Raw genomic sequence first — 228,338 nt, forward strand, 5'->3', positions numbered from 1 at the left:
CGGTGATGTCGGCAACTCTCGCGGCAGTGGCCCTCGTTGGCACTGGGCTGTTGCTCCACCGGCGCACCAGGAGGCGCACGGACGGCGCGTCCTGACCCCGTAGCGGCTCCCCCACCTCTCGGGACGGGCCGGCCGATCCGCGAACCTCCTGGCCCGGCACGCCGCCGACCAGGGGGTTCGCGCGTTTCCGCCGGAGCGCACCGGAGCCGGGGCTCCGCGAGTCGTTCCCGGGCACCGCCCGGCACAAGCGCTTGCCGGTCTGCCCCTCCCCTAACATCCGTACCCACAAGGCGACATCGGATGGTTCCGGCCGATCAACGGCGTCTGGAACGAGCCGTCTGAACTTCACGGGAACTCCAGCGAAATGGCACGTGTGTGGATATCGTGCACCGAGCGAGGGCGCATCCGTCAGTCCATGGGATCGGCGGATGCGTCCCGTTTGTGGGGGTGCGACTGTGACTGGGGGGTTCATGGGGCATGTCGAAATACCTGATACCGACCTGACCGGGCCGGTGGGGCTCCGGGGCGCGCCACGCCCTCGCACCGCCGCGTCCCGGAACCGCACGGCGGCCCTGGAACAGCTGTGGAGGGCCCCGACAGCACAGCGCGACCCGGCCGGCCGGGCGCCGGCCCGGCGGAAACCGGCCGCCGGCCCGGCCCTCGCCGCGCTGACCGACCTGCTGGGCCTGGCCGGTCCTGCCTGGCTGCTGCTGCGCGCCGGCGACCAGCCGCGCCCGGTGGCGGCCGCCGTGGTGGCGGGGCTGGTCTGGGCCGGGCTGCGCGGCGCCCGGGGGCGGTACACGGACCAGCCGGGGACCGGGCCCGGCGACGCGCTCGGCCCGGTCGGGGACTGGCTCGTGCTCATCGGCCTGCTGGCCGTCCTGCACACGGCGGCGGGGAGCCCGGTCGACCCGGCCACGGCCGTCGTGGCCGTGGCGCCGGGGCTGCTCATCGCCACGGCGGGGGCGGGGCTGCGCCGGTGGCAGCGCTCCGGACGACGGGGCCACCGGGCCCGCAGGGTGCTGCTGGTCGGCGAGGCCCCGGCCGTGGGCCGGGCGGCCGAGCGGCTCAACTCCGGTACGGACCACGGCTATCGCCTGGTCGCCGCGATACCCGTTGGCACCGCCCGGCTGGAGCTGGACGGTGTGCAGGTGCCGGGGCGCCTCGCGTCCTGCCCGGCCGACGACGACGTGACGACGGTGCTCGGCGGGGTCTACGCCCACGCGGCGGACCTGGTGCTGGTGGCCCCCGGGCCCCAGCTGACCGGGGACCGGCTGCGCCGGCTCGGCTGGGGGCTGCACGAGGGGGGCGTCGCCCTGTCCGTGGTCTCGGAGCTGACCGGGGTGGCGGCCGAGCGGGTACGCCCCGCCACCGCGGCCGGGCTCACCCTGCTGCACGTCGCACCACCGCTGCGCGGGGGGCCGCAGGCGGTGCTGAAGAACGTGCTGGACCGCACGGGGGCCCTGTTCGGGCTGCTGATCCTGGCGCCCCTGTTGCTGGCGGTGGCACTGAGCGTCCGGCTGTCCTCGCGGGGGCCGGTCTTCCATCGGCAGGTCCGACAGGGGCAGCACAACCGGCCGTTCACCATGTGGAAGTTCCGCACGATGGTGGCGGACGCGGAGAGCCTCAAGGCGCAGCTCGCCGCGAGCAATGAGGTTGACGGACCGCTGTTCAAGATGCGCGGCGACCCTCGGGTGACGCCGGTCGGGCGGCTGCTGCGGCGGACCTCGCTCGATGAACTCCCGCAGCTGGTCAACGTGTTGCTGGGGCACATGTCGCTGGTGGGCCCGAGGCCGCCGCTGCCGGAGGAGGCCTCGCGCTACGACGAGCGGGAGCACCGCCGGCTCGCCGTGAAGCCGGGACTGACGGGCCTGTGGCAGGTGAGCGGCCGCTCCGATCTGACCTGGCAGGAGACCGTCTCGCTCGATCTCTGGTATGTCGACAACTGGTCGGTCGCCGCCGACCTGGGACTCCTCGCCCGTACCGTGCGCGCCGTCGCCGACGGCCGCGGGGCGTACTGAGGGTGGCGGGCGCGAGGATGCGAGGAGCACAGCGGGTTCGCCGCCGCGAGACACCTCCCGGCGGCGGCGAACGGTCACTGACCGGGCTGGAGTTGGCCGAGCCACCAGGCGTACGTGCGGGCGATGCCGTCGCGCAGCGGGATCCGCGGCGTGAAGCCGAGGGAGGAGAGGCGGGTGACGTCGAGCAGCTTGCGGGGCGTCCCGTCGGGCTTCGAGGTGTCCCAGTCGATGCCGCCCCGGTATCCCGTCACCTCCCGTACCGTCTCCGCGAGTTCGCGGATGGTGAGGTCCTCGCCGCAGCCGATGTTGACGGGCTCGTCGCCGTCGTAGCCCTCCAGCAGGGTGACGCAGGCGGCGGCGAGGTCGTCCACATGGAGGAACTCGCGGCGCGGGGAGCCGGATCCCCACAGGGTCACCTCGGGGGCCCCGTCCCGCCGCGCCTCGTGGAAGCGGCGGATCAGCGCGGGCAGCACGTGCGAGGTCTCCAGGTCGAAGTTGTCGCCGGGCCCGTAGAGATTGGTGGGCATGGCGCTGATGTAGGCGGCGCCGTACTGCCGCCGGTAGGACTGGATCTGGACGATTCCGGCGATCTTGGCAAGGGCGTAGGCCTCGTTGGTGGGCTCCAGTTCGCCGGTGAGCAGCGCGTCCTCACGGATCGGCTGGGGCGCGAGCCGGGGGTAGATGCACGACGAGCCGAGGAAGAGCAGCCGCTCGACCCCGGCCGTGTGCGCACCGGCGATCACGCTGAGCTGGATACGCAGGTTGTCCTCCAGGAACTGCACGGGGTACGTGCTGTTGGCCATGATCCCGCCGACCTTGGCGGCGGCCAGCACCACGGCGTCCGGGCGTACCTCCTTCAGATACGCCCCGGTCCCCGCGGCGTCACGCAGGTCGAGGAGGTCGCGGCCACGGGTGAGCACCTCATGGCCGTCGTCGGCGAGGCGGCGGGCCACCGCCGAGCCGACCAGGCCGCGGTGTCCCGCGACGAATATGCGGGAGCCGGGACGCAGTAGGGGGCGATCGGATTCCTGGGAAGAGGCGGGAAGTTCGGTCGTCATGGCTCGGATTGTGCCAGCAGAAGGGAACTGTGGTGACACTTCACCACAGAACGCCCCAATTCAGATATGTCGGTGAACGTCGCCGCCGAGGCGATCAGCAGAGAAGGGGGAATCGTGGCGAAGACCGCGCTCATCACCGGAGTGACCGGCCAGGACGGTTCGTATCTGGCCGAGTTGTTGCTCGACAAGGGATACACGGTGCACGGCCTCATACGCCGCTCCTCCAGCTTCAACACCGAGCGGATCGACCACATCTACCAGGGGCCCGAGGAGCCGGAGCGCTCCTTCGTGCTGCACCACGCGGACCTGTCCGACGGGGTGGCCCTGGTGAACCTGCTGCGCGACATCCAGCCCGACGAGGTCTACAACCTGGGCGCGCAGTCGCATGTGCGGGTCTCCTTCGACGCCCCGCTGTACACCGGTGACGTCACGGGCCTCGGCACCGTCCGGCTTCTGGAAGCGGTCCGGGCCAGCGGCATCGAGACCCGGATCTACCAGGCCTCGTCCTCCGAGATGTTCGGCGCCAGCCCGCCCCCGCAGAACGAGAACACCTCGTTCCACCCGCGCAGCCCGTACAGCGTGGCGAAGGTCTACGCCTACTGGGCCACGGTCAACTACCGCGAGGCATACGGCATGTTCGCGGTGAACGGGATCCTCTTCAACCATGAGTCGCCGCGCCGGGGCGAGACCTTCGTGACCCGGAAGATCACCCGGGGCGTCGCCCGGATCAAGGCCGGGCTCCAGGACCGCCTGCACCTGGGCAATCTGGACGCGGTCCGGGACTGGGGGTATGCGCCGGAGTACGTCGACGCCATGTGGCGGATGCTCCAGTGCGACACCCCCGACGACTATGTGGTCGCCACCGGTGAGGGCGTCAGCGTCCGGCAGTTCGTGGAGTTCGCCTTCGAGCACGCGGGCCTTGACTGGCGCGAGCACGTGCGTTACGACCCGAAGTACGAACGCCCCAGCGAGGTCGACGCGTTGATCGGGGACGCGTCCAAGGCCGGGGAACTGCTGGGCTGGAAGCCCGAGGTGCGCTCGCGCGAGCTGGCCCGCATCATGGTCGACGCCGACATCCGCCGCCTGGACGACCAGCTGAGCGGCGCCGCCGTCCGGGTGGACAGGTGAACGGGCCGGGCGGCGCGTTCCCGCGCGTACGCCCGGCGGACCCGTCCGGCCCGATGGCCGCCTCCACCGACGACCGCCGCGCGATGCCGTTCACCGGCGCCCGGACCAGGTCGTCGGTCACCCCCAACTCCCGGCCGGCGCCAGCCGCGCCCGTGCCCGGGACGATCACCGGCGCGACCGCCGTCTCCACCGGCCCCTCGGTGGAGCTCACCGCGCCGGCACCGGGCGGAGCTCTCCGCTCCGCCTACTCACTCGCCCGACCGGCGGCGGGAGCGACAGTCCGCCCGTCCGGTCCGGCGAGGCAGGATCCGCGGCCTCCAGGCCGCAGCTCGAATCTCACCTTCGGAGCTGAATGATGAACGGAAGTACGGGGCGGAGAACCGGAGGACGCGGCCGTGTGCGGGCCGCTTCCGCCGCTCTCGGCCTGCTGGCCGGAGCCCTGACCGCGACCGCGGCCGGGACCTCTCCGGCGGCGGCGCTGACACCACCGGTCGCCATCACCGCGGACGACCTCACCACCTGGCAGACCAACGGCATCGTCTGGTCGATGGCCGCCGGAGACGGCGTCGTCTACGCGGGCGGCACCTTCTCGACCCTGCGGCCCCCCACCGCCGCCCCCGGAACGGACGAACAGCCCGCGGTGAACTTCGCCGCGTTCGACGCGGCGACCGGGGCGCCCACCGACTGCTCGCTCTCCTTCACCATCTCATCGGGGACCGCGACCGTCCGGTCCCTGGCACTGTCCCCGGACGGCGAAACGCTGTACGCGGGCGGTCAGTTCGGGGCGGTGAACGGGGTCGGGGTGAGCAACATCGCGGCGATCGACACCGAGACCTGCACGGTCAGCAACACCTTCAAGATCGGGGTCTCGGCGACCGTGCGGGGGCTCGCCGTCACCGACGACACCGTCTACCTGGCGGGCGACTTCACCACGGTCGGCGGGCAGACCAGGAACCACTTCGCCGCCGTCACGACCGGAGCCTCACTGCTGCCCTTCACGGCCGACGCCGACGAGGTCGCACGGGCGGTCGAGGTGACTCCGGACGGGCGACACGTGCTGCTCGGCGGGGACTTCTTCCGGATCAACGGAACGAACACCCACGCCCTGGCCGTGGTCGACGCCACCACCGGACAACTCACCAAGTCCTACCCGGGGTTCATTCACAACAACTCCACCGTCCAGGACATCGCCACCGACGCCACCGGCTTCTACACGGCCAACGAGGGCACCGGCGGCGGGGTGTTCGACGGGCGCATCGCACTGGACCTCGACGACTTCGACCAGCGCTGGCGGGACACCTGCCTCGGCGCGACCCAGGCGGTGCTGGTGCACTCCGGCGTGCTGTACAGCGGCAGCCACGCCCACGACTGCTCCAGCATGGGGGCCTTCCCCGACCAGCCGCGCAAGCATCTGCTGGCCCAGTCGGTCGACGACCCCAAGCTGCTCCCGTGGTTCCCGGACACCAACGACGGCATCGGTGAGCCCGTCGGACCACGGGTGATGAGCCAGACGAGCAGCGGCGGCCGCCACTACCTCTGGGTGGGCGGCGAGTTCACCACGGTCAACGGCGACCGGCAGCAAGGGCTGACCCGGTTCGCGGACGGCCCCGACACGGGCGCGCCCTGGGTGCCCAACGTCAGCCTGTCCACGCTGACCCCGGGGCGGATCGACGTGAACTGGCAGACCAGCTTCGACACCGACGACGGTGAGCTGACCTACCGGATCTACAAGGACGGCTCCAACACCCCGGTCCACACGACGACCGGCTACTCGGTCTTCTGGGACCGGCCCCAGCTGACCTGGACGGACACCGACGTCGCGCCGGGCGAGACCCACTCGTACCGGATCACCGCGAGCGACGGCATCAACACCAGCGCCAAGTCCCCGGCCCGGTCCGCGACCGTGGAGAACGCGACGGAGGCCTATCCGGCCCGGGTCAGGTCCGACGGGGCGAACCTCTACTGGCGCTACGACGAGGGCACGTCCACGTTCGCCCACGACAGCAGCGGGAATCTCGACAACGGTTTCCTGCGCAACGGCCCCGCCTACCGGCAGACCCCCGCCGCGGTCGCCGGGCCCTCGACGGCGATCGGCTTCAACGGCACCGACGAATACGCGTACAGCAACCGGCTGCACGCCGCGCCCGCCCGGTTCTCGGTGGAGACCTGGATCAGGACCACCACGACCCGGGGCGGGAAGATCATCGGCTTCGGGAACAGGACGCAGCAGAACAGCACCCGCCACGACAAGCACGTCTACATGCGCAACGACGGACGGCTCGTGTTCGGCGTGCAGAGCAGCGGGGCGCGGACCGTCACCACCCCGGGCGCCTACAACGACGGCCAGTGGCACCACGTCGTCGCCACCCAGGGCCCCCTGGGGCAAGGCATGGCGCTGTACGTCGACGGGCAACTGCGCGCGTCGAACATCCTGGTCTCCGGCAACGACGGCAACCCCGGCTACTGGCGGGTCGGCGGGGACAACCTGTCCGGCTGGTCGAGCCGCCCGACGAGCAACTTCTTCGCCGGGCAGATCGACGAGACCGCCGTCTACCCGACCACGCTGACCGCTTCGCAGGTCAGCGCGCACTACGCCCTGAGGAATGACTGATCCGATGAGGAACCCGTTCCTGGCCGGCGCCGTCGTCGTCATGACGACGGCGGCGCTGGCCGCCTGCGGTTCGTCCGCCGGCGGGAACGGTCCGGAGGCCGCGGGCGCCCAGCGCCCCGCGGCCTCCGGGCCCGCCGCCCCCGGCCCGTCCGCCGGCACGCCCACCCCATCCGCGACGCCCCGGACCGGGAAGCCCGAGGCGCCGGCCGCCGCCGGCCCCTCCGCTACCGCCACGGGCCCGAAGACACCGTCCGACGGGATCACCCCGGCCACCGGGACGTTCACGAAAAAGCAGAAGGAGTACCTGGCGGACCGGGTGCCCGAGGGCATGGACCCGGCCGCCGTGCTCCAGACCGGCCAGGAGGCGTGCGACAGGCTCCGCTATCTGGTCAAGGCCGACCGGGACACCGCCGTCGGCGCCATCGCGACGGACGAGATCCCGGACGCGGCGGACGCGGTCACGGGGCTCTGCCCCCAGCACCAGGACCTGGTGGACGAGGCCGCGTACACCTACCCGGACGGCACACACACCGGGAAGAAGCTCCGGCCGGGCGTCTACCGGTCCGCCTCCCCCACCACGGGCTGCTCCTGGCAGATCACCGGGGCCGGCGGCAAGGAACTGTCCTCGGGCACGTCCGACACCGGCACGTCCCGCACGATCACGATCCCGAAGTCCGCCCGCACGTTCACCTCCACAGGCTGCTACGCCTGGCTGCCCGAAGGAGCCCAGGGATGACCGCAGGAAAGCCGAAGCTGCCGATAGCCGTGGCGATCCCCACGAAGAACGAGGGCCTGAACATCGCGGAGGCGGTGAGATCGGTGCTCGGTCACTTCGAGGCGGTCGTGGTGGTGGACTCCCACAGCACCGACGACACCGTCAAGATCGCCGAGGAGTGCGGGGCCGAGGTGATCACGTACACCTGGGACGGAGGCCACCCGCGGAAGAAGCAGTGGTGCCTGGAGAACGTCCGCACCGACCTGGACTGGATCCTGCTCCTGGACGGCGACGAGCGGCTCAGCCCCGGGCTGCTGGCCGAGTTGCGGCAGACCTTCCGGGACCCGGCGGCCCCGAAGCCGGCCGCGTACGACATACCGCTCGGCTACTGGTTCTCGGGGAAGCGGCTGCGGCACGGATACACCATCCGCAAACGGTCGTTGACCGACCGGACCCGCTCCCACTACCCGGAGGTCGGGGACCTCGACGCCCCCGGCATCGGTGAGGTGGAGGGCCACTACCAGCCGGTCGCGGCGACGGTGGGGACGCTCACCCACCCGATCGAGCACCAGGACCTCGATCCGGTGACCGCCTGGTTCGAGCGGCACAACCGCTACTCGGACTGGGAGGCATGGCTGGAGCAGCACCCCGAGGTGAAGGAGCAGGTGCGCCAGGTCAAGTCGCGCCAGGGGCAGTTGTTCCACAAGGCTCCGTTCAAGCCCGTGGTGTCCTTCGCCTACATGTATCTCTACAAGCGGGGCTTCCTGGACGGCCGGGCGGGTTTCGACTTCGCGCTGGCGATGAGCTTCTACCGCTGGCAGATCGCGCTCAAGTCGAGGGAGAAGCCGCCGCGTTGACGATCGGCGCGGTCACCACCCCCGCCGCCGGCGGACCACGTCCTCGTAGGTCCGCCGGAGGGTGGCGGTGACGGCCTCGATGGTGAACCGCTCGTTCACCAGCTCCCAGGCGGCCTTGCCCGCCTGCTCGGCGGCCTCCGGCTCCAGCAGCTCCAGGATCGCGTCGGCGACCTTGCGGGCGTTGGCCGCGTCCTCGCCGACCCGGCTGTCGATGACCCGGCCCGACCCCGCCCCGGCCACATCGGGGGCCTGCCCGCAGGTGCGGGTGATGACGACCGGAGTGCCGACCGACATCGCCTCCAGCACCGAGACCGGGAACGGCTCCTCGATCGCCGGCAGCACATACACATCGGCCTCGCGGTCGGCGGCGAGCACCTGATCGTGCTCCAGCGGACCCACATGGTCGAGGGAGCCGGCCACACCCAGCTTCCGGGCGAGGGCGAGGGTGGAGGCCAGCGCGCCGGTGTCCGGCCCGGCCAGCACGAACCGGGCGTCCGGGTGGCGGGCGAGGACGTGCGGCATCGCGGCGACGAAGTCCTCGGGCCGCTTGCGCTCCTGGATCCGGGCGAGGAAGAGCACGGTGGGCGGGCGGCCGGGGTCGCGGGCGGGCTTGCGCTCCTGCGGGCGCACCCCGTTGACCAGCCGTACGGTGCGGGTGAGCGGGACGGGGGCGGCGACGGCGTTCACATCGACCCGCTCCATCTCGGTGAGGTGCAGGACGGCGTCGGCGTCGCGCAGCACCTTGCGGACCCCGAGCAGGTCGGTGAGCTGGGCGACCTTCTTCTCGGTGGGGTCGATCATGCCGTGCGTCTGGACGACCAGGGGCGTCCGGGTCGCGAGCGCGAGGAGCGCCGCGGGCAGGGTCACCAGGTCCCGCATCAGATGGACGTGCACGAGGTCGGCGCCGCGCATCATGCGGCGCGCGGTGTTCAGCAGCGCCCCGGAGGTGATGCCGCTGACCTCGAACATCGGGAGCAGGTGCCGCGCCTGGAAGAGGTGGACCGGAACTCCCTCCACCTGGCGGGGCAGTTCGCCGTCGGGGAAGCCGTCGCCGAGGGCCATGACGCGGGCGTCGTCCCCGGCTGCCCGCTGGACCCTGGACAGGTTGAACGCCACCCGGGTCGGACCGCCGAAGGCGTGGTCCGGAGTGTGGAGCGTGACAACATGCAGGATTTTCACCGGAGTTCCCCTCGATCACGGCCACTTGTTCACAGAGTAGCCATCGACCTTCCTCACGTGGGCGGATTCGTTAGAGTGTTCAGCGGTTCACTGATCCCTGGGGGGCGCATGACGTCGGTGCACACGTCGGCGCGGGGGGAGGCCGACCGCGTGGCCGCTCGTCCGGCGTGGCCGGGAGGCCCGGGCGGCCCCCCGGAGCCGCCCGAGCGGCCGATCGCCTGGTCGATGCTGTCGCGGGCGCTGTCCGTGCCGCTCGTCCTGGGGCTCGTCTGCTTTCTGCCCGCGGTGATCGCCGCCCAGCCCGGCCCCGGGGTCCGGGACACGGCGTACTGGCTCCAGTTGGTGCTGACCTGCTATGCGGGGGCCCGGCTCGCGACGATGATCCTCTCGACCCGGCGGCGGCTGCTCCAGGGCGTCTTCTGGATGTTCGTGTACATCGCGATGGGCGTGGCGCCGTTCGCCCAGGTGGTGATCGGGCAGACGCCGACGCCGATGGTGGGGCCGCGCCAGGACCTGGTGACCGCGATCGCGATGATCCTGGTGGGGTGTGCGGCCTACGACCTGGGGGCGCTGCTGGCGTCGCGGCGTCCGCTGCGCCGCCGTACCCCCTCCGCACGGGGCCCGGGCGGCGGGCCGGCCCGGGCGCATCCGGTGCGGCTGCGGCTCCTGGTGCTGCTGGCCTTCGCGGCGAGCGCGTTCTACGTGCTGAAGCTGGGCGGGCCCGCGGTCTTCTTCTCCAGCCGGCAGGAGATCAACGAGACCGTCGCGGCGAGCGGGGTGGTGACGGAGGGGTCGAATGTGGGCTCGGCGTTCATCAAGGGCTTCGGCCAGGTCCCGGCGCTGCTGGCGCTGCTGTTCTACACCCGCCGGCTGGCGACCTCCCGGCGGGCCCGGCGCACCCCGTCGACGGTGCTGGTGTGGGTGGCGCTGGCGGCGTTGAACCTCGTGGTGAACAACCCTGTCTCCAACGCCCGTTACTGGTTCCTGACGGTGCTGATGGCGTTCGTGTTCACCGCGTTCCCGAGCAGTGCGGCGTTCTACCGGACGGTGCTGACGACGGGGGTGGTGGGGGCGCTGGTGGTGTTCCCGTACGCGGACAAGTTCCGGTACGAGGAGGGGGGCGAGCGGCCCGTGCAGTCGGCCTCGGTCTTCGATCCGCTGGTGACCAAGGACTACGACCAGATGGTGATGTTCGCCAACACCATCTCCTGGGTCGATACCCGGGGGCACACCTACGGCCGCCAGCTGACGGGCTCGGCGCTGTTCTTCGTGCCGCGTGCGGTGTGGAGCGGGAAGCCGGAGGACACCGGGGTCCGGGTCGGGCAGTGGATGGGGCTGCGGATGACCAATCTCTCGGCCCCGCTGTGGACCGAGTTCTGGGTCGATCTCGGTCCTGCCGGGATGGTCGGCGGGTTCGCGCTGATCGGCTACGCGGCGGCCCGCACCGACCGCAGGTACGCCCTCGCGGTCACCCGGGCGGGGCCGGGGCCCGGCAGTGTGCTGGCGATCGCGGCCCCGCTCATCGCCGGGTACACCTTCATCCTGCTGCGCGGTCCGCTCCTCCAGGCGGTGGGGAAGCTGGCCATCGCGGCCCTGTGCCTGGTGCTGATCACCACGTTCAGGGAGCAGCGGGCAGCGCGTCGGCGCTGACGGGCTCCTCGGGCGTGGGCCCCCGGCGGCGGAGCCGGGCCACCCTGATCCAGGTCGCGACGGCCTTGCAGAGCGAGCCCAGGGCCAGTCCCCAGGCGGCGCCCGGGACGCCCCCGACGACGTAACCGCCCGCGAGAAGCGCCACGGCGGTGAGCGAGAAGACGACCTGGATGGTGAGCGTGGTGCGCGGGTCGAGCATGCGCAGGGCGAGCAGTCCGCAGGTGCCGGCGGCCATCGCCGCGTACTGGCTGCCGGTGGCGGGGAGCAGGGCGGCGGCCGTGGGCCAGGTGTCGCCGAGCAGTGCGCGTCCGGCGCGCGCGGGCAGCAGGGCGAGCACGGTGGCCCAGAGGGCGGCGGTCGCCGCGAGGACGGCGGCGAGGGCGGCGGTGGCCCGGACGCGGCGGCGTTCGTCGCCGATGCGGCCGAGCAGCGGGGGGCCGAAGGAGGTGGCCGAGGTGTAGAGCACGTTGAGCGGTCCGAACAGGGTGGTCGCCCCGCGCAGCGCGCCGACGAGCAGCGGGTTGCCGACCGCGCCGAGGCCGAGCACGGACAGCTGGCCGGTCGCGTTGCCGACGCCGAACTCGACGGTGAAGCGCCGTCCGAGATGGCCGCGCCGCAGCATCGGGCGCAGTCGGACCGGGGCGCCCGCAGTGGCCCGGTGGAGGAGGGCGGCGGACAGGAGCAGGGCGGGCAGCGCGGAGAGGCCCCAGACGGCGATCAGCCGCGCCGGGGACGCCCCGTACTCCTGCGCGGCGAGCGCCCCCAGCACGCAGGCGAGCCGCAACAGGTCTCCGGTCAGGGCGAGATGGGGGCGTTGGAGGGTGGCGAAGGCGTACCGTCCCGCGTCCTGTCCCAGCACCACGGGGAGCACGAGGCCGAGTGTCGTCAGCGCGCGGGCGGTGTCGCCGGGGACAAGGGCGCAGACCGCCGCGAGCAGCGCGCCGAGGGCGGCCGAGGCGAGGACGGTGAAGGCGAGCGCGGACCGGCAGGCGGACCGGGTCTCCTCCCCGGCGCCGCGCTTGAGGACCAGCGGCTGCCCGGTGTACGCGCCCGCGACGCCGAGGAGCACCGTGAAGACCAGGTAGACCGCGGAGAAGCGGGCGAAGTCGGTGACGGTGGAGAGCCGGGCGGCTGCGAGGAGCACCAGGATGTTGGTGAGCGCCGCCACACCTTGGTCCGCGACCGAGCAGAGGACGGCGGTGCGGGCTCTCACCCGCGTGCGGCCGGCTGGGTGAAGGCGCGCAGGCCGAGGGTCTCGGTGGGATCGCCGGTGGTCTCGGGAGCGTCCGGCCCGGCGGTGGGGGCGGGGCCGCCGCCACCGCCCCGGCGCCGGGCCGGCTTCGCCCGTCGCTCCGCGCGCCGCAGCCGCCTGCGGCCGGGGTGGAGCAGCGCGCCGAGAACGGAGCCTCCGGAGGCGCCGATGATCTCGCGGATGCGTTCGAGGTCGCTGCGGTGCACCTCGCGCGGGTCGCAGACGATCATGACGCCCTCCACCCGGTCGACCAGGGCGACGGCGTCCGCGTAGGACAGGACGGGCGGGGCGAGGACGATGACGACGTTGCCGGGACGGTCGGCCTCGGCGACGATGCGGCCGACGGGCGGGGAGGTCAGGGCGCGCGGGACGTTGTCGACGGTGGTCCCGGGGATCAGGGCGAAGGCCCCGGAGCCGGGCACGTCCACGTTGGTGCGACCGCCGACGGGCCAGCCACCGCCTTCCTCGCCGGCCCAGCGTGGCGGGCGCACCCCGTGGGAGCCGGAGCCGAGGTCGCGGGCGAGCGAGGGGGTGCGCAGGTCGGCCTCGACGAGCAGGACGTCGCGGCCCATCTCGGCGAATGCGGCGGCCAGGTTGGCCGCCGCGGCGGCGGCGGCCGTGTTGTCGCCGCGGGGGGCGGTGACCAGCAGACGGCGGCTCTCGGCGAACGACGGGTCGTAGGCGAGCCGGAAGGCGACGGCGCGGTACTCCTCGGCCAGCCGGGAGGCGCCGCGCCCGATGGCGAGCAGGCTGCCCGCGGCGGTGCGTTCCCGGGGCAGGGTGCCGAGCAGGGGCGCGCCGAGCGAGCGGACCAGTTCGCGGGGGGAGCGTACGGCGGGGTCGAAGACGAGGCGCACCCAGGAGAGCAGCAGTCCCAGGGCGAGGCCGACGACGCCGCCGAGCCCGAGGAGCAGGGGCAGTCCCGGGCCGGTGGGCGACGTGGGGGCGACGGGCTTCTTGTTGAGGTAGCCGGGGGTGGTGTCCAGGGCCTTCAGTTCGGAGATCTTCCGGCTCAGCTCGGAGATGGAGACGATGATGTTGGCGCGGGCGCTGCTGACGTCGTCCTCCGCGCCCGTTCCTGTCTGGTCCTCCAGCAGGTCGCGCTTCTCCTCCAGCGGGCGGAGCTGGGCCCGGTAGCCGTCGGACATGTTCTGGATGCTCTCCAGGGTGCGCGCCTTGCGGTGGGCCAGGTAGGCCCCGGCGAGGGCTTCGGCGCGGGCGCGGGCCTGCTCGGGGGTGGCGGCCGTGTAGGAGAAGCGGAGGGTGAGGGTGTTGGGCGGGTTGGTGACCTGGAGCCCAGTGAGCAGCTCGCGGGCGGTGACGTCGTCGCCCGCCTTGAGGAGGGTCCCGGCGGCCAGGGTGCCCACCGTGTCGCTGACGGCGGTCTGGCGCTCGGAGCCGATGTTGATGCCCTTGTCCGCGGTGGATCCGGCGGCGAAGGGGTCGGAGATCGCGGAGCGGACGAGCACCTCGCCGGTGGCGGTGTAGGTGTCCTCGCCGCCGAGGGCGAGATAGCCGCCGCCGAGCAGGCCGACGACGACTCCGCAGGCCAGCAGGGAGCGGTAGCGCAGGAGTTGGCGGAACTGGTCGCGCAGGAGCGCCGGCTCGTCGTGGTCGTCCGGGGTGCGGTGGTGCGACGTCATCGGCGGGGGCTCCCTTGTGCGTCCGGCAGGACCTCGGCGAGCAGGTCGTCGAAGCGGGCGAGGCCCGCCTCCCGGCTCAGGTGGCGGGCGACGTAGCGCGGTCCCTCGGCCCCGAGGGCGTCGGCGGCGGCCGGGTCGGCGACCAGCTTCCGCACCGCTTCGAGCAGGGCGGCCGGGTTTTCGGGGGCGACGAGGACCCCGGTGCCCGAGCGGCGGACCTCGTCGGCGGTGCCGCCCTCGTCGGCGACGGAGGCGATCACGGGGCGTCCGGAGGTGAAGTAGGAGGTGAGTTTGGAGGGGACGCTCATGTCGAGGACCGAGGCGCGCTGGGTGACCGCGAGGACGTCGGCGGCGGCGAGGACGTCGGTGAACTCCTCGGCCGCCGCGGGCTCCAGGAAGTCCACGTTGGCCAGTTGCCCGGCGCGGGCGCGCAGGGCGTCGCGCTGGTTGCCGTCGCCCATCAGGACGACGCGGACGTCGGGGGCGAGGCGGGCGGTGTCCACCAGGACGTCCAGACCCTGCTTGAGCCCCATGTTGCCGGAGTGCAGGACGACCGGGGTGTTCTCGGGCCAGCCGAGCCGGGCGCGGGTCGCGGCCCGGTCGGCGGTGGGGCCCTGCACATGGGTCCAGTTGGGGACGAGGCGGATACGGCCGGGGTCGACGCCGAGGGCGGTGACGCCGGGGACGAAGCTCTCGTGGATGACGCCGACGAGGGCGGCCCCGCGCAGTGCGTGCCGCTCGGCGGTCGCGGCGACGGTGGCGGCCCTGCCTCCGCCCCGGATGCCGCTCTGCGCGGCGGCGGCGCCCATCAGGTCCTGGACGACGGGCAGGTGGGGGACGCGGTGGCGACGGGCGATGCGGGCTCCGATGACGCCGCCCGCGAGGCTGGGCAGCTGGGAGATGACGGCGTCGGGGCGTCCGGGCGGTGGGGCGAACAGTCCGGTGGCGAGGACGCTCGCCTCGAACGCGGCGCGTCTCAGCGCGGACTGACGGGACGGCACGTAGTGCCTGCGCCGGTGCACGCCGACGCCGCCGCGTATCTCCACCGTCCTCCAGACGCCCCGGTACGCCTCCTCCAGCCGCCATGAGGGGTAGTGCGGCATACCGGTGAGCGCCCGGACCCGGGCCCCGGACGCGGCCCAGTGCTCGGCCAGCTGGGTGGCGTACGGGCCTATGCCCGTGAGCTCCGGTGCGTAGTTGGTCGAGACCACCAGAAGTCGGCGGCCTCGGATCGGACTGGGCCTTGACGCTTCGGACATCGGATGATCGCCTTCCCCCACGACAGCCGCTGCCCCCACCGGGGAACAGCCCCTGCCGAGCTTATCCGTTCACGGCTTGCACAAGTGTTCTTCACAGTAAGGTCGTTGCAACATCACCGGATCACGTTCACCGTGGGGGGAGAGATACGGATGGTGCAGCACAGGGTGGGTTACGCACCCGGGGTGTACGACCTGTTCCACGTCGGGCACCTCAACATCCTGCGGCACGCCCGCAGTCAGTGCGACTACCTGGTCGCTGGGGTCGTGTCGGACGAGATGGCCGCCCTCGCCAAGGGCCACACGCCGATGATCCCGCTCCGCGAACGACTGGAGATCGTCCGCAGCGTGCGCTTCGTGGACGCCGCGTTCGTGGAGACCGTGCCGGACAAGGTCGAGACCTGGCAGCAGGTCCGGTTCGACGTGATCTTCAAGGGAGACGACTGGCGGGGCACGGACAAGGGGGAGAAGCTGGAACGCGACTTCGCCGAAGTGGGCGTGGAGGTCGTCTACTTCCCGTACACCGTGCACACGTCCAGCACCCAGCTGCGCCGGGCGCTGGACGTGCTCGTCAACCGGCCCGGAGCGCTTTCAGCTCCCTGAACCACTTGGCGAGGAAGGCCGCCAGGAACACCGCTTGCACCACCGCGAGCACGGCGTACCCGGCGCGGAAGGCCCCGGGTGCGCCGAGCAGCAGGAACACCAGGCAGAACACCCCGTAGTCGGCGGGCAGCAGCGCCACGGCCCGCACCCGTGAGACGGGCGCCGCCGCGTCCGGCGCCGCCCAGGACGGACCCCGGGCACTCACCGCCGCCTTGCCGAGCTGTTCGCGCAGCAGCCCCGCGCAGAAGGTCACCACCGCCGCCAGCTGAAAACCCAGCGGGAGCAACAGCCATGCCTCGGAGGGAAGTTCGCCGAAGCGGTAGAAGGAGATCAGGACGGCGGCGTGGACGAGCAGCAGCTTCCCGCAGTCCACTACATGGTCCAGCCACTCCCCGTCGGGCCCTCCCCTGCCGGTGAGCCGGGCGAGCTGCCCGTCGGCGGAGTCGAAGGCGAAGCCGACCGCCAGGGCCGCCCAGACCAGGACGCCGAGCGCCCAGGACGGCTCGACGAGCGCGACCGACGCCACCGCTCCGTACGTGAAGAGCGCGCTCGTCAGGGTGACTTGATTGGGCGTCATACCCATGCGATACGCCCCGGCCGCGAGCACCCGTCCGGCGGGCCGGTTCACGTACCGCGAATAGAGCGAGACACCTTTGGCGCTCTTCTGTGCGCCGCGCAGTTCGCGCAGCACTGTGCCCGTGCTTCCCATACGCCCCCCAGCGTCCGGCATTGCCCGCATCATGGCATGCGCACACGGGTCCGTGGGCGCTTTGGCGGGGACAGGGCGGTAGGGGATCAGACGCGTTCCAGCGGGCGGTGCGGACCGGCGGGGAGTTCGGCGGCGACCGTGTCGCCGGGGCGGACCACACCGCCCCGGCGGACCACGCTCATGACACCCGCCTTGCGCACGACCGCGCCCGTCGTGTCCCGGCCGACGACCTGCTTCAGCAGCCCTTCCTGGAAGGCGTCGATCTGGAGGCAGGGGTTGCGCAGGCCGGTGACCTCGACGACCGCGTCGTCGCCGATCCTCAAGCGCGTGCCGGTGGGCAGGGCGAGCAGGTCGATGCCCCGGGTGGTGAGGTTCTCGCCCAGCTCCCCGGGAGCCACGGTGAATCCGGCGTCGGCCAGCTCCGTGAACAGTTCCTCGTGGATCAGGTGGACCTGCCGCAGATTGGGCTGGGTGGGGTCCTGCGCGACCCTGGACCGGTGCTTGACCGTCTCGCCCGCGTGGGCGTCGCCCTCGACGCCGAGTCCGGCGAGCAGCGTCACGCTGTCCCGGCTCTCCTTGCTGAACGTGTGGCCGTCGCTGCTGCTGACCGCCGTGACCGTTCCGTACGTCATGGTTCCCCGCCCCCGCTCGTCCTGCGCGCGATGCGCGATTCTCTTCGACCCTACGCCCGGCGGCGGAGCGGCACACGGAGCCCCCTTACCTCCGGGGTAATCGACGGTGCCCCACCCCCCGGGCCAAGGTGGTGCCATCACCCCGGACCCACGGGGCGCGGAAGGAAAGGCACACCATGACCGCGTACGACGAGGCCGTCCAGCGCTACTTCGCCGCCTGGAACACCACCGGCGCCGAGGAACGGGCGAAGGCCGTGGCCGCCGCGTTCACCACCGACGCCCGCTACACCGACCCGCTGGCCGACGTCCAGGGACACGAGGGACTGGCGGCCGTGATCGGCGGCGCGCACGAGCAGTTCCCCGGCTTCCGGTTCCGGCCCGCCGGGACGGCCGACGGGCACCACGACCTGGTCCGGTTCTCCTGGGAGCTGGTCTCCCCCGCGGACGGCTCCGCGCCGGTGGCCGGGTTCGATGTGGTCCGGCTCGCCGACGACGGCCGGATCAGTTCGGTGAGCGGATTCCTGGACCGGGTACCGGGGGCGTGAAGCCCGACGGGCGCTCACTTGCCGTCGGTGAGCTGCTCGTCGAGTTCGTCGAAGAGCAGGTCGCCGTGTTCGATCTGCCCGGTGCGGTACGCGGAACGGGCCACCAGGTGCGAGGCCACCGGTCCGGTGAGCATCTGGAAGAAGGCGATGAGGCCGAGGGTGGCGAGTTCCATGCCGCCGCGCAGCCGCAGCGCGACCCCGGCCAGGACCAGGATCATGCCGAGGGTCTGCGGCTTGGTCGCCGCGTGGCTGCGGGAGAGGACGTCGGGGAGCCGGATCATGCCGATCACCCCGAGCAGACAGATCGCGGCGCCGACGAGGAGCAGTGCGGCGCCGGCCGTGTCGGCGATCTGGTGCCAGAGATTCATCCCGGGCCCTCCTCGGTGTCGTCGGGGCGCGGGGAGCGGGGCGTGTGGCGGGGCCGGTCGCGTACGGCGATGAAGCGGGCGATGCCCACCGAGCCGGTGAACCCGAGGAACGCCAGCACCAGCATGATCGGGAAGTAGAACGGGTCCCGGGCGAACGCCGACTTGGCGGCGAGTCCGGCGATGATCAGGGCGGCGCAGACGTCCAGCGAGATGGCCCGGTCCAGCATGGAGGGGCCCCGCCAGATCCGGGCCAGCAGCAGGGCCCCGGCGAGCAGGATCAGGACGACGGCGGTGGTCAGCAGGATGTGGTCGACCTGTTCGGGCGCGGTCATGGCGCGGGCCTTCCTGCGGCGAGCTGGGGCGGTGGCGGGGGTTCGGCGACCCGGGCGATCTCGTCGGGGGTGCCGAAGGCCCGTACGGTCAGTTCCTCGATCCGCCACACCTGGCGCCGGGCGGCTTCGAGCTCCTCGGGCCGGTCGGCGTCCAGGACGTGCAGGAAGACCGTGGCGGTGGCCCGGCGCACCTCGATGATGGAGCCGCCGGGGACGTTGGAGACGGCGACGGCGGTGGCCGCGAGCATCAGGTCGCTGCGGCAGCGCAGGGGTACCCCGATCACGGCGGCCCGGTGCGGCAGGCCGAAGAAGGTCTGCCGGGTGACCTTCACCCCCGATGTGTACATGTCGCAGAAGAGGTAGCCGACCAGGCGCAGGATGCCCCACAGGTGGAGCCGTAGTCCGAGGTCGACCCGGGGCAGCGGGAAGGCGAGGCAGACGGCGACCGAGACGACCAGGCCGGTGATGACGTTGGCCCAGGTGAGGGTGGACCAGAGCAGCACCCAGATGACGGTGAGCCAGGCGATGAGCGGCAGGTCCAGCACGCGTCGGCGGGTGCCGAGTTCGCAGCTCAGCGGCGGCAGATCGGCGCTGCGGAACGAGAGGCGCAGGATGCGTTTCACCGGCCCAGCACCTCCTGGACGTAAGGGGTCCGCCGGAGGATCTCGGCGGCGGTGCGGTCGGTGAAGGCGGTGAGCGGGCCGGCGAACACCGTGAAGGCGAGGCCGATCGCGACGGTCGCCGCGGTGGCCGCGATCATCGGGCGGGGCAGCCGGACGGTGGTGATGACAGCCCGTTCGTGCAGGGTCGCGGCGACGGCCTCGCCTGCCGGGCGGGGGGTCGCCACGCCTTCGTCACCGGTGCCGTGGATCCGGTCGGGGCCCGCGTCCGTGTCGTCGTCACTGTCGTCGCCGGACTCCAGGACCGTGCCGGCGACGGCCTGGCCGGGCGGGGCGGCGCGCCAGAAGGCCAGGTTCCAGACCTTGGCGACCACGTACAGCGTCAGCAGGCTGGTGGCCGCCGAGCCCGCGACCAGCAGCCAGGCCCAGCCGCCGCCGTCGGCGACGCCGGCGCGCATCAGCCCGAGCTTGCCGATGAAGCCGGACAGCGGGGGGATCCCGGCGAGGTTCATCGCGGGGACGAAGAACAGCACGGCGAGCATCGGCGCGGCCCTGGTTAGACCGCCGAGCCGGGTCAGCTCCGTGGTGCCGCCCCGGCGTTCGATGAGCCCGGCGACGAGGAACAGGGTCGTCTGGACGGTGATGTGGTGGGCGACGTACACGATGGCCCCGCCGTACGCCTCGCGGGTGGCGAGGCCGATCCCGAAGACCATGTAGCCGATGTGGCTGATCAGGGTGAAGGAGAGCAGCCGCTTCAGGTCGGTCTGGGCGACCGCGCCGAGGATGCCGATGACCATCGAGGCCAGTGCGATGGCCATCAGGAGGTCGCCGATGCGGTTTCCGGGGAAGAGGAGGGTCTCGGTGCGGAGCATGCAGTAGACGCCGACCTTGGTGAGCAGTCCGGCGAAGACGGCGGTCACGGGGGCCGGGGCCGTGGGGTAGGAGTCGGGGAGCCAGGCGGCGAGCGGGAAGACGGCCGCCTTGATCGCGAAGACCGTCAGCAGCAGCGCCTGGATCAGGGTCTGTACGCCGATGGGGAGATCGGCCAGCCGGCCCGCGAGCTGGGCGAAGTTGGCGGTGCCGGTGGCCGCGTACGTCATGGCGATGGCGGTGAGGAAGAGCATCGAGGAGAACAGCGAGATGATCACGTAGGTGGAGCCCGCCCGCATCCGGGGTCCGGTGCCGCCGAGGGTGAGCAGGACGAAGCTGGCGACCAGCATGATCTCGAAGCCGACGAAGAGATTGACGAGGTCGCCCGAGAGGAACGTGCAGGAGACCCCGGCGACGAGGATCAGATAGGCGGGGTGGAAGACGGCGAGCGGGGTCTCCTTGTCCCGGTCGGTCATGCCCTGGCCGAGGGAGTAGACGAGCACGCAGAGCGTGATGGCCGAGGAGACCGTGAGCATCAGCCCGGACAGCCGGTCGGCGACCAGGGTGATGCCGAGCGGCGGGGCGAAGTCGCCGAGGTGGACGGAGAGCGGGCCCTGCCGGTCGGCGGCGATCATGAGGATCACCGAGAGCGCGAGTACGGCGGACAGCACGGCGACGCTGATGAAGCGCTGGAAGCGCCCCAGACGGGTGCCGAAGGCGAGGCTGAGACCCGTGGCGCACAGGGGCAGCAGCACGGGCAGCGGGACGAGCGCGTTCATCCGTCGGCTCCTCGGTCACGGGGGTAGCGGTCGTCCGCCTTGGCGTCGCCGTCGCGTGCGTAGTCCTCCGGGTCCGCGCCCAGCACGTCGTTCCACAGGTTGCCGGAGGCGTCGCGGCCCCGGGCCTGGCGGGCGCGGTCGGCGCGGAGCCGGTCGCGGAGCCGGCGGCGCTCCTCGCGGTAGCGTTCGCGCTCCTCGGCGGTGGGTTCGGCCCCCGACCGGAACTGTTCACGCAACTGGGCGCGTTCGCCGAGCACTTCGGCGCGCAGCACGATGCGGCGGTCCTCCAGGTCGTCGTGGACCTCGTCGGTGCCGGTGATCTGGTGGCTGCGGTAGGCCATGGCCAGCAGGAAGGCGGTGGTGGCCAGGGTGATGACGATGGCGGTCAGCGCGATGGCCTGGGGCAGCGGGTCGGTGACCCGGCTCAGGGACACCCCGTAGAGCAGGGGCGCCGCTCCGGCCCGGCCGGTGGAGGAGAGGACCAGCAGGTTGATGCCGTTGCCGAGGATGACGGCGCCGAGCAGGATGCGGGTCAGCGGGCGGGTGAGCATGAGGGTGCCGCCGACGGCGCAGAGCACGACGGCGGTGGTGAGGAGCGAGGCGCTGACGATCACCGGGGGGCCCCTCCCGCCTCGGGGCCGCCTTCGGGGGTGAGGACGCCCGCCGCCCGTTCGATCTGCCGGTCGATCTTGGCACCGAGGGCCCGCACGATGTCGAGGACGACGCCGAGGACCAGCAGGTAGACGCCGAAGTCGAAGAGGACCGAGGTGCTCAGGTGGTAGGTGCCGAAGACCGGCAGGTGTCCGTAGTACGTGAAGGCGTGCAGGACGGTGCCGTCGGCGAGTCCGAGGAGGCCCACGCCGGTGGAGATGAAGAGACCGAGGCCGGTGAAGAGGCCTGGTTGCAGGGGGGCGGCCTGGGCCAGTTCGAAGCGGCCGCCCGCCAGGTAGCGGGTGATCAGGGCGAGTCCGGCGACGAGTCCGGCGACGAACCCGCCGCCGGGCAGGGACTCGGCGCAGAACAGCAGGTAGAGCGAGAGCACGAGGATCGGGTGGAACAGCAGCCGGGCCACCACTTCGAAGACGATCGAGCGGTGCTCGGGGGCGAGGGTGGCTCCGGCGGCCAGCCAGCCGCGTTCGGGGGCCGCGTCGTCGCCCTGCGGCAGTCGGGAGGCGTGGTGCGCCGAGAGGGACCAGGCGGTGCGGCCCCGCAACTCCTCCTGGACCATGGTGCCGTCGCTGCGGCGGTGCAGGTAGATGAGGCTGGTGACGCCGACCGCGGCGGCGGCGAGCACGGCGGACTCCCCCATCGTGTCCCAGGCTCGCAGGTCGACGAGGATGGTGGCCACGACGTCCTTGAGGCCGTGGTCGGCGACCTCCTGGACCATGGCGGCGCCGGCCGGTTCGGCGGTGCGCGCGGCGGCGGCGACCCACATGCCGACGCCGACGGTGGCGGCGGCCGCGAGCGCCGTCGGGATGCGGACGGCCCGCCGCCAGGTGCTCACGGTCTCGTGGAAGTGGACGGGCATCCGGCGCAGTACGAGCACGAAGACGATCATCGAGACGGTCTCGACGCAGAACTGGGTGAGCGCCAGATCGGGCGCTCCCTGGACGACGAAGAGCAACGCGGTCCCGTATCCGGTGAGGCCGGCCAGGACGACGGCCTTCATGCGCCGTCGCACCGTCAGACAGAGCAGGGCGGCGGCGCAGGTGAGGGCGGCGACCGCGCCCTGGAGCGGGTTGTCCCAGAGCCGGGGGCGCACGGCCCCGTTCCAGGGGGTGTCCACCATGAGGACGGTGAGCTGCCCGGCGAGCATGACGAGGAGGGTGGTGGCGAGGTACACGGAGAGTGAGCCGCGCTGGATGAAGCCGGTGACCTGGAGGGCGAGACGTTCCTGCCCGAGCAGCAGATGACCGAAGACGCTGTCGGCGGTGGGCCAGGCGATCCGGCGGGAGAGCCGGGTGACGTGGGCGCGGCCGAGGAAGAGGACGGCGCCCGCGGCCCAGGCGAGGGCCGACAGGAGCAGCGCGGTACCGAAGCCGTGCCAGAGGGCGAGGTGGTACGGCTTCCCCCCGGCCGGGAACGTGTCGGCGTACGCGCCCAGCAGCCGGTCGGTCCAGCCGACGCCGGGGCCGAGGACCAGGCCGAGGGCGGCGAGCAGGGCGGGCGGGGCGAGGAAGGCCCACCCGACGCGGTGGACGGGGGTGTCGGGGACGCCGGGCTTGCGGGCGAACGCGCCCCAGACGAACCGCAGGCTGTACGCGGTGGTCAGCGCGGAGCCCGTGACGACGACGGCCAGCGCCCACCGGTCGGCGGCGGAGCCGTGCAGCAGCGCCTCGAACGCGGCCTCCTTCGCTGCGAAGCCGAGCAGCGGCGGGAGGGCGGCCATGGAGGCGGCGGCGAGGGCGCCGACACCGGCGACGTACGGCAGGGAGCGGCCGACTCCGGACAGTTGGCGCAGGTCGCGGGTGCCGGCCGCGTGGTCGACGATGCCGGTGACGAGGAACAGCGGGGCCTTGAAGAGGGCGTGCCCGAGGATCAGCGCGGCGGCAGCGAGCGCGGCGTCGCGGTTGCCGGTCCCGGCGAGCAGGGTGAGGAAGCCGAGCTGGCTGACGGTCCCGTAGGCGAGGACGAGCTTGAGGTCGTTCAGGCGCAGCGCCCGCCAGGCGCCGAGCAGCATGGTCGCGCCGCCGAGGACGAGCACCACGGGTTTCCAGACAGGGACGTCGGCGAAGGCGGGGGCGAGCCGGGCGACCAGGTAGACACCGGCCTTGACCATCGCGGCGGCGTGCAGATAGGCGCTGACGGGGGTCGGCGCGGCCATGGCGTTCGGCAGCCACATGGAGAACGGCCAGATCGCGGACTTCGACAGGGCCCCGCACAGCACGAGGACGACGGCGACGGACACGGCGAGGGTCGTCTCGGGCGGGTCGGCGACGATCGCGGAGATCCGGTAGGTGCCGGCGGCCTGACCGAGGATCAGGAAGCCGACGAGCATGGCGAGGCCGCCGAACGTGGTGACGACGAGGGCCTGGAGGGCGGAGCGGCGGCTGTGCCGGTGTTCGCTGCCGTGGCCGATGAGCAGGTAGGAGAAGACCGTGGTCAGTTCCCAGAACACATAGAGCGTGATCAGGTCGTCGGCGAGGACGAGGGCGAGCATCGCGCCCGCGAAGGCGAGCAGGTTCCCGGCGAAGCGGCCCAGTTGCGGGGTGTCGTCGGTGAAGTAGGAGGCGCAGTAGAGCAGGACGAGCGCGCCGACCCCGGCGGCGAGCAGCACCATCAGTTCGGCCAGCGCGTCCAGGCGGAGGTCGAGGGCGACGCCGTAGTCCGGGATCCACTGCCAGGACCAGGTGTCCGCGCCTCCGGACGCGGCGGTGCTCCAGCGGGTGAGGGCCCAGACGGTGGCCGCCGCCGGGGGCAGGGCCAGCACGACGAAGGCCCGTCGGCCGAGCCGGTGCACCAGCGGGCCCGCGCAGGCCGCGAGCGCGAAGTGGGCGACGATGAGCGCGATCACCGAGGGGTGTCCGGTTCGGGCGGCGGGGCATCCGGAATAAAAGGCACTAAATACAGATATATCGCTCAGGCTGATTCACTCGACCGGCGCGCCGCACGCCTCCCGGCCGCTGTCCCCGGGGGGTGCCTCAGCCGTGTCCGGCGCAGGGTCCGCGGTGGTCGCGGTACGGGGTGTCAGCCTCGCCCCGCCGCCCGCCCGCCGCTACTCGGACGCCCGGCTCACGGCAGGACCGCGACCCCGTCGATCTCGACCATCGCCTGCTCGTCCCAGAGCCGGACCACCCCGATGACGGCCATCGCCGGGTAGTCGCGCCCCGCGAGCCTGCGCCAGATCCGGCCCAGCTCGGGGGCGTGGGAGCGGTAGTCGGCGATGTCGGTGGCATAGACGGTGACCCGGGCGAGGTCGGCGGGGGCGCCGCCGGCCGCGTGGAGAGCGGTGAGCAGATTGCCCAGGGCGACGGCGAACTGGTCGGGCAGGGTGGCCCCGACGACCTTTCCCTCCGGGTCGAGTGCGGTCTGCCCGGCGAGGAAGACCAGGTGGCCGCCGGTGGCGACGACGGCGTGGCTGAATCCGGTGGGCGGGGAGAGTTCGGCGGGGTTGATCCGGTGGGACGGACTCATGCGGGCGGCTCCTGGGTGAGGCCCGCGGGCTCCACGGGCTGCTGGGCTACGGGCTGCTCGGTGCCGGGCTGCTCGGTGCCGGGCTGCTGAGCGGCAGGCTGCTGAGCGGCGGGCCGCTCGGCGGCGGGCTCGGACCGCTGGGCGGCGCTCGCGTACAGCTCCTTGGCGATGATGGTGCGCTGCACCTCGCTCGCGCCCTCGTAGATCCGCGGCGCGCGGACCTCGCGGTAGAGGTGTTCGAGCGGATGACCCCGGCGCAGGGCGCGGGCGCCGTGCAGCTGGACGGCGGCGTCGACGACGTACTGCGCGGTCTCGGTGGCGTACAGCTTGGCCATCGCCGCCCGGCGCGGCACGCCGCTCTCCCCCGCGTCGTACGCGGCGGCCGCCGCGTACACCAGGAGGCGGGCGGCCTCGGTGCGGGTGGCCATCTCCGCGACCTGGTGCGAGACGGCCTGGAGGTCACTCAGCGGGCCGCCGAACGCCGTGCGGTGGGCGGTGTGGTCCAGGGTCGCGTCGAGGGCGGCACGGGCCATCCCCACGGCGAACGCCCCGACGCTGGGCCGGAAGAGGTTGAGGGTGTTCATCGCGACGCGGAAGCCCCGGTCGGGCTCGCCGAGCACGTCGTCGGCGGTGACCGGTACGCCGTCGAACTCCAGGGTGCCGATGGGGTGCGGGGAGAGCATGTCGAGGGCGGAGCCGGTGAGTCCGGGGCGGTCGGACGGGACCAGGAACGCGGTGACGCCGCGGGATCCCGCCCCGGGGGTCGTCCGGGCGAAGACCACGGCGAAGTCGGCCTCGGGGGCGTTGGAGATCCAGCACTTCTCGCCGGTGAGCGCCCAGCCGGCCGGGGTGGGTTCGGCGGCCAGGCTCAGGGCCGCCGCGTCGGAACCCGCGCCCGGCTCGCTCAGCGCGAAGGCGGCGACGGCCCGCCCGGCCCGCACCTCGGGGAGCCAGCGCTCGCGATGGGCGGCGGTGCCGGCCTGGACGATCGGGGTGGTGCCGAGGCCCTGGAGGGCGAGGGCGGTCTCGGCCTCGGTGCAGCCCCGGGCCAGGGACTCGCGCAGCAGGCACAGGTCCAGCGCCCCGGAGCCCAGCATCCGGTCGAGGAGGCCCAGCTCGCCGAGAGCGGTCAGCAGCGGGCGGTTGACGCGCCCGGGCTCCCCCTTCTCCGCCAGCGGGCGCAGTTCCTGCGCGGCGAGGGTGCGGAGCTCCTCGCACCAGGCGGTTTGTTCCGGTTCGAGGGAGAATGCCGTCATGGCGGCGCCTCTCTTGTCGCGTCGTGTCGGTCGTACCACGTGCCCTGTCGCATCGCATCGTCGCGTCGCGTCGCAACGCATCGCACGTCATGTCTTATCGCGGACCGTTGACTACCGTCACCCAAACGATACGCTCCAGAGGCGACAAGGGGGCGATCCTTCATGGAGCCGAATTCCTCGCCGAACACGCCCACAGCCGCCGCCGACGCGTCCGTACGCGTCCCCGGCGCGCATCCCGAGCCGTCCGGTCACGCCGCGGGCGCCCACGCCGACACCTTCACGCGCGACCATCTCCCGCCTCCGGAGCAGTGGCCGGAGCTCCTTCTCGACGATCCCGCGCCGCGCTACCCCGACCGGCTGAACTGCGGCCACGAACTGCTGGACCGCACCGTCGAGGAACGGGGCGCGGACCGCCCCGCGCTGCTCTCCGGCGACGGGAGCGTCTGGAGCTACGGAGAGCTGCGGGAGACGGTGGACCGCATCGCCCATGTGCTGACGGACGACCTGGGCGTCGTGCCGGGCAACCGGGTGCTGCTGCGCGGGCCGACGACGCCCTGGCTGGCCGCCTGCTGGCTCGCCGTCATGAAGGCGGGCGGGGTCGCCGTCACCGTACTGGCGCAGGCGCGCGCGAGTGAGCTGGCCACCATCTGCTCGCTGGCGCGGATCGGCCACGCCCTGTGCGACGCCCGGTCGGTGCGGGACCTGGCGGAGGCGGACGTGGAGGGTCTGCGGATCACCCTGTTCGGCGGGGACGCGGCCGGGGACCTGACCCGGCTGGCCGACGCCAGGACCGGGCCGTACCGGGCGGTGGACACGGCCGCCGACGAGGTCGCGCTCATCGCGTTCACCTCGGGGACCACCGGACGCCCCAAGGGCTGCATGCACCTGCACCGGGACCTCCTGGCCATCGCCGACACCTTCTCCGAGCACGTGCTGCGCCCCTCGGCCGACGACGTGTTCGCGGGCAGTCCACCGCTGGGCTTCACGTTCGGCCTGGGCGGGCTGCTGGTCTTCCCACTGCGGGCCGGGGCCTCGACGCTGCTGCTGGAGCAGGCGGGCCCGCGGCAGCTGCTGCCCGCCCTGGTCCGGCACCGGGTCTCGGTGCTGTTCACCGCGCCGACGGCCTACCGCACGATGCTCGGGCAGCTGGACGGCCACGACCTCCCGGCGCTGCGGCGCTGCGTGTCGGCCGGGGAGAACCTCCCCGAGGCGACCTGGCGGGCCTGGTACGAGGCGACGGGGCTGCGCATCATCAACGGCATCGGGGCCACCGAACTGCTCCACATCTTCATCTCCGCCGCCGACGACGCGATCCGGCCGGGCACCACCGGGGTGCCCGTGCCGGGGTGGCAGGCCCGGGTGGTGGACGAGCGCGGGGACGAACTGCCCGACGGCGAGGCGGGGCTGCTGGCCGTGCGCGGTCCGGTCGGCTGCCGCTATCTCTCCGACCCCCGGCAGACGGAGTACGTCCGGCACGGCTGGAACATGACCGGCGACACCTTCGTCCGCGAACCGGACGGCTACTTCCGCTACGTGGCCCGCGCCGACGACATGATCATCTCCTCCGGCTACAACATCGCGGGCCCCGAGGTGGAGGACGCCCTGCTGCGCCATCCGGAGGTCGCGGAGGCCGCCGTGGTGGGCCGGGCGGACGAACTGCGGGGCGAGATCGTGGTGGCGCACGTGGTGCTGACGGAGGGCTCGGGCCAGACCGCGGACTCGCTGCGCGCTCATATGAAGGCCAGCCTGGCCCCGCACAAGTGCCCGCGGGTCTTCGTCTTCCCGGCGTCCCTGCCCCGTACGGCCACCGGAAAACTCCAGCGGTTCCTGCTGCGGGACCAACGCCCCTAAAGTGATCACGTGGCCGAGTTGCGCACCCCCCGTTCCCTGATCGTCACGCTCTACGGCGCCTACGGCCGCCCGCCGGACGGGGCGCCGTTCGCGGTGTCGGAGCTGATCCGTCTGCTGCACGCCGTCGGCGTCGACGCCCCTTCCGTACGCTCGTGCGTCTCGCGGCTGAAGCGGCGCGGACTGCTGGTGGCCGCCCGTGCGGCGGACGGTTCGGCGGGGTACGCGCTGTCGCCGGACGCCCGGCAACTGCTGGACGACGGGGACCGGAGGATCTACGGGCGGCCCGGGCCGCGGCTCTCCGACGGCTGGGTTCTCGCGGTGTTCTCCGTGCCCGAGGCGGAACGCAACAAGCGCCATCTGCTGCGCTCCCGGCTGGCCCGGCTCGGCTTCGGCACGGCCGCGCCCGGGGTGTGGATCGCGCCGGCCGGGCTGTACGAGGAGACCCGGCACACCCTGGAGCGGCTCGGACTCGCCCCGTACGTGGAGCTGTTCCGCGGCGAGCACCTCGGTTTCGCCGCCACCCGCGAGGCGGTGGCCCGCTGGTGGGACCTGACGGCGGTGGCGCGGCTGCACCACGAGTTCCTGGAGCTGCACGAGCCGGTGCTGCGGGACTGGGAGGCGGCCGGGGACACCGGCGACCCGCCCCGCCCGCAGACCGCCTACCGGGACTATCTGCTGGCCCTGGACTCGTGGCGGCAACTCCCGTACGCCGACCCGGGTCTGCCGTCGGAGCTGCTGCCCGGGGACTGGCCGGGCGGGCGGTCGGCGGAGGTGTTCGGCCGGCTGCACGAGCGGCTGCGGGACGCCGGGGAGCGGTACGTGCGGCCGTGACCCCGCCGGGGTGAAATCCAGGTGCCCCGGGCCCCGGCCGACGGGCAGGATGAGGCATGACCTGGACCTTCACGAGCGACGTCGCCACGTTCCTCGGCGCGGCCGGCGCGTCGCTCGCCGCGCGGCCCGTCGAGCACACGGTGGCGCTGACCGTCACCGAGCGGCTGAGACGTGCGGGCCCGCACCACTACGGCGGGGGCGATCGGTGCTCGGCTGGTGGTGCGGGGCGGACGGGACGGTGGCGGGGACCGTGCTGCGCACTCCGCCGCATCCCGCGCTGCTGAACGCCGTGCCGGCGGAGGCGGTGGGTCCGCTGGCCGAAGCCCTGGGAGCGGGGCCGGATCTGGACGCCGTCAACGCGGACCGGGACACCGCGGCGCGGCTGGCCGCCCGGCTCCCCGGCTACCGGACCGAGCAGGAGCAGCGGCTGTACCGGCTGGGCCTGGCGCGACCGCCCTCCCCCGCGCCGGCGGGCCGGGCCAGGGCGGCGACGCCGGCGGACCGGCTGCTGTTGAGGAGGAACCCGTGACGGAGCAGCACGTGGACGGGGGGCCCGCCAGGGCGATGCCCATGGCCGAGGCGCCCGTCACGGCGATGCCCATGGCCGAGGCGCCTGTGACGGCGGAGCCCGTGGCGGCGGAGCCGTTGTGGCTCGTCGCCGCGAACGTGGTGCGGTGGCGGCGGTACGGGGACGGGGGGCGGGAACTGCGGCCCGGGACCAAGTCGTACCGGGGCGGGTCGAAGGTGCACGTCGTCAGCACCTATGGGGGCATGGGGCACGAGGAGCTGACCACCATCGGGCGCGGCCGGCACACCGGCGCGTACATCACCATCGACATGGCGACCCGCAATCTCCACACGTTCCGGCCCGTCGCGGTGTACAGCCCGGCGGTGCTGCGCCGCGCGGCGGCGGTGGGCGTCGACGGGTCATGGGCCACGCGGGAGGACGCCGAGGAGCTGGCCGCCCTGCTGGCCCGCCTGGCCCCGCGCTACCGCGAGGAGCACTGGCACGGAGCACCGCACCCCGTCCCGTGCCGCTGCCACGACTGCCTCAGCCCAGCGTGAGCCGGGGCTTCGGTCCGTCGGTGCGGCCGGTGGGCGGGGGGCGGCTGCCCGCGCCGTACGGAAGGGGCCAGGGAGCGCCGGGGCCGCTGTAGCCCTGCTCGGCCGCCGCGTGGAGGGTCCAGTGCGGGTCGTACAGATGGGGGCGGGCCAGGGCGCAGAGGTCGGCGCGGCCCGCCAGGAGCAGGGAGTTGACGTCGTCCCAGGAGGAGATCGCGCCGACGGCGATGACGGGGACGCCGACGGTGTTGCGGATCCGGTCGGCGTACGGAGTCTGGTAGGAGCGGCCGTACTCGGGGCGTTCCCCGGCCACGACCTGGCCGGTGGAGACGTCGATGGCGTCGGCCCCGTGGTCGGCGAAGGCGCGGGCGATGGTGACGGCGTCCTCGGCGTCGGTGCCGCCCTCGGCCCAGTCGGTGGCCGAGATCCGTACGGTCATCGGCCTTTCCCGCGGCCAGACTTCACGGACGGCGTCGAAGACCTCCAGCGGGAAGCGGAGCCGCCCGGCCAGGGACCCGCCGTGGGCGTCGGTGCGGCGGTTGGTGAGCGGGGAGAGGAAGCCGGAGAGCAAGTAACCATGGGCGCAGTGGAGTTCGAGGAGGTCGAAGCCGGAGTCGGCGGCGCGCCGGGCGGCCGCCACGAACTGCTCACGCACGGCGTCCAGTCCGGCCCGGTCCAGCTCCGCGGGGACCTGGCTGACGCCCGGTTCGTACGGGAGCGGCGAGGCGGCCGTCAGCGGCCAGTTGCCGGACTTCAGGGGCTGGTCGATGCCCTCCCACATCAGCTTCGTGGAGCCCTTGCGGCCGGAGTGGCCGAGTTGCACGCCGATGGCGGCGCCGGGCGCGGAGGTGTGGACGAAGTCGGTGATCCGCCGCCAGGCGACGGCCTGTTCGTCGTTCCACAGACCCGTGCAGCCGGGGGTGATGCGGCCTTCGGGGCTGACGCAGACCATCTCGGTCATGGTGAGCCCCGCTCCGCCGAGCGCCCGGGCCCCGAGGTGGACGAGGTGGAAGTCGGCGGGCAGCCCGTCGGTGGCGGAGTACATGTCCATGGGCGAGACGACGACGCGGTTGCGCAGTTCGAGGCCGCGCAGGCGCAGGGGGGTGAACATCGGCGGGGCGCCCGGTGGGCAGCCGAACTCCTCCTCGACGGCGGCGGTGAACGAGGCGTCGCGCAGCCGGAGGTTGTCGTGGGTGACCCGACGGCTGCGGGTGAGGAGGTTGAACGCGAAGCGGCGGGGCGGCTGGTCCACGTAGGTGGCCAGCTCCTCGAACCAGTGCAGGCTGGCCGCCGCGGCGCGCTGGGTGGAGGCGACGACCGGGCGGCGTTCGGCCTCGTACGCGGCGAGGGCCGTCGGCAGATCCGGCTGCTCCTCGACGCAGGCGGCCAGCGCGAGGGCGTCCTCGACGGCGAGCTTGGTGCCGGAGCCGATGGAGAAGTGGGCGGTGTGGGCCGCGTCGCCGATGAGCACGGTGTTGCCGTGGGACCAGCGGGAGTTGGCGACGGTGCGGAAGGCGAGCCAGGAGGACCTGTTGCCGCGCAGCGGGCGGCCGTCCAGCGCTTCGGTGAAGAACTTGGCGCAGCGGGCGGTGGATTCGGCCGCGTCGCAGGTGTCGAGCCCGGCGGCGCGCCAGACCTCCTCGCGCATCTCGACGATGACGGTGGAGGCGTCCGCCTTGTACGGGTAGCCGTGCAACTGCATGACGCCGTAAGGGGTTTCGGCGATCTCGAAGCGGAAGGCGTCCAGCGCGAAGTCGGCGGCGAGCCAGATGTAGCGGTTGCGGTGCTCGGTGACGCTCGGGCCGAAGGAGTCGGCGTGGGCCGCGCGGGTGGCGCTGTGCACCCCGTCGGCGGCGATGACCAGGTCGTGGTGGGCGGCGAGCTCGGCGGCGGGCGGGGCCGGGGCGCGGAAGCGGAGGTCGACGCCGAGGCCGGCGCACCGTTCGTGCAGGATCTCCAGGAGCCGGCGGCGGCCGAGGGCGGCGAAGCCGTGGCCGCCGGAGGTGTGGGTCCGGCCCCGGTGGACGACGTCGATGGTGTCCCAGCGGACGAACTCGCGGCTCAGCGCCCGGTACACCTCGGGGTCGGCGTGTTCGATGCCACCGAGGGTCTCGTCGGAGAGGACGACGCCGAAGCCGAAGGTGTCGTCGGGGGCGTTTCGCTCGAAGACGGTGACGGCGCGGTCCGGGTCGAGCCGTTTGAGGAGGGCCGCGGCGTAGAGCCCGCCGGGGCCGCCGCCGATGACCGCGATCCGCCGCACGCGGTCCGGCTCAGCGGCGCCCGGGCGACGGGTCGCTTCGGGGGCAGGCACGGCGGTGCCCGGGCTCCGGGGCTCCTCGATGGCCGGCACGGCTACCTCCCCTGCCACTTCGGCGGCCTCTTCTCGGTGAAGGCGGCGTGGAACTCGGCGTAGTCCTCGCCGTGCATCAGGAGGGCCTGGGTGTTGGCGTCCAGCTCGACGGAGGCGGCGAGCGGCATGTCCAGCTCGGCGGTGAGCAGGGCCTTGGTCTGGGCGAGCGCGAGGGCCGGGCCGTCGGCGAGGCGGCGGGCCAGCTCGGCGGCGCGCTCGTCGGCCTGCCCTTCCTCTGCCAGCTCGCTGATCAGCCCGATGCGCTCCGCCTCCGGGGCGCGGACGGCGTCCCCGAGCATCAGGAGACGGGTGGCGTGGCCGAGGCCGACGATCCGGGGCAGCAGATAGGCCGCGCCCATGTCGCCGCCGGAGAGGCCGACCCGGGTGAAGAGGAAGGAGAAGCGGGCCGACGGGTCGGCGATCCGGAAGTCCGCCGCCAGGGCCAGCACGGCTCCGGCCCCGGCGGCGACGCCGTGGACGGCGGCGAGGACGGGGAAGGGGCACTCGCGCAGGGCCCGGACGACCTGGCCGGTCATCCGGTTGAAGTCGAGGAGCTGTGCGGTGTCCATGGCCAGGGTGGCGCCGATGATCTCGTCGACGTCGCCGCCGGAGCAGAAGCCTCGCCCCTCACCGGCGAGGACGAGAGCGCGGACGGAACGCTCCCGGGAGAGCTCGGCGAGGAGGTCGCGCAGATCCGCGTAGGCGCCGAAGGTGAGCGCGTTGAGTTTTTCGGGGCGGGCGAGTGTGACGGTGGCCACACCGTCGTCCCGGGTCAGCCGGAGATGACGCCATTCCTCGGTGCTCGGGGCCGAGCTGGGAAACGGGCTCATGGAGGGGTCCCCTTCAGCGATCGGGCTGGTGCCGGCCGTGCGCGGGTCGCGTTCCGGTCCGAAGTTATCACTCCTATGTGACCGCCGTCACGAGGTCGCAATACGGCATCCATGAGACCGTTGTGGCGAAAGTCCCTTTTGCTCCGACCGACCGCCTCTATGGCCGGCCCGGAGCGGTTCGTAAGGTTGAAACCAGGAAGTCCCGACACGAGTACCGCGTGAACCCCAGAAGTCGAGACCTCCCGCTTCGAGGAAGACCCGCTCCCGAACGGAAACCCGCCGTGTCGCCCGATGTCCCCGTCCCCGCCTCCTGGCGCATCGCCCTGCCCCACTCCACCGCGGCCGTGCCGATCGCCCGCGCGCTCATCCGCACGGCGCTGTCGGACATCGACGCCCCGGCCGACAGCGACACCGCCGAGCTGCTGACCGCCGAGCTGGTGGCCAACGCGGTCGAGCACACCCTGGGCGGTGAGCCCATCGAGCTGGTCGTGGAGCTGCTGCCCACCGGCTGCCAGGTCGAGGTGCACGACCGCGACCCCGCCCCGCCGGGCGATCTGTCCCGGCCGCAGCCGGGGTGCGAGGTCGACCCCTGGCAGGAGCACGGCCGCGGCCTGCTGCTGATCCGGACCCTCAGCTCCGCGTGCGGTCACCGCACCACGGAGCACGGCAAGGCCGTCTGGTTCACGCTTCCGGCGATACCGGCGCAGCCGGGTCCGTCCCCGGGGAGCTGACCAGCCGGGAGCGCTTGCGCCCGTAACCGGCGTACAGCAGCGAGCCGACGGCGAGGAAGACCGCGAACTGGACCCAGGTCGTCCAGCCGGTCCCGTACATCAGATACAGGCAGAACGCGACGCCCAGCACCGGGCTCACCGGGTAGAGCGGCACCCGGAAGGTCCGCTTCAGCTCGGGGGCGCTCCGCCGGAGCACCAGCACCGCGACGTTGACGGCGACCATCGTGGCGAGCGTGCCGATGGTCGTCAGGTTCACGACGACGTCGAGCGGGACGAGGGCGGCCGGGACCGCGAAGACGCAGGCCACGATCCAGGTGTTGGCGACCGGCGTGTGGGTCTTGGGCGAGACCCGCTCGAAGACGCGCGGGATGAGACCGTCGCGGGACATCGACATGAGGATGCGGGTCTGCCCGTACATCACGGCGAGCACCACCGAGGCGATGGCGACGACCGCGCCGAAGGCGATGACGCCGCCGCCGACCGTGGAGTCGGTCACCTGGTTGACGGCGATCGAGAGGGCCGCACTCTTGTTGGCGACGGCGTCCGAGCCGATCGCGCCGATGGCCGAGAGCGCCACCGCGCAGTAGAGCAGGGTGACGACGCCGATGCAGATCAGGATGGCGATGGGAACGTTCCGCCGGGGGTTCTTGACCTCTTCGCCGGCGGTGGTGATGGCGTCGAAGCCGATGTAGGAGAAGAACGCCAGCGAGGCGCCGGCGGTGATGCCGCCGAGCCCGTGGGTCGCGAACGGCATGAGGTTGCCGTCCTCGAACGCGCTGAACGCGACGGCGCAGAACGCCACCAGGATGCCGATCTTGAGGATCGCCATGGCGGCGGTCGCGGTGGCACTCTCCCGGACGCCGCGCACCAGCAGTGCGGCGGCCATGGCGATCACCACGATCGCGGGCAGATTCACCACACCGCCTTCGGCGGGACCGGCGGACAGTGCCTCGGGGAGGCGCAGGCCGACCACGCTGTTCAGCAGCTCGTTGACGTACTGGCTCCAGCCCACCGCGACGGCGGAGACCGACACGCCGTACTCCAGCAGCAGGCACCAGCCGACGAGGAACGCGGTGCGCTCGCCGAGCGCCGCGTACGCGAAGGAGTACGAGCTTCCGGAGACCGGGATGGCGCTGCCCAGCTCCGCGAAGGACAGCGCGGTGAAGATGCAGGTGATCGCCGCGAGGAGATACGAGATCCCCACGGCCGGGCCGGCCTTGGCCACGCTGTCGGACAGCCCGACGAAGATGCCGGTGCCGACGATCGCGCCGACCCCGAAGCAGACGAGCTGGAAGAGGCCCATCGTGCGCTTGAGGCCGTGGCCCTCCAGGTCGCCGCCGGACTCGGCGATGAGCTGATCGGGGCTCTTGCGGCGCAGCCCCGGCTTCGAGGGGCCGGGGGGCTGCGGGGTGCCGGAATGCGGCAGACCGGTGCTCATGCGGGACGTTCTCATCTCTGGTGGTGCAGTGGGGGGACGTCTCCCGGTGCGCACGGCGGCCGTGGGGACCGCGAGCGGCGCATGGGAAGGGGGTCCGGGCATCGCGAGCCCGAACCCCCCAAGAGGCGACATCGTAGCCACCACCGCGCATGTTCACCCAATCAGGTGCATGAGCATGCGAACCCCTGCTCCGTGCCCCTACCACCCGTACCGGGGCCCGTACCCGTACCCGTACCCGTACCGGGGCCCGTACCCGCGCCCGTACCGGCGGGGCTACTTCCCCGCGAGCGTCGCCACCAGCACGGCCTTGATCGTGTGCATCCGGTTCTCCGCCTGGTCGAAGACGACCGAGTGCGCGGACTCGAAGACCTCGTCGCTGACCTCCAGCTCGGTCAGCCCGTACCGGTCGTGGATGTCCCGGCCGACCTGAGTGCCGAGGTCGTGGAAGGCGGGCAGGCAGTGCAGGAACTTCACGTCCGGGTTGCCGGTGGCCCGCAAAACGTCCATCGTCACGGCGTAGGGACCGAGGGCGGCGATGCGCTCGGCCCACACCTCCTTGGGCTCCCCCATGGAGACCCAGACGTCGGTGGCGACGAAGTCGGCGCCCCGGACCCCCTCGGCGACATCGCCGGTGAGGGTGATCGTCGCGCCGCTGACCTCGGCGAGCTCCCGGGCCCGCGCCACGACGGCCTCGTCCGGCCAGTACGCCTCGGGGGCGACGATCCTGACGTCCAGGCCGAGCAGGGCTCCGGTGATCAGGTAGGAGTTGCCCATGTTGAAGCGGGCGTCGCCGAGGTAGGCGAGGGCCGTCTCCGCGACGGGCCCCTCGCTCCACTCGGTGATGGTGAGCACGTCGGCGAGCATCTGGGTGGGGTGCCAGTCGTCCGTGAGCCCGTTGAAGACCGGCACGCCGCCGTAAGCGGCCAGCTCCTCGACGGCCTGCTGGCTGTCGCCCCGGTACTCGATCCCGTCGAACATCCGGCCGAGCACCCGGGCGGTGTCCCTGACGGACTCCTTGTGGCCCATCTGGGAGCCCGACGGGTCGAGGTAGGTGGTGGAGGCGCCCTGGTCGGCTGCGGCGACCTCGAACGCGCAGCGCGTACGGGTCGAGGTCTTCTCGAAGATCAGCGCGATGTTCTTCCCGCGCAGCCGCTGGACCTCGGCCCCGGCCTTCTTGGCCGCCTTGAGCTCGGCGGCCAGGGAGACCAGGCCGAGAAACTCCTCGGAGGTGAAGTCCAGCTCCTTGAGGAAGTGGCGGCCGGTGAGGTCTATGGCCATGATGACTGCTCCTGGGTCGGACGGGGTCGGCGCACTGCGCGCGGGCAGAACTGGAAGTCTATACGATTACCCGCATCTCTATACAGGGCCGGGCCTCGCGGTCCGCGCGCTTCTCAGGCCACGGGGTCCCGCTCGACCGGACAGCTCATGCAGCGCGGCCCGCCACGTCCCCGGCCCAGCTCGCTGCCCCGGATCTCGATCACCTCGATGCCCTGCTTGCGCAGATAGGTGTTGGTCGTGGCGTTGCGCTCGTACGCGACGACGACCCCGGGCTCGACCGCGAGCACGTTGCAGCCGTCGTCCCACTGCTCGCGCTCGGCCGCGTGCACGTCCTGGGTGGCCGTGAGCACCCGGATGGAATCGAGGCCGAGGGCGGCGGCGATGGCGCGGTGCATGTGCTCGGGCGGATGGTCGGTGACCTTCAGCTCGCGGGGGCCGCTGCCGGGCTCGATGGTGTACGAGCGGAGCATGCCGAGACCGGCGTACTGGGTGAACGTGTCGCCGTCGATCATCGTCATCACCGTGTCCAGGTGCATGAACGCCCGGGCCTTGGGCATGTCGAGCGCCACGATCGTGCGCGCCGAGCCGGCGTCGAAGAGGCCCCGGGCCAGCATCTCCACGGCCTGCGGCGTGGTGCGCTCACTCATCCCGATGAGGACGGCGCCCTGCCCGATGACCAGGACGTCACCGCCCTCGATGGTGGAGGGGTAGTCGTCCTGACCCTCCGACCAGTGGTGGAAGACGCCCGCCTCCGCGCCGGTGAAGAGAGGATGGTGCCGGTAGATCGCCTCGAAGTGGACGGTCTCGCGCTGCCTGGCGGGCCAGCGCATCGCGTTGATGGAGACCCCGTCGTAGATCCACGCCGAGGTGTCCCGGGTGAAGAGGTGGTTCGGCAGCGGGCCGAGCAGGAAGTCGTCCAGGTCCATCACGTGGAAGCGGACGGAGGTCGGCTCGCTGTGCCGCTCCAGGAACTCCCGCTTGGTCATGCCGCCGACCAGCGCCTCCGCCAGCTCGTCCGAGGACAGTTCCTCGAAGACGGCCCGCAGATGCTCGGTGGCGAGCGGACCGTACTCCTTCTCGTCGAAGACCCGGTCGAGCACGAGCCGCCGGGCGACCGGGATGTCGAGGGCCTCCCGCAGGAGGTCGCCGAAGAGATGCACGGCGACCCCCCGGTCGCGCAGGACGTCGGCGAACCCGTCGTGCTCCTCCCGGGCACGGCGCACCCACAGGACGTCGTCGAACAGGAGCGCGTCCTTGTTCCTGGGGGTGAGCCGCTTGAGCTCCAGATCGGGGCGGTGCAGTATGACGCGGCGCAGCCGCCCGGCTTCGGAGTCGACGTGGAATCCCATGCCTTCATCCTCACCGCGCGGAGCGCCGTTCACCCCGCGAATCGCCCACGGGTTGGACGGCTCTCAGAGGCGGGGGTCCACCGGCTCCGACTCCAGGGCCAGGACGGCGAACACCGCCTCGTGGACCCGCCACAGCGGCTCCCCCTCCGCCAGCCGGTCCAGGGCCTCCAGACCGAGCGCGTACTCCCGCAGCGCCAACGAGCGCTTGTGGCCCAGAAACCGGGAGCGCAGGCGCTCCAGATTCTCCGGACGGGTGTACTCGGGACCGTAGATGATGCGGAGATACTCCCGGCCGCGCACCTTGACGCCGGGCTGGACGAGCCGGCCCCTGGCGTCCCGGACGAGGGCGCCGAGCGGCTTGACGACCATGCCCTCGCCGCCCCGCCCGGTCATCTCCAGCCACCAGTCCACGCCCGCGCGCACGGAGGCCTCGTCCCCGGTGTCGACGACGAGCCGGCGGGTGACCTGGAGCAGCCCGGTCGGGTCGTGCTCCACGAGCCGGTCCAGCCAGGCGAGCTGCTCGTCGTGCGGCACGGAGGCCAGGGAGCGGCCCTGGACGGCGAGGACCTGGAACGGCGCGAGCCGCACCCCGTCCAGCCCCTCGGTGGGCCAGCAGTAGCGCCGGTACGCCTCGGTGAACGCGGCGGCGTCCTGCGCGCGGGCACGCTGGTGCCCGGCGAGGCCCGCCACCTCGACGCCCCGGGCGACCGCCTGCTCCAGAGCGGCGACGGCCGGCGGGAAGACCGCGCCGGACGCGGCGCCGACGGCGGCGTACTGCGAGCGCAGCAGCCCGCCGGCCTTGAGCGACCACGGCATCAGCTCGGCGTCCAGGAGCACCCAGTCGGTGTCCCACTCCTCCCAGAGCCCGGCGGCGGTGACGGCGGTGCGGAGCCGGCCCAGGACCGCCTCGGTCATGGCCGGGTCGTCCAGGAACGGGCGTCCGGTGCGGGTGTACAGCGCCCCGGTGCGGCCCGCCGTGCCGAAACGCGCGGTGGCGGCCCCGGTGTCCTTGCAGACCAGGGCGACGGCCCGGGAGCCCATGTGCTTCTCCTCGCACACGACCCGCTCGACGCCGTCGCCGGCGTACTGCGCGAAGGCCTCGGCCGGGTGCTCCAGGAAGCCGTCCTCGCGGGAGGTGGCGGTGGGCGCCATGGTGGGCGGGAGGTAGGCCAGGAGCTGCGGGTCGACGGCGAACCGGCTCATGACCTCGAGCGCGGCGGCGGCGTTCTCCTCGCGCACGGCGACGCGGCCCAGGTGCCGGGTCTCCACGACCCTGCGGCCCTGGACGTCGGCGATGTCCAGCGGCCGGCCTTCCCTGCCCCCGGGCGCCTCGGTGGTCAGCGGTTTGACGGGCTCGTACCAGACCTTCTCGGCGGGTACGTCGACCAGTTCGCGCTCCGGCCAGCGCAGCGCGGTCATCCTCCCGCCGAAGACGGCCCCGGTGTCCAGGCAGATGGTGTTGTTGATCCAGGAGGTGGTGGGCACCGGGGTGTGGCCGTAGACCACGGTGGCGCGGCCCCGGTACTCCTCGGCCCACGGGTAGCGCACGGGCAGGCCGAACTCGTCGGTCTCCCCCGTCGTGTCCCCGTACAGCGCGTGCGAGCGGACCCGGCCGGAGGTGCGGCCGTGGTACTTCTCGGGCAGCCCGGCGTGACAGACCACCAGCTTGCCGCCGTCCAGGACATAGTGGCTGACCAGCCCGTCGATGAACTTCCGCACCTGCCCCCGGAAATCGGGGTGTTCGGCGTCCTCGCGCTCCAGCTGCTCGACGGTCTCGGCGAGCCCGTGGGTGAGCTGGACCTTGCGGCCCGCGAGGTAGCGGCCGAGCTTGTTCTCGTGGTTGCCGGGGACGCACAGGGCGGTACCCGCCGACACCATGGACATGACGCGGCGCAGCACGCCCGGGCTGTCGGGGCCCCGGTCGACGAGGTCGCCGACGAACACGGCCGTACGTCCTTCGGGGTGGGCGCCGTCCACGTAACCGAGCTTGCCGAGCAGGGTGTCCAGCTCGGAGCGGCAGCCGTGGACGTCCCCGATGATGTCGAACGGGCCGGTGAGGTGACGCAGGTCGTTGTAGCGGCGCTCCAGGACCACGCGTGCGCTCTCGGCCTCCTCCTCGGTGCGCAGGACGTGCACCTTGCGGAAGCCCTCGCGCTCCAGGCCGCGCAGGGAACGCCGCAGCTCGCGGCGGTGTCGCTGGATGACATGGCGCGGCATGGAGGCGCGGTCCGGGCGGGCCGCGTTGCGGGCGGCGCAGACCTCTTCGGGGAGGTCGAGGACGATGGCGATGGGCAGGACGTCGTACTTCCGGGCCAGCTGGACCAGCTGCTTGCGGCTCTCGGACTGGACGCTGGTGGCGTCGATCACGGTGAGCCGCCCGGCCTCCAGGCGCTTGCCGGCGATGTAGTGCAGCACGTCGAAGGCGTCGCGGCTGGCGCTCTGGTCGTTCTCGTCGTCGGCGACCAGTCCCCGGCAGAAGTCCGAGGAGATGATCTCGGTCGGCTTGAAGTGCTTGTGGGCGAAGGTGGACTTGCCCGATCCGCTGGCGCCGATGAGGACGACGAGGGAGAGGTCGGTCACCGGCAGGGCGCGCGCGGCGGCGGTGGTCGTGGCTGTAGTGGTCGTGGCGGTAGTGGTAGTGGCGGTTTCCGCGCCGGTGGTGCTGTGGTCGCTGTTCATGCGGCTGCCGCCTCCTTCTTGCCGGTGTTCCTGTCGGTGTTCTCGTCAGTCTTCTTGTCGGTGTTCCTGCCGGTGTTCCTGTCGCGGCTGCCGGTGGTTTCCGTGGTCCGGGTGAACACGGCCATCTGGGTCGGCGGCCCCACCTCGGGGTCGTCCGGCCCGACCGGTACGTACCGGACGGTGTATCCGTGCCGCTCGGCGACCTTCCCGGCCCAGTCCCGGAATTCGGCCCGGGTCCACTCGAAACGGTGGTCCCCGTGCCGGACGTGCCCGGCCGGAAGGGTCTCCCAGCGGACGTTGTACTCGACGTTCGGCGTGGTCACGAGCGCCGTCGCCGGTCGCGCCGCCCCGAACACCGCGTACTCCAGGGCGGGCAGCCGGTCCAGGTCCAGGTGCTCGATCACTTCACTGAGCACGGCGGCGTCGTATCCCACGAGCCGCTTGTCGGTGTAGGTGAGCGAACCCTGCCGCAGGGTGACCCGGTCCGCCCGGCGCTCTCCCATCCGGTCCAGCTTCAGCCGCCGCGAGGCGATGGTGAGGGCGCGCATCGAGACGTCGACGCCCACGATCTCGGTGAAACGCACGTCCTTGAGGAGCGCCTGCACCAACTGGCCCTGGCCGCAGCCGAGGTCGAGTACCCGGCTCGCCCCGGCGGCGCGCAGCGCGTCGAGGATCGCGGTGCGCCGCTGTTCGGCGAGCGGGACCGGCTTCTCCTCGGTGTCGGTGCTCTCGTCCACCGCGTTGTCGACGCTGTCGACGTCGAGGTCGTCCGACTCGGCGAGCCGGACCAGCTCCAGGGCCTGGTCGGCCTGGCGCGTGAGCCCCCAGCGGTGGGAGAGATAGCGCCGGGTGATCAGCGGCCGCTGGGGGTGGTCGGCCAGCCAGCCCTCCCCCGCGCGCAGCAGCTTGTCCACCTCGTCGGGCGCGACCCAGTAGTGCTTGGCGTCGTCGAGCACCGGGAGCAGGACGTAGAGCTGGCGCAGCGCGTCCGCGAGCCGCAACTCGCCCTCCAGCACCAGGCGTACGTAGCGGGAGTCGCCCCACGCGGGGAACTCCTCGTCCAGCGGTACGGCCGTGGCATCGACCCGCGACCAGCCGAGCGGCGCGAACAGCTTGTGCACCAGCTCGGCGCCGCCCCTGGCGGGCAGGGCGGGCACCTCGATCCGCAGCGGCAACGGGCTGTCGGCCCGCTCGGGCATGGCCCGGCAGACGCCGCCGAGCGCGGACTTGAACACGGCGGCGAGAGCGACCGACAGTAGCGAGGAAGCCGCGTAGGGGCGGTCGTTGACGTACTGCGCGAGCGCCGCGTCGGGCGCGCCGCCCCGGCCCTTGCCCTTGCCGCGCCGCACCAGCGCCACCGGATCCACCTCCAGCAGGAGCGCGGCCGTGCAGCGCTCGGCGGAGGCCTCGGGGTAGAAGACGTGCGCGGAGCCGTGCGAAGTGGAGAACGCCTGTGCCTTGTCGGGATGCTTGTGCAGCAGAAAGCCCAGGTCCGTGGCGGGACGCTCTTGGGTGCCGGTCGTACCGATTGTCAGGAACACCTGTCCGAGTATGGTCGTCACCCTCTGCCCCCACCAGGCATTTTCGCTCCTCCCGCAAGGCAGCGATCTCCGGGACGGTCCCACAAACGCCCCCTACGGCGGACCTTGACTCTCCAGCCGCCCTTCCAGCTCCGTGATGAGGTCCGGCCCCACCCGGCAGCACCCTCCGACGAGTCTGGCCCCGGCCCTCGTCCAGGCCCGCACCCGCCCCGGGTCGAAGGTGCCGCGCCCGGTCCACCCCCGCGCTCCGGCGTCCCATCCCTCCCCGCTGTTCGGGTAGACCACGGCAGGCCCGCCCGTGACCGCCACCGCCTGCTCCACCGCCCCCTGCGCCTCCTGCGGATCGCAGCAGTTGACCCCGACCGCGAGGACGGAGTCCCGCCCCGCCGCCACCGCGAACGCCCCCTCCAGCGGCTGGCCGGCCCTGGTCCGGCCGCCCGCCACGCTGTACGAGAGCCAGTACGGCAGTCCGGTCTCCTCGGCCACGTGGACCAGGGCCTCGGCCTCGTCCAGGTCCGGCACCGTCTCCAGGGCCAGGGCGTCGGGCCCGGCAGCGGCCAGCGCCGCCACCCGGGGGCGGTGGAAGCGCTCCAGGTCCCGGACGCTCAGCCCGTAGCGGCCCCGGTACTCGCTGCCGTCCGCGAGCATCGCCCCGTAGGGTCCGACCGATGCGGCGACCCAGGTCTCCCGCCCGGGGTCGGCCCGGCGCGCCGCGTCGGCGGCGCCCCGGGCCAGCTCCACGCTGCGGGCGAGCAGGGCGCCGGTTCCGGCCCGGTCGATCCCGTACCGCCCGAACCCTTCGAAGGTGGCCTGATAGCTGGCCGTGATCAGCACGCGCGCGCCCGCCCGAAGGTAGGCGAGGTGAGCGGCCTCGATCTGTTCCGGCGCGTCGGCCAGCAACCGGGCCGACCACAGCGCGTCGGACAGATCGCAGCCCTGCGCCTCCAGCTGGTTGGAGAGCCCGCCGTCCAGCAGGACGGGTCCGGCGTCCAGCGCGTCGGCGAGCGTGCGCTCGGTACGCACGACCACCTCCTCCTCGTCAGGTCAGGTCAGGTCAGGTCAGGTCAGGTCAGGTCAGGTCAGGTCAGGTCAGGTCAGGTCAGGTCAGGTCAGGTCAGCTGGGACTGGATCTGCGAGGAGATCAGTTCCAGATGGTCCAGGTCATCCAGATCGAGGACCTGGAGGTAGATCCTCGACGAGCCGATCGCCTCGAAGCTGCCGATCTTGTCGACCACCTCGGCGGGCGATCCCGCCAGCCCGTTCGCCTTGAGCTCCTCCACGTCCCGGCCGATGGCCGCCGCGCGTCGGGCGACCTCGGCGTCGTCCTTGCCCGTGCAGACGATCAGCGCGTTGGAGTACACGAGGTCGTCCGGAGAGCGCCCGTGCGCCTGCGCGGCGGCCCGGACCCGGCCGAACTGCTTCTCGCTGTCCTCCAGCGAGGCGAACGGGATGTTGAACTCGTCGGCGTACTGCGCGGCGAGCCGCGGGGTGCGCGTCGCGCCGTGGCCGCCGATCAGGACGGGCACCTTGGCCTGGGCCGGCTTGGGCAGCGCGGGCGAATCGGTGAGTTGGTAGTAGGTGCCGTCGTAGCTGAAGGTCCCGCCGACCTCCGTCGCCCACAGGCCCGTGATGATCGCGAGCTGCTCCTCCAGACGGCCGAACTTCTCCTTCGGGAACGGAATGCCGTAGGCCTTGTGCTCCTCCTCGAACCAACCCGCGCCCAGGCCCAGTTCGACCCGTCCGCCGGACATCTGGTCGACCTGGGCCACCTGGATGGCCAGCACTCCCGGCAGCCGGAACGTGCCGGCGGTCATCAGCGTGCCGAGCCGGATCCGCCGGGTCTCGCGCGCCAGTCCGGCCAGGGTGATCCAGGCGTCCGTCGGCCCGGGCAGACCGTCGCCGGAGCCCATGCGGAGATAGTGGTCGGAGCGGTAGAAGGCGTCGAAGCCCAGGTCCTCGGCGGCCTTGGCGACGGTGAGCAAGGTGTCGTAGTCGGCCCCTTGCTGGGGCTCGGTGAAGATGCGAAGATCCATGCCCTCCATCCTGCCTCTCCGGCACCCGGTCCCGCCCGCCGGCCAGGCCGGACCTCCCCCACATCTCCCCCTGCCCCCCTGCCCCTGCCTCCCCTCGGACCGTCGCCTCCCCTCGGGCATCGGCACCGGCGTCGCCTCCCGGCGCTCCGCCGCCTCCCCCTCAGGGACCTGCCGCCGATGCCGCAGGGCCGCGTATACCGCCGTAGGGGCCGTCGCGCTCCCTCTCCGCCAGCCGCCTCAGCATCCCGTGCACGCGCTCCAGTGATTCGTCCGCCGCGTCCATGGCCTCGATGCACTGCCAGTACAGACCGTCCTCCCCCGTGTCGCAGGCCACTCCGACCAGGGCGATCCCGGCCTCGCTGAGCAACAGTGCGAGCCCGGCCAGGGATCGCCGCACATCGGCGATCCCGGACAACTGGGCCGCCCTGGCACCGCCGGAGAGCACCGTCGGGTGATCCAGCGCCGAGCATCCCGCGCCGATCTCCCCCAGCGCCCGCGCCTCGCTCCGTAACTCAACAGGGCCGTACAGCGCCAGCCGACTGCCGACCGCCCGGGCGAGGGCCTGTGCCTGCCAGGCCTCCGCCATGACGTCCAGCGCTCCCCGGCTGCCCGCGAGAGCCCGCCGCCCCGCCTCGATGACTCGCTCCGCTTCCATGTCTCTCCCCCGTCCGTACGAAAACCCGCTCACCTCATTCATTACCCACAGTGAGGTAGACAGCACCGTAAGGCCAGAGGAAATCGGAAATCTGTGGACAGGAAGTCGACTGTGGATATCTCCCTCACTCCGAAGAGTGACGATCGAGGGGTTCTGGAGCGCTCGGCAGGGGGAAGCGCTTCTCGTTCCGCTCCAACTTGTCCGCCAGGGCCGCCGTCGGATCGATGCCCAATACCTCGCAGAACTGCAGGAGATAGGCGAGCACATCCGCGACCTCGTCGGCGACCCGGTGGGCCGATTCGGGGTTCTCCATGACCCCCGCCGACTGTTCGGGCGTCAGCCACTGGAAGATCTCCAGCAGTTCGGAGGCCTCGACGCTGAGCGCGGCCGCCAGGTTCTTCGGGGTGTGGTACTTCCCCCAGTCGCGCGCCGCCGCGAACGCGGCCAGCCGCCGCTGGAGTTCTGCCACATCGATGTCTGTCACGGCCTCAGGTCTATCACCGGCCACCGACAGTGCCTCCCCGCGCGTCCACCCCGCACGAGAGGCCGGGCGGGCCGGGCCGGAGAACGTGGGCGGCGCGGCCGGGGGCGACGGTCCGGTCCGGCTGCCGCCCCCCGACTGCCGCCTCCTACGACTGGGCGAGACCCGCGGGCGTGACCCCCTCGACCTCCATGCCGACCGGCGCGAGCAGGAAGACATTGCGGTCGACGCGGTGCATGCCGCTGCCGAGGCCGAAGACCACACCGCTGCTGAAGTCGAGAATCCGCTTCGCCACGTCCGTTTCCGCCGCCGTCAGGTCGAGCAGCACCGGAACCTGGGCCACCAGGTACTCGGCGACCTCGCGAGCGTCCGCGAAGACCTGCACCCGCAGCACCACGAGGCGCCGCTGTTCGGCCGCCCGCTCGTCCGGGACGGTGCGGTGGTCGATGCGGGACGGCCACTCGTCGCGGCCACGCAGCGGTACGACCTGCGCGAGCCCCTCCCACTGTTCGTCGGTGGCGTCATATCTGTCATACCTGTCGTACCTGCTCACAGGGCCACCCCGTCGTCGAGCCGGTCGGGTTCCCGCCGGCTGCACTCACTGTTCATCGGGCAATCCTCTCGCCCCTCACCCGTTCGGCGTACCAGCGACACGGCGAAGTCTCCGTCCGTGTCGCTTCCGGTACCCGAAGGGCACCCGTTCATGACGTCGCGCGCCCTCGGGCGCGATGAGCCGCACCGCACCGCACCGCACCGCACCGCGTCGAGCCGCGCACCGCACCGCACCGCGCCGAGCCGCGCCGATCAGACCGTGACGACCTGGACCCCCGCCTCGCCGAACCGGTCCTTCGCCTCCGCGCCGATACGGGAGTCGGTGACCAGGACGTCGACCAGTCCGAGGTCGCAGACCCGGGCGAACGCCCGCTTGCCGATCTTCGACGAGTCGGCCGCCACCACCACCCGCTGGGCCCGCTCCGCGAGCAGCCGGTTGACGCTGGCCTCGCCCTCGTGGTGGACGTACGCACCGCGTTCGATGTCGATGGCGTTGACCCCGAGGACGGCGACGTCCAGGGTGATCTCGTTCATCACCCCGACGGCGAGCGGGCCCGTCAGCTCGTACGACTGGGGCCTCGCGACCCCGCCCGTCACGACCATCTTGATCTGCGGCCGGATCGCCAGCTCGCTCGCGATGTTGAGGGCATTGGTCACCACGGTCAGCGTCGGCTGACCGCCCGCCGCCGCCGTCTCGCCCACGATGTCCGGACGCACCGCCAGCGCCCTGGCCACTTCGGTCACGGTCGTCCCACCGGTCAGGCCGACGACCTCCCCGACGGCGACCAGGCCGGACACGGCGCGGCCGATGGCCTGCTTCTCCGGCGCGTGACGGCCCGTCTTGTAGCGGAGCGCCAGTTCGTAGGAGACCCCGTGCGCGACCGCGCCGCCCCTGGTGCGGGTGAGCAGGTGCTGTTCGGCCAGCTGGTCCAGGTCGCGGCGGATGGTGGCGGCCGAGACGTCGAGCGTCGACGCCGCCTCCTCGACGTCCACCCTGCCGTGCTTGCCGACCAGTTCCAGCAGCGCGTCCCACCGGGCGTCCCTGGACAAGAGCGTCTCCTCACCGTCCGGCGCGGGCACCGCGTTTCGCGGGAACGCGGTCGCCGGGGGCCGGACCGCCGCAAGCGTCGCACAGGGCCTTCCGGGAGCCCTTCACCCGCCTGTGAGTTGCTTGTTTTTGCTCGATAAGTGCATGTAACGTGCAGAATTCTACATCCGGGCTGGTCGGCCCCGCTCAGCCCCGTTCCCGTGGTCCACCCCGTTCCCGTGGAGTGCAGACGTGTCGTATGCCGAGACCGAGACAGCCAGTCAGCCCGCCTGCTGGCGGCGCGCCGCCGCCCTGGCGGGCGGCCCCGAGACCGCCGCACTGCCCGTCGCGGGCGAGCGGATCGCGGTCGTCGGCTGCGGTACCTCCTTCTACATGGCGCAGGCCTACGCCGGGCTCCGCGAGGGCTCCGGCCAGGGCGAGTCGGACGCCTTCGCCGCCTCCGAGTTCCCCTTCGGCCGCGGCTACGACCGCGTCGTCGCGCTGACCCGCTCGGGGACCACGACCGAGGTGCTGGAACTGCTGAACCGGCTGCGCGGGACCACCCGCACGGTGGCCGTCACGGCGGATCCCCGGACCCCGGTCAGGGCGGCGGCCGACGATCTCGTCGTCCTGGACTTCGCCGACGAACGGTCCGTCGTCCAGACGCGCTTCGCCACGACCGCCCTCACCCTGCTGCGGGCCCACCTCGGCCTGCACTCCGAGTCCGTGGTCGCGGACGCGGAGACCGCGCTCGTCGAGCCGCTGCCCGACGGACTGCTGGAGAGCACCCAGTTCTCCTTCCTCGGCCGGGGGTGGACGGTCGGGCTGGCCCACGAGGCGGCGCTGAAGATGAAGGAGGCCTCGCTGTCCTGGACGGAGTCCTATCCCGCGATGGAGTACCGCCACGGCCCCATCAGCGTCTCCACCACGTCCACCGCGACCTGGATGTTCGGCGAGGCCCCCGAGGGCCTGCCCGAGCAGGTGCGCGCGACGGGCGCCCAGTGGGTGGACGGCGCCCTCGACCCGCTGGCCGATCTCGTACGCGTACAGCGCCTCGCGCTCGCCCGTGCGGCCGCGCGGGGGCTCGACCCGGACCTGCCGCGCCACCTGAGCCGTTCGGTGGTGCTCGACGGGGCCTGAGGGACCATGGACACATGCACCTGACGCTGTCAGCCGCCCGGGAACTGCTCGCCGCCCCGGAGCCGCAGGGGGGCATCGTCGGCTGGGCCACCGGGCTGGTCGAGACGTTCGGTGGCCCCGGCGCGGGTGCGGCCATCGCGCTGGAGAACCTGTTCCCGCCGCTGCCCAGCGAGGTGATCCTGCCGCTGACCGGGTTCGCCGCCTCGCAGGGGGTGCTCTCCATCGCCTCGGCCCTGTTCTGGACGACGCTCGGCTCGGTCGTCGGCGCGGTGGTCCTGTACGGGATCGGAGCCGTGTTCGGCCGGGAGCGGATGCACGCCTGGTGGGCGAAGCTTCCCCTGGTCAAGGCCTCCGACCTGGTGCGGACGGAGGAGTGGTTCGCCCGGCACGGCACCAAGGCGGTGCTGCTGGGCCGCGTGGTGCCGGTGTTCCGGAGTCTGATCTCGGTGCCCGCGGGCGTGGAGCGTATGCCGCTGCCGGTGTTCGTCGGGCTGACGACGGCGGGCAGCCTGGTGTGGAACACCGTGCTCGTGATGGCCGGGTACTGGCTCGGCGACCAGTGGGACGTGGTCGGGGCGTACGTCGGCGTCGTGACCAGGATCGTGCTGGTGCTGGCCGCGGTCGCCCTGGTCGGTTACGTCGCGATGCGCGTCAGGGGCCGCAACCGTGAGCGGCCCTGATGGCAGGCGGGGCCGGGCAGGGCAGGGCGCGAAGCGTCACGAAGCGCCCCGGCGCAGCCGGAACCGCCGTCCGGCCCCGCCCCGTCGGCGGGACCACCCGTGAGACACCCCGGCGGGGTGTCTCACGGCAGACGGCTCAGGACTCCTCGAAGTAGGCGTCCAGGACGGTGTCCAGCTCGGCCGGCCAGCCCTTGAGCTCGGCGCGGCTCGCCGCCTCGACCTCGGCGTTGAACCAGCGGCGGCTCGACAGATGGACGGTCACCGTGAACCGGCGGCCGAAACGCGCCGGGGTGGTCTCCACCGCGCCGATCTCGTCCCAGTGGAAGTCGGCCTCCTGGTCGTCGAGCGTGAAGCGGACACCTTCCCGGGCCACCCGGATCGAACCGCGTCGGTCGCTGACCTCGAAGACGGGGCCGTCCTCGCCGGCGTCGCCCTCGTTCTCGGCCTTGTCCTCCGTTGTGGCATCGCCCGCCGCCGCTTCCGGTTCCTGGTCGGCGTCGTCGGCGTCCGCCACGGCCTCGTCGTCGCGTTCCGTCTCCTTCTCCGTTTCCGACTCCGGAGCAACGTCCTCCGGACCGGCCTCCGATTCCGGTTCGGGCTTCCGGGTCGCGACGGGCGCCGCCAGTCCGGGCAGGGGGATGAACGCCGGGTCGGTGCCTGCGGCGAACTCGGGCTTCTTGTTCGAATCTATGCTCTGCTCCACGGCGGGCAGTATGGTCGACGAACCTGTACGTGACCAGTCGTCACCGCCCCGACGCCGCTCAGAGCACGCCCTTGCGCCATTCCCGTACCAGCAGATAGCCGAGGTACGCGCCGCCGATCGCCATCGTGTAGATCCCGACCGGCAGGTCGTCGAAGAGCGCCAGCTGCTGGGAGCAGAGGTCCGCGAGCACCAGCAGGAGGCCGCCGGTGAGGGCGGAGAGCAGCAGGTGCGGGCCGGAGCCGCGGGTGAGGCGTCTGGCGATCTGGGGCGCGGTCAGGGCGATGAAGGCGATGGGGCCCGAGACGCTGACCGCGGCGGCCGAGAGGGCGATGGCCAGGACCACGGCGAGGGTCTTGGCCTTCTTCGGCTCGGAGCCCAGCCCCTCGGCGATGTCGTCGCCCATCTCGCCGATGTCGAGCCGCCGGGAGATCAGCGCGGTCAGCGGGGCCGCGGCGAGGAGGACCAGCCAGATGGTGGTGGCGTCGGTCCAGGAGCGAGCGGTCAGGCTGCCGTTGACGTAGGCGGTGAGGACGGAGGCCTTGTCGCGTTCCAGGGCGTAGACGACGTACTGGGTGACGGCCGCGCCCATCGCGGCGACGCCGATCCCGGCGATGACGAGGCGTGCGGGGTTACGGAAGCCGGTGCCGGTGGAGATGTACACGAGGGCCATCGCGAGGACCGCGCCGAGGAGCGCCCCGATGGCGACCGGGACCGTGTCGGGGAACATCAGGGCGCAGATCGCGGCACCCGCGCCGGCCCCGGCTGAGAGCCCGATGACGTCCGGGCTGCCGAGCGGGTTGCGGGTGACGGACTGGAACAGGGCGCCGGAGAGGCCGAGCGCCGCGCCGACCCCGATGGCGACGGTGAGACGGGGGCCGCGCAGCCGGTTGAAGACGAACCGGTCCTTGCCCTCGGCGTCCCCGACGAGCGCCGCGGGCAGGTCGGCGAGGTCGATGCCGAGGCGTCCCCAGGCCAGCGTCGTGACGGCGGCCGCGAGGAGGAGGACGAAGAGCCCGGCGCCCGCGAACACGGAGGCCCGGCGCATGGGTATCGCCACGGTGCTGCCCACGGTCAGATAGCCCTGGGGCGCCTTGCGGACGGGTGCGGTGCGGTCGGTGACGGTCATGAGGTGCCCCGCATCCTGCGTACGGCGATGAGCAGCGCGGGTGCGCCGATGAAGGCGGTGACGACACCGACCATGAGTTCGGTGGGGCGCATGACGACCCGGCCCACCACGTCCGCGAGGAGCAGGAGGGTGGGGCCGAGCAGGGCGGAGAAGAGGATCTGGGCGCGGAAGTCCACGCCGACCAGGGCCCGTACGACGTGCGGGACGGCGAGGCCGACGAAGGCGATCGGGCCGACGGCGGCGGTCGCGGCGGCGCTGAGCAGCGTGGCGGCGAGCAGTCCGCCGCCCCGGGTCCGCCCGGGGTGCGAGCCGAGCGCGACGGCGGTGGCGTCGCCCAGGGCCAGGGCGTTGAGGCCGGGGCCGAGGGCGAGGGCGAGCAGGAAACCGACGGCGGCGAAGGGCAGAACGGACCAGAAGACGTCGAAGTCCCTGCCGCCGAGCGCTCCCACGACCCAGTAGCGGTAGCTGTCGAAGACCTGCGGTTTGCTGAGGGTCACCGCCTGGATGAACGCCATGAGCACGGCGGTGAGCACGGCTCCGGCGAGCACCAGGCGCACCACGCTCGTCCCCGTGCCGGCGGAGCCGATGACATGGACGAGGACGCCGGCGACCAGCGCTCCGGGCAGCGCCCACCACATGGTGTCGGTGGCGCCGGAGGCCCCGAGCCAGGCGGTCGCGGCCACGATGCTCGCGGAGGCGCCGGCGTTGATGCCGAGGAGGCCCGGCTCGGCCAGCGGATTGCGTGAGACGCCCTGCATGAGGGTGCCCGCGACCGCGAGGCAGAGTCCGGCGAGCACGCCGAGGACGGTGCGCGGATAGCGGCTCTCGATAATGACGGTGATGTTGGGGTCGGCGGTGCCTCCGAGGACGCCGACGACATCACCGAGCGAGGTGCTGCGACTGCCGAACATGACGCTCGCGCAGAGCGCCAGGGCCAGCGCGGCCAGGCCGAGGAGCAGGAGGAACGCCAGCCGAGCGGCGCCGGTACGGGAGGTACCGGCGCCGCTCGGCGGTGCGACCGTGGTGGTTGCCATGGGAGTGGAGTGTGCCTTGTGGGCTCGGCGGTTCGGATACCGGTCCGCCTTGTGGGTTCGGCGGTCCGGATGCCGGTCCGGAAATTACTTGCCGGCGGTCTTGACGGCCTTGTCGATGATCGGCAGGTAGCGCTCGATCGTCCAGGGCACGGTCAGCGGGTTGATGATCGAGGAGGCGGTGACGAAGGAGTTGTCGTTGCTCGCGACGACGGCGCCCTTCTTGATCGCGGGAATCGCGCCGTACAGCTTCTGGCCCTCGATCTCCTTGCGGTTCTTCTCGTCCGTGTAGAACGTGAAGACGAGGTCGCTGTCCTTGAGCTTCTCGGCGTTCTCCAGGCCGATGAGGGCCGAGTCGGTGCCGGGGGTCTCCTTGAAGCCGTTGACGACCGGGTCGACCTTCAGGCCGAGCGAGGAGACCATCTTGACGCGCTGCTCCTCGGGCTTGAAGACGCCGAGGGTGCCGGGGCCGGAGTTGTAGATGTAGGAGAAGGTGACGTCCTTGTAGTTCGGCCGGGTGGCCGCGGCGTCGGCGAGCTGCTTCTCGATCTTCGTCTTGAGACCGTTCGTGTCCTCGGTCCGGCCGAGGGCCTTGCCGATGATGTCGATCTGCTGGTCCCAGTCGGTGCTCCACGCCTGGTCGGGGTAGGCGACCGTGGGGGCGATGTCCTTGAGCACGTCGTACTGCTTCTGCGTGATGCCCGACCAGGGGGCGAGAATGACGTCCGGCTCCAGCTCGGTGATCGCCTCGAAGTCGATCTCCTCGCCGCCCGTGAACTGCTTGGGCAGCTTGTCGCCGGACTTCTTGACGGCCTCGTTGATCCAGGGGAGATAACCGGACTTGTCGCTGCCCCAGGGGTAGCTCTCGATGCCGACCGGGGTCTGGCCGAGGGCAATCGCGGTCTCGGCGGAGCCCTGGCCGAGGGTGACGATGCGCTCGGGCTTCTCCTCGATCTTCGCGGTGCCGAGCGAGCTCAGAATCGAGACGGGGAAGGCGCCGCCGCCCTTCGCCGAGTCCTTCGCCCCGTCCTTGTCGCCGTCGCCGTCCGAGGAGCAGCCGACGAGGGCGACGGCGAGGGCGACGGTGGTGGCCGTCGCGGCGAGGGTGTGGCGGCGCACGCGGGTGAAGCCGAGCATGGAGGGTCCTCAGGTTGGCCGAGCAAAGGAAGGTTAGGCAAGCCTAAGCCAGAGAGGTCGACGCCTCAACAAGACCCCTCCCGTACCGCCGGGCACAGGGGCCCCACAGCGGGGCCGGCGGACCTCCCGCCCCGTCTCGGCGCGTCGCCCCGAGGTGGAGCGGATCCGTGGACTGGCCCCGCGGGCAGGGCTGTTGGTCATCGGGACGGTGGGTGGGCCCCCTCCGCCCGCCCGGCGGGACGCGCTCCGCCCGTGTGCTGATCGTTATGGACCCACCCGGGGCGCACCGGCAAGCTCAGTGTCCGTGCTCGGCGGATTCCTCGTTCTCCGGCACGGGCTCCCCGGCCGCGGCTCCCCCGGCGTGCACGGTGAAGGCGGCCGTACGGACCTTCCCCTCGTGCCGGAAGTCGAGGAAGAGGCGGTAGGCCCCCTCGCTCGGGGCGGTCGCGGTGAAGGAGACCTCCGGCCCCGGCTTCGTCCGCCCGTCGCCCGGTTCGCCGTTCGGGTGCACGTGGAGATAGGCCAGGTCTCCGGCGCGCAGCGCGACGAGGTGGCCGTACGCGCCGAGGTGGGGCTGGAGGTCGGTGACCGGCTTGCCGTCCTTCTCGACCTCCAGCTTCAGCTCGCTGCCCGCGCCGGGGCGCAGCGCCCCGTCGAGCGTCACCTCGTACCCGTCGACGGTCACCGTCCGTTCGGCCTCCGGCAGCGCCTCGGGGCGCGCGTCGCCCGATACGGCGAGGTCCGCGCCCAGGGTGACGCCCTCGGCGTTCTTCACGTCCGGGGTGAAGTCGGCGAAGATCCGGTAGCCGCCGGCCTCGGGGAGCTCGACGGGGGTGGACCAGGTGCCGTCGGCGGCCCGCTCGGGGTGCAGGTGCCGATAGGTCGTGAGGTCGCTCGACGCCACGACCAGGTGCAGTTCCTTGTCGTGCTCGCGGCGGAAGGCCGTCACCTTGCGGGAGGAGTCCTCGTCCACGACGGCGAAGCGCAGCTCGGCGGGCTCGCCCGCCTCCACGCGCGGGGTGTTGAGATCGAGGGTGTAGCCCCCCTGGGAGATCTGCAGGCCGCCCGGAAGCTCCGGGGTTTCGCCCGCGCTCTTCTCCGCCGCGCTCTTCTCCGCCGCCCCCTCCTCCGCGGCCGGGCGGCCCTTCGCGCCGTGACCGTCCCGTCCGTGGGACGGCGCGTTCTCGGCGACAGCGGGATGCATGGCTCCGCCCACCGCGTACGCCGATCCGAAGGTCGCCGCGAGCCCTGCGGCGAAGGCCGTGATCTTGAGACCGGTTTGCATGGCTCACTCCTCGTCAAGGTCGCCGGGGCGCGACCACTCACCGCCCAAGATACCCCCCAGGGGTATGAAGTCAACCGGAGGGCGACCTTGCGGTGGGGGCTCGGGGCAACAAGAATCCCGCTCACCGGCTCGGCCGAAGCGGATGGGAGCAGATTTCCATGGGGGCATTCGTCGCACTGATGACGGGACTGGGCGGGGCGGCCGTGTGGTGTGCGGTGGTGCTGGTCCGACGCGGGCGCCGCGGGTCGACCGAGAACGCGGACGGGTTGCTGATCGAGCAGGCGGCGCGGCTGCGGGCGCAGCAGATGAAGACCGACGGACGGGCCTTCCGTGCCCACCCCCACGGGGACGGAGGCTCAGGACAGCGCCGTCACTGACCCCCGGGGCCCATCGCCGCCAGGGAGCGCAGTAGCGCGTCCGTCTGCTCGTCCATCGGGAAGAACGACTCCACCGCGAGTTCCGAGAGGGTCACGTCGGCGGGGGCGCCGAAGGTGGCGATCGTGCTGAAGAACGCCATGTCGCCTAGCGGCGTGCGGATGCGCAGCGGGACGACGATGCCCGTCGGGTCCACCGGCCCGGGGTCGGTGTCGAGGTCCGGCGGGGCCGGGTAGGCGGACACCTCCTCGTACAGCTCCCGCAGATCGCGGTGGCCGGTGGTGTCGGCCTGGTGCCGCAGTCGGCCGAGGGCGTGGGCGCGGACCTGGGCGAAGTTCAGGCACTGGGAGGCGAGGCCCTCCGGGTGGAGGATCAGCCGCATCACATTGCCGCCCGACTCCGTCAGGTGCGGCGGCACGGTGCCGAGCAGGAGGGACATCGCGTCGTTGCGGTCGACGATGTTCCAGAGCCGGTCGATCGCCGCGGCCGGATACGGCTCGTGGCCGGCCAGCATCGCCCTGACCGCGGAGCGGACCATGGCCATCCGCTCGCTGCCGAGCGGCGACTCCCGGTAGGCGGGGGCGTAACCGGCCGCCAGCAGCAGGCCGTTGCGGTCCCGCAGCGGAACGTCGAGGTGGTCGGCGAGGCGGAGGACCATCTCCCGGCTCGGCCTGGCACGGCCGGTCTCCACGCAGGAGAGGTGCCGGGTCGAGGAGTCCGCCCGCAGCGCCAGGTCGAGCTGGCTGAGCTTGCGGCGGCGGCGCCACTCCCGGAGCAACAGGCCCACCCGGGGCGGTTCTTCGGTCTCCATGACCTCACCGTATCCGTGGCCCGCCGTCCACGCAGCCATGACCTGGGAGGTCATGGAGTGCGGGCCCCTGCGCGTGGCACGGTGTCACCGACCCCACCGGCCGAAGGAGATCCGAGATGACGTACACCCTCGCCCCGTCCGCGACGGTGGCTCCCGCACGGGACGCCGCCCGGTTCCTCCGTCTGGTGCTGCGCGTCGACAGTGTGAGCACCGCCGTGATGGGCGTCGTGCTCGTCGCGGCCGCCGTGCCGCTCGGCTCCGCGACCGGGATGCCGGTGGCCTTCGCCGTGGCGTTCGGGATCTTCCAGATCGGCGGGGCGGCCTCCCTCGCACTGATCGCCGGCTATCCGGTGATCCCGCCCGCCCTGGCCAGGACCGTCGTCGCCGTGAACGCCCTGTGCGCGGTCGGCTGCGTGGTGACGGCTTTCGCCGACTTCGTGCCGCTCAGCGGGTTCGGAGTGGTGTTCATGCTGATCGGCGCCCTGATCGTGGCGGTCTACTCCGCGCTCCAGTACACGGGGCTGCGGAGGATGACCGGGGCGCCCTCGCCGCGGTAGGGCCTCTCGGGGAACGGCCGTAGTCGCCCGCCCGGCAGACGGCTGCTCCCAGGGCCCGGCGTGGGCCTCGCCGGGGCCTCCCCGGCCGCCTCCGGCCCCCCTCGTCCTCGCCGCGATGCGGCGCCGGGCGGCCGGCCCAACCGGGCGACCGCGTCCGCCCCGTGCGGCCGAGACGTGCGCGGACGGCCGCCGGACTGTGCGACCGGATGGCGACCGGATGGCGACCGGATGGCGACCGGATGGCGACCAAGCCTCACTCCCCCGCGAAGTCCTCCGGAGCCGACCGGGCGAGGTCGGCGAGGGTCGCGAGGGAGCGGGAGAGGGTTTCCCGGGTGGGTGACGCCAGGCCGAGGCGGATCGCCTGCGGGCCCCGGTGTCGGCCCGCGGCGAACGCCGCGGCCGGGGTCACCGCGATGCCGTGCCGCGCGGCGGCGGCGACGAAGGTGTCGGCGCGCCAGGGGCTGGGCAGCTCCCACCAGCGGTAGTACGAGGAGGGGGCGCCGCGGGTGCGGAAGTCGCCGAGGTGCCGGTGGGCGATCTCCTGACGGGCCCCCGCCTCGCGCCGCTTGGCCCGTACGAGGACGTCGACGGCGCCGTCCGCCTGCCACTGCGCCATCGCCTCCAGCGGGAACCGCATGGGCGTCCACCCTCCGGAGCGCAGGGCCCCCGCGACCCGGCCCGCCGTCGCGGCCGGGGCCACGGCGAATCCCAGGGACAGCCCCGGGGAGAGGCGTTTGGAGAGGCTGTCGACGAGGACGGTCCGCTCGGGGGCCCGCGAGGCGAGGGGCGCCACGTCGTCCCGGAGGAAGGCCCAGACTGTGTCCTCGATCGCGTGGATCCCCGAGGTCAGCAGCACGTCCGCCAGGTGGTCGAGCCGCCGCGCGGGCATGGTGAGCGACAGGGGGTTGTGGAGAACCGGTTGTACGTAGACGGCGTGCAGCGGGTCCGCGCGGTGCGCCTCCTCCACCGCCTCCGGGATCAGCCCGTCCCCGTCCATGGCCAGGGGCACGAGGGTGACGCCGAGCCGGGCGGCGATGGCCTTCAGCACCGGATAGGTGAACTCCTCGACGCCCAGCCGGGCGCCCGGCCGGGTCAGCGCGGCGACGGCGGCGGAGATGGCCTGCCGGCCGTTGCCCGCGAACAGGAGCCGCTCCGGGTCGGGCCGCCACCGCCCGCGCGCGAGGAGATCGGCGGCGGCCTCGCGGGCTGCGGGGGTACCGGCGGGCCCGACCGGGCGGAGGACCGACTCCAGGCGGTCGGCGCGCACCAGCTTCTCCAGGCCGGCGGCGAGCAGCCCGGCCTGCTCGGGGACGACGGGGTGGTTGAGCTCCAGGTCGACCCGGCTGTCCGCGGGCTCGGAGAGGGCCGGGGCGGGAGCGGGAGCGCCGGGCGCCTCCGTGACGAACGTGCCGCGTCCGACCTGGCCGACGGTGAGGCCCCGGCGGGCCAGCTCCTGGTAGACGCGGGCGGCGGTGGAGTCGGCGATGGCGTGCCGCCGGGCGAACTCCCGCTGCGGAGGCAGTCGTTCCCCTCTCTTCAGCCGCCCCGTCGCGATCTCCTCCGCCACCGCGTCGGCGACGGACCGGAAGTCCTTCACGGGCTTCGTCTCCCTGGTAATCGGTTTCACCTCCCTGATGAACAGCGTCGAATCCCTGGCGAGCGGCATCCAAGCACGTCATTGCACCGAGAGCAATGACACCTATTGAACCGAGCAGAACGGCGACCCTAGACTCCGATTGCACCGAGTCACGGGCGGTCGGAGCGCCGGGCGCCGGAACCGACCGGCACCACCTGAACAGAGCGGCGGACGAAGATGGTTGAGCTCAGCGGGGTGCTGGGGGTCGCGATGGTCGCCCTGGGCATGGTGCTCACCCCGGGCCCCAACATGATCTATCTCGTCTCCCGGAGCATCACCCAGGGGCGACGCGCGGGCGTGGTCTCCCTGGGCGGCGTGGCGGTGGGCTTCCTGGTCTATCTGTTGGCCACCAATCTCGGTCTTTCGGTGGTCTTCCTCGCGGTGCCCGAGCTGTACGTGGCCGTGAAGCTGGCCGGCGCCGCCTACCTGGCCTATCTAGCCTGGAACGCCCTGAGGCCCGGGGGCGTGTCCGTCTTCGCCCCCGAGGAGCTGCCGCACGACTCCCCGCGCAAGCTGTTCACGATGGGCCTGATGACGAATCTGCTCAACCCGAAGATCGCCATCATGTACCTCTCGCTCATCCCGCAGTTCATCAGCCTGGAGGCGGGAAACGTCCTGCTCCAGGGCTTTCTGCTGGGCTCCGTCCAGATCGCGGTGGCCCTCACCGTCAATCTGGGCATCGTCCTGGCGGCGGGAGCCATCGCCGTCTTCCTCGCCCGCCGCCCCTCCTGGCTGCGTGCCCAGCGCTACCTGATGGGCACGGCGTTGGGCCTGCTCGCCGTGTCGGTGGCGGCGGACACCTCGGCACCGGCCAGAGCGTGATCAGACCATGATGAGCAGGCGCGTATCGGCCTTGAGCTTCCTGTTCACCGAACGGCTCTGCACATAGACCTCCAGCTTGGGGTTGTTGCCCGCCTTCACGGAGACGGTCCCCCGGACTCCCGCTCCGAACAGGAGGTTGCGCGCCGCCTCGCCCGTGTAGGCGCGGTCGGTGTCCTTCTCGACGACGATGACCTCCTTGTCGGGCTGCACCTGCACTCGGGTGCCCAACTGGTAGTAGCAGGAGCCGCGTTCGTAAGTGACTCCCGGATGCGAGTCGACGAAGGCGCGGATCTCCATCTCCTTGTCGACCTTCAGCAGCCGGTACTTGTCGGCCGCGACCGGTTCGAGGTTGGCCCGCACGTCGTCGACCGATATGTCCTGGCCGACGGCGAACAGGTTCTTCGTGCCGCGCACGCCCTGCTCGCGACCGCGCAGGAAGCTGGTGGCGGCGGCGCGCACGGTGCCGATCGCGTCCTCGACGCCCTTCTGGGAGTCCGCGTCCCAGATGGCGATGTTGCCGGCCGGGAAGCCGTAGTTCTGGGCGGTGCGCTTCGCCAGGGAGTTCGGGACGAGGATCGCGGAGGTCCAGTGCCCGGGAAGTCCGTTCATCTTCGCGGTGATCCGGTCGAGCCAGGGGCCGAGGATGGTCATGTCGCCGTCGTGCCGGCGGTCGCCGCCGGAGGCGTTCTCCTCGCCGTCCGTCACCACGATCTGGAGGAAGCTGTGCTCGCCGTACTCCTCCCAGATGTGCCCCAGGTCGTCCAGGGACTTCAGCGAGGCCTCGATGAGGGCGGTGGCGCCGTTGTTGACCTTGTACAGCCCCCGCATGGACGGGAGATGCTTGACGTCCATGTCCCAGACCAGGTTCTCCACCCGGTGGTCGAAGGAGTAGAGGCTGATCCGCGTCTCATGGCCGAGGCTGTCCGACTCGGCCTTCAGCCCCGCCACGAACTCGTCCACGACGCGGATGAGCTGACTCTGGTGCTGGTACATGGAACCCGAGGCGTCCACGACCAGAGCGACGTGATTCACCTTGTGCTGGATCCTGTTGGCGGACATGGTTCTGCTCCTTCGTCCGGTGCTCCCCGGTGCTCCCCCGAGTGATGCTTCGACTCTATGGGGAGGCACTGACAACGCCCTTCGGCCGACGGTCACCCGCCCCCGGGGCACGGCCGAGCCGGGGCCGGCGCCGATGGCGCCGACCCCGGCCGGGGGGGGTGAAGCAGCGGATCAGTACGCGGTGGTGACGGTGGCGCCGCTGAAGGCGGCCGCCGCGTGGAGGCTGATGTAGTTGGCGCCGGACGGCGGGTTGCTGATCGTCAGGGTGTGGGAGTTGCCGGCGCCGGTGGCCCGGTTGGTGTGCGAGCCCGTGGTGGCCCAGGTGCGGTTGCTGTAGTAGAGGTCGGCGTTGCCGGTGCCACCGCTGACGGTGATCTTCAGCGTCCTGGTGCCGGCCGGGATGTTCAGGTAGTGGTAGGCGTAGTTGCCGGTGGTGGCGGAGAGGTTGCTGCGGCGGCAGTTCTTGCCCAGCACGCGGATGTCGGAGGCGGTGCACTCGCCGACGGTGGAGCCGCCCGTCACGGTGACCGTCCGGATGGTGGTGGCCGTGGCGCGCTTGTCGTCGGTCACGGTCAGCCGGACGGTGTAGCTGCCCGCGGCTCCGTAGGTCTTGGCGGGGTTGGTCTGGGTGGAGGTGGTGCCGTCGCCGAAGTCCCAGGCCCGGGAGGCGATGGTGCCGTCGGCGTCGGTGGAGCGGTCGGTGAGGGTGACCGTCAGGTCCTTGACCGCCGCGGTGAAGTCGGCGGTGGGGGCCTGGTTGCCGGGCTGGCCGCCGCCACCGCAGTCACCTGCGGCGCACGCCGCCAGCCAGGTCTTCCAGTCGCTGTCGTAGCGGGTGCCGATGGTGCTGGTGAGGTAGGTGCGGGCCGCGCTCCACTCGCCGGCGCGGTAGTGGGCGAGCACCTGGTCCAGGTCGGCGGGGTGCTTCTCCAGCATGTACCGCACGGCGAGGTAGCCCCAGCGGTACACCCGGTTGGGGTCGTGGCTGTAGTCGGTGCTGAAGAGGGTGGACAGGGCGTAGGTGCCCTTGCCCGCCTCGGTCATCGCCGCCGTGTAGGGCTCCTGGCGGTAGTGGTAGGAGATGTACTCCGCGAAGCCCTCGACCCACCAGATGGTGGGGGTGGTCATGTTGTCGGCGAAGTCGCCGTACATGGTGAAGCGGCCGTCGAGGTAGTGGGTGTACTCGTGGTTGAGGTTCCAGATGTGGAAGTCCGGTCGCAGCCACTCGGCCTCGTAGGCGATGAAGCGGGGCTGGTTGCCCACGACGGAGGGGTCGCCCTCCAGGTACATGCCGCCGTTGTTGGTGTCGATCCCGTACATCGCGCCGGCGTAGGTCTGGTAGTCGGCGCTGGAGTCGTAGGCGATCACCTCGATGGCGGTGTTGTTGTCGTCGGCGACCGGGCCGTTGTCCTTGGCGACCCGGTGGAAGTAGGCGTCCTGCTCGATGAGGCTGGTGCAGCTGGCGCTCAGTTCGGCGGACGTCATCTGCTGGGCCAGGATGCGGATGCTGGGGCTACAGGTGTGGCGGACCGACAGGACCTCGCGCTTCAGGCGCTCCTGGAGGTCGCAGACGCCGTACGTGGCGCAGTTCGCCTTGTCGTAGTAGTCGGCCATCTCCGCTATGCCCACCCAGAGCGGGGCCGTGGGGCCGGTGATGGAGGTGTCCCGGAGCAGGGCGGTGGCCAGCGGCCGGGCCTTGCCCCGCAGGCTCGTGTGCTGGAGGAAGCGGCCGAGCTCCCGTCCGGCGTTGGAGGTCAGATACGCGTGGTCGCCCTCCAGCAGCGTGAGGTGGTCGGCGGCGAAGCGGTGCAGCGAGTCGATGAGGCTCGGGTCCGACTCGACGGCGCTGACGAACGCGGGCACCTGGTGGCCCCGGAAGGTCACCGTGTACACGTTGTTGAGCGCGGCGAGCATCCGTGAGGACGCGTTCCAGGAGGAGTCGTAGGCGGCCAGCATCCGCTTGACGACGGGGATGTACCGGGCGTTCTCCTGAGCGCTGTCGATCAGGATGACCGCCTCGGAGAGCGTGTCGCCGTTGTCGTCGGTGACGTCGCGCGACCGGGGGCTGGCGAAGAACGCGTCGAGGCCCGAGCGGATGGCGGTCCGGAGGGTGGGCCCGTACGGTCCGACGACGTCCGGGTTGTACCACTGCACGTAGTACCCGGCGCGGAGGTACAGCACGAGCTGCGGGATGCCGGTGCTCCCGTCACCCGGGTAGTAGGCGGCGTTGTCGCGCAGCGCGTAGGCCACGGAGGTCATCTGGGCTTCGCGGAAGGCCAGTTGAGCGTTGCTGCCGGTCAGGCTGAACAGGGTGTTCACGCACTCCGTGGTGGACGCCCTGATGAAGCGCACCAGCTCGCTTCCGGTGCGTCCGGTGAAGTCGGCCGGGTCGCACGCGGCGGCCGCCTTCGCCGAGGACGTCTTGCCCGTACTCTGCTTCGACGGGGCGTCGTGCTCCCCGTAGGCCTCCTTCAGGGGGGACTTGTCGGCGCTCAGCGGGGGGAGCTGGGACGCCTTCAACCGGTCCTTGGCCTGGTGGCCGGTGTCCGAGGTGGGGGACTGCTGCGCCTGCGGCGCGGGGTCGGCCGACCCGGCGGGGCGGGACGGCTGGGACGCGTTCGATGCCGTGGCGGCCGAAGGGGAGTTCGGCTGCGCCTGGGCCGGCTGCGCGAGCAGCGCGACGCTCATCGCCCCGGCGAGAGCCAGGGGCAGGACGGCACCCACACCTCGGCGGACGAGTGTGGTTCTCACGTTTTTTCCTCCCATGAGGGATCGGAGGCACGCGCATGCGTGACCGATGGGATGTACAGGGCGTGGGACAGGGGGTGTTGTCGTGCCGTGCCGTGTCGTGCCGTGCTGTCGGCCGGACGGAATGGGGTCGATGCCCGGAGTTGACATGCCCACGCCCTGTGACATGTACAATGGCACAGGTCACACATCACTGGGAAGGCATGTGACGGAATCCGATACGACTTTCCGGTGAACGCGACCCGGCGGGGAGGGGCGGCCCGGCGGGCGGAGGCGGCCCGGCGGGGAGGGGCGGCCCGGCGGGCGGAGGCGGCCCGGCGGGGAGGGGTGGCCCGCCGGGGTTGGGACGGCCCGCCAGGGTTGGGACGGGCCGCCGGAGCCTCTCAGCCCGTTTCGGGGAAGTGGCAGGCCGCCGTACGCGCGCCGGAGCCCACGACCTGGAGCAGCGGCCGCTCGGTACGGCACACGGCCTGCGCCTTGGGGCAGCGCGGATGGAAGCCGCAGCCGCTGGGCGGCGAGGCCGGGCTCGGCGGGTCGCCGAGCAGGAGGATTCGCTCCCGGCGGCGCTCCGCCGCCGGGTCGGGCAGCGGGACAGCCGAGAGCAGCGCCCGGGTATAGGGGTGCGCCGGCCTGTCGTACAGCTCGCGCTTGTCGCCGATCTCGACGATGCGGCCCAGGTACATCACCGCCACCCGGTCGCACACCCGCTTCACGACGGACAGGTCGTGGGCGATGAAGAGGAACGACAGGCCCAGTTCCTCGCCCAGACGCTCCATCAGGTTGACGACCTGGGCCTGCACGGACACGTCGAGCGCGGAGACCGGCTCGTCGGCGACGATCAGGCGGGGGCCGGTCGCCAGGGCGCGGGCGATGCCGATGCGCTGGGCCTGGCCGCCGGAGAACTGGTACGGGTGCCGGTCCAGGTGTTCGGAGCCCAGCCCCACCAGGTCGAGCAGTTCGGCGGCCCGGTCCCGGGCCGCCCCGACCGTGGCCCCCTGCACGAGCAGGGGTTCGGAGATGATCCTGGCCACGGTCTGCCGGGGGTTCAGGGAGGCGTGGGGGTCCTGGAAGATGATCTGGAGGTGCTGCCGGACCGGCCGCAGCTCGCGCTGGGACAGATGCGTGATGTCGCGGCCCTCGAACTCGACGGTTCCCGCGGTGGGTTCCAGGAGCCGGACCAGCATCCGGCCCGTGGTGGTCTTGCCGCAGCCGGACTCTCCGACCAGCCCCAGGGTCTCCCCCGCGGCCAGCTCCAGATCGACGCCGTCCACCGCGCGGACCGGAGCGGCGGCGCGGCCCAGGACGCGGCGCCCGGGGAACGTCTTCACCAGGCCGCGTACGGACAGCAGGGGCGCGGCTCCAGCCTCCGTAGAACGCGCCGTCGGGAGAGGGGATGTGGAGAGCGTGGGTTTCATCGGGCCTCCTCGGCCGGTACGGGGGCCCCGCCGGGCGGACCGGGGTGCGGGGCGGTCGGGGCGGCCGGCAGGGGCAGGTGGCAGGCGACCAGCCGGCCGCCGCCGGGCACCACCCCGGGACGGGGGCTCTCCCCGGCACAGCGGGCCCGCTCCCGGGCGGTGGCGGCGGCCGCCCGGGGGCAGCGCGGCTCGAAGGGGCAGCCGGGTCTCGGCTCGCCGGGTGACGGCGGGGAGCCGGGGATCGCGCGCAGCGGTGCGTCGTCCCGGTCGTCCAGCCGGGGCAGGGAGTCCAGGAGGCCACGGGTGTAGGGGTGCGCGGGGCTGTGGAACAGCTCCTCCACCGGGGCCTGTTCGGCGCCGCGCCCGCCGTACATGACGAGCACCTCGTGGGCGACGCGGGCCACCACGCCCAGGTCGTGGGTGATCATCAGCACTCCGAGTCCGCGTTCCTGCTGGAGCCGGGCGATCAGTTCGAGGATCTGCGCCTGGACGGTGACGTCCAGCGCGGTGGTCGGCTCGTCGGCGACGAGGAGTTCGGGTTCGCAGGACAGGGCCATTGCGATCATGGCGCGCTGGCGCATGCCGCCGGAGAACTGGTGCGCGTACTCCCCCGCCCGGCGGGCCGGTTCGGGGATGCCGACCTCGCCGAGCATCTCCACGGCTCGTCTGCGCGCGACGCGCCGGCCGCTGCCGAAGTGGTGGCGGTGGGCCTCCGCGATCTGTTCGCCGACGGTGTACGCGGGGTGCAGCGCGGACAGCGGATCCTGGAAGACCATGGCCATCCGGCGACCGCGCAGCCGGCCGAAGCGGCGGTCGGTCAGGCCGATGAGCTCCTGTCCGGCGAGGGTGATCGATCCGCTCACGTGGGCCCGGCGGTGCAGACCCATCACGGCGAGGGAGGTGACCGACTTGCCGGAGCCGGATTCGCCGACGAGACCCAGGGTGCGGCCGGCCTCCACGGTGAAGGAGACCCCGTCGACCGCCTGGACGGTTCCGGTGGGGGTGTCGAAGGCGACCCGCAGGTCGTGGACGCGCAGCAGGGGGTGGTCCGGTTCGGTGGTGGGCGGCACGTCAGTTCCTCACCCTCGGGTCGACGACGGCGTACAGGAGGTCGATGACGACGTTGGCCGCCACGATGAAGAAGGCGGCGAGCAGGGTGACGCCGAGCACGACGGGCTGGTCGGAGCGTTGCAGGGCGTCGTAGAAGAGCCTGCCGACGCCGGGGATACCGAAGATGGACTCGGTGATGACCGCTCCGGCCAGCAGGGCGCCGAGGTCCATGCCGAAGAGCGTGAGGACCGGCATCATCGCGGACCGCAGTCCGTGTTTGACCACGACGGTCCGGGCGGGCAGGCCCTTGGCGCGGGCGGTCCTGATGTACGGCTGCGCCATCGTCTCGATCATCGAACTGCGGCTCTGGCGGGCGTACATGGCGGCGTAGAGCAGGGCCAGGGCGATCCACGGCAGCAGCAGGTTGGCGGCCCAGGCGAGGGGGTCGTCGGTGAGCGGGACGTAGGCGGGATAGGGCAGCAGACCGGTCAGCCGGACCAGGCCGTACAGGAGCATCACCGCGGTGAAGTAGACGGGCAGGGACGCGGTGGCGACCGCGCCGACCATCAGGGTGCGGTCGAGCAGCCCGCCCTTGCGCAGGGCGGCCGTCACCCCGGCGCTCAGCCCGAGCACCAGCCACAGGCCGGCGGCGCCGAAGGCCAGGGAGACGGAGACGGGCAGGCGGTCCATCAGCAGGTCCCACACCGGCAGGGCGTTCTCGTAGGAGTAGCCGAGGCAGGGGAAGCCGCATTGCAGCGCGTGGGGGCCGCTGCCCAGCTCGCGGCCGGCGAAGATCCCGATGAGGTAGTCGCCGAACTGTCGGTGGACCGGCTGGTCGAGCCCCATGAAGTGGCGTACTTCCGCGAGGCGCTCGGGGCTGCACGTCTTGCCGCAGGCCGCCGAGGCGGGGTCGGCGGGCAGCAGGTAGAAGATCACGAAGGTGACGGCGCAGATGGCGAGCAGGACGCCGGCCACGCCGAGGAGTCTGCGGACCAGGTAGGCGATCACGGGCGTCCTCCCTGGGGGTCGAGGATGTCGCGCAGCGCGTCACCGAGGACCGTGAAGGCGAGGACGGCGACGAAGAGGAAGACGCTGGGGACGATGAAGTACATGGGGTCCGTCTCGTAGTAGGCGACGGCCTCGGCGATCATCTGGCCCCAGGAGGGGGTGGGCGGGCGCACGCCCACCCCGAGGAAGCTGAGCGCCGCCTCCGTGCTGATCATTCCGGGGATCAGCAGCGTGGTGTACGCGATGACGGGCCCGGAGATGTTGGGCAGCACCTGCCGGGTGAGAATGCGCCAGGGCCCGCTGCCGCAGGCGCGGGCGGCCTCGACGAACTCGCGGTTGCGCAGGGAGAGCGCCTCGGCGCGCACCACGCGGGCGATGCCGGGCCAGCCGAAGACGCCGATGACGACGGTCATCAGCACGACCCGGTTGACGTCCTGGGCCACGGACATCATCGCGATCATGAAGATGAGCGAGGGGAAGGACATGGTGAGGTCCATCAGCCGGCTCAGTACGGTGTCGACGCGCCCGCCGAAGTACCCGGCGGTGATGCCCGCGGCGGTGCCGGTGACGACGACGATCGCGGTGGCGGCGAAGGCGATCAGCAGGGACACCTGCGCGCCGTGGACGACGCGGGCGAACAGGTCGCGGCCGGTGACCGGTTCGACGCCGAGCCAGTGTTCAGCGCTGATGCCGCCGAGGGCGCCGTGGGGCAGGCCGCCGAGGTAGGGGTCGATGGCGTCGGCGTCGAAGGCGGTGGGCGACCAGCCGCCCATGCGGCTGAGCAGGGGCGCGGTGAGGGCGACCAGGATCAGCAGGGCGGCGGCGACCAGGGCGGTGCGGCTGCCCCGATCGCCCAACAGGCGGCGCCAGGTGGTCCGCCAGAGGGCGTCGGGCAGGGCGGGTGAGCCGGGTCCGCCGGCTGTCGGGGCGTCGCCCGGTCCGGTGGCCGGGGCGGTGACGATGCTCATGGGAATGCGTCCTCGTCCTCTCAGCCCTTGCTTCGGGACGGGTCCTTGAGACCGATCACGGCGAAGTCGAACTGGCCGGTCCAGGAGGGGTGTCCGAAGGCCCCGGCGATGTTGTCGCCGACGAGCAGCGGCTTGCGCTCCCAGAGCAGGGGGACGGCCGGGGAGGTGCGCTGGATCTCCCGGTCGAGCGCGGTCCACGCCTTGTTGGCGGCGGTCGCGTCGGCCATCTCGGCGATCTCGTCCATGCGGCGCTCGACGGTCTTGTCGCGGAACTGGGAGACGTTGCCCTGGTTCCCCTTGGGCTTGATGGTGCGGCCGTCGAAGACGAACGGCAGGAAGGTGGCGGCGGACGGGTAGTCCGGGCACCAGCCGCTGATGGCCATGTCGGGGGCGTTGGCGGTGTCGCCGATGGTGTCGTAGTAGACCGAGGGGTCGACGGTCTCGATCCGCAGCCGTATGCCGACCCGGGCCAGGCTCTGCTGGAGGGCCTCGGCGCGGGTCTTGTCCCCGGTGGACACGGTGATCGTCGTGTCAAAGCCGTCGGCCTTGCCCGCATCGGCCAGCAGCTTCTGGGCCTTCTTCACATCACCGGTGGCGGGCCCGCCGTGGACCGGGGCGGCGGCACGGCCGCCCGTGAGGGACGGCGGCAGATAGGCGGTGGCGACGTCGTTGAGGGCCGGGCCGCCGTTGGCGGTCACCTGGGCCTCCTTGTCGACGGCGTACTGCATCGCGAGGCGGAGCTTCGGGTCGTCGAACGGCGCCCGGGAGGTGTTCAGCGCGAGCATGTCCGTACAGCCGGTGCGCTCGGCGGAGAGCCGCTGCCGGATCTCCGGCTTCGGCAGGACCTTGGCGACGCTGGAAGGCTGGAGGTCGGACCACTCGACGGCGGAGGCGTCGGCGCCCGCGCTCTCGATGATCCGGTCGTCGATCTGGCCGCCCTTGAGTCCCTGGATCACGACGATGCGGTCGGGGTAGGCCTTGCGCACCGGGTCGGTCGCCGCGTCCCAGTGGGTGTTGCGGACCAGCACCAGCTTCTTGCCGCGTGCGTAGCTCTCGATGCGGTACGGGCCGGAGGAGAAGGGCCGCAGGTCGTACTGGACGCCCTTCTCGCGGGAGGCGGGCACGGGCGAGAAGGTGGGCAGCGTGACCGTGTAGGAGAACTCGGCGACGGTTCTGCGCAGCGAGAAGACGATGGTCCGGTCGTCGGGGGTACGGATCGAGTCGAGGTGCTTGCCGTCCAGCGGGCCGGCGTACCCCTCGGTGCCGGCCAGATAGCGCTGGGCGTAGTCGGGTCCGCCGGCGAGGTCGGGGGCGAAGGACCGCTCGACGTTGTACTTGATGTCGCGAGCCCGGATCGGGGTGCCGTCCTCGTAGACGAGGCCGGGTTTGAGGGTGAAGGTCCAGGTGCGGCCGCCGTCGGAGGATCTGCCGAGGTCGGTGGCGAGGTCGGGGACGATCTCGCTGCCCTTCTTCCCGGGTTCGGCGCGGAAGGTGGTCAGGGTGCGGTAGATCAGCCGGGTGCCGAAGTCCATCGTCGGCATGACCCAGTTGCGGGCCGGGTCCAGGTGGGCGAAGTCCTGGTTGGACAGCACGGTCAGGGTGCCGCCCCGCTTGGGCGTGCCGCCGATGACAGTGCCGGTCGCCACACCGGGCTGTCGCTTGTCCGGGTCGCGGTCGTCACCTCCCTGGGTGGTGCAGGCGCCCAGCAGGGCCAGGGCGAGCGAGGTGCTCAGGGATGCGGACAGCATCCGGGTGCGACGGGACATGGGTGCACTCCTCGTACGGGGAAGGGTCGCGGCAGAAGCGGTATCGGGCCGGAGGACAGAAGCGGGAACGAGCCGGAGGACAGAAGTCGGAACGGGCCGGGAGGACGAACGCGGGAACAGGCCGGGAGGAAAGGAGCGGCCCGGGAGGGCCCGGTGATCCGGGCGGCCGAGCGGCCCGGCGGGCGACTGCTTGCGGAACGCGAAGCGGAGTGGAGTGGAGTGGGGCGGAGTGGAGCGGAGTGGAGCGGAGTGGGCCGGGAAGATTGCGCCCGCATCCATGCTGTGTGACCCGTAACATAGTAATGTGAAATTGCACAGCCAAGCGGTGCGTCATCCCGTTACCGAAACGTGTCCACGACGTGAACCGCCCAGCGGCCCGAAAGGGTCAGCGACACGAGGGCGCTGACGGATGCTCACCCGCCCGCCGCCACGGCACCCTCCACTCACCCTCGAAGACCCTCGACGGAGACGCATGACCGCGCAGTCCCCGGCCCAGCCGCACACCGGCAGCCACGACCTGCCCGTCCCGGCCGCCCTGGACGCCTTCATGGCGACCGGCTGGGCGCCGCCCCCCTGCCCGCCGGCGCACAGGTCCCGGCCGCGCCCTGCTGCCGGGCCGCCTGGAGCGGCTGTCGGCCCGCTTCCCGGGTGAGCGGCTCGTCACATCCGCCGGGACGCTCAAGGTCCGCTCGAACGACACCGACCACCGCTTCCGCGCGCACAGCGCCTGCGTCCTGCACTGGATCCGCAACGACGGACCGCTCGACCCGTCCCAACTGCTGCTGCTCGACGCGGGGGTGGAGACCGACACCCTCTACACCGCCGACGTCACCCGCACCCTCCCGCTCGGGCGGCAGCGTCTCGTCGTCCGGCTGGAGGTGGAGCCCGGGCTCGACGGTGAGGACATGGCCCTCCTCCAGTACGCCGTCGAGACAGGTCTCCGCGCGGGCCCGCGCGCAGTCGTGCACGTCGATGCCGAGCGTGTGCCCGCTGCTGCACAGGGTGTAGCGGCGGCACAGACCGCTGTCGTCGGCGTCGAGGCGTGGATGGCCCGCCTGCTGGACAGCTGCCAGCTGACAGCGCTGACCTTGGATGACCGATGAGGCGTCGCGCAACGTGACATTGTATAGTGCGGTGCCACATCATTGAAGGGGAACGCATGAGTGAGCTGAAGTCCCGCAAACTCATCTCGGTGCAGGAGCATCTGCGCGACCAGGTCGCCAACGCTCTGCGTGCCGCGCTGATCGCGGGGGAACTCCAGCCCGGCGTGATCTACTCGGCGCCCACGCTCGCCGCTGAATACGGCGTCTCCGCGACGCCCGTGCGCGAGGCCATGCTGGATCTGGCCCGCGAGGGCCTGGTCGAGGCGGTGCGCAACAAGGGGTTCCGCGTCACCGAACTCTCCGAGCGCGACCTGGACGAGTACACCGAGATCCGTGCCCTCATCGAGATCCCCACCATCGGCCGCGTGACGCGCACCGCCTCCCGCGAGCAGTTGGAGGCGGTGCGTCCGGTGGCCGAGGAGATCGTGACCGCCGCGCAGGGCGGCGACCTGATCGCCTACCTGGAGTCGGACCGCCGTTTCCATCTCGACCTGCTCGCCCTCGCCGGGAACGCGCGCCTGGTGGAGACCGTGGCCGACCTGCGCAAGCGCTCCCGGCTCTACGGGCTCACCGACCTGTCCCAGGAGGGGTCGCTGGTGGGTTCGGCGCGGGAGCACACCGCGCTCCTGGACATCATGATCGCGGGGGACGCGGAGGGGGCCGAGGAGCACATGCGCCGCCATCTCGCGCATGTGCGGACCCTGTGGGCGGACCGGAAGCGGGAAGCCGAACGCGCCGCCCCGCCGCGCAAACTCGGCGCACGCTGACGCGAAGAGCGTACGGAGCCGGGCATGTTGACCCCGGGCCGCGCATAGTGACACCGAAGTCGGCGCGGAGTGACGTGCGTTGCGGCAGCAGCCCACGCGGGGCGGCATGTCCTGGCGTCGCCGAAGGCCGTGCGGAACACCTCGCGTGATGACGCCGAAGTCCGCGCGAGGCGGCGTGCGTTGACGTAACGATCCCGCGAGGGGCAGGGATTCGGGCCGGCGTCGGCGGGACTCTCAGCTCCGCTCCCTCGGCATCGCCTCCCTCGCCTCCTTCGCCTCCCTCGGCATCCCCTCCTTCCGCCGGTGGGCCGCGACGGCGACCACCAGGTCCTGCCAGCCCATCCCGCACGTCTTCACGACCAGCGGGCGATCTGCCGGGACGTCGCCCGCCGAGCCGTTCAGGTCCGCCAGGGTGACGAGGTCGCCCGGGGCGAGCGTGCCCTCGTGGACCGCCATGACGACGTCGCCCGCCTCGCGGAGGGCGGTCGCGCGGCTCTCCACCAGGACGGTGGCACGCCCCATCAGCACGCTGTCGAGCTCCCGCGCGTCCGGTTCGTGCGAGCCGACCGCCAGCACCACCGCACCGTCACGCACCAGCCGCCCGTCGACCACCGGTTCGCGCGCGGACGTCGCGGTGACGACGACGTCCGCGCGCCGCACCGCGGCCGCCGCTCCCCCGCCGCCCGCCATCAGACTCCGGTCCGCCCAGCCGGGCACGGGCCCCCCGCGCCGGGTGACGACCGTGACGTCGGCCACCGGTACATGGGCCCGTACGGCGGCGACGTGCCCCTCCCCCTGGGGGCCCGCGCCGAAGACCACCAGGCGCAGCCCCCCGCTCCCGCCGGCGAGCGCGCGCAGCCGGTCCAGACCGGCCGCGACCGAGACGGCGGGGGTGCGCAGGACCGTCAGCGCCGCCCCGTCCAGCTGGGCCACCGGCGTCAGGGTGGCGCTGTCGTGCAGGAGATACGTGGCGTTGATCCGCCGCAGTCCGCGCGCGGGGTTGCCGGGCGCGACGGTGGCGATCTTCACGCCGAACCAGCCGCCGGACTCCGAGGGCATGAGCAGCCCCTGCCCGTGGGCCAGCGGCACGACCGTCCGGGTCACGTCGCCGTCCGGTTCGAGCCCCCCGGCCAGCGCCGCCCGGATCGCGGCGACGGCCCCGGCCGGGCCGAGCGCGAACACGTCCGCGGCGTCGAGCGTCACTGTCATCGCAGCACGAACCCGGGTACGAGGGTGTCGTCGGGATCGACGGTGAAGCGGCTCGCTCCGGTGGCGTAGGCGGTTCCCGTCACGGCCGGGACGACCGCGGGGCGGCCCTGGACCGTGGTGGACCGTTCGATCCGGGCGCGGAAGACGGAGCCCACCACCGACTCGTGCCTCAGCTCGTCGCCGAGGCGCAGTTCCCCGGCGTCGGCGAGGAGCGCCACCCGGGCCGCGGTGCCCGAGCCGCACGGGGAGCGGTCGACCTGGCCGTCCGCGAACACCGTGACGTTGCGGTGGTGCAGCAGCCAGGTGCCGTCGGGCCGTTCGACCGGGGCGCCTGCCTCCTCGGTGAACACCGTCCCGTAGACGCCGGACAGCCGGGCGTCCTCGGGGTGTTCGGCGGCGTGGGCGGCGTTCAGCGCGTCGCGGATCTCGCGGCCGGCCGCGACGAGCGCGGTGACGTCCCGCGGCCGGACCCGCAGGCCGAGCCGGTGGGCCGGGAGCACGGCGTACATGGCGCCGCCGTAGGCGATGTCGACGGTGACGGCGCCCTGCGAGGTGGTCACCTCGACGCCGCGCGCGTGGACATGGCCGGGGACGTTGACGAACGTCACGTCCGCGACCCGGCCGCCGGCCGTGCGCACGCTCGCCGTGACGCGGCCGGAGGGGACGTCGATGACGACGTCCGTCGTGCCGTCGGCCGGCGCCGGGACCAGGCCGGTGGCGACCGCCCAGGCGCCGAGGGCGATCGTGCCGTGCCCGCAGGCCGTGGAGAAGCCGTCCTTGTGCCAGAAGAGGGCTCCGAGGTGGGCCCCGTCGTCGTCGGGCGGCACCAGGAAGGCCCCGTACATGTCGGCGTGACCGCGCGGTTCGCCGCACAGCAGGGCCCGGGTCCACTGCACCCCGGCGTCGGCGATGGCGGCCGTACGACGCTCCGCGACGGTGGTCCCGGGCCCGGTCACGGCCGACGGGGGCCTGGGCACGATCCGGAACGGTTCGCCCCCGGTGTGCCAGTCGACCGTGTCGATCGGCCCGGTGTACGCCGTATCGAACGGCCCGGTGCACGCCGTATCGATCGGCCCGGTGTACGCGTTCCCGATCGGCATGGTGTGCGGGTCGGCCGTCATACGGTGAATCCCGTCGGATAGGGGTCCGTGGGGTCGAGCAGGTACTGCGCGGTCCCGGTGATCCAGGCGCGGCCGGTGACGGAGGGCAGTACGGCGGGCCTGCCGCCGACCGTGGTCTCCGCCAGGATCCGGCCCGTGAAGCGGGAGCCGATGAAGGACTCGTTGACGAAGTCCTGTCCGGCCTTCAGCTTTCCCCGCGCGTGCAGTTGGGCCATCCGGGCACTGGTCCCGGTCCCGCAGGGCGAGCGGTCGAACCAGCCGGGGTGGATGGCCATGGCGTGCCGCGAGTGCTCGGCGGTCGAGCCGGGCGCCTCCAGGTAGACGTGGTGGCAGACGTCGATCGCGGGGTTCTCCGGATGGACCACCGGGTTCCGCTCGTTGATCGCCCCCATGACGGCCAGGCCCGCCTCCAGCAGCCGCCCCTTCTCCGCCCGGTCGAACGGGATGCCGAGGTCCTCGGTGCGCACGATGGCGTAGAAGTTGCCGCCGTACGCCATGTCGTAGCGGACCGGGCCGAACCCCTCGACCTCGACGACCTGGTCCAGCGCGTGGCTGTAGGAGGCGACGTTCTCCAGGGTGACGGACTCGGCGCGGCCGTCGCGCACGGCGACCCGTGCCGTGACGAGGCCGGCGGGGGTGTCGAGGCGGATGAAGGTCTCCGGTTCGACCGCCTCGACCATGCCCGTCTCCACCAGGACCGTCGCCACGCCGATGGTGCCGTGGCCGCACATGGGCAGGCAGCCGGAGACCTCGATGAACAGCACGCCGAAGTCGGCGTCCGGCCGGGTCGGGGGCTGGAGGATCGCTCCGGACATGGCCCCGTGCCCGCGCGGCTCGCACATGAGCAGGGTGCGTAGTCCGTCGCGTTCGGCCATGAACCGCTGCCGTCGTTCGGCCATCGTCGCGCCCGGCAGGACGCCCACCCCGCCGGTGATGACCCGGGTCGGCATGCCCTCGGTGTGCGAGTCGACCGCGTGGTAACAGACCTTGGAGCGCACGTCAGTTCACCCCCGCGTCGATGAGGGCCTGGGTGGCGGCGCGGACGACGGCCTCGGTCTCCGGGGCCAGGGTCTGCCGGGGCGGACGGCAGCCGCCGCCGGTCCGGCCGATCATGTCCTGGCCGAGCTTGATCGCCTGGACGAACTCGGTTTTGCTGTCCCAGCGCAGTACGGAGTGGAGCTGTCGGTAGAGCGGGAGCGCGGTGTCGAGATCGCCGGCGAGGGAGGCGTTGTAGAGGTCGAGGCAGGCGCGCGGGAAGACCTGGGGGTAGCCGGCGACCCAGCCCTTGGCGCCGGCGACGCCGACTTCCAGGAGGGTGTCGTCGGTGCCGATGATCAGGTCCAGTCCGGGGGCGAGTTCGTTGATGGCGTAGCACCGGCGGACGTCGCCGGAGAACTCCTTCACGCCCACGATGAACCCTTCGGCGTGCAGCTTGGCCAGCAGCTCCGGGCGCAGGTCGACCTTGGTGTCGATGGGGTTGTTGTAGGCGGTGACGGGGAGGCCGGCGGAGGCGACCATCGCGTAGTGCTCCAGGACGGCGCGGTCGTCGGCCCGGTAGGCGTTGGGCGGCAGGCACATGACGGCCTGGCAGCCGGCGTCCTTGGCGAACCGCGCGTGCCGCCTCGCCTCGATCGCGCCGTACGCTCCGACGCCCGGCATCACGGTGAAGCCCTCGGGGGCGTTGGCGACGGCGGTCTCCACGACCCGGTCGCGCTCCTCGTACGTCAGGGTCTGGTATTCGCCCAGCGAGCCGTTCGGGGCGACGCCGTGCAGGCCCTGTTCGGCGAGCCAGGCGACGTTGTCCCCGTACGCGCCGTGGTCGACGGCGAGGTCCTGGTCGAACGGGAGGCTCGTCGCGACGATGACGCCGTGCCAGGGCATGCGGGCGGGGAGGGAGGTGCGGTCCGGGTTCATGGGAACTCCTCAGCTGGGGTCGGGAGTGGGCTCGACGGAATCGGCGAGCGCACCGAGGGTGACGGGGGTCGCGATCAGCCGCTCGGCGGGGGCGTACGGCTGGTGGCGGGCGGAGACGAGGCAGTGGACGGCGGGCCCGCACATGCGGCCCTGGCACCAGCCCATGCCGGCTCTGGTCAGCTGTTTGACCTGCCGGTGGTCGGCTGCCGCACCGTCGGCGCGGGCGGACCGTACGACCCCCGCGGTGACCTCTTCGCACCGGCAGACCGGGGTGTCGTCGGTCAGCCACGCGGGCCAGGCCGGGGGCAGGGGGTGTGCCTGTGCCATCGCCCGTGCGAAGGCTCGGTGCCTGGCCACCGCCCTGCGCTCCGCGGCCGGGCGGCGGGTGCCGGGGCGGCCGGGGGCGGCGAGGTCGGTGAGCACCGAGACGGCAGCGAGATGGCCCTCGCTCACCGCGAGCGCGGCCCCGCCCACCCCACAGGTCTCGCCCGCCGTGTACAGCCCGGGCACCGTGGTGCGCTGTCCGTCGTCGACGGCGGCGGCCATGGTGCCGTCGCCCGCGTCGGCGAGGTCGCAGCCGAGCGGGAGGAGCAGGTCGAGCTGGGGGACGAAGCCCCAGCCGATGCCCACGGCGTCGGCCTCGATCCGGCGCTCGGTGCCCGGGAGCGGGCGCCCGTCGGCGTCCAGGGAGGCGGTGCGCACGACGGCGACCCGCCCCTGCGCTCCTTCGGCGCCGACAATCGCGGTGCGGGTGCGGACCGGGACGCGGTGCCGGGCGAGGGTGCCCGCGTACCGGGCGCCCTCGGCCCACTTGGCAGGGTTGCGCAGCAGCGCTGCGGGGTGGCGCAGCCAGACCGAGGGCGCCGCCGCCTCGCACACGGCGACGACCTTCGCCCCGCGGGCGGCGAGGGATGCGGCGACCGGCAGCAGAAAGGGGCCCGTGCCGCCGAGGACCACCCGGCGGCCGGCGACGACTCCGCCGCCCTTGAGCAGCGACTGGAGCCCGCCGACGGTGAGCACCCCGGGCAGGTCCCAGCCGGGGAAGGGGAGTTGGCGGTCGTAGGCGCCGGTCGCCACCAGCAGGGCCGGTGCGCGCAGCACGACAGTCCGCTCTTCGGGTGCCCGGCCGCGGTCCACGGCGTGGACGGTGAAGCCGTCCCCGTCCCGGGCCGTGGTCCACACGTGGTGGTTCAGCAGCAGTGTGAGCCGTCCGGTGCGCTCGTGGGCGGAGAGGGTGGCGCACAGCGCGCGGTAGGTGCTCAGCCCGTGGTGCAGATCGGCGGTCGGAACGGTTTCCCGCGCGAAGAGCGGGGGATGGCGCCAGAACTGACCGCCCGGGGCGGCGCCCGAGTCGACGAGAGCGACCCGCAGCCCGCCGTCCAGGGCGGTGGCGGCGGCGGCCATGCCGGCCGGGCCCGCGCCCACCACCACGAGGTCACGGGGCTCGCTCGACGCCACGGGATCACAAGGCTCGCTCGTCATCCCGAGGTCGCGGGGCTCGCTCGACGCCACAGGATCACGGGGCTCGCTCGTCATCCCGAGGTCGCGGGGCTCGCTCGACGCCACGGGGTCACGGGGCTCGCTCGTCATCCCGAGGTCGCGGGGCTCACTCATCGTCGGTCTCCCCGGTCGTGACGGCCATGCCCCCGCGGGCCTGCACCAGGCAGGCGCGCTGCCCGCCCGTTCCGTCGACGGTCACCAGGCAGTCGTAACAGACGCCGATCCCGCAGAAGATCCCCCGGGGACGTTGCCCGCCCCGGGTGGTCCGCCAGGCGACCCGGCCCGAGGCGACGAGCGCGGCGGCCAGGGTCTGTCCCGGTACGAACGGCAACGGTTCGCCGTCCACGGTGAACGCGGTCACTTCGCTCACTTCGGTCACTTCGGCACACCTCCGGGGTTGAGGAATCGGTCGGGCAGGAGGCCGGTGTGGGCGGCCGGATCGGCGCCGCGCCACGGGCGGCCGAGGAGCTGGGCGGTGACCAGGGCGCCGGTCCCGGGGGCGAGACCGATCCCGGCGCCCTCGTGGCCGCACGCGTGGACGACGCCGGGGACCCGTGGGTCGGGGCCGATGACCGGCAGGTGGTCCGGGCAGTACGGCCGGAAACCCCGGTAGGCGCGGATCAGGTGGACGCCGCGCAGGAACGGGAAGAGGCGGCATGCCTGGGCGGCGAGCGTGGCCACCACGGCCGGGTTCATCGCGGTGTCGAAGCCGACACGTTCGCGGCTGGCGCCGATCAGGATCGTGCCCGCGCGGGTGCCCTCGACGACGCACGAGGTCTCAAGGCCCTCGTCGCTGGAGGCGACGTTGGCCACGTAGTCGGCGGAGTAGACCTTGTGCCGGATCATCGGTGGCAGCGGCTCGGTGACGAGGACGAAGCCCCGGCGGGGCAGGATCTCGACGGGTGCGCCGAGGCGGCGGCCGACCTCGCCGCCCCAGGTGCCGGCGGCGTTGACCACGGCGTCGGCGGGCAGCACCGTTCCGTCGGCGGTGCGCACTCCGGTGATCCTGCCGTCGGCCCCGGTGACCGCGGCCGCGGCCTCGCCGGTGTGCGTCCGGGCTCCGCGCCGGACCGCGGCGCGCAGCAGTGCGGCCGCCGCGAGAACGGGCTGCACCTGGGCGTCCTGCGGGTAGTGGACACCGCCGGGGAGACCGGGCGCGCAGTGGGGTTCGAGTTCGCCGACGTGTTCGACGGCTTCGGTGCGGACGCCCGCTGCCGCCTGGCGCGCGGCGAACGCGTGCAGGGCGGTGAGGGCTTCGGGTGTGCTCGCGACGACGAGGCCGCCCTTGGTCTCGAACTCGACCTTCTCCGGGCCGAGTTCCTCGCCGGCCTCGTCCCAGAGGTTACGGCTGAGCCGGGCCAGCTCCAGTTCGGGGCCGGGCTCCTTGTCGGAGAGAAGGATGTTGCCCTCCCCCCGGCTGGTCGTGCCCGCGCCGACGGGACCACGGTCGAGGACCGTGACGTCGAGCCCCGCCGCGGCGGCGTGGAACGCGCACGCGGCGCCCACGATGCCCGCTCCGACGACGACGACTTTCATGGCCGCTCCTTAGTGCAATGTCACATGCCATTGCTTAGGCTATACATCCGGACGACCCGAGGACAACGCCACCGCCCCGGTGACTTTCGCCCGGGCACCCGACGACGGCGCGCCGCCCACCGGCGCGCACAGGGAGACGCATCGCTGTGAGCCCGACCGGAAACCCACCCCTGTCCGACAACGCAACCCTGACTGCGCACTCGCTCCTGACCGGGCACTCGCTCCTGGCCGGTCGCGAGGCCCCCGGCACCGGGGACGCCTGGTACGCGGTCACCGCCGCGACCGGCGTACCGTTCGGCCCCCCGCACCGGGACGCCTCGACGGAGCAGGTGGCCGAGGCGGCCCGGCTCGCCGCGGCGGACGCCCGCGCCTTCCGTGCCCTGCCGCCCGAGCAGCGGGCGGCCTTCCTCGACGCCTGTGCGGAGGAGATCGAGGCCCTCGGCGACGCCCTGCCGGCACTCGCCGCCCGGGAGACCGGGCTCCCGTCGGCCCGACTGGTCGGTGAACGAGGGCGCACCTGCAGGCAGTTGCGCCTCTTCGCCGATCTCGTCAGGAGCGGGAGCGCCCTCGGCGCCCGGATCGATTCCGGCCCCTCGGGCACGGACGTACGGCTCCGGCACGTCCCCCTCGGCCCGGTCGCCGTGTTCGGTGCGAGCAACTTCCCGCTGGCCTTCTCGGTCGCGGGCGGCGACACCGCGTCCGCGCTGGCCGCCGGCTGCCCCGTGGTGGTCAAGGCGCACCCGGCACACCCGGGCACCGGGGAGGCGGTGGCCCGCGCCGTCACGGCCGCCGCCGCGCGCACCGGCATGCCGGCCGGTGTGTTCTCCCTGCTGGTGGGCCGGGGTCACGACGTCGGGCTCGCCCTGGTCGGCGATCCGCGGATCACCGCGGTGGGGTTCACCGGCTCCCGGGCCGGCGGGCTGGCGCTGATCGCCGCCGGGCGGTCGCGTCCGGCGCCCATCCCGGTCCACGCCGAGATGTCCGCGGTCAATCCCGTGATCATGCTCGACGGGGCCCTCGCCGAGCCCGAAGGCGCGGCCGACACGTACGTGGCGTCGCTGACGGCCGGCGCCGGGCAGTTCTGCACCAACCCCGGCCTCCTGCTGCTGCCCGTCGGACCGGCGGGCGACGCCTTCCTCTCCGCCGCCGCCCGGGCCGTGAAGGCCACGGAGGGGCAGACCATGCTCACCCCGGACATCGCCCGGGCGTACACCGAGGGCGTACGGCGGTGGGAGGACGTACCGGGCGTACGAGAGGTGGCGCGGGGCGCGGCCGGGGCCGGCCCGTACGCACCGGCCCCCGTCGTCCTGGCGTGCGACGCGGCCACGTACACCGCGCACGGGGACCTCTCCGGCGAGGTCTTCGGCGCGGCCGGGCTCGTCGTGCGCTGGTCGGGCACGGACGAACTCCTGCACCTACTGGCCGAGTTGGAGGGCCAGCTGACGGCCACCCTGCACGCGGCGGACACCGACCGGACGACGGCCCTCGGGCTGCTGCCGGTGCTGGAGGAACGGGCGGGCCGCGTTCTGTGGGGCGGCTGGCCCACCGGCGTCGAGGTGTGCCACGCGATGGTGCACGGGGGGCCGTGGCCGGCGACGAGTTCGCCCTCGACGACGAGCGTCGGCACCCTCGCCGTCGAACGCTGGCTGCGCCCGGTCTGCTACCAGTCCTTCCCCGATGCCCTCCTGCCCCCCGAACTCCGCGACGGCAACCCCTTGCGGGTCCCCCGGCAGGCCGGGGCGGTGCTCACCCCGGGCGCCTGAACTCCGGCAGCACCAACGCCTCGTGGGCCGGCCGCCCCGCCACCGGGGGCGGCATGGAGCCCAGCGAGCGCAGCATGGCGTTGCGCTGCTCCAGCGCCCGGGCCGTGGTCGGGAAGAGGGCGGCCTCGCCCTTGCCGACCTGGTCCTGGTTCAGGGTCACGAACGCACGGGTGTCACGCTCGTAGGCGGCGAAGCCGGCGGCGTGGTCCCGCTCGGCCGCCAGGGATCCGGCGAGCATGTACGCGCCGACCAGGGCGAGGCTGGAGCCCTGGCCGGTGAGGAAGGAGGGCGCGTACGCGGCGTCGCCCACCAGCGCGACCCTGCCGCTGGACCAGCGGTCCATGCGGATCTGGCTGACCACGTCGAAGAACAGGTCGTCCGCGTCGCGCAGTGCGGCGAGCAGGCCCGGGACCTCCCACCCCGCGCCGTCGAAGACCTCGGCCACCAGGCCCCGTTGGGCCTCCGGGTCGCGGAACGCGTCGAACGGCGGTTCTGTGCAGGCGAAGTTGAGGAAGCCGTGCACATCGTCGTCGTCGTCGCCCGCGGCGTACAGCACGGCCGCCCGGCCCGGGGCGTTCCACATCGTGGTCTCACGGACGAGTCCGAAGGTGTTGCGCAGGGTGAACCCGGCGAAGCAGTAACCGAGATAGCGGTGGAACCGTTCCTCGGGTCCGAACAGGAGGGCGCGGGTGTGCGAGTGCAGCCCGTCCGCCCCCAGCACCAGGTCGAACGTACGGCCGCCTCCCCCGCGGAAGGTGACGTCGACCCCGTGGCGGTGCTGGTCGAGGGTGTCGATGGAGTCGTCGAACAGGAACTCCACGTCGTCACGGACGGCCTCGTGGAGCGCCCCGGCCAGTGCCCCGCGCCGCACCTCCAGGTCTCTTCCCGCGACCCCGCCGGTGACGGCGTGCGGGTCGACCGAGGCCACCTCGGAGCCGTCCTCGCCGAGGAAGGTCAGCCGGCGCAGATCGATGTGGGCGTCCCGCAGCCGGGGCAGGATCCCCATCCGCCGGACGACGTCGAGCGCGGTGCCGCGCACATCGACGGGATAGCCGCCGTCGCGGACCGCGCCCGCCCTCTCGACCACCGTGACCGCGAATCCGTAGCGGTTCAGCCAGTACGCGAGGGCGGGCCCCGCGATGCTGGCCCCGGATATCAGGACCGTACGCCCCCGTGCGGCGGGACCGTTCACCAACGTATCGACCGTATCGACGCGGGTCATTCCTTGACTCCTTCGCTCAGGGTGCGGACGACGAGCAGGGACAGCGCCGTAACGGCTCCGGCCAGGACGAAGCCGACGACATAGGCCGATTCGGCCGGGAGGTCCGACCCGGCGGGGGTCCTGGCCGTGAGGATCGCGCCACTGATCTGGACCCCCACGGCGAAGCCGATCACGCGCGTCACCAGGACCAGGCCGGTGGCGATGCCGGTGTCACCGCGGTCGACGGAGGTGGCGGTGCTGGTCACCATCGCCGTGACGCAGAGCCCGTTGGCGAGCGCGATCAGCATCTTGCCGACGACGAGGTGCCAGACCTCGGTGTGCACCGCCGCCAGGCCGAGCAGGCCGACGGCCATGACGAGAACCCCGGCGGTGACCACGGCACGCGGACCGAACCGCCGCGCCCCGAACCCGCCGGCCGGCCCGGCCAGCGACGCGGCCACGGCCCCGGGCAGCAGGAGGAGGCCGATCTGCGTCGCGCTCGCCCCGAACCCGTACGCGTCGGCGGGAACCGCGAACAGCGCCGGAACGAGGTAGGCCGCCACCGACGTACCGACGCAGACCATGAACGTCAGCACGCACGCTTTCCACACCTCGGGCCGCCCCACCATGCGCAGATCGACCATCGGCGAGGCCACGCGCCGCTCGACGGCCACCCACCCGGTCGCGAAGGCGGCCAGCAGCACGAGGAGGGCGACGAGCACGAGGGGGCGCGTGACGATCTCGGGCGCCAGCGCCAGGACGAGCATGAGTGTGACGAGCGTTCCGCTCAGGAGGACCAGGCCGGGCCAGTCGATCCCGGCGCCGTCCGGCCGGCGCGGCGGATCCTGCGGCATCAGCCGGTGCACCAGCACGGTGGCCCCGATGACCGCGAACGTCGGCAGCGCGAACATCCAGTGCCGGGACAGCCCTTCGGCCACGGGTCCGGCCGCCAGCGTCCCCGCCATCGTGCCCCCCACGAACAGCCCGCTGACCACCCCGATGGCCACCTTGGACTCGCCCTCGGGGAGGTGTTCGCGCACCAGGATGAACGACAGGGGCAGCGCGCCCACCATCGCGCCCTGGAGTATCTGACCGAGCAGCAGCACCGGCAGGCTCGGGGCCAGGGCGGACACCAGACCCCCGGCGCAGACCACCACCATCAGCCGGACGAGGACCCGTTTCCCGCCGTAGCGGTCGCCTAACTTCCCCGCCACCGGCGTGATCAGCGCGCCGGTGACGAGGAGCACGATGCTGAGCAACGCCCCTTCGGCGTGACTCATGTCCAGTTCACGCCGCAGGAGCGGGAGTGTCGGCGTCACCACCGATTCCAGGGCGCCGGTTGCCAGTGCCAGCACGCCGAGGGACCGGACGGCGGGTTTCCCGATGCGGAGCGGAGGAGCCGAAGTCATGGTCATGGAGGTCCTTTCCGTCACGGCCCGGCGGGACGGAGCCGACCGCGCACGGAGGAACGCGCACGGTACTCACCGGACCAGAGCTACACTACACCGTGCAGTGTAGAACAGTTAGGATGAGCCCATGCCGACCACCAAGACCCTGCGCGAGGGGTCCACGCGGAAGCGGGCCGCCATCCTCTCGGCGGCCCGGGAACTGTTCCTCGCCGACGGCTTCGACCGCTCCAGCGTCGACGCGGTCGCCGCGCGGGCGGAGGTGTCCAAGCGGACGGTCTACGACTACTTCGGCGACAAGCGAACCCTGCTGCGGGCGGTCGTCGACTCGGTCGGCCAGTCGCTGGTCACCACGGTCCGGCGCACCCTCGACGACACCCTCACGGACCTGACCGAGCCCGCCGAACTGGAGGACGGCCTGGTCGCGTTCGCGATGCGCATCGCGACCGACATGCTCGGCTCGGCGGAGTACACGACACTGCAACGCCTGGTCCGGACGGAGTCCGGTCAACTGCCGCGGCAGGACTACAACCCCATGGCAGACACCCCCGACGAGGCGATCGCCGAGCGGTTCGCGGCCTTCGCCGAGGCCGGACTGCTCGACGCCCCCGACGCCCGGCTGGCGGCCGACCAGTTCCTCGCGCTGACCTTCGGCGTCGCCCTGGACCGCCTCGGCTCCGCGAACGCCGCGCAGGACCCCCGCGTACGCCCACTCGTCGTCGAGGGAGTACGGACGTTCCTCCGCGCGTACCGGCCCGATCGGGGCGCGGGCAGCACGGCCTGAGACGGCCGGGGCGCGGGCGTCACGTTCGGCGGCCTGATCGGGTCTCGGGCGTTGAACCGGTAGAGGTGGCCCCGTGGGGAGCCGGTGGAGGTGGGCCCGTGGGGAACCGGTAGAGGTGGGCCCATGCGGAACCGCGAGGGCCGTGCGGACACTCATGGGTGTGACATCTTCACTGAACGAGCGGATTCGATCCGGCGAGCGCGAGGCGTTCGCCGAGATCTTCGATCAGCATGCGCGCGTGGTGTACGCGCATGCGATCCGGAGTACGGGTGACTGGGCCGCCGCTGAGGACGTGATGTCCTTGACCTTCCTCGAAGCCTGGCGGCTGCGTCACAAGCTCCACGGCGAGGTCGGGAATGTTCGGGCCTGGTTACTGGGCATCGCCACCAACGTGCTCCGGAACTCGGCGAGGGCGGCCCGGCGGCACATCCAGGCCATGGCCCGCCTGCCGGCAGCCAGGAACGCACAGGATTTCGCCGACGAAGTCGTCGGGCAGCTCGCCGACGCGCAACGCCTGGCGGCAGCGGCGAAGGCGCTGAGCCGCCTCAAGCGCAGCGAACGCGAGGTCTTCACGTTGGTCGTCTGGTCCGGGCTGAGCTATACGGCAGCCGCCGAAGCACTCGGACTGCCCATAGGAACGGTGCGATCCCGGCTTTCGCGTGCCCGGACGAAACTGCGCCGGCTGGTGGAGGCCGAGTTGCGGACGGACACCACCGCCGGCTGCAGGACTGAGCCGGACAGCCGGCGCAGGGCAGTGGGACCGGCACCCAAGGTCGCGGACGCATACCGGAGGAAAGCATGACCAACCCAGGTGAAGGTGTGGATCAGACGGAGGCCCGGAGGGAGTTCCCGCCGCCGCCCCACCCGGACCCGCACACCGAGGTTGTCGAGCTGCACAAGCAGAATCTCCTTGCGGAGATCGACCGTATGGGGCCGAACGGGCACCGAAGGGCTCGTGCGAAGCGACGGGCCACGGTTGCCCTCACTTCCGCCGCACTCGTCGGTGCCGCGGTCATCGCGGTCACGCTTCCCACCTTCGGCACTCCCCCGGCGCCGACGGCCCAGCCCGCTTCGCGCGCGTCGGTACGGCTCCTCGAACAGGCGGCACGTACGGCTGCCGCAGGGCCGGTCGGCTCTCCGCGAGACACACAGTTCACGTACGTCAGCGTGACCGGGCACACCACCTCGCTGTCGGAAACCGCTGACGGGGGAATGAAACGGTCGCGGGAGGACGAGAGTTACGAGCAGTGGACGTCCGTGGACGGCAGCAGCCGCACGGTCCAACGGACGAGGGGCGGCGCCGCGACTTCGCTGCAAGCCCCGGGAAAGGGCAGTCTCGGCTCACCGACCTACCGCTTCCTCGCCGAGCTTCCCACTGACCCCGAGAAACTGCTCGCAGTCATCTACCGGGACGCGAGGCTGAACCACGGAGAAGGTTCCGACTCCACCACCGGTCCGGATCAGCAGGCTTTCGTCATGATCGGCGACCTGCTGAGGACGTCGGTGGCGCCGGCCGACGTGAGTGCGGCCCTCTACCGTGCGGCAGCACGGATTCCCGGCGTGGTCGTGGTCCCGAGCGCGGTGGACGCCGCCGGCCGTCGGGGTATCGCCGTAGCCCGCACCCACGATGGAGAGCGCAACGAGTGGATCTTCGACAAGGGGACCTCGCGGCTGCTCGGCGAACGGACCGTCCTGCTCAAGGACTCCGCCTGGGGCAAGGCCGGAACAGCGGTCCATTCAACGGCCATCATCAACAGCGGCTTCACGGACGAGCCCGGCCAGGAACCGACTCCGACACCGGATGACCACGACGCCGGCCCGGACGCCTGACGATGTCCCGGCAAAATGGATAGCGCATGAGCCTCCACGGCCCAGTGGCCAGACCGCCCGATGAGCGAAGTGGTCAGTTGTCGGGTTTCTTCCTCGAGCGCCGAGGGGCGGCGGCCTGGGTGGGGCGAGCGCCGGCCTCGGCCTGCTGGGCGTACACGGCGTTCGTCACGAGCTCGCGCGCGTATGCGGCGTCCAGTCGGCCAGGGCGGAAGAGGATGCGGTACATGATCGGCGCCACGACACGGTCGATCAGCAGTTCCGTCTCGGGCACCGGCTCCCCCCGCCGCACCGCACGGGCCAGCACGACGTCGATCTGCTCCGCGGCATACGCCGAACACTGACCGGCATTGGTTCCGTCGGGGTCGCCGAGCAGGGCGTCCCGGATGTAGGCGCGCCCGGGCGGCGAGGCCATCTCGTCGACGAACTGTTCCGCCCACGCCTCTAGGTCGACACGAAGGCTTCCGAGATCGGCCGGATCCGTTTCCGGGCGCAGCCGTTCGACGGCCACGTCTGACAGGAGTTCCTGCAGGTCGCCCCAACGACGGTAGATCGTGGAGGGGGTCACGCCCGCCCGAGTGGCCACCATCGGGACCGTGAGCGCGTCGCGGCCCACCTCCCCTACGAGTTCACGTACCGCCGCGTGGACGGACTCCTGTACGCGTGCGCTGCGCCCGCCGGGGCGGACCATGGGCTTGGGACTCATGCGATCCACCTTAATGCGATTCTGTTGCTTCTAGGCGGTGGCCGGCCGGCGACCCGCGGGGCTACGTGTCCGGGGGGCGGCCGCGCACGGCGGACGCCCCCGCGGCGGCGCGACCGCATGCCGGCCGGCACGTCCGCCTTCCCTCAGACAGCGAGGGGAGCAAGCCGCCCCGCGCCGACCACCGACTCTTCGTAGACCCGGCCCACACGGAGCACCGTCGCGTCGTGGAAGGGGCGCGCCATCAGCTGCATACCGATCGGCAGTCCGGCGCGGTCGTGACCGACCGGCAGGGTGAGGGCCGGGACGCCGGTGATGTTGGCCGGGGCACAGAGGCGGACGTAGCTGTCCGACACGGCCTCGGTCGTACCATCGGCCCACTCGACGGCTTCCTGCCCCGCCTGGGTGGCGGTCATCGGCACCGTCGGCGCGGCGAGGACGTCGACTCCGTCGAACATGCGAGCCCAGGCGTCTCGCATCATCGTGCGGGCCCGCTGGGCGCGGAGGTAGTCGCCCGCAGAGGTGAGTTCGCCGGCCTCCAGCAGAATGCGAACGTCCGCCGCGTACAGGTCGGGGGTGCCCCTCAGCGACCGCTCGTGATAGGCGGTGGCCTCGGGAACCATCAGCCCCCACTGAACGGCCTGAAGGTAACGCGCCATCGGGATCTCGACGTCGACAAGCTCCGCCCCCAGCTCCGCCAGCCGCTCGATCGCGCCGCGCACGGACTCCTCGACCTCGGGCGCGACCCGGTCGAAGTAGTGGTTCCGCGGTACGCCGACCTTCAGTCCTCGCAGGTCGCCTCCCGGGAAGCGGTCCAGCATCGGGCCGGACACGCTCGCCGGGTCGCGCGGGTCGTGGCCGGCGGTCGCCGACAGCACCAGCGCGACGTCCTGGACGGTGCGGGCGAGAGGGCCCACGTGGTCCAGGGACCAGGACAGCGAGGTCACGCCTGTGCGTGGGACCAGACCGTAGGTCGGCTTGAGGCCCACCACGCCGTTCAGGGCAGCGGGGACCCGGATGGAACCGCCCGTGTCCGTGCCCATGGCGAACGTCGCCCCGCCGGCGGCGACAGCTACCGCCGAGCCGCCGCTCGACCCGCCCGCGACCCTGCTGTGGTCCCAGGCGTTGTTCGTCTGCGGAGTGGTCAGGCCGTAGGCGAACTCGTGCGTGTGCGTCTTGCCCAGGAGGACGGCCCCGGCGGCGCCGAGCCGTTCGGCCACCCGGCTGTCACGTTCCGCCACGTGCCCTGCCCGGACGTGCGAGCTCGCCGTGGTGGGCATCCCCTCTGCGTCGATCAGATCCTTGAGCGCCATGGGGATCCCGTGCAGTGGCCCGCGCGGTCCGCTTCCGGAGATCTCCCGTTCGGCGCGGACCGCTGCGGCCAGGGCCGCGTCGGCGGCGACGGTGACGTAGGCGCCCAGCTGTCCTTCGACGGCGGCAATACGGGCGAGCACCGATTCCGTGAGTTCGACGGGGGACAGCTCCCGTGCGCGCACCGCACGGGAGGCTTCGGTCAGCGACAGCTCAAACGGTTGCATCGGCGTTCCCCTGTCCGGCTCGGTAGGAGGACGCGGGAGGGGTCTCGCCGAAATCGAGCTCGCGCAACGTGCTGATCACGGAGTGGATGTAGTTGGCCGTCATGGCCACTCCTTCGTGTCGGCCGTCCCCGAGGGGGAGCCCCGCCCGCAGCGCCCCTCGGGCTGCCTCTTGGGGGGTGAGTTCGCTGGTCATGGCTTCCTTCCGGATCTGTACGGCGCGACGGGCCGGGGCTGGTACAGGACCTCCGACCACCACAAACGCGAATCGTTTGCTTTAGTCGATCGTAGGACCTACGGTGGCTTAAAGCAAACCAATCGCTTTTAGCACGGGAAGGACCCTCATGCAGAGCGTCCCCGCGGGCCTCGCGCCTCCCCGCACCTCCCCATCCGGACGCCTGCCGTTCGCATTGCACGCCTCGATCCTGATCGCGCTGCTCGCCGCATCCAGCGCGCCGACCCCGCTGTACCCCCGTTACCAGGCTCAGTGGCAGTTGTCGTCCCTCGACATCACCGTGGTCTTCAGCGCCTACGCCCTGGCGCTCCTGATCGCACTGCTGACGACCGGAACCCTTTCCGACCATGTCGGACGCCGCCCCGTGCTTCTGGGCGCGCTCGCGGTCCAGGTCGCCTCCATGGCACTGTTCGCGACGGCCGGCGGCCTGACCACCCTGATCGGCGCCCGCGTGCTGCAGGGCATCGCGACGGGCGCGGCGACCAGCGCAGCAGGTGCGGCTCTCCTCGACCTGGAAGACCCCGCCCGGCCGGGTCGCCCCGCCCTGGCCAACAGCATCGCGCCCATGACGGGCATGGCGGCGGGCGTCCTGGCAGCCACCCTCATGGTGCGCTTCGCCCCCGTTCCGACGATCACGGTGTACGCGGCCCTGATCGCCGTGTTCGCCGCGCAGGCCATCGCCCTTGTCTCGACGCCCGAGACCGTCCGCCGCCGTCCCGGAGCACTGCGCTCGACGCGGCCCCACCTGGCGCTGCCGTCGGCGGCCGCCCACGCTCTCCTGCTCAACGGCGCCGGCGTCGTCGCCGTCTGGGCACTCGGCGGCTTCTACTCGTCCCTGGGACCGGGCTTCACACGGCTCGTCTCCCCCGGCGGACCCGAATACGCCGGCGGCATGGTCTTCTTCACGCTGACGGCCGTCGCCGCCCCGACGGTGTACTTCATGCGGAGGACGCGTGCCGACGTCTCCGTTCTTCTCGGGAGCTGCGCGGTGATTCCGGCGGCCGTCCTGACCCTGGGCGCCCTCCATCTCGCGGGCCCCGTACTTCTCTTCGCCGGGGCGGCGCTGGCCGGGTTCGGCTTCGGAGCCGTCTCCCAGGGCGCGCTGCGCGCGGTCGTCGACTCGGTCCCGGCCCGGGAGAAGGGCGGCACGCTCGCCTCCTATTACGTACTCAGCTACCTGGCGATGAGTCTGCCCGCCATCGGCGCCGGCGCCCTCACCGCCGGCTTCGGGCTGCGTGCGGCAGCACTGGCCTATGCCGGCTGCGTGGCCGTACTGGCGACCGTCGCAGTCGCGACGCTGACCGCGTCGCTGCGCAGTCGGCGCCGGGCACCGTCCTTGGACACCCGCTCCCGTCCGGCAACGAGCAACTACACATCCGCCTCACCCGACACACCCGCTTCACGCATCTCCGTCCCCGCGACCCATAGCAGGTAAGGAAAGTCGCCGTGTTCACCTCATCGCAGACGACCAAGTCCATCACTCCCCCCGCCTCTTCCTGGACGGTGGGCAACCACACCGTACGACGCATCGACGAAGTCGTCCTGCCCGCCCAGACCGGTCCGTGGCTGCTGCCCGGGGCGACCACCGACCTCGTGAGCCGGACTCCCTGGCTGAGCCCCGAATTCGCCGACGAACAAGGCGTCCTGCGCCTGGCGAGTCACAGCTTCGCCGTCGAGGTGGACGGCATGCGGGTGCTGGTGGACACCGGCATCGGAAACGGGAAGCGGCGCGCCAACGCCGCCTGGCACAACCTGAACAGCGACTACGAAGCGCGGCTACGGGCAGCGGGGTTCGCGCCGGAGAGCGTTGACCTCGTGGTCCTGACCCACCTCCACGCCGACCACGTGGGGTGGAACACGCGTGCCGAGGGCGACGCCTGGGTGCCCACCTTCCCGAACGCGCGCTATCTCACCTCACGCACCGAGTGGGACTACTGGGCGGGTGTCGACATGGAGGAGGCGCGTCGGCAGATGTTCCGGGACTCGGTCCATCCCGTCCGGGAAGCAGGTCTGTTCGACCTCATCGATGTCGCGGACGAGGGCACGGACATCGCGCCGGGCATCCGCCTGCTGCCGACCCCCGGCCACACACCGGGGCAGGTAGCGGTGGAACTGAGCAGCCATGGCGAGACCGCGTTGGTCACCGGCGACAGCATCCACCACCCGGTCCAGATGGCGCACCCGGAGCTCTGCAGCTGTGTGGACGTCGCTCCCGAACTCGCGGCCAGGACCCGGAACCAGGTGCTCGGCTCACTGGCCGGTACGTCCACTCTCCTGCTCGGGAGCCACTTCCCGCCGCCGACCGCCGGACACGTGCTACGCGAGGACGGCGGGTACCGACTGGTCCCGGCTCCCTCGGGGGCAACGCCCATCGGCGGTTGAAGCGGATCGGAGCACCCGGGATGTACCGCGCACCGAGTCGCACCGAGTCCGTGCGGGCGACGTCCTGGGCGTCCGCGACCGGACGGCCCGGGAGCGGCTATGAGACTCCTCCGGCATGCGCTCCGTCGTCACCGACAGGGCCGGACGACGTCATGACCGATCACCGGCTTGCGCCCTTCGCGCAAGCCGGCTGTCGGCTGTCCCTCGCGGGAGACAGTCACACCGACGCGTCGCGAACGAGGGCAACCTGCCGACCCCACTCGCCCATCGCCGGCCGAGCAACGCGGCCCTGCCGAAACCGCGGGTCAGGCGCCCTTTGCCGCAGGCTCCAGGATCGCCACGCGCTCCACATGGTGCGTCATCGGAAGCATGTCGGGATTCCTCAGCCGGAGAAGGCCGCAGGTGAGAGCGCCTTTCCCCGGCCCCGGAACGGCTCGCCCCGGGGCCGGAGCGCCATATCAGCGTCACCGCGGCCCCTCTGACGCCGCCGTTCGCCCCCGCCCCGGCCACTTCAGCTGCCCTCGCCCGGCCGCGTGATGCCGCGCCACCCGCGGGCGCGGCCAAAGTGCACCCGCGCCGCCTGGCCATGACCGGCCTCAGCTTCAGGACCCGGCGTAACACCAAGCACCACGGAGTGACGTACTCGTTCCTGTTCATGGAGGCCGACGGCGACCAACTGCACACCCCCCTCATCGACACCGGGAAGATCCGCCCCGTCGCCGACCGGGTCCTCCCGTTCGACGAGACCCTCCAGGCCATGGAATACGTTGAGGAGGAGCGGGCAAAGACTGCAAAGCAGTGGTCACAATGACATAGGGTGAAACTTACTCGGAACTCGTCATTTCCTCCCCCTCGTTACCCCTTTTGGTGGCCCCGCGATGGGCTCCCGGCCCCGGGTGCGCAGCGCCGCCGCTGCTGCCACGTGCGCCGTCCCCCTCTCGGTTCATGCCGGACCAACCGGCTCCCACCCGGCCGTGGCGTGCCGGCGTCGTGTGGTGATCCACGTGGCGCTGGGCCCCGTACCGGAGACGGACATGTGTCGCATCGTCAGCGCTGCAGCGTCAGCAGACCAGGACGGTAGGGCAGGAGGCCGTAGTCGCCGCCGGAGTTGGGGCTGCGTCCCTGGTAGAGCAACTGCAGATTGCAGGGATCGACGGTCATGGTCTGGTCGGGGCTTGAGCGGATCAGTTCGCCGTGGCTGATGTCGTGGGTCCAGGCGGCGCCACTGTTGGCCTTGCCGGCGAAGGGGTTGCTCTCGGTCGCCGCCTGGGGTGTCCACGCGCCGTTCAGACTGGTTGCCGTGAACGAGCGGAAGTAGCGACCCTGCGAGCCGATCGCCTCGACGATCATGAGGTAGCGGTTCTGGCCCTGCAACTTGTAGACCTGAGGGGCTTCGAACAGATTGTTCGTCGTATCGCTCAAGATCACTGTCGAGGTCGCGCCGAAGCTTCCCGGGAAGTTCCCGATCGGCATACTGGCCCGGTAGATCCTGCCGTTGTCGCCGGCGAAGAACAGGTACATGTTCGTCCCGTCACCGATGAGCGCCTGGTCGATTGGGCCTGTTCCGGAGTCGGGGATGCTTCCGGAGAAGAGCACCTGCGGGGACGACCAGCCATCCGGGTTGATGGGATCGCTCGATGTGCGGTAGGAGAAGGCGGAACCGCCCCACTGATAGGCGAGCACCCAGATATCCTTCGGCGCGAAGTAGAAGAGCGTAGGCGCGACGGTGGAAGCTGACATCGCCTTCTGGTCGGCCGAGGCCATCTCCGGCCAATCGGAGAACAGGCCGAAGTTCATCGAACCCCAGCGCGTCCCCGTGTCGTGCGTCGTCGCATAGACGAGCTGTCTGCCCTGGTAGGGGACGACGGTGAAGTCCTTCAACGAGACCCACCCCGGCTTGGGCTGCGCCAACGGGCCCGACGATGCCCAGCGGTAGGTCCCCGGAAGATCGCACGGGCCGGTGTTGCCGCCGTCGACCTTGACGAGCTGCCACTGCTGGTTGGCGCCGCCCCAGTCGTCGTACTGGACGGTGTTCGCGTTGTCGGCGGTGGAGGCACCTTGTACCTCGAGGGCCTTGCCGCTGTGGCGCGAGATGAACCGCACGAAGCCGTCCGAGCTGTCGGCCAGCCGCCATTGCTGGTTGGCGGCGTTCAGGTCAGCCCACTGGACGATCGATCCGCCGTTCGCGGTGGACCAGTTGTGGACGTCCAGCACCTTGCCCGAGTGGCGGGACTTGATCCGGTAGTAGCCGCCCCCGGAATCGACGAACTGCCACTGCTGCTGCCTCTGATCGTTCCTGGTCCACTGAGTGATGCGGGCGCCGTCGGCGGTCGCCATGTTGTAGACGTCCAGGGCCTTGCCGCTGTTGCGATTGACCAGCACGTACGAGGCGTTGGGGTCCACGGCCGCCGCCTCGGCGGGCTGGGCGCCGAGGAAGGTGGCCACGAGCAACAACGGTGCAAGGACCGCGAGCAGGCGTCTCGGGTGGGCCGGGGACGAGTGGCGGTACCACATGAGATGCGCCTCCTAGGGGCTGGTTGAGGTGCCCTGACGAACGGCGGAGCGAAAGTGTCGTGGGTCCGGAAACGGCTTCGAAACGTTTCGAGGATTCCCGGATACTTTGACGCCACAAGCTAGGGATGCGGGGTTCTCCGGTCAAGGCTTGCCACCTACCTGTCCATAAACAGCGTCCCCCTTCGGGCCTCACCAGCGATCACGCCGAGCGGGCCCCTCCTGAGTGCGTGGAGCCAATTCACCAGCCCACGACGCATGTACGGGGGAGGAAGGCCGAGCAGCAGCGTCCGCGCACTCGCCCCGACCACGGCCCCGCGAGGTTCGCCGGCGGCAGCGCCGGGGCTGTATGCCTACCCACCAGGCTGTCCAAAAGTTTCGGAGCGCCAATCGAAACTTCTTCTGCGGGAAGTATTGACGGCCCATCACCGATGCCTCAATCATCCCTGTCTGAGAACTGACCGTGGTCCGAGATACCGAACGTTGGCCTCGGCCTTCTGTCCTGCACGGCAGATCCGCGCACCGCATCAGTCCTTCCGTGATTTCCACCTTGGAGGCACAGTCATGGGCTCCTACGCCCTTTCCGGACCCGTTGTCCGCCGGAGAACTCGCAACCTGCTGTTGGCCCTGGTCGTCGGCGTCCTCGGTGCTTCGGCCGCGCTGGTCGCGCCACCGGACGCACACGCCGCCGAGAGCACGCTGGGCGCCGCGGCGGCGCAGAGCGGCCGCTATTTCGGCACCGCCATCGCCTCGGGCAAGCTGGGCGACTCGGCGTACACGTCGATCGCGAACCGTGAGTTCAACATGGTGACGGCCGAGAACGAGATGAAGATCGACGCCACCGAACCGCAGCGGGGCCAGTTCAACTTCAGCTCCGCCGATCGCGTCTACAACTGGGCGGTGCAGAACGGCAAGGAGGTGCGTGGCCACACTCTGGCCTGGCACTCCCAGCAGCCCGGCTGGATGCAGAGCCTCAGCGGCAACGATCTGCGCCAGGCGATGATCGGCCACATCAACGGCGTGATGGCCCACTACAGGGGCAAGATCGTCCAGTGGGACGTCGTGAACGAGGCCTTCGCCGACGGAAGTTCGGGAGCCCGACGCGACTCCAACCTGCAGCGCAGCGGCAACGACTGGATCGAGCTCGCCTTCCGCACCGCGCGCGCCGCCGACCCGTCCGCCAAGCTCTGCTACAACGACTACAACGTCGAGAACTGGACCTGGGCCAAAACCCAGGCCATGTACTCCATGGTCCGAGACTTCAAGCAGCGCGGCGTGCCGATTGACTGCGTCGGCTTCCAGGCGCACTTCAACAGCGGCAGCCCCTACAACAGCAACTTCCGTACCACGCTGCAGAACTTCGCCGCCCTCGGAGTCGACGTGGCCGTCACCGAGCTGGACATCCAGGGTGCATCGCCCACGACCTACGCCAACGTGACCAACGACTGCCTGGCCGTCGAGCGCTGCCTCGGCGTCACCGTCTGGGGTGTGCGCGACAGTGACTCCTGGCGAGCGGAGCACACACCGCTGCTGTTCAACAACGACGGAAGCAAGAAAGCCGCCTACTCGGCCGTCCTCAACGCACTCAATGCCGGCGACACAACTGAGCCCCCGGCGGGTTCCGGACAGATCAAGGGCGTCGGTTCGAGCCGCTGTCTGGATGTGCCCAACGCCAGCACCAACGACGGCACCCAGCTCCAGCTGTGGGACTGCGGCAGCAGCACCAACCAGCAGTGGGTGGCCACCGACTCGGGTGAGTTCCGGGTCTACGGCGACAAATGCCTGGACGCCGCCGGCACGAGCAACGGCAGCAAGGTCCAGATCTACAGCTGCTGGGGCGGCGACAACCAGAAGTGGCGCGTCAACTCCGACGGATCCATCGTCGGCGTCCAGTCCGGCCTCTGCCTCGACGCCGTCGGGACCGGCACCGCCAACGGCACCCAGATCCAGCTCTACTCCTGCTCGAACGGCAGTAACCAGCGCTGGACCCTCACCTGACGCGACCTGCCACGGACGAAGGGACGAACCGATGACGGCCTGCGGTGCGGTTCCCCCCTTCCAGAAAGACATCGTTGACGGGCCCGGGTCGCCGCAGTGAGTCCGGGGTCCGCCGAGGCGGCGGGTGGTAGGTAGGGCGCTCGGCCTACCTACCACCCGAGAGGCATCCCCGTCGGTGGTGCGGCTGACCAGCACCTCCCACCCGCGTGGTCCTGGCCGGGCCGAGGGGATGGCACGGGCAGTGAAGTTTCCCCGTGATGCTGGACACTCAATGCTTACGCTGCGAGGGCGTGTTCTTGCTCGTGTCGCTGCCGGGTCTCCAGCGGGGTGAGGTAGCCCCGGACTGGATGCCTCCGCAGCCGCTTGCGGTTGTAGAAGGTCTCGATGAAGGTGAAGATCGACGATCTCGCGGGTCGCCAGGTCCAGCCAGGTCGCCGGATACAGCCAGCCCTCGTCGGTGGGGATGCAGGTGATGTCACCGACCAGTTTCTGCCCCCGGGGCGGCGGCCGTGAAGTCGCGGCCGATCAGGTCGTGAGCGGGCACCGCCTTCCTTGCCGGACGGGTCAGCGACCGGCGCTTGCGCCGGGTGACCCGGTGATGTCGCGCTCACGCATGATCCGCTCCACTCGCTTGCGGTTGACCCGCCGGTCCAGCCTGCGGAGTGCGGCATGGATACGCGGCACTCCGCAGGTGCACCGGGAGGCGATGTGCAAGACGGTGATCTCGTGGGCCAGGGCGTCGTCGGCGGCCCGGCGGGCGGCGCGGGCCTGCTCGCCGGCCATCCAGGCGTAGTTCCTCCCGCTCCGCGCTGGTGAGCCCGCCCGGCACCTCCTGCCCACGGTCGATCGTGTCCTGCTCGACCCAGTTCCGCAGGCCCTCGGCGCTGACCCCGATCTGACGGGCCACCTCGGTGACGGTCTTGCCGGAGGAGCGGACCAGCGCGACCGCGTCGCGCTTGAACTCCTCCGAGTACCGCCTGCTGCGGTTGCTCTCGCTTCCCACCTGGCACTACTTCCTCTGGAACCTCACGTCCCAGTCTCCAGGTGTCCAACATCAAGGGGAAGCTTCACACTCGGCGAAACCGCAGGTCAGACGCCCTTTGCGGCAGGCTCAAGGATCGCCACGCACTCCACATGATGCGTCATCGGAAACAGGTCGAACGCCCGCAGCGTCCGCACCTTGTACCCCCCGTCCCGGAAGTACGCCAGGTCCCGTGCCAGCGCCGCCGGGTCGCAGGCCACGTAGGCGATCTTGCGTGCGCCCAGCCCCGACAGGTGCTTGACCACCTGCTTGCCCGCGCCCGCGCGCGGCGGGTCCAGGACGATCAGGTCGCACTCCGTGATGCCGGTGCGCGGCAGGACCTGGTCGACCTTGCCGTGTTCGATGCGGACCCGGGCCAGGTCCTTCAGGTTGTGGCGGGCGTCCTCGACCGCGCGCTTGCCGGACTCGATGCCGAGGACCGCGCCCTTCTCGCCGAGGCGCTGGCCGATGGCGCCGGCGAACAGGCCGACGCCGCAGTAGAGGTCGAGGGCGGTGTCGTTCTTGCGGGGCAGCAGGCCCTGCATGACCGCGCGGACCAGGGTGTTGGCCGCCTGCGGGTGAACCTGCCAGAAGCCGCCGGAGCCGACGCGGTAGGTGCGGTCGTCGGCGCGCTCGCGGACGAAGGCGCGGCCGTGGACGCGGTGGACGCCGCCGTCCTTCTCGTCGACGCGGAGCACGGAGACCGGCTTGTCGAGTTCGACCAGGGGGAGCCGGCCGCCGGGCTTCGGGGTGAGGATGACCTGGCGGTCGTTGGAGCCGGTGGCGGTGATGGCCTCCACCCCGGCGATCTGGGGCCATTCGCGCTTCTCGACGCCGAGCTCCGAGACGCCCGGCGCGGCGATCAGGCAGCGGTCGATCGGCTGGACGTCGTGCGAGCGGTGCTTGCGCAGGCCCGCGCGGCCGTCGGCGTCGACGGCGTACTGGACACGGGTGCGCCAGGCCGGCACCTCGCCCGCGGGAAGCTTGTCGCCCTCGGCCGGCATGACCGTGCCGTCCCAGCCGGCCTCCTCGGGGGTGAGGCCCGCCAGCCGCAGGAGCTGCTCGGCGATGACCTCGCCCTTGAGGCGGCGCTGCGCGCCCGGCTTGGCGTGCTGCCAGTCGCAGCCGCCGCACATGCCGGGGCCGGCGTACGGGCAGGGCGCCTCGACGCGGTCCTTGGACGGCTCGATGATCCGTACGGCGTCGGCCCGCAGGAAGCGGGAGTCCGTGTCGCCGTCGGTGACCCTGGCGATGATCTTCTCGCCGGGGAGCGTGTGGCGTACGAAGAGCACCTGGTTCCCGTCGGTGCGGGCGATGCAGTGACCGCCGTGCGCGACGGGCCCGACCTCGACCTCGTACTCCTCCCCGACCAGCGACGACGTGGGTTCGTTCTGCATGAGGGGAGGCTCCAGGGAGAAAGGGGGCAAACGGTCGGGCCTGCGGCCGGACGACAGCCCACCAGTCTACGCGGACGCGGTCAGGGTGCTGACCACAAACGGCCCCCGGCGCCGGCCGGTCACCACGAGCCGACTCACCCCGAGCCGACCCACCACGAGCCGACCCACCACGAGCGGACCCACCCCCGCGTGGGTCTCACCCCGCGTCGGTCTCAGCCCTTCCGGTTCGGCTCCTTGCTCCCCCGCCCCACCAGGCCCCGGCGGACCGAGCCCGGGGCGTTCCAGTCGGCGCGCCTGCGGGCCCGCTTCTTCGCTGCCTCGGAGGACTGGAGCTGGTACGGGACGGAGGTCACCATCACGCCCGGGGTGAAGAGCAGGCGGCCCTTCAGGCGCAGGGCGCTCTGGTTGTGCAGCAGGTGCTCGTACCAGTGGCCGACCACGTACTCGGGGATGTAGACGCTGATCACGTCGCGTGGACTCTCACGGCGCAGACCCTTCACGTAATCGATGACCGGGCGGGTCACCTCGCGGTAGGGCGAGTCGAGGATCTTGAGGGGGACGTTGATGGCGCGTCGTTCCCAGTCCTCGCGCAGCGCCCTCGTCTCGTCCGGGTCGACGCTGATGGAGAGCGCCTCCAAATGGTCGGCGCGGATGAGTTGGGCGTACGCGAGCGCGCGCAGCGTGGGGCGGTGGAGTTTGGACACGAGGACGATGGCGTGGACGCGGGAGGGGCGCACGCTCTCGTCCGCGGGCGTCTCGTCGGCGGCGATCTCGGCGGCGACCCGGTCGTAGTGCTTCCGGATCGCGGTCATCGTGCCGTAGAAGATGACCATGCCGAGCAGGGCCACCCAGGCGCCGTGGGTGAACTTGGTGGCGAGGACGATCACCAGGACCATGCCGCAGAAGAAGGCGCCGAAGGCGTTGATGGCGCGGGAGCGGATCATGTGGCGGCGTTTGGCCTGATCCCGTTCGTCGGTCAGCAGGCGGTTCCAGTGCCGCACCATGCCGGTCTGGCTGAGGGTGAAGGAGACGAACACCCCGACGATGTAGAGCTGGATCAGCTTCGTGGAGTCGGCTCCGTAGACCCAGACCAGCAGGATCGCCGCGCCGGCCAGCAGCACGATGCCGTTGGAGAAGGCTAGGCGGTCGCCGCGCGTGTGCAGCTGGCGCGGCAGGTAGCGGTCCTGGGCGAGGATCGAGCCGAGCAGCGGGAAGCCGTTGTACGCGGTGTTGGCGGCGAGGAAGAGGACCAGGGCAGTGGCGGCCGCGAGGACCATGAAGAGGAGGGACCCGTGGCCGAAGACCGCCTCGGCGACCTGGGCGATGACCGGGTCCTGGGTGAAGCCCGCGCCGACCGGGACGCCGTCGCGGATCAGGTCGGCCGCCGGGTTCTCGGCCATCTTGACGTCGGTGGCCAGGGCCAGGCCGATGATGCCGCAGAACATGGTGACGGCGAGCAGCCCCATCATGGCGAGCGTGGTCGCGGCGTTCTTGCTCTTCGGCTTCCGGAAGGCGGGCACGCCGTTGCTGATCGCCTCGACCCCGGTGAGGGCGGCGCAGCCGGAGGAGAAGGCCCGCAGGAGGAGGAAGACGAGCGCGAAGCCGGCCAGCCCCTCGTGTTCGGGCTTGATCTCCAGTTCGGAGGTGGGGGCGTGCATCGCGTCGCCGAGGACCACTCCCCGGAACGCGCCCCACAGGATCATGAGGAAGACGCCGGCCACGAAGAGGTAGGTGGGAATGGCGAAGAGCTTCCCGGACTCCTTGACGCCGCGCAGGTTCATCAGGGTGAGCAGGACGATGGCGCCGATGGCGCAGAGCGTCTTGTGCTCGATGACGAACGGGATCGCGGAGCCGAGGTTCTCGACGCCGGAGGAGATCGAGACGGCGACGGTGAGGACGTAGTCGACGAGCAGGGCGCTGGCGACGGTCAGTCCGGACTTGGGGCCGAGGTTGGTGGTCGCGACCTCGTAGTCGCCGCCGCCGCTCGGGTAGGCGCGGACGTTCTGCCGGTAGGAGGCGACGACCGTGAACATGAGGACGACGACCGCGACGGCGATCCAGGGGCTGAAGTGGTACGCCGACACCCCCGCGATGGACAGCACGAGGAGGACTTCTCCGGGTGCGTACGCCACCGAGGACAACGGGTCGGACGCGAAGACGGGGAGTGCGATGCGCTTGGGGAGGAGAGTCTCCCCGAGCTTGTCGCTGCGCAACGCCCGGCCGATCAGGATCCGTTTGGGCAGGTCGGTCAGTTTGGACACGCTGAGGATCGTAAGCGGAGCCCGTGGCCAAAACGCACGCCCTTTCGACGTGGCCCCGCAATCTCCTGCGGTCGGCGGAGAACGCCTCGTCATTCTTTAACGCAATCCTTGCGCCCGTTCGGCCTATTTTGCTTTCCCTTTGCCGGAGTGCGCGAGGATGCGGACACTCGGATGAGGGATCGGCTTCCCCGGCGCTTAAGCTCGACTCCGGGCCGCGCCGCGGGTGTGTGTCCCGTTGGTTGCCCAGCAAGCTGAGAGAGAAGTGTGAGCAGCGTGTTTTCGCAGGTCAGCCGGATGACCAGGACGGCGGGGTAGGCGCACAGTGCACATCGTCATCATGGGCTGCGGGCGCGTCGGAGCCGCTCTCGCACAGACCCTGGAACAGCAGGGGCATACCGTCGCGGTAATCGACCAGGACCCCACGGCGTTCCGTCGCCTCGGGTCCGGATTCGGCGGTCGCCGGGTCACCGGGGTCGGCTTCGACCAGGACACCCTCCGCGAGGCGGGCATCGAGGACGCCGGGGCGTTCGCCGCGGTCAGCAGCGGCGACAACTCGAACATCATCGCGGCCCGGGTGGCCCGCGAGATGTTCTCCATCGAGAACGTCGCCGCGCGGATCTACGACCCCCGCCGCGCCGAGGTCTACCAGCGTCTCGGCATCCCGACCGTGGCGACGGTCCGCTGGACGGCGGACCAGATGCTGCGGCGGCTGCTGCCTTCGGGCGCCGAGCCCCTGTGGCGCGATCCGAGCGGGGGCGTGCAGCTCGCCGAGGTGCACACGACGCCGTCCTGGATCGGCCACAAGATCAGCACGCTCCAGGAGGAGACGGGGGTCCGCGTCGCCTTCCTCACCCGGTTGGGCGAGGCCATACTGCCGACCTCGCAGACCGTCCTCCAGGAGGGCGACCTGGTCCACGTGATGATGCGTACGGACGAGATCGCCAAGGTCGAAGAGGCCTTCGCCCAGGGTCCCGAGGAGGACGGTCACTGATGCGTGTGTCGATTGCCGGGGCGGGCGCGGTGGGCCGTTCCATCGCCGCCGAGCTGCTGGAGAACGGGCACGAGGTGCTGCTGATCGACAAGGCGCCGACCGCCATCTCGGTGGAGCGGGTCCCGATGGCCGAGTGGCTGCTCGCGGACGCCTGTGAGATCACGTCGCTGGACGAGGCGGCGCTGCAGCGGTGCAACGTGGTGATCGCCGCGACCGGGGACGACAAGGTCAACCTGGTCGTCTCGCTGCTCGCCAAGACCGAGTACGGCGTACCGCGCGTGGTGGCCCGGGTGAACAACCCGAAGAACGAGTGGCTGTTCAACGAGTCCTGGGGCGTGGACGTCGCCGTCTCGACGCCGCGTCTGATGTCGGCCCTGGTCGAGGAGGCGGTGAGCGTCGGCGATCTGGTCCGGCTGCTGCGCTTCAGCCACGGCGACGCCAACCTGGTGGAGCTGACCCTGCCGCCGGAGTCGGCGCTCGCCGGCACCCGGGTCGGGGACGTCGCCTGGCCCGAGGACACCTCGCTGGTGACGATCATCCGGGGTACGCGGGTGCTGACGCCGAACCCCGAGGAGTCCCTGGAGGCCGGTGACGAGCTGCTGTTCGTGGCCGCCCAGGCGCGCGAGGAGCAGTTGGAGGACCTGTTGTCGGTCCGCCGCGATCCTTCGCAGGACTGACCGGCAGAGCGACGGGAAGGGGCCCGGGACCGCTGAGCGGTTCCGGGCCCCTTCCCCTGGGATGCCAGGCGTACGGGTACGGATCAGGCGTCCGGGTCGCGGAGCGCCGCGGCGGCCTGCGCCCTGCGCTCCTTCTCGGCCTGTTCCTCGGCCTCCATCTCGGCGAAGACGTCGATGGGCGCCGGAGCCTTCGCGAGGAAGATCCAGGTCAGATAGACCGCGAGCAGGAACGGCGGAATCTTCAGGGCGATGAGCACCCAGCCGAACTCGGTGGTGTCGGCCCACCAGTAGAGCGGGAAGAGGATCGCGCACTTGGCCAGCAGGATGAAGCCCCAGGCGTAACTGGCCTTGGTGTACGCCTTCTTCCGGCCCGGGTTACGGGTCCGCCAGGAGAGGTTCTCCTTGAAGACCGGGCCGAGGATCAGGCCGATCAGCGGCACCCCGGCCACCGCGGTGCCGATGTAGGCGACCGCGAGACCCAGGGTGTAGAGCATGCCCGGCAGGTAGAAGTCCTTGGCGTCGCCCGTCATCTTCGCGAAGAGGACGCCGAAGGCGACCCCGAAGACGCCGCTGAAGGCGTGCTTGACGGTGTCCCGGCGGATCAGCCGGACGGCGACCAGGGCCAGGGACACCGCCAGGGCGGCGATGGCCGAGGCGTTCAGGTTCTTGTTGATGGTGAAGATCGTGACGAAGAGCAGCCCGGGGAGGACTGTCTCCACCATGCCGCGCACGCCGCCGAAGGCCTCGAAGAGGGCGGCCTCGGTGACGGCCTTCGCGTCGTTCTGCTGAGCGGCGTGCCTCCCGCCGGCGTGCTGCGGGTCCGTGCGGTGGGGCTGGTCCGTTTCGGACGTCGGCTTGTCGAGAGACGTCACCGGCTACTCCTTGCCGAGCGGTCGGAGTTCGTATGTGGGGTTGAACAGCACCCGGCGGCCATGGCTCATGGCGACCCGCCCGGAGGCGATGATCCTGCGGCCGGGCTCGATGCCGACGATGGAACGACGGCCGAGCCAGACCACGTCCAGCGGCTCGGTGCCGTCGAAGAGCTCCGCCTCCAGGGCGGGCACTCCGGCCCGGGGACGGAGGGTGACGGTCCGCAACGTACCAGCCACCTTCACGATCTGCCGATCGGAGCACTCGGAGATCCGGGTGCATCCGGTGACCTGCGCGTCCTCCCGCAGCTCCTGGGACTCCAGGTCCTCCTGGGAGCTGGAGAGCCGGTCGAGCATACGGCGGAAGCGCCCGGAAGGTCTCGCCGCCTTCCCGGCCTTCCCGGCTTTCTCGGATCGGGGAACAGCACTCATACCCGAAGGGTACCGGTCCCGCGAGCGCTACACGGAGGCGCTGGACGACCACTCGAAAGGGTGACCCGGCGCCCGTCAGCCGCGCTCGAAGCGATAGCCCATGCCCGGCTCGGTGACGAAGTGCCGGGGGTGCGAGGGGTCCGCCTCCAGCTTGCGGCGCAGCTGGGCCATGTAGACCCGCAGATAGTTGGTCTCGGTGCCGTAGGAGGGGCCCCAGACCTCCTGGAGGAGCTGCTTCTGGCTGACCAGGCGGCCGCCGTTGCGGACGAGGACCTCCAGCAGATGCCATTCGGTGGGGGTGAGGCGTACGTCGCGCCCGGACCGGTGCACCTTCTTCGCCGCCAGGTCGACGGTGAAGCCCGAGGTCTCGACCAGGGCGATGTCATCGGCGCCGCCCTCCTGACCGACCGGTTCCGCCCGGCGTACCGAGGCGCGCAGCCGGGCCAGCAGCTCGTCCATGCCGAACGGCTTGGTGACGTAGTCGTCCGCACCGGCGTCCAGGGCCTCCACCTTCTCGTCGGAGGTGTGGCGCGCGGAGAGTACGAGGATGGGCACCCGGGTCCAGCCGCGCAGGCCCCTGATCACCTCGACCCCGTCCATGTCGGGCAGCCCCAGGTCGAGGAGGACGACGTCGGGGTGGCGGGCGGCGGCGAGCTGGAGGGCGGTCGCGCCGTCGGGGGCGGCGTCGACCTCGTACTGGCGCGCCTTCAGGTTGATCACGAGGGCGCGGACGATCTGCGGCTCGTCGTCGACCACAAGCACCCTGGTCATCGCGGACCTGCCTTTCTGCTGCACGGGGAGGAGGGAAGAGTCCCGCTGTACGGGGAGACGGAGGGACATGCGGGGAGGCGGGGCCGCGTACGCCCCGGGGCGTCCCGGTCCGCGGGGACCTGTCATGAGGTGGCCCGGGCCGGCAGCTCGGCCTCCGTCCGGACGCCGCCCGGCGCCGCGGTGAGGGTCAGGACCATGGTCAGCCCGCCGCCGGGGGTGTCCTCGGCGTCGAGGGTGCCGCCCATGGCCTCGGCGAAGCCGCGGGAGACGGCGAGGCCGAGGCCCACTCCGGCGCCGCGCGGGGCGTCCCCGTACCGCTGGAAGGGCTCGAAGATCCGTTCCTTGGCCTCGTCGGGGACGCCCCGGCCGCGGTCCACGACCCGTAGCTCGACCCGGTCGCCGAGGGCGCTGGCGGCCACGGCGACGGGCTCCTGGCCGGGGTTGTACTTGACGGCGTTCTCCACGATGTTGGCGACGACCCGCTCCAGGAGTCCCGGGTCGACGGCGACCATCGGCAGCGTCTCGGGGATGTCGAGGTCGACGCTGCCCTCGGGGACTCCGCCGAGCGCCATGGGGACGACCTCGTCGAGGTCGATCTCGCGGATCAGCGGGGTCACGGTGCCGGTCTGGAGGCGGGACATGTCCAGCAGGTTGCCGACCAGGTGGTCCAGCCGGTCGGCGCCGTCCTCGATGCCTTCCAGGAGTTCCGCCTCGTCCTCGTCGGACCAGGCCACGTCGTCGGAGCGCAGCGAGCTGACGGCCGCCTTGATGGAGGCCAGCGGGGTGCGCAGGTCGTGGCTGACGGCGGCGAGCAGGGCGGTCCTGATCCGGTTGCCCTCGGCGAGCCTGCGGGCCTGTTCGGCCTCCCCGACCAGGCGCTGGCGGTCCAGGACGACGGCGGCCTGGGCGGCGAACGCGCCGAGCACCCGGCGGTCCTCGGCGGGCAGCACCCGGCCGGACAGCGCGAGGGCCATGTTGTCGCCGACCGGCATGTCCACGTCGGCGTCGTCGGGGCGGGTGACCGGGGCCGGCCCGACGGATCCGGCGCAGGTCCACGGTTCGACGTCGCTGCTGCGCTCCAGCAGGGCGACGGACTCCATGGCGAAGGTCTCGCGGACCCGTTCCAGCAGGGCGTCCAGAGCGGTCTCGCCGCGCAGCACACTGCCCGCGAGGAAGGAGAGGATCTCCGACTCGGCGCGTAGCCGGGCGGCCTGGTGGGTGCGCCGGGCCGCCAGGTCGACCACGGAGGAGACCGCCACCGCCACCGCGAAGAAGATCACGATGGCGACGAGGTTCTCCGGGTCCTGGACGGTCAGGGTGTGGGTGGGCGGGGTGAACCAGTAGTTCAGCAGCAGGCTTCCGACGGCCGCCGAGGCGAGTGCGGGCCGCACTCCGCCGAGCAGGGCGGCGGCCACCGTCAGGAAGAGGAAGAGCAGGACGTCGTTGGCGAGGCCGGGGGCGTCCTCCATGGAGCGCAGCACCACCGCGAGCAGGACGGGGCCGAGGACGCCGACGAGCCAGCCCCAGATGATGCGGGCGCGGCCGAGCCGGGCGCCGCGGGCCATGGGCAGGCCGCGGCCCTTGGCGACCTCCTCGTGGGTCACGATGTGGACGTCGAGGTCGGGTCCCGACTCGCGGGCGACGGTCGCGCCGACCCCGGGGCCGTAGACGTACTGCCAGGTCTTGCGGCGGCTGGAGCCCAGCACGATCTGGGTGGAGTTGACGCCGCGGGCGAACTCCAGCAGGGCGGCCGGTATGTCGTCGCCGATGACGTGGTGGAAGGTGCCGCCGAGGTCCTCGACCAGGGTGCGCTGGACGGCCAGCTCCTTCGGGGACGCCGAGGTCAGGCCGTCGCTGCGGGCGATGTAGACGGCGAGGATCTCGCTGCCGGAGCCCTTGGCCGCCATCCGGGAGGCACGGCGGATGAGGGTGCGGCCCTCGGGCCCCCCGGTCAGTCCGACGACGATGCGTTCGCGGGCCCGCCAGGTGGTGCGGATGTCGTGCTCGCCCCGGTACTGCTGGAGGTACTCGTCGACCCGGTCGGCGACCCAGAGCAGGGCCAGCTCGCGCAGGGCGGTGAGGTTGCCGGGGCGGAAGTAGTTCGAGAGGGCCGCGTCCATCTTGTCGGGCCGGTAGATGTTGCCGTGCGCCATCCGGCGGCGCAGCGCCTGGGGCGACATGTCGACCAGCTCGATCTGGTCGGCCCGGCGCACCACCTCGTCGGGGACGGTCTCCCGCTGCCGGACCCCCGTGATCGACTCCACGACGTCGCCCAGCGACTCCAGGTGCTGGATGTTGACCGTGGATATGACGTCGATCCCGGCCTTGAGGAGCTCCTCGACGTCCTGCCAGCGCTTGGCGTTGCGCGAGCCGGGCACGTTGGTGTGGGCCAGCTCGTCCACCAGCGCCACCGCGGGGGCCCGCTCCAGGACCGCGTCCACGTTCATCTCGGTGAAGACGGTGCCCCGGTACTCCAGCTCCTGGCGCGGCAGCAGCTCCAGCCCGTGCAGCATGACCTCGGTCCGCGGCCGGTCGTGATGCTCCACGAACGCCACCACACAGTCGGTCCCGCGCTCGACCCTGCGATGGGCCTCGGAGAGCATCGCGTACGTCTTGCCGACGCCCGGTGCCGCGCCGAGGTAGATCCGGAGTGTGCCGCGTCCCATGGCCCCATTGTCTTCTTCCGTCCGGCCCTGTCGTGTGAGGGGCCGGTGGCGCCCGGTGCGGCTGCCGTCCTCGACGCTACTCCGCCGGGGGGCCCGGTCCGGTCCCGGGAGGTGCAGGTGGGGGGCGTATTGACGGAACTCTGATGCGCGCCGGGGCGGGGGCGGGGCGCCGCGGAAACGTCAGCCGTGTTCGACGATGTGGCCGTCGCTCAGCTCCAGGACCCGGTCGGCGAGGCCCAGCAGCTGGGGGTCGTGGGTGGCGACGAGGGCGGTGACGTTCTCGCTGCGGACGACCGCGCGGAGCAGTTCCATCACGGCGAGCCCGGTCTCGGCGTCGAGCTGCCCGGTGGGCTCGTCGGCGATCAGGAGGGCGGGGCGGTTGGCGAGGGCGCGGGCGATGGCGACGCGCTGCTGCTGGCCGCCGGAGAGCTCGCCGGGGCGCTGTTCGGCGTGGTCGGCGAGGCCGACGAGGGAGAGCAGCAGGGCGACCCGCTCGTCGCGCTCGGCCGGGTCGGCCTTGCGCAGCCGCAGGGGTACGCCGACGTTCTCGGCGGCGGTCAGGATGGGGATGAGGCCGAAGGACTGGAAGATGAAGCCGACCCGGTCCCTGCGCAGCTCCAGGAGCCCCTTCTCGCCGAGCCCCGACAGCTCGGTGCCGTCGACGGTGATCCGGCCGCCGTCCGGGGTGTCCAGGCCGCCGACCAGGTTGAGCAGGGTGGTCTTGCCGGAGCCGGAGCGGCCCTTGAGCGCGACCAGCTCGCCGCGGGGGATCTCGAACGAGACCCCGCGCAGGGCGTGCACGGCCGCCGCGCCGCTCCCGTACGAGCGGTGCAGGTCCTCGACCGCGACCATGACCGTGCGGGCCGGGTCCTCGGCCAGGGCCGTGCCGGACTGCCCGCTGGTGCTCTCGGTCATCATGCTCCCCCGTACTCACGTGCTCACGTGCTGCGTCGTCGCCCGCCAGTATGTGCGTGCGACGCATGGCCGGGCAATGGCCGGTGGGCCGCACCCGCGGAGAGGGTGCGGCCCACCGGCCTGTGTCGCGATGACGCGAGGTCCTGCCCCTAGCGGACCTCGGTGATCTCGGGGCCGCGCTGGAGCTGGCCCATGCCGCCGGAGAACTTCGAGCTCTCCTGGTCCTCCTGCTGCACGCCCTCGGGCACCATCTGGGCGTCGTTGGGGAGCTTGAGGACGATCGGGTCGCGGGGGGCCATCGGCCCGTCGCCGCGGACGACCACGGTGTCCCGGAAGATCGTCTCCAGGAGGCCGGCGGCCTCCGGCTGGACGGCGCCCTGGCCGGAGATCACCCCACGCAGGAACCAGCGCGGGCCGTCGACGCCGACGAAGCGCACGAGCTGGACACCGCCCGTGCCGTCCGGAAGCTGTACGGGGACCTGCGCGCGCAGCTCCCAGCCCAGCGGGCCCTCGACCTCGTCGATGACGCCGCCCTGCTGGGTGATGCCCGAGGCGATCTCGTCGCGGACCTCGCCCCAGATGCCCTCTTTCTTGGGGGCGGCGAAGGCTTGCAGCTGGACCGCGCTGTCACGCAGCACCACGGTGGCGGCGACGATCGCGTCCCCGGCCACCTCGACGCGCAGCTCCATGCCCTCGACCCCGGGGACGAAGATGCCGCCCAGGTCGACCCGGCCCTCGCCGGGCTGGGTGACCTCGGTGCTGTCCCAGGGTCCGTCCGGCCTGGGGGCCGGCGGGAGGTTCATCCGACGGGCGCCCTTGGCGGCGCCGTCACTGCCCTCGGGCTCGTCGGCGACCTGCTCGGCCTCGCGCACCTCGTCCGCCGCGTCCTCGGCGGAACCACTCTTCTTGCGACGTCCGAACACGTCACTGTCCTTCCCGGTCGGATACGACCGAAGCGTAGCTGTTCCCACCGTGGGTGATCCCGCCCCCGGCGCCGTCCACCGACGCGTGGCCGCCGGTGGACCCGAAGCCCCCTTCGGCCCGCGCCGAGCCGGGAAGCTCCGCCACCTCGTGGAAGCGCACCTTCTCGACCTGCTGGACAACCAATTGGGCAATCCGGTCGAACCGTTCGAATCGCACGCTCTCGCGTGGATCGAGGTTGACCACGATCACCTTGATCTCCCCACGGTACCCGGCATCAACCGTCCCTGGGGCATTCACGAGGGCCACTCCGCAGCGGGCCGCGAGGCCGGAGCGCGGGTGAACGAAGGCGGCGTACCCGTCGGGCAGGGCGATCGACACCCCGGTGGGGAGCACCGCGCGCTCGCCGGGGGCGAGTTCCGCGGCCTCGGTGGTCACCAGGTCGGCCCCGGCGTCGCCCGGGTGTCCGTAGGCCGGCATCGGCACGTCCGGGTCGAGCAGGCGGATCAGTACGTCGACGGGGTTGCGGGTCACGGGTTCACCTCGAAGGCGCGGGCGCGCCTGACCTGGTCGGGGTCGGACATGGCGGCCTGGATCTCGGCGGGCCTGCCGTTGTCGATGAAGTGGTCCACCTTGACCTCGATGAAGAGGGCGTCGGCCCGGACCGCGACGGGCCCGTCGGGGCCGCCGATCCGGCCGGTGGCGGTGGAGTAGATCTTCCGGCCGTGCACGGCGGTGATCCGGGCGTCGAGGTGCAGCACGGTGTCCACGGGGACGGGGCGGACGAAGTCGGTCTCCAGCCGTCCGGTCACCGCGATCGTGCGCAGCAGCCAGTTCAGCGAGCCGAGAGTCTCGTCCAGCGCCGTGGCGAGCACGCCGCCGTGGGCGAGGCCGGGGGCGCCCTGGTGGGCGGGCTGCACGGTGAACTCGGCGGTCACGCTCACGCCCTCACCGGCCCGCGCCATCAGGTGCAGTCCGTGCGGCTGTCCCCCGCCGCAGCCGAAACAGTGTTCGTAGTGCGCTCCGAGGAGTTCGCCGGGGGCGGGCGCGTCGGGGTGCCGGGCCGGCACGACGGCGTCCGCCGGGGGTGTCAGAGCTGCTGATGTTCCACTCACAGGCGCAGACCTTACCCGCGCGGCAGTCCGCCGGCCGCGCCGTGCCAAGCTTGGTTCCATGCAGCCTTCCGCACCGCCCTTCGACGAACGTCTCACCGCGCCCCGCTCCTGGTGGTTCATCGCCTTCGGGGTCGGTATCGCCTGTGCTCTGATGCTTCTGCCGCTGGGCACCCTGCCGCTGCTCGCCGGGCTGGCCGGCGGCACGGTCGCCGCCGCGGTCCTGGTGAGCAGCTACGGCTCCGCCCGGATCCGGGTGGTGGCGGGGGCGCTCGTCGCCGGCGACGCCCGGATTCCGCTGTCGGCGCTCGGCAAGCCCGAGGTGCTGGACGCCGAGGAGGCGCGGGCCTGGCGCACGCACAAGGCCGACGCCCGTGCGTTCATGCTGCTGCGCGGCTATGTGGAGACGGCGGTGCGGGTGGAGGTCACGGATCCGGACGACCCGACTCCGTACGTCTATCTCTCGACCCGGGACCCGCAGGGCCTGGCGGCGGCGCTGAGCACCGTCCCGACCGCCTGAGCGGACGTCGCGGGCGGGGGCTCCGGAGCCGGTGCGGGTTCAGGGGTCCCTCGGCGCTCAGGGTCCCTCGATCTCCTTGGGCAGCTCGGCCGGGTTCGAGGGCTGCTCCAGCGGGGGCAGCTCGGGCAGCCGGTCCCAGGGGACCGGGTCCTTGCGCAGGTCGTTCCTGATCCGGTCGGCGAGCTTGCGGGTGTCGCGCCGGTTCATCGTGGCGCCGACGGCGGCGCCGATCATGAACGGGATCAGATTGGGCAGATTGCGCGCCATGCGCTTCATGATCTGCTGCCGCAGTTCACGCTTCATCTGACCGCCCAGCGCGGCGTTGAGCGTGGTGGGGCGGGTGATGTCGATGCCGCGCTCCTCCGTCCACGACGTCAGATACGCGGTGCTGCGCTGGCCGAGGCTGCCGGGGGGTCGGCGGCCGTAGACCTCGTGGAGCTCGGCGACGAGCTTCATCTCGATCGCGGCGACGCCGGTCACCTCCGCCGCCAGCTCGGCGATCATGGCGGGCGGTACCGGCATCATGGCGGCGGCCCCGATGCCTGCGCCGACGGTCGCGGTGGCCCGGCAGGCTCCCGTGACCAGCTTGTCGGCCAGTTCCTCGGGCCCCAGCCCGGGGAACTGCTTCCGCAGGGTCGCGAGGTCGCGCACCGGCACGCGCGGGGCCGTATCGATGATGCGGTCGGCCAGCTGTGCGGCCAGTGCCTTCGCGCTGTCCCGGCTCTTGCTCACACCCCGTTTCACTGCGTGCAGGCGGCCCCCGGTCGTGGGCTCCGCCTGACCCTGCTCTCCGGGCCGGTCCGGCGACGCTGCCGACCCGGCCACTTCGAGCGAGGCCGAACGGCCTCGCTCGTCGTCGAAACCGCCGGAGTGCTCCGGCAGAGCGGCGGACCGCTCGGCAGACGCGTTACCGCCTTCTGCCGGGCCTGTGCCGCCTGTACCGCCTGTGCCGTCCTGGTTCGCCTCCGGGCCGTGCCGACGCCAGGGGCGCCGCTTCCGGAACGGTGTCTCGCCTGCCACGGCCGACCCGACCTCAGTCGCAGTCGCGGCAGATGGGCTGACCGTTCTTCTCGCGGGCCAGCTGGCTGCGGTGGTGCACCAGGAAGCAGCTCATGCAGGTGAACTCATCGGCCTGCTTGGGCAGCACCCGGACGGCCAACTCCTCGTTGGAGAGGTCCGCGCCGGGCAGCTCGAGTCCCTCGGCCGCGTCGAATTCGTCGACGTCGACGGCGGATGCCGTCTTGTCGCTCCGACGCGCCTTGAGCTCTTCGAGGCTGTCCTGGTCCACGTCGTCGTCGGTCTTGCGTGGGGTGTCGTAATCCGTTGCCATGTCGCTCTCCCCCTCTTGGGTGTCTACGGGTGTCTCAGCGCACGTAACGCGTGAGAGGCCGGACTTGTGCCCGACCTGAGGCGGAGATTTTGCCTCACATCAAGGTCTGTTACTCAATCGACACCCAACCGGGCGCCTCGACGAGGCTCGGCTTGGGTGGCGATGGGGACCGTACACGGTCCCGACTGCGCAGTTCACGGGCGCCACCCCGTGTACTTCCCGTGATAACGATCCCCGAAAACCTGGACGATTACCGGCTTTCCGACGGAGTTGCGATCACGGAGAGTAGATGACCTGAAAATCGACTCTGTGATTGATCACACACGACTCACCCGGGAACGGGTCCTGAAAATTCCGCCCAAAGCGAACATGGAGATTCGGTGCAGAGTCACATCGTGCAGCCTCTCAGACCGGCAGGGTGACGCGCATCACGAGACCACCGCCCTCGCGGGGCTCCGCGATGATACGGCCTCCGTGGGCTCGCGCGACGGACCGGGCGATCGACAGGCCGAGCCCGACCCCCTTGTCGCTGCCCGTGCGCTCCGTACGCAGCCGCCTGAAGGGCTCGAAGAGGTTGTCGATCTCGTAGGCCGGGACCACCGGTCCCGTGTTCGAGACGACGAGCAGGGCCTGCCCGTCCCGGGCCTCGGTGGCGACCTCCACCCAGCCGTCCTCGGGCACGTTGTAGCGCACGGCGTTCTGCACGAGGTTCAGCGCGATCCGCTCCAGCAGGACGCCGTTGCCCTGCACCACCGCCGTGACCCGCTCGCCTCGGACCTCGACCTTCTTCGCCACCGCCTCCGACCGGGCCTGGTCGATGGCGCGCTCGGCGACCTCCGCGAGGTCGACCGGCTTGCGCTCGACGATCTGGTTGTCGCTGCGGGCCAGCAGCAGGAGCCCCTCGACCAGCTGCTCGCTGCGCTCGTTGGTGGCCAGGAGGGTCTTGCCCAGCTGCTGGAGCTCCGGAGGGGCCTCCGGGTCGGAGAGATGGACCTCCAGCAGGGTGCGGTTGATCGCCAGCGGGGTGCGCAGTTCGTGCGAGGCGTTGCCGACGAACCGCTGCTGCGCGGTGAAGGCCCGCTCCAGCCGGTCCAGCATGTCGTCGAAGGTGTCCGCCAGCTCCTTCAGCTCGTCGTCCGGGCCGTCCAGCTCGATCCGCCGGGTGAGGTCCGTCCCGGCCACCCGGCGCGCGGTCCGGGTGATCCGGCCGAGCGGGGACAGCACGCGTCCGGCCATCGCGTAGCCGAAGGCGAAGGCGATCACGCTGAGGCCGACCAGGGCGAGCAGCGAACGGTTGAGCAGGGTTTCCAGCGCCGCCTTGCGCTGGTGGTTGACACAGGCGTTCATCGCCGCGTTGAAGGCGTCCGGGCTGGCGTTCGGAGGCAGGTCGCAGATCTCGCTGGTGACCTTGCCGCTGACGATCTCGAACGGCAGATCCGTGCCGACGCTCAGCGCCTGCGCCGCCAGCATGTAGATGATCGACAGCAGCACGATGCCCGCGATCAGGAACATCCCGCCGTACAGCAGCGTGAGCCGTATCCGGATGGTCGGGCGCAGCCAGGGGTACGGGGGCTCCTGTTGCTTGGGCTCCCAGGTGGGCTTCGGAGGCGCCGCGGGGGGCCCGGGGGTGGTGGCCATGGTCCTCAGATCCGATAGCCGGAGCCCGGCACGGTGACGATGACGGGCGGTTCGCCGAGCTTGCGGCGGAGCGTCATGACCGTGACCCGCACCACGTTGGTGAAGGGGTCGGTGTTCTCGTCCCAGGCCTTCTCCAGCAGCTGTTCCGCCGAGACCACCGCGCCCTCGCTGCGCATGAGGACCTCCAGCACCGCGAACTCCTTCGGGGCGAGCTGGATCTCCACCTCGTCACGGAAGACCTCGCGGCGGTTCGGGTCGAGCTTGATGCCGGCGCGCTCCAGGACGGGCGGCAGCGCCACCGTCGTACGGCGGCCCAGCGCGCGCACCCGGGCGGTCAGCTCGCTGAAGGCGAAGGGCTTGGGCAGATAGTCGTCGGCGCCCAGCTCCAGGCCCTCGACCCGGTCGCTGACGTCACCGGACGCGGTGAGCATGAGCACCCGGGTGGGCATGCCGAGCTCGACGACTCTGCGGCAGACGTCGTCCCCGTGCACGACCGGGAGGTCCCGGTCCAGCACGACGACGTCGTAGTCGTTGACCCCGATGCGCTCCAGGGCCGCGGCACCGTCGTAGACGACGTCGACGGCCATGGCCTCCCGGCGCAGTCCGGTGGCCACCGCATCGGCGAGCAGCTGCTCGTCCTCGACGACGAGTACGCGCACGGCGCAGTCCTTCCTTCGGTCCTTCGATGGGTTCACAGAGCCGGGCGGCCCCCGCGGGGCCCGCCCGGACACGGGCAGCAACGGCCGACTGTGCGCCTCCATCCTGCCCGCAACACGCATAAACCGGCGGTAAGGCGGCGGTGGGCCGGGCCTCCCGGTGGCTGCCCGCCGGGAAACCGGCGGATTTCCGGGCCAGTTGAGGTTTCTCCGAACCGTGGCGCGGGGAAGAGGGGTTCACACCCGCGATCACGCCTGTCACGTGGCATGCCACTGCTCGCTCCGTTTCCCCCGGAGCGGCGGCGCGATCACCCGCTCCTCCGGCCCCCCGGCCGGGGGGGATCACGGGCACACCCCCGTGCCACCGACCCACGATGAGGGGGCGCATCATGGACGCTTTCACCGCAGGTCTGCTGCAGCGCATCAAGACGACCGAGACCGACCTGACCCGGGCGCGCGAGGACGGCGACGACTTCCTCGCGGACGTCGAGCAGGGCGAGCTGGACGATCTGCGCCGTCTCGCCGCCGAGCACGGCGTGGAGATCGGCGCCACCAGCGTCTGAGCCGTACGCCACGGGGCCCCGGACACCGTCATGGTGTTCCGGGGCCCCGCGGCGTGTGCGGCGGTCTCAGGCCCCTCGCCAGGGCTTTTCCCGGCGGAATCCCGTCAGTCGTGCCAGGCGCCCAGCTCGTCGAGTGCGGCCTGCAGCGGCTCGAAGACGCCGGGGGTGGCGGCCACCGTCAGGTCCCCGTCGGCGGGCAGCCCCGGGCGGCCGCCGGTCAGCGCGCCCGCCTCCCGGGCGATGAGGTCGCCCGCCGCCAGGTCCCAGGGGTGCAGCCCGCGCTCGTAGTAGCCGTCCAGCCGGCCCGCCGCCACGTCGCAGAGGTCGACGGCCGCCGAGCCGCTGCGCCGGATGTCCCGGAGCCGGGGGATCAGCTGCTGGACGATGTCCGCCTGGTGGGCGCGGACGTGCCCGACGTAGTTGAATCCGGTCGAGACGAGCGCCTGGTCCAGCGGCGGGGCGGGCCGGCAGCGCAGGGCCTCGCCGTTCGCGAACGCGCCGCCGCCGAGGACCGCCCGGTAGGTCTCCCGTCGCATCGGGGCTTCGACGACGCCCACGACCCGCTCTCCGTCGCGCTCGGCGGCGATGGAGACCGCCCAGGTGGGCAGGCCGTACAGGTAGTTCACCGTGCCGTCGAGCGGGTCGATGACCCAGCGGATGCCGGTGGTGCCCGGGGAGCTGGCCCCCTCCTCGCCGAGGAAGCCGTCGTCGGGGCGGAAGTCGGAGAGGTAGCCGGTGATCAGCTTCTCGGCGGCGATGTCCATCTCGGTGACCACGTCGATGGGGCTGGACTTGGTCGCGGCCACCCCCAGGTCGGCCGGGCGGCCGTCGCGCAGCAGGGCTCCTGCGCGGCGGGCGGCCTCCAGGGCGAGGTCGAGCAGTTCGGACAGTGCGGGGTCGGTCACGGTGCTCCCAAGGGGTCGGTGCGGAGGGGCAGGCGGTGTTACGGGCTACGCGTACGGGCTGTCGGCCCCGGCGGCGGCGGGTTTCGGGGCCCTGGCGGGGCAGCAGCCGACCGGGCAGAGGTCGTGGGAAGGCCCCAGGGCGCCCAGCGCGCAGCGCTCCACCGCCCGGCCGCGCTCGGTCGCGGCGCGCTCCAGGAGCAGGTCCCGTACGGCCGCGGCGAAGCGCGGGTCGTCGCCCACCGTGGCGGACCGCCGGACCGGCAGCCCGATCTCGGCCGCCTTCGCGGTGGCCTCGGTGTCGAGGTCGTACAGCACCTCCATGTGGTCCGAGACGAAGCCGATGGGCGCCATCACGACCGCGGGGACGCCCTCGGCGCCCAGGCTCTCCAGGTGGTCGCAGATGTCGGGCTCCAGCCACGGGATGTGCGGGGCGCCGCTGCGGGACTGGTAGACGAGCTGCCACGGGTACTCGACACCGGTCTCCTCGCGCACCGCCTCGATGATCAGCCGGGCCACGTCGAGGTGCTCGGCGACGTACGCCCCGCCCTCGCCGTGCGCGTCGGCAGGGCCCGAGGCGTCGGCGGCCGAGGTCGGGATGGAGTGGGTGGTGAACGCGATGTGCGCGCCCGCGCGGATGTCCTCGGGGAGGTCGGCGAGGGAGGCGAGGACGCCGTCCACCATGGGCTCGACGAAGCCGGGGTGGTTGAAGTAGTGCCGCAGCTTGTCGACCCGGGGCACGGGCAGCCCCTCGGCCTCCAGGACGGCCAGCGACTCGGCGAGGTTCTCGCGGTACTGGCGGCAGCCGGAGTAGGAGGCGTAGGCGCTGGTGGCGAGGACGGCGATGCGGCGGTGCCCGTCGGCGGTCATCTCCCGCAGGACGTCGGTCAGATACGGGGCCCAGTTGCGGTTGCCCCAGTAGACCGGGAGATCCAGGCCGTGCTCGGCGAAGTCCTCGCGCAGCGCGTCGAGCAGGGCGCGGTTCTGCGCGTTGATCGGGCTGACCCCGCCGAACAGGAAGTAGTGCTTGCCGACCTCCTTGAGGCGTTCCTCGGGGATGCCGCGGCCGCGGGTCACGTTCGCCAGGAACGGGACCACGTCGTCCGGGCCCTCGGGGCCTCCGAAGGAGAGCAGCAACAGGGCGTCGTAGGGAGCGGGATCGCGCAGATCGGACATGGCATCGATCCTGCCACCCGCCTCCGACAGGGTGGCCACCGACATCCGACGCCCCGTCGGAAAGACCGGGGAGGCCGGGGGTCCAGGGGGCCGGGCAGCGCGTCACTCCCCCGCGCCGTCGCCCGGAATCCGGTGTCCGGGACGTCCCGCCCGGCCGTAAGCTGTATCGGCCAGCCTTACGCCTGACAGGCACGACCGGAGTACCCCTTGCCCAGCCCCTACCGCGCCATCTTCTCCGCCCCCGGTTCGAGGGAATTCTCCGCGGCGGGCTTCTTCGGCCGAATGCCCCTGTCCATGATGGGCATCGGCGTCGTGACGATGATCTCCCAGCTCACCGGCCGTTACGGGCTGGCCGGGGCGCTCTCCGCGACCCTGGCGATGTCGGCGGCGGTCTGCGGCCCCCAGGTCTCCCGGCTGGTCGACCGCTACGGGCAGCGCCGGGTGCTCCGCCCGGTCACGCTGGTCGCGGTGGCGGCGGTGGCGGGCCTGCTGATCTGCGCCCAGCAGGGGGCGCCGGAGTGGACGCTGTTCGTCTTCTCGATGGGCGCGGGCTGTGTGCCGAGCGTGGGGTCGATGGTCCGCTCCCGCTGGGCGGAGATCTACCGGGGCTCCAGCCGGGATCTGCACACCGCGTACGCGTGGGAGTCGATCGTCGACGAGGTGTGCTTCATCTTCGGCCCGATCATCTCCATCGGTCTCTCCACCGCCTGGTTCCCGGAGGCGGGTCCGCTGATCGCCGCCGGCTTCCTGCTGGCCGGCGTCTTCTGGCTGACCGCGCAGCGGGCGACCGAGCCGGTACCGCACCCGAAGTCGCAGCACACCGGGGGCTCGGCGCTGCGCTCGCGGGGACTCCAGGTCCTGGTGGCCACCTTCGTGGCGACGGGCGCGATCTTCGGGGGCGTGGACGTGGTGACCGTGGCCTTCGCCGAGGAGCGTGGCCACAAGGCCGCGGCCTCGCTGGTGCTGGCCGTCTACGCGCTCGGCTCGTGTCTCGCGGGGGCCGTGTTCGGACTGCTGCACGTGAAGGGGAACCCCGGGACCAGGTGGCTGGTGGGTGTCTGTGCGATGGCCGTGAGTATGATCCCCCTCCTACTGGCCGGGAACCTTCCGTTGCTGGCCGTGGCGCTCTTTGTCGCGGGCCTCGCCATCGCGCCGACGATGGTCACCACCATGGCTCTCGTCGAAGCGCACGTACCGCGCACCAAGCTGACCGAGGGCATGACCTGGACCAGTACCGGGCTCGCGGTCGGAGTGGCGCTCGGCTCCTCGGCCGCCGGCTGGGTGGTCGACGCCGCCGGGGCGAAGGCGGGGTACGCGGTGCCCGTCGTGGCGGGAGCGCTCGCGGCGGCGGTGGCGGTCCTGGGATACCGCCGGCTGGCCGGGCCGGCTGCGACAGGAGGGCGCGGGGAAGATGACCGACACCTACGCACGGACGACGACGAGCGCGTGGCGTAACTGGGCGGGCACCGTCACCGCCCGGCCCGCCCGCACCGAGTCCCCCGCGTCCGTGGACGAGCTCGCGGACGTGCTGCGCCGGGCGGGCGCGGAGGGCCTGCGGGTGAAGCCGGTCGGCGCGGGCCACTCCTTCACGGCGGCGGCCGCCACGGACGGGGTGCTGATACGCCCGGACCTGCTGACCGGGATCCGGGACATCGACCGCACCACGATGACCGTGACGGTGGAGGCGGGCACTCCGCTCAAGCGGCTCAACACCGCCCTCGCCCGCGAGGGCCTGTCGCTCACGAACATGGGCGACATCATGGAGCAGACGGTCGCCGGGGCCACCTCCACCGGTACGCACGGCACGGGCCGGGACTCCGCGTCGATAGCGGCGCAGATCCGCGCGCTGGAGCTGGTCACCGCCGACGGCACGGTCCTGGTCTGCTCGGAGCGGGAGAACCCGGAGATCTTCGCAGTGGCTCGGATCGGGCTCGGCGCCCTCGGGGTGATCACCGCCGTCACCCTCGCCGTGGAGCCGATCTTCCTGCTGACGGCCCGTGAGGAGCCGATGACCTTCGACCGGGTCACCGCGGACTTCGACTCCCTGGTCGCCGAGAACGAGCACTTCGAGTTCTACTGGTTCCCGCACACCGGGAACTGCAACACCAAGCGCAACAACCGCAGCGCCGGACCGGCCGCCCCGCCCGGGAGGGTGAGCAGCTGGATCGACGACGAGCTGCTGTCCAACGGGGTCTTCCAGGTCGCCTGTTCGCTCGGCCGCGCGGTCCCGGCGACGATCCCCTCGATCGCCAGGCTCTCCAGCCGGGCGCTGTCGGCGCGTACGTACACCGACATCCCGTACAAGGTGTTCACCAGCCCGCGTCGCGTGCGGTTCGTGGAGATGGAGTACGCCGTTCCGCGCGAGCGAACGGTGGCGGTGCTGCGGGAGCTGAAGGCCATGGTCGAGCGGTCACCGCTGAAGATCAGCTTCCCGGTCGAGGTGCGCACCGCTCCGGCCGACGACATGGCCCTGTCGACCGCCTCGGGCCGGGACAGCGCGTACATCGCCGTACACCTCTACAGGGGCACGCCCCACCGGTCGTACTTCACCGCGGTCGAGCGGATCATGACCGCGCACGCCGGCCGGCCGCACTGGGGCAAGATCCACACCCGCGACGCGTCCTATCTGGCGGAGGTCTACCCGCGCTTCGGCGAGTTCACCGCGCTGCGCGACCGGCTGGACCCGGACCGGCTGTTCGGCAACGACTACCTGCGGCGCGTGCTCGGCGACTGAGTTCCGGAGGCTTCCGGTACGCCGTCGGCCCCGGTCCTCTCCCTCGCGGAGGGGGCCGGGGCCGATGTGCTGTGCGCGGTACGCCGGGGGGTCACTCGGCGTCGGCGCCGGGCGGGGCCTGCTCGCCCTGCCCCGGGGCGACGCCCGTGCCGGTCGAGGGCGCGCCCGTTCCGGCGTCGCCCGATGGCGTCGGGGTGGGCGGCGCCGGGTCGGGCGCGGTCCCGCCGGCGGTCTCGGAGGGGGTCGGCGTGGGGGTGGACCCGGTGGCCGGGTTCTCGCCGCCCGTGCCCGTGCCGGGGTCGGGGCTCTCGCTGGTGCCGTCGCCGGGGTCCGTGGCGGGCGCGGAGCCGGTGCCACCGTCGGGGACCGGCCGCTGCCCGTCCCCCTCCCCGTCCCGGCCGGTGTCCCCGGAGGGCGTGGGGTCGGCGGGTCCGGGGTCCCGGTCGTCGCCGCCGCGCACGACGGAGCTGAGGGTGGTGCCCTGGCCGCCGCTGAGGTCGTTGCCCGAGATCATCTCGAACGCGGTGATCCCGGCCATGGAGACGGCGAAGACCGCGGCGGCCGCGAGCGCGGGGCGCTTCCAGCCGCGCAGCCGGGTTCCGTGGGTGACGCCCTCGCCGAACGCGTCGTCGGGGACGACCTGGTGCGCTCCGGCCCGCGGAAGCATCTGCGTACGGTCGCCGGCGCGCGGAAGCAGCCGCGTACCGTCGGCTCCGGCCTCCGCTCCTGCGCCCGGCCCCCGGCCCGGCGGAACCCGGAGCATCCGGGTCCGCGCGTCGCCGAGGTCCAGCAACTGGGTCCGGTCCGTGTCGACGGGCTTGAGCAGCCGCGTGCTCTCCGCGTCCGGGATCACCTCCGGGACCGTGCCCGGGTCGACCGTGGGCAGCACCGTGGTGGCGTCCTCGGCCGGCTCCGGCTCGGAGCGCCGGGCGGCGCCTCGGCGCCCGGCGGGCGTCGTCTCCTTGGTGTGCACCGTCACCTGGCGGCCCTCGGGGTGGGTCACCTGGACCGTCACCTCGCGGATCTGCTCGCCGGTGCGGCGGAAGAAGTGCTGGAAGACCGAGCCGCCGCAGGTGGCGACGACACTCATCACGCCCGCTCCCGCGATCGTGCCGTACACGCCCAACTGCGAGGCGAGCACGGCCGCCGTGACGGCTGCCACGGCACTCCCCGCGACCTGCGGGAGACTCAGATCTATGCGCCTTTCCTTGGGTTCTGCGTCACTTTCCGGCTTCTGAACCATTACCAGCCCCTGCTTGACATCTCTCCCACCCTGCAACAAGAAGGGACAAATGAGCGAAGTGGATAGTTCCATTTCGGGAGATTGTGTGAAGCACAACACGCATCAGGGGCATTTCACGGAGAACTGGGTAACCCAACTCCCGCGCCCCGCGAGAACTTCGGCGGCGCGCCGGTCCACCCCGGTGGCCCGAATGGAGTACTGTGACGAGCCCTGGGGCGGACTCCGACGTGGGAATCCGCAGCCACCGGAGGATCCGACGGCGGCACTCGAACCAGCGTCAAGGCATCACACGGATGCCTGCTGCACAGAGCGGCCAAATCGGTCACTTTGGGTCGCAATGGGTAACCGTGTCATGGTGGTGCACCAGGACCAGCGCCCGACACGCCGGGCAACTTGGCAAGGTTGTGGCAGGCTGCACCCGGGCAGGTCACACTCGACTAGCGGAAGCAGCGACGCACGTGACGTCGGCAGGCACCACCCGGGAGGTCCCCATGCCCGAACTGCGTGTCGTGGCCGTCTCCAACGACGGCACACGACTGGTGCTCAAGGCTGCGGACAGCACGGAGTACACGCTTCCGATCGATGAGCGGCTGCGCGCCGCCGTGCGCAACGACCGCGCCCGGCTCGGCCAGATCGAGATCGAGGTGGAGAGCCACCTCCGGCCCCGCGACATCCAGGCCCGTATAAGGGCCGGTGCCTCCGCGGAGGAGGTCGCCCAGTTCGCCGGCATCCCCGTCGACCGTGTACGCCGCTTCGAGGGCCCCGTGCTCGCGGAGCGCGCCTTCATGGCCGAGCGGGCCCGGAAGACTCCTGTGCGCCGTCCAGGCGAGAACACCGGCCCTCAACTCGGCGAGGCGGTGCAGGAGCGTCTCCTGCTGCGCGGCGCCGACAAGGAAACCGTCCAGTGGGACTCGTGGCGCCGGGACGACGGCACCTGGGAAGTCCTGCTCGTCTACCGCGTCGCGGGTGAGCCGCATTCGGCGAGCTGGACGTACGACCCGCCCCGGCGGCTGGTCCAGGCCGTGGACGACGAAGCGCGCTCGCTGATCGGCGAGACCGACGACGTCGCCGCGCCCGAGCCCAGCTTCCCGTTCGTGCCCAGGATCGCCCGGCTGCCGCGCGACCGGCCGCTGGACCGGAGCCTGGACCGGCAGGTCGACCGCGACCGGCCGCTGGACCGGGCCCTCGACCGGCAGATCGAGCGGTCCGCCCCGGCCGCCGCCGAGCCCGAGGAGTACGTGAGCAGTGCCTCGGCCGGTGAGCGCGACTCGCTGACCAGCCTGCTGGAGGCGGTGCCGAGCTTCCGGGGCGACATGGTCGTCCCGGAGCGGCCCACCCAGACCGAGCCGCCCGCGCTCGAACCGGCCGAGGAGACCGAGGCGGACGAGCCGCCGGCCGCCGCCTCGGCGGGCGCCGGGTCCGCGTACGCGGATGTGCTGATGCCCAGGGCGGTGGCCGGACACCGCGACCGGCTGACCGGGACGACGGACCGTCAGGCGGAGGCGGACGGAGTCCGGCCGGGCCGCCGGGCCGCCGTGCCGAGCTGGGACGAGATCGTCTTCGGCACCCGGCGCAAGAAGCAGGACTGACCGGTCATGAACACCGGGAGCGGGGTCCGTACGCGGTCGCGTACGGACCCCGCTGCCTTTCGGTGTCCACGGCCCCGGCCGCACCGTGCGGCCGGGGCCGTGGGGCTACTGGGGCTCGGGCCCCGTGGCGACCGGCCGGGAGGGGTCCGAGGACCACTCGGACCAGGAGCCGGGGTACAGGACGCCCGTGAGGCCCGCGATCTCCAGGGCCAGCACCTCGTGCGCGCCGGAGACCCCGGATCCGCAGTAGACGCCCACGCCTTCGGGACTTCCCTCCGCCCCCAGGCCGGCGAACCGCGCGGCGAGCCGCTCGGCCGACAGGTAGCGCCCGTCCTCGTCGACGTTCTGTGTGGTCGGCGCGGAGACGGCCCCGGGGATGTGCCCGCCGACGCGGTCGATCGGCTCCACATCGCCCCGGTAGCGCTCCGCCGCGCGCGCGTCCAGCAGCAGACCCGAGCGGGCGAAGGCCGCCGCGCTTTCCGCGTCCAGTGTGGGCAGGGCCCCCGGCTTCGGCCGGAAATCGCCCTCGGCGGGGCGCGGGATCCGGGTGGAGAGGTCGCCCGTCCAGGCGGCGAGGCCGCCGTCCAGGACCCGTACGTCCTCGTGACCCGTCCAGCGCAGCAGCCACCAGGCTCGCGCCGCGGCCCAGCCCAGGCCACCGTCGTACACCACGACCGGGGTGTCCTGGCCGACTCCGGCCCGGCGCATCACGGCCCCGAAGGCCTCCGGGTCCGGGAGGGGGTGACGGCCGCCGTCACCCGGCGGCCCCGCCAGCTCCGTATCGAGGTCGACGAAGACCGCGCCGGGCAGGTGGCCGGCCTCGTAGTCGGGACGGCCGTGGGGACCGCCGAGCTGCCAGCGGACGTCCAGGAGCACCGGCGGTCGCGACCCGGCCGACTCGCTCGCGTATGCGGATGCGGTGATGATGGGCTTCATGGGTGCCATCCTCGCGCAGCACCACCGGTGCCCGTAACAGCCTCGGAAGGGACGGCCGGCGGGAATCCGGCCGTCCTTCGTCGAGAACCCCGACGACGCGGCGCGGCCGGTGCGTCTCCCGCGCCGGGGGGTGCGAGCATCTGCACGGGGCACGCGGACCGCTTCCCGACCCGGGACGGCGTATCTGTCCCGTCCCCCGCACGGCCACCCATACGGTCCGAGGAGAGAAGACGATGACCGAGGCCCACGCCCGGCGCACGCCCGGAACACCTTGCTGGGTAAGTCTGATCGTGCACGGCCTGACCACGACCCAGGAGTTCTACGGGGCCCTGTTCGACTGGGAGTGGCGGCCGGGTCCCGAACAGCTGGGTCCCTACGTCCGGGGGCTGCTGCACGAAAAGGAGGTCGCGGGCATCGGCCAGCTGCCGCCCGACCGCCACCTCCCGATCGCCTGGACCACCTACCTCGCCACGGACGACGCCGACGCCACCGCGGAGGCCATCCGCTCCTGCGGCGGGACGGTCGCGGTCGGGCCGCTGGACGCGGGCGAGGCGGGACGGCTCGCCATCGCCTCGGACCCGGTCGGGGCGGTCTTCGGTATCTGGCAGGGCTCGGAGCACATCGGCACCATGACGGCCGGCGTGCCCGGCACCCCGGTCTGGAACGAGTTGGTGACCCACGAGACCTCGATGGTCGCGAAGTTCTACCAGACCGTCTTCGGCTATGAGACGGAGCCGGTCGTCTCGGCCGACTTCGACTACCAGACGCTGCACCTGGACGACGTTCCGGTGGCGGCGCTGCACGGGGTCGGCCATGCGCTGCCGCGCGACCGGGGGCCGCACTGGATGACGTACTTCGAGGTCGCCGACACCGACCGGGCCGCGGCCCGGGTGGTGGAGCTGGGCGGGCGCGTCCTGCAGCCGCCGCGCGAGGGGGCGAGCGGCAGGGTGGCCACGGTCGCGGACCCGGAGGGCGCCGTGTTCACGGTCATCCGGTCCGCCGCCGGGGGCGGATCAGCGGAAGGCCGGGCGTAGCAGGCGCTCGGGCGTCGGCGCTCAGGAGTCGGCGCTCAGGCGTCGGAGGCGACCGGCAGGACGTCCGGGGAGAGAATGCCCGCGCGGGCCGCGGTCGCGGTCGTGCGGCGGCGGTGGTGACGGCGGCACAGCACCTCGTAACCGACCTCGCCCGCCTGCCGGTTGACATCGCCGACGACGACCTGGGCGCCCTCGACGACCATCTCCCCGTCGACGGTACGGGCGTTGTGCGTGGCGCGGGCGCCGCACCAGCAGAGCGCCTCGACCTGGAGGGCCTCTATCCGGTCGGCCAGCTCGATCAGCCGCTGGGAGCCCGGGAACAGCTTGGTGCGGAAGTCCGTGGTGATACCGAAGGCGAAGACGTCGAGCCCCAGGTCGTCGACGACGCGGGCCAGTTGGTCGATCTGGTCCGGGGCGAGGAACTGCGCCTCGTCCACGATCACGTAGTCGACCCGGCCGCCCCGGCTGACCCGGTCGACGATGTGCGCGTACAGGTCCATGCCCACCTCGGCCTCGACGGCGTCGGTCACCAGGCCGAGCCGGGAGGAGAGCTTCCCCTCCCCCGCGCGGTCGTCCCGGGTGAAGATCACTCCCTGGAGCCCGCGTGCGGAGCGGTTGTGACCGATCTGCAGGGCCAGCGTGCTCTTTCCGCAGTCCATGGTTCCGGAGAAGAACACCAGCTCGGGCATGAGGGGGCAAGCACCTTTCGGAGGGGGGTGGGCACGGCGGGAAGGGTTACGAGCGTACTTCGAGGAGGGGGACGAGCTGTTCCACGGGGGTCAGGGAGCCGTGCACGCCCGCCATGGCCGACTCGTGCGGCTCGTTGACGGAGGCCGTGATGATCACGTCGTCATGGGCGGCGGCGACCACGTCGCCGATCCGGCCGTACACCCGCTCGTCGATCGTCGGCCCGAACCAGCCGGCCGCGATGGCCTCGTCCCGGCTCGCGACCCAGAACTGCTCGCCGAGCACCTCGCGCCAGACGGCCAGGACGTCGGCCTGGGCGCCCGGCACCGCGTAGACGTGGCGGGCGCGTCCCTCGCCGCCGAGGAGGGCGACGCCTGCGCGCAGCTCCCAGTCCTCGTCGAAGTCGATCCGGGACTGCTCGTCGAACGGGATGTCGATCATGCCGTGGTCGGCGGTGATGTAGAGCGCCGAGCGCGGCGGGAGCTGCTCGGCGAGGCGTCGGGCGAGCCCGTCGACGTACATCAGCTGGCCGCGCCAGGCGTCCGAGTCGGTGCCGAAGCGGTGGCCCTTGCCGTCGACCTCGCTGTAGTAGGTGTAGACGAGCGAGCGGTCGCCGGCGGCCAGGCGCTGGGCGGCGACGTCCATCCGGTCCTCGCCGGAGAGCCGGCCGAGGAAGGAACCGCCGCTGAGCGCGACCTTGGTGAGGGGAGTCTGCTCGAACGTCGGCGCGGAAACCTGCGCGGTGTGCACGCCCGCGGTGTCGGCGAGCTGGAAGACGGTCGGGTACGGCTGCCAGACCTTCGGCGCGGTCCACGGCTTCCAGCGGAGCTGGTTCATCAGCTCGCCGGTCTCCGGGTTGCGCACGGTGTAGCCGGGAAGGCCGTGCTCGCCGGGCGGCAGCCCCGTGCCGACCGAGGCGAGCGAGGTGGCGGTGGTGGAGGGGAAGCCCGCGGTGAGCGGGCGGCCGGTGCCGCCGCGCGAGGTGGGGAGGAGGGAGTGCAGGAAGGGCGCCTCGTCCGGGTGGGCCTTGATCTGCTCCCAGCCGAGGCCGTCGATCAGGAAGACGCAGTTGCGGTCGGCCGGGGTCAGCTCGGGGATCGCGGCGGTGAAGCCGGGCACTTCCTGTCCGGCGGCGAGCGTCGGCAGCAGGTCGGCGAGCGAGCCGCTGCCGTACTCCGGCACGGGCGCGGTGTCGAGGGGCAGCAGGACGGGGTCCTGCCAGGCGGGCTGGGCCATCAGCGGCCGGTCGCCGCGGTGGCGGCCGTGGCCTCGGAGAGCGACTGGGCGAAGGCGAGGGTCTGGCGCACGGCGTCGGGGCCGTCGCCTGCCTCGCTGACCCGCAGGCTCAGGTCGTCGGCGGTGGAGCTGCCGGTGTAGCCGTGGTCGGCCTCGCAGTTGGCGTCGCCGCAGGCGGCGGGCTCCAGGTCGATCCGGGAGACCGCGCCCCAGCCGATGGTCAGGACGACCTCGCGGGGCAGCGTGCCCGGGACGTACTTCTCCGGGTTGGCCACGACGCGGCTGACCACGACGGAGGAGATCCGCTCCAGCTTCACCGACTCGGTGGAGGTGGTGGCGTACGGCGTCGGGGAGCTGGTGTCGGCGGCCTGCTCGTCGGTGTGGCTGACGATGAACCGGTGCTCGGTCAGGACGAGGACCGTCACATGACGGCGCACCTCGTTGGAGTCGAACGTGGTCTCCTGGTGCACCAGGTACGAAGCGACCGGCTCTCCCCCGACGGCGGCCTCCACCGCCTCGGCCACGAGGGCCGGGTAGTAGCCGCTGCGCTCGATCGCCGCGCGCAGCCCCTGGGTCGTCGTACCGGTCTTTGCCATGAGCACCATCCTACGGCGGACCGGTGGCTGTCGGGGACGCCCCGGTGGGCGGCGGCGGTCGGATCCGTCGGCAGTCGCCGGCGGGTCTCAGTAGTTCGGAAGGCGTCGGGGGCCGAGGTCGTTCCGGGCGGGCGGCGGGGCGAGCCGGACGCTCGCGCCGAGCACCGTCAGTCCGTGCGGGGCGACGACGACCGGTTCGAGGGCGACGGAGACCACCTCGGGATGGTCGTCGACCAGCCGGGACAGCCGCAGCAGCAGCTCTTCGAGCGCGGCCGTGTCGACCGGGGCCGAACCGCGCCACCCGAACAGCACCGGGGCGGCCCTGATGGACCGGATCAGCTCGGCGGCGTCGCGGTCGGTGGCGGGGACCAGCCGGTGCGCGGTGTCGCCGAGCAGTTCGGAGGGCGCGCCCGCGAGGCCGAAGGAGAGGACGGCCCCGGCGGCGGCGTCGATGGAGGCGCGGACGACGGTGTCCACGCCGCGCGGGGCCATCGCCTGGACAACGGGGAGCAGTTCGGCGGGCTTGCCGAGGAGATCGGTCAGCTCTCCGTACGCCCGGCGCAGCGCCTCCTCGTCGGCGACGTCGAGGCGGACCCCGCCGAGGTCGGCGCGGTGGCGCAGGTGGGGCGCGGTGGTCTTGAGGGCGACCGGGTAGCCGAGCCGGGCCGCCGCGGCGACGGCCGCCTCGGGGTCCGGGGCGGGGAGGGTGGGGCGGACGGCGATGCCGTAGCGGCCGAGCAGTTCGCGGGCCTCGTCGTGGGTGAGCGGGCGGCCACGCGGGTCGGGGGCGGTGGCGAGTTGTGCCTCGATCAGGGCGGCGGCCCCGGGCTCGTCGATGGTGTCGTCGAGGAACTCGGGGATCTTGCCGGGCACAGCCGCCTGGCGCCGCCACTGGGCGTACTTCACGGCCTCGGCGAGGGCCCGCACGGCGCGTTCGGCGGCGGGATAGGCGGGGATGCGGCCGGGGCCGTGGCCCGTGGCGGCCTCCGCGGCGGAGCTGGCTTCCGGGGCGCCGGGGGTGGCCCGGGTGGGGCTGGCCTGTGGGGCGGCGGGCGCGCCGGGGGCCGGGGCCGGGGCGGAGCTGGCCTTCGGGGCGGCCGGCGCGTCGGAGCCCGGGACCGGGGCGGTCGAGGAGGAAGTGGCCGCCCGGGTCCGGTCGGCGGCGGGCGTCACCGTGCGGGGGCCTAGCGCGGCGGTGCTGGACGCGGCGGCCAGCGCCTCGGCGAGGCCGCCGATCTCGACGTGGACGACGGCCACCGGCTTGGCCGCACCCCCGGCCACGGCCTTGTGGAGGGCCGTGGCCAGCACCTGTCCGTCACCGGTCTCGGCCTCTCCGTTCTCCCCCACCCACGGGATGGCGGTGACGATCACGGCGTCGCAGGTCCCGTCCGCCAGCGCCTCGGCCAGCGCGTCCCGGAAGTCCTGCGGGGAGGCGGCGGTGGTGAGGTCGATCGGCGGGCGTGGGCGCAGCCCCTCGGCCAGGCAGGCGTCGTACGTCAACAGGCCGAGGGACTCGGAGTTGCCGAGGATGGCGACCCGGGGCCCGGCCGGGAGCGGCTGGCCCGCCAGCAGGAGTCCGGCGTCGACCATCTCGGTCACCGTGTCGACCCGGATGACGCCGGCCTGGCGCATCAGCGCGGAGACCGTGGCGTCGGGGATGCGGCTGACCGGGACGGCGTGGCCGGGCGGGGTGGAGCCGCTGTGCCGGGCCCCCTTGACCACGACGACGGGCTTCACGGCGGCGGTGCGCCGGGCGAGGCGGGTGAACTTGCGGGGGTTGCCGAGCGATTCGAGGTAGAGCAGGGCGACGTCGGTGTCCGGGTCCTCGAAGGAGTACTGGAGGAAGTCGTTGCCGGAGACGTCGGCCCGGTTGCCCGCCGAGATGAACGAGGACAGGCCCGCGCCACGCCGGTGGAGGCCGGAGAGCAGGGCGATGCCGATCGCGCCGGACTGGGTGAACAGGCCGATCCGGCCGCGGGCGGGCGACTCGGGGGCGAGCGAGGCGTTCAGCCGGACGGACTCGGCGGTGTTGATGATGCCGAAGGCGTTCGGGCCGATGATCCGCATGCCGTACGAGCGCGCCTGGCGGACCAGTTCGCGCTGGAGTTCGCGGCCCTCGGCGCCCCGCTCGGCGTATCCGGCGGAGAGGACGACCAGCCCCTGGACTCCGTGCTCCCCGCAGTCGGCGACGGCTTCGGGGACCCGGTGGGCGGGGACGGCGATGACCGCGAGGTCGACCTGCTCGCCGATCTCGCCGAGCGAGCGGTGGGCGGGGACGCCGTCGAGGGTGGTCAGGCGCTCGTCGAAGGCGCGGTTCACCGCGTACGTACGGCCCGTGTAGCCGGCGGCGAGGAGGTTGCGCAGGACGGTGCGGCCCACGCCGCCGGGCGTGCGGCCGGTGCCGATGACCGCGACGGAGCCGGGGGCGAGCAGACGCTGCACCGAGCGGGCCTCGGCGCGCTGTTCGCGGCCGCGCTGGACGGCGAGGGACTTCTCGGTGGGTTCGAGGTCGAGGGTGAGGTGGACGGAGCCGTCCTCGAAGCTGCGGCGCTGGGTGTAGCCGCCGTCCCGGAACACCTTGATCATCTTGTTGTTGGCGGGGAGCACCTCGGCGGCGAAGCGGCGGATGCCGCGCTCCCGGGCGACCGCGGCGATGTGTTCGAGCAGCGCCGAGGCGACACCCCGGCCCTGGTGGGCGTCCTGGACGAGGAAGGCGACCTCGGCCTCGTCGGCGGGGGCTGAGGCGGGGCGGCCCTGGTCGTTGATGCGGTCGTAGCGGACCGTTCCGATGAACTCGCCGCCGATCGTGACGGCCAGTCCCACCCGGTCGACGTAGTCGTGATGGGTGAAGCGGTGCACGTCCCGGTCGGATAGGCGCGGATACGGGGCGAAGAACCGGTAGTACTTCGACTCGTCGGACACCTGCTCGTAGAAGCTGACCAGTCGCTCGGCGTCGTCCGTGGTGATCGGCCTGATGCGCGCGGTGCCCCCGTCGCGGAGCACCACGTCCGCTTCCCAGTGGTCGGGGTACGCGTGATGCGGACTCTGCTCCGGCGTGGGCTCCATGGGCAAAGCCTACGGCGGGGACCCCGGTCGCGGAGGGATCGGTGCCCGGGCAGTCTGAGGGGGCCCGGACCGGGGGCCGCCGGAGCACAGGACGGGACAGGAGGCCGGGCACAGGACCGGCAGGAGACCGGGCAGGACCGGCAGGAGACCGGGCACAGCGCCGGACAGGAGGCCGGGCACAGCACCACGCACTGCATGAGAGACTGGTCTAGACAACCGTTGATATGTGAAGGGCAGAACCATGGCTGAGCGCCGCGTAAACGTCGGTTGGGCCGAGGGCCTGCACGCCCGCCCCGCTTCCATCTTCGTCCGTGCCGCCACGGCTTCCGGCGTCCCCGTGACGATCGCCAAGTCCGACGGCAACCCGGTGAACGCCGCCTCCATGCTCGCCGTGCTCGGCCTGGGCGCACAGGGCGGCGAGGAGATCGTGCTCGCGTCCGACGCGGACGAAGCCGAGGCCGCTCTGGACCGGCTCGCGAAGCTGGTCGCCGAGGGCTTGGAAGAACTCCCCGAGACCGTCTGACCCACGCGACCCGGCCCGGCCGGATTCGACCGGTGCGAGAGCCGTGACCCTCTGAGGGGTCACGGCTCTTTCGCTTTCGGAAAAGAGCTACGCATCGACAATTGCGGACAGCACAAACAATGCCCCGCAATTACTTCTCTCTGTCTACGGCTCTTCTGTTAATTGCGGACGCCCGCGATGTTTACGTCATGTTGCGAAGTACTCACGCGGGGAACGGGCGCGGTGCGCCGCCCCGGCGGTCGCGGGCGGCGCAGCCGGTGGGCCCCCGCGGCGCGTTCCGCGTACTGGGCGGTCAGCGCCCTCGCCCGGTCGGCGTCGCCGCGCGCCACGGCGTCCACGATCGCGCCGCGCTCGGCCCAGGAGTCGACCGGGCGGGCCGGCTGCTCGACCGCGTACATCCAGGCGATCTTGTGCCGGAGCTGGGTGAGCAGGGCGATGAGCCCGGGGCTGCCGGAGGCCTGCGCGAGGGTCTCGTGGAACCAGCCGGCCAGCGAGCGCAGATCCTCGCCCTCGCCCCGGCGGGCGCGCTCCTGGCCCAGTCTGACCAGGCCCCGGAGCACCTTCAGGTGGGCTTCCGTGCGGCGCTGCGCGGCGCGGGCCGCCCCCAGGGGCTCCAGCAGCATCCGCACTTCCAGGAGGTCGGCCGCCTCCTGCACGGTGGGCTCGGCGACACAGGCGCCCGCATGTCTGCGGGTGACGACGAAGCCCTCGGACTCCAGGGTGCGCAGGGCCTCACGGACCGGGACGCGGGAGACCCCGTAGCGGCGGGCCAGCAACTCCTCGGTGAGGCGGCTGCCCCGCTCGTAGACACCGGAGACGATGTCGTCACGGATTGCCGTGCATACCGAATGCGCGGGAATGCGCATGTCCGAACCTCCGCCTTGATCCCCGCGAAACGCGGCCGCCCGACGTCTGTTCCGTGACTCTATTGCAATCTGCCGGAATTTCCGATGGCAGGCCGGAATTCGTGGATATCCACGGGCCCGAATCGCCGAGGGCCCCGGCGGGTGCCGGGGCCTTCGGGCAACGTCGCGCGGGGCGGGTCAGACGTTCAGTCCGTGGGAGCGCAGGTAGCCGACGGGGTCCATGTCGGAGCCGTAGTCGGGGCTGGTCCGGGCCTCGAAGTGCAGGTGCGGGCCGGTGGAGTTGCCGGTGGAGCCGGAGAGGCCGATCTGCTGGCCGGAGGAGACGCTCTGGCCGACGGAGACGCCGATCGAGGAGAGGTGGCCGTACTGGGTGTACGTGCCGTCCGTCATCCGGAGCACGATGTTGTTGCCGTACGCGCCGCCCCAGCCGGCCTCGACGACCGTGCCGGCGCCGACGGCGACGACGGAGCTGCCGGAGGCGGCCTGGAAGTCCACGCCGGAGTGGCTGCCGGAGGACCAGAGCGAACCGCCGGCGTTGTAGCCGGTGGTGACGTGGGAGCCGGCGACGGGGAGGTGGAAGGCGTTCAGGCGGGCGCGCTCGGCGGCGCGGGCGGCACGGGCCTTCTCCTCGCGGACCTCCTTGGCGCGGGCCTCTGCCTTGCGCTCGGCCTCCGCCTTGGCCTTGGCCTTGGCGGCCTTCTCGCGGGCCTCCGCGGCGGCCTCGGCCTTCGCCTTCGCGATCGCGTCGGCCTGCTGCTTCTGGGCGTGGGCCTGGGCGTCTATCTGCTCGGCGAGAGTGGCGTCGAGGGCGACGGTCTGGGTGAGGCCGGTGTCGGCGACCTGGGCGGCCTCGGTGTCCGCGGCGAGGGCCGGCGAGGCCAGCGAGCCGAGGACACCGGTGGTGGCCAGAGCCGCGATGCCGGCGGCCTGGGCGCTCCGGCGCGTGAGGCGGCTCGGGGCACGGTGCTTCCCGGTGGCACGGGTGAACGCCATGGAGGGGCTGATCCTTTCCTTCCTTCTCGCCTACCGGGTTAGCTGACGGGTTCGGAGCAGGAAGGTCTCCTACGGATCCCCGCGCCGGTTTCGCGGCACGGGCCTCCGATTCACCCCAGGGACTGCGTGGGTCCCCGGCTCCCCAGGCTCGCGCCTGACGGGGACTCGGCGATGACTGCCCGGCGCCGCGGCTGCGGCATACGGGTGGCGGACAGCCGAGCCGACGCTAGGCGGGGCGACTTCCCATCACCAAACGGACAAGGGGATTTGTCGCACATCCCACAGGGCAGACAGGCAACCTCTCCCCCAAAGGGGATGAAATGGACTAATCGAACAAAAAGGAGGACCCCGACGAATATGCGTTCGTCGGGGTCCTGTTCGCGGCGGTGTGCCACACGTGCGTCAGCCGGTGACGACGGACACCTCTCCGATGCCGAGGGCCTTCACGGGCTCCTCGATCCGGGCGGCGTCCCCCACGAGGACCGTGACCAGCCGGTCGACCGGGAAGGCGCTGACCACGGCGGCGGTCGCCTCCACGGTGCCCGTCTCGGCGAGCCGGGCGTAGAGGTGGGCCTGGTAGTCGTCGGGGAGGTGCTGCTCGACCTGGTCGGCCAGCGTGCTCGCGACGGATGCGGCGGTCTCGAACTTCAGCGGGGCGACGCCCACCAGGTTCTGTACGGCCGTCTCGCGCTCGGCGTCGGTCAGCCCCTCGGCGGCCAGCGTCCGCAGGACCTTCCAGAGGTCGTCCAGCGCCGGTCCCGTGGACTCCGTGTCCACCGAGCCGCTGATCGCGAGCATGGCCGCGCCGCCCGAGTCGGGGCCGCTGGAGCGCAGCACCTGGGCGAAGGCCCGCACCCCGTAGGTGTAACCCTTCTCCTCGCGCAGCACCCGGTCCAGCCGGGAGGTGAGGGTGCCGCCCAGGCAGTAGGTGCCGAGCACCTGGGCGGGCCACACGCGCTCGTGCCGGTCGGCGCCGATGCGGCCGATCAGCAGCTGGGTCTGGACCGCGCCGGGCCGGTCCACGATCACGACGCGGCCGGTGTCGTCCGCGGTGATGGGGGGCACCGGGCGGGCCTGGCCGGCGTTGCCCGACCAGTCGCCGAGGGTCTGGGCCAGTAGCGCGTCCAGGTCGATACCGGTCAGGTCGCCGACGATCACGGCCGTCGCGGTGGACGGCCGGACGTGGGCGTCGAAGAAGGCGCGCACGGCCCTCTCGTCGATCCGCCGGACCGTCTCCTCCGTGCCCAGGCGCGGGCGGGACATCCGGGCGGTGGCCGGGAACAGCTCCTTGGAGAGCTGCTTGGCGGCACGCCGGGACGGGTTGGCGTGCTCGTGCGGGATCTCGTCGAGGCGGTTGCCGACGAGGCGCTCGATCTCGCTCCGGTCGAAGGCCGGGGCCCGCAGCGCCTCGGCGACCAGCCCGAGGGCCTTGGTCAGCCGGGAGACCGGGACCTCCAGGGAGACCCGGATGCCGGGGTGGTCGGCGTGCGCGTCGAGCGTGGCGCCGCAGCGCTCCAGCTCGGCGGCGAACTCCTCGGCGCTGTGCTTGTCGGTGCCCTCCGAGAGCGCCCGCGACATGATCGTGGCCACGCCGTCCAGGCCCTCGGGTTCGGCCTCCAGCGGCGCGTCCAGGAAGATCTCCACCGCGACGACCTGCTGGCCGGGGCGGTGGCAACGCAGCACGGTCAGCCCGTTGGGCAGGGCGCCGCGCTCGGGCGCCGGGAAGGCCCAGGGGCGGGCCGTGCCGGGCGTGGGCTGCGGGTGGTACTCCATGGCTACTCCAGTCACGGCGGCGTCGCTCACTTGTCCGCCCCCTCGTGCGCGTCGGTGCCCTCGGTGGCTGCCGTGCCCTCGTCGGCCTCGTCGGCCGGCTCGACGGGTTCGATGGGCTCGTACACCAGCACCGCCCGGTTGTCGGGGCGCAGGGCCGCCTCGGCCGCCGCGCGCACCTCCTCCGCGGTGACGTCCAGGACGCGGCCCACGGCGCTCAGGGCGAGCTGCGGGTCACCGAACAGGACCGCGTAGCGGCACAGTTCGTCGGCGCGGCCGGCGACCGTGCCCAGCCGGTCGAGCCACTCGCGCTCCAACTGCGCCTGGGCCCGCTCCATTTCCTCGGGGGTGGGCCCCTCGGCGGCGAACCGGGCCAGCTCCTCGTCGACCGCGGCCTCGATCGTCTCGACCTCGACGCCGCCGGACGTCTTCACGTCCAGCCAGCCGAGCGAGGGTGCTCCGGCGAGCCGCAGCAGTCCGAAACCGGCCGCCACCGCCGTACGGTCACGGCGGACCAGGCGGTTGTGCAGCCGGGAGGACTCGCCGCCGCCCAGCACGGTGAGCGCCAGGTCGGCGGCGTCGCAGGCGCGGGTGCCGTCGTGGGGGAGGCGGTAGGCGGCCATCAGGGCGCGCGCCGGGACCTCCTCGTGGACCACTTCGCGCAACTGTTCGCCGATGATCCCGGGCAGCGTCCCGTCGCGCGGCGGCTGCTTGCCGTCGTGGGAGGGGATGGTGCCGAAGTACTTCTCGATCCAGGCGAGCGTCTGCTCGGGATCGATGTCGCCGACCACCGAGATCACCGCGTTGTTGGGCGCGTAGTACGTACGGAAGAACGCGCGGGCGTCCTCCAGCGTGGCCGCGTCCAGGTCGGCCATGGAACCGATCGGGGTGTGGTGGTACGGGTGGCCCTCGGGGTAGGAGAGGGCGGTCAGCTTCTCGAACGCGGTGCCGTAGGGCACGTTGTCATAACGCTGGCGGCGCTCGTTCTTGACGACGTCGCGCTGGTTCTCCATGGACTCCTCGTCGAGCGCGGCGAGGAGGGAGCCCATCCGGTCGGCCTCCAGCCAGAGCGCCAGCTCCACCTGGTGGGTGGGCATGGTCTCGAAGTAATTGGTCCGCTCGAAGCTGGTCGTCCCGTTGAGCGAGCCGCCGGCCCCCTGGACGAGCTCGAAGTGACCGTTCCCCTCGACCTGGCCCGAACCCTGGAACATCAGGTGCTCGAAAAGGTGAGCCAGACCGGTGCGTCCCTTGACCTCGTGGCGCGAGCCGACGTCGTACCAGAGGCAGACCGCGGCGACCGGGGTCAGATGGTCCTCTGAGAGCACCACACGCAGGCCGTTGGCCAGGCGGTGCTCGGTCGCTGTCAAGCCGCCGGAGCCGGCCTGTGCGGTGGCCGTGTGACCCATGGGCATGTACGTCCCTTCGATCGCGATACTGGACTTCCTGCCAGACCTGCCACTCTAAGCAAGCGCACCGGCACCTGGCGAAGTTCCCGTTCCGCGGATGTTTCCGTCGATGGTGTCGCGGACGCTGTCCGGGCGGGCCCCTCGGCCCGCTTCGGACGGGTCGAGGTCGGCGTTGTCAGTACGGCGGTCCACAATGGACCGCGTCAGTAGCTCGTGTCGTACCGAACAAGCTCAGGTTGTCCGAACAGAATCTGTGAAGGAGTCGCAGCCGCGATGGCCCGCCGTAGCACGAAGACCCCGCCGCCGCCGGACGACTTCGAGGAGAAGATCCTCGACATCGACGTCGTCGACGAAATGCAGGGCTCCTTCCTCGAGTACGCGTACTCGGTGATCTACTCCAGGGCCCTGCCCGACGCCCGCGACGGCATGAAGCCGGTGCACCGCCGCATCGTGTCCCAGATGAACGAGATGGGGCTGCGCCCCGACCGCGGCTATGTGAAGTGCGCCCGCGTCGTCGGCGAGGTGATGGGCAAGCTGCACCCGCACGGCGACGCCTCGATCTACGACGCCCTGGTGCGCATGGCGCAGCCGTTCTCGATGCGCCTCCCCCTGGTCGACGGTCACGGCAACTTCGGCTCCCTCGGCAACGACGACCCGCCGGCCGCCATGCGGTACACCGAGTGCCGGATGGCCGACGCCACCTCGCTGATGACCGAGGCGATCGACGAGGACACCGTCGATTTCCAATCGAACTACGACGGCCAGGAGCGCGAGCCGGTCGTCCTCCCCGCCGCCTACCCCAACCTCCTGGTCAACGGGGTCTCCGGGATCGCCGTGGGCATGGCCACCAACATGCCCCCGCACAACCTGGGCGAGGTCATCGCGGCCGCCCGGCACCTGATCAAGCACCCGGGCGCCGACGTCGAGACGCTGATGCGCTTCGTCCCGGGACCCGACCTGCCCACCGGCGGCCGCATCGTCGGGCTGGGCGGCATCAAGGACGCGTACACGGCGGGCCGCGGCACGTTCAAGATCCGTGCCACCGTCGCCGTGGAGAACGTGACGGCCCGCCGCAAGGGCCTCGTCGTCACCGAACTGCCCTTCACCGTCGGCCCGGAGAAGGTGATCGCCAAGATCAAGGACCTGGTCTCGGCGAAGAAGCTCCAGGGCATCGCCGACGTCAAGGACCTCACCGACCGGGCGCACGGACTGCGTCTGGTCATCGAGGTGAAGAACGGCTTCGTGCCGGAAGCGGTGCTGGAGCAGCTCTACAAGCTGACGCCGATGGAGGAGTCCTTCGGCATCAACAACGTGGCGCTGGTCGACGGTCAGCCGCTCACCCTGGGCCTCAAGGAGCTGCTGGAGGTCTATCTGGACCACCGCTTCGAGGTGGTGCGCCGGCGCAGCGAGTTCCGCCGCACCAAGCGCCGCGACCGGCTGCACCTGGTCGAGGGCCTGATCGTCGCCCTGCTCGACATCGACGAGGTCATCCGGATCATCCGGGACAGCGACAACTCCTCGCAGGCGAAGGAGCGCCTGATGGCGCACTTCTCGCTGAGCGAGATCCAGACGCAGTACATCCTGGACACCCCGCTGCGCCGGCTCACCCGTTTCGACCGGATCGAGCTGGAGAGCGAGCGGGACCGGCTCACCGGTGAGATCGACGCGCTGACCGCGATCCTGGAGTCGGACGCGGAGCTGCGCAAGCTGGTCTCCTCGGAGCTGGCCGCCGTGGCGAAGAAGTTCGGCACGGACCGGCGCACGGTGCTGCTGGAGTCGGCCGGTGCGCAGATCGCGTCCGTGCCCCTGGAGGTGGCGGACGACCCGTGCCGGGTGCTGCTCTCCTCGACGGGCCTGCTGGCCCGTACGGCCAACGCGGAGCCGGTCGAGATCTCCGAGGACGCCCGGCGGACCAAGCACGACGTGATCGTGTCGGCGGTGGCGGCGACGGCGCGCGGTGATGTCGGGGCGGTGACCTCCACGGGCCGGATGCTGCGGCTCTCGGTGATCGACCTGCCACAGCTGCCGGACACGCACGCGGAGCCGAATCTCTCGGGCGGGGCGCAGATCTCCGAGTTCCTCAGCCTGGAGGCGGACGAGAAGCTGATCTGCCTGACGACGCTGGAGGAGTCCTCGCCGGGCCTCGCGATCGGCACCCTTCAGGGCGTGGTGAAACGCGTCGTGCCGGACTACCCGCCCAACAAGGACGAGCTGGAGGTCATCGCTCTCAAGGACGGTGACCGCGTCGTGGGCGCGACCGAACTGCGCACGGGCGAGGAGGATTTGGTGTTCATCACCTCCGACGCCCAGTTGCTCCGGTACCCGGCGGCGTCGGTACGTCCGCAGGGGCGGGCCGCCGGAGGGATGGCGGGCGTCAAGCTGACGGCCGGGGCGGAGGTGCTGTCGTTCACGGCAGTGGACCCGGCGGCCGGGGCGATCGTGTTCACCGTGGCCGGTTCGCACGGCACGCTGGACGACTCGGTGCTCACGTCCAAGCTCACCCCGTTCGACCAGTATCCGCGCAAGGGCCGGGCCACCGGCGGGGTGCGCTGCCAGCGGTTCCTGAAGGGCGAGGACGTCCTGGTGTTCGCGTGGGCGGGCCCCACTCCGGCACGGGCCGCGCAGAAGAACGGCACCCCGGCGAAGCTGCCGGAGCCGGACCCGAGGCGGGACGGCTCGGGCACTCCGCTGCTGGAGACGGTGGACGTGATCGCGGGACCGCCGCTGTAGGCGTCCTCTTCGTACGGCGGGGAGCGGCCCGGGGGTGTTACGCCTCCGGGGCCGCTTCCTGTACGTCGGGGTCCGCCTGCTGTACGTCCACCGGGTCCGCCCGTTGTTCGTCCACGGGGTCCGCCTCCTGGTGTACGTACCGCAGCACGCCCCACATGCCGCGTTCGACGGCAGCGGCGTCGGCGGGCTCGTCGGGGGCGGGCTCGTCCGCGCGGCAGGCGGCGAGCCCGGCCGACAGCGCTTCGGCGTCGATGCCCGCGCCGATCATGACGAGCTGGGTGAGCCGCTGTTCGCCGCGCGCCCACGGGCGGGGAACGAAGCGCAGGAAGCGGCCCACCGCGTGCAGCGCGTACGTGTTGTCCCGGTCCCCCGCGCCGAAGTCCGCGAGCCCCTTGATCCGGTAGAGCCCGTCGGGCCGGGAGTCGAGGAACTCCATGAAGCGGCGTGGGTCCATGGGAACGTCCGAGGTGAAGTCGACGCTCTCGTACGCGGCGTGGAGGTGGTCGTCGTGCCCCTCGTGCCCGTCGGTCGCCTCCTCCCGCAGCAGGTCCTCGAAGGTGAGCTGGCGGACCAGGTCCTCGTGGTCCGGTCGCAGGGCCGGGTCGAAGAGGAGCTCGGGGTCGATCCGGCCGTGCACGGCGGAGATCACGGCGGCGGGTCCGCTCAGCTCCGCGACCGTCGCCCGCAGCCGCTCCCGCTCGGCCTCCCCCACCCGGTCGGTCTTGTTCAGGACGACGAGGTCGGCGACGGCGAGATGGCGGTCGAGCTCCGGATGCCGTTGACGGGTGCTGTCGAACTCCGCCGCGTCGACGACCTCGACGAGGCCCCCGTACAGAATGTGCGGGTTGTCGCTGGCCAGCAGCATACGGACGAGCTCCTGGGGTTCGGCGAGACCGCTCGCCTCGATGACGATGACGTCCAGTCGGGCGGACGGCCGGGTCAGCGTCTCCAGGAAGGTGTCGAGTTCGCTCGCGTCGACGGCACAGCACAGACAGCCGTTGCCCAGCGAGACGGTCGAGCCGACCTGACCCGAGACCGTCATGGCGTCGATCTCGATGGCCCCGAAGTCGTTGACGATCACGCCGATCCGGGTGCCCGCGCGATTGCGGAGCAGATGGTTCAGCAGCGTGGTCTTGCCGGATCCGAGGAAGCCCGCCAGGACGACGACCGGGATCTGCGGGGTGCGGGGCGGGGTCAACGGGGGCCTTCCTGGGGTCGTCGTCAGGGTGCCGGGACCGGCTGCGGCGGGGGTGCGCCGACGTAGCGGGCCGCCGGGCGGATGATCTTCGAGTCCTCCGCCTGCTCCAGGATATTGGCGCTCCAGCCGATCACCCGCGCCGCGCAGAAGGTGGGGGTGAACATCGCGCGCGGCAGTCCGCACAGCTCCATGACCACCCCGGCGTAGAACTCCACGTTGGTGTGCAGTTCGCGGCCCGGCTTGAGCTCGGCGAGGATGGCCTCGACCTGGCGCTCGACCTCCACGGCGAAGTCGACGAGCGGTCCGCCGAAGCCCTGCGCGAGGGACTTGAGCATCCGGGAGCGCGGGTCCTCGGTGCGGTAGACGGGGTGCCCGAAGCCCATGATGCGGCGGCCCGAGAGGACCTGTTCGCGGATCCAGCCGTCGATGCGGTCCAGGGTGCCGATGGCGTCCAGGGTGTCCAGGGCCCGGCTGGGGGCTCCGCCGTGCAGCGGCCCGGAGAGCGCGCCGACCGCCGCGACCAGGCAGGCGGCCAGGTCGGCCCCGGTGGAGGCGACGACCCGGGCGGTGAAGGTGGAGGCGTTGAAGCCGTGGTCGACGGTGGAGACGAGGTACTGCTCGACGGCCCTGGCGTGCTCCGGCTCCGGCTCCGACCCGGTCAGCATGTACAGGTAGTTCGCGGCGTGCGGCAGGTCCTCGCGGGGCTCGACCGGCTGGAGCCCCCGACCCAGGCGGTGGAGGGCGGTGAGGATCGTGGGGACGGCCGCGCAGACGGTGAGCGCGTCCTGGCGCCGCCGCTCGGTCCCGATGTCGTACACGGGGCGGAAGCCGGCCGAGGAGCCGAGCAGGGACAGCGCGGTGCGCAGACCGGCGAGGGGGCCGGAGGCGGCGCCGGCGCGGGCGATGGCGGGCAGCGCGTCGCGCACCTCGGCGGGCAGGGTGCGCAGCGCGGCCGTGCGGGCGGCGAAGTCGGCGGCGGCCGCCCGGTCGGGCAGTTCGCCGTGGACCATCAGGTACCAGACGTCCTCGAAGCCACGGGTCCGCGCGAGCTCGATCGCCGAGTACTGGCGGTAGTGGTAGAAGCCCTCGCGGCCGCGCACGTCGCCGAGGGCGGTGTCGGTGACGACTACGCCGGCGAGACCGCGGGGGACGGCAGGGGTGGTGGTCATGGCTGTTCTCTTTTCGACGCGCGGAACATTGATTCGACTGTCTATGCTTGACTCGAATTCTGTCAACGTTGATTGAATCAATGTAAAGGGTGGACACTCTTGGGCTCCTTCATGGATTCAGGATGGATACGGTGGTCGGCATGACGGATCAATCAGCACCCGACGGGCAGGGGCCGCCCCGGCTCACCACCCGGGAGGCCGCCGAACTGCTGGGCGTGAAGCCGGAGACGGTGTACGCGTACGTCAGCCGGGGCCAGCTGAGCAGCGCGCGGGCCGCCGGCGGGCGGGGCAGCACGTTCGACGCCGACGAGGTCCGGGCACTGGCCCGGCGCTCGGGGCGCAGGGACGCCTCCCCGGCCGGGGGCGACCTGGCCTTCCGCACGGGCATCACGCTCATCGAGGGCGACCGCTGCTTCTTCCGCGGGGTCGACGCGACGGAGCTGGCCGCGCACTACAGCTACGAGGAGGTCGCCGAGTGGCTGTGGACGGGTGAGCTGAGCCCGGGCGCCCGTTTCACCGCGGCGGCCGGGACCCTCGCGGCGGCTCGCCGGACGGTCGGCGCGCTGCCCGCGCACAGCGGGTCGACGGACCGGCTGCGGGTGGCGGTGACCGCCGCGGCGGCCACGGACCCGCTGCGGTTCGACCTGTCGCCCGAGGCGGTGCTCAGCAGCGCCCGGAGTCTGATCCCGACGCTGGTGGGCGCCCTGCCGGAGCTCGGCGACCCGGCGGACGAAGAGGGTTCCCTGGCGCGGGGGCTGTGGTCACGGCTCACCGCCGAGCCGGCCGACGCCCCGTCCCTGGCCGTGCTGGACGCGGCCCTCGCCCTCCTGATCGACCACGATCTGGCCGCCTCCACCCTGGCGGCCCGGGTCGCCGCCTCCGCGCGGGCCCACCCGTACGCCGTGGTCTCGGCGGGCCTCGGCGTGCTGGAGGGGCCGCTGCACGGCGCGGCGAGCGGGCTGGCGCACCGGATGCTCCGGGAGGCGGTGGACCGGGGCAGCGCGGTCCCCGTGGTCGCCGATCACCTGCGGACGGGGCGGCGGGTGCCGGGGCTGGGCCACCGGCTCTACCGGGGCGAGGACCCGCGGGCGACCGCCCTGTTCGCGCTGCTGGAGGACGTGCCGCAGGCCGCCGGGGCGCTGGCGGCGGCCCGCGAGGTGGTCGGCACGACGGCGCGGCACGCCCCGCTGCACGCCAACATCGACCTGGCCCTGGCCGTCCTGTCCGTCTCCCGGTCCATGCCGGCGGACGCGGGCGAGACGGTGTTCGCGGTGTCCCGCACCGCGGGCTGGATCGCCCACGCGCTGGAGGAGTACGGAGAGCGCCCGCTCCGCATCCGCCCCAGCGGGCAGTACACGGGCCCCAGGCCGCCACAGCCGCTGCCCGGGCTCCGGACGGCCCCCTAAGGGCTGTCAGCGCAAATTAGCTACGGATCACAGGGAATTCTCGCGCGGCGGCTGCGCGGTGGATCCGCGCACCACCAGCTCCGGTTCGAAGAGCAGTTCGTCCGAGGGGACGGTCCGCCCGCCGATCTGTACCGAGAGCAGCTCCACGGCCGCGCGCCCCATGGCCTCGATGGGCTGGCGGACCGTGGTCAGGGGCGGCTCGGTGCAGTTCATGAAGGCGGAGTCGTCGTAGCCGACGACCGACACGTCTCCGGGTACCGCGAGACCCCGGCGGCGGGCGGCGCGCACGGCTCCCAGCGCGAGCGGGTCGCTCGCGCAGATGATGCCGGTGACGCCCCGGTCCAGCAGCCGCATCGCGGCGGCCTGCCCGCCCTCCAGCGAGAACATCGCGCGGGCCACCCACTCGTCGGGCACGGCCGTGCCCGCCTCCTCGGCCAGCACCCGGGCGGCGGCGAGCTTGCGCTGGGAGGGCACATGGTCGGACGGGCCGAGGACGAGTCCGATGCGCTCGTGGCCGAGCGAGACGAGGTGCCGCCAGGCCTGCTCGACGGCGACGGAGTCGTCGCAGGAGACGCCCGGGAAGCCGAGGTGGGCGATGGCCGCGTTGATCAGGACGACGGGGATCTTGCGGTCGGCGAGCACCTTGTAGTGGTCGTGCGGGGCGTCGGCCTGGTGGTAGAGGCCGCCCGCGAAGACGACGCCGGAGACCTGCTGCTGGAGGAGCAGCTCGACGTAGTCGGCCTCGGAGACGCCGCCCTTGGTCTGGGTGCAGAGCACCGGGGTCAGCCCCTGCTGGGCGAGCGCGCCGCCGACCACTTCGGCGAACGCCGGGAAGATCGGGTTCTGCAGCTCGGGCAGGACAAGGCCGACCAGCCGGGCCCGTTCGCCGCGCAGCTGGGTCGGGCGCTCGTACCCGAGGACGTCCAGCGCGGAGAGAACGGCCTGCCTGGTGGCGTCGGAAACGCCCGGCTTGCCGTTCAGCACCCGGCTGACCGTCGCCTCGCTGACTCCCACTTTCTGGGCCACCTGAGCAAGTCGTCGCGTCATGTGCGCAAGATTAGCGCAAGAAGTGCAAGTAGATTGCGTTGCGGGCGAACTCCTCGGAACCGCTCCAGGAACGCTCACAGAGACAACGCCGCGAAGCAAGAGGCGCGTACACCGGAGGCCCGGACAGCCGGGCCGGAACGCGGCCGAATTTCCGCCCCGGCGTCCCGCCCCTTACCGTCTCTACGATGAACGCCCCACCGACCCCCGGCAGGGGACCGCGCCGGTTCGGCTGGCCCCAGCGGGTCTTCTCCCAGGTCCTGCTGATGCAGCTGGCCATCATCACCGGCGTGACGATCCTGGTCACCGGGCTGTTCCTGGCCCCCCTCAGCGACCAGCTGGACGACCAGGCGATGCGCCGCGCCCTCGCCATCGCCCAGAGCACCGCCGCCCAGCCGGGGATCGTGAAGGACCTGACCAGCACGGATCCGTCGGAGCGGGGTCCCGTCCAGTCGGCCGCCGAGCGGATCAGGCGGGCGACCGGAGCGGAGTACGTCGTCGTCATGAACCAGCGCGGGGTGCGCTGGTCGCACCCCGACACCCACCGGATCGGCGCGATCGTCTCCACCGACCCCGGCGAGGCGCTGCGCGGCCGCGAGGTGATGGAGATCGACAGCGGCACCCTCGGCCGCTCGGCGCGGGGCAAGGTGCCGTTGTTCGGCCCGTCCGGCGACGTGATCGGCGCGGTGTCGGTGGGCATCTCCTACGACAGCGTCCGTGCCCGGCTCCTCGGAGCGATCCCGGGACTGCTCGCGTACGCGGGCGGAGCCCTGGCGGTCGGGGCGCTCGCGGCGTACCTGATCTCCCGCCGGCTGCAACGGCAGACCCATGACCTGGCGTTCTCCGATATCTCCGCGCTGCTGACGGAGCGCGAGGCCATGCTGCACGGCATCCGCGAAGGGGTCGTCGCCCTGGACGGGGGCGGCCGCGTCCGGCTGCTGAACGACGAGGCGCAGCGGCTGCTCGGCGTGGGCCCGGAGGCGGCGGGCCGGACGCTGGAGGAGGTGCTGGGCGACGGCAGGACCGCGGACGTCCTGGCCGGACGGGTGGTCGGCGACGACCTGCTGGCGGTACGGGGCAGCCGGGTGCTGCTGGCCAACCGGATGCCCACCGACGACGGCGGGGCCGTGGTGACCCTGCGCGACCGGACCGAGCTGGAGAACCTGGGCCGCGAGCTCGACTCCACCACGGGGCTGATCGACGCGCTGCGCGCCCAGGACCACGAGCACGCCAACCGGCTGCACACCCTGCTCGGGCTCCTGGAGCTGGAGATGCACGAGGACGCGATGGAGTTCGTCACGGAGGTGGTGGGCGTACACCGGGCGACGGCCGAACAGGTCACCGAGAAGGTCCAGGACCCGCTGCTGGCCGCCCTCCTGGTGGGCAAGGCGACGGTGGCCGCCGAGCGCGGCGTGGCACTGCGGCTGGCCCCCGGAACCCTGCTGCCGGACCGGGTGGTCGATCCCCGGGGCCTGGTCACCGTCATGGGCAACCTCGTCGACAACGCCACGGACGCGGCGGCCGGATCGGAGGGGGCGCGGATCGAGGTCGGGCTGTGCACGGAGGGACGTACGGTGATCCTGGAGGTGCGCGACAGCGGCCCCGGCGTCCCCCCGGAGCAGCACGCGTCGATCTTCACGGAGGGCTGGTCCACCAAGGAGGTTCCGGCCCACGGCAAGCGCGGTCTGGGGCTCGCCCTCGTACGGAGGCTCGCGGAGCGTCAGGGAGGCAGTGTGACGGTGTCCGGGGCGGACGGAGGCGGTGCGGTGTTCACGGTCGTCCTGCCGGAGGCGCTGGCCGAGCCCGGGCCTCGGGTGCCTGCCGAGCCCGCCGCTTCCCCCGACGGTCCGCCGTCCGCCACGTGTCCGGCCGGAGGGCAGCCGTGATCCAGGTCCTGATCGTGGACGACGACGTCCGGGTGGCGCAGATCAACGCGGCGTACGTCGCCAAGGTCCCCGGCTTCCGGGTGGTCGCGCGGGCCCACTCGGCGGCCGCGGCGCTGGAGGCGGTCGAGAGGGTCCCGGTGGACCTGATCCTGCTGGACCACTACCTGCCGGACCGCAACGGCCTCGCCGTCGTACGGGAACTGCGCCGCCTGGGCCGTCAGGTCGACGTGATCATGGTGACGGCCGCCCGGGACGTCGCGACCGTGCAGGACGCGATGCGGCACGGCGCGCTCCAGTACCTGGTGAAGCCGTTCACGTACGCGGGCCTGCGCTCGAAACTGGAGGCGTACGCGGCGCTGCGGCAGGCGCTCGACGGGGGTGGGGAGGCCGAGCAGGCACAGGTGGACCGGCTCTTCGGCGCGCTGTGGGCGGCGGACGAGCCGGCCCTCCCCAAGGGCCACTCCCCCACCACGGCCGAGCTCGTCCGAGTGGCCCTGCGCGGAGCCGACGGCCCGCTCTCCGCCCAGGAGATCGCGGACAGCGCGGGGATGAGCCGCCAGACGGCCCAGCGCTATCTGAAGCTGCTGGAACGCACCGGCAAGGTCCGGCTGACGCTGCGCTACGGGGAGACGGGCCGCCCGGAACACCGGTACGCCTGGGCGGCCGGCTGAGCTGCCCGGGCACCCCCGCACGCCCCACGACAGGCTCTACGCCGCCCCGGCCCCCGTCAGCGCCCGTACCTCGGCCTCGGCGTGCTTGGCCTCGTCGGACGGCTCGGGCGAAGTGACCGTACCGATCCAGCCGGCCAGGAAGCCGAGCGGGATGGAGACCAGACCCGGGTTCTCCAGCGGGAAGAGCTGGAAGTCCACGCCGGGGAACAGGGACGTGGGGCTGCCCGAGACGACGGGTGAGACCAGCACCAGGACGACCGCCGGGACCAGGCCGCCGTACACGGCCCAGACCGCGCCCCGGGTCGTGAAGCCACGCCAGAACAGGGAGTAGAGCAGGGCCGGGAGGTTCGCCGACGCGGCCACGGCGAAGGCCAGGCCCACCAGGAAGGCCACGTTGAGGTCCTGGGCGAGCAGCCCCAGACCGATCGCGACCACGCCGATTCCCGCGGCGGCGACACGTGCCACGGCGACCTCGCCGTACTTCGTGCGCCCGGGGCGGCGGAGCGAGGCGTAGAGGTCGTGGGCGACGGACGCCGACGAGGCGAGCGTGATGCCCGCGACGACGGCCAGGATGGTGGCGAAGGCGATGGCGGCGACCACGGCGAAGAGAATCGTTCCGCCGGTGGACCCCTCACCGCCGCCGAGGTGGAGCGCCAGCAGCGGGACCGCGGTGTTGCCCGCCGCGTTCGAGGCGCGGACCTCGCCGGGGCCGACGAGGGCGGCGGCGCCGAAGCCGAGCACGATCGTCATCAGGTAGAAGCTGCCGATCAGGCCGATGGACCAGACGACGGAGCGGCGCGCGGCGCGGGCCGTGGGCACGGTGTAGAAGCGCGACAGGATGTGCGGCAGCCCCGCCGTGCCGAGAACGAGGGCGACGCCCAGGCTGATGAAGTCGAGGCGCGAGGCGAGGTCCCCGCCGTAGCGGAGGCCGGGCGCGAGGAAGTCCTTGCCGTGGCCACTGCGTTCGGCCGCGGTGGTGAGCAGGTTGTTGACGTTCCCGTGGAAGTGGACCAGGACGAGCACCGTGAGCGCGATGGCCCCGGCCATCAGCAGGACGGCCTTGACGATCTGGATCCAGGTGGTGGCGCGCATGCCGCCGAACGACACGTACAGCACCATCAGCGCGCCGACCCCGACCACTGTCCAGGACCGGGCCGCGTCGCTCGTCCCGCCGAGCAGCAGGGCCACCAGGCTGCCGGCGCCGACCATCTGGGCGACCAGATAGAGCACGGAGACCATGACGGACGAGGTGCCGACGGCGGTACGCACCGGGCGCTCCGCCATCCGCGCCGCGACCACGTCGGCCAGGGTGAACCGGCCGCAGTTGCGGACGAGTTCGGCGACGAACAGCAGGACGACCAGCCAAGCGACGAGGAAGCCGACCGAGTAGAGCATGCCGTCGTAGCCGAAGAGGGCGATCAGCCCGGAGATCCCGAGGAAGGAGGCCGCCGACATGTAGTCGCCGGCGAGGGCGAAACCGTTCTCCATGGGCGAGAACAGACGTCCGCCGGCGTAGAACTCCTCGGCGGAGCCCTGCCGGTTGCGGCCGACCCGGGTGGTGATGAAAAGCGTCACCGCGATGAACGCGCTGAACAGCAGCAGGGCGAGAGTCTGGTGGTCGCCTCTCAACGTCCGAACCCTCTCGCCGTCTCCTGACCGAGCCCTCGCGTCATCTCCTGGCCTAGACCCCGGGTCATCTCCTGGGTGTCCCAGCGCAGATCGAGCGCGGCCCGGTCCCTGCGCAGCCGCGCGTGCCGTGCGTACGCCCAGGTGAGCAGGAACGTGGTGAGGAACTGGCCGAGACCCGCCACCATCGCGACGTTGACCGCTCCGGCGACCGGGCGGGCCATCAGCTCGGGTGCGGTGGTCGCGGCGACGACATAGGCGAGATACCAGAGCAGGAAGGCGAGAGCGGCGGGAACCACGAAGCGGCGGTAGCGTCGGCGCACCTCGCGGAAGGCGGCGCTGCGGTGCACCTCCAGGTAGATGTCGGCCGCGCTGGGCCGGGGGTCCGGCTCCGCCGCGGCGGGCGCGTCGAGCTCCGGGACGCCTGCCGCCCCGTCCCGGCCGCACCGGTCGGAGACCGGCGCGTCGTCCCACGGGTCGTCGAGCCGCACTCCTGCGGCCTCCGGCCCTTCGTCCTTCTCCACCGCACAACTCCCCTGATCCACGGACCTTTTCGGCCGCATGGCCAACCATGGGCGGTTCGAGGGGATCCCGGGCGCGCCATTCGCCCGGCTTCACCCCTTCAGGTGACAGAAGTCCCGTACGGCTGCGCGAACACGCGGACGTGGGCCCGGGACCTCGGAGACGCACGCGGCCCCCGCTCCGGCAGTACGGGAGCGGGGGCCGACGCGGGCACCGGAGGACAGGGAGTCAGGCGTCGATGCGCGAGCGGTCCAGGGTGGCCGCGGAACTGGTGATGAACTCCTTGCGGGGCGCGACCTCGTTGCCCATCAGCAGGTCGAAGACCTGCTCGGAGGATTCCAGGTCGCCGATGTTGATGCGCCGCAAGGTGCGGTGGCGCGGGTCCATCGTCGTCTCCGCCAGCTGATCGGCGTCCATCTCGCCCAGGCCCTTGTAGCGCTGGATCGATTCCTTGATCCGGACGTTCTTTCGCTGGAACTCCAGGAGGGTCTGGCGCAGCTCGCTGTCGGAGTAGGTGTAGACGTACTTGTCCTGGCCCTTCTTGGGCTGGACCAGCTCGATCCGATGCAGCGGCGGGACCGCGGCGAAGACCCGGCCCGCCTCGACCATCGGACGCATGTAGCGCTGGAAGAGGGTCAGCAGCAGGCAGCGGATGTGGGCGCCGTCGACGTCGGCATCCACCAGCAGGACGATCTTCCCGTACCGCGCGGCGTCGATGTCGAAGGTCCGCCCGGACCCGGCTCCTATGACCTGGATGATCGCCCCGCACTCGGCGTTCTTCAGCATGTCCGAGACGGACGACTTCTGTACGTTGAGGATCTTTCCGCGGATCGGCAGCAGCGCCTGGAACTCACTGTTCCTGGCCAGCTTGGCGGTGCCGAGCGCCGAGTCCCCCTCGACGATGAACAGCTCGCTGCGCTCGACGTCGTCGCTGCGGCAGTCGGCGAGCTTGGCGGGCAGCGAGGAGGACTCCAGGGCCGTCTTGCGGCGCTGGGCGTCCTTGTGCTGCCGGGCGGCGATCCGGGTGCGGGCGGCGGCGACGGCCTTCTCCAGCACCGCCCTGGCCTGGGCCTTGGCATCCCGCTTCGTCGAGGTCAGGAAGGCCTTGAGCTCCTTGGCGACCACGCCTGCCACGATCCGGTTGGCGGCGGAGGTGCCGAGCACCTCCTTGGTCTGCCCCTCGAACTGCGGCTCGGCGAGCCGTACGGTGACGACGGCGGTGAGCCCTTCGAGGGCGTCGTCCTTGACGACGTCGTCCTCGGCGACCCGCAGCATCTTGGCGGAGCGCAGCGCCTCGTTCACGGTCTTGGTCAGGGAGCGCTCGAACCCGCTGACGTGGGTGCCGCCCTTGGGGGTGGCGATGATGTTCACGAACGACCGTACGGTCGTGTCGTAGCCGGTGCCCCAGCGCAGGGCGATGTCGACGGCGAGCTCGCGGGTGACCTCGGTGGCGGTCATGTGGCCGCGGTCGTCGAGGACGGGCACGGTCTCCTTGAAGGTGCCGGTGCCGCTGAGGCGCTGGACGTCGCAGACGGCCTTGTCCTGGGCCAGGTACTCGCAGAACTCGCTGATGCCGCCGTCGAAGCGGAACGTCTCCTCGGTCTTGCCCTCGCCGTCCAGCCCCCGCTCGTCGCGGACGATGATCGTCAGCCCGGGGACGAGGAAGGCCGTCTGGCGGGCGCGCTGGTAGAGCGTGTCCAGGTTGAGCTTGGCGTCCTTGAGGAAGATCTGGCGGTCCGCCCAGTACCGCACCCGGGTACCGGTACGGGTCTTGGGGACGCGCTTGCCCTTGCGCAGGCCGTTGGCCGGGTCGAACGGGCTGTCCGGCCCCTGTTCGGTGAACATGCCGGGGACACCGCGCCGGAAGCTGATGGAGTGGGTCGCGCTGTTGCGGTCGACCTCGACATCCAGGCGGGCGGAGAGGGCGTTGACCACGGAGGCGCCGACGCCGTGGAGGCCGCCCGACGCGGCGTAGGAGCCGCCGCCGAACTTCCCTCCGGCGTGCAGCTTGGTCATGACGACCTCGATGCCGGAGAGACCCGTCTTGGGCTCGACGTCGACCGGGATGCCACGGCCGTTGTCCCGGACCTCGACGGAGGCGTCGTCGTGGAGGATGACCTCGATCTGGTCGCAGTAGCCGCCGAGGGCTTCGTCGACGGAGTTGTCGATGATCTCCCAGAGGCAGTGCATCAGGCCACGGCTGTCGGTGGACCCGATGTACATGCCGGGCCGCTTGCGGACCGCCTCCAGCCCTTCGAGGACGAGAAGGTGCCGCGCGGTGTAGTTGGAGCTGTCCCGGTCGCCGCCTGCTCCGGTCAGCATCGCGGTGGACGGCACGGACGTTTCGGCGGTCACGCGGTTCGCTCCTCGCTGAATTTCATCTGGGGCCCCCGTGGGTACGGGGCTGGGCTTCGGTTGCCGCTGAGAGCCTACAGAGGCCTGGTAGAGCGGTTGTAACGCCACCCTCGGGGAATCCTCATGCTAGTCGAGCCCCACCTGGGCTCGCATGAGTGTTCGATCATTCGTTGGAGTGACGTGCACATCACGTTCCCTTCGGCGCATGAACCATTTAGGCTCCGGGCACGTCCTCATGAACAAACCGGCAAGCCGGCCGGTGGGACTCACCCCCGAGACAAGCAATGCGAAACCGTAGCGCTCCGCATACGGCACATTCGCCGCCAACCGGCAACAGACAGCCACACCGAGAAGAAGTTTCGAAGAAAAGCCACGAGCGGGAACGTTTTCGGCCTGGTTGGATGTTGACCCTGGTACGACAGCTCGTCGAGCTAGAGAAGAGGCGACGTGACTACTGTTCTGACCCCCGCGAGCCCGCTGACCGCAGCAGACCGCTGTGACCGTTGCGGCGCCCAGGCATATCTGCGCGTCGTCCTGATCAGTGGCGGTGAACTGCTCTTCTGTGCCCACCACGGGCGCAAGTTCGAGCCGGAACTCAAGAAGATCGCCGCGGAAATACAGGATGAGACGGATCGGCTCACCGCCGTGCAGACGGCTGCTGCCGACGAGGAACAACACTGATACCTCGCATCCACGACGAGCCAGGGGCCGGTCCAGGACCGGCCGACGGGCGGCTCCCCCACCGGGGGGAGCCGCCCGTTCTCGTCGGTGGGGCCCTGCGCGCACAGCGCGCGGGGAATCACCGCCCGCACACGATGCCGCCACGGGTCAGATGCGGCCCTCGGCCCACTCCAGTGCGGCGGCGACCCGTGTGTACACCCCCGGGCTGCCCGCGCGCCCGCAGCCGCTCCCCCAGGACACCAGCCCGATGAGCCGCCCACGGGCCACCAGCGGCCCGCCGCTGTCGCCCTGGCACGCATCCCTGCCACCCGCCGGATCGCCCGCACAGAGCATCGCCGAGGGCTTGTACGTGCCCTCCTGGCCGCCCGGGTAGGCCCGCGCGCAGTCGCTGTCCGGCAGGACCTGGACCCGCGCGGAGCGCAGCACGGAGGCGTACGCCCCGCTCCCCGTCGTGTCGCCCCACCCATAGACGGCCGCCGCCGTGCCGGCCCGGTAGGCGGGGTCCCCGCCCTTGGCCGTCGGGACGACGCCGTCCTTCGGCATCGCGCGGGACAGGGTCAGCACCGCGAGGTCGCCGGCGTTGGAGGCGGGGTCGTACTCCGGGTTCACCCAGATGGACCGGACCGGGATCTCCTGGCCGTCGGAGTCACCCAACCGCTCCCGACCGGCGATGACCAGCAGATCCCTCACCCGCTCCGCCGGCCCCCCGAGCGCCTCGTCACTCAGGCAGTGGGCGGCCGTCAGGATCTTCGTGGGCGCCACGGCGACGCCGCCGCAGAACTGTCCCGAGCGCGCCCCTCCGAACCGGTCCCGGCTCGACAGCGCCACCGCCCAGGGACTGTCCGCCACCGGAGCGGGCTGTCCGCCGACGATGATGCTGTCCGCGACCGCCGCGGAGGGCGAGGCGAGGGGCGCCACGGTCGCGGCGGCGGTCAGGGCGAGCACCCCGGTCAGGGCACGGACGACGGAACGGGGCATGGAGGCTCCTGACGCTGAGGCGGTAACGGTCCACCCAGCGTGATCCAGCCGGTCACCGTCCGCACCCGAGGACACGCCGGAGGGCCCGGATCCCCTGGGGGTTCCGGGCCCTCGGCCGGTGAATCTTCCGCGGTCTAGTCGAGGTAGTCGCGCAGCACCTGCGAGCGCGACGGGTGACGAAGCTTCGACATCGTCTTCGACTCGATCTGACGGATGCGCTCACGCGTCACGCCGTAGACCTTGCCGATCTCGTCGAGCGTCTTCGGCTGACCGTCGGTGAGACCGAAGCGCATCGAGACCACGCCGGCCTCACGCTCGGAAAGCGTGTCGAGCACGGAGTGGAGCTGCTCCTGAAGGAGCGTGAAGCTGACCGCGTCCGCAGGAACGACGGCCTCGGAGTCCTCGATCAGGTCACCGAACTCGCTGTCGCCGTCCTCACCGAGCGGGGTGTGCAGCGAGATCGGCTCGCGACCGTACTTCTGGACCTCGATGACCTTCTCGGGGGTCATGTCGAGTTCCTTGGCCAGCTCCTCCGGGGTGGGCTCGCGGCCCAGGTCCTGGAGCATCTGGCGCTGCACGCGCGCGAGCTTGTTGATGACCTCGACCATGTGCACCGGGATACGGATGGTGCGGGCCTGGTCGGCCATCGCGCGGGTGATCGCCTGACGGATCCACCAGGTGGCGTACGTGGAGAACTTGTAGCCCTTGGTGTAGTCGAACTTCTCGACCGCGCGGATCAGACCGAGGTTGCCCTCCTGGATCAGGTCCAGGAAGAGCATGCCGCGACCGGTGTAGCGCTTGGCCAGGGAGACCACCAGGCGGAGGTTGGCCTCCAGAAGGTGGTTCTTGGCCCGTCGCCCGTCCTCGGCGATGATCTCCAGCTCGCGCTTGAGCTTCGGCGCGAGCTTGTCGGCGTTCGCCAGCTTGTCCTCGGCGAAGAGGCCGGCCTCGATGCGCTTGGCGAGCTCGACCTCCTGCTCGGCGTTGAGGAGGGGAACCTTGCCGATCTGCTTCAGGTAGTCCTTGACCGGGTCGGCGGTGGCGCCGGCGACGGCGACCTGCTGCGCGGGTGCGTCGTCCTCGTCGTCGTCGGAGAGGACGAAGCCCTTGTTCTCGCCCTCGCCCTCCTCTTCCTCGCCCTTGCCGGCCTTGACTTCCTCGGCCGCCTCTTCGCCGTCGAGGATCTCGTCGTCCTGCTTGCCGGACTTCTTCGCCGCTGTCTTCTTCGCGACCGTCTTCTTCGCGGCGGTCTTCTTGGCAGCCGTCTTCTTGGCTGCCGTCTTCTTGGCGGGAGCGGCCGCAACGGCGTCGTCGGCCACCGCGTCCGCACTCTCGGCCGCCGGGGCGGCGGTGGCCGCGACGGTCCTGGTCACGGTGGTCTTGGCCGCGACAGTCTTGGTGGCGGTGCGCTTGACCGGGCTCTTCGCTGCGACGCTCTTGCGGGCGCGCTTCGGCGACTCCGCGGCACTGACCATCAGCGTCACACCCTCTTCCTCGAGGATCTGGTTGAGGCTGCGCAGAACGTTCTTCCACTGGGTTGGCGGAATCTGGTCAGCCTCGAAGGCCCGACGCACGTCATCGCCGGCGATCTGCCCATCAGCCTTTCCCCGCTCGATGAGCGCCATCACAGACTCGGACTCGGCGATCTCCGGCGGGAGCGTACGGGATGTGCTGGCCGACACGAACAACCTCTCGGAACGATGGAAACGGCTTCCGGCCCTGCCCTGGAGAGGGCGGGAACCGACGACCGTCGACTGGGGATGTCGCCGACGGCGCGGGTTTGGCCTCAGAACTGCACAGCGCACCCGAGGGCTGCTGTATTCCTTCCGCGACGCTCACCTCTTAGGTCATCGCGCTGCTTCAAGGAGTGTTACGGCCAATCCGCGTGGTCCGAGTCACACCCCATACGCGACGAAATGGTCCAAGGGTGCCATCCCCCCACAACTATCCCGCCGGAGCCGTGCGGTCCGGCGGTGCCGGGCCCACGCGCCCGGCAGCGCCCCGGTCAGTGCTCGCGCGGCGCGGGAACCACGCGCTCGACGTCGGGGTGGACGACGAGCAGTTGACGCATGGCCGTCTCGGCTGCCCCGGAATCACCGGAGGCGAGGGCGTCGGCGATGCGCGCGTGGTGCGCGAGCGAGGTCTCACCCGGACGGTCACAGCCGGTGACCGGACCACCGGAGACATGAAGGGCGGCCGAGACGATGCCGGAAAGGTGTTCGAGCATCCGATTTCCCGCCGCCTGAACGAGCAGGGCGTGGAACTCCGCGTCGGCGCGGGAGAAGGTGATCGTGTCCCCCTGCCCCATCGCGTGCCCCATGATCTCCACCATGTCGCCGAGCCGCTGCTGAAGATCGTCCCGGCCGTGCCCGGCCGCGAGGCGGGCCGCGAGCGGTTCGATGGTCCAGCGGAGCTCGGCCAGCTCACGGCGCTGGTCGTCGCGCTGCGGACCGAAGGCCCGCCATTCGATGATGTCGGGATCCAGCAGGTTCCAGTCACTGACCGGGCGGACCCTCGTACCCACATTGGGGCGCGCGCTGACCAGCCCCTTGGCTTCGAGGACGCGCAGGGATTCGCGTACGACGGTACGGGACACCTCGAACCGCTGGCCGATCTCCTCGGGAACGAGGGGGCGGTCCGCGCCGAGGTCACCGGAAACGATCATCTGGCCGAGCTGCTGGACGAGTTGGCCGTGGAGACCGCGCCCCCGGCTGGCAGACCCGCGTCGGCTCGCCCGCCCCAGCTCGGAATCGGAACCGCCCCAGGCCCGGGAAGCGGCACGCTCGCCGGCCGGCGCCTCCGTATAGGGATAGCGGTCGAGTTCACCCGCGCCGGCCAGGCCGGAATCGGCGGTGCGGGCGGCGGTCATCATGGTGTGCGCAAGGGTACTCACGCATCCTTTGTCGGCGCGGCTCGCCCACCCCTTGAGGTCTTTGGTGAAAAGCACACGAAAGGGTGATCGGCGCTCGCTCCGCAATTGACGCCATATCCCCACAGATCAGTCATTTCTCAGGGAGTTGCGGGCCTCTGCCCTCGATGCGAGGCGACGGCGATCACCAACGCGCCCTTCCCCGAAGGCTGGTGAACAGATACGCGCAGATCAGGGCTGACAACGACAGGGCGAGTGCGGTGCCGACGGGCTGCGCCACCACCCGCGCGACGGCCAGGACCCAGTGGTCCGCCTGCTGCGGCAGCTCCCACCCGGCCAGTTCGCGCAGTCGGCCCGGGAGCCCGGCGACCGAACGCGCGGACGGCGCCGCGAAGAGCTTCTGCACCAGCGGAACGACGAGTACCGGAACGGCCAGCACCGCGGCGATCCCCGCCCCGGCCACCCGGAAGACACCGGCGGCCAACAGCCCCGCCCAGGCACAGCCGACCGTCAGACCCGCCCAACTCGCACCGAGCGCGACAGCGTTCGACGGAATCTGGATCAAGTCCGGCCCGTACACGAGCCGGAGGCTCTGCGCTCCGCACACCACGGCGAGGCCCGCGAGCAGCAGAGCGAAGCCGGCGGTCACGGTGAGCTTGGCCAGCAGCAGACCGAGCCGCCGGGGCACGGTGCCGCGCGCGGCGGCGAGTGCCGGATATCGGAACTCGTCCCCGAAGGACAGCGCCCCGAGCAGACCCGCGCCGAGCGCGGCGGGAGGGAGCGGCAGCAGGGCGGGCCACGCGGCGAGCACACGGGGCAGCGCGGTGCCGTCCGTGCGGGCGAGCAGAACGGACACCGCGGCCGACACCACGAGAACGGCCGCCATGATCATGGCCGTTGTCCGGACGCCCAGGGAGCGTCGCAGTTCGTACCGGAGCGGGCGCAGGGGGCCGCGCGCGGGGCGTACCCGGATCGGGGGCGGCAGCTCGGACAGCGCGACGGCCGAGTCGCCCCGCTCCTCGCTCCCGGCCCCCGCCGGGGCGGCCGGCCCGGTGTCGCCGATCTCGTCGGCGAGCCGGTGCACGGGGACGCCGTGCCGGTACGCGGCGTCGCCGATCTCCGCGCAGCTGCTGCCGTACACGGTCAGCCGGCCGCTCGCCTCCTCGACCACCTCGACGGAGCGTCGCGCGGCTCGGGCCTCCCGGCTGACCACGGCCGCCAGCCGGGCCGCGTGCGGGGTGCGGACGGCGACCCGGGCCCGGAGCCGGGTGCGGGCGAAGTCGGAGACGTCCTGGTCGGCGACGAGACGCCCGCCGCCGATGGTGACGACGCGGTCGGCCGTGCGGGCCGCCTCCTTGGGGTCGTCGGTGGTGTAGAGGACGGTGCCGCCCTGGGCCGCGTGCGCACGCAGCAGCCCGTACAGCCAACTGTTCTCCCGGGGGGACAGTCCCTCCGCCGGTTCGTCCAGGATCAGGGTGTGGGGGTCCCCGAGCAGCGCGGAGGCGAGGCCGAGCCGCCGGTCCATCCCCACCGAGAGGGTGCCCAGGCGCTGGTCCCCGAGCCCGGCGAGGCCGACGACCTCGAGGACCTCGTCGGCCCGGGTCGCCGGCGTGCCCGCGGCCGCGCAGAGCATACGGAGCTGCCCTCGGACGGTCCGGGCGGGATGACCCGGTACGTCGCCGAGCAGTACGCCCACCTCCCGTGCCGGGTGGGCGATGCGGTGCAGCGGCCGCCCCCGGAAGTAGGCGACGCCTCGCCCCGCGTCCAGTTCGAGCATCAGCCGCAGGGCCGTGGTCCTGCCCGAGCGGGGGGCGCCCAGCAGGGCCGTGACACGGCCGGGGGGAGCCTCGAAGGTCAGATCGTTCACGGCGGGCGGAGCGTCGCGACGGGGGGTGCTGGTGAGTCCGATGGCCTGGAGCATCGCTTCTCTCGCGTCTCTCGCGGAAGGTGAGACCGCTCGGCGGCAGGGGGTACCGCAGCAACATAACGCGACATTTCAGACTTTTGGTGCAGGGATGGGCCGACAGGCGTTCCGCGGGACCGTCGCAGCGGAACGCCCGGTGACTCAGACCTCAGGTCGCAGCATCGGCGGGTTGAGCACCGTGGCCGCCCCGGCCCGGAACAACTGCGCGGGCCGGCCCCCCTGACGCGTGGTCGTCCCACCGGAAGGCACCAGGAATCCGGGCGTTCCGGTGACCTTGCGGTGGAAGTTACGGGGGTCGAGGACCACACCCCAGACCGCTTCGTACACCCGGCGCAGCTCGCCGACCGTGAATTCCGGCGGACAGAACGCGGTGGCCAGCGAGGAGTACTCGATCTTGGAGCGGGCGCGCTCCACGCCGTCGGCGAGGATCCGCGCGTGGTCGAAAGCCAGTGGCGCCGCCTGCTCGCCCTCCCGCCCGGCGCCGGGATGCAGCAGATCCCCGACCGGCGCCCAGCGCGCGCTGTTGGCATCGCCGCCCGCCCGGGGTGCGGGCAGGTCCGGCGCGAGGGCCAGGTGGGCGACGCTGACCACTCGCATCCGGGGGTCGCGCGCCGGATCTCCGTACGTGGCCAACTGCTCCAGATGGGCCCCGTTGCCCGCGGCCGGTCTCGCCGGGTCGTGCGCGCTGAGGCCGGTTTCCTCGCCGAGTTCACGCGCCGCCGCGGACCCCAGGTCCTCGTCCATCCTGACGAAGCCACCGGGCAGCGCCCATCTGCCCTGGAACGGGGCCTCTCCGCGGCGGACGACCAACGCGCAGAGCGCGTGACGGCGCACCGTGAGCACGACCAGGTCGACGGTGACAGCGAAGGGCGGGAAGGTCGAAGGGTCGTAGGGCGGCATGCCGCGATCATAGTCGTCTTCCTGACGATAAACACTCCCTTCGGCATGCTCGTGATCAGTCGGGGCGCCACGATCTCGGATGCGTGGCGATCAGCCGGGCGGTGGCCCGGATTCCGGCGGCCGGCGGGCCGGGACGGGCCGGGACGGACGGTCGGTCGGCAGGCCGGGCCGGGCCGGGACGGACGGTCGGTCGGTCGGCAGGCCGGGACGGGACGGCCGGTCGGCACGCCGGGTCGGCCGGTCGGCCGGTCGGCACGCCGGGACGGCCGGTCGGCCGGTCGGCACGCCGGGACGGACTTGCCCCGGCGGTTTCCCGGCTCGCATCCGGGTCACCTCCGCGTCCTGCTGCCGCGTCGCCCGTACCGCCGGGCCTCGCCCGACCGCCGCCCGGCCGCCGCGGTCCGGGGACGGGCCGAAGCGGGTGACGGCTCCCCCCGCCCCGCACCCGGGCGCCGGTGAGCGCGCCCCCGCCGCCGGCCACCGTCCGGCAGCGGGCGGCTCCTGCGGACGCGCAGCGAGGTGGCGCCCCGGTCGGCGGCGGTGTCCATCACCGCCTCCACGGCCCGGGCGTCGGGGCTCGCCCCGTCCCCGGCCTCGCGCAGGCAACGGCGCAGCGCCTCCGGGTCGAGCCCTTCGTTGCAGGCCCGGTGGAGCAGCTGGGCGAACGTGTAGCCGGGATCGGCGCGCAGCGCCAGCGTCAGGGCGACCCGCGCGCCCGGCTCGTCGCCCGTGGACCAGGAGACCCAGCCCGCCAGGGTGAGCGGAGCGGCGGCGTGCTCCCCGTACGGTCCGACGCAACGCCGTGCCAGCGTCCGCCAGAGCCGCAGGGCCGCTTGCGCTTCCGCCCCCTCCATCCAGGCCGCGGCCTTGTCCCGGGTCTCCCGGTCCTGGAGCCCGAGAATGACGGCCGCGGCCTCGTCGGGGCCGATCAACTGGTCGTCCCCGGCGTCCGAGAGCGCGGGCGGCGCGGGCTGTGTCTCCTCGATGCGGTCCATGAGGGTGCGCGCCAGCCGGAGGGTCTCCGCCGCGACCTCCCCCCGGGCCCGCTCGTCGAGGAGCCGCGGGACCAGCGCCGGCCCTGCCCTGTCCAGGGCCTCCTCCTGCGCGGTCACGGCTGCCGGGGCCCGCCAGGGCTGGAGCCGCGCCTCCATGTCGCGCAGTGTGCCCCGCACATGGACGCCCGCGTAGGCGGCGGCCGCGGCCATCACCGTGGTACCGGGCATGACCAGGGGACTTCCCTGGTCGGGGCAGCACCGGGGGTCGGGGCAGCAGTAGGACCAGTAGCGGCCGTCGGAGATGCAGAGCGCTTCGAGGACGGGAACGTCGAGTGCTCCGCACGCCGTGCGCAGGCGTTGCGCGAAGGGCCTGAGCCGCTCCATCGTGAGCCTGCCGCCCGATCCGTCCGGAGAGTCCTGGCAGAGGAAGATCACGATCGCGTCGGGCCGTCCTTCGCGGCGCTCGCTCCCCGATACCAGGCAATCAGCCAACTGGTCGGCGACCGGGCCCCATTCGCCGGGCGCCTGCGGAATGCCGAGACGGAGCCGGCCGCCGAACCGGCCCCGGCCGCCGTGCAGGGCGACCATCACGACGCTGTCGTTGGGATAGAAGCCCATCAGATACGGGAGGGCGTCGGCGAGCTCGGCGGGGCCGCGCAGGGTGATCTGCTGCTCCGCGGCCGGGCCGGTGGATTCATGGTGCTTGTTCATGCCTTGACGGTCTCTCAGTCCGCCCCGCCCCGCGACCCCTGTGGATAACGTTATCCACAGGGGTAGCTCCCGCCTCGTTCGGGGGCGCACTATCGTGCTGTGCCCGGTCCGGTTCGCGCCTCTCGCTCCTGGAGGCGAGCACACCCGGGCCGGGATCAACTCGCTTTCGGCCTGCCGTGGTTCGCCGCTGCGCCTACCCCACCTCGAGCGGCGGGATCTCCTACGACCGGGACCGGCCGATCCCGCGGCCCGGTCTATCCCGCCACGGCCAGGACCAGCGGGAGCACCTGCTCGGCGCCGGCCTGGCGGAGCAGGCGCGCGCCCACGGCGAGGGTCCAGCCGGAGTCCGTGGAGTCGTCGACGAGCAGCACCGGGCCAGGGGCTTCGGCCAGCGCGGCGGCGAGTTCGTCGGGCACCGTGAAGGAGTCGGCCAGGGCGCGCAGCCGCTGGGCGGAGTTGCTGCGGTGCGCGGCGTGCTCGTCGGCATGCGGGGTGTGGGCCAGGCTGCCCAGGAGCGGGAGCCTCCCGACCCGGGCCACGCCCTCGCCCAGGGAGGTGACCAGTTGAGGGCGGGTGCGTGACGGCACGACGACCACCCCCACGGGGCGCGGCACCGCGTCGGGAGAGCCGCCGGCCCAGCCGCCCGGCGAGCGGGCCCAGTCCGCCAGCACCGCCACCACGGCGTTCAGTACGTCGTCAGGGACCGGCCCGTCCGCCGCCTGCGCCGACAGGAGCGGGCGCAGCCGGTTGCCCCAGCCGATGTCGGACAGCCTCCCCAGCGCACGTCCCGTCATCGCCTGCTGCCCCGCGGGGATCCGGCCCTTGAGGTCCATGCCTACCGAGGCCAGGCCCGTCGGCCACATCTTGCGGGGCTCGACCTCGACGCCCGGCCGGTCCAGCTCACCTGTCGCCGCCGCGAGGGCCGAGGAGGAGACGGCCGGGTCCAGCCAGGGGCCGGCGCAGTTGTCGCAGCGGCCGCACGGCACCGCCTTCTCGTCGTCGAGCTGCCGCTGCAGGAACTCCATACGGCACCCCGTGGCCGCCACGTAGTCCCGCATGGCCTGCTGCTCCGCCGCCCGCTGCTTCGCGACCCACGCGTAGCGCTCCGCGTCGTACGCCCACGGCTGTCCCGTCGCGGTCCAGCCACCCTTCACGCGCTTGACCGCACCGTCCACGTCCAGGACCTTCAGCATCGTCTCCAGACGCGAACGCCGAAGATCCACCAACGGCTCCAGCGCCGGCAGCGACAACGGACGGCCCGCCTGCCCCAGCACGTCCAGGGTGCGCCGCACCTGCTCCTCGGGCGGGAAGCCCACCGAAGCGAAATACGCCCAGATCGCCTCGTCCTCCTTGCCCGGGAGCAGCAGGACATCGGCATGGTCCACGCCGCGCCCGGCACGCCCCACCTGCTGGTAATAGGCGATCGGTGACGAGGGCGATCCGAGGTGCACCACGAAGCCGAGATCCGGCTTGTCGAAACCCATCCCCAGCGCGGAGGTCGCCACCAGGGCCTTCACCCGATTCGCCAGCAGGTCCTCCTCCGCCCGCAACCGGTCGGCGTTCTCCGTCTTCCCCGTGTACGAGGCCACGGGATATCCGCGCTGCCGCAGGAACGCGGCGACCTCCTCCGCCGCCGCCACCGTCAGCGTGTAGATGATCCCCGAACCCTGTAGATCCCCCAGCCGCTCCCCCAGCCACGCGAGCCGGTGCGCCGCGTTCGGCAGCTCCAGCACGCCCAGCCGTAGGCTCTCGCGGTCCAGCGGCCCCCGCAGCACCAACGCGTCCCCGCCCCCGGTGCCCAACTGCTCCGCCACGTCCGCGGTCACCCGCGCGTTCGCCGTGGCGGTGGTGGCGAGCACCGGCACTCCCGCCGGAAGCTCCGCGAGCATCGTGCGCAGGCGACGGTAGTCGGGCCGGAAATCATGGCCCCAGTCGGAAATGCAGTGCGCCTCGTCGACCACCAGCAGGCCGGTCGTCGCCGCGAGCTTGGGCAGCACCTGATCACGGAAGTCCACGGAATTGAGGCGCTCCGGGCTCACCAGGAGAACGTCGGTCTCGCCGCGCTCCACCTCCCCGTAGATCATTTCCCATTCCTCGGGGTTGGCGGAGTTGATGGTGCGTGCCTGGATGCCCGCCCGCGCCGCCGACTCGACCTGGTTGCGCATCAACGCCAACAGCGGCGAGATGATCACCGTCGGGCCGGCTCCGCGCCGCCGCAGCAGCGCGGTGGCCACGAAATAGACCGCGGACTTCCCCCACCCCGTGCGCTGGACCACCAGCGCACGACGGCGCTCCTCCACCAGGGCCGCCACCGCCTGCCACTGATCCTCCCGCAGCCGCGCCGACCCTCCGGGCGCACCGACCAGCTCAGCGAGGATGGCGTCGGCTTCGGTGCGGAGCTCCAGGGTGTCCATGGCTCCATGCAACCCGATGGGACTGACAATCGGCGAATCCACCCACCGCGACGACGGTGTTTCCGCTGGTCCTCGCGATTCAGGGGGGACGGGGGGAGTCATCCCGGGCGGGTCTGGGCAGGGATATCAGTGTCATTCCGGCTGATTCCCGTCAGCCACAGCAATTGCTCGTTGCCGCCTGCCGGTAGGCCAGGGAGAATTGGAGCCGCCCCCGCACAGTTCCTCATCGGGCCCGGAAGGGCTGTGCCGCGGCGCGCCCTCATTCGACCCTGCCCGCACCGTGGGCGCGTAGCGAAGGGAGGACCGTGACCTTCGGATTCGCCCCGTCCACAGCCACTTCGACAGCGGCGTCCTCGGTTTCCGCAGACTCCGACAACCGCCTTGCCCGGATGCTCGAACCAGCGGAGTGGGCCTCGGCGGGCATACCCCTGCTCCGGAGCCCCCGGGAGGTCGTCAGCGGACTGCATTCCCGGCACCGGCCGACTCCGGCCACCGCCGTGGTCGCGGTCCTCGATCATGAGGAGCGGCTCACGGCGAGCGCCTCGTTCGCCCGCCGACCGACGGTGGCCGCGGACGGCTGGGAGTTCCGCAACGCCCTGCTGGCGCAGCTGCGGCGCGTCGTCCCGCACGATCTGCGACGCCGCACTCCGGTCCGTACGGCCGTGCTTCTGTACTGCCGCGACGGCGACGAACGCTGGACCGAGGAGGACGGTGCGTGGATGTGGGGCCTGCGGGACGCCTGCACCCTGCACGGCCTCCGCTGCGGCGCCTACATCACGCTCACCAGCGGGGGCTGGCAGGTGCTCGGCGAGGGAAGGGGCGGGCGGCGGCCCAGTTCGCTGTCGGAGCCGGCGCTCCTGGCCGACGCCGTCGTCGAGCACCGGACCACGCCGACGCGGTCGGGCGGCGGAGCGGCGGAGGCGCTGCGGCGCACCGCGGCCCGCTGAGCCGGCACGGCGCACCCGCCGGGCGGGCACCGGCCGGTCCCCGTCGTGGCCGGGCGACCGGCGGTGATGCTCCCGCCCGCCCGTGGGGGCGGCCGGGAGCACCGGTGGGTGTGTTCAGACCCCGGCGCCGAGTGCGGGGTTGATCGTCTGCGGGTCTCCGCAGACGATCAGCAGCGCGGCGGCGTGGTCACGCGCGACGGGCAGGGCACGCGCCACGGCCGGGTCGGCGTCGTCGTTGACGGCGACGACGACCACGGGCCGGGATGTGGCCCGGTCCGCCGCGGAGATGTCGGCGAAGAAGACGTCGTCGCCCGCGTCGTGCTGGGCCCAGTAGGCGGCTTCGCCGAAGGACAGCTCGTGGGCGGCCCACGGGTGCTGCTCGCCGGTGGTGAGCACCAGGATGTCGCCAGGTGCGCGACCTGACTCCAGCAGCAGGTCGACTGCTTCCTCGGCCGCGGCGAGTGCTCCGGCCGCCGGGGCCGGGATCAGCTGGATCTGCGGCGCGGAACGATTCTCCGCCGGTTCCGGACGGGCGGGGGCCGGTGCCGGAGCTGCGGGTGCCGCGGGGGCGGGGTGGGCGCGCTGCGCCGGGGGCGCGGGGCGTGCGGGACCCGGACGGCCGGGACGCGGGGTGGCCGCGGAACGCGGACCGGGTACGGGACGGGGGGTCGGCGCGGTGCGGCCGGCGGCCGGCGTGACGCGGGGACCCTGGGCGCTCTCGGGAATCTGAGGCTCCTCGGAGATCAGAGGCATGAAGGTGGTCTGTGGTGAACGCCGATGTCGTCGGCGTCGGTGAGAGGGGCGCGTGTGCGCGATCAGAATTCGAAGCCGAGCTGGCCCCCGCTTTCGAGTGCGGCCGCCTCGGCGGAAAAACGGACCTTCTTCAGGTGCTGCCACCGGGGCAGCGCGTCCAGATACGCCCAGGAGAGGCGGTGATGGGCCGTGGGCCCCCGCTCCTCCAGCGCGGCCCGGTGCACGGGCGAGGGATACCCCGCGTTGGCACCGAAGGCGAAGTCGGCGCAGTCCTCGGACGCGGCGCCCAGCTCGGCCATCATCCGGTCACGGTGCACCTTGGCGATCACCGAGGCAGCCGCGACCGCGATGCAGGACTGATCGCCCTTGATCACGGTGCGGACCTGCCAGGGAACGCCCAGATAGTCGTGCTTGCCGTCGAGTATCACCGCGTCGGGGCGCACCGGCAGCCCCTCCAGGGCGCGCACGGCGGCGAGCCGGAGGGCGGCGGTCATTCCGAGGTCGTCGATCTCCTGCGGCGACGCGTCGCCCAGCGCGTAGGCGGTGACCCAGCTCCGCAGCACGGGAGCGAGCTCGGCGCGCCGCCGGGGGGTCAACAGCTTGGAATCGGTGAGGCCTTCGGGCGGTCGGCGCAGACCGGTGACCGCCGCGCACACGGTGACGGGTCCGGCCCACGCTCCGCGTCCGACCTCATCGACACCGGCGACGGTCCTGGCACCGGTGGTAGCGCGAAGTGAGCGCTCGACGGTGTGCGTGGGTGGTTCGTACGGCATGGCGCCAGCCAGCGTACGCCGAGAGCCACGGCAGCAACACCCCGGGGCGCCGTGCGTCCTGCGAATCGGTCGGCGGAGGCGGGTTCGAGGCGCCCGCCGACCCCCTGGCCCCGCGGGCGCGGGCCCCCTGAACCCGTGGGCTCAGGGGCCCGTCGGATCAGTACGGGTCGTAGCCGTCGTCGTCCGGCTCGTATCCGTCCCGGGTCCCTTCCCTGCCCAACCGGTAGCAGTCACTCGTGTCGCCCCTCACCGGGCGCTTCTCCAGGATCTCCTTCGCCCGCGCCTGTCCCCAGCTGGTCGCGTACCAGGGGGCGTCGGCGTCGAGGACGTCGTTCTGGATGACGCGCAGCGCACAGGAGCGTTCCGGCTCGGGCAGCCGGTCCAGGGCCGGTACGGCGTCGGCGGACAGGTCCTTGAGGTAGTCGATGTCGATGGCGGTCGACTCGCTGTCCTCGAAGCGCTGGACGTTCTGTTCCGCGACCAACCCGTCCGGCGAGAGCAGCCCGAAGGCCAGGACGCCGGCGGCCGCGCTCACCGCGATGGCCCGGGGCAGGAAGCGGGCGCCGAAGACGCCGGCCGCGAGGATCAGGATCAGCACCACCCCGAGCCAGAGCTCCATCGCGGCCACGGATATCCGGAGCCTGGTCAGGCCGTACTCGTCGACGTACAGGTCCATGCGGCGCAGTGCGGAGGCGACCACGACGAGGGTGAGCACGCAGAGGGGGCCGAGGACCGACCGCACGAGGGTGCGGTCCCCGGTGCCGCCGCGCGGCGCCCAGCGCAGGGCCAGGGCGATCACGAGCAGGGTGAGCAGCGTGGCCCACAGCAGCTGCCAGAAGCCCTGGCGGGCGTACTCGGCGTGGTTGAGCCCGGTCACGTCCCGCACCTTGTCGTATCCGCCGAAGAGCACGACGAGCTGGAGGGCGATGAACGCGGCGAAGAGCAGGTTGAGGACGATCAGCGGAAGGGCCCATTCGGCCCGCCCCCGGGGTCTGCCGGGCCGTACGGTGATGCCGTCCCAGCGCACCGGAGCGGCCGCGGCGTACGCGGCGGCGAGCGCGCCGGCCAGACCGAGGGCGAAGAGGAAGATCCGCCACGGCCCCTCGCCGACCGAGGCGTCGGGCATGAGGCTGCCCAGCAGTTCGGCGAACGCGGCGTCCGCGCTGGCGAAGAGGGCCCCGAACACCACCAGCAACACGGCGGCCACGGCGGTGGTGCGCAGGGCGGCGCCCCAGCGCGCGCGGGAACCGTCGGCTCGTGCGCGTATCCCCCGCACGCCCCAGATGATGCCGGGGACGAGCGAGTCGAACAGTCCCAGCGAGCCGATCAGCACGCCCAGCCAGCTGCGGCTGCCGTGCAGCGCGAGCGAGCCGAGCGCGAAGGCGGACACCACGGCGAGGAAGGTGGGCCAGCCGGCGTCCCGGAGCGCGGGCACGGCGAGCAGCGCGAGCCCTCCCACCGCCCAGGTCGCGGTCCAGGGCCGCAGTCGACGGCCCGCCGCCCGGGCGGCGAAGAACGCGGCCAGCGCGGCGGGCACGGCCACGATCAGCAGGTTCGCCCCGAGTCCGTCGCCCAGGAAGAGCGCGCTCAGGAGGGCGGTGGCCAGGACCGACCAGAGCACGGCGGGCCGGATCAGAGGCGGTGGGGGCGGCCGGAGCCGGGCGGTCACATCGTCGTCCCTGGCCGCGGGCGTCTTGACGCCGTGCTGCCAGGGGCTGCCCGGCGGCCCGGCCTGTCGAGCCGCCTGGGTCCGCGGGCGCGGGTCGTCGGCGGCCTGGGCCGGGGCGGGATCCCACACGGCGGAGGGCCGCGCGGCATCGACGGGCGGCGCACCGGCGGATTCCGCCGGGGCCGGATCCGGTCGGTTCGCCGCCGGGGCCGGATCCGGTCGGTTCGCCGCCGGTGTGCCGGTGGCGGCTTCGGAGACCCCATGCGGTTCCGGTGGCCGGGGCGCGCCGGCTTCCTTCGGATTCCCGGGCGGTCTGGACGCCTCGGACGGCTGATCGGACATGGGACCCCTCCCCCACCGGGTCCACGCGCGGCCCTGGGCCGTACGCCTGTCCCGGTGTCTCATTCGGCGCACGCCCTCAAGATCAACGAGGGTCGGCGTGGCCGAAAGAGTAGTCCCGAACCCACGTTCGCAACCACACAGAGTGATCCTGTGGCAGGACCGTGACAGTGGGCCGCACCCCCCGGTTCAGGGGAGACGGGAGGGATCCGGCGCGGTCAGCGCAGGAGCGGCGTCAGCCACGCCGGGGGCTCCTCGGTCTGTGCCAGCCAGTCGGCCGGCGGCGCTCCGGCCTCACCGGACGCGACGACACCGCCGACGATGGCGCACGTCGTGTCGACGTCACCGCCGGCCTGGGCGGTGACCCAGAACGCCTGCTCGTACTCCCCGAGGCTCCTCGCGGCCGACCAGAGCGCGAACGGCACGGTGTCGTGGGCGCTGGTCCGGCGGCCGTTGCCGAGGACCGCGGCGACCGTCCCGGCGTCCCGGTAGTCCAGCATGTCGCGGGCCCGGCGCAGGCCCGCGCCGACGGCGCTGCGGGGCACCAGCGCGATGACGCCGTCGAGGAGGTCCTCGGGGCTCGGCGGCCCGCCGGGGGCGGCGGCGAGCGACGCGGCGGCGGCCACCGCCATGGCGCCGACGACGGCCTCGCGGTGCTGGTGCGTGGTGTACGAGGAGATCTCCGCCTGATGCGTGGCCTGCTCCGGATCGTCCGCGTACCAGGCGCCGAGCGGGGCGATGCGCATCGCCGAACCGTTGCCCCAGGAGCCCTGGCCCTGGAACAGCGCCGAGGACAGCTCCCGCCAGTCGCCGCCCTCCCGTACGAGCCTGAGGAGCCGGTTGACGGCGGGACCGTAGCCCCGGTCGAAGTCGTGGTGCTCGGCGAAGGAGCGGGCGAGCGCGTCCTGGTCGACCCGGCCGTGCGCGGTGAGCACGGCCAGGACCGAGCAGGCCATCTCGGTGTCGTCGGTCCACTGCCAGGGCCCGGGCGGCAGGGCCCGCTGTTTCAGCAGGGGATAGTTGACAGGAACGAAGAACTGGGAGCCCAGGGCGTCTCCCACGGACAGCCCACGCAGGCTGGCCAGGGCGCGTTCGAGGCGCCGCGCGGAAACAGAATCAACGGTCATCGCCGTGCCACTCTATCCGGTGCGGCCGTACGGCTCGGGGGTCCGCCAGCTCTGGAAGGGCCGATCGAGGGTGTAGCGGCCCCGCTCGCCCAGCAGCAGGGTCCGGGTCTCGCCGTTGCCCGGGTTGGACAGCGACTCGAACTCCGCGACCGACCAGTGGAACCAGCGCATGCAGAACAGCCGCATCGTCAGTCCGTGGGTGACCAGCAGGACGTTCTCCGGGTGGTCCGGCTCCTCGAAGCTCCGGTGCAGGCTCTCCAGGAACGCCCCGACCCGGTCGTAGACGTCGGCGCCGGACTCGCCCTGGGCGAAACGGTAGAAGAAGTGCCCGTAGGCGTCCCGGTAGGCCTTCTGCAGCCGTACGTCGTCCCGGTCCTGCCAGTTGCCCCAGTCCTGCTCGCGCAGCCGGGGCTCCTCACGGACGCGGACGCGTTCCGGGTCGAGGCCGAAGGCCCTGAACGTCTCGTGGGTGCGGCGGTACGGCGAGATGTAGACGCTCACCCGTTCCTCACCGAACAGCTCGCGCAGCCCCTCCCCGGTCTCCCGGGCCTGCCGCAGACCTGTGGGGGTGAGCCGGAGCGCGTGGTCGGGCTCCCGCTCGTACACCGTGTCGTCGGCGTTGCCCTCGGACTCGCCGTGCCGGACGAGGACAATGCGCTGCGGTCGTGCCATGTCCCGACCATAGATCGGGTCGGGCCGGCACGAGTGGTCGGGGCCCGCGGAGACGGGCCGGGGTCACACCGTCCAGGAGGGTTCCAGCTCCACGACGTCTCCCGTCAGGGCGATCACGTCCGTCTCGGTCTGTGCGCGGGCCGCCAGCCGCTCGGCCCCCGCCGCGCGGTACTTGCCGCGCTCGGCGCTCGACTTCCACAGGGACAGCGCCAGGAACTCGTTCCCGGGCGCCTCGCCGAACACGCCGCGCAGCATGCCGGGCGATCCGGCCATGGCGGGGTTCCACACCTGCCGCTGCATCAGCACGAAGTGCTCGGCGCGCTCCTCGTGCACCCGGCTGTGCGCGACCCTGACGACGTCCGCCTCCGCGAAGTGGGGCTCGAAGCCCGTCTTCACGTCGAAGCGGCGCTCGAAGAGCGTGACCCGCATGTCGCGGAACATGCCCGACTGCCCGGCCGCCAGCCGGTCGTGCCCCCGGGCCATGAAGGCGTCGTAGAAGACGCGGTTCTCCCAGAAGGCGAAGACGTGGGCGACGCCGGGACGCGTTCGGCTCCACCCGCCGCTCTGTCCTTGGAACCCCGGCTCGCCGAGCAGCCCCGCCCACTTCCGCTGTCCCCGCTCGAAACCATGACGGTCCACCACGGAGCAGCGAATCCACTTCACCAGCACCGCGCCATCGTACGGCGCGGAACGTGGCACGCGTCACGATCCCGGGGAGTGCAGTGCCCCCCGCCGGTCCTTACCGCTCGCGCACCGGGGCGCGGGGGCGAAGCCGGGGCGCGGGGGCGAAGGGCCGCCATACGCGTGCCGGGGCCCGGCAGTGGCCCGAATCCGCCGCCCACGGCCGGAGCAGTTGGTTCCGCGGCCGGTTGCGTACATGATCGGGTGAATCGTGTACCAGGTGATGGGAACGGTCCGTGGGCCGTCGGCCGGGAGGGAAGTCCCTTGAGCACTCCGAACAAGGACATCGAAAAGGTCGAGGTGCGGGTCAAATGGGACCCCAGTCCGCACGGGGCGGCGGCCAACGACCTGGACATCATCGCGGCCACCTACCCGGCCGGCGAGCCGTACGGCGCCCCCGCCTACCTGGTGCACTTCGACAGCCGCTCGCCGGACGGCACCATCACGCTCAACCGGGACAGCAGGACCGGCCAGGGTTTCGGCTTCGACGAGGTCATGACCATCGAGCTGAACCGGCTGGCGGACACGTACGGGCGCGTGGTGGTCGGTGTCGCCATCCAGCAGCGCGACGGTCACAAGACCTTCGGCGACATAGGGAACACGGCGATGGAGATCCGCGAGGGCTACACGAGTCTGACCGAGAGCGACTTCTCCGACGTGGCGTGGGCCACCGCGGCGGTCGTCGGGGAGTTCACCCGCGACGGCTCGGGGCTCTGGGGCTTCCGGTCGGCCGTGCGCGGCTTCGACGGCGCCCCCGACACGTTCGCAGCGGTGATGGGGAGCCGGGTCGCCGAAGGGTGACGTCGGTCAGTTCCGGCCAACCCGGCGCGGGCGTCGGCGGCCCGCCGACAAGAGGGCGGGGACATAGCGAAGGGGACCGGCCGATGGCCGGTCCCCTTCGTGAACAGCGGGTCAGCCGCGCGTCGGCGCGGTTCCGCGTCCGGTCAGCTGCAGCCGCTCGTCGAGCCGCAGCCCTCGCAGATGTAGCAGGAGCCGGCGCGCTGCATCTTCGTACCGCAGGAGAAGCAGAGCGGGGCGTCGGCGCTGATGCCGAGCTGCATCTCGACCAGTTCGGCCGAGGTGTGCGCCGTCCTCGGTGCGGGCTTCACGGCGGACTCCTCGGGAGCCGCCACCACCTTCAGGGGCTCGGCCCGGACCGGGGCCGATTCCGTCAGACTGTCCGCGTCCAGGCCGTCCGCCTCGAACGACGGCTCGTAGCTGCCGGTGTCCAGGTGGCGCTGGCGCTCCTCGGCGGAGTGGATGCCGAGGGCCGAGCGGGTCTCGAAGGGCAGGAAGTCGAGCGCCAGGCGACGGAAGATGTAGTCGACGATCGACTGCGCCATCCGCACGTCCGGGTCGTCCGTCATACCGGCCGGCTCGAAGCGCATGTTGGTGAACTTGGAGACGTACGTCTCCAGCGGGACGCCGTACTGCAGACCGACCGAGACGGCGATGGAGAAGGCGTCCATCATGCCCGCGAGGGTCGAACCCTGCTTGGACATCTTCAGGAAGACCTCGCCGAGACCGTCGTCCGGGTAGGAGTTGGCGGTCATGTAGCCCTCGGCGCCGCCCACCGTGAAGGAGGTGGTGATGCCGGGGCGCCCCTTCGGGAGGCGCTTGCGGACCGGGCGGTACTCGACGACCTTCTCGACCGCCGTGCGGATGGTCTCCTCGGCCTTCGCGGTGACCTCTTCCTTCTCCTTGTCCTTGGTCTTGGCGGAGAGAGGCTGGCCGACCTTGCAGTTGTCGCGGTAGATCGCCAGGGCCTTGACGCCCAGCTTCCACGCCTCGAAGTAGACCTCTTCGACGTCCTCGACGGTGGCCGTCTCGGGGAGGTTCACCGTCTTGGAGAGCGCGCCGGAGATCCACGGCTGGATGGCCGCCATCATCCGGACGTGACCCATCGCGGAGATGGAGCGCTCGCCCATCGCGCAGTCGAAGACCTCGTAGTGCTCGGTCTTCAGGCCGGGGGCGTCGACCACGTTGCCGTGGTCCGCGATGTGGGCGACGATCGCCTCGATCTGCTCGGGCTGGTAGCCGAGGCGGCGCAGCGCCTGCGGCACCGTGCCGTTGACGATCTGCATCGAGCCGCCGCCGACCAGCTTCTTGAACTTGACCAGGGCGAGGTCGGGCTCCAGACCGGTGGTGTCGCAGGACATCGCGAGACCGATGGTGCCGGTGGGCGCGATGACCGAGGCCTGCGCGTTGCGGAAGCCGTTCTTCGCTCCGAGCCGGATGACGTCCTGCCAGGCCTCCGTCGCGGCGGCCCAGACCGGCGAGTCGAGGTCGTCGACGTGGACGGCCTTGGCGTTGGCGTCGGAGTGCTGCTTCATGACGCGCTGGTGCGGCTCGGCGTTACGGGCGTAGCCGTCGTACGGGCCGACGACCGCGGCCAGTTCGGCGGAGCGGCGGTAGGAGGTGCCGGTCATCAGCGAGGTGATGGCGCCGGCCAGCGCGCGGCCGCCGTCGCTGTCGTACGCGTGACCGGTCGCCATCAGCAGGGCGCCGAGGTTGGCGTAGCCGATGCCCAGCTGACGGTAGGCGCGGGTGTTCTCGCCGATCTTCTGCGTGGGGAAGTCCGCGAAGCAGATCGAGATGTCCATCGCGGTGATGACCAGCTCGACGACCTTGGCGAAGCGCTCGGACTCGAAGGACTGGTGACCCAGGCCGTCGTCCTTGAGGAACTTCATCAGGTTCAGCGAGGCGAGGTTGCACGAGGTGTTGTCCAGGTGCATGTACTCGCTGCACGGGTTCGAGCCGTTGATCCGGCCGGACTCCGGGCAGGTGTGCCAGGCGTTGATGGTGTCGTCGTACTGGATGCCCGGGTCGGCGCACGCCCAGGCGGCCTCGGCCATCTTGCGGAAGAGGGACTTGGCCTCGACCTCTTCGATGACGTCGCCGGTCATCCGGGCGCGCAGCCCGAACTTGCCGCCCGCCTCGACGGCCTTCATGAACTCGTCGTTCACCCGGACCGAGTTGTTGGCGTTCTGGTACTGGACGGACGTGATGTCGTCGCCGCCCAGGTCCATGTCGAAGCCCGCGTCGCGCAGGGCGCGGATCTTCTCCTCCTCCTTGACCTTGGTCTCGATGAAGTCCTCGATGTCGGGGTGGTCGACGTCGAGGATGACCATCTTGGCCGCGCGGCGGGTGGCGCCGCCCGACTTGATCGTTCCGGCGGACGCGTCGGCGCCGCGCATGAACGAGACCGGGCCGGAGGCGTTGCCGCCGGAGGAGAGGAGCTCCTTGGAGGAACGGATACGGGAGAGGTTCAGGCCGGCGCCGGAGCCGCCCTTGAAGATCATGCCCTCTTCCTTGTACCAGTCGAGGATCGACTCCATGGAGTCGTCGACGGCCAGGATGAAACAGGCGGAGACCTGCTGCGGCTGGGGCGTGCCGACGTTGAACCAGACCGGGGAGTTGAAGCTGAAGACCTGGTGCAGGAGGGCGTACGCCAGCTCGTGCTCGAAGATCTCCGCGTCCGCGGGGGAGGCGAAGTAGCTGTTGTCCTCGCCGGCCTTCCGGTACGTCTTCACGATCCGGTCGATCAGCTGCTTGAGGCCGGTCTCGCGCTGCGGCGTGCCGACGGCCCCGCGGAAGTACTTGCTGGTGACGATGTTGACCGCGTTCACCGACCAGAAGTCGGGGAACTCGACGCCACGCTGCTCGAAGTTGATCGAGCCGTCGCGCCAATTGGTCATGACGACGTCACGGCGCTCCCACGCCACCTCGTCGTACGGATGCACGCCGGGGTTGGTGTGGATGCGCTCGATACGCAGACCCTTGCTCGCCTTGGCGCCCTTGGTGCGGGAACCTCGTGCCGGGCCGCTCGCCGTCTCTGTCATGCCGCCTCCCATATGTGGGCGAAAACGCCCTGAAGTGCCCAGATCTTCCCAGGCACAATGTGTGTCCGATGCTCCGGAAGCCGCACTCGGCAGCCGGAAGCACATCTCATGTCGCCCTGCCGCCGGTCCGCAGTCATTACGTCTGCGGGCACGGGCGTCCCGGGCGGGTACCGCTCAGTCGGCGGCAATGGCGGGGGTGGGGACCTCAAGGGTCTCTCCGCTCCCGCGGTCCTCTGCGGAAGGCCGCTGCGTACGCAGTTCCACGATGGCGGCCTCGAAGTCTTCCAGGGAATCGAACGCCCGGTAGACGGACGCGAAGCGCAGGTACGCGACGAGGTCGAGTTCCTGCAGGGGGCCGAGGATGGCCAGTCCCACGTCGTGGGTGGTCAGCTCGGCGCTGCCGGTGGCGCGCACCGCCTCCTCGACCCGCTGGCCGAGCTTGGCGAGGGCGTCCTCCGTGACGGGTCGCCCCTGGCATGCCTTGCGGACGCCGGAGATGACCTTGGTGCGACTGAAGGGCTCCGTCACGCCGCTGCGCTTGACCACCATCAGCGAGCAGGTCTCCACCGTGGTGAAACGGCGGGAACAGTCGGGGCACTGCCGGCGGCGACGGATCGACGTCCCGTCGTCGGTGGTGCGACTGTCGACGACCCTGCTGTCGGGGTGCCTGCAGAAGGGGCAGTGCATGGCTCCCAACCCTCCCTCACACGCACGACTGAATAGCCTCTTCAGGGCCTTGTCCGGCCCCTGGGAAGCAGTCCCCAGCATAGGCGATGACCACGGTGCGATTGAACCGCGACCACTACTTCTGGGCGACTGGAGCAATCCAACCACTAGATCTAGGGTTGAGTCGCGTTCTCGGCCCCATCGCGTGTCGCGCACCGGACCTCACTCGGAGGCCGCTCGGGGGGAGCGTGGGCCAGAGAAGAGGGTACGGGAAACGCGGGGCCACCGAGCCGCCGGGGCTCCGGCGCGCGGGCTCGGGTGGAAGACTTGGCCCGGCACCCGGACGGGCCTCCGCGGAGCGTTCGCACGGCCTCTATTCTGTTGCTCATACACCTGTCGGCAGCAGTGCGGCACCCCTTTATTCGTTTTTCACTCGAACGTGTGTTTGGCGCAACCTTTCGAAAGCTACTACCGTTGTCCAGCTAGGGAGAACATTCGAGAGGGGCCGACGTGACCACCACCGCAGACAGTGCCACCATCACCGCCCGGGACCACCGCTCCCAGAGCCGACTTGAGCCGGTGCATGCCATGAATGACTCAGTCACGAACACGGACGGATCCGAGGCCGCGCGCCCGGGACGTTCCCTGCCCGGCAGGCCCCCCGGCATCCGGGCGGACAGCTCGGGGCTCACGGACCGGCAGCGACGGGTCATCGAGGTCATCCGCGACTCCGTGCAACGGCGGGGATACCCGCCCTCCATGCGGGAGATCGGTCAGGCGGTGGGCCTGTCCAGCACATCGTCCGTCGCCCATCAGCTGATGGCGCTGGAGCGCAAGGGCTTCCTCCGCCGGGACCCGCACCGGCCCCGCGCCTACGAGGTGCGCGGATCGGACCAGCCCAGCACCCAGCCGACCGACACGACGGGCAAGCCCGCCGCGTCCTACGTACCCCTGGTGGGCCGGATCGCCGCCGGTGGACCCATCCTGGCGGAGGAGTCCGTCGAGGACGTCTTCCCGCTCCCCCGCCAGCTCGTCGGCGACGGTGAGCTGTTCGTCCTGAAGGTCGTCGGCGACTCGATGATCGAGGCCGCGATCTGTGACGGCGACTGGGTCACCGTCCGCCGCCAGCCCGTCGCGGAGAACGGGGACATCGTCGCCGCCATGCTCGACGGCGAGGCGACGGTCAAGCGCTTCCGCCGGGAGGACGGTCACGTATGGCTGCTCCCTCACAACGCCGCGTACCAGCCGATCCCCGGCGACGAGGCGACCATCCTCGGCAAGGTGGTGGCGGTGCTGCGCCGGGTCTGAGAAACGCGTCGGTCACGGCTACCCGCCCCGGGATCCCTACCTAGGACGTCGATCATGACGTCGGTCCCGGGGCTTTGCCTTGCCCGGCCGGCCCAGTCGGGCGGCCGGGCCGGCCCCCGGCGGATCAGGCCCCGGCCGCCTTGGCCTGTGCGTCGATGGCGGCCAGTGAGCGGCGCGCCTGGTTCCGGTCGGTGGTGTACCAGAAGTCCGGCAGCGAGGCACGCAGGTAGCTTCCGTACCGTGCGTTCGCGAGCCTCGGGTCCAGCACGGCGACGACACCCTTGTCGCCCGTGGCCCGGACCAGTCGGCCCGCGCCCTGGGCCATCAGCAGCGCGGCGTGCGTCGCCGCCACCGCCATGAAGCCGTTGCCGCCCGCCTCCTCGACCGCCTTCTGCCGTGCGCTCATCAGCGGATCGTCGGGCCGGGGGAACGGAATCCGGTCCATGACCACCAGCTGACAGCTCGCTCCGGGGACGTCCACGCCCTGCCAGAGCGACAGGGTGCCGAAGAGGCAGGTCTCCGGGTCGGCGGCGAAGTTCTTGATCAGCTCACCGAGGGTCTCCTCGCCCTGGAGCAGGATCGGCCTGTCCATCCGCCCCCGCAGCTCCTCGGCCGCCGCCTTGGCTCCCCGCATCGAGGAGAACAGCCCCAGCGTGCGGCCGCCGGCCGCCTCCACCAGCTCGGCGAGCTCGTCCAGCATGTCCGTACGCGACCCCTCACGCCCCGGGGTGTTCAGATGCCGGGCGACATAGAGGATGCCCTGCTTCGGGTAGTCGAACGGGGAGCCGACGTCCAGCCCCTTCCACTGGGGGACATCCTCGCCCGCCGTGCCCTCGGGGGCCAGCCCGAGGGACGCGCCCACCCCGTTGAAATCCCCGCCGAGCTTGAGGGTGGCCGAGGTCAGCACCACGGACCGCTCGGCGAAGAGCTTCTCGCGCAGCAGCCCGGAGACGGAGAGCGGGGCGACCCGGACGGAGGCTCCGAACCGGTCGTGCTGCTCGTACCAGACGACGTCGTACTCGGAGCCCTGGGTGATGCGCTCGGCGACGCCGTGAATCGACTCGACCGAGGCCAGGGCCTGCTTGCGGACGGCGTTCTCGTCCTCGACCGACTTGTCCCGGGTGGCGCCGATGGCGGAGATCACCGTGCGTGCCGCGTCGCGCAGCGCCATCAGCGCGTACCCGAGGTCCTCGGGCACCTCCTCCAGGCGCCCGGGGAGCGCCAGCTCCATGACCCGTTCGAAGCCCTCGGCGGCGGTCTGGAGGGCGTCGGCGGCCTTCTCGTTGACCAGCTTCGCCGCCCGGCGGACCGCGCGGTTGACCTGGGCGGGGGTGAGCTCGCCGGTGGCGACGCCGGTGACCCGGGAGACCAGCTCATGGGCCTCGTCGACGATCAGCACCTCGTGCGACGGCAGCACCGGCGCCCCCTCGATGGCGTCGATCGCGAGCAGCGCGTGGTTGGTGACGACCACGTCCGCGAGCTTCGCGCGCTCGCGGGCCGCCTCCGCGAAGCACTCCGCGCCGTACGCGCACTTCGTCGCGCCCAGGCACTCGCGCGAGGAGACCGAGATCTGCGCCCAGGCCCGGTCCGAGACGCCGGGGGTCAGATCGTCCCGGTCGCCCGTCTCCGTCTCGTCCGACCAGTCCCGCAGCCGCAGCAGGTCCTGGCCGAGCTTGCTGGACGGGGCCGCCGCCTCGAACTGGTCGAACAGCCCCTCCTCCTCGTCCTGCGGAACCCCTTCGTGGAGCCGGTGCAGGCACAGGTAGTTCGACCGGCCCTTGAGCATGGCGAACTGCGGGCGGCGGCGCAGCAGCGGGTGCAGGGACTCGACCGTACGCGGCAGGTCCCGCTCCACCAGCTGCCGCTGGAGGGCGAGGGTGGCCGTGGCCACGACGACCCGCTCCCCGTGCGCCAGGGCCGGCACCAGATAGCCGAGCGACTTGCCCGTACCGGTGCCGGCCTGGACGAGCAGGTGGGATTGGTCGTCGACGGCCTCGGCGACGGCCTCGGCCATGGTGACCTGGCCGGGTCTTTCCGTACCGCCGACGGCGGTGACGGCGGCGTGCAGGAGCTCGGGGAGGGATGGCTTCGTCATAGCCCGACCAGCCTACGGCGCACCACTGACAACAGCGATCACTCCCGGACGCGGGCGGAGGGGTGCAACGGGTTGGGAACCGTGCCGTGGATCGCCGCGTGCGGCCGGCTGGCCCGGTCCCGGTAGCCGTCGACGAGCAGGCGGTTGCGGTTCAGGCAGAGGCGCTCGATCTTGGGGGTGAGCATGTCGAACAGCTCGAACCGCTCCTTCAGCTCCGGGAAGCGGGCGTGGTGGCGAACTATCTCCGCCCGGACGAGTGACCAGAACGCGTCCTCCGAGACGCCGAGCTGCTCCTCGCACAGGGGGGACAGATAACGGAAGACGCCCACGAAGAGGCCGGAGTGGATGAACTGGGTGAGGAAGGACGGCTCCTCGGTGAGGAGGACCGCGCGCACCTCGTCGGGCATGCCGGCGTGCTCGGGCAGCGGGTGGGCGCTGACGTTGACGTCGTCGACGAAGTCCTTGATGGCGAGCCGTACGGGCACGTCGTTCTCGTCGAACACGACGATGGCGTTCTCGCCGTGCGGGGAGAAGACGGTGCCGTACCGGTAGAGGAAGTGCAGCAGCGGCGGCAGGAGCGCGGCGAAGAGCCGCTTCAGCCAGGCGTCCGGGGAGAGACCGGAGCGCTCGACCAGCTCCGCGGTGAACGCGCGGCCCGCCGGATCCGTATGGAGGAGGGAGGCGAGCGTGCGGGCCTTCTCGCCCGGGGCGAGGCGGGGCGGCAGGGGCTCCCGCCAGATCGCGCCGAGGATCTCCTTGTACTGGTAGGGCGCTTCGGGAAGGTGGTCGTACAGCGGGTGCTCGACGGCGACGGAGGCGACCTCGCCGAGGAGGACGACCCGGCAGGTGTCGCGCAGGAACGGGTCGCCCTCGCACAGCCCCTGGACCCAGGCGGTGACCGCGGGGGCGGCGAGGGTCCGCTCGGTCGGCAGGCCGCGCCAGACCAGGGTGTTGAGGATGGAGAGCGGGAGCTTCACGGTGTGCCGCTCGGGGCGCTCCACGTTGGCGAACGTGCGGATGGACTGCTGCGGGAGGCGGGCGTCCCCGTCGGTGTGCAGGGCCACGATGTCGCCGTCGGCGATGGCCGGGGCGAAGAGCGGCACGATCCACTCGTCCCACTGCCAGGGGTGTACGGGGAGGTAGAGATAGTCCCGCGGGTCGTGCCCCCGGGCCCGCAGCACCTCGGCGAAGGCGTCCCGGACGTCGTGGTCGAGCTCGCCGGCGTACAGCTGCTCGGGGGTGCCGACGCGGCCCACGCCCCGGTACTGCGCGATGCGGGTGCTGACCGCGATCCACGGCAGCCGGAGCGGGCTGCGGGTCTCGGGGGCGAAACGGGCGGCGTCGGCGGCGGAGAAGCCGAGCCGCCCCTTGCTCGCGACCAGCCAGGGGTGGCCGGTCTGATGACCTTCCAGCTCCGCGTAGTCCAGGGCGGCGAGCCGGTCCGCGGAGAGCGCGGTGTGGTCGAGCCGGGCGTCGGCGGACAGGGTCAGGGTCAGCTCGCGGATGAGGTGGCCCAGCGTCGTGCCGTCGAGTCCGAGGAGGACCCGGGCGCGGGTGAGGAACGTCAGCGGATCGCGGAACGGCCGGGGGCCGGCGGCCGGGCCGTTGGGCCGCGCCTCGGCACCCGCGGCGACGGGTGAGCCGTTGGCGTGGGCGGCCGGCGGTCCCGTCGTGACCTCGATCGAGTCGGGGTCGACCCGCCAGCTGCCGTAGACGCCGCGCCGGGCCGTGAAGGCGAGCACTCCCCCGTCGTCGAGGGTCAGCCGGTGGCGTCCGCCGGTCCCGGGCTGCGGGACGGGCTCGATGATCTTCTCGTAGGCGAACTCGCCGAGCATCTTGGCGAGGAGCCGTGCGGCGGCCCGGTCCCAGATCTGTCGGTTCAGCTCCGGAGGGCTGAACAGCTGCGGGGACTCGGCTGATTCACGGCTCGCGGGATATATCGGCACGGGGACTCCTCCGGATGGAACCTATGAGGTTCGAGCGGTGTGGAAAGTGCGGCGAGTAAGTCACAGCTGGGCTCGGTACGTTCGGTCGCGGATCATCAGCGCGGCACGTTTGTCGGGGAGATCCACTTCGGCGGAGAAGCGGAAACCGGCGCTGAGGAACGCGGATACGGAGGGGGTGTTGCGCAGGTCCGGCTCGGCGACGACCCGACCGCACCGCGGAAGGTTGTCCAGGACGAGGTCGGCGACGGCGCGGAGCAGGGCGGTGCCCACGCCCCGGCCTCGGTTGATCACGCCCCCGATGAGGAGGTGGACGCCGGTGTCGTGGGGGCGGGCGGGGTAGTGGCGGGCCAGGGGGTCGAGGTCGGCGCGGTAGATCTCCCAGTAGCTCATGGGTGTGGAGTCGAGTACGCCCAGGCACGGGATGCTGCGTCCGTCCCCTTCGAGCTGGGCCCTGAGGTGGTCGGCGGTGACGGACTCGGGGCCGGCGAGCTCCCAGAAGGCCGCCACAGCAGGATCGTTCATCCAGCGGCTGACGACGGCGAGATCACGCTCCGGCCGGACGGGGACGAGAGCGAACTCTCCCGCCGCCGTGGTCGTGGGCGGCCAGGCCCCCGGGTCGCCCAGCAGCTCGTGGGTGACCCGGGCGCCCGCCGCCCCCGGGCTTCGCTCCCCGGCGATCAGGGCGAGGAGCTCCTCGGTGAGCTCCAGGTCGAGGGTGTCCTCGACGCCGGTGCTCCCGTCCGCGCGACTGTCGGGCCGTTGGGTGCCGGACCGTTCGGCGGAGCCGTGGTCGGCCGGTACGGCGTCGGGTTCCGCTGAGGGTTCGGCGGGAGGCACGGTGGCCCTCTCCTCTCTGGACCGGGTGCGGTCGGTGGGCGGCTCCGGAGCGGGTGCGGTCGGAGTCCGCCCGGGGCGGTGTGGCTCAGCTGTGCAGTGGGTTGGCGATGGTGACGTACACGGACTGGGTGTCGACCGGCCCGACCAGCTCGTCGAGGCCGTGGAGCCGGGTCAGCAGGTTGGCCTTGCAGCGCAGTTCGCGGTTCTCCAGGAGATACGCGGGCAGGGGCGAGCCCAGTTCCGCGGTCTCGGTGAGGAATCGGCGCAGGACGGTGAGGAGTTCCTGTTCGTCGCCGAGGCGCTGGGCGCCGAACGCCCCGATCAGGCCGAAGACGTTGTTGATGCCGAGGTAGTAGGCGAACCGTTCGTCGGTGACCGGGTCGGAGACGAACGTGTCGCTGACGGCGCCGATGCCGGGGAGCCGCTGCTCCAGCTCGTCCCGGCGGGAGTCACGGAAGTAGTAGCCCTGGTTGTCCCGGTAACGGCCGCCGACGGGCCAGCCGTCCGGGTCGAGGAGAACGAGGGTGTTCTGCTGGTGGGCTTCGAGGGCGACTCCGGCGTGGGCGTCGAGCCAGAGGACGGGGCGCACGACGTGGTGCAGATAGCGGCGGAACCATTCGGTGGAGACGGCGTTGGCGCCGCGGCCGGTGCGGGCGGCCAGGCCGGAGACGACCTCGGCGAGCCGGGAGCGCATGCCGGGCCGGCCGGGCCGGGGGCGCTGCGCGGTGAGTCCCGCGATGCAGGCGGCGTCGTCGCCCGGGCCGAAGGGGTTGTGGCGGAGCATGACGTCGAGCCCCACGACGGGTGCGCCCTCGGGGTCGTCGACGGCGAGCCATGCGGGGTCCCGGACGACGTCGAAGCCGGGGTGCTCCCGCTGCCAGCGCTCGGCGAGTCCGGTCGACAGGAGGCGGTGGACCTCGACGCCCCGGTGCAGCTCCTTGCGGAGGTTCTCCCGGCGTGAGTTGGTGATGCGTACGCCGAGGGAGAGCTTGAGCATCACCCGTGCGCCGGGGCGGTGCACGGTGCGGATGGAGGAGGTGGGGTGCCAGTGCTCGCCGTGGGGGCCGAGGTCGTGGAGCAGGCCGGTGTCGGTGAGGGCGCGGACCTGGGGGCGGTGGAGCAGATCGGCGGCCTGCCAGGGGTGCACGGGGACGGCGACGGTCCCGGGGGGCAGGCTCAGCCCTTCGGCGTGCTGGGCGAGCAGCTCCTCGGCGGTGGCCGGCCCGCCCTCGGTCCAGGCGGAGTCGGTGGCGGTCAGCGACCGGTCGACGGCGAACCAGTGGAGCGGGAAGGACCCGTGGAGCTCGGGCGAATAGCGACGGGACTCCGACTCGGAGAGGCCTTCGCGGCTCTTGGGCGTGGGGTGGAGGGGGTGGCCGAGCAGCAGGGACTGTTCGGCGGTGAGGAAGAGGTCCGCCTCGGCGGGGTCCGCCGGGTTGCGCCGCCGCTGGTCGATGAAGCCGGCGGTGTGGCGTACGGAGTCGGCGACCCGGGCGACCAGATCGCCCGCGCCGCTCTCGCCGCCCTCACGGCCGATGAGGACGGCGACGGTGGCGGCGTCGGCGGGCGGAGCACCGGCGGGGGCGTTCTCCAGGACGGGTGCGCCGAAGCGGTGGGCCCCGGTGGCGGACCAGTAGCGGACGGGGACGAGCAGGGCGGTGCCGCTGGCAGGGAAGGCGACGCGCAGGGTGGAGCCGTCGGGGCGGGGCAGGCCGCTCTCCCGGGTCCAGCACCGCAGGAGGCTCTCCGTGCCCGCCGCGTCGGCGGCCCGGAGCGGGTCCGGGTCGTCGAGGGCGTCGGGGCTCGGGCCCCGGCCCGCCCGGGCGCGGAGGTCCGGGCCGGGGGGGTGCACGGCGGGGTCGGGATCGCGCGGGGATTTCTGGCGGGGCACGGTCGTCGCCTCGACCGTGCCGGGGGCGGCCGGTCCGTCCTGCCCTCGGTGCTGGGGGGTGCCGTGGCCATCGGCCTCGGACGCGGGGGTGGGGTTCACGACGTTCTTCCTTGTGGGGATTCCGGGTTCAGGTGGTCGGCCCGGCGGTGGTCCGACGGTGCGGGGAGCGTGTCGCGGCTGCCAGCGCGTCGGCGAGACGGTCGACGACGGCACTGGCCTGCTCGTCGGTGAGGGTGAGGGGCGGCAGGAGGCGGACCACGGCGTCGTGGCGGCCGCCCAGTTCGACGATGAGGCCGCGCCGCAGACATTCCTGCTGGACGGCGAGGGCGAGCGCCGGGTCGGGCGGCGGGGCGGGGTGGTCGTCGCCCGCCTCGGCGGGCAGGGGCGCGCGCTCGGGATCCACCAGCTCCATGCCGATCATCAGTCCGCGCCCCCGTACGTCACCGATTCCCGGGTGATGTACCCGCAGCTCCCTCAGACGGGCGAGCATCCGGGCCCCCAGGACCGCAGCGCGGTCCGCCAGTTGGTTCTCCCTGACGTACGCGAGCGTGGCCGCGCCCGCCGCCATGGCGAGCTGGTTGCCACGAAACGTACCCGCGTGGGCACCTGGCTGCCAAAGATCCAGTTCAGCGCGGTAGACGATCACCGCGAGGGGCAGGGAGCCGCCGATCGCCTTGGAGAGGACCATGACGTCGGGCATGACGCCGCTGTGCTCGACGGCCCAGAAGGCGCCGGTCCTGCCGACCCCGGTCTGCACCTCGTCGGCGATGAGAGGGATGGAGCGGTCCTCGGTGATCGAGCGCATGCGGCGCAGCCAGGAGTCCGGGGCGGGGTTGACGCCGCCCTCGCCCTGGACCGGCTCCACGATCATTCCCGCGGGGGCCGGAACTCCGCCCTTGCGGTCGTCCAGCAGGTGTTCGGTCCAGCGGGCGGCGAGCGCCGCGCCGCGCTCGCCGCCGGTCCCGAACGGACAGCGGTAGTCCTGGGGGAAGGGCAGCCGGGTCACCCGTACGTCGGTGGCGCCGCCGGAGGCCTCCAGGGCCCCGGCGGTCATGCCGTGGTAGGCGCCGGTGAACGTCAGCAGGCCGGTGCGCCCGGTCGCGGCGCGGACCAGTTTGAACGCGGCCTCGACGGCGTCCGTACCGGCGGGGCCGCAGAACTGGATGCGGGCGTTGTCGGCGAACTCCCGCGGCAGGGTGGAGAACAGCTCGGTGGTGAAGGCGTCCTTGACCGGGGTGGCGAGGTCCAGCACATGGAGGGGCGCGCCGGAGTCGATGACCTTCCGGATGGCTTCGAGCACGACGGGGTGGTTGTGCCCGAGGGCCAGGGTGCCGGCGCCCGACAGACAGTCGAGGTAGCGGCGTCCGTCCGCGCCCTCGATGGTGAGCCCGCGGGCGCGCACCGGGACGATCGGCAGGGACCGCGCGTAGGTGCGCGCCGCCGATTCGCGCAGGGTCTGGCGACGGAGAATCCCCTCGTGCGCGGAGGGCGGCGCCACCGGTGCGGGTTCGGTCACGGACACGGCTCTTGATCCTCCTGCGGTAACAGTTGCGTTGCACGTCGGTACGTTTTCGCGTGGACGCACCCAGGGCGTGAACGCTGTCCTGGTGTCCCCCGTACGTACCAACGACGCCGTCCGCGATGGATCACGGGTGAATCGGAGCATCCTCGCGGCGACGGAACCGCGGACCTGCCGCGTACCGTCACCATCGGCACCGGCATAGTGGGGGCCGCACAGCGGCGCGGAAGTACCTGCTCCGGCGCCCGAAGTGTCCGCAATGCAGCACGAGTACCGAGTGACGAAGTCCCAGGGGGATCACGAGATGCGACCCATTCGCCCGACCGATACCGCACGGCGCGGGAGGCGCGCACGGCGCATGCCGTCCACCGCGCTCGCCGTCGCCGCCGTACTGGCGCTCACCGCCACGGCGTGCGGTCCGGAGGAGGACAACGCGGGCGGTACGCCCAGCGCCTCGGCCGACCAGTCGTCCGACGGCAAGGTCGCCATCCCGGACGACCTCAAGAACCGTCTCAAGGAGCACGGGATCGACCCCGACAAGTGGCGGGACGGGGAGTGGAAGAACTGGGACAAGGACAAGTGGCTGCGTGAGGCCAAGGACTTCGTCAACCCGATCATCGACGGCCTGTGGGACCCGGACCGGATGCGGGAGGCCGACAAGCCCCCGGAGAACCCGGTCGACAACGACATCTCGGGCGACGACGGCGTGACGGACCCGACGCCGGTTCCGGTCCGGGCCGCCGGAGTCCCGACGCCGTACCACGACAACGCCCCCGAGTCCGGGAAGCTGCTCTTCGACGGCCCGCAGGGCTCGATGGTCTGTTCCGCGACCGTGGTGAAGGACCCGGCGAACCCCGGCAAGTCCAACATGGTGTGGACCGCCGGGCACTGCGTGCACGCGGGCAAGAAGGGCGGTTGGTACCGCAACATCGCCTTCGTCCCGGCGTACAACAACGACGGTCTGTCACTGGCCGAGCTGGAGACCGCGCCCAAGGAGAAGATCGCTCCCTACGGTGTGTGGTGGGGCCAGTGGGCCCAGACCTCCGAGCAGTGGATCGCCGAGGGCGCGGCCGTCGGCGGCCAGGGCGCCCCGTACGACTTCGCGGTGCTGCATGTGACGCCCGAGAAGGGCGCGGGCGGCAAGTCGCTGGAGGAGACGGTCGGTTCGGCGCTGCCGGTCGAGTTCAACGCTCCCGCCGTGCCGGAGATCGACGCCATGACGGCCACGGGTTACCCGGCCGCGCCGCCGTTCGACGGTCAGAAGCTGCTCCAGTGCGAGGACAAGCCGGGCCGGCTCTCCGTCTTCCAGGACCAGCCCACGATGTACCGCGTCGGCTGCACGATGACCGGCGGTTCCTCCGGCGGCGGCTGGGTCGCGGCCGGGCAGGACGGCAAGCCCGCCCTGGTCTCGAACACCTCGATCGGCCCGGCCACCGCGGGCTGGCTGGCCGGGCCCCGGCTCGGCAAGGAGGCCGAGGGCATCTACCGCGCGGTGAGCGAGAAGTACGCGGGCCAGTAGGTCCCGGCTTCCGGCGACGAACCCGCGCACAGGATCACGGGATCACGAGGTCCCTCATAGCGTCCGCGGCCCCCGGTACGGCAGCAGCCGGCCGGGGGCCGCGGTCGATCTGGAGGAGGACGCCGCCAATCCGTCGGCCGGCGGCCCGGCGGCGGAGCAGGACCCCGCCGCCGGACTTCCCGGTGATCTGGGCGACGCCCTGGAGAAGCACGGGGTCGACCCGGAGAAGTGGAAGGACGGGGAGTGGAAGAACTGGGACGCGGACTGGGCCGCGTTCTCCGGCGAATGGATCTCCGGCGGCGGCTGGTTCGTCGCCGGACCGGACGGGAGGTCGACGCTGGTGTCCAACACCTCGATCGGCCCGGTCACTTCGGGCCGGCCGGCCCCCGGCTCGATGACGACGCCCGGCGCACCTTCACGAAGATGAGCGACAGGTTCGCCGGCCGATAGCCCCGGCCGCCGACCGTACGCCGAAAGGCCCGGCCCCCTCCCGGATCTCTCCGGAGGGGGCCGGGCCCTCGGCTTGTCGCGCGGTTACCGCGGCCGTCAGTGCGCGGCGGGGACGAAGGTCCCGAGCTCCGCGGCCAGCTCCTCGTGGACCTGGGCCTTGAGCAGGGTGCCCTCGGCGGTGTGCTCCTCGGAGAGCACCTCGCCCTCGGCGTGCACCCGGGAGACCAGAGCCCCCTGGATGTACGGCACGAGCACCTCGATCTCGACGGACGGCCGGGGCAGCTCGTCGTCGATGAGCGCGAGCAGCTCGTCGATTCCGGCACCGGTCCTGGCCGAGACCGTGATGGCGTGCTTCTCGTTGCGCAGCAGCCGCTGGAGGACCAGGGGGTCCGCCGCGTCAGCCTTGTTGATCACGACGATCTCGCGTACGTCCACCGCGCCGACGTCCCGGATCACCTCGCGCACCGCGGCGAGCTGCTCCTCCGGCACCGGGTGGGAGCCGTCCACCACGTGGAGGATGAGATCGGACTCGCCGACCTCCTCCATGGTGGAGCGGAACGCCTCGACCAGGTGGTGCGGCAGATGCCGGACGAACCCGACGGTGTCGGCCAGGGTGTAGATGCGGCCGCTGGGCGTCTCGGCCCGGCGGACGGTCGGGTCCAGGGTGGCGAACAGGGCGTTCTCCACCAGGACACCGGCCCCGGTCAGGCGGTTGAGCAGCGAGGACTTGCCGGCGTTGGTGTATCCGGCGATGGCGACGGAGGGCACCTTGTTGCGCTTGCGCTCCTGCCGCTTGATCTCGCGGCCGGTCTTCATCTCCGCGATCTCCCGGCGCATTTTCGCCATCTTCTCGCGGATCCGTCGCCGGTCCGTCTCGATCTTGGTCTCACCGGGACCACGGGTCGCCATGCCGCCACCGCCGCTGGAACCGCCGCCGCCCATCTGACGGGAGAGCGACTGACCCCAGCCGCGCAGGCGCGGCAGCATGTACTGCATCTGGGCCAACGAGACCTGCGCCTTGCCCTCGCGGGACTTGGCGTGCTGGGCGAAGATGTCGAGAATCAGGGCGGTCCGGTCGACCACCTTCACCTTGACGACGTCTTCCAGGTGGATCAGCTGGCCCGGGCTCAGCTCACCGTCACAGACGACGGTGTCGGCACCGGATTCGAGCACCATGTCCCGCAGTTCCAGCGCCTTGCCCGAGCCGATGTAGGTGGCCGGGTCGGGCTTGTCGCGCCGCTGGTACACCGCGTCCAGCACCTGTGCGCCCGCCGTCTCGGCGAGTGCGGCGAGCTCCGCGAGGGAGATCTCCGCGTCCCGCACCGTCCCCGAGGTCCAGACACCCACCAGCACCACGCGCTCCAGGCGCAGCTGGCGGTACTCGACCTCGGTGACGTCCTCGAGCTCCGTGGAGAGACCGGCCACGCGTCGCAGCGCGGCACGCTCGGAGCGGTCCAGCTGGTCGCCGTCCCGCGCTCCGTCGATCTCCTGGCTCCAGGCGACGTCCTCTTCCATCAGGGCGTCGGCCCGAAGGCTCTCGGTGAGGCTCTCGGTCGCGTTCTCCGTGGCGCTCTGCGCGTTCTGCGCGTCCTGGGGAAGGGAAGAAGAGGAGGTCATTGGATCCTTACGTCGATAGAAGTCTTTACGTCAGTCACAACGTGTGATCTTCCCGGATGATTCCCTGCCGGGAACTCCGGTGCGGTCCGCCGCGCCGACGCGTCGATAGTGGCACGGCTCCGTCGGCGCCGTCACGCGGGTTTCGCGCTGCTCCAGTCGGGGTGGCCCGGCATCGGCGGGGTCTTCGCGCCGTACAGCCAGCCGTGGAGGAACGGGGACAGGTCCCGTCCCGCGATGCGGGACGCCAGCCGGGTGAAGTCCGCGGTGGTCGCCGTGGAGTCCCGGTGCACCCGGACCCAGGTGCGCTCCAGCCGGTCGAAGGCGGCCTCGCCGATCTCCTGGCGCAGGGCGTAGAGCACCAGCGCGCTGCCGTCGTACATGACCGGCCGGAACAGGCTGAGCTTCTGCCCCGGGGCCGGGCCGACCGGATGCGCCGGAGGACCGCCGTCCGCCCGCCAGCCGTCGGAGAGCTTGTACGCCTCGCGCATCCGCCGCTCCAGGGCCCCGCCGCCGTTCTCCTCCGCGTACCGGGCCTCGTACCAACTGGCGTGTCCTTCGTTGAGCCACAGGTCGGACCAGCTCGCGGGCGAGACGCTGTCGCCGAACCACTGGTGGGCCAGCTCGTGGATCATCACCGATTCGACGTACCACTCCGGGTAGCCGGGCTCGGTGAAGAAGGACTTCCCGAAGAGCGACAGCGTCTGGGTCTCCAGGGCGAAGCCGATGGGGCTGTCGGCGACGAGCACCCCGTACGTCTCGAAGGGGTAGCGGCCGACCTGCTTCTCCATCCACTCCAGCTGGGCCGGGGTCTTCTTCAGCCAGGGCTCCAGCTTCTTCCGGTCGGCTGCCGGGACGACGTCGCGCACCGGCAGCCCGTGGGGGCCGGTGCGGTGCAGCACGGCGGAGCTGCCGATGGAGACCTGGGCCAGTTCGGTCGCCATGGGGTGCTCGGTGCGGTAGGCCCAGGTGGTCGTGGCCCCGCGCCGGGTCTTCCCCGCCGGCAGGCCGGCCGCGACCGCCGTCAGCTTCTCGGGGGCGGTGATCCGGAAGGTGAAGTACGCCTTGTCGGAGGGGTGGTCGTTGCTGGGGAAGACGCGGTGGGCGGCGTCGGCCTGGTTGGCCATGGCGAGGCCGTCGGCGGTACGGACCCAGCCGCCGTCGTCCCCGGATCCGCTCGGGTCGCTGGTGTGCCGGACGGTGATGTTCAGCGGTACGCCCGCGGGGAGGCGGCGGGGTGCCTGGACGACGAGGTCCTCGCGTCTGCTGCCGAAGTCGGCGGCCACTCCGTTGACCTCGACCCCGTGGACGGTGCCCCGGGCGAAGTCGAGGTTGATCCGGTCCAGCGGTGCGGTGGTGCGGGCCCTGATCTTGGTGACCGCGTCCAGGGGTTGGGTGTTGCTGCCGTGGTACGTGAAGGCGATGTCGTACGCGAGGACGTCGTATCCGGGGTTGCCGAGCTCGGGGAAGAGCCGGTCGCCGATGCCCAGGGGCTCGGGGGCGGGCAGGGTGGCGGCGACGAGGGTGGCCGAGGCGGTCGCCAGCAGGGCGGCGCGCAGGCGGCGGGAGAGGAGCGGCATGGACTACCGCTATCAGCGCATCGCCGCCCGGCCGGGGAGCCGCGCGCCGCGCCACTCGAACGAGAACGCGCCACCGGCGGGAGGAGCGGTCAGCCGGCCGCGAGGCACCGCCTCGGGCCGGGCCGCTTCCGGGCTCCGGACTTCCGGCTCCGGACTTCCGAGCCTCGGGGCTTCCGGGCTCCGGACTTCGGAGCTTCCGGACTTCGGGGCTTCCGGACTTCCGAGCCTCGGGGCTTCCGAGCCTGGGGCTTCCGGGGCGGCTCAGCCGGCCTGGGCCGGGTGCTGGGCGCGGCTGACGTCGTAGACCCCGGCGACCTCGCGCATGGCACGCATCAGGGCGGGAAGGCCCGCCGCGTCGGGGAGCTGGAGGGTGTAGGTGTGGCGGACGCGCTGCTCGCTGGGCGGTTCCACGGTGGCGGAGACGATCGCCGCCTCGGCGGTGGCGATGGCCTCGGTGAGGTCGGCGAGGAGCCGGGGGCGGCCGAAGGACTCGGCGACCAGGGTGACCCGGCAGCCCGCGTCGGATTCCCGGCCCTCCGCTTCGGCCCAGCGGGCCCCGACCGGGGCGCGGCCGATCTCCCGCATGGCGGCCGCGGCGGGGCACTCGCGGCGGTGCACGGTGACCGTGCCACCGCGGACGACGAAGCCGGTCAGCTCGTCGGGGGGCACCGGCGTACAGCAGCCGGCCAGGCGCACCGGCGCGTCCGGCCCGTCGACGACGACGCCGGTGGCGCGGGGGCCGGACCGGGAGCGCGCCGGCGCGGTGGCCTGGGTGTCGCGCTCCGGGGCGGCGGGCTCGGACGGGCCGGGTCCGCCCGCGTCCACGGACGTCATCGTCGAGGGGGTGGGCTTCGCCTCGTCGGGGTGGTCGGTGAGCCAGCCGGTGATCGCGATCCGGGCGGTGGGGGTGCGCGCGTGGTCGAGCCAGTCGGGGGAGGGACCGGAGGCGGTGTCCTGGGCGAGCAGCAACTGCACGGTGTCGCCGTCGCTGAGGACGGTGCTCAGGGTCGCGAGGCGGCCGTTGACCCGGGCCCCGATGGAGGTGTGCGCCCGGTCGCCGTACTGCGCGTAGGCGGCGTCGACGCAGCTGGCCCCGGCGGGCAGCCCGAGGGTGCCTCCGTCGGTGCGGAACACGGTGATCTCGCGGTCCTGGGCGAGGTCGTCGCGCAGGGTGGTCCAGAAGGTGTCGGAGTCGGTGGCGGACTCCTGCCAGTCCAGCAGCCGGGAGAGCCAGCCGGGCCGGGTCGGGTCGGCGCGCTCGTCGGACGGCTCGCTCTGCGGGGTGGCGGCGTGGTCCTGGGCGTAGGGGTTGCCCAGCGCGACGACGCCCGCCTCGGCGACCTTGTGCATCCGGTGCGTGCGGATGAGGACTTCGGCGACGGTGCCTTCGGGGCCGACGACCGCGGTGTGCAGTGACTGGTAGAGGTTGAACTTGGGGGCGGCGATGAAGTCCTTGAACTCGGAGATCACCGGGGTGAAGCAGGTGTGCAGTTCGCCGAGGACGGCGTAGCAGTCGGCGTCCTCCGTGACGAGGACGAGCAGCCGGCCGAAGTCGGTGCCGCGCAGTTCGCCGCGTTTCCCGCGGACCCGGTGTACGGAGACGAAGTGGCGTGGCCTGATGAGGACTTCGGCGGTGATGCCCGCGTCGCGCAGGGTGCCCCGTACGTTGTCGGCGATGGTGTCCAGGGGGGCGTCCGGGCCTGCCGCGGCGGCGATCAGGGCGCGGGTGTGCTCGTACTCCTCGGGGTGCAGGATCGCGAAGACCAGGTCCTCCAGCTCGGTCTTGAGCGCCTGCACGCCGAGCCGTTCGGCGAGGGGGATGAGGACGTCCCGGGTGACCTTGGCGATCCTGGCCTGCTTCTCGGGGCGCATCACGCCGAGGGTGCGCATGTTGTGCAGCCGGTCCGCGAGCTTGATCGACATGACCCGGACGTCGTTGCCGGTGGCGACGAGCATCTTGCGGAAGGTCTCCGGTTCGGCGGCGGCGCCGTAGTCGACCTTCTCCAGCTTCGTCACGCCGTCGACGAGATAGCAGACCTCGTCGCCGAACTGCTCGCGTACCTGGTCGAGCGTCACTTCCGTGTCCTCGACGGTGTCGTGGAGCAGGGAGGCGGTGAGGGTGGTGGTCTCGGCACCGAGTTCGGCGAGGATCAGGGTGACGGCCAGCGGATGCGTGATGTACGGCTCGCCGCTCTTGCGCATCTGGCCGCGGTGCGAGGACTCCGCGAGGACATAGGCCCGGCGCAGGATGGTCAGGTCGGCGTCGGGGTGGTGGGCGCGGTGCGCCTCGGCGACATGTCCGATGGCATCGGGCAGCCGGTCGCGGGAGACCGGGCCGCGCAGTGCCACCCGGCCCAGTCTGCGCAGATCGATCCGGGGGCGGCTCCGCCTGCGTAGGGGAGCGCCCGGATCGGCGGCCTCTGCACTCATGGGCACCTCCGACGACGTCGACCGGCGCTGGGGAGGAGCGGATGCCCCTCGGGACCGGTGCTTGATGCTATCGACCCCACCACGTGGCGCAGTCCGGCTCTCGCCCCGCGTGAAACGGATCACCCATTCGAGCGAAGCCCGGGCTGGTCATCGTTTCGAGCGAGCCATTCCTCAGGAGGTTTCGAGCCAGATCGGGTCGATGACGCCCTCGGCGACGATCACCGCGGGCCCGGTCATGTCGATACCGCCGTCGGGATGCTCGGTGATGACGAGGGTGCCGCCGGGGAGGTCCACCCGGTAGGCGGCGGGGAGGCCGGTCTTCGCGGGATCGACGCCGTCCCGGCGGGCGGTGGCGACGGCGACCGCGCAGGCGCCGGTGCCGCAGGAGCGGGTCTCGCCGGAGCCGCGCTCGTGGACCCGCATGCCGACGTGGCGCGGGCCCCGGTCGACGACGAACTCGACGTTGACGCCGTCGGGGTAGACGGCGCCGGGGCTGACGGGCGGGGCGGTGAACAGGTCGCCGGCGTGGTCGAGGTCGTCGACGAAGGCGACCGCGTGCGGGTTGCCCATGTTGACGTTTCGCGCGGGCCAGCTGCGGTCGCCGACGCTGACCGTCACGCTTTCCTCGGGCAGCAGGGCGCGTCCCATCGAGACCGTGATGTCGCCGTTCTTCGCGAGGTGCACGTGCTTGGGGCCGCCCCGGGTGGCGACGGTGAGGTCGCCCTCCTCGACGAGGCCGGCGCGCTGGAGGTAGTGGGCGAAGACCCGCACGCCGTTGCCGCACATCTCGGCGATCGAGCCGTCCGCGTTGCGGTAGTCCATGAACCACTCGGCCGCGTCCGCCATGGAGCGCGCCTCGGGGTGCGCGGCGGACCGCACGACGTGCAGCAGGCCGTCCCCGCCGATGCCGGCCCGGCGGTCGCAGAGCCGGGCGACGACGGCGGCGGGCAGCGTGAGGTCGTTGTCCGGGTCCGGGACGATCACGAAGTCGTTCTCGGTGCCGTGACCCTTGAGGAAGGCGATCTGCGAGGTGCTCACAGGCCAACTGTACGAGGCGGCGCCGACAACCCGCACAAGCGGCCCCGGCGGCCGGGCCCGCTACCGGCACAGGGCCCCGCCCGCCCGGGCCCATGCCCCGCGCGGGCGGCCCCGGCGCAGGGCGCGTCCTGCCGTCAGCGCAGTCGGTCCACGCGCCAGACGGCGAGCGCGACCAGTGCGGCTCCGGTCACCGCGTACAGCGCGATCACCCGCCAGTCGGGGCGGGCACCGGAGCCGCGGGAGGGCAGCCCCGGCCAGGTGTGCCCGACGCGGCGGGCGGCCATCATGCCCCACCCGGCCGCGCAGCAGCTGATCAGGAGTCCCAGCATGGCGACGATGGCGCCGCCGTCGCCGAACTCGAAGGCGAGGGGAAAGGCGAACATCAGCGAGCCGACCGCGGCCAGTATCACGATGGGGGCGAGCTGCCAGATCCGCAGCTTGCGGGTGGGCCGCAGCTCGACCTCGACCTCGGGGGCCACGTCCTGCTCGTCGGGCCCGTCAGGACTCAGCCGTCCCGCGGTCTCCCGCGGTGACGGCACGCCGTGCTCTGTGTCGCGCTGCTCCGTGTCGCGAGGGCCGGCCTCCATCGCCACGCGCCCTCCCAACTCGGACTCCACTGGTGGATCGATGCTCGATGATGGCACGATCACGGGTGCCGAATTGACGGGCGGAGCTTCCCGATGCCATCACGTGATCAGGCTGTGACCGCTCGTTCGACCAACGTCAGCGCCCGGTGCGGGAGTTCCCCCCGGTCACGGTGGCCGCCGCCGAGCCACACGACACGCGCGTCACGGCGGAACCAGGAGTCCTGGCGGCGGGCGAAGCGCTTGGTGGCGCGTACGGTCTCGGCCCGCGCGTCGTCCTCGGTGCACTCCCCCGCGAGCACCGCGAGGATCTGCTGGTAGCCGAGGGCCCGCGAGGCCGTGAGACCCTCACGCAGCCCGGACGCCTCCAGGGCGCGCACCTCGTCCACGAGCCCCGCCTCCCACATCCGGTCGACGCGAAGGGCGATGCGCTCGTCCAGTTCAGGGCGGTCCACGTCGACGCCGATCTGCACGGCGTCGTAGACCGGCTCCTCGCCGGGGAGGTTGGCGGTGAACGGCTTGCCGGTGATCTCGATGACTTCGAGGGCGCGGACGATGCGGCGGCCGTTTGTCGCCAGGATGGACCGTGCGGCCTCCGGGTCGGCGGCGGAGAGGCGTTCGTGCAGGGCGCCCGAGCCGCGCTCGGCCAGCTCCGCTTCGAGGCGGGCGCGCACCCCGGGGTCCGTGCCCGGGAACTCCAGGGCGTCGATGGCACCCTTCACGTACAGCCCGGAGCCACCGACGAGGATCGGGGTGCGCCCCTCGGCGAGCAGCCGGTCGATCTCCAGGCGGGCCAGTCGCTGGTACTCGGCGACGCTGGCGGTCTCGGTGACGTCCCAGATGTCCAGCAGCCGGTGCGGTACGCCGTCGCGCTCGGGGAGCGTCAGCTTCGCGGTGCCGATGTCCATGCCCCGGTAGAGCTGCATGGAATCGGCGTTGATCACCTCGCCGCCGAGCCGCTGGGCGAGAAAGACCCCCAGATCCGACTTTCCGGCTGCGGTGGGGCCTACGACGGTGATGACGCGGGGGGCGGAAGCGGGAGGGGTCACCCGGACAGTCTCCCAAATTTCCGGGCCCTCCCGACCACACCGGGTGCCCGTGGGGGCCCGGCCGTGCGCGGAGAGCGACGTCAGGGAAGCGCCGGGAAAGCGCAATGAGGCGTGTAAAAACGGCAAGACCGGACAAGTGACGGACAATGGGGGCGGGAGAACGCTCCCGCGAACGGTTCTCAACAGTCCTCACTGCACGGAAGGTGACCCAATGGGGTTCCTGGACAACCTGAAGGCCAAGCTGGGGCCGGCCAAGGACAAGGTCGGCGACCTCGCGCAGCAGCACGGGGGCAAGATCGAGCAGGGCCTCGACAAGGCCGCGCGCACGGTCGACCAGAAGACCAAGGGCAAATACAGCGACAAGATCGATTCGGGGACGCGCAAGGCCAAGGAGGCCGTGGACAAGCTGGGCAACAAGGACGGGGGCACCCCCGGCACGCCTGGTACTCCCGGTACGCCCGGCACCCCTGGTACGCCCGGGGGTACGCCCGGCAACACTCCTCCTCCGCCGCCGCCCGCTTCCTGAGCGCGGCGGCAGGGAACCGGTGGCGGGTACGAGGCCGAGCGCTCCGTACCCGCCGCCGGTCTGTTCAGGACCAGGCGGCCACGGTGTAGCCCACGCCGTACGGGGCGTCCTCGTACAGCAGCCGGCCGGTGAGCCCGGCGTCCCGCGCGGCACCGCCGAGCAGTTGCCAGGGGGCACGTCCGGCCGCCTTGAGTTCACGGGCGAGCGTCGCGTCGAGCGCGGCGAGGGCGTCGAGGTCCGCGGAGCCGAGCGCTTCGGTGGCGCGGGCGTCGAAGGCGGCTGCCCGCTCGTCGAGGTAGCCGGGGGCCTTGAGGGTGCGGCAGGCGCTGCCGTCGCCCATCACCAGGAGTGCGACCCGCTCGGCGCGTAGGGCGAGGGAGCGTCCGGCCTCGGCGCACTCCCGAGGGGCCTCGTTCTCCGCCACGGCGAGCCCCTCGGCGGGGGCGCCCGTCCATCGGGCCCGGCCCAGCAGCCAGGCGCCCACGGTGAGGGACTGCGGCAGCGGCCGGTCCGGGGCGGCGGCGTCCGGCGGTGCGACGCCGAGCGTCACGTCGAGGTCCACACCGACGCCCCGGAAGGACCCGCGCGCCCCTGCCGGGTGGGGCCCGGCGGACCGGTCGTCGCCCGGCCCCACGACGACGAGCAGGTCCGGGCGCGAGGCGGCGAGCACCCCCACGGCGTCGAGGCACGCGTCACGTGCGGCGTCGAGTTCGGGGGCGGCCCCGGCGGCGACCTCGGGCACCAGGAGCGGCGGACAGGGGCACACGGCGGCGGCGACAAGCATGCCGGTCAGCGTACTTGCCGTCAGCCGGGGGCCGGTCGGCCGCGCGCGACCGGTGTGCCGGGGCCGGCGTCAGTGCCCACGGGGCCCTTGTGCCGGGGCCGACGGGGGCCGACGGCTACTGCCCCCGAGCCTGCGTCCGGCTGCTGCCGCCGTCCCGGCCGGGACGGCTGAGCGGACCGGCCCGTCAGCCGATGCCGCAGGCCGGGGCCGCGGCGGCCGGGAGCGGGTCCGGGGCGCCGATGCCGGGGAGGCCGAGCATCACCCCGGCGGGCTTGGCGGCCGCCTCGGAGGTGCGCCTCTCCCACGCGTCGCCCGCGCGGGTGGACCGTACGGCGAGCGGTGTGCCCTCGGCGAGCAGGTGGTGCGGGGCGGCGTAGGTGATCTCGACGGTCACGACGTCACCGGGGCGCACGGCCTTCTCGGGCTGGGTGAAGTGGACCAGCCGGTTGTCGGGGGCGCGGCCGGAGAGGCGCCGGGTGGCTCCGTCCTTGCGGCCCTCGCCCTCCGCGACCATGACGTCCAGGGTGCGGCCGACCTGCTTCTTGTTCTCGTCCCAGGAGATCTGTTCCTGGAGGGCGGACAGGCGCATGTACCGCTCCTGGACGACCTCCTTGGGGATCTGGCCGTCCATGTCGGCGGCGGGGGTCCCGGGGCGCTTGGAGTACTGGAAGGTGAACGCGTTGGCGAACCGCGCCTCGCGGACGGCGTGCATCGTCTGCTCGAAGTCCTCCTCCGTCTCGCCGGGGAAGCCCACGATGATGTCGGTGGAGATGGCGGCGTCCGGCATCGCGGCGCGCACCTTCTCGATGATCCCCAGGAAGCGCTCCTGGCGGTAGGAGCGGCGCATCGCCTTCAGGATGCTGTCGGATCCGGACTGCATCGGCATGTGCAGCTGCGGCATCACGTTGGGCGTCTCGGCCATGGCGGCGATGACGTCGTCGGTGAAGTCGCGGGGGTGCGGCGAGGTGAAGCGGACGCGTTCCAGGCCCTCGATGGCGCCGCAGGCGCGCAGCAGCTTGGAGAAGGCCTCGCGGTCGCCGATGTCGGAGCCGTACGCGTTCACGTTCTGGCCGAGGAGGGTGATCTCGGAGACGCCCTCGGCGACCAGGGCCTCGATCTCGGCCAGGATGTCGCCGGTGCGGCGGTCCTTCTCCTTGCCGCGCAGCGCCGGGACGATGCAGAAGGTGCAGGTGTTGTTGCAGCCGACCGAGATGGAGACCCACGCGGCGTAGGCGGACTCGCGGCGGGTGGGGAGCGTGGAGGGGAAGGCCTCCAGGGACTCGGCGATCTCGATCTGTGCCTCCTCCTGGACGCGGGCGCGCTCCAGGAGGACCGGCAGCTTGCCGATGTTGTGGGTGCCGAAGACGACGTCGACCCAGGGGGCCCGCTTGACGATGGTGTCGCGGTCCTTCTGCGCGAGACAGCCGCCGACGGCGATCTGCATCCCGGGGCGCTTGGTCTTCATGGGCGCGAGGCGGCCGAGGTTTCCGTACAGCTTGTTGTCGGCGTTCTCCCGCACCGCGCAGGTGTTGAAGACGACGACGTCGGCGTCGCCGTCGGAGCCTTCGGGGGCCCGGACGTAACCGGCGCCCTCCAGGAGACCCGACAGCCGTTCGGAGTCGTGGACGTTCATCTGGCACCCGTAGGTGCGCACCTCGTAGCTCTTCTGGACGTCCACTGCTTCGCTCCGGTTGCCGCTGCTCATGGGACAAGGGTAGGCGGTTGCCGGGCGGCCCCCTCCCGTCCCCTTCCGGGTCCCCTTCCCCGGCCCCGCCCTTCCGCCGCCCGGCCCGGCCCGCTGTGGGCCGGGCCTCATGGGGAAGCCTGGTCAGGGGGGCGGTCGAGCTGGCAGGATCGCGCGCATGTTCCACGCTCTGTCCCGATTCGACCGCCGGCGCACCCTGCGGACGGGCGCCGTGCTCGCGGTCGTGCTCGGGCTGCTCGCGTGGTGGTTGCAGCCCGAGGGGGACGAGGGGGACCCGAGCGGGTCGCTCACCTTCTCCACCGGTGTGCCCAGCGGTGTGTACCAGCGGTACGGGGAACGACTGGAGGTCGCCCTCGCCAAGGACATGCCGGAGGTGTCCATACAGCTGCGGACCAGCGAGGGGTCGCAGCAGAACCTCGCCCGGGTGGCGACGGGCGAGGCGGACTTCACCATCGCCACCGCCGACGCGGTGGCCACCTATCTGCGCGACGGCAGGCCGGGGGCCCAGCGACTGCGCGGCTGTGTCCGGCTGTACGACGACTACGTGCAGTTGGTCGTCCCCCGCGACTCCGACGTGCGGACGGTCTCCGATCTGCGGGGCAAGCGGGTGGGCGTCGGCCAGGAGGGTTCCGGGGTGCGGCTGGTCGCGGACCGGCTGCTGACGGTGGCCGGGCTCGATCCGGCCGCCGACGTCACACCGGTGCCGGTGGGCATCGACACCATGCCCGTACGGCTGACCCAGGGCCGGCTCGACGCGTTCTTCTGGTCGGGCGGGCTGCCGACCGCGGCCGTGCAGGAGCTGTCGCGGCGCTTCGACATCCGGCTGGTGCCGCTGGAGGCCGAGCTGGTCGCGAAGCTCCAGTCGGCGACCGGTCCCACCCGCTTCTACCGGTCCGCCATGACGCCCGCCGACGTGTATCCCCAGGCCCAGCAGGGTCAGGCGGTGCCCACGGTCGCCGTCGCCAACCTGCTCGTCACGACCGACCGTACGGACGCGGCCATGACCGAGGCCTTCACCCGGACGGTGATCAACAGCCGGGACGGGATCGGCCGCGAGGTCCATGCGGCGCAGTTGGTGGATCTGCGGACGGCGATCTACACGGATCCACTGGACGTGCACGACGGGGCCAAGGCCTACTACCGCTCGGTGAAGCCGTGAAGCCGTGAAGCCGTGAACCCGTGAAGCCGTGGAGTCGTGAAGCGCCGCGAAGCCGTGAAGTCGTGAAGCCCCGTCGCCCCTGAAGGGCCGAGGGCGCCTCCCTCCCGCTCCCCATCAGCTCCCCGGCAGGTCGCGGGGGACCGAGACGGTCACCCGCAGGCCGTGCGGTTCGTGGTGCTCGTACGCGATCGAGCCGCCGCCCGCCGCGAGCAGCACCCGGGAGATGGAGAGGCCCAGGCCCGATCCACTGACGTTCTGGTGGCGGGTGCTGCGCCAGAAGCGGTCCCCGACCCGCTCCAGCTCCGCTTCGGTGAGGCCGGGGCCCCGGTCGGCGACCACGACGGTCGCCGCGCGGGCTCCGGCGGCGACGGTGACGGTGACGTCCTCTCCGGCGGGGGTGAACTTCAGGGCGTTGTCGACCACCGCGTCCAGGGCGCTGGAGAGCGCCACGGGGTCGGCCCAGGCGGTGGCCGCCGGGGCCCCGTCCAGGGTGAGGTGCACGCCTTCCCGCTCCGCCATCGGGCGCCAGGAGGCGACCCGCTCGGCGGCGAGCGGGACGATGTCGATCAGCTGGAGGTCCGCCTCGGCGTGCTCGGCCAGCGCGAGGTCCAGGAGGTCGTCGAGGACCCGGGCCAGCCGCTTCCCCTCGGTGCGCACGGCCGCGATCTCCTCGCTGTCCTCGGGCAGCTCCAGGGCGAGCAGCTCGATGCGCAGCAGCAGGGCGGCGAGCGGGTTGCGCAGTTGGTGCGAGGCGTCGGCGACGAAGGCGCGCTGCTGCTCCAGCACGTCCTCGACGTTGTCCGCCATCTCGTTGAAGGAACGGGCCAGGCGTCTGAGCTCCGGCGGCCCGGCGGAGGCGGCGACCCGGGAGCGCATCCGGCCGCCGGCGATGTCGTGGGTGGCCGCGTCCAGGGTCCGTACGGGCAGCAGGACCCAGCCGGTGAGCCGTACCGCCGCGCCGACCGCCACCAGCAGCGCCAGCGCCTCGCCGAGGCCGATGAACAGCCACGTCCGCAGGATCCGGGACCGCATCTCGCCGGTGGGCGAGTCGAGGACGACCACGGCGACCACATCGCCGTCGCGCACGACGGGTGAGGCGACGACGACGCGGCCGTCGCACCAGGGCCAGATCTGCGGGGGGTCGTGCGAGCGGCGGCCCAGCAGCGCCTCGTTGAAGGCCGTGCGCCCCTCGCCCTTGGCGGGCAGGGTCCAGTAGCCGGGGGCCTTGGCCAGGGCCCGGTAGTCCCGGAAGAAGACGCCGGCGCGGATGTCGTACACGGAGGCGTAGAGCTCCAGGTCGGTCTGGAGGGTGCGGCGCCGCTCCTCGCTGTCCGGGGAGGTGTCGGTGATGGACTGCGCCAGGGCGGCGAACCGTGCGGTGTCGTCGATGCGGTCGATCACCAGCCGCTGCTGCTCGGCGGCGGCCACGCTGATCGCGAGCGGGAAGCCGAGAGTGAGCAGCATGGCGGCCATCAGGACGATGAGCAGCGGGAGCAGACGGGAGCGCACCGGGAGACGTACCCGCCGGTTACGCGGACGGCGCGACGAGCCGGTAGCCGACGCCCCGCACGGTCTCGATCAGGGCGGGCAGCCGCAGCTTGGAGCGCAGGGAGGCGACGTGGACCTCCAGGGTGCGCCCGGTCCCCTCCCAGCTGGTGCGCCAGACCTCGCTGATGATCTGCTCGCGGCGGAAGACGACGCCGGGGCGCTGGGCGAGAAGGGCCAGCAGGTCGAACTCCTTGCGGGTGAGCTGGACTTCCGCGCCGTCGACGCTGACCCGGCGGGTCGGCAGCTCGATGGCGACCGGACCGAGGCGCAGGGCGGCGGCGGGGGTCGGCGCGGTGTCCTCGCCGCTGGTGGTGCGCCGGGCGACCGCGTGGATACGGGCGAGCAGCTCGCCGGTGTCGTACGGCTTGGTGACGTAGTCGTCGGCGCCGAGGTTGAGGCCGTGGATGCGTGAGCGCACATCGGCCCGGGCGGTGACCATGATCACGGGGGTCGCGGTGCGTTTGCGGATCTTCCCGCACACCTCGTAGCCGTCCTGGTCGGGCAGGCCGAGATCGAGGAGGATCACCCCGAAGGGCTCCTTCTCGGCGGGCAGCAGCGCGCGCAGGGCCTCCTCGCCGTTGCGGGCGTGCACGACCTGGAATCCGTGCCGGGCGAGCACGGCGGACAGGGCCGCCGCGACATGGTCGTCGTCCTCGACGAGCAGCAGTCTCATGGCCCTCCTCTCCGTTTCCCCGGGGGCCGTGCGGCTCCGGGGGTCTCCGTGCTCCCGCGGGGCCGTGCGGCTCCTCGGGTCTCCGTGCTCCCCCGGGCCGTGCGGCTCCTGGGGCTCGTTCGCTTCGTCGTCCCGTCGGCAGCACCGTCGCACGGCGTCACGACGTAGGGCCCGAGATTAACCCGCGCTTCATCCGCGAGATCCCCCGCGAGCCCCGATGAGACTTCCCGTTCTGCGGTGTTTCACGTCTTTCTCGTTCCAGGCATCCACGCCGATGAACGGCACACCAGTCAAGAGCGTCCCGGTTACAGCAGGGTTCCGTTATGCACCCGGTACGCCTCCGGGGCGGCGTGTGACGTCCTGTTCACGCGGAGTGTCCGGTTGCCGCCGGATCGTTATGCTCAATTTCCGCTCAGATGTAATGACGTTGGTAGCACTGCGTCATTACTGTCCTTGTTCAACCGAGGAGGACGGAGCAAGAAGCCGATGAGCGGAGTTTCAGTGACCAAGGACGCCGAGGGTGCCGCGCCCGCGGCGAACGACCTGGTCGTACTGAGCAACGTCAACAAGCACTTCGGCGCGCTGCATGTGCTCCAGGACATCGACCTGACCATCGCCCGTGGCGAGGTCGTGGTCGTCATCGGGCCTTCCGGGTCCGGCAAGTCCACGCTGTGCCGCACGATCAACCGCTTGGAGACGGTCGATTCGGGAGCGATCTCGATCGACGGCAAGCCCCTGCCCCAGGAGGGCAAGGAGCTGGCCAGGCTGCGTGCCGACGTGGGCATGGTCTTCCAGTCGTTCAATCTCTTCGCACACAAGACGGTGCTGGAGAACGTCATGCTGGGCCAGGTCAAGGTCCGCAAGGCCGACAAGAAGGCGGCGGAGGAGAAGGCCCGGGCCCTGCTCGACCGGGTGGGCGTCGGCGTACAGGCCGACAAGTACCCGGCGCAGCTCTCCGGTGGCCAGCAGCAACGCGTCGCGATCGCCCGGGCGTTGGCGATGGACCCGAAGGTCATGCTCTTCGACGAGCCCACGTCGGCGCTCGACCCGGAGATGATCAACGAGGTCCTGGAGGTCATGCAGCAGCTGGCCCGGGACGGGATGACGATGATCGTCGTCACCCACGAGATGGGCTTCGCCCGTTCCGCCGCCAACCGCGTCGTGTTCATGGCCGACGGGAAGATCGTCGAAGAGGCGACCCCCGACCAGTTCTTCAGCAACCCGCGCAGCGACCGGGCCAAGGACTTCCTGTCGAAGATCCTTCACCACTGACGACAACGACCCACGACCTAAGGATTGCCCACATGAAGCTCCGTCAGTCCGCCGCCGTCGCGGCCATCGCCGTCCTCGCCCTGACCGCGACCGCCTGCGGCGGCAAGGAGGGCTCCGCCGGCGACAAGCCGGGCGGCACGAAGCCCGGTTCCTCCGAGGCCCCCGCACTGCCCACGTACACCGCGGCCAAGGACGTCGCCCTGGACTCCCCGGTCTTCAAGAAGGCCAAGGAGCGCGGCAAGATCGTCATCGGCGCCAAGGCGGACCAGCCGTACCTCGGCTTCGAGGACCAGTCGACCAAGGAGCGCTCGGGCTTCGACATCGAGATCGCCAAGATGGTCGCGGCCGACCTCGGCTTCTCCGACAAGCAGATCGAGTGGAAGACCGTCGACTCCGGCGTCCGTGAGACGGCCATCTCCAAGGGCCAGGTCGACTACTACGTCGGCACGTACACGATCAACGACGAGCGCAAGAAGCAGGTCGGCTTCGCCGGGCCGTACTACAAGGCCGGCGCGGACCTCCTGGTGCGCGAGGACGAGAAGTCGATCACCGGCAAGGACGCGGTGAAGGGCAAGAAGGTCTGCTCGATCGTCGGCTCCACGCCGCTCCAGGAGATCAAGAAGCCGGAGTACGGCGCGAGCGTCGTCGAGCTGGCCAAGTACTCCGACTGTGTCCAGCAGCTGCTGACCAAGCAGGTCGACGCCGTCACCACGGACGACTCGATCCTCAAGGGCTACGCGGCCGCCAACTCCGGCAAGCTCAAGGTCGTCGGCGACCCGTTCACCGACGAGCCCTACGGCATCGGTCTGAACAAGGACGACAAGGTCCTCCGCGAGGCCATCAGCAAGTCGCTGGAGGAGCGCGTCAAGGACGGCACGTACAAGAAGATCTACGAGGCCACGCTGGGTCTGTCCGGTTCGGACTACGTCGAGCCGCCGGCCATCGAGCGCTACTGACGCCGTCGGCCGTCGGACCGCGGGCTCCGGCCCGCCGTCCGACGGCCGGCACCCCGTCATCCGTCACGACGCCCCGCGAGTGACCCAGGCGTCCCGTACGCCACCGCCGCCGTCCCGGTTCTTCCGGGGGTTGCGGGCGAACGGGGCGCCCCTTCCCCTGCCCTGATGCCGCTGACCGCCGACGCGGAGACCTCATGAACGTACTGCTCGACAATTTCCCAGAGTTCCGCGACGGCTTCATAGGAACCGTGTCGATCACCGCCGTCAGCTCGGTTATCGCCCTGGTCCTCGGTGTGCTCATCGCCGGATTCCGGGTCTCGCCGGTGCCGCCGCTGCGGTACTTCGGCACCGCCTGGGTGACGCTGATGCGCAACACCCCGCTGACGCTGCTCTTCCTGATCTTCTTCTTCGTCGTGCCCGAGATCCTCTTCCCGGGGATGAGCCCGTTCGTGCTCGGCTCGCTGGCGCTCGGCTTCTACACCTCCTCGTTCGTGTGCGAGGCGGTGCGCTCGGGCATCAACACCGTGCCCCTGGGACAGGCCGAGGCCGCCCGCTCCATCGGCATGACGTTCGCCCAGACCCTGCAGATCGTGGTGCTCCCGCAGGCGACCCGGACCGTGATCCCGCCGCTGAGCAGCATCTTCATCGCACTGACGAAGAACTCCGCGATCGCCGGCGCCTTCAGCGTCGCCGAGCTGTTCGGCTGGCAGAAGCTGATGAGCGACAAGGGCTACGACATCGTCCCCGTCTTCATCTGGGTGGCCATCGGCTACCTGATCGTCACGTTTACCATCAGCGGCCTCTTCCGGCTGCTGGAGCGTCGCATGGAGGTCGCCCGATGAGCGCCAGCGTTCTCTACGACGCCCCGGGTCCCAAGGCCGTCGTCCGCAACCGGATCTACGCGGTCGTCGGCAGCCTCGCCATCGCGGCGCTGATCGCGGTCAGCATCATGCGGCTCGCCGACAAGGGGCACCTCGCCCCCGCGATGTGGGACATCTTCAACTACACGGGCATCCGGCAGAACATCGCCGACGCCCTGATCGCCACGCTCAAGGCGTTCGGTCTCGCCGCGGTCGGCTCGCTGGTCCTCGGTGTGGTGCTGGTGGTGGGCCGGCTCTCCGACCACAAGCCGGTCCGCTGGGCGGCGACCACCTTCATCGAGCTGTTCCGCTCGCTCCCGCTGCTGATCACCATCTACGCCATCTGGGTCGGCTTCCTCACCGACTACTCGATGTGGGCGCTGGCCGCGGGTCTGTCCGTCTACAACGGCTGCGTCCAGGCCGAGGTGCTGCGGGCCGGCATCAACTCGGTGCCCAAGGGCCAGAGCGAGGCCGCGTACGCGCTCGGCATGAGCAAGACGCAGGTCATGGTCAGCGTCCTGATGCCGCAGGCCGTCCGGTCGATGCTGCCGACGATCATCGGTCAGCTCGTGGTGACCCTCAAGGACACCTCGCTCGGCTTCATCATCCTGTACCCGGAGCTGCTCCAGACCGCGCGGCTGATCGCCTCCAACACGCAGGTGAACGGCCAGTACCCGTACGTCTCGACGATCGTCGTCATCGGCACGCTCTACATAGCGATGTGCCTGCTGCTCTCGGCGCTGGCGACGTGGATCGAGAAGCGCGGCCGCCGCGCCAAGACCGGCATCAAGGTGGCGCCCGGCGCCCCGGCCGCCGGCATCCCGGCAGTGGAGACCGTTCCCGGCCCTGACGCGGGGGGCGCAGGGGGCGCAGGCCCGGCGGCCGACGGTGCCGGTGGGACCGGTGTGACGAAGGGCTGACCGTCCCCGGGGTCTTCCCGGCCCTGACGAGCAGGAGCATTCGAGGCAGCGGCGCACGCGTCGCTGCCTCGGTCACTTGACGCAAGCACCACCAGTGGGTTGCATACGTTCTGTGATCACGCACCCGGCTTCCTATGCCACGTTCCGCATGACCGTACGGGCCGGAGGGTACGAGCCGTGGACCCGGTGATCGTCGTCGGCGCCGGGCCCGTCGGGCTGACGCTGTCGCTGGCCCTCGCCGCCCAGGGCGTCCCCTCGGTCGTTCTCGACGAGGGCCCCGGCACGGAGGAGCCCCGCCCCGCCCGCACGGTCGTGCTGCGCGAGGACACCGCCGATCTGATGGGCCGCCTCGGCTGCCGGGAGCTGGACCGGGTCGGGCTGCGCTGGTCCGGGTGGCGTTCGATGCGCCGGAAGCAGCTGGTCCGGAACGTGCCGCTGAGCGGGGGCGGCAGCGAGGACGAGGCCCCGCTCACCGGGCTTCTTCCCGCGCCGCTCCATGTCCCGCAGCATGCGCTGAGCGCCGCGCTGCGTGCGGCGGCGGACAAGGCGCCGCTGGTCCAGCGGGTGCCGCTGAGCCGGATCGACACGCTGGAGCAGGACCCCGACGGCATCACGGTGCACACGAGGGAGCCGGGCTCGACCTGGTGGCGCGGGAGTTATCTGGTCGGCTGCGACGGCGCCCGGTCGACCGTGCGCAAGCTGCTGGACATCCGGTTCCCCGGCCGTACGGCAGTGGAGCGGCATGCCGTCGCCGCGCTCCGGGCCGAGCTGCCCTGGCCCGACGAGGCCGTCCTGCACCGGCAGCCTCCCTGGCGGACCGGGGGCGCCGAGGTCTCCGCCCGGCCACTGCCGGACGGCGTCTGGCGGCTGGACTGGCTGCTGCCGCCGCGTGGCGAACTGGTCACTCCCGAAGCTCTGATCACCCGCATCCGGGACACGCTGGCCGGCTGGTGCGGCGAGACCCCGGCGTACGAACTGCTGGACACCGGCGTCCACACGCTCCACCACCGGCTCGCCCGGCGCTGGCGCAAGCAGCGTGCCTTCCTGGCGGGGGACGCGGCGCACCTGCTGGGCGCCGTGGGCACGCAGGGACTGGACGAGGGCATCCGGGACGCCGAGAACCTGGCCTGGAAGCTGGCCCACGCCTGGCACCACGGCCCGGCCGAGCACCTCCTCGACAGCTATCAGGCGGAGCGCCGGGCGGCGGTGGCCTCGCGGCTGCGCGCCGCCGACCAGTCGCTGCCGATACTGCGCGGCGGAGGCGGTCTGCGGACCCTGGTCCCGGGCGCCGCACGTGGTCGCGACACCCTGCTCTCCGACGGCCATCTGGGCTGCGGAGCGCTGGGTGCGCCCCCTTCGTACTCGCACTCCCCCCTTGCACCACCGCACACGGAGGCGCACACCGTCGTCGGTACGCCCCCCGGTGCGCCGGTCGCCGATGTGAGGGTGACCGCGCCGGACGGGACGACGGCGCGGCTGCGGGAGCGGCTGGGGCAGGGGCATCCGCTGGTGGTCCTGGTCGCGCCGGGGACCGGGGTCTGGGACCGGCGGCACTGGCAGACCGCGGGTGTCATGCCTCGCCTCACGGACGCCGTGGCGGCACTCCCCGGATCGACGGAGCTGCTGGTCACCGAGAGCTATCCGGGGGCATCGGCGCACACGGTCCTGCTGGTGAGGCCGGACGGGCACCTGGTGGCCGCCTTCGGCGGCGTACGGCCCGCGGAGCTGCTCACCGCGGCACGGGCCGCTCTGGGCGGTGAGCCCAGCGAAGCGCGCGAGCCCGTGGAACCGGGTGACGGCGAGGACGGACACGACGCGGGGCGCGAACCTCGCCCTCGGGCACGGGTCCACGCCGAGGGGACCGCCGGTCGCCATTGATCGATTGACCGTCACAGGCGCGCGTGGTGTACTCCAGATCATGACCGACACCGATGTGCGCCTGTGGCGGAGGGTCCATATGGACCTCGTCCGTTACGCGGGCTGCGTGTGTCGCCCGTCCTGCTGACTCGCCTCCCCCAAGCCGGTTCGTGCTGTTTTTTCCGCATGGCCGGAATCCCGCGCGAACTCCCAGGACGGTCCTCGTGTCTTCCCTCAGCTCCGCCGCGCCCACGGCTGCCGCTGTCCCTTCCCCTTCCACCCCCGTGACCGGGGGCTCCACACCCTCCACCCCCGTGACCGGTGGCTCCACACCCTCCAGCCCCGTGATCGGTAGCTCCACACCCTCTTCCGCCGCACCGACGGTCGCGGAGCTGATGGACTTCGTCCGCGGCGCCGCTCGGGACGAGGCGCTCATCGCCTCGCTCCCTCTCGATCCGGAGGGCCGCACCTGGATCCGGCTCGACGGACCGGGGGGCAGCGAAGCGTGGCTGATCGGCTGGCCGCCGGGCACCGGCACGGGCTGGCACGACCACGCCGACTCGTTCGGCGCGTTCACCACCGCTGCCGGCGCCCTCAAGGAGCACTCGCTGGCCGTGCGGCTGCCCACCGACGGCTGGAAGACGCTGGAGCTGACGGACGGGGTGGACCGGTCGAGGAATCTGGCGACCGGTCAGGGCAGGGCCTTCGGACAGAACCACGTCCATGAGGTCCTCAACGAGTCCGAGGTCGCCCACGCGGTCTCCGTCCATGCCTACTACCCGCCCCTGCCGCGGATCCGCCGGTTCAGCCGCACCGGTGCGGTGCTCCGCCTGGAGCAGACCGAGAGCCCGGAGGACTGGCAGTGAGCGAGGACCGGAACACGGACCGGGGCGAGGCCGTGCCGGCCGCCCCGACGCCCCTGGGCATCGACGAACTGCTGCGGCGGGTCAGGGCCGGCTACGACCGGATCGGCCCGCCCGAGGCTGCCGCGGCGGCGGAGGCCGGGGCCCTCCTGGTCGACATCCGGTACACGGAGCTCCGCGCCCGGGACGGACTGATCCCGGGCGCGCTGGTCGTCGAACGCAACGAACTGGAGTGGCGGCTCGACCCCCGGGGCAGCCACCGCGCCGCCGAAGCGGTCGGCCACGACCTCCGGATCGTCGTCATCTGCAACGAGGGATACGCCTCCAGCCTCGCGGTCGCCTCGCTGCGGCAACTGGGCCTGCACCGGGCCACCGACCTGATCGGCGGCTTCCAGGCGTGGCGCGGCGCGGGCCTACCGGTCGTCTCCGCCGCCACCTCCACCTGACACCCGGGAGCTGATGCCCGGGAGCCGACACCCGGGCGTCAGTTGCGGGCATGCCGCGTGATCTGCCGACTGACGCCCGCCACCTGAGTTCAGGTGGCGGGCGTCAGACGTCAGGGACAGGCGTCAGGCGTCAGGCGTCAGGCGTCAGGGGACAGGCGTCGGATCCGTTCGGATGTCACGCACCCGAACGCCACGTTCCACTAGAGCAATCGCCGTGAATGACCGACATTCGCCTCACACAGAGGACCGAAATGTACGGAGATGACGCATTCATGGCGACCGCTCTCCTCACCCCCGACCAGCTCGACGGCCAGGCTTCCCGGCTGCACGACACTCAGGCGTGGCAACAGATCATCACGGGCTGGGAGCGCACGGTTCCCGAGCCTCCCGAGACCCTGCTCACTCCGGCGGAGCCGACGTCCGCACGGTCCGTGGAACCCGCGAAACCTGCGGAACCGGCGCTCACAGAGCCCTTCGACTGGCGGACCCTGCTGTCCGTGCCCGTGGACCGGCTCGTCGACGACACCCTGCGGACACTGCCGGCCGCGCCCCCGCACGAGCGCCCGCTGCCCGGCAGGCTGGGCGCGATGCTGCCCGACCGCGTCCACCTCTGGCGGCGGGTCGGGCAGAGCGACCTCCGCCCGTCGACCCAGCTCGGCTACGCACGGCAGATCCTGGCCGAGTGGGGCTGGCAGAACACCCCGTACCAACTGCGGAACACCCGTGGCGCACGCTGCGTCTGCGGTGCCCTCATCTCCGCGCACCGCCTCGGCTACGGCTCCCTCGACACCGTGGACCGGGCAGGCGCCTGGTTGATCACGGAGCTGCGCGCGCAGGGGTGGCCCGGACTGATCGGCCCCTGGAACCGCCATCCCGGTCGCACCTCGGCGGACGCCCTGGCGCTCATGGACGCCACCATCCGCCGCGCGTCCCTGGCGGGACAGTGACCATGGGCCCCTGACCATCGGACGCGCTCCGTCCGGCGACACTGACCACTGGCCGCCGCCCGCTGGCCGTCGGCTGACGGTCGCCGCTACCTCCTGCCCGGCCCTCGCCCCCTGGCCGCGAACAGCCCCGATCCCGCGGATCTCCGTATCCCGGTGTTCCGGTGTTCCGGTGTTCCGGTGTTCAGAAAGGCTCGTCCAGGCCTTCCGTGTCCTCGCCCTCCTCCTCCAGCGCCTGACGCACCACCCGCAGGGCCATGCCTTCCCCGTATCCCTTGCGTGCGAGCATCCCCGCCAGGCGACGCAGCCGCTTGTCCCGGTCCAGACCTCGCGTGGAGCGGAGTTTGCGGGCCACGAGCTCCCGCGCCGTCTCCTCCTCCTGATCCGGGTCGAGCCGGCCGACCGCCTCGTCGATCACGGTGGAGTCCACGCCCTTCGTCCGCAGCTCACGGACGAGGGCACGGCGCGCGAGTCCCCGGCCGTGGTGCCGGGACTCCACCCATGCCCCGGCGAACGCCGCATCGTCGATCAGCCCGACGTCCTCGAAGCGCGCGAGCACTTCCTCGGCCGCCTCATCCGGGATCTCCCGCTTGCGCAGGGCGTCCGCGAGCTGTTTGCGCGTTCGCGGCGTCCCGGTGAGCAGCCGGAGGCAGATGTTGCGCGCTTGCTCGACCGGGTCACGCGGCTCCCCCTTCTCGGCCCTCGACGAGGAAGGGGAGCCGCTGCTCCTGGTGCCGGAGCGGGCGCGGCGGCCCGCCCCCTCGCCGAATCCGCTCCCGGCGCCCGCTCCACCGCGTGAGCGGCGCCCTGGCCGCGCCCCGGCGCCCGCCTCCGGCTCGACGGGCCCGTAGTCGGATTCGGGGTCGCCGCCGGGCTCGGCAGGGCCCCCCGGCCACTCCGTACGACGTGTCACGGCCTAGCTCTTGGCCGCCGCGGTCTTGGCCGGCTTGGCCTTGGCGGCCGCGGTGGTCGCCGGCTTCGCCGCCGCTTCGGCCGCCGGTGCTCCAGCCGCCGTCGCAGCGGCGTCCGCGGCGGGCTCGCCCGCATCGGCGTCCGGGCGGACACCGATCCCCAGCTTCTCCAGGATCTTCTTCTCGATCTCGTTGGCGAGGTCGGGGTTGTCCTTGAGGAAGTTGCGGGCGTTCTCCTTGCCCTGGCCGAGCTGATCGCCCTCGTACGTGTACCAGGCGCCGGCCTTGCGGACGAAGCCGTGGTCCACGCCCATGTCGATCAGACCGCCCTCGCGGCTGATCCCCTGGCCGTAGAGGATGTCGAACTCCGCCTGCTTGAACGGCGGGGCGACCTTGTTCTTGACGACCTTGACGCGGGTGCGGTTGCCGACGGCGTCGGTGCCGTCCTTGAGCGTCTCGATCCGGCGGATGTCGAGGCGCACCGATGCGTAGAACTTCAGCGCCCGGCCACCGGTGGTGGTCTCCGGCGAGCCGAACATCACGCCGATCTTCTCGCGGAGCTGGTTGATGAAGATCGCGGTGGTCTTGGACTGGTTGAGCGCACTGGTGATCTTGCGGAGGGCCTGGCTCATCAGACGCGCCTGGAGACCCACGTGCGAGTCGCCCATCTCGCCCTCGATCTCCGCACGGGGCACCAGGGCCGCCACGGAGTCGATGACGATCAGGTCCAGGGCGCCGGAGCGCACCAGCATGTCGACGATCTCCAGTGCCTGCTCACCGTTGTCCGGCTGGGACAGGATGAGGTTGTCGATGTCGACGCCGAGCTTCTTCGCGTACTCCGGATCCAGCGCGTGCTCGGCGTCGATGAACGCCACCGAGCCGCCGAGCTTCTGCGCGTTCGCCACCGCGTGCAGCGTCAGCGTCGTCTTACCGGAGGACTCCGGTCCGTACACCTCCACCACACGGCCGCGCGGCAGACCGCCGACGCCGAGGGCGACGTCGAGAGCGGTCGATCCCGTGGGGATGACCTCGATGGGCTCGTTCGGCCGCTCGCCCAGGCGCATCACCGCGCCCTTGCCGAATTGCCGTTCAATCTGTGCGAGTGCGGCGTCCAGCGCCTTCTCGCGGTCGTTGCCTGCCATGGGTTCCACCCGATTTGCTTGAGTCGATCGCTTCACGTCTCAGACGCTAACCCCTGCCACTGACAATGGGCCTCGACGTCCTCCCGGCCTGTGGACAACTCCACGGCCGGGCCCGGGAAAACCCGGCCGGAATCCCATCAGAATGGATGTTCGATTTTCATGTCAAGCGCACCACGCGGCCCCGCGATCGCCCCTTGACCAAAGCCCATGACCGAAGCCCCCCTGGCCGAAGCCGTCGGCCAAAGCCCCTGACCAAAGCCGCTGACCGGGCGCAGCCGGACCTGCACCCCTGGGCGTATCGCCCTATATTCGATCGGTATGGGAGCGATTGCGGGGTCCGGAGCACCCGACGGAGGACAGGCCCCCGGAGCCGATCTCGCCGGCCGCGTGGCACTCGTCGCCGGAGGCACCCGCGGGGCCGGGAGAGGCATCGCCGTCCAGCTCGGCGCCGCCGGGGCGACCGTGTATGTGACCGGCCGTACGAGCGGGTCCGAGCGGTCCGAGATGGACCGGCCCGAAACGATCGAGGAGACCGCGGCCCTGGTGGACGCGGCGGGCGGGCGGGGCATCGCCGTCCAGGTCGATCACCTGGTTCCCGACCGGGTCAGGGCTCTGGTGGCCCGCATCGCGAGCGAGCAGGGCGTCCTGCACATTCTGGTGAACGACATCTGGGGGGCCGAGATCGAGTGGGACAGGCCGGTGTGGGAGTCGTCGCTCGACACCGGGCTGCACACCCTGCGGCTGGCCGTCGACACCCATGCCATCACCAGTCACTTCGCGCTGCCGCTGCTGATCGAGACCCCGGGCGGCCTGGTCGTCGAGATGACCGACGGAACGGACGAGTACAACGCGTCCCACTACCGCGTCTCGTTCTTCTACGACCTGGCCAAGGCCGCGGTGAACCGGATGGCCTTCGCCCTCGGCCATGAGCTCGCACCGCACCACGCGACGGCCGTGGCGCTCACCCCGGGCTGGCTGCGGTCCGAGGTCATGCTCCAGGCCCACGGGGTGACCGAGACCACCTGGCGGGACGCCGTCGCGCACTCGCCCCACTTCGCGATCTCCGAGTCCCCCGCGTACGTCGGCCGCGCCGTGGCCGCCCTCGCCGGCGACCCCGAGGTGGCCCGCTGGAACGGCAGGTCGCTCTCCAGCGGGCAGCTCGCCCAGGTGTACGGCTTCACGGATGTGGACGGGAGCCGGCCGGACGCCTGGCGGTATCTGACCGAGGTCCAGGACCCCGGTCTGTCGGCCGATGTGACGGGTTACCGCTGAGGCGGCCCGCCACGACCGGCTGCTACCGCCGAGGCCACACCAGACGGCGGATCCGGGACGGCAACGGCCTCCCGGGCGTACGGCTGCTGCCCCCGTGCACGCGTGGGTCGTCGGTGACGTCGTACCGCTTCACATAGGCGCCGAGGAACGCCTGGAGCGTGGCGACGGCGGGGATGGCGACCAGCGCTCCGACCGCGCCGAGCAGAGCCGTGCCGGCGATGACCGACCCGAAGGCGACCGCGGGGTGGATGTCGACGGTCTTCGCGGTCAGCTTGGGCTGGAGCACGTAGTTCTCGAACTGCTGGTAGATCACGACGAACCCGAGCACGTACAGCGCGTACCAGGGATCGACCGTGAAGGCGATCAGCATGGGCAGGGCGCCCGCGAGATACGTGCCGATGGTGGGGATGAACTGCGAGACGAGTCCGACCCAGACGGCGAGTGCCGGGGCGTAGGGCACCCCGAGGATCACCAGCAGGACGTAGTGCCCCACGCCGGAGATCAACGCCATCAGACCGCGCGAGTAGATGTACCCGCCGGTCTTGTCGACCGCGATCTCCCAGGCGCGCAGCACCTCGGTCTGCCGGGCCGGCGGCAGGACGGAGCACAGGGCGCGGCGGAGCCGGGGCCCGTCGGCCGCGAAGTAGAAGGAGAACAGGAAGATCGTCAACAGCCGGAACAGTCCGCCGAGGACCGTGGTGGAGACGTCGAGCACTCCGGTGGCGCTGTTCTGGACGTACTTCTGCAGCCAGTCGGAGTGCAGCAGGCTGTCCTGGACCTCGACCCGGGAGAGTTCGGTGCGGAAGGTCTGGTTGACCCAGTTGATCACCGAGTCGATGTACTTGGGGAACTCGTCGACCATGTCGACGATCTGGCCCGCGAGCATCGACCCCAACAGCACCACGAATCCGACGCCGAAGATCGTCACTGCGAGGAAGACGAGGAATGTGGCCAGCCCGCGGCGCATGCCGCGAGCCGCCATCCGGCCGACCGCGGGCTCGATGGCGAGCGCGAGGAAGAACGCGATCAGCACGTTCGTCAGCAACCCGATGAGCTGGTAGAACGCCCAACTGCCGAGCTGGAAGCAGGCGTAGAGCGCCAGGGCCAGCACCATCGCACGCGGCAGCCAGCCGGGCATGCGGACCCTGCCTGCGCCGGAGGGCGGCGCGGGTGGTGCGGCCGGCGGGGCGGGTGGGGGCGCGGACGGCTGGGCCGGGGCGGTCTCGTCTGTCGATGACACGGGGCAAGTCTGGCCTATGCCGACGGCCACCGGCCCCCCGCCCCGAGCCGGCCGTTCCCCGTCCGTCCCGGTTCCCTTCCCGCCCCGGTACGGGGCAGGGCTCGCCGCGTACGGGGCAGGGCTCGCCGCGTACGGGTCAGCGCTCGTCCGGAACGGGTCAGCGCCCGCCCGCCGGAACGCACACCGGCTTCAGCGCCTGTCGGCCGGAACGTCCATGGCCGTACAGACCCCGCGCCAGACGTCCTTGGCGTCCCAGCCCGCGTCCAGCGCCTGGTGCACCGTGCGGCCGCCGAGTTCGGCCATCACATGGTCACGGGCGAAGGAGTCCGCGTACGCCGCACCGAAGTGGTCGGCCATCCGCTCCCAGAAAATCGTCAACCGCATGCCACCAGTATCCCGCTCCTGAGAGTGCAGCCGGTCCGCCGGGCATGTGCCGGACGCCTTTCCCCTCTACGGTCGGTCCATGGCTGGAACCGGAGCAAGCACCCTCGCGCGAGCCGAACAGTTCATCTGGCTCACGGCCCGTGTCCTCGAACAGCGGAGGTTCGCCCATGGCTTCCTGGACGGGGATCCCGACGCCGTCGAAACGGCCCTCTCCGCTTATCAGAACGAGGACGGCGGCTACGGTCACGCGCTGGAACCCGATCTCCGGGGTCCGGTCAGCCAACCGCTGCACACCGCCCACGCGCTGAGCGTTCTTGATTCGATCGATCGCTGCGCCGGACAGCGGGTCGAACGGATCTGCCGTTTTCTGACCGATGTATCAACCAGAGAAGGCGCACTTCCCGCTCTGCTTCCTACACAGCGCGGGTATCCGGCGGCCCCGTTCGTCCCCATCGTGGACGACCCTCCGGCGGAGCTGCTCGCGACCGGCCCGGTCGTCGGGTTGCTCCACGGCAATCAGGTGTGGCACGCCTGGCTGTTCCGGGCCACGGACTTCTGCTGGAGTGCCGTCGAGGCTCTGGAACAGTCCCATCCTTACGAGATCGAGGCCGCGGTCGCCTTTCTGGACTGCGCCCCGGACCGGGCACGCGCCGAGGTGGCGGCCGACCGGCTCGGCCGCCTGGTGCGCGAACAACGGCTGGCGGTGCTCGATCCCTCCCGGCGGGCGGATTACCCGGTGGCGACGGGCTATGCACCGGGCGAGCACCACTTCCCGCACGATTACGCCCGTACGCCCGGGTCGCTGGCCCGCCGCTGGTTCACGGACGAGGAACTGGAGCGCTCGCTCGACCACCTGGCCGCCGAGCAGCAGGACGACGGCGGATGGCCGGTGACCTGGCGTCAGTGGGCCCCGGGAACCGCACTGGAAGGACGCCCCCTGGTGACGCTCAGGGCCTTGGGGACGCTCCGCTCGTACGGTCGTCCACTCGGCTGACCGCGTGTCCGGGGTGGCGGACGGATCGCCCCGCGTTCGGTTCCCGGGCGTTCCGCTCGCTCAGGCCAGTGCCCGGACTCCGGCCGTGACCAGGACTCCCGCGCCGACGACGACCAGGAAGGGAGCGCGGAGGATCAGGGCGAGTGCCGCTGCCCCGAGACCGGCGGCACGGGCGTCGAGGACGAGTTGCTGACCGTCGCCGAAGGTCTGCTGTGCGGTGAGAGCCGCCAGCAGCGCCACGGGCAGCAGGGCGGCCATCCGCTGGACCAGTGGTCGCTCCAGCACGCCCGCGGGCACCAGCAGGCCCAGGAGCTTGGCGAGGTAGCAGCCCGCCACGGTCAGTCCGATGGCGATCCAGACGTTCATGGGTGCCGCTCCTCCTTCTCCTGCTGTGCCGTCTTCTGCTGCCGGGTCGCCGCGCCGTCCCCGGGGCCCTCGGGACTCGGTCCCCGTTTCGTCCGTCCCATGAGGAAGAGGACGACGGGTGCCGCGAGCGCCGACAGTAGAACGGGCACGCCCGCCGGCAGAACGGGCAGCAGCGTCAGGGCCAGGAGGACGGCCAGCCCCGCCGTGACGCGTTCGATGGTGCTCTTGAGCATCGGCGCGAGCAGCGCGAGGAACACCGCGGGGCTCGCCGCGTCCAGGCCCCACGCGTCGGTGTCGCCCAGTGCCTCGGCGCCCAGGGCGCCCACCAGGGTGGTGAGGTTCCACAGCACGTACAGGGTGAGTCCGGTGACCGTGAAGCCGATGCGCGCGGCCCGCCGGGTGGGCTGGGGCAGGGTGACCGCGGTCGTCTCGTCGATGACCCAGTGGGCGGCGAAGGGCCGTACCGCGCGGGGAAGCGCGAGCAGTTGCGAGAGCCGCAGACCGTAGAACGCGTTCCGGACGCCCAGGAAGAACGCCCCGGCCGCCGCGGTGTAGGGGTTGCCACCCGCGGCCAGCGCGCCGACCAGGGCGAACTGCGAGGCGCCGGTGAAGACGAGAAGGCTCAGGACGCAGGTCTGGAGCAGGCTGAGGCCGGAGCCCGCGGAGGTGACGCCGAAGGCGAAGCCGGAGAGCCCGACGGCGATGCCGACGCCCAGCGCGTCGCGGACGACGGCCGCGTCCGGCTTGTCCGGAAGGGCCTCGCCCGGCCCGCCGGGCGGACCGGGCGACATGGCACCGGGCGCGCCGGTGCTTCCTGGGGGTGCTGTCTGTTCTGCCACGCCCGGAACGCTACGGGGATCGCCGGGGCCGGGTCTTGTACGTTCTTGCACACCGGTCGGCACTTTCCGCACACGGAGAGACGCAATCTGCACACCCGCTGACATGTTCTGCGCCATCACCGGTACGTTCTTGTGCCCTCACCGGCCGGGCCGCAGCACTCCGCGCTCGCGCTGGTAGGCGCCGGGCGGCACACCCACGATCCGGGTGAAGTGGCGATTGAGGTGCGGCTGATCCGTGAAGCCGACGGCGGTCGCCGCCTCGGCGGGCGCGACACCGGCGTCGAGCATGCGGCGGGCCCTGCGCACCCGGGCGTCGGTCAGCCACGTGTGGGGCGGCATCCCGTACTCCTTCTTGAAGGCTCTCAGCAGTACGAACGGACCGATGCCCAGCTCTGCGGCGAGCGCCTCCAGTGTGGGCGGCGCGGCCATGCGCTCCTCCAGCACGGCGCGGGCGCGCACGGCGTTCCGCGCACCCCCGGCGCGCGCGGCCAGTCCGGGCGATGGGCTGCCGTGCCGACCGAGAAGCCGGGCGACCAGAACCCGCAGCAGGCTGTCGGCCGCCAGCGCGTTGCCCTCCTCCGCCGCCCGGTGCACCTCGGTGATCAGGCGGGAGGCATGGGGGTCGGTCACCCGGGTCTCGGCGAAGCCGACCGTGCCGCGCAGGGATGTCACCTCGGCCGCGATGTCGTTGACGGCCTGGGCCGACGGGTAGAGCGTGGCGTACGCCCACCCCTCGGGGGCCCCGGAGCGGGCGGTGTGCGGAACCTCCGGGTTGATCATGACGACGGTTCCGGGGACCGCGTGGACCGTGCCGCCCGGCAGCCCCACGTCCTCCACCCCGCCGGTGACGGCGCCGAAGACATAGCCCTCGTGGGTGTGCCGGGGGAAGGTGTGGCGGACGTACCGGGCGCGCAGCAGATCGAGGTCGGGCAGCGCGGCGTACTGCCAGTGCCGTGCCCATTCCTCCGTGCCGTCCGCTCCCGTCATGGTGCCATTCTCGCAGGTCCCGGCCGTGGGCCACCGGCTGAGCGGGCCATCCCGGGCGGTGTCTCCGGCTCGTTGTCAGTGCCGGGGTGCACGATGGGGAGCATGACCGGATCCGCGCTCGACGCGTTCTCGCCCGCGACCCGCAGTTGGTTCGGCGGGGCTTTCAGCGCGCCCACCGCGGCGCAGGAGGGCGCCTGGCGGGCCATCGGCGAGGGCAGCGATGTCCTGGTCGTCGCGCCGACCGGTTCCGGCAAGACGCTGGCCGCGTTTCTCGCCTCGCTGGACCGACTGGCGGCCGAGCCGCCGCCCGCCGACGCGAAGAAGCGCTGCCGGGTGCTGTACGTGTCCCCGCTCAAGGCCCTCGCGGTCGACGTCGAGCGCAATCTCCGCTCGCCGCTGACCGGCATCCGCCAGGAGTCGGTGCGCCTGGGCCTGCCGGAGCCGGAGGTGCGGGTCGGCATCCGGTCCGGAGACACCCCGCCCGCCGAGCGGCGCTCCATGGTGACCAGGCCGCCGGACATCCTGATCACCACGCCCGAGTCGCTGTTCCTGATGCTGACGTCCTCCGCCCGGGACGCGCTGGCCGGCGTCGAGACGGTGATCCTCGACGAGGTGCACGCGGTCGCCGGTACGAAGCGCGGCGCCCATCTCGCCCTGTCCCTGGAGCGTCTCGACGAGCTGCTGCCACGTCCCGCCCGCCGCATCGGCCTGTCCGCGACGGTCCGGCCGGTCGACGAGGTAGCCCGCTTCCTGTCGCCGCAGCGCAAGGTGGAGATCGTCCAGCCCCGATCCACCAAGGAGTTCGACCTCTCGGTCATCGTCCCCGTCGAGGATCTGGGCGAGCTGGGCGGCTCACCCGCCACGGACGGTGACTCCGGCCAGGCGGACAAGCCCTCGATCTGGCCGCATGTCGAGGAGCGCATCGCCGATCTCGTGCAGTCGCACCGCTCCACCATCGTCTTCGCCAACTCCCGGCGGCTGGCGGAGCGGCTGTGCAACCGACTGAACGAGATCGCGTACGAGCGGGCCACCGGCACCGCGTTCGACCCCGACAACCCGGCGCCCGCCCTCCCGGAGGCGCACGCCCCCGCCGAGATCATGGCCCAGTCCGGTGCGGGCAGGGGCGCTCCCGCCCTGCTGGCCCGCGCCCACCACGGCTCGGTCTCCAAGGAGCAGCGGGCCCAGGTCGAGGAGGACCTCAAGGCGGGCCGGCTGCCCGCCGTGGTGGCCACCTCCAGCCTGGAGCTGGGCATCGACATGGGCGCGGTCGACCTGGTGATCCAGGTGGAGTCCCCGCCCTCCGTCGCCTCCGGCCTACAGCGGGTGGGCAGGGCCGGACACCAGGTGGGAGCGGTCTCCACCGGAGTGGTCTTCCCGAAGTACCGCGGCGATCTGGTGCAGGCCGCCGTCGTCACCGAGCGGATGCGGACAGGGGCGATCGAGGCTCTGCGCATCCCGTCCAACCCGCTGGACGTCCTCGCCCAGCAGCTGGTCGCCATGGTGGCGCTGGACAGCTGGCAGGCGGACGACCTGCTGGCCCTGGTCCGCCGGGCGGCCCCGTTCGCCTCGCTTCCCGAGTCCGCGTTCACCGCCGTGCTCGACATGCTCGCCGGACGCTATCCCTCCGACGCCTTCGCGGAGCTGCGCCCCAGGGTCGTGTGGGACCGCGTCGGGGGCACGGTCACGGGCCGCCCCGGGGCTCAGCGGCTCGCCGTCACCTCGGGCGGCACGATTCCCGACCGAGGGCTCTTCGGAGTCTTCCTCGCCGGGGCCGACCCGAAGAAGGGCGGCGGCCGGGTCGGCGAGCTGGACGAGGAGATGGTCTACGAATCCCGTGTGGGCGACGTCTTCACCCTGGGCACCACGTCCTGGCGGATCGAGGACATCACCCGGGACCGCGTCCTCGTCTCCCCGGCCCCGGGTGTTCCGGGCCGGCTGCCGTTCTGGAAGGGCGACCAGCTGGGCCGTCCCCTGGAGCTCGGGCGTGCCCTGGGCGCGTTCCTCCGTGAGATCGGCGGACTGTCCGAGGAGGACGCCCGGCTGCGCCTGCTGGCCGCCGGGCTCGACGCCTGGGCGGCGGACAACATCCTGGCCTATCTGGACGAGCAGCGCCGGGCCTGCGGCCACGTCCCGGACGACCGGACGATCCTGGTCGAGCGGTTCCGGGACGAGCTGGGCGACTGGCGAGTCGTCGTGCACTCCCCCTTCGGCGCCCAGGTGCACGCCCCCTGGGCGCTCGCGCTCTCCGCCCGTCTCGGTGAGCGGTACGGGATGGACGCCCAGGTGATGCACGCCGACGACGGGATCGTGCTGCGGCTGCCCGACGCGGACATGATGGGCCTGGACCTGCTCGATTTCGACGCCCCTGGGCCCCCGGACGCCGGGGACGGCGGACCCGCTCCGGGATCCGTGGCGTACGACAGCGACCAGCCCCCGGTGGCGGCCGCCGACGTCGTCTTCGACCAGGGCGAGGTCCAGCAGATCGTCACCGACCAGGTGGGCGGGTCGGCCCTGTTCGCCGCCCGGTTCCGCGAGTGCGCGGCGCGCGCCCTGCTGCTGCCCCGGCGCTCCCCCGGCAAGCGCACCCCGCTCTGGCAGCAGCGCCAGCGGGCCTCCCAGCTGCTCCAGGTCGCCTCGGAGTTCGGCTCGTTCCCGATCGTTCTGGAGGCTGTCCGCGAATGCCTCCAGGACGTGTTCGACGTCCCCGGGCTCACGGAACTGATGGGCGACCTGGAGGCACGCCGGGTCCGGCTGGTCGAGGTGACCACCCAGGAGCCCTCGCCGTTCGCCCGCTCGCTCCTCTTCGGTTACGTGGCGCAGTTCCTGTACGAGGGCGACTCGCCCCTCGCCGAACGGCGCGCCGCCGCCCTCTCCCTGGACTCCCACCTCCTCGCCGAACTGCTGGGCCAGGCGGAGCTGCGCGAACTGCTCGACCCCGAGGTCCTCACCGAGCTGGAGCGGGAGCTGCAATGGCTCACCGAGGACCGGCGGATCAAGGACGTCGAGGGGGTCGCCGACCTGCTGCGCGTGCTCGGTCCGCTCACCGACGCCGAGCTCGCCGAGCGGGGCGCCGAGCCGTCCTGGGCACCGGAGCTGGCGTCGGCCCGCCGGGCAATCCAGGTCCGGATCGCCGGGGCCGATCACTGGGCGGCGATCGAGGACGCGGGCCGGCTCCGCGACGCCCTGGGCACCGCGCTTCCGGTCGGCGTTCCCGAGGCGTTCACCGAGCCGGTGAAGGACCCGCTCGGCGACCTCCTCGCCCGCTTCGCGCGGACACACGGCCCGTTCACCGCCGCCAGGGCCGCCGAGCGCTTCGGGCTGGGCACCGCCGTCACCGACGGGGCGCTGCAACGGCTGTCGGCCTCCGGCAGGACCGTCCAGGGGGAATTCCACCCAGCGGGCATCGGCCAGGAATGGTGCGACGCCACGGTGCTGCGCCGGCTCCGCCGCCGTTCACTGGCGGCGCTCCGCCAGGAGCTGGAGCCGGTGCCGCCCGCGGCCCTCGCCTCCTTCCTCCCGCAGTGGCAGCACTTCGGCTCCAACGGTCTGCGGGGCATCGACGGGCTGGCCCGCGCCGTCGAGCAGCTTCAGGGCGCTCCCGTTCCCGCGTCGGCGCTGGAGAAGCTGATCCTGCCGAGCCGGGTCATGGGTTACGCCCCGGCGATGCTCGACGAGCTGACGACCACGGGCGAGGTCGTCTGGGCCGGGGCGGGCGCGCTGCCCGGCAAGGACGGCTGGGTCTCCCTCTACCTCGCCGACAGCGCGCCCCTCCTCCTGCCTCCGCCGCACCCGCTGGAGCTGTCGGCGCTCCACGAGTCCGTGCTCACCACGCTCTCCGGCGGGTACGGCCTCTTCTTCCGCCAGATCGCCGACCAGGTCCGGGCCACGACCCACCCGGACTGCACGGACCAGCAGCTGGCCGACGCGCTGTGGGACCTGGCCTGGTCCGGGCGGCTCACCAACGACACCCTGGCCCCGCTGCGTTCGCTCCTGGGCTCGGGGCGGACGGCGGGCGCCACCGCCCACCGCTCCCGGCGCAGCGTCCCGCGCGGGCGCTACGGCTCGCTCACCGCCGCCGCCCGCCCCGCGTCGCGCACCGGCCCGCCGACCGTCTCGGGCCGCTGGTCCCTGCTGCCCCCGGTCGAACCGGAACCGACCCACCGCGCCCACGCCCTGGCCCGTACCCTCCTCGACCGGCACGGCGTGGTGACCCGCGGCGCGGTGCAGGCCGAAGGGGTGGAGGGCGGCTTCTCCGCTACGTACCGCATCCTGGCCGCCTTCGAGGACAACGGGCAGGCGCGGCGCGGCTATGTGGTCGAGGGGCTCGGAGCCGCCCAGTTCGCCATGGACGGCGCGGTGGACCGCCTGCGTGCCGCCTCCACGGCCCGCGACCGTCGAGATCCGGACTCCCCACCCCAGGCTCTGGTGCTGGCCGCGGCCGACCCGGCCAACGCGTACGGCGCCGCCCTCCCGTGGCCCGAGTCCCCTGATGGCGCCGGACACAAGCCGGGCCGCAAGGCGGGGGCGCTGGTGGTCCTCGTCGACGGCGAGCTGACGCTCTACATGGAGCGGGGCGGGAAGACCCTCCTGGCGTGGCCGTCCGACCCCGAGGCCCCGGCCCTGCGGGCGGCGGCCGACGCCCTGGCCGCCTCGGCCCGCGCCGGCGCCCTGGGCACGGTGACGGTGGAGCGGACGAACGGCGTCTCCTCCCTCACCTCGCCGCTGGGCCGGACGCTGGAGTCCGCCGGGTTCCTCGCCACTCCGAGAGGCCTGCGCCTGCGCGCCTGATCCGAGCCACCGACGATCCGAGGCGCCGCCCCGAAATCCCGGGCCCGGCACCTCGACGGACAGCACCCCGACGGACGGCACCTCGACGAACAGCAGCCCAACAAACAGCACCCGGACGGACAGCACCTCGGCGGAGGGCACCTGCCCCGTCGGCGACGCCACCGACCCCCGGCCGGACGCCACCCGGCCGGACGCCACCCGCCCCGACGACGAGCCGGACCGTCGCACGAACGCCCGGCCCGGCCCATCATGGAGGCATGCCCGAAGGAGACACCGTCCTCCAGACCGCCACCCGGCTCCACGCGGCGCTGGCCGGGCAGGTGCTGACCCGGTCCGACCTGCGCGTCCCCCGTTTCGCCACCGCCGACCTCTCCGGCCGCACCGTCCTGGACGTCACCGCCCGCGGCAAGCACCTGCTGACCCGCGTCGAGGGCGGCCTGACCCTGCACAGCCACCTCCGGATGGACGGCGCCTGGCGGGTGTATGCGCCGGACGAACGCTGGCGCGGCGGCCCGGGGCACCAGATCCGCGCGATCCTCGCCAACGCGGAACACACCGCGGTCGGCTACCGGCTACCGGTGCTGGAGCTGCTGCGCACCAGCGAGGAGGACCGGGCCGTGGGCCATCTGGGCCCTGATCTGCTGGGCCCCGACTGGGACCCCGGCCTGGCCCTGGACCGACTGCTCGCCGCGCCGGAGCGCCCCCTCGGCGAGGCGCTCCTGGACCAGCGCAATCTGGCGGGCATCGGCAACGTCTACAAGTGCGAGCTGTGCTTCCTGGCCCGCGTCACGCCCTGGCTCCCCGTGGGCGCCCTCCCCGACGGCGCGCTCCTCCGGCTCGTCACGCTCGCCGAGCGACTGCTGCACGCCAACCGCGACCGCCCCACCCGCACCACGACGATCCCCTCCGAACTCCGCACCCCGCCGGGCCCGCCCGCCACAGCGCCCACACCGAGCACCCCGGCCCCCGCCCGCCCACGCGCCCGGCCCCCCGCTCGCGTACAGGAGCGGCTGTACGTCTACGGGCGGGCCCGTCGCCCCTGTCTGCGCTGCGGAACCCCGATCCGTCTCACCGACCAGGACGACCGCCCCACCTACTGGTGTCCGGGTTGCCAATCGGGACCGACACCCTAGTTGACGACCCGTCAGATGCGGTCGTACGGTCCCGTCATGCCTCTCTCCGCGTACGACCTCACGGGCCGCGCCGCGGTTCATCACCGGCGCGGCGAGCGGCATCGGGCGGGCGAGCGCCCTGCTGCTCGCGGAGGCCGGGGCGACGGTGCACTGTGCGGACCGTGACGAGAGGGGGCTGCGCCGGACGTACGACCTGGTCGCCGACGCGGGCGGCAGCGCCAGGACCCACCCTCTCGACGTCACCGACCGCGACCAGGTCCGTGCGGCCGTCGGCGCGGCCGGGCATCTCGACGTCCTGGTCGCCTCGGCCGGGATCATGCACACCAGCAGCGTGCTGGAGACGGCGGACGAGGACCTGGACCGCGTGCTGGCCGTCAACTTCCGAGGGGTGCTGTACGCCTGCCAGGAAGTGGCCCGCTCCATGACGGCCCGCTCCACCCCCGGCTCGCTGATCACGATGGCGTCCGGCGCGGTGGACTCCGCGAGCGCGGGCCTGCTCTGCTACAGCGTCGCGAAGGCCGCCGTGGTGCAGCTCACCAAAACGCTCGCCACGGAGCTGGGGCCTCACACCATACGGGTGAACGCCGTCGCACCCGGCTGGATCCGTACGCCCATGACCGACCGGCACGATGCCTCGGGTCAGCACCGGACGGAGGCGACGATGGCCCGGATCGCCCCGCTCGGCCGGGTCGGCGAACCGGAGGACGTCGCCCATACCGTGCTGCACCTGGCCTCGGACGCCTCGGCCTTCATGACCGGTCAGATTCTCCGGCCGAACGGCGGCGTCGCCATGCCTTGGTAGACCACCGCCGCGTCAACGAACCGAACGAGCCCGACGGCCCGAGCAGACCCGACCATCCTGACCGTCCCAACCACCCCGACCGTCCCAACCACCCTGATCGCCCCAACCGCCCCGACGGGCTCACCGGCCTCACCGGGCCCACCGCCCCGGCCGTCGCGACATGGACCGGCAACAGACTCAGCCCCCAGCCCCCCGCCGCCACCGCCCCCTCCACCAGCCCCGCCTGTTCCGGTCGCAGCACCAGCCGGAGTACCGCCCACCACCACAGTCCGCCGAGAACCAGCGCCGGCACCCATCGCCGTATCATCGCTGCCTCCCGCGGCCGACGTCCTTTCCGGCAGTTTCCCCTGGCAGCGGCCGTGGTGCATCCAGAACGCCCGGCCGAGGGGGCACCCACAGGGAAGTGCCCCCGCCGAAACGGCGGGGGCACTCGGACCTCAGGGCAGTGGCGACCTCGGGGCAGTGGCTCCGAAGGCTCAGGACTACTCGTCGTCGTCCCGGCGGAGCGAGTCCTTCACGCCCTTGGCACGGTCGCCGACTCCGCCCGCCGCGTCCTTGGCTCCGCCCTTGGCCTGATCGGCCTTGCCCTCGGCCTCCTTGCGGCGGTCGCCGGTCAGCTTGCCGACAGCCTCCTTGCCCTTGCCCTTCATCTTGTCCATGGCTCCGTCACTCATGATGTCGCTCCTTCTGCTCGGGACGTACAGCGGTCGTCGGCCGGGCGCCGGGTCAGGCGCTTTCCGCCTGGAACATCCAGGCGTGCTTCTCGAGCTCCGCCGTCAGCGCGATCAGCAGGTCCTGGGTGATCGGATCCGGCTCGTCGGTCGCCTCGATGCGCTCCCGCATCCGGCCGATGACCACGCCCAGCGCGTCCACCAGGATCCGCACGGCATCGGTGTCCTTGATCCAGCCCTCGGGCACGGACGCGATGGCGGTCTCCTTGGCGACCGTGCCGGAGCGCCCGTCCGGATTGACCCCGACGGCCGAAGCGCGCTCGGCGACCGTGTCGGAGTGCTGCCGGGCCGTGACGACGACGTCGTCGAGCTGAAGGTGCACGGAGCGGAAGCGTGGACCGACCACGTTCCAATGGACCTGCTTGGCCACCAGGGAGAGGTCGACGAGGTCGACCAGGGCGCCCTGCAGCGCCCCTCCCACGACCTTGAGGTCGCTCTCGGACAACGTGCTCTTGACCACAGACATGTGCGCTACTCCCATCCGTCAGCCGCTTCGCTGACCGTCTCTGTGCATCACCCACGATGGCACATATCAAGCAAAACGGTCATGCGGGCCTTGTCCTCCGTCTGCCCACCCACCGAGGGCTCACACCCGTACGAGGCGCGCGACTCCCAGGCCGCGCGGAAGAACAGGCGGTCACGTGGACGTCGAACGCGAAAGTCCCGGCCGACCCCGGTAGGGGCCGACCGGGACTCCGGTCGAGCAACTGCGCCGCGTGGATCAGGCGGCGACGACGTCCACCGCTTCTGCGGGCGCCTTGATGGTCACCCGGCCCGACGGCACACCTGCGACCGACGAGACGGAGACGGAGTTGAGCATGGGGCGAACCGGTACTGGGACCGGATCACTGGCAGCTGCCGACTCGGCCAGCTCAGCGAGCGAGAGCTCGTCGCTCACTTCACGCATGAGCTCGGACATCCGTACGTCAAGCGCGTCGCAAATCGCGGAGAGCAGCTCGGAGGATGCCTCCTTCTGCCCCCGCTCCACCTCGGAGAGATAACCGAGCGAGACCCGGGCGGACGAGGAGACTTCGCGCAGAGTACGGCCTTGGCGCTGGCGCTGCCGACGCAGCACGTCACCCAGCAGGCGACGGAGCAGAATCATCGGTGGCTCCCTCCTCGGACCGCGTAGCCGCATCCTTCACGCCCTACCGTACCGCCTTGTGCTGCGGCCGTGCGGGGAGCGATGTCGTGTTCACTCAGGGCTGCAAACATCAATTCCCCCCGTTCTGTTCCGTATCCTGTGCCCGCGCATTCTCACCGAGTTCGCTTGCGAGCAGTTCGAGGGCGCCTCGCACACTCTCACTACGGATATCCGCCCTCTCACCATTCAACCGCAGAGCTGTCACTTTCTCGATGCCGGAGGGTCCGGCCACGGCGACGTAGACCGTGCCGACCGGCTGCCCGTCCTGTGGTTCCGGTCCCGCGACCCCGGTGGTGGAAAGGCCCCAGTCCGCGTCGAGGACCCGGCGCACGCCGACCGCCATCTGCAGCGCGACCTCGGGGTCCACCGCTCCGCGTTCCGCCAGCAGGCCCCCGTCGACGCCCAGGACGTCCCGCTTCAGGGGGGTGGCGTAAGCCGTCACCGATCCGCGGAAGGACCGGGAGGCGCCGGGTACGGAGGTCAGGTCGGCGGCCACCAGGCCGCCTGTCAGGGATTCGGCGACGGCGAGCGTCTCGCCCCGCGCTCCGAGAAGCCGGAGCACCCGGGCAGCGGCTGTCACCGCTCGGCCTCCGCGGCGTCGCGCGCCTCGGCAGTACCGCGTACGTCCGTGGCGCCGGCCACGGCCTCGGCGGCCGGACCGGCGTCGGCAGCGGTGGCGGCAGTGGCCTGAAGGGCCTCCGCGGCCCGCTCGGCCGCGGCGGCGCGCTCGGCGGCGAGGCCCTGGCGACGCAGGACGACGGCCTGACGTACGTAATCGAGTCCGGTGACGACCGTCAGCACGACGGCGACCATCATCACCCAGAAGCGCAAGGTGGCCAGGGGCCCGGTGAGCACCAGGACGTACATCCCGGCCGCCGTCCCCTGCGCGAGCGTCTTCAGCTTGCCGCCTCGGCTGGCCGGGATCACCGCGTGCCGGATGACCCAGAACCGCATCAGCGTGATGCCCAGCTCACGGGCGAGGATGACTCCGGTGATCCACCACGGCAGATCGCCCAGGACGGACAGCGAGACCAGTGCCGCGCCCATGATCGCCTTGTCGGCGATCGGGTCGGCGATCTTCCCGAAGTCCGTGACCAGGTTGTACGCCCGCGCCAGATGACCGTCGAACAGGTCGGTGATCATCGCGACGGCGAAGGCCGCCCAGGCGAACGCGCGCCAGACCGGGTCGTATCCGCCGTCGTGGAACAGCAGCAGGACGAACCCGGGTACGAGCAGCAGCCGCACCATGGTCAGGATGTTGGCGATGTTCCACAGGCTGGCCTGGTTGACGGCCGCAGTGCCCAGCTTGCCGCCGCGGACCGGCTTCGCGCCGGAGCCGCCTGCCGCGGATGCCGGGACTCCGGTCATCTGGCTGCCTCCGCAAGCTCATGGTGTTCGGCCACCAGGTCGACGCCCTCGGTGCCCACTGCCTTTGCCTCGACCATACGGCCCGGCACGAGACCCTCGCGTGTGGTGAAGACCACCTGGCCGTCCGTTTCGGGGGCCTGGTGCGCCGCGCGCCCGATCGCGACCTCGCCGTCCTCGTCCGACTCCACGGACTCCACCAGCACCTGGAGGGTCTCGCCGACGCGCTCCTCGGCCCGCTGCGAGGTCAGCTCCTCGGCCAGCTGGGAGATGTGGGCGAGGCGCTCCGCGATGGTGTCGGCGTCGAGCTTGTTCTCGTAGCCGACCGCCTCGGTGCCCTCCTCGTCCGAGTATCCGAAGACGCCGATCGCGTCGAGGCGGGCGCCGGTGAGGAAGCGTTCCAGCTCGGCGAGGTCCGCCTCGGTCTCGCCGGGGAAGCCGACGATGAAGTTGGAGCGGGCACCGGCCTGGGGGGCCTTGCTCCGGATGGTGTCCAGGAGCTCCAGGAAGCGGTCGGTGTCGCCGAAGCGGCGCATCGCGCGCAGCACGCCGGGGGCGGAGTGCTGGAAGGAGAGGTCGAAGTACGGGGCGACCTTCGGGGTCGAGGTGAGGACGTCGATGAGGCCCGGGCGCATCTCGGCGGGCTGGAGGTAGCTGACCCGGATCCGCTCGATGCCGTCCACCTCGGCCAGCTCGGGCAGCAGGGTCTCCAGGAGGCGGATGTCGCCGAGGTCCTTGCCGTAGGAGGTGTTGTTCTCGGAGACGAGCATGACCTCCTTGACGCCCTGCTCGGCCAGCCAGCGGGTCTCCTGGAGCACGTCCGAGGGGCGCCGCGAGATGAACGAGCCGCGGAAGGAGGGGATGGCGCAGAAGGAGCAGCGGCGGTCGCAGCCGGAGGCGAGCTTCACCGAGGCGACGGGGCTGGTGCCGAGCCTGCGGCGCAGCGGCGCCCGCGGCCCGGAGACCGGTGCGACCCCTTCGGGGAGGTCCTCGGGCGCGGGGGCGGGCGTCTCCTGGGCGTGGCCGGGCAGCGCCACGGCGGCGTCCTGCCGCTCGGCGGGGCTGATCGGCAGGAGCTTGCGGCGGTCGCGCGGAGTGTGCGAGGCGTGGATGCCGCCGTTGAGGATGGTCTGGAGCCGGTCGGAGATGTCGGCGTAGTCGTCGAATCCGAGGACACCGTCCGCCTCCGGCAGGGCCTCGGCGAGGTCCTTGCCGTAGCGCTCGGCCATGCAGCCGACGGCGACGACGGCCTGGGTGCGGCCTTGATCCTTCAGATCGTTGGCTTCGAGCAGGGCGTCGACCGAGTCCTTCTTGGCGGCTTCGACGAACCCACAGGTGTTGACGACTGCGACATCCGCGTCGGAGGCATCCTCGACGAGGTCCCAGCCGTCCGCTGCCAAGCGGCCTGCAAGCTCCTCCGAGTCCACCTCGTTACGGGCGCAGCCAAGAGTGACAAGGGCGACGGTACGGCGTTCGGGCATGGACTCAAGACTACTTCGTTCCGGCGGCCCCCCTGCCGTGCAGGGTTGCCTGCCCCTGCCGGCACCCCTTCCCCGCTACGGGGAGTAACAGGGTCCGGGCCGGGGAACGCCGACGGGCGCCCGGCGCGATGCCGGACGCCCGTCGGGACGAGTGCGGAAGCGGAGGACGGCGAATCAGCCGGCCTCGGGGTCGCCCTTGGTGTAGGAAAGCCGTTCGACCTGGCCGGAGCCGAAGCGGTCCTCGACCTGCTTGCCGTTGACGAAGAGCTCGATCGCCCCGGCGTTGCCGACGACGAGGTCGATGCGCTCCGTGTCCTGGAAGGTCTTGGACTCGCCCTTGAGCAGCAGCCCGTCGAAGAGCCGCCGTCCGTTGTGATCATTGGCCGAGATCCAGCTCTCGTCCCGGACCGCGCTGAGCTTCACCGTCACCTTGTCCCGGGGGGCGGCGGCGATGGCGCTCTCGGAGGGCACCGGCTTGGGGTCGGAGGGCTTGGTGGCGGTGGGCTTGGCCGCGGTCTTGTCGGGCTTGGAGCCCTCCGCGATCTGCGCGGTGTTCGAGGGTTCGTCCTCACCGCTGAAGAGCGTGAAGCCGACGAACCCGACGACGGCGACGATGGCCGCGACCATGGCGGCGGTCCAGTTGGGCCGCCGGGGTTCGGAGCGGATGCGTTCCGCTTCGAACAGCGGTGCCGCGGGGGTCGGTGCGGGACGGCCGCCGTGATCGGCGTCGTACTCCTCGACCAGCGGTTCCGGATCGAGGCCGACGGCACGGGCGAGCGTGCGGATGTGGCCTCGGGCGTAGACGTCGCCGCCGCAGCGGGAGAAGTCGTCCTGCTCGATCGCGTGCACGATGGGGATGCGCACCCGGGTGGAGCTGCTGACTTCCTCGACCGTCAGAGCCGCGGCGATTCGAGCCTGCTGAAGGGCACGACCGATCGAAGGCCGGTCGTCTTCGGGGGAGTTGCCGATGGACACGGGGGCGCCTTTCGAGCGTGAGCCACCTGCTGGATGTTCAGTCTAGGGGGGGTACGAAAGGGAGGGGCAACCGGGAGGGACGACTTTGTACGCCATCGGGTTCGCCGGACGGCCCCGCCACCGGCTCCGGGGCGGAGCGGGGACGGAGCACAGCCCCGATCGAGGACTGGTCAACCTGTAGTGGGCCGAACGGGGTGGGGGTGCGGATGAGGTGGAGACGGAGCGAGCTGCGGGGAGGAGCATGGTTCCGTCCTCCCTTCAACTGGACGTACGACCGTACGAAACGGTTGCCCACAAAACCTTTACGGAGGCGCATCCGTTACGGAGCGGATTCCCCGCGGATGACGGCCAACACCCCGTCGAGCTCGTCGGGTTTCACCATGACGTCGCGCGCCTTGGAGCCCTCGCTGGGGCCGACGATGTTGCGGGACTCCATCAGGTCCATCAGCCGGCCCGCCTTCGCGAAGCCGACCCGGAGCTTGCGCTGGAGCATCGAGGTCGATCCGAACTGGGTGGAGACGACCAGTTCGGCGGCCTGGCAGAGCAGGTCCAGGTCGTCGCCGATGTCCTCGTCGATCTCCTTCTTCTGTTTCGTGCCCACCACGACGTCGTCCCGGAAGACCGGGGCCATCTGGTCCTTGCAGTGCTGGACGACGGCGGCGACCTCGTCCTCGGTGACGAACGCGCCCTGCATACGGGTGGGTTTGTTGGCGCCCATCGGGAGGAAGAGCCCGTCGCCCTTGCCGATGAGCTTCTCGGCGCCGGGCTGGTCGAGGATGACGCGGCTGTCGGCGAGGGAGGAGGTGGCGAAAGCGAGCCGGGAGGGGACGTTGGCCTTGATCAGGCCGGTCACCACGTCGACCGAGGGCCGCTGGGTGGCGAGCACCAGGTGGATGCCGGCCGCGCGGGCCAGCTGGGTGATGCGGACGATCGAGTCCTCGACGTCGCGCGGGGCCACCATCATCAGGTCGGCCAGCTCGTCGACGATCACCAGCAGGTACGGGTACGGGGACAGCTCCCGCTCGCTGCCCTCGGGCGCCTTGCACTTGCCGTTGCGCACCGCGTGGTTGAAGTCGTCGATGTGCCGGTAGCCGAAGTTGGCGAGGTCGTCGTAGCGCAGGTCCATCTCCCGCACGACCCACTGGAGCGCCTCTGCGGCCTTCTTGGGGTTGGTGATGATCGGGGTGATGAGGTGGGGGATGCCCTCGTAGGCGGTGAGTTCGACGCGCTTGGGGTCGACGAGGACCATCCGTACGTCGTCCGGGGTGGCCCGCACCATGATCGAGGTGATCAGGCAGTTGATGCAGGAGGACTTGCCGGAGCCGGTGGCGCCGGCGACCAGGACGTGCGGCATCTTGGCGAGGTTGGCCATCTCGTAGCCGCCCTCGACGTTCTTGCCGAGCGCCACGAGCATCGGGTGGTCGTCCTCGGCCGCGTCCGCGAGGCGCAGCACGTCGCCGAGGTTGACCATCTCGCGGTCGGAGTTGGGAATCTCGATGCCGACGGCGGACTTGCCGGGGATCGGCGAGATGATCCGCACGTCCGGGCTGGCCACGGCGTACGCGATGTTCTTGGCCAGCGCCGTGATCTTCTCGACCTTCACGGCGGGGCCGAGCTCGATCTCGTAACGGGTGACGGTCGGGCCCCGGGTGAATCCGGTGACCGCGGCGTCGACCTTGAACTCGGTGAAGACGTTGGTCAGCGAGGCGACGACCACGTCGTTGGCGGCGCTGCGGGTCTTGCCCGGCCCGCCGCGCTCCAGCAGGTCGAGCGAGGGCAGCGAGTACGTGATGTCGCCGGACAGCTGGAGCTGCTCGGCGCGGGCGGGCAGGCCCTCGGAACGCTCCGGTGCGGGCTTCGTCAGGTCGGGAACGGCGCCGGACCGGCCGGAGGCGTCACCGCCGGTCGCGTCGTGCGCTTCACCGGACCGGTCCTGCCTGCGCCCTGCCCCCGCCTTCCCCGCTCCGTCCCGCTCGGCCTCCCGGGCCCCGGGGACGGGCGTCCCGGTGCGCTCCCGGTCCGCGGAGACGCCCTGGGTCAGGTCGGCGACGACCGGCGAGGGCGGCATGCCGTTGAGCACGGCCCCGTCGAGCGCGGCGGCAGCGGCAGCGGCGACGTCCACCGCGTCCAGCGGCCGGTTCATCGCGGGCTGCGCGGAGGGCCTGCGGGGCCTCCTGCGCTTGGTGAGCGCCTCGGCCTCGGCCTCGTCGTGGTCGTGGACCGGGTCCGCGTCCGTGCGCCGCGCGCCGCGCCGACGAGTCCGCTCGGGCAGCGCCTCGCGCCACTGTTCGTCGTAGCGCTCGTCGTCGTCCTCGTACCCCTCGCCGGCCTCGGGCGCCGGTTCCACGATGCCGAGGCGGACGCCGAGCTGACGCAGCCGCTGTGGAATGGCGTTGACCGGGGTGGCGGTGACGACGAGGAGCCCGAACACGGTCAGCAGCACGAGCAGCGGTACGGCGAGCACCTCGCCCATCATGAAGATCAGCGGCTTGGAGGTGGCCCAGCCGATCAGCCCGCCCGCGTCCTGCATCGCCTCGGTGCCCTCGGCCCGGCCCGGCGACCCCACGGCGATGTGCACCTGGCCGAGGACCCCGACGACCAGGGCGGAGAGCCCGATGACGATACGGCCGTTGGCGTCGGGCCGCTCC

At 72.0% G+C, this 228,338-nt stretch carries 194 protein-coding genes, 3 pseudogenes and 1 riboswitch (1 of these 198 running past the window's edge); of the genes and pseudogenes, 62 read left to right on the forward strand and 135 right to left on the reverse strand.

Features of this window, described 5'->3' with window-relative positions; genetic code table 11:
- Positions 1-470: 470 nt before the first annotated feature.
- Complete coding sequence (locus ACH4KB_RS12250; RefSeq protein WP_398065885.1) at positions 471-2,021, forward strand: sugar transferase; 1,551 nt, start codon at positions 471-473, stop codon at positions 2,019-2,021.
- 74 nt (positions 2,022-2,095) lie between these two features.
- Here the strand turns inward: ACH4KB_RS12250 and ACH4KB_RS12255 are convergent, their stop codons facing one another.
- The gene (locus tag ACH4KB_RS12255; protein WP_398065886.1) at positions 2,096-3,079 is read right to left on the reverse strand and encodes a GDP-L-fucose synthase family protein; all 984 of its coding nucleotides are present in this window, start codon (positions 3,077-3,079) and stop codon (positions 2,096-2,098) included.
- A 114-nt stretch (positions 3,080-3,193) separates the two neighbouring features.
- On the opposite strand from ACH4KB_RS12255, the gene gmd reads away from it, so the two are divergent.
- The 4 genes from gmd (at position 3,194) to ACH4KB_RS12275 (ending at position 8,390) form a co-directional block, all read left to right on the forward strand.
- A complete protein-coding gene (gene gmd / locus ACH4KB_RS12260) occupies positions 3,194-4,207 on the forward strand; it encodes a GDP-mannose 4,6-dehydratase (protein ID WP_398066064.1) in 1,014 nt (337 codons plus the stop codon).
- A gap of 352 nt (positions 4,208-4,559) precedes the next feature.
- The gene (locus ACH4KB_RS12265) at positions 4,560-6,818 is read left to right on the forward strand and encodes a LamG-like jellyroll fold domain-containing protein (protein ID WP_398065887.1); all 2,259 of its coding nucleotides are present in this window, start codon (positions 4,560-4,562) and stop codon (positions 6,816-6,818) included.
- Between the two features lie 4 nt (positions 6,819-6,822).
- The gene (locus ACH4KB_RS12270) at positions 6,823-7,554 is read left to right on the forward strand and encodes a hypothetical protein (RefSeq protein WP_398066065.1); all 732 of its coding nucleotides are present in this window, start codon (positions 6,823-6,825) and stop codon (positions 7,552-7,554) included.
- Positions 7,551-8,390 carry a glycosyltransferase family 2 protein gene (locus tag ACH4KB_RS12275; protein ID WP_398065888.1) on the forward strand — a complete coding sequence of 280 codons (840 nt, stop codon included), beginning with the start codon at positions 7,551-7,553 and terminating at the stop codon, positions 8,388-8,390. Before ACH4KB_RS12270 ends, ACH4KB_RS12275 begins: the two co-directional genes overlap by 4 nt.
- 12 nt (positions 8,391-8,402) lie before the next feature.
- Here ACH4KB_RS12275 and ACH4KB_RS12280 read toward each other — a convergent pair whose 3' ends face one another.
- Positions 8,403-9,569 (reverse strand): glycosyltransferase, encoded by a 1,167-nt coding sequence (locus ACH4KB_RS12280; protein WP_398065889.1) that lies wholly within the window; start codon positions 9,567-9,569, stop codon positions 8,403-8,405.
- Between the two features lie 108 nt (positions 9,570-9,677).
- Here ACH4KB_RS12280 and ACH4KB_RS12285 point away from each other — a divergent pair, with 108 nt between their 5' ends.
- Complete coding sequence (locus ACH4KB_RS12285; RefSeq protein WP_398065890.1) at positions 9,678-11,219, forward strand: hypothetical protein; 1,542 nt, start codon at positions 9,678-9,680, stop codon at positions 11,217-11,219.
- On the opposite strand, the gene ACH4KB_RS12290 is transcribed toward ACH4KB_RS12285, so the two are convergent.
- The 3 genes from ACH4KB_RS12290 to ACH4KB_RS12300 are packed head-to-tail and all read right to left on the reverse strand — an operon-like array spanning position 11,188 to position 15,373.
- The gene (locus ACH4KB_RS12290) at positions 11,188-12,432 is read right to left on the reverse strand and encodes a hypothetical protein (RefSeq protein WP_398065891.1); all 1,245 of its coding nucleotides are present in this window, start codon (positions 12,430-12,432) and stop codon (positions 11,188-11,190) included. The two genes, ACH4KB_RS12285 and ACH4KB_RS12290, sit on opposite strands and share 32 nt — an antisense overlap.
- Entirely contained in the window at positions 12,429-14,114 is a 1,686-nt protein-coding gene (locus ACH4KB_RS12295) for a lipopolysaccharide biosynthesis protein (protein ID WP_398065892.1), read from the reverse strand. Before ACH4KB_RS12295 ends, ACH4KB_RS12290 begins: the two co-directional genes overlap by 4 nt.
- Complete coding sequence (locus ACH4KB_RS12300) at positions 14,111-15,373, reverse strand: glycosyltransferase (protein WP_398065893.1); 1,263 nt, start codon at positions 15,371-15,373, stop codon at positions 14,111-14,113. Before ACH4KB_RS12300 ends, ACH4KB_RS12295 begins: the two co-directional genes overlap by 4 nt.
- Positions 15,374-15,523: 150 nt before the next feature.
- On the opposite strand from ACH4KB_RS12300, the gene ACH4KB_RS12305 reads away from it, so the two are divergent.
- Entirely contained in the window at positions 15,524-15,973 is a 450-nt protein-coding gene (locus tag ACH4KB_RS12305) for an adenylyltransferase/cytidyltransferase family protein (protein WP_003965602.1), read from the forward strand.
- Here the strand turns inward: ACH4KB_RS12305 and ACH4KB_RS12310 are convergent.
- Both ACH4KB_RS12310 and ACH4KB_RS12315 read right to left on the reverse strand, forming a co-directional pair.
- Positions 15,942-16,682, reverse strand: a complete 741-nt coding sequence (locus ACH4KB_RS12310; protein ID WP_398065894.1) for a CDP-alcohol phosphatidyltransferase family protein — start codon at positions 16,680-16,682, stop codon at positions 15,942-15,944. The genes ACH4KB_RS12305 and ACH4KB_RS12310 overlap by 32 nt on opposite strands.
- A gap of 86 nt (positions 16,683-16,768) precedes the next feature.
- A complete protein-coding gene (locus ACH4KB_RS12315; protein ID WP_398065895.1) occupies positions 16,769-17,314 on the reverse strand; it encodes an MOSC domain-containing protein in 546 nt (181 codons plus the stop codon).
- 176 nt (positions 17,315-17,490) lie between these two features.
- Here ACH4KB_RS12315 and ACH4KB_RS12320 point away from each other — a divergent pair, with 176 nt between their 5' ends.
- Positions 17,491-17,859, forward strand: coding sequence for a nuclear transport factor 2 family protein (locus tag ACH4KB_RS12320; protein ID WP_398065896.1), 369 nt, complete (start codon positions 17,491-17,493; stop codon positions 17,857-17,859).
- 14 nt (positions 17,860-17,873) lie between these two features.
- Here ACH4KB_RS12320 and mnhG read toward each other — a convergent pair whose 3' ends face one another.
- From mnhG to ACH4KB_RS12360, 8 genes are all read right to left on the reverse strand, one after another.
- The gene (gene mnhG, locus ACH4KB_RS12325) at positions 17,874-18,227 is read right to left on the reverse strand and encodes a monovalent cation/H(+) antiporter subunit G (protein ID WP_361871393.1); all 354 of its coding nucleotides are present in this window, start codon (positions 18,225-18,227) and stop codon (positions 17,874-17,876) included.
- A complete protein-coding gene (locus ACH4KB_RS12330) occupies positions 18,224-18,559 on the reverse strand; it encodes a monovalent cation/H+ antiporter complex subunit F (protein WP_398065897.1) in 336 nt (111 codons plus the stop codon). The genes mnhG and ACH4KB_RS12330 overlap by 4 nt, the downstream gene beginning before the upstream one ends.
- On the reverse strand, positions 18,556-19,182 hold the full coding sequence (locus ACH4KB_RS12335) for a Na+/H+ antiporter subunit E (protein WP_398065898.1): 627 nt from the start codon (positions 19,180-19,182) through the stop codon (positions 18,556-18,558). The genes ACH4KB_RS12330 and ACH4KB_RS12335 overlap by 4 nt, the downstream gene beginning before the upstream one ends.
- Entirely contained in the window at positions 19,179-20,828 is a 1,650-nt protein-coding gene (locus ACH4KB_RS12340) for a Na+/H+ antiporter subunit D (protein WP_398065899.1), read from the reverse strand. Before ACH4KB_RS12340 ends, ACH4KB_RS12335 begins: the two co-directional genes overlap by 4 nt.
- Positions 20,825-21,442, reverse strand: a complete 618-nt coding sequence (locus ACH4KB_RS12345) for a Na(+)/H(+) antiporter subunit C (RefSeq protein WP_398065900.1) — start codon at positions 21,440-21,442, stop codon at positions 20,825-20,827. The genes ACH4KB_RS12340 and ACH4KB_RS12345 overlap by 4 nt, the downstream gene beginning before the upstream one ends.
- Positions 21,439-24,342 carry a Na+/H+ antiporter subunit A gene (locus ACH4KB_RS12350; protein ID WP_398065901.1) on the reverse strand — a complete coding sequence of 968 codons (2,904 nt, stop codon included), beginning with the start codon at positions 24,340-24,342 and terminating at the stop codon, positions 21,439-21,441. The genes ACH4KB_RS12345 and ACH4KB_RS12350 overlap by 4 nt, the downstream gene beginning before the upstream one ends.
- A 218-nt stretch (positions 24,343-24,560) precedes the next feature.
- The gene (locus ACH4KB_RS12355; protein ID WP_398065902.1) at positions 24,561-24,962 is read right to left on the reverse strand and encodes a RidA family protein; all 402 of its coding nucleotides are present in this window, start codon (positions 24,960-24,962) and stop codon (positions 24,561-24,563) included.
- On the reverse strand, positions 24,959-26,218 hold the full coding sequence (locus ACH4KB_RS12360; protein ID WP_398065903.1) for an acyl-CoA dehydrogenase family protein: 1,260 nt from the start codon (positions 26,216-26,218) through the stop codon (positions 24,959-24,961). The genes ACH4KB_RS12355 and ACH4KB_RS12360 overlap by 4 nt, the downstream gene beginning before the upstream one ends.
- 162 nt (positions 26,219-26,380) lie before the next feature.
- On the opposite strand from ACH4KB_RS12360, the gene ACH4KB_RS12365 reads away from it, so the two are divergent.
- Genes ACH4KB_RS12365 through ACH4KB_RS12385 form a run of 5 tightly spaced genes read left to right on the forward strand, consistent with a single transcriptional unit; the run spans position 26,381 to position 29,965 of the window.
- Entirely contained in the window at positions 26,381-28,069 is a 1,689-nt protein-coding gene (locus ACH4KB_RS12365) for an AMP-binding protein (RefSeq protein ID WP_398065904.1), read from the forward strand.
- Between the two features lie 9 nt (positions 28,070-28,078).
- On the forward strand, positions 28,079-28,900 hold the full coding sequence (locus ACH4KB_RS12370; RefSeq protein ID WP_398065905.1) for a PaaX family transcriptional regulator C-terminal domain-containing protein: 822 nt from the start codon (positions 28,079-28,081) through the stop codon (positions 28,898-28,900).
- A gap of 56 nt (positions 28,901-28,956) precedes the next feature.
- Positions 28,957-29,184 (forward strand): hypothetical protein, encoded by a 228-nt coding sequence (locus ACH4KB_RS12375; protein ID WP_398065906.1) that lies wholly within the window; start codon positions 28,957-28,959, stop codon positions 29,182-29,184.
- On the forward strand, positions 29,151-29,429 hold the full coding sequence (locus ACH4KB_RS12380) for a hypothetical protein (protein WP_398065907.1): 279 nt from the start codon (positions 29,151-29,153) through the stop codon (positions 29,427-29,429). The genes ACH4KB_RS12375 and ACH4KB_RS12380 overlap by 34 nt, the downstream gene beginning before the upstream one ends.
- A gap of 41 nt (positions 29,430-29,470) precedes the next feature.
- On the forward strand, positions 29,471-29,965 hold the full coding sequence (locus ACH4KB_RS12385; protein ID WP_398066066.1) for a hypothetical protein: 495 nt from the start codon (positions 29,471-29,473) through the stop codon (positions 29,963-29,965).
- On the opposite strand, the gene ACH4KB_RS12390 is transcribed toward ACH4KB_RS12385, so the two are convergent.
- A complete protein-coding gene (locus ACH4KB_RS12390; RefSeq protein ID WP_398066067.1) occupies positions 29,952-32,273 on the reverse strand; it encodes a bifunctional salicylyl-CoA 5-hydroxylase/oxidoreductase in 2,322 nt (773 codons plus the stop codon). The genes ACH4KB_RS12385 and ACH4KB_RS12390 overlap by 14 nt on opposite strands.
- A 41-nt stretch (positions 32,274-32,314) precedes the next feature.
- Entirely contained in the window at positions 32,315-33,142 is an 828-nt protein-coding gene (locus tag ACH4KB_RS12395) for an enoyl-CoA hydratase family protein (RefSeq protein WP_398065908.1), read from the reverse strand.
- Positions 33,143-33,423: 281 nt separating this feature from the next.
- On the opposite strand from ACH4KB_RS12395, the gene ACH4KB_RS12400 reads away from it, so the two are divergent.
- Entirely contained in the window at positions 33,424-33,873 is a 450-nt protein-coding gene (locus ACH4KB_RS12400) for an ATP-binding protein (RefSeq protein WP_398065909.1), read from the forward strand.
- Here the strand turns inward: ACH4KB_RS12400 and ACH4KB_RS12405 are convergent.
- The 11 genes from ACH4KB_RS12405 to ACH4KB_RS12455 form a co-directional block, all read right to left on the reverse strand.
- Positions 33,824-35,311, reverse strand: a complete 1,488-nt coding sequence (locus tag ACH4KB_RS12405) for an amino acid permease (protein WP_398065910.1) — start codon at positions 35,309-35,311, stop codon at positions 33,824-33,826. The genes ACH4KB_RS12400 and ACH4KB_RS12405 overlap by 50 nt on opposite strands.
- Positions 35,312-35,584: 273 nt before the next feature.
- Complete coding sequence (gene argF / locus ACH4KB_RS12410; RefSeq protein WP_398065911.1) at positions 35,585-36,589, reverse strand: ornithine carbamoyltransferase; 1,005 nt, start codon at positions 36,587-36,589, stop codon at positions 35,585-35,587.
- 113 nt (positions 36,590-36,702) lie between these two features.
- Positions 36,703-37,938: an arginine deiminase gene (locus ACH4KB_RS12415; RefSeq protein WP_398065912.1), complete on the reverse strand. Its 1,236-nt coding sequence runs from the start codon at positions 37,936-37,938 to the stop codon at positions 36,703-36,705.
- A gap of 63 nt (positions 37,939-38,001) precedes the next feature.
- The gene (locus tag ACH4KB_RS12420; RefSeq protein ID WP_398065913.1) at positions 38,002-40,617 is read right to left on the reverse strand and encodes a polynucleotide kinase-phosphatase; all 2,616 of its coding nucleotides are present in this window, start codon (positions 40,615-40,617) and stop codon (positions 38,002-38,004) included.
- Positions 40,614-42,158 (reverse strand): 3' terminal RNA ribose 2'-O-methyltransferase Hen1, encoded by a 1,545-nt coding sequence (locus tag ACH4KB_RS12425; RefSeq protein ID WP_398065914.1) that lies wholly within the window; start codon positions 42,156-42,158, stop codon positions 40,614-40,616. Before ACH4KB_RS12425 ends, ACH4KB_RS12420 begins: the two co-directional genes overlap by 4 nt.
- 93 nt (positions 42,159-42,251) lie before the next feature.
- The gene (gene mmuM, locus ACH4KB_RS12430) at positions 42,252-43,181 is read right to left on the reverse strand and encodes a homocysteine S-methyltransferase (RefSeq protein WP_398065915.1); all 930 of its coding nucleotides are present in this window, start codon (positions 43,179-43,181) and stop codon (positions 42,252-42,254) included.
- Positions 43,182-43,267: 86 nt separating this feature from the next.
- Entirely contained in the window at positions 43,268-44,191 is a 924-nt protein-coding gene (locus ACH4KB_RS12435; protein WP_398065916.1) for an LLM class F420-dependent oxidoreductase, read from the reverse strand.
- A 160-nt stretch (positions 44,192-44,351) separates the two neighbouring features.
- Complete coding sequence (locus tag ACH4KB_RS12440; RefSeq protein ID WP_398065917.1) at positions 44,352-44,846, reverse strand: DUF6099 family protein; 495 nt, start codon at positions 44,844-44,846, stop codon at positions 44,352-44,354.
- Positions 44,847-44,970: 124 nt separating this feature from the next.
- Entirely contained in the window at positions 44,971-45,330 is a 360-nt protein-coding gene (locus tag ACH4KB_RS12445; RefSeq protein WP_398065918.1) for a nucleotide pyrophosphohydrolase, read from the reverse strand.
- Positions 45,331-45,475: 145 nt separating this feature from the next.
- A complete protein-coding gene (locus ACH4KB_RS12450; RefSeq protein WP_006128240.1) occupies positions 45,476-45,880 on the reverse strand; it encodes a cell division protein SepF in 405 nt (134 codons plus the stop codon).
- A 251-nt stretch (positions 45,881-46,131) separates the two neighbouring features.
- Positions 46,132-46,929, reverse strand: coding sequence for a DeoR/GlpR family DNA-binding transcription regulator (locus ACH4KB_RS12455; RefSeq protein ID WP_398065919.1), 798 nt, complete (start codon positions 46,927-46,929; stop codon positions 46,132-46,134).
- Between the two features lie 229 nt (positions 46,930-47,158).
- On the opposite strand from ACH4KB_RS12455, the gene ACH4KB_RS12460 reads away from it, so the two are divergent.
- Together ACH4KB_RS12460 and ACH4KB_RS12465 are read left to right on the forward strand one after the other, a co-directional pair.
- Positions 47,159-48,046 (forward strand): SIS domain-containing protein, encoded by an 888-nt coding sequence (locus ACH4KB_RS12460; protein ID WP_398065920.1) that lies wholly within the window; start codon positions 47,159-47,161, stop codon positions 48,044-48,046.
- 14 nt (positions 48,047-48,060) lie between these two features.
- Positions 48,061-48,726 carry a DedA family protein gene (locus ACH4KB_RS12465; RefSeq protein ID WP_398065921.1) on the forward strand — a complete coding sequence of 222 codons (666 nt, stop codon included), beginning with the start codon at positions 48,061-48,063 and terminating at the stop codon, positions 48,724-48,726.
- A 136-nt stretch (positions 48,727-48,862) separates the two neighbouring features.
- Here the strand turns inward: ACH4KB_RS12465 and ACH4KB_RS12470 are convergent, their stop codons facing one another.
- The 5 genes from ACH4KB_RS12470 to ACH4KB_RS12490 all read right to left on the reverse strand — a co-directional run bounded on the left by ACH4KB_RS12470 (position 48,863) and on the right by ACH4KB_RS12490 (position 54,008).
- Complete coding sequence (locus ACH4KB_RS12470) at positions 48,863-49,429, reverse strand: hypothetical protein (RefSeq protein ID WP_398065922.1); 567 nt, start codon at positions 49,427-49,429, stop codon at positions 48,863-48,865.
- Positions 49,430-49,487: 58 nt separating this feature from the next.
- On the reverse strand, positions 49,488-50,555 hold the full coding sequence (locus tag ACH4KB_RS12475; RefSeq protein WP_398065923.1) for a FecCD family ABC transporter permease: 1,068 nt from the start codon (positions 50,553-50,555) through the stop codon (positions 49,488-49,490).
- Positions 50,552-51,589: a FecCD family ABC transporter permease gene (locus ACH4KB_RS12480; RefSeq protein WP_398065924.1), complete on the reverse strand. Its 1,038-nt coding sequence runs from the start codon at positions 51,587-51,589 to the stop codon at positions 50,552-50,554. Before ACH4KB_RS12480 ends, ACH4KB_RS12475 begins: the two co-directional genes overlap by 4 nt.
- Positions 51,590-51,673: 84 nt before the next feature.
- Entirely contained in the window at positions 51,674-52,723 is a 1,050-nt protein-coding gene (locus tag ACH4KB_RS12485) for an iron-siderophore ABC transporter substrate-binding protein (protein WP_398065925.1), read from the reverse strand.
- Between the two features lie 295 nt (positions 52,724-53,018).
- Positions 53,019-54,008 (reverse strand): hypothetical protein, encoded by a 990-nt coding sequence (locus tag ACH4KB_RS12490; protein ID WP_398065926.1) that lies wholly within the window; start codon positions 54,006-54,008, stop codon positions 53,019-53,021.
- Positions 54,009-54,166: 158 nt separating this feature from the next.
- Here ACH4KB_RS12490 and ACH4KB_RS12495 point away from each other — a divergent pair, with 158 nt between their 5' ends.
- Positions 54,167-54,385: a hypothetical protein gene (locus ACH4KB_RS12495; RefSeq protein WP_398065927.1), complete on the forward strand. Its 219-nt coding sequence runs from the start codon at positions 54,167-54,169 to the stop codon at positions 54,383-54,385.
- On the opposite strand, the gene ACH4KB_RS12500 is transcribed toward ACH4KB_RS12495, so the two are convergent.
- Positions 54,379-55,194: a helix-turn-helix transcriptional regulator gene (locus ACH4KB_RS12500; protein WP_398065928.1), complete on the reverse strand. Its 816-nt coding sequence runs from the start codon at positions 55,192-55,194 to the stop codon at positions 54,379-54,381. The two genes, ACH4KB_RS12495 and ACH4KB_RS12500, sit on opposite strands and share 7 nt — an antisense overlap.
- 116 nt (positions 55,195-55,310) lie before the next feature.
- Here ACH4KB_RS12500 and ACH4KB_RS12505 point away from each other — a divergent pair, with 116 nt between their 5' ends.
- Positions 55,311-55,751: a hypothetical protein gene (locus ACH4KB_RS12505; RefSeq protein WP_398065929.1), complete on the forward strand. Its 441-nt coding sequence runs from the start codon at positions 55,311-55,313 to the stop codon at positions 55,749-55,751.
- Positions 55,752-56,004: 253 nt separating this feature from the next.
- Here the strand turns inward: ACH4KB_RS12505 and ACH4KB_RS12510 are convergent, their stop codons facing one another.
- Positions 56,005-57,348: a PLP-dependent aminotransferase family protein gene (locus ACH4KB_RS12510; protein WP_398065930.1), complete on the reverse strand. Its 1,344-nt coding sequence runs from the start codon at positions 57,346-57,348 to the stop codon at positions 56,005-56,007.
- A 216-nt stretch (positions 57,349-57,564) separates the two neighbouring features.
- Here ACH4KB_RS12510 and ACH4KB_RS12515 point away from each other — a divergent pair, with 216 nt between their 5' ends.
- Positions 57,565-58,209 (forward strand): LysE family translocator, encoded by a 645-nt coding sequence (locus ACH4KB_RS12515; RefSeq protein WP_398065931.1) that lies wholly within the window; start codon positions 57,565-57,567, stop codon positions 58,207-58,209.
- On the opposite strand, the gene ACH4KB_RS12520 is transcribed toward ACH4KB_RS12515, so the two are convergent.
- The 8 genes and pseudogenes from ACH4KB_RS12520 to ACH4KB_RS12555 all read right to left on the reverse strand — a co-directional run.
- Positions 58,210-59,268 (reverse strand): vWA domain-containing protein, encoded by a 1,059-nt coding sequence (locus ACH4KB_RS12520; RefSeq protein WP_228921420.1) that lies wholly within the window; start codon positions 59,266-59,268, stop codon positions 58,210-58,212.
- Positions 59,269-59,439: 171 nt separating this feature from the next.
- Entirely contained in the window at positions 59,440-61,956 is a 2,517-nt protein-coding gene (locus ACH4KB_RS12525) for a collagenase (RefSeq protein ID WP_398066068.1), read from the reverse strand.
- A 443-nt stretch (positions 61,957-62,399) separates the two neighbouring features.
- Entirely contained in the window at positions 62,400-63,431 is a 1,032-nt protein-coding gene (locus ACH4KB_RS12530) for an ABC transporter ATP-binding protein (protein ID WP_398065932.1), read from the reverse strand.
- Positions 63,428-64,501, reverse strand: a complete 1,074-nt coding sequence (locus ACH4KB_RS12535; protein ID WP_398065933.1) for an ABC transporter ATP-binding protein — start codon at positions 64,499-64,501, stop codon at positions 63,428-63,430. The genes ACH4KB_RS12530 and ACH4KB_RS12535 overlap by 4 nt, the downstream gene beginning before the upstream one ends.
- Position 64,502: 1 nt before the next feature.
- Positions 64,503-65,489: an ABC transporter permease gene (locus ACH4KB_RS12540; protein WP_398065934.1), complete on the reverse strand. Its 987-nt coding sequence runs from the start codon at positions 65,487-65,489 to the stop codon at positions 64,503-64,505.
- Positions 65,486-66,457: an ABC transporter permease gene (locus ACH4KB_RS12545; protein ID WP_398065935.1), complete on the reverse strand. Its 972-nt coding sequence runs from the start codon at positions 66,455-66,457 to the stop codon at positions 65,486-65,488. The genes ACH4KB_RS12540 and ACH4KB_RS12545 overlap by 4 nt, the downstream gene beginning before the upstream one ends.
- A 20-nt stretch (positions 66,458-66,477) precedes the next feature.
- Positions 66,478-68,223 (reverse strand): ABC transporter substrate-binding protein, encoded by a 1,746-nt coding sequence (locus tag ACH4KB_RS12550; protein WP_398065936.1) that lies wholly within the window; start codon positions 68,221-68,223, stop codon positions 66,478-66,480.
- Positions 68,224-69,053: 830 nt separating this feature from the next.
- Positions 69,054-69,257, reverse strand: a pseudogene (locus tag ACH4KB_RS12555) (M24 family metallopeptidase); the annotation flags it as partial.
- Between the two features lie 125 nt (positions 69,258-69,382).
- Here ACH4KB_RS12555 and ACH4KB_RS12560 point away from each other — a divergent pair.
- Positions 69,383-70,093: a GntR family transcriptional regulator gene (locus tag ACH4KB_RS12560; RefSeq protein ID WP_018957032.1), complete on the forward strand. Its 711-nt coding sequence runs from the start codon at positions 69,383-69,385 to the stop codon at positions 70,091-70,093.
- 234 nt (positions 70,094-70,327) lie between these two features.
- On the opposite strand, the gene ACH4KB_RS12565 is transcribed toward ACH4KB_RS12560, so the two are convergent.
- The 7 genes from ACH4KB_RS12565 to ACH4KB_RS12595 all read right to left on the reverse strand — a co-directional run bounded on the left by ACH4KB_RS12565 (position 70,328) and on the right by ACH4KB_RS12595 (position 77,373).
- On the reverse strand, positions 70,328-71,302 hold the full coding sequence (locus tag ACH4KB_RS12565; protein WP_398065937.1) for an ornithine cyclodeaminase family protein: 975 nt from the start codon (positions 71,300-71,302) through the stop codon (positions 70,328-70,330).
- Positions 71,299-72,423 carry a proline racemase family protein gene (locus tag ACH4KB_RS12570; protein WP_398065938.1) on the reverse strand — a complete coding sequence of 375 codons (1,125 nt, stop codon included), beginning with the start codon at positions 72,421-72,423 and terminating at the stop codon, positions 71,299-71,301. The genes ACH4KB_RS12565 and ACH4KB_RS12570 overlap by 4 nt, the downstream gene beginning before the upstream one ends.
- On the reverse strand, positions 72,420-73,421 hold the full coding sequence (locus ACH4KB_RS12575) for a proline racemase family protein (RefSeq protein ID WP_398065939.1): 1,002 nt from the start codon (positions 73,419-73,421) through the stop codon (positions 72,420-72,422). Before ACH4KB_RS12575 ends, ACH4KB_RS12570 begins: the two co-directional genes overlap by 4 nt.
- Position 73,422: 1 nt before the next feature.
- Positions 73,423-74,337 carry a dihydrodipicolinate synthase family protein gene (locus ACH4KB_RS12580; protein WP_398065940.1) on the reverse strand — a complete coding sequence of 305 codons (915 nt, stop codon included), beginning with the start codon at positions 74,335-74,337 and terminating at the stop codon, positions 73,423-73,425.
- A gap of 9 nt (positions 74,338-74,346) precedes the next feature.
- A complete protein-coding gene (locus ACH4KB_RS12585) occupies positions 74,347-75,819 on the reverse strand; it encodes an NAD(P)/FAD-dependent oxidoreductase (RefSeq protein WP_398066069.1) in 1,473 nt (490 codons plus the stop codon).
- Positions 75,820-75,943: 124 nt separating this feature from the next.
- Positions 75,944-76,207: a (2Fe-2S)-binding protein gene (locus ACH4KB_RS12590; protein WP_398066070.1), complete on the reverse strand. Its 264-nt coding sequence runs from the start codon at positions 76,205-76,207 to the stop codon at positions 75,944-75,946.
- A gap of 5 nt (positions 76,208-76,212) precedes the next feature.
- Positions 76,213-77,373, reverse strand: a complete 1,161-nt coding sequence (locus ACH4KB_RS12595) for an NAD(P)/FAD-dependent oxidoreductase (protein WP_398065941.1) — start codon at positions 77,371-77,373, stop codon at positions 76,213-76,215.
- Between the two features lie 146 nt (positions 77,374-77,519).
- On the opposite strand from ACH4KB_RS12595, the gene ACH4KB_RS12600 reads away from it, so the two are divergent.
- Positions 77,520-79,136, forward strand: coding sequence for an aldehyde dehydrogenase (NADP(+)) (locus tag ACH4KB_RS12600; protein WP_398065942.1), 1,617 nt, complete (start codon positions 77,520-77,522; stop codon positions 79,134-79,136).
- Here ACH4KB_RS12600 and ACH4KB_RS12605 read toward each other — a convergent pair.
- Together ACH4KB_RS12605 and ACH4KB_RS12610 are read right to left on the reverse strand one after the other, a co-directional pair.
- Positions 79,120-80,358 (reverse strand): FAD-dependent monooxygenase, encoded by a 1,239-nt coding sequence (locus ACH4KB_RS12605; RefSeq protein ID WP_398065943.1) that lies wholly within the window; start codon positions 80,356-80,358, stop codon positions 79,120-79,122. The genes ACH4KB_RS12600 and ACH4KB_RS12605 overlap by 17 nt on opposite strands.
- Positions 80,355-81,752, reverse strand: a complete 1,398-nt coding sequence (locus tag ACH4KB_RS12610; RefSeq protein ID WP_398065944.1) for an MFS transporter — start codon at positions 81,750-81,752, stop codon at positions 80,355-80,357. Before ACH4KB_RS12610 ends, ACH4KB_RS12605 begins: the two co-directional genes overlap by 4 nt.
- Positions 81,753-81,873: 121 nt before the next feature.
- Between ACH4KB_RS12610 and ACH4KB_RS12615 the strand changes: the two genes are divergently transcribed.
- From ACH4KB_RS12615 to ACH4KB_RS12625, 3 genes are all read left to right on the forward strand, one after another.
- Entirely contained in the window at positions 81,874-82,527 is a 654-nt protein-coding gene (locus ACH4KB_RS12615) for a TetR/AcrR family transcriptional regulator (protein ID WP_398065945.1), read from the forward strand.
- A gap of 154 nt (positions 82,528-82,681) precedes the next feature.
- Positions 82,682-83,329, forward strand: coding sequence for an RNA polymerase sigma factor (locus ACH4KB_RS12620; RefSeq protein ID WP_398065946.1), 648 nt, complete (start codon positions 82,682-82,684; stop codon positions 83,327-83,329).
- A gap of 17 nt (positions 83,330-83,346) precedes the next feature.
- Complete coding sequence (locus tag ACH4KB_RS12625; protein ID WP_398065947.1) at positions 83,347-84,357, forward strand: CU044_5270 family protein; 1,011 nt, start codon at positions 83,347-83,349, stop codon at positions 84,355-84,357.
- Positions 84,358-84,430: 73 nt separating this feature from the next.
- Here ACH4KB_RS12625 and ACH4KB_RS12630 read toward each other — a convergent pair whose 3' ends face one another.
- The 3 genes from ACH4KB_RS12630 to ACH4KB_RS12640 form a co-directional block, all read right to left on the reverse strand.
- Complete coding sequence (locus ACH4KB_RS12630) at positions 84,431-85,060, reverse strand: TetR/AcrR family transcriptional regulator (protein ID WP_398065948.1); 630 nt, start codon at positions 85,058-85,060, stop codon at positions 84,431-84,433.
- 143 nt (positions 85,061-85,203) lie between these two features.
- Complete coding sequence (locus ACH4KB_RS12635; RefSeq protein WP_398065949.1) at positions 85,204-86,595, reverse strand: amidase; 1,392 nt, start codon at positions 86,593-86,595, stop codon at positions 85,204-85,206.
- Positions 86,582-86,788 carry a hypothetical protein gene (locus tag ACH4KB_RS12640; RefSeq protein ID WP_249626581.1) on the reverse strand — a complete coding sequence of 69 codons (207 nt, stop codon included), beginning with the start codon at positions 86,786-86,788 and terminating at the stop codon, positions 86,582-86,584. Before ACH4KB_RS12640 ends, ACH4KB_RS12635 begins: the two co-directional genes overlap by 14 nt.
- A gap of 148 nt (positions 86,789-86,936) precedes the next feature.
- On the opposite strand from ACH4KB_RS12640, the gene ACH4KB_RS12645 reads away from it, so the two are divergent.
- The 3 genes from ACH4KB_RS12645 to ACH4KB_RS12655 all read left to right on the forward strand — a co-directional run bounded on the left by ACH4KB_RS12645 (position 86,937) and on the right by ACH4KB_RS12655 (position 90,020).
- Complete coding sequence (locus ACH4KB_RS12645) at positions 86,937-88,262, forward strand: MFS transporter (protein WP_398065950.1); 1,326 nt, start codon at positions 86,937-86,939, stop codon at positions 88,260-88,262.
- Positions 88,263-88,273: 11 nt separating this feature from the next.
- On the forward strand, positions 88,274-89,209 hold the full coding sequence (locus ACH4KB_RS12650; RefSeq protein ID WP_398065951.1) for an MBL fold metallo-hydrolase: 936 nt from the start codon (positions 88,274-88,276) through the stop codon (positions 89,207-89,209).
- A gap of 586 nt (positions 89,210-89,795) precedes the next feature.
- Positions 89,796-90,020 (forward strand): zinc-binding dehydrogenase, encoded by a 225-nt coding sequence (locus tag ACH4KB_RS12655; RefSeq protein WP_398065952.1) that lies wholly within the window; start codon positions 89,796-89,798, stop codon positions 90,018-90,020.
- 236 nt (positions 90,021-90,256) lie between these two features.
- Here ACH4KB_RS12655 and ACH4KB_RS12660 read toward each other — a convergent pair whose 3' ends face one another.
- Positions 90,257-91,723 (reverse strand): non-reducing end alpha-L-arabinofuranosidase family hydrolase, encoded by a 1,467-nt coding sequence (locus ACH4KB_RS12660; RefSeq protein ID WP_398065953.1) that lies wholly within the window; start codon positions 91,721-91,723, stop codon positions 90,257-90,259.
- A 561-nt stretch (positions 91,724-92,284) separates the two neighbouring features.
- On the opposite strand from ACH4KB_RS12660, the gene ACH4KB_RS12665 reads away from it, so the two are divergent.
- Positions 92,285-93,718 carry an endo-1,4-beta-xylanase gene (locus tag ACH4KB_RS12665; RefSeq protein WP_398065954.1) on the forward strand — a complete coding sequence of 478 codons (1,434 nt, stop codon included), beginning with the start codon at positions 92,285-92,287 and terminating at the stop codon, positions 93,716-93,718.
- 564 nt (positions 93,719-94,282) lie between these two features.
- Here the strand turns inward: ACH4KB_RS12665 and ACH4KB_RS12670 are convergent.
- From ACH4KB_RS12670 to ACH4KB_RS12685, 4 genes and pseudogenes are all read right to left on the reverse strand, one after another.
- The gene (locus tag ACH4KB_RS12670; RefSeq protein WP_398065955.1) at positions 94,283-94,501 is read right to left on the reverse strand and encodes an IS3 family transposase; all 219 of its coding nucleotides are present in this window, start codon (positions 94,499-94,501) and stop codon (positions 94,283-94,285) included.
- Between the two features lie 49 nt (positions 94,502-94,550).
- A pseudogene (locus ACH4KB_RS12675) lies at positions 94,551-94,721 on the reverse strand (transposase); the annotation flags it as partial.
- A gap of 86 nt (positions 94,722-94,807) precedes the next feature.
- On the reverse strand, positions 94,808-96,136 hold the full coding sequence (locus tag ACH4KB_RS12680) for a class I SAM-dependent RNA methyltransferase (RefSeq protein WP_398065956.1): 1,329 nt from the start codon (positions 96,134-96,136) through the stop codon (positions 94,808-94,810).
- A gap of 212 nt (positions 96,137-96,348) precedes the next feature.
- Positions 96,349-98,397, reverse strand: coding sequence for an APC family permease (locus tag ACH4KB_RS12685; protein WP_398065957.1), 2,049 nt, complete (start codon positions 98,395-98,397; stop codon positions 96,349-96,351).
- A gap of 322 nt (positions 98,398-98,719) precedes the next feature.
- On the opposite strand from ACH4KB_RS12685, the gene ACH4KB_RS12690 reads away from it, so the two are divergent.
- Both ACH4KB_RS12690 and ACH4KB_RS12695 read left to right on the forward strand, forming a co-directional pair.
- Positions 98,720-99,388, forward strand: coding sequence for a TrkA family potassium uptake protein (locus ACH4KB_RS12690; RefSeq protein WP_164614791.1), 669 nt, complete (start codon positions 98,720-98,722; stop codon positions 99,386-99,388).
- Complete coding sequence (locus tag ACH4KB_RS12695; RefSeq protein ID WP_398065958.1) at positions 99,388-100,065, forward strand: potassium channel family protein; 678 nt, start codon at positions 99,388-99,390, stop codon at positions 100,063-100,065. The genes ACH4KB_RS12690 and ACH4KB_RS12695 overlap by 1 nt, the downstream gene beginning before the upstream one ends.
- Positions 100,066-100,148: 83 nt before the next feature.
- On the opposite strand, the gene ACH4KB_RS12700 is transcribed toward ACH4KB_RS12695, so the two are convergent.
- The 8 genes from ACH4KB_RS12700 to ACH4KB_RS12735 all read right to left on the reverse strand — a co-directional run bounded on the left by ACH4KB_RS12700 (position 100,149) and on the right by ACH4KB_RS12735 (position 107,754).
- On the reverse strand, positions 100,149-100,937 hold the full coding sequence (locus ACH4KB_RS12700; RefSeq protein ID WP_398065959.1) for a DUF3159 domain-containing protein: 789 nt from the start codon (positions 100,935-100,937) through the stop codon (positions 100,149-100,151).
- 3 nt (positions 100,938-100,940) lie between these two features.
- Positions 100,941-101,366, reverse strand: coding sequence for an OB-fold nucleic acid binding domain-containing protein (locus ACH4KB_RS12705; protein ID WP_398065960.1), 426 nt, complete (start codon positions 101,364-101,366; stop codon positions 100,941-100,943).
- A gap of 75 nt (positions 101,367-101,441) precedes the next feature.
- Positions 101,442-102,137 (reverse strand): response regulator, encoded by a 696-nt coding sequence (locus ACH4KB_RS12710; RefSeq protein WP_398065961.1) that lies wholly within the window; start codon positions 102,135-102,137, stop codon positions 101,442-101,444.
- Between the two features lie 122 nt (positions 102,138-102,259).
- A complete protein-coding gene (locus tag ACH4KB_RS12715; protein ID WP_398065962.1) occupies positions 102,260-104,803 on the reverse strand; it encodes a DUF4118 domain-containing protein in 2,544 nt (847 codons plus the stop codon).
- Between the two features lie 180 nt (positions 104,804-104,983).
- Complete coding sequence (locus ACH4KB_RS12720) at positions 104,984-105,718, reverse strand: ABC transporter ATP-binding protein (RefSeq protein WP_361881308.1); 735 nt, start codon at positions 105,716-105,718, stop codon at positions 104,984-104,986.
- A gap of 149 nt (positions 105,719-105,867) precedes the next feature.
- On the reverse strand, positions 105,868-106,641 hold the full coding sequence (locus tag ACH4KB_RS12725; protein ID WP_398065963.1) for a DUF3710 domain-containing protein: 774 nt from the start codon (positions 106,639-106,641) through the stop codon (positions 105,868-105,870).
- A 1-nt stretch (position 106,642) separates the two neighbouring features.
- Entirely contained in the window at positions 106,643-107,173 is a 531-nt protein-coding gene (dut, locus tag ACH4KB_RS12730) for a dUTP diphosphatase (RefSeq protein WP_398065964.1), read from the reverse strand.
- Positions 107,170-107,754: a PaaI family thioesterase gene (locus tag ACH4KB_RS12735; protein ID WP_398065965.1), complete on the reverse strand. Its 585-nt coding sequence runs from the start codon at positions 107,752-107,754 to the stop codon at positions 107,170-107,172. Before ACH4KB_RS12735 ends, dut begins: the two co-directional genes overlap by 4 nt.
- Before the next feature lie 58 nt (positions 107,755-107,812).
- Here ACH4KB_RS12735 and ACH4KB_RS12740 point away from each other — a divergent pair, with 58 nt between their 5' ends.
- The gene (locus ACH4KB_RS12740) at positions 107,813-108,271 is read left to right on the forward strand and encodes a DUF3093 domain-containing protein (protein WP_398065966.1); all 459 of its coding nucleotides are present in this window, start codon (positions 107,813-107,815) and stop codon (positions 108,269-108,271) included.
- Between the two features lie 57 nt (positions 108,272-108,328).
- Here the strand turns inward: ACH4KB_RS12740 and ACH4KB_RS12745 are convergent, their stop codons facing one another.
- From ACH4KB_RS12745 to ACH4KB_RS12760, 4 genes are all read right to left on the reverse strand, one after another.
- Positions 108,329-109,291, reverse strand: a complete 963-nt coding sequence (locus ACH4KB_RS12745; protein WP_398065967.1) for a hypothetical protein — start codon at positions 109,289-109,291, stop codon at positions 108,329-108,331.
- Between the two features lie 13 nt (positions 109,292-109,304).
- Positions 109,305-109,601 (reverse strand): DUF4193 domain-containing protein, encoded by a 297-nt coding sequence (locus tag ACH4KB_RS12750; RefSeq protein ID WP_003965732.1) that lies wholly within the window; start codon positions 109,599-109,601, stop codon positions 109,305-109,307.
- Positions 109,602-110,006: 405 nt separating this feature from the next.
- Positions 110,007-111,239, reverse strand: coding sequence for a sensor histidine kinase (locus tag ACH4KB_RS12755; RefSeq protein ID WP_398065968.1), 1,233 nt, complete (start codon positions 111,237-111,239; stop codon positions 110,007-110,009).
- A gap of 5 nt (positions 111,240-111,244) precedes the next feature.
- On the reverse strand, positions 111,245-111,898 hold the full coding sequence (locus ACH4KB_RS12760) for a response regulator transcription factor (RefSeq protein ID WP_398065969.1): 654 nt from the start codon (positions 111,896-111,898) through the stop codon (positions 111,245-111,247).
- Between the two features lie 386 nt (positions 111,899-112,284).
- Here ACH4KB_RS12760 and ACH4KB_RS12765 point away from each other — a divergent pair, with 386 nt between their 5' ends.
- A complete protein-coding gene (locus ACH4KB_RS12765; RefSeq protein ID WP_169808550.1) occupies positions 112,285-112,458 on the forward strand; it encodes a hypothetical protein in 174 nt (57 codons plus the stop codon).
- Between the two features lie 104 nt (positions 112,459-112,562).
- On the opposite strand, the gene ACH4KB_RS12770 is transcribed toward ACH4KB_RS12765, so the two are convergent.
- Both ACH4KB_RS12770 and ACH4KB_RS12775 read right to left on the reverse strand, forming a co-directional pair.
- A complete protein-coding gene (locus tag ACH4KB_RS12770) occupies positions 112,563-113,363 on the reverse strand; it encodes an inositol monophosphatase family protein (RefSeq protein ID WP_398065970.1) in 801 nt (266 codons plus the stop codon).
- Positions 113,364-113,408: 45 nt separating this feature from the next.
- On the reverse strand, positions 113,409-114,536 hold the full coding sequence (locus tag ACH4KB_RS12775) for a ferrochelatase (protein WP_398065971.1): 1,128 nt from the start codon (positions 114,534-114,536) through the stop codon (positions 113,409-113,411).
- Between the two features lie 207 nt (positions 114,537-114,743).
- Here ACH4KB_RS12775 and ACH4KB_RS12780 point away from each other — a divergent pair, with 207 nt between their 5' ends.
- Positions 114,744-115,991, forward strand: coding sequence for an MFS transporter (locus tag ACH4KB_RS12780; protein WP_398065972.1), 1,248 nt, complete (start codon positions 114,744-114,746; stop codon positions 115,989-115,991).
- The gene (locus ACH4KB_RS12785) at positions 115,948-117,270 is read left to right on the forward strand and encodes a D-arabinono-1,4-lactone oxidase (protein ID WP_398065973.1); all 1,323 of its coding nucleotides are present in this window, start codon (positions 115,948-115,950) and stop codon (positions 117,268-117,270) included. The genes ACH4KB_RS12780 and ACH4KB_RS12785 overlap by 44 nt, the downstream gene beginning before the upstream one ends.
- Positions 117,271-117,361: 91 nt before the next feature.
- Here the strand turns inward: ACH4KB_RS12785 and ACH4KB_RS12790 are convergent, their stop codons facing one another.
- A complete protein-coding gene (locus ACH4KB_RS12790) occupies positions 117,362-118,432 on the reverse strand; it encodes a hypothetical protein (RefSeq protein ID WP_398065974.1) in 1,071 nt (356 codons plus the stop codon).
- Positions 118,433-119,004: 572 nt separating this feature from the next.
- Between ACH4KB_RS12790 and sepH the strand changes: the two genes are divergently transcribed.
- Complete coding sequence (gene sepH, locus ACH4KB_RS12795; RefSeq protein WP_398065975.1) at positions 119,005-120,102, forward strand: septation protein SepH; 1,098 nt, start codon at positions 119,005-119,007, stop codon at positions 120,100-120,102.
- Positions 120,103-120,207: 105 nt separating this feature from the next.
- On the opposite strand, the gene ACH4KB_RS12800 is transcribed toward sepH, so the two are convergent.
- Positions 120,208-121,038, reverse strand: coding sequence for a sulfurtransferase (locus ACH4KB_RS12800; RefSeq protein ID WP_398065976.1), 831 nt, complete (start codon positions 121,036-121,038; stop codon positions 120,208-120,210).
- Between the two features lie 233 nt (positions 121,039-121,271).
- On the opposite strand from ACH4KB_RS12800, the gene ACH4KB_RS12805 reads away from it, so the two are divergent.
- The gene (locus tag ACH4KB_RS12805; RefSeq protein WP_398065977.1) at positions 121,272-122,072 is read left to right on the forward strand and encodes a VOC family protein; all 801 of its coding nucleotides are present in this window, start codon (positions 121,272-121,274) and stop codon (positions 122,070-122,072) included.
- A gap of 35 nt (positions 122,073-122,107) precedes the next feature.
- Here the strand turns inward: ACH4KB_RS12805 and ACH4KB_RS12810 are convergent, their stop codons facing one another.
- The 4 genes from ACH4KB_RS12810 to ACH4KB_RS12825 all read right to left on the reverse strand — a co-directional run bounded on the left by ACH4KB_RS12810 (position 122,108) and on the right by ACH4KB_RS12825 (position 127,657).
- Entirely contained in the window at positions 122,108-122,761 is a 654-nt protein-coding gene (locus ACH4KB_RS12810; protein WP_398065978.1) for a thymidine kinase, read from the reverse strand.
- 46 nt (positions 122,762-122,807) lie between these two features.
- Positions 122,808-123,995 (reverse strand): alkaline phosphatase family protein, encoded by a 1,188-nt coding sequence (locus tag ACH4KB_RS12815; RefSeq protein ID WP_398065979.1) that lies wholly within the window; start codon positions 123,993-123,995, stop codon positions 122,808-122,810.
- Complete coding sequence (locus ACH4KB_RS12820) at positions 123,995-124,591, reverse strand: DUF5998 family protein (RefSeq protein WP_030577251.1); 597 nt, start codon at positions 124,589-124,591, stop codon at positions 123,995-123,997. The genes ACH4KB_RS12815 and ACH4KB_RS12820 overlap by 1 nt, the downstream gene beginning before the upstream one ends.
- A gap of 87 nt (positions 124,592-124,678) precedes the next feature.
- Positions 124,679-127,657 (reverse strand): GNAT family N-acetyltransferase, encoded by a 2,979-nt coding sequence (locus ACH4KB_RS12825; protein ID WP_398065980.1) that lies wholly within the window; start codon positions 127,655-127,657, stop codon positions 124,679-124,681.
- A 241-nt stretch (positions 127,658-127,898) separates the two neighbouring features.
- On the opposite strand from ACH4KB_RS12825, the gene ACH4KB_RS12830 reads away from it, so the two are divergent.
- Positions 127,899-128,180, forward strand: a complete 282-nt coding sequence (locus ACH4KB_RS12830) for an HPr family phosphocarrier protein (RefSeq protein ID WP_398065981.1) — start codon at positions 127,899-127,901, stop codon at positions 128,178-128,180.
- Positions 128,181-128,338: 158 nt separating this feature from the next.
- Here the strand turns inward: ACH4KB_RS12830 and ACH4KB_RS12835 are convergent, their stop codons facing one another.
- The 4 genes from ACH4KB_RS12835 to ACH4KB_RS12850 all read right to left on the reverse strand — a co-directional run bounded on the left by ACH4KB_RS12835 (position 128,339) and on the right by ACH4KB_RS12850 (position 133,221).
- Positions 128,339-129,046 carry a GntR family transcriptional regulator gene (locus ACH4KB_RS12835; protein WP_398065982.1) on the reverse strand — a complete coding sequence of 236 codons (708 nt, stop codon included), beginning with the start codon at positions 129,044-129,046 and terminating at the stop codon, positions 128,339-128,341.
- Between the two features lie 177 nt (positions 129,047-129,223).
- Positions 129,224-130,039, reverse strand: coding sequence for a M23 family metallopeptidase (locus tag ACH4KB_RS12840; protein WP_398065983.1), 816 nt, complete (start codon positions 130,037-130,039; stop codon positions 129,224-129,226).
- Positions 130,040-130,052: 13 nt separating this feature from the next.
- Positions 130,053-130,220, reverse strand: a riboswitch (cyclic di-AMP (ydaO/yuaA leader).
- Positions 130,221-130,441: 221 nt separating this feature from the next.
- A complete protein-coding gene (locus tag ACH4KB_RS12845) occupies positions 130,442-131,812 on the reverse strand; it encodes a M16 family metallopeptidase (RefSeq protein WP_398065984.1) in 1,371 nt (456 codons plus the stop codon).
- A gap of 26 nt (positions 131,813-131,838) precedes the next feature.
- On the reverse strand, positions 131,839-133,221 hold the full coding sequence (locus ACH4KB_RS12850; RefSeq protein ID WP_398065985.1) for a M16 family metallopeptidase: 1,383 nt from the start codon (positions 133,219-133,221) through the stop codon (positions 131,839-131,841).
- A gap of 267 nt (positions 133,222-133,488) precedes the next feature.
- Between ACH4KB_RS12850 and ACH4KB_RS12855 the strand changes: the two genes are divergently transcribed.
- The gene (locus ACH4KB_RS12855; RefSeq protein ID WP_398065986.1) at positions 133,489-135,945 is read left to right on the forward strand and encodes a DNA topoisomerase (ATP-hydrolyzing) subunit A; all 2,457 of its coding nucleotides are present in this window, start codon (positions 133,489-133,491) and stop codon (positions 135,943-135,945) included.
- Between the two features lie 37 nt (positions 135,946-135,982).
- On the opposite strand, the gene ACH4KB_RS12860 is transcribed toward ACH4KB_RS12855, so the two are convergent.
- Both ACH4KB_RS12860 and ACH4KB_RS12865 read right to left on the reverse strand, forming a co-directional pair.
- Positions 135,983-137,143: a CobW family GTP-binding protein gene (locus ACH4KB_RS12860; protein WP_398065987.1), complete on the reverse strand. Its 1,161-nt coding sequence runs from the start codon at positions 137,141-137,143 to the stop codon at positions 135,983-135,985.
- A 23-nt stretch (positions 137,144-137,166) separates the two neighbouring features.
- Positions 137,167-138,312 carry a citrate synthase/methylcitrate synthase gene (locus tag ACH4KB_RS12865; RefSeq protein WP_398065988.1) on the reverse strand — a complete coding sequence of 382 codons (1,146 nt, stop codon included), beginning with the start codon at positions 138,310-138,312 and terminating at the stop codon, positions 137,167-137,169.
- Between the two features lie 140 nt (positions 138,313-138,452).
- On the opposite strand from ACH4KB_RS12865, the gene ACH4KB_RS12870 reads away from it, so the two are divergent.
- The gene (locus ACH4KB_RS12870) at positions 138,453-139,718 is read left to right on the forward strand and encodes a citrate synthase (protein WP_398065989.1); all 1,266 of its coding nucleotides are present in this window, start codon (positions 138,453-138,455) and stop codon (positions 139,716-139,718) included.
- A gap of 27 nt (positions 139,719-139,745) precedes the next feature.
- On the opposite strand, the gene ACH4KB_RS12875 is transcribed toward ACH4KB_RS12870, so the two are convergent.
- Positions 139,746-140,765, reverse strand: a complete 1,020-nt coding sequence (locus tag ACH4KB_RS12875) for a LacI family DNA-binding transcriptional regulator (RefSeq protein ID WP_398065990.1) — start codon at positions 140,763-140,765, stop codon at positions 139,746-139,748.
- A gap of 185 nt (positions 140,766-140,950) precedes the next feature.
- On the opposite strand from ACH4KB_RS12875, the gene ACH4KB_RS12880 reads away from it, so the two are divergent.
- Both ACH4KB_RS12880 and ACH4KB_RS12885 read left to right on the forward strand, forming a co-directional pair.
- Positions 140,951-142,648, forward strand: coding sequence for an ATP-binding protein (locus ACH4KB_RS12880; RefSeq protein ID WP_398065991.1), 1,698 nt, complete (start codon positions 140,951-140,953; stop codon positions 142,646-142,648).
- A complete protein-coding gene (locus tag ACH4KB_RS12885; protein WP_398065992.1) occupies positions 142,645-143,319 on the forward strand; it encodes a response regulator in 675 nt (224 codons plus the stop codon). Before ACH4KB_RS12880 ends, ACH4KB_RS12885 begins: the two co-directional genes overlap by 4 nt.
- A 36-nt stretch (positions 143,320-143,355) precedes the next feature.
- On the opposite strand, the gene ACH4KB_RS12890 is transcribed toward ACH4KB_RS12885, so the two are convergent.
- The 3 genes from ACH4KB_RS12890 to ACH4KB_RS12900 form a co-directional block, all read right to left on the reverse strand.
- A complete protein-coding gene (locus ACH4KB_RS12890) occupies positions 143,356-144,948 on the reverse strand; it encodes a cation acetate symporter (protein ID WP_398065993.1) in 1,593 nt (530 codons plus the stop codon).
- A complete protein-coding gene (locus ACH4KB_RS12895; protein ID WP_398066071.1) occupies positions 144,945-145,436 on the reverse strand; it encodes a DUF485 domain-containing protein in 492 nt (163 codons plus the stop codon). The genes ACH4KB_RS12890 and ACH4KB_RS12895 overlap by 4 nt, the downstream gene beginning before the upstream one ends.
- A 259-nt stretch (positions 145,437-145,695) precedes the next feature.
- Positions 145,696-147,822 carry a type IIA DNA topoisomerase subunit B gene (locus ACH4KB_RS12900; protein ID WP_398065994.1) on the reverse strand — a complete coding sequence of 709 codons (2,127 nt, stop codon included), beginning with the start codon at positions 147,820-147,822 and terminating at the stop codon, positions 145,696-145,698.
- A gap of 447 nt (positions 147,823-148,269) precedes the next feature.
- On the opposite strand from ACH4KB_RS12900, the gene ACH4KB_RS12905 reads away from it, so the two are divergent.
- Complete coding sequence (locus ACH4KB_RS12905; protein ID WP_018957087.1) at positions 148,270-148,503, forward strand: hypothetical protein; 234 nt, start codon at positions 148,270-148,272, stop codon at positions 148,501-148,503.
- Positions 148,504-148,650: 147 nt separating this feature from the next.
- On the opposite strand, the gene ACH4KB_RS12910 is transcribed toward ACH4KB_RS12905, so the two are convergent.
- From ACH4KB_RS12910 to ACH4KB_RS12940, 7 genes are all read right to left on the reverse strand, one after another.
- A complete protein-coding gene (locus tag ACH4KB_RS12910; RefSeq protein ID WP_398065995.1) occupies positions 148,651-149,481 on the reverse strand; it encodes a S1 family peptidase in 831 nt (276 codons plus the stop codon).
- 134 nt (positions 149,482-149,615) lie between these two features.
- The gene (locus ACH4KB_RS12915; protein ID WP_398065996.1) at positions 149,616-151,163 is read right to left on the reverse strand and encodes an RNA polymerase sigma factor; all 1,548 of its coding nucleotides are present in this window, start codon (positions 151,161-151,163) and stop codon (positions 149,616-149,618) included.
- Positions 151,164-151,486: 323 nt separating this feature from the next.
- Complete coding sequence (locus tag ACH4KB_RS12920) at positions 151,487-152,353, reverse strand: FadR/GntR family transcriptional regulator (protein WP_398066072.1); 867 nt, start codon at positions 152,351-152,353, stop codon at positions 151,487-151,489.
- 181 nt (positions 152,354-152,534) lie between these two features.
- Positions 152,535-154,271 (reverse strand): ATP-binding cassette domain-containing protein, encoded by a 1,737-nt coding sequence (locus ACH4KB_RS12925; protein ID WP_398065997.1) that lies wholly within the window; start codon positions 154,269-154,271, stop codon positions 152,535-152,537.
- 144 nt (positions 154,272-154,415) lie between these two features.
- A complete protein-coding gene (locus tag ACH4KB_RS12930; RefSeq protein WP_398065998.1) occupies positions 154,416-155,174 on the reverse strand; it encodes an NUDIX domain-containing protein in 759 nt (252 codons plus the stop codon).
- A gap of 329 nt (positions 155,175-155,503) precedes the next feature.
- Positions 155,504-156,880 carry a DUF4192 domain-containing protein gene (locus tag ACH4KB_RS12935; protein WP_398065999.1) on the reverse strand — a complete coding sequence of 459 codons (1,377 nt, stop codon included), beginning with the start codon at positions 156,878-156,880 and terminating at the stop codon, positions 155,504-155,506.
- A gap of 254 nt (positions 156,881-157,134) precedes the next feature.
- A complete protein-coding gene (locus tag ACH4KB_RS12940) occupies positions 157,135-159,294 on the reverse strand; it encodes a RecQ family ATP-dependent DNA helicase (protein ID WP_398066000.1) in 2,160 nt (719 codons plus the stop codon).
- 305 nt (positions 159,295-159,599) lie between these two features.
- Here ACH4KB_RS12940 and ACH4KB_RS12945 point away from each other — a divergent pair, with 305 nt between their 5' ends.
- Positions 159,600-160,241, forward strand: a complete 642-nt coding sequence (locus ACH4KB_RS12945) for a hypothetical protein (protein WP_398066001.1) — start codon at positions 159,600-159,602, stop codon at positions 160,239-160,241.
- A 114-nt stretch (positions 160,242-160,355) separates the two neighbouring features.
- Here the strand turns inward: ACH4KB_RS12945 and ACH4KB_RS12950 are convergent, their stop codons facing one another.
- The 6 genes from ACH4KB_RS12950 to ACH4KB_RS12975 all read right to left on the reverse strand — a co-directional run bounded on the left by ACH4KB_RS12950 (position 160,356) and on the right by ACH4KB_RS12975 (position 166,243).
- Positions 160,356-160,994 carry a hypothetical protein gene (locus ACH4KB_RS12950; RefSeq protein ID WP_398066002.1) on the reverse strand — a complete coding sequence of 213 codons (639 nt, stop codon included), beginning with the start codon at positions 160,992-160,994 and terminating at the stop codon, positions 160,356-160,358.
- 62 nt (positions 160,995-161,056) lie between these two features.
- Positions 161,057-161,767 carry a ribonuclease HII gene (locus tag ACH4KB_RS12955; protein ID WP_398066003.1) on the reverse strand — a complete coding sequence of 237 codons (711 nt, stop codon included), beginning with the start codon at positions 161,765-161,767 and terminating at the stop codon, positions 161,057-161,059.
- A gap of 157 nt (positions 161,768-161,924) precedes the next feature.
- Entirely contained in the window at positions 161,925-163,778 is a 1,854-nt protein-coding gene (locus ACH4KB_RS12960; protein ID WP_398066004.1) for a DUF4153 domain-containing protein, read from the reverse strand.
- 215 nt (positions 163,779-163,993) lie between these two features.
- Positions 163,994-164,902, reverse strand: coding sequence for an ADP-ribosylglycohydrolase family protein (locus ACH4KB_RS12965; RefSeq protein WP_398066005.1), 909 nt, complete (start codon positions 164,900-164,902; stop codon positions 163,994-163,996).
- 12 nt (positions 164,903-164,914) lie between these two features.
- Positions 164,915-165,574, reverse strand: a complete 660-nt coding sequence (locus ACH4KB_RS12970; RefSeq protein ID WP_398066006.1) for a histidine phosphatase family protein — start codon at positions 165,572-165,574, stop codon at positions 164,915-164,917.
- 63 nt (positions 165,575-165,637) lie between these two features.
- On the reverse strand, positions 165,638-166,243 hold the full coding sequence (locus tag ACH4KB_RS12975) for a YdbC family protein (protein ID WP_398066007.1): 606 nt from the start codon (positions 166,241-166,243) through the stop codon (positions 165,638-165,640).
- 276 nt (positions 166,244-166,519) lie between these two features.
- Here ACH4KB_RS12975 and ACH4KB_RS12980 point away from each other — a divergent pair, with 276 nt between their 5' ends.
- Complete coding sequence (locus tag ACH4KB_RS12980) at positions 166,520-167,056, forward strand: TerD family protein (RefSeq protein WP_398066008.1); 537 nt, start codon at positions 166,520-166,522, stop codon at positions 167,054-167,056.
- 143 nt (positions 167,057-167,199) lie between these two features.
- Here ACH4KB_RS12980 and ACH4KB_RS12985 read toward each other — a convergent pair whose 3' ends face one another.
- Together ACH4KB_RS12985 and nrdR are read right to left on the reverse strand one after the other, a co-directional pair.
- Positions 167,200-170,097, reverse strand: a complete 2,898-nt coding sequence (locus ACH4KB_RS12985; RefSeq protein ID WP_398066009.1) for a vitamin B12-dependent ribonucleotide reductase — start codon at positions 170,095-170,097, stop codon at positions 167,200-167,202.
- A 174-nt stretch (positions 170,098-170,271) separates the two neighbouring features.
- The gene (nrdR, locus tag ACH4KB_RS12990) at positions 170,272-170,784 is read right to left on the reverse strand and encodes a transcriptional regulator NrdR (protein ID WP_398066010.1); all 513 of its coding nucleotides are present in this window, start codon (positions 170,782-170,784) and stop codon (positions 170,272-170,274) included.
- 489 nt (positions 170,785-171,273) lie between these two features.
- Between nrdR and lexA the strand changes: the two genes are divergently transcribed.
- Positions 171,274-172,071: a transcriptional repressor LexA gene (lexA, locus tag ACH4KB_RS12995; protein ID WP_398066011.1), complete on the forward strand. Its 798-nt coding sequence runs from the start codon at positions 171,274-171,276 to the stop codon at positions 172,069-172,071.
- Between the two features lie 124 nt (positions 172,072-172,195).
- On the opposite strand, the gene ACH4KB_RS13000 is transcribed toward lexA, so the two are convergent.
- The 5 genes from ACH4KB_RS13000 to ACH4KB_RS13020 all read right to left on the reverse strand — a co-directional run bounded on the left by ACH4KB_RS13000 (position 172,196) and on the right by ACH4KB_RS13020 (position 180,362).
- Entirely contained in the window at positions 172,196-174,166 is a 1,971-nt protein-coding gene (locus ACH4KB_RS13000; protein ID WP_398066012.1) for an ATP-dependent DNA helicase, read from the reverse strand.
- A 38-nt stretch (positions 174,167-174,204) separates the two neighbouring features.
- Positions 174,205-176,112: an IucA/IucC family protein gene (locus tag ACH4KB_RS13005; RefSeq protein ID WP_398066013.1), complete on the reverse strand. Its 1,908-nt coding sequence runs from the start codon at positions 176,110-176,112 to the stop codon at positions 174,205-174,207.
- Between the two features lie 60 nt (positions 176,113-176,172).
- The gene (locus ACH4KB_RS13010; protein ID WP_398066014.1) at positions 176,173-176,949 is read right to left on the reverse strand and encodes a GNAT family N-acetyltransferase; all 777 of its coding nucleotides are present in this window, start codon (positions 176,947-176,949) and stop codon (positions 176,173-176,175) included.
- Positions 176,950-177,034: 85 nt separating this feature from the next.
- Positions 177,035-178,939, reverse strand: coding sequence for an IucA/IucC family protein (locus ACH4KB_RS13015; RefSeq protein ID WP_398066015.1), 1,905 nt, complete (start codon positions 178,937-178,939; stop codon positions 177,035-177,037).
- 28 nt (positions 178,940-178,967) lie between these two features.
- Positions 178,968-180,362: a diaminobutyrate--2-oxoglutarate transaminase family protein gene (locus ACH4KB_RS13020; RefSeq protein ID WP_398066016.1), complete on the reverse strand. Its 1,395-nt coding sequence runs from the start codon at positions 180,360-180,362 to the stop codon at positions 178,968-178,970.
- Positions 180,363-180,717: 355 nt separating this feature from the next.
- Here ACH4KB_RS13020 and ACH4KB_RS13025 point away from each other — a divergent pair, with 355 nt between their 5' ends.
- Positions 180,718-181,878 (forward strand): trypsin-like serine peptidase, encoded by a 1,161-nt coding sequence (locus ACH4KB_RS13025; RefSeq protein ID WP_398066017.1) that lies wholly within the window; start codon positions 180,718-180,720, stop codon positions 181,876-181,878.
- A 546-nt stretch (positions 181,879-182,424) separates the two neighbouring features.
- Here the strand turns inward: ACH4KB_RS13025 and hflX are convergent.
- The 6 genes from hflX to miaA form a co-directional block, all read right to left on the reverse strand.
- Positions 182,425-183,945, reverse strand: coding sequence for a GTPase HflX (hflX, locus tag ACH4KB_RS13030; RefSeq protein WP_398066018.1), 1,521 nt, complete (start codon positions 183,943-183,945; stop codon positions 182,425-182,427).
- A 131-nt stretch (positions 183,946-184,076) separates the two neighbouring features.
- Entirely contained in the window at positions 184,077-185,522 is a 1,446-nt protein-coding gene (locus ACH4KB_RS13035; RefSeq protein WP_398066019.1) for a M1 family metallopeptidase, read from the reverse strand.
- Positions 185,523-185,783: 261 nt separating this feature from the next.
- Positions 185,784-187,952 carry a RelA/SpoT family protein gene (locus tag ACH4KB_RS13040; RefSeq protein WP_398066020.1) on the reverse strand — a complete coding sequence of 723 codons (2,169 nt, stop codon included), beginning with the start codon at positions 187,950-187,952 and terminating at the stop codon, positions 185,784-185,786.
- Between the two features lie 171 nt (positions 187,953-188,123).
- A complete protein-coding gene (gene dapF, locus ACH4KB_RS13045) occupies positions 188,124-188,990 on the reverse strand; it encodes a diaminopimelate epimerase (RefSeq protein WP_398066021.1) in 867 nt (288 codons plus the stop codon).
- Positions 188,991-189,124: 134 nt separating this feature from the next.
- Entirely contained in the window at positions 189,125-189,577 is a 453-nt protein-coding gene (locus ACH4KB_RS13050) for a hypothetical protein (protein ID WP_398066073.1), read from the reverse strand.
- Between the two features lie 107 nt (positions 189,578-189,684).
- Positions 189,685-190,623 carry a tRNA (adenosine(37)-N6)-dimethylallyltransferase MiaA gene (gene miaA, locus ACH4KB_RS13055; RefSeq protein WP_398066022.1) on the reverse strand — a complete coding sequence of 313 codons (939 nt, stop codon included), beginning with the start codon at positions 190,621-190,623 and terminating at the stop codon, positions 189,685-189,687.
- 211 nt (positions 190,624-190,834) lie between these two features.
- Between miaA and ACH4KB_RS13060 the strand changes: the two genes are divergently transcribed.
- Positions 190,835-191,149 (forward strand): antitoxin, encoded by a 315-nt coding sequence (locus tag ACH4KB_RS13060; protein WP_266396556.1) that lies wholly within the window; start codon positions 190,835-190,837, stop codon positions 191,147-191,149.
- A 64-nt stretch (positions 191,150-191,213) separates the two neighbouring features.
- Here ACH4KB_RS13060 and ACH4KB_RS13065 read toward each other — a convergent pair whose 3' ends face one another.
- Complete coding sequence (locus ACH4KB_RS13065) at positions 191,214-191,933, reverse strand: class III extradiol dioxygenase subunit B-like domain-containing protein (protein ID WP_398066023.1); 720 nt, start codon at positions 191,931-191,933, stop codon at positions 191,214-191,216.
- A gap of 184 nt (positions 191,934-192,117) precedes the next feature.
- Positions 192,118-193,638, reverse strand: a complete 1,521-nt coding sequence (gene miaB / locus ACH4KB_RS13070) for a tRNA (N6-isopentenyl adenosine(37)-C2)-methylthiotransferase MiaB (protein WP_398066024.1) — start codon at positions 193,636-193,638, stop codon at positions 192,118-192,120.
- A 157-nt stretch (positions 193,639-193,795) separates the two neighbouring features.
- Between miaB and ACH4KB_RS13075 the strand changes: the two genes are divergently transcribed.
- Positions 193,796-194,797, forward strand: a complete 1,002-nt coding sequence (locus ACH4KB_RS13075) for a TAXI family TRAP transporter solute-binding subunit (protein WP_398066025.1) — start codon at positions 193,796-193,798, stop codon at positions 194,795-194,797.
- A 114-nt stretch (positions 194,798-194,911) separates the two neighbouring features.
- On the opposite strand, the gene ACH4KB_RS13080 is transcribed toward ACH4KB_RS13075, so the two are convergent.
- Positions 194,912-196,306 carry a sensor histidine kinase gene (locus ACH4KB_RS13080; protein WP_398066026.1) on the reverse strand — a complete coding sequence of 465 codons (1,395 nt, stop codon included), beginning with the start codon at positions 196,304-196,306 and terminating at the stop codon, positions 194,912-194,914.
- A 19-nt stretch (positions 196,307-196,325) separates the two neighbouring features.
- Positions 196,326-197,018, reverse strand: a complete 693-nt coding sequence (locus ACH4KB_RS13085; RefSeq protein WP_359622840.1) for a response regulator transcription factor — start codon at positions 197,016-197,018, stop codon at positions 196,326-196,328.
- Positions 197,019-197,504: 486 nt separating this feature from the next.
- Here ACH4KB_RS13085 and ACH4KB_RS13090 point away from each other — a divergent pair, with 486 nt between their 5' ends.
- The 9 genes from ACH4KB_RS13090 (at position 197,505) to ACH4KB_RS13130 (ending at position 205,139) form a co-directional block, all read left to right on the forward strand.
- Complete coding sequence (locus ACH4KB_RS13090) at positions 197,505-198,290, forward strand: amino acid ABC transporter ATP-binding protein (protein ID WP_274033950.1); 786 nt, start codon at positions 197,505-197,507, stop codon at positions 198,288-198,290.
- Between the two features lie 32 nt (positions 198,291-198,322).
- Positions 198,323-199,246, forward strand: coding sequence for a glutamate ABC transporter substrate-binding protein (locus ACH4KB_RS13095; RefSeq protein ID WP_398066027.1), 924 nt, complete (start codon positions 198,323-198,325; stop codon positions 199,244-199,246).
- 194 nt (positions 199,247-199,440) lie between these two features.
- Positions 199,441-200,088, forward strand: a complete 648-nt coding sequence (locus ACH4KB_RS13100; protein WP_007458744.1) for an amino acid ABC transporter permease — start codon at positions 199,441-199,443, stop codon at positions 200,086-200,088.
- The gene (locus tag ACH4KB_RS13105) at positions 200,085-201,026 is read left to right on the forward strand and encodes an amino acid ABC transporter permease (protein WP_398066028.1); all 942 of its coding nucleotides are present in this window, start codon (positions 200,085-200,087) and stop codon (positions 201,024-201,026) included. Before ACH4KB_RS13100 ends, ACH4KB_RS13105 begins: the two co-directional genes overlap by 4 nt.
- Positions 201,027-201,203: 177 nt before the next feature.
- Entirely contained in the window at positions 201,204-202,904 is a 1,701-nt protein-coding gene (locus ACH4KB_RS13110; protein WP_398066029.1) for an FAD-dependent monooxygenase, read from the forward strand.
- 40 nt (positions 202,905-202,944) lie between these two features.
- A complete protein-coding gene (locus ACH4KB_RS13115; RefSeq protein ID WP_311605579.1) occupies positions 202,945-203,031 on the forward strand; it encodes a putative leader peptide in 87 nt (28 codons plus the stop codon).
- Positions 203,032-203,107: 76 nt separating this feature from the next.
- On the forward strand, positions 203,108-203,749 hold the full coding sequence (locus ACH4KB_RS13120; protein WP_398066031.1) for a cysteine dioxygenase: 642 nt from the start codon (positions 203,108-203,110) through the stop codon (positions 203,747-203,749).
- On the forward strand, positions 203,746-204,192 hold the full coding sequence (locus tag ACH4KB_RS13125; protein WP_398066032.1) for a rhodanese-like domain-containing protein: 447 nt from the start codon (positions 203,746-203,748) through the stop codon (positions 204,190-204,192). Before ACH4KB_RS13120 ends, ACH4KB_RS13125 begins: the two co-directional genes overlap by 4 nt.
- A 272-nt stretch (positions 204,193-204,464) precedes the next feature.
- Positions 204,465-205,139, forward strand: a complete 675-nt coding sequence (locus ACH4KB_RS13130; RefSeq protein WP_398066033.1) for a hypothetical protein — start codon at positions 204,465-204,467, stop codon at positions 205,137-205,139.
- A 181-nt stretch (positions 205,140-205,320) separates the two neighbouring features.
- Here the strand turns inward: ACH4KB_RS13130 and recX are convergent, their stop codons facing one another.
- Together recX and recA are read right to left on the reverse strand one after the other, a co-directional pair.
- Positions 205,321-206,049 carry a recombination regulator RecX gene (recX, locus tag ACH4KB_RS13135; protein ID WP_398066034.1) on the reverse strand — a complete coding sequence of 243 codons (729 nt, stop codon included), beginning with the start codon at positions 206,047-206,049 and terminating at the stop codon, positions 205,321-205,323.
- A 3-nt stretch (positions 206,050-206,052) separates the two neighbouring features.
- Positions 206,053-207,189, reverse strand: coding sequence for a recombinase RecA (gene recA, locus ACH4KB_RS13140; protein ID WP_398066035.1), 1,137 nt, complete (start codon positions 207,187-207,189; stop codon positions 206,053-206,055).
- Positions 207,190-207,576: 387 nt separating this feature from the next.
- On the opposite strand from recA, the gene ACH4KB_RS13145 reads away from it, so the two are divergent.
- Positions 207,577-208,461, forward strand: coding sequence for an SDR family oxidoreductase (locus ACH4KB_RS13145; protein WP_398066074.1), 885 nt, complete (start codon positions 207,577-207,579; stop codon positions 208,459-208,461).
- Between the two features lie 22 nt (positions 208,462-208,483).
- Here the strand turns inward: ACH4KB_RS13145 and ACH4KB_RS13150 are convergent, their stop codons facing one another.
- Together ACH4KB_RS13150 and ACH4KB_RS13155 are read right to left on the reverse strand one after the other, a co-directional pair.
- The gene (locus ACH4KB_RS13150; RefSeq protein ID WP_398066075.1) at positions 208,484-209,599 is read right to left on the reverse strand and encodes an AI-2E family transporter; all 1,116 of its coding nucleotides are present in this window, start codon (positions 209,597-209,599) and stop codon (positions 208,484-208,486) included.
- 291 nt (positions 209,600-209,890) lie between these two features.
- Positions 209,891-210,085 (reverse strand): DUF3046 domain-containing protein, encoded by a 195-nt coding sequence (locus tag ACH4KB_RS13155; RefSeq protein ID WP_003965827.1) that lies wholly within the window; start codon positions 210,083-210,085, stop codon positions 209,891-209,893.
- Between the two features lie 79 nt (positions 210,086-210,164).
- Between ACH4KB_RS13155 and ACH4KB_RS13160 the strand changes: the two genes are divergently transcribed.
- Positions 210,165-211,079, forward strand: a complete 915-nt coding sequence (locus ACH4KB_RS13160) for a hypothetical protein (protein ID WP_398066036.1) — start codon at positions 210,165-210,167, stop codon at positions 211,077-211,079.
- Positions 211,080-211,139: 60 nt separating this feature from the next.
- Here ACH4KB_RS13160 and ACH4KB_RS13165 read toward each other — a convergent pair whose 3' ends face one another.
- The 3 genes from ACH4KB_RS13165 to ACH4KB_RS13175 all read right to left on the reverse strand — a co-directional run bounded on the left by ACH4KB_RS13165 (position 211,140) and on the right by ACH4KB_RS13175 (position 213,271).
- A complete protein-coding gene (locus ACH4KB_RS13165) occupies positions 211,140-211,445 on the reverse strand; it encodes an AzlD domain-containing protein (protein WP_398066037.1) in 306 nt (101 codons plus the stop codon).
- Entirely contained in the window at positions 211,442-212,284 is an 843-nt protein-coding gene (locus tag ACH4KB_RS13170; protein ID WP_398066038.1) for an AzlC family ABC transporter permease, read from the reverse strand. Before ACH4KB_RS13170 ends, ACH4KB_RS13165 begins: the two co-directional genes overlap by 4 nt.
- Before the next feature lie 138 nt (positions 212,285-212,422).
- Positions 212,423-213,271 carry an AraC family transcriptional regulator gene (locus ACH4KB_RS13175; RefSeq protein WP_398066039.1) on the reverse strand — a complete coding sequence of 283 codons (849 nt, stop codon included), beginning with the start codon at positions 213,269-213,271 and terminating at the stop codon, positions 212,423-212,425.
- Between the two features lie 102 nt (positions 213,272-213,373).
- On the opposite strand from ACH4KB_RS13175, the gene ACH4KB_RS13180 reads away from it, so the two are divergent.
- The 3 genes and pseudogenes from ACH4KB_RS13180 (at position 213,374) to ACH4KB_RS13190 (ending at position 219,994) form a co-directional block, all read left to right on the forward strand.
- Complete coding sequence (locus ACH4KB_RS13180) at positions 213,374-218,059, forward strand: DEAD/DEAH box helicase (RefSeq protein WP_398066041.1); 4,686 nt, start codon at positions 213,374-213,376, stop codon at positions 218,057-218,059.
- 257 nt (positions 218,060-218,316) lie between these two features.
- Complete coding sequence (locus ACH4KB_RS13185) at positions 218,317-219,192, forward strand: Fpg/Nei family DNA glycosylase (RefSeq protein WP_398066042.1); 876 nt, start codon at positions 218,317-218,319, stop codon at positions 219,190-219,192.
- Positions 219,193-219,228: 36 nt separating this feature from the next.
- Positions 219,229-219,994, forward strand: a pseudogene (locus tag ACH4KB_RS13190) (SDR family NAD(P)-dependent oxidoreductase).
- 482 nt (positions 219,995-220,476) lie between these two features.
- On the opposite strand, the gene ACH4KB_RS13195 reads toward ACH4KB_RS13190, so the two are convergent.
- The 8 genes from ACH4KB_RS13195 to ACH4KB_RS13230 all read right to left on the reverse strand — a co-directional run.
- The gene (locus ACH4KB_RS13195; protein ID WP_026291192.1) at positions 220,477-220,668 is read right to left on the reverse strand and encodes a CsbD family protein; all 192 of its coding nucleotides are present in this window, start codon (positions 220,666-220,668) and stop codon (positions 220,477-220,479) included.
- Between the two features lie 52 nt (positions 220,669-220,720).
- Positions 220,721-221,191, reverse strand: a complete 471-nt coding sequence (locus tag ACH4KB_RS13200; protein WP_398066043.1) for a Dps family protein — start codon at positions 221,189-221,191, stop codon at positions 220,721-220,723.
- A gap of 255 nt (positions 221,192-221,446) precedes the next feature.
- Complete coding sequence (locus ACH4KB_RS13205) at positions 221,447-221,830, reverse strand: helix-turn-helix domain-containing protein (RefSeq protein WP_003965837.1); 384 nt, start codon at positions 221,828-221,830, stop codon at positions 221,447-221,449.
- Between the two features lie 109 nt (positions 221,831-221,939).
- A complete protein-coding gene (locus tag ACH4KB_RS13210; protein WP_398066044.1) occupies positions 221,940-222,449 on the reverse strand; it encodes a CinA family protein in 510 nt (169 codons plus the stop codon).
- On the reverse strand, positions 222,446-223,237 hold the full coding sequence (gene pgsA, locus ACH4KB_RS13215) for a CDP-diacylglycerol--glycerol-3-phosphate 3-phosphatidyltransferase (RefSeq protein ID WP_398066045.1): 792 nt from the start codon (positions 223,235-223,237) through the stop codon (positions 222,446-222,448). The genes ACH4KB_RS13210 and pgsA overlap by 4 nt, the downstream gene beginning before the upstream one ends.
- Entirely contained in the window at positions 223,234-224,715 is a 1,482-nt protein-coding gene (gene rimO / locus ACH4KB_RS13220) for a 30S ribosomal protein S12 methylthiotransferase RimO (protein ID WP_398066046.1), read from the reverse strand. Before rimO ends, pgsA begins: the two co-directional genes overlap by 4 nt.
- A gap of 174 nt (positions 224,716-224,889) precedes the next feature.
- Positions 224,890-225,690, reverse strand: coding sequence for a helix-turn-helix domain-containing protein (locus tag ACH4KB_RS13225; RefSeq protein WP_398066047.1), 801 nt, complete (start codon positions 225,688-225,690; stop codon positions 224,890-224,892).
- A 319-nt stretch (positions 225,691-226,009) separates the two neighbouring features.
- Positions 226,010-228,338: the 3' portion of a DNA translocase FtsK gene (locus tag ACH4KB_RS13230; RefSeq protein ID WP_398066048.1), read on the reverse strand. It continues 494 nt past the right edge of the window; only the last 2,329 of its 2,823 coding nucleotides appear in the window; its start codon lies beyond the right edge, outside the window; the stop codon is at positions 226,010-226,012.

Origin of the sequence: Streptomyces sp. NPDC017520, from assembly GCF_044329855.1 — a bacterium.
GTDB lineage: Bacteria > Actinomycetota > Actinomycetes > Streptomycetales > Streptomycetaceae > Streptomyces.

Bases quoted from the DNA above. Each gene is read 5' to 3' on its own strand.
- ACH4KB_RS12250 (WP_398065885.1), top strand. From the start codon at position 471: ATGGGGCATGTCGAAATACCTGATACCGACCTGACCGGGCCGGTGGGG.
- ACH4KB_RS12255 (WP_398065886.1), bottom strand. From the start codon at position 3,079: ATGACGACCGAACTTCCCGCCTCTTCCCAGGAATCCGATCGCCCCCTA.
- ACH4KB_RS12265 (WP_398065887.1), top strand. From the start codon at position 4,560: ATGATGAACGGAAGTACGGGGCGGAGAACCGGAGGACGCGGCCGTGTG.
- ACH4KB_RS12270 (WP_398066065.1), top strand. From the start codon at position 6,823: ATGAGGAACCCGTTCCTGGCCGGCGCCGTCGTCGTCATGACGACGGCG.
- ACH4KB_RS12275 (WP_398065888.1), top strand. From the start codon at position 7,551: ATGACCGCAGGAAAGCCGAAGCTGCCGATAGCCGTGGCGATCCCCACG.
- ACH4KB_RS12285 (WP_398065890.1), top strand. From the start codon at position 9,678: ATGACGTCGGTGCACACGTCGGCGCGGGGGGAGGCCGACCGCGTGGCC.
- ACH4KB_RS12295 (WP_398065892.1), bottom strand. From the start codon at position 14,114: ATGACGTCGCACCACCGCACCCCGGACGACCACGACGAGCCGGCGCTC.
- ACH4KB_RS12300 (WP_398065893.1), bottom strand. From the start codon at position 15,373: ATGTCCGAAGCGTCAAGGCCCAGTCCGATCCGAGGCCGCCGACTTCTG.
- ACH4KB_RS12305 (WP_003965602.1), top strand. From the start codon at position 15,524: ATGGTGCAGCACAGGGTGGGTTACGCACCCGGGGTGTACGACCTGTTC.
- ACH4KB_RS12310 (WP_398065894.1), bottom strand. From the start codon at position 16,682: ATGGGAAGCACGGGCACAGTGCTGCGCGAACTGCGCGGCGCACAGAAG.
- ACH4KB_RS12315 (WP_398065895.1), bottom strand. From the start codon at position 17,314: ATGACGTACGGAACGGTCACGGCGGTCAGCAGCAGCGACGGCCACACG.
- ACH4KB_RS12320 (WP_398065896.1), top strand. From the start codon at position 17,491: ATGACCGCGTACGACGAGGCCGTCCAGCGCTACTTCGCCGCCTGGAAC.
- mnhG (WP_361871393.1), bottom strand. From the start codon at position 18,227: ATGAATCTCTGGCACCAGATCGCCGACACGGCCGGCGCCGCACTGCTC.
- ACH4KB_RS12330 (WP_398065897.1), bottom strand. From the start codon at position 18,559: ATGACCGCGCCCGAACAGGTCGACCACATCCTGCTGACCACCGCCGTC.
- ACH4KB_RS12340 (WP_398065899.1), bottom strand. From the start codon at position 20,828: ATGAACGCGCTCGTCCCGCTGCCCGTGCTGCTGCCCCTGTGCGCCACG.
- ACH4KB_RS12355 (WP_398065902.1), bottom strand. From the start codon at position 24,962: ATGAGTCCGTCCCACCGGATCAACCCCGCCGAACTCTCCCCGCCCACC.
- ACH4KB_RS12360 (WP_398065903.1), bottom strand. From the start codon at position 26,218: ATGACGGCATTCTCCCTCGAACCGGAACAAACCGCCTGGTGCGAGGAG.
- ACH4KB_RS12365 (WP_398065904.1), top strand. From the start codon at position 26,381: ATGGAGCCGAATTCCTCGCCGAACACGCCCACAGCCGCCGCCGACGCG.
- ACH4KB_RS12375 (WP_398065906.1), top strand. From the start codon at position 28,957: ATGACCTGGACCTTCACGAGCGACGTCGCCACGTTCCTCGGCGCGGCC.
- ACH4KB_RS12385 (WP_398066066.1), top strand. From the start codon at position 29,471: ATGGCCGAGGCGCCCGTCACGGCGATGCCCATGGCCGAGGCGCCTGTG.
- ACH4KB_RS12395 (WP_398065908.1), bottom strand. From the start codon at position 33,142: ATGAGCCCGTTTCCCAGCTCGGCCCCGAGCACCGAGGAATGGCGTCAT.
- ACH4KB_RS12405 (WP_398065910.1), bottom strand. From the start codon at position 35,311: ATGAGCACCGGTCTGCCGCATTCCGGCACCCCGCAGCCCCCCGGCCCC.
- argF (WP_398065911.1), bottom strand. From the start codon at position 36,589: ATGGCCATAGACCTCACCGGCCGCCACTTCCTCAAGGAGCTGGACTTC.
- ACH4KB_RS12415 (WP_398065912.1), bottom strand. From the start codon at position 37,938: ATGGGATTCCACGTCGACTCCGAAGCCGGGCGGCTGCGCCGCGTCATA.
- ACH4KB_RS12420 (WP_398065913.1), bottom strand. From the start codon at position 40,617: ATGAACAGCGACCACAGCACCACCGGCGCGGAAACCGCCACTACCACT.
- ACH4KB_RS12435 (WP_398065916.1), bottom strand. From the start codon at position 44,191: ATGGATCTTCGCATCTTCACCGAGCCCCAGCAAGGGGCCGACTACGAC.
- ACH4KB_RS12440 (WP_398065917.1), bottom strand. From the start codon at position 44,846: ATGGAAGCGGAGCGAGTCATCGAGGCGGGGCGGCGGGCTCTCGCGGGC.
- ACH4KB_RS12465 (WP_398065921.1), top strand. From the start codon at position 48,061: ATGCACCTGACGCTGTCAGCCGCCCGGGAACTGCTCGCCGCCCCGGAG.
- ACH4KB_RS12475 (WP_398065923.1), bottom strand. From the start codon at position 50,555: ATGACCGTCACCGACCGCACCGCACCCGTCCGCAAGGCGCCCCAGGGC.
- ACH4KB_RS12480 (WP_398065924.1), bottom strand. From the start codon at position 51,589: ATGGCAACCACCACGGTCGCACCGCCGAGCGGCGCCGGTACCTCCCGT.
- ACH4KB_RS12485 (WP_398065925.1), bottom strand. From the start codon at position 52,723: ATGCTCGGCTTCACCCGCGTGCGCCGCCACACCCTCGCCGCGACGGCC.
- ACH4KB_RS12490 (WP_398065926.1), bottom strand. From the start codon at position 54,008: ATGCAAACCGGTCTCAAGATCACGGCCTTCGCCGCAGGGCTCGCGGCG.
- ACH4KB_RS12495 (WP_398065927.1), top strand. From the start codon at position 54,167: ATGGGGGCATTCGTCGCACTGATGACGGGACTGGGCGGGGCGGCCGTG.
- ACH4KB_RS12500 (WP_398065928.1), bottom strand. From the start codon at position 55,194: ATGGAGACCGAAGAACCGCCCCGGGTGGGCCTGTTGCTCCGGGAGTGG.
- ACH4KB_RS12505 (WP_398065929.1), top strand. From the start codon at position 55,311: ATGACGTACACCCTCGCCCCGTCCGCGACGGTGGCTCCCGCACGGGAC.
- ACH4KB_RS12515 (WP_398065931.1), top strand. From the start codon at position 57,565: ATGGTTGAGCTCAGCGGGGTGCTGGGGGTCGCGATGGTCGCCCTGGGC.
- ACH4KB_RS12520 (WP_228921420.1), bottom strand. From the start codon at position 59,268: ATGTCCGCCAACAGGATCCAGCACAAGGTGAATCACGTCGCTCTGGTC.
- ACH4KB_RS12525 (WP_398066068.1), bottom strand. From the start codon at position 61,956: ATGAGCGTCGCGCTGCTCGCGCAGCCGGCCCAGGCGCAGCCGAACTCC.
- ACH4KB_RS12530 (WP_398065932.1), bottom strand. From the start codon at position 63,431: ATGAAACCCACGCTCTCCACATCCCCTCTCCCGACGGCGCGTTCTACG.
- ACH4KB_RS12545 (WP_398065935.1), bottom strand. From the start codon at position 66,457: ATGAGCATCGTCACCGCCCCGGCCACCGGACCGGGCGACGCCCCGACA.
- ACH4KB_RS12550 (WP_398065936.1), bottom strand. From the start codon at position 68,223: ATGTCCCGTCGCACCCGGATGCTGTCCGCATCCCTGAGCACCTCGCTC.
- ACH4KB_RS12560 (WP_018957032.1), top strand. From the start codon at position 69,383: ATGAGTGAGCTGAAGTCCCGCAAACTCATCTCGGTGCAGGAGCATCTG.
- ACH4KB_RS12565 (WP_398065937.1), bottom strand. From the start codon at position 71,302: ATGACAGTGACGCTCGACGCCGCGGACGTGTTCGCGCTCGGCCCGGCC.
- ACH4KB_RS12570 (WP_398065938.1), bottom strand. From the start codon at position 72,423: ATGACGGCCGACCCGCACACCATGCCGATCGGGAACGCGTACACCGGG.
- ACH4KB_RS12580 (WP_398065940.1), bottom strand. From the start codon at position 74,337: ATGAACCCGGACCGCACCTCCCTCCCCGCCCGCATGCCCTGGCACGGC.
- ACH4KB_RS12585 (WP_398066069.1), bottom strand. From the start codon at position 75,819: ATGACGAGCGAGCCTTGTGATCCCGTGGCGTCGAGCGAGCCCCGTGAC.
- ACH4KB_RS12595 (WP_398065941.1), bottom strand. From the start codon at position 77,373: ATGAAAGTCGTCGTCGTCGGAGCGGGCATCGTGGGCGCCGCGTGCGCG.
- ACH4KB_RS12605 (WP_398065943.1), bottom strand. From the start codon at position 80,358: ATGACCCGCGTCGATACGGTCGATACGTTGGTGAACGGTCCCGCCGCA.
- ACH4KB_RS12610 (WP_398065944.1), bottom strand. From the start codon at position 81,752: ATGACCATGACTTCGGCTCCTCCGCTCCGCATCGGGAAACCCGCCGTC.
- ACH4KB_RS12615 (WP_398065945.1), top strand. From the start codon at position 81,874: ATGCCGACCACCAAGACCCTGCGCGAGGGGTCCACGCGGAAGCGGGCC.
- ACH4KB_RS12620 (WP_398065946.1), top strand. From the start codon at position 82,682: ATGGGTGTGACATCTTCACTGAACGAGCGGATTCGATCCGGCGAGCGC.
- ACH4KB_RS12630 (WP_398065948.1), bottom strand. From the start codon at position 85,060: ATGAGTCCCAAGCCCATGGTCCGCCCCGGCGGGCGCAGCGCACGCGTA.
- ACH4KB_RS12635 (WP_398065949.1), bottom strand. From the start codon at position 86,595: ATGCAACCGTTTGAGCTGTCGCTGACCGAAGCCTCCCGTGCGGTGCGC.
- ACH4KB_RS12640 (WP_249626581.1), bottom strand. From the start codon at position 86,788: ATGACCAGCGAACTCACCCCCCAAGAGGCAGCCCGAGGGGCGCTGCGG.
- ACH4KB_RS12645 (WP_398065950.1), top strand. From the start codon at position 86,937: ATGCAGAGCGTCCCCGCGGGCCTCGCGCCTCCCCGCACCTCCCCATCC.
- ACH4KB_RS12655 (WP_398065952.1), top strand. From the start codon at position 89,796: ATGACCGGCCTCAGCTTCAGGACCCGGCGTAACACCAAGCACCACGGA.
- ACH4KB_RS12660 (WP_398065953.1), bottom strand. From the start codon at position 91,723: ATGTGGTACCGCCACTCGTCCCCGGCCCACCCGAGACGCCTGCTCGCG.
- ACH4KB_RS12665 (WP_398065954.1), top strand. From the start codon at position 92,285: ATGGGCTCCTACGCCCTTTCCGGACCCGTTGTCCGCCGGAGAACTCGC.
- ACH4KB_RS12670 (WP_398065955.1), bottom strand. From the start codon at position 94,501: ATGGCCGGCGAGCAGGCCCGCGCCGCCCGCCGGGCCGCCGACGACGCC.
- ACH4KB_RS12680 (WP_398065956.1), bottom strand. From the start codon at position 96,136: ATGCAGAACGAACCCACGTCGTCGCTGGTCGGGGAGGAGTACGAGGTC.
- ACH4KB_RS12695 (WP_398065958.1), top strand. From the start codon at position 99,388: ATGCGTGTGTCGATTGCCGGGGCGGGCGCGGTGGGCCGTTCCATCGCC.
- ACH4KB_RS12705 (WP_398065960.1), bottom strand. From the start codon at position 101,366: ATGAGTGCTGTTCCCCGATCCGAGAAAGCCGGGAAGGCCGGGAAGGCG.
- ACH4KB_RS12710 (WP_398065961.1), bottom strand. From the start codon at position 102,137: ATGACCAGGGTGCTTGTGGTCGACGACGAGCCGCAGATCGTCCGCGCC.
- ACH4KB_RS12715 (WP_398065962.1), bottom strand. From the start codon at position 104,803: ATGGGACGCGGCACACTCCGGATCTACCTCGGCGCGGCACCGGGCGTC.
- ACH4KB_RS12720 (WP_361881308.1), bottom strand. From the start codon at position 105,718: ATGACCGAGAGCACCAGCGGGCAGTCCGGCACGGCCCTGGCCGAGGAC.
- ACH4KB_RS12740 (WP_398065966.1), top strand. From the start codon at position 107,813: ATGCAGCCTTCCGCACCGCCCTTCGACGAACGTCTCACCGCGCCCCGC.
- ACH4KB_RS12750 (WP_003965732.1), bottom strand. From the start codon at position 109,601: ATGGCAACGGATTACGACACCCCACGCAAGACCGACGACGACGTGGAC.
- ACH4KB_RS12755 (WP_398065968.1), bottom strand. From the start codon at position 111,239: ATGGCCACCACCCCCGGGCCCCCCGCGGCGCCTCCGAAGCCCACCTGG.
- ACH4KB_RS12765 (WP_169808550.1), top strand. From the start codon at position 112,285: ATGGACGCTTTCACCGCAGGTCTGCTGCAGCGCATCAAGACGACCGAG.
- ACH4KB_RS12775 (WP_398065971.1), bottom strand. From the start codon at position 114,536: ATGTCCGATCTGCGCGATCCCGCTCCCTACGACGCCCTGTTGCTGCTC.
- ACH4KB_RS12785 (WP_398065973.1), top strand. From the start codon at position 115,948: ATGACCGACACCTACGCACGGACGACGACGAGCGCGTGGCGTAACTGG.
- sepH (WP_398065975.1), top strand. From the start codon at position 119,005: ATGCCCGAACTGCGTGTCGTGGCCGTCTCCAACGACGGCACACGACTG.
- ACH4KB_RS12800 (WP_398065976.1), bottom strand. From the start codon at position 121,038: ATGAAGCCCATCATCACCGCATCCGCATACGCGAGCGAGTCGGCCGGG.
- ACH4KB_RS12805 (WP_398065977.1), top strand. From the start codon at position 121,272: ATGACCGAGGCCCACGCCCGGCGCACGCCCGGAACACCTTGCTGGGTA.
- ACH4KB_RS12810 (WP_398065978.1), bottom strand. From the start codon at position 122,761: ATGCCCGAGCTGGTGTTCTTCTCCGGAACCATGGACTGCGGAAAGAGC.
- ACH4KB_RS12815 (WP_398065979.1), bottom strand. From the start codon at position 123,995: ATGGCCCAGCCCGCCTGGCAGGACCCCGTCCTGCTGCCCCTCGACACC.
- ACH4KB_RS12820 (WP_030577251.1), bottom strand. From the start codon at position 124,591: ATGGCAAAGACCGGTACGACGACCCAGGGGCTGCGCGCGGCGATCGAG.
- ACH4KB_RS12825 (WP_398065980.1), bottom strand. From the start codon at position 127,657: ATGGAGCCCACGCCGGAGCAGAGTCCGCATCACGCGTACCCCGACCAC.
- ACH4KB_RS12830 (WP_398065981.1), top strand. From the start codon at position 127,899: ATGGCTGAGCGCCGCGTAAACGTCGGTTGGGCCGAGGGCCTGCACGCC.
- ACH4KB_RS12835 (WP_398065982.1), bottom strand. From the start codon at position 129,046: ATGCGCATTCCCGCGCATTCGGTATGCACGGCAATCCGTGACGACATC.
- ACH4KB_RS12840 (WP_398065983.1), bottom strand. From the start codon at position 130,039: ATGGCGTTCACCCGTGCCACCGGGAAGCACCGTGCCCCGAGCCGCCTC.
- ACH4KB_RS12845 (WP_398065984.1), bottom strand. From the start codon at position 131,812: ATGGAGTACCACCCGCAGCCCACGCCCGGCACGGCCCGCCCCTGGGCC.
- ACH4KB_RS12850 (WP_398065985.1), bottom strand. From the start codon at position 133,221: ATGCCCATGGGTCACACGGCCACCGCACAGGCCGGCTCCGGCGGCTTG.
- ACH4KB_RS12855 (WP_398065986.1), top strand. From the start codon at position 133,489: ATGGCCCGCCGTAGCACGAAGACCCCGCCGCCGCCGGACGACTTCGAG.
- ACH4KB_RS12865 (WP_398065988.1), bottom strand. From the start codon at position 138,312: ATGACCACCACCCCTGCCGTCCCCCGCGGTCTCGCCGGCGTAGTCGTC.
- ACH4KB_RS12870 (WP_398065989.1), top strand. From the start codon at position 138,453: ATGACGGATCAATCAGCACCCGACGGGCAGGGGCCGCCCCGGCTCACC.
- ACH4KB_RS12875 (WP_398065990.1), bottom strand. From the start codon at position 140,765: ATGACGCGACGACTTGCTCAGGTGGCCCAGAAAGTGGGAGTCAGCGAG.
- ACH4KB_RS12880 (WP_398065991.1), top strand. From the start codon at position 140,951: ATGAACGCCCCACCGACCCCCGGCAGGGGACCGCGCCGGTTCGGCTGG.
- ACH4KB_RS12910 (WP_398065995.1), bottom strand. From the start codon at position 149,481: ATGCCCCGTTCCGTCGTCCGTGCCCTGACCGGGGTGCTCGCCCTGACC.
- ACH4KB_RS12920 (WP_398066072.1), bottom strand. From the start codon at position 152,353: ATGATGACCGCCGCCCGCACCGCCGATTCCGGCCTGGCCGGCGCGGGT.
- ACH4KB_RS12925 (WP_398065997.1), bottom strand. From the start codon at position 154,271: ATGCTCCAGGCCATCGGACTCACCAGCACCCCCCGTCGCGACGCTCCG.
- ACH4KB_RS12930 (WP_398065998.1), bottom strand. From the start codon at position 155,174: ATGCCGCCCTACGACCCTTCGACCTTCCCGCCCTTCGCTGTCACCGTC.
- ACH4KB_RS12935 (WP_398065999.1), bottom strand. From the start codon at position 156,880: ATGAACAAGCACCATGAATCCACCGGCCCGGCCGCGGAGCAGCAGATC.
- ACH4KB_RS12940 (WP_398066000.1), bottom strand. From the start codon at position 159,294: ATGGACACCCTGGAGCTCCGCACCGAAGCCGACGCCATCCTCGCTGAG.
- ACH4KB_RS12950 (WP_398066002.1), bottom strand. From the start codon at position 160,994: ATGCCTCTGATCTCCGAGGAGCCTCAGATTCCCGAGAGCGCCCAGGGT.
- ACH4KB_RS12955 (WP_398066003.1), bottom strand. From the start codon at position 161,767: ATGCCGTACGAACCACCCACGCACACCGTCGAGCGCTCACTTCGCGCT.
- ACH4KB_RS12960 (WP_398066004.1), bottom strand. From the start codon at position 163,778: ATGTCCGATCAGCCGTCCGAGGCGTCCAGACCGCCCGGGAATCCGAAG.
- ACH4KB_RS12965 (WP_398066005.1), bottom strand. From the start codon at position 164,902: ATGACCGTTGATTCTGTTTCCGCGCGGCGCCTCGAACGCGCCCTGGCC.
- ACH4KB_RS12970 (WP_398066006.1), bottom strand. From the start codon at position 165,574: ATGGCACGACCGCAGCGCATTGTCCTCGTCCGGCACGGCGAGTCCGAG.
- ACH4KB_RS12985 (WP_398066009.1), bottom strand. From the start codon at position 170,097: ATGACAGAGACGGCGAGCGGCCCGGCACGAGGTTCCCGCACCAAGGGC.
- nrdR (WP_398066010.1), bottom strand. From the start codon at position 170,784: ATGCACTGCCCCTTCTGCAGGCACCCCGACAGCAGGGTCGTCGACAGT.
- ACH4KB_RS13000 (WP_398066012.1), bottom strand. From the start codon at position 174,166: ATGACGAAGCCATCCCTCCCCGAGCTCCTGCACGCCGCCGTCACCGCC.
- ACH4KB_RS13025 (WP_398066017.1), top strand. From the start codon at position 180,718: ATGCCGTCCACCGCGCTCGCCGTCGCCGCCGTACTGGCGCTCACCGCC.
- hflX (WP_398066018.1), bottom strand. From the start codon at position 183,945: ATGACCTCCTCTTCTTCCCTTCCCCAGGACGCGCAGAACGCGCAGAGC.
- ACH4KB_RS13035 (WP_398066019.1), bottom strand. From the start codon at position 185,522: ATGCCGCTCCTCTCCCGCCGCCTGCGCGCCGCCCTGCTGGCGACCGCC.
- ACH4KB_RS13040 (WP_398066020.1), bottom strand. From the start codon at position 187,952: ATGAGTGCAGAGGCCGCCGATCCGGGCGCTCCCCTACGCAGGCGGAGC.
- ACH4KB_RS13050 (WP_398066073.1), bottom strand. From the start codon at position 189,577: ATGGAGGCCGGCCCTCGCGACACGGAGCAGCGCGACACAGAGCACGGC.
- ACH4KB_RS13060 (WP_266396556.1), top strand. From the start codon at position 190,835: ATGGGGTTCCTGGACAACCTGAAGGCCAAGCTGGGGCCGGCCAAGGAC.
- ACH4KB_RS13065 (WP_398066023.1), bottom strand. From the start codon at position 191,933: ATGCTTGTCGCCGCCGCCGTGTGCCCCTGTCCGCCGCTCCTGGTGCCC.
- miaB (WP_398066024.1), bottom strand. From the start codon at position 193,638: ATGAGCAGCGGCAACCGGAGCGAAGCAGTGGACGTCCAGAAGAGCTAC.
- ACH4KB_RS13075 (WP_398066025.1), top strand. From the start codon at position 193,796: ATGTTCCACGCTCTGTCCCGATTCGACCGCCGGCGCACCCTGCGGACG.
- ACH4KB_RS13085 (WP_359622840.1), bottom strand. From the start codon at position 197,018: ATGAGACTGCTGCTCGTCGAGGACGACGACCATGTCGCGGCGGCCCTG.
- ACH4KB_RS13090 (WP_274033950.1), top strand. From the start codon at position 197,505: ATGAGCGGAGTTTCAGTGACCAAGGACGCCGAGGGTGCCGCGCCCGCG.
- ACH4KB_RS13095 (WP_398066027.1), top strand. From the start codon at position 198,323: ATGAAGCTCCGTCAGTCCGCCGCCGTCGCGGCCATCGCCGTCCTCGCC.
- ACH4KB_RS13100 (WP_007458744.1), top strand. From the start codon at position 199,441: ATGAACGTACTGCTCGACAATTTCCCAGAGTTCCGCGACGGCTTCATA.
- ACH4KB_RS13105 (WP_398066028.1), top strand. From the start codon at position 200,085: ATGAGCGCCAGCGTTCTCTACGACGCCCCGGGTCCCAAGGCCGTCGTC.
- ACH4KB_RS13115 (WP_311605579.1), top strand. From the start codon at position 202,945: ATGACCGACACCGATGTGCGCCTGTGGCGGAGGGTCCATATGGACCTC.
- ACH4KB_RS13130 (WP_398066033.1), top strand. From the start codon at position 204,465: ATGGCGACCGCTCTCCTCACCCCCGACCAGCTCGACGGCCAGGCTTCC.
- recA (WP_398066035.1), bottom strand. From the start codon at position 207,189: ATGGCAGGCAACGACCGCGAGAAGGCGCTGGACGCCGCACTCGCACAG.
- ACH4KB_RS13150 (WP_398066075.1), bottom strand. From the start codon at position 209,599: ATGCCCGGCTGGCTGCCGCGTGCGATGGTGCTGGCCCTGGCGCTCTAC.
- ACH4KB_RS13155 (WP_003965827.1), bottom strand. From the start codon at position 210,085: ATGCGGTTGACGATTTTCTGGGAGCGGATGGCCGACCACTTCGGTGCG.
- ACH4KB_RS13160 (WP_398066036.1), top strand. From the start codon at position 210,165: ATGGCTGGAACCGGAGCAAGCACCCTCGCGCGAGCCGAACAGTTCATC.
- ACH4KB_RS13165 (WP_398066037.1), bottom strand. From the start codon at position 211,445: ATGAACGTCTGGATCGCCATCGGACTGACCGTGGCGGGCTGCTACCTC.
- ACH4KB_RS13175 (WP_398066039.1), bottom strand. From the start codon at position 213,271: ATGACGGGAGCGGACGGCACGGAGGAATGGGCACGGCACTGGCAGTAC.
- ACH4KB_RS13180 (WP_398066041.1), top strand. From the start codon at position 213,374: ATGACCGGATCCGCGCTCGACGCGTTCTCGCCCGCGACCCGCAGTTGG.
- ACH4KB_RS13185 (WP_398066042.1), top strand. From the start codon at position 218,317: ATGCCCGAAGGAGACACCGTCCTCCAGACCGCCACCCGGCTCCACGCG.
- ACH4KB_RS13195 (WP_026291192.1), bottom strand. From the start codon at position 220,668: ATGAGTGACGGAGCCATGGACAAGATGAAGGGCAAGGGCAAGGAGGCT.
- ACH4KB_RS13200 (WP_398066043.1), bottom strand. From the start codon at position 221,191: ATGTCTGTGGTCAAGAGCACGTTGTCCGAGAGCGACCTCAAGGTCGTG.
- ACH4KB_RS13205 (WP_003965837.1), bottom strand. From the start codon at position 221,830: ATGATTCTGCTCCGTCGCCTGCTGGGTGACGTGCTGCGTCGGCAGCGC.
- pgsA (WP_398066045.1), bottom strand. From the start codon at position 223,237: ATGACCGGAGTCCCGGCATCCGCGGCAGGCGGCTCCGGCGCGAAGCCG.
- rimO (WP_398066046.1), bottom strand. From the start codon at position 224,715: ATGCCCGAACGCCGTACCGTCGCCCTTGTCACTCTTGGCTGCGCCCGT.